Here is a 230,686-nt window from a genome sequence, read left to right as displayed (position 1 = left end):
CTTCTCGTCCTGGAACAGCGCATTGAGCGGCCCGCGCCAGACTTCGCGTTTCAGCGCAGTGGCGGTCGCGGCCGGGTTGTAGACCGAGCCGCCGCCGTCACCGACGGAAATCTGCGCCAACTTGATCGGCGTGCCCGCGGCCTTGCACGCCGTTTCGTAGGCAATCCCTGCGTTGGTGAGCAGGGTGTAATAGTCAGCCATTCAGGCCCCCTGAGGATAAATAGTGGATGTTTCGACGGTGTACATGCCGGCGGCCATGAACGCCTCTCCCGAGGTTTCAAGGCCTTCGATGAACACCGGATAAACCGTGGTCAGTTCGCCGCAGAACGTCGCGGCGGCGATGACGTGATTGCCGAAAGCGCTCAAGCCAACGGAGACCGTCAGCACATCGCGTTCGCTCTTGGCATCAGCCAGGCGTCGGTCGAGACGGGCGTCGATTTCTTCGCTGTAGGGTTGCTCGCTGAAAGCGCGGACGGAGAAGCTGTAGGGCTCGCCCGCTGGTGTCTGTTCGTACCAGGCGCGGATCTCGGGTCTTAATTGCAAACCCTTGGCGGCGTTTTCCAGCGCCTTGCGAGTACCGGCCTGACGCGCGGTGGGCCAGGCGAGTTCGACGGTCAGGCGCTTTTCAGCTTGCGGCGCATCGGTGCTCCATTCAGCAACACCGCGATCCGCCGCCAGATACGGCAGAAAATCGGCGGGTGTTTCTGCAGGATTCATCAGCTCGGGAAACGGCGGTGCAACGCGATCAAGCAAGGCACCAAAGCCCAGATCCAGGCCTCGTTCGAGTGCTGAACTGTTGGCCGGCAGCAGCGTCGGCCGCTGAGTTTGCTCACTCATAGCGTCAGCACCTCAACTTCGACTGCGGTGCAGTACGGCGCTTGAAACGCTGTCGTCACGATCGGCACCAGCGGTTCGAGAATCTGCAATTGCACAGCGCCGGCGCCGTGCAGCGTGTAGTCGATCCAGCTTGGATCAACGCGGCCTTCAAGACGATGGCAACTGTCAGCGTAGGCCTGCAATTGTTGCTGTGCGGCGACTTTGGTCAGGCCCGAATCCGGGCCTGAATTGATCTTGGCGACGACGCGAATCTTGTAGCGCTGAATGTCAGCAGCCTTGACGGTGACGAGGTCGGTTTCAGGTCGCACATCCGGCCGAGCGAAGTGCTGACGAACGCCGTCAAGCAATGACGCGGAAGGCGTGCCATCGCCGTCGCGGGACAGCACAGTGACCTGCACTTCGCCCGGCGCGGTGCGCCGAGCATTGCCATCCTTGACCTGCGCGGCGAGACCGTCCAGGTTGAAGGTGTAAGTGACATTCACCACACCTGCCTCGGTGGATTCGACCTGCACTGTCGGACGCTCGCCGAGGGTGAAAACTTCGCGGCGATACTGCATCCGCGAACCTGCTGCCGGCGCATGCGGCGCCAGGTAATAACGCAAGCGAGCGTCGTCGTCGCTTTCATAAATCGCCGGCACCGGCGGGAATGCCGCCGGATCGCCCGGATCGAGCAACTGCCGCTCCAGGCCCATGTCCGCCAGCCGCGCATCGAGGTTGCTCCCCGTCGCCCACCACGCCAGCATCTGTTTGATACGGGCGTTGTATTTGCGTTCGTGGGTTTGCAGCCGCACGCAGAAAGCTTCCAGTGCCAGAGTCAGCAGCTCGCTTTCGTTGTCGAGGCTGGTCTTGAGTTTTGCGGCACTGTCCGGCGAACGCACACCGACGTATTCGATGACGAAAGTCTTGAACTCGGCGAGCAAGTCTTCAAAGGCTTCAACGGTGATCAGCGCGGGTTCGGCCAGTTGGTTCTGGCCGGGGATCAACATGCTCATGTCACGACCTCGAAGGTTTGTTGACGGTTTTTCCAGGTGCCGGCGAAGCGCAACAACAGACCGGCGCCCTGACGGCTGGCAACGATCACTTGTGGTTGAAAATCGTCGATGCCGTTTTGCTTGTTGTAGAACGCTTGTGCGGCATGGCTCTGCGCCAGAAGCAGCACGTCGTCACCGAGGTTTTGCCCCAGCAGCGTGGGGATCAACGATCCGTACAACGGGCGTTTTTGCCGGGTGCCCAGCGGCGTGGTCAGGGCCCGGGTCGCGCGCTGCACAAACTGCAGCCAGTCGTCGACCGTGGTTCCGTTGTCTCTATCGATTCCGATCATGGGAGGCTCCTGAATCAGGGACTGATGACGCGGCCCTGGTGATCGACCAATGGGCCACTGAAGTGCACGCCCGAGGCGTCGATGTTCAAGCCGACGGCGCCTAGTTGCAGGGTGATCAACTGTGGTGTCATAGCCAGTCGTGCCGGGCCGATGCTCAGTTCGAGCGATTCGCGTGAGCCGCTGAATGCTGCCGGGCCGTTCTGCCAGTGCAGGGTGTGCGAGGCATCGTCGTAACCGCTTTCGCTGCCGTCCTGATGCACCCGACGGGTCAGCGTCGGCACGGTTGAGGCAGGTGGAAAACGGTCGCTGTTCAAACCAAACAACGCCACGCTCTGTGCGCCACTTTCGCCGCTGCCGTAGTTGAACAGCAGACACTGCTCACCCACGGTCGGAATCCGCGACTCACTCTGTGCGCCGGCGCTGGGGTTGAAAAACTTGATCGCCGGCGTCAGTAAGCCACCGTGGCTGACCTGGCAGGTATTGCTCGCCGCATCGACTGTCTGGCAAATGCCGATGCGACAGAAGCTTTCGGCGCGACGGTGCAGGTCGTCGATTTCCGCTTCCATTTCGGCCAGGCGTTCGATGATCGGGCCCAGTTGCATACGCAATAACGCGTCGAACATCGGTCAGGCCTCCAGCGCGGTGTATTGGTCAGGGTCGTCGATATTGCTGACTTCCCAGGTGCGGGCGAATTTCGGCGTACCGAGTGGATCGTCGAGCAAGGTCGGGCCGAGGTAGAGCGTCTGCTCGAACGTCAGGGTCCAGGCTTTGTATTGCTGGGCGAGTAATGACGGCAAGCCATCGATATTGGTCGGCAGATCAGACTGATCGCCGGGCAGGCCCCAGCGGTTGTCAGTGATCAGGTTCTTCAGCACGGCGATCAGGTCGCACGCTGCAAAGGCGCTGGCTGAAAGTGCCGGAATGACTTGCAGCGACAGCGTCAGGACATGAGCAATACGCCCATCTGCGGCACGGGCGCCAGGCGCATTCCGGTCGAAGTCAATCAGCACCCAGGCTTGATCGCCAGGTGCAGTGAAATCATCGTGATTGCCGACAATGATGTTGAGCCCGGCGGTGTTGCGCAGCGTCGTCGCGATGGCTGTGAACAGTTGCGACGGCTGCAGGATCGGTGTGGGCATACATGACCTCCTTTTCAATCGTCCACGCGCAGCCCTGCCGCCCAAAGGGCGGCACGAACCACATTTGAGGTTAAGGCTGGTCGCGGGGTGGGACTTCGCAGACGCCGATGCGCTTGGCGGCCCAGCGCTCGTACAGACCGATGGCCACATCGGCCCCGGCCATTGCGGTGAGACAACCGAACGCGCCGGCCGCCCAGATCGACATGCCGGCGGCGTACAGCAGCATGATTGCCGACACGCCGCAGATCATGCAGGCGCCGGAGCGCAAGGCCAGACGCCGCATAAGCGGCCAGCCACGGGCGCCCTCCTTGTCCGCGCGCCACATTTCGCCGGACACCCCGCCGACGACGGCAAGGAGGATGACCAGCCAGATCGGCATGTCTGCCAACGCTTGTTGCTCGTTTGTCATGTCACGCCTCCGTAGGTGATTGATGAGTGATGTGTGTTGGGATCAAGCGATGTCTCTTCAGGTAGGCATTCCAAAAAGCCCGGCGCAGGGCCAGGCTTTTCAGTAATGCGCTCTCGGTTTCGTCTGACAGGCGCTACGTAATCAGAAGGGCGCTACCGGCCAGTCGATAGTGAACGGGTAGTCCGGTTGATTTTTCACAGCGGTGACAGCGATGTAGTACTGCTGGTAAGAAGTCCAGGCTGCCTGTTCTTCTGGCGTGGCGACGCCTAGATTGACCTTGTAATGCACGGGATTGAGATCAAGCCAGCTGGACGCAGCACCGATGCGCTGACGAATACGTGTCAAGACGAGATCGGCATAGTCCTGATACGTTGGCTCCGAGTAGACCCAGCCAGTTGCCGCATACGTAGCCTTCCAGCCCACTTGAACGATGGTGTCCGTTGCAACCTGGTACCAACTGCCCGAGATTCCCTGAGGAGGAGTGAGCGGTGTTTCTTCAGACTCGATAATCTCCGCAACCCGGGAAAACGGGTACTGATTACTCATCTCAATGAATACGTAACGATTCATGTTAATTCCTTGTTTGCATTAACAACAGGCATGATTTTCGGCGCTTCTCGACTTTCAATTCATCCGTTCGAAATAGGTGCGGCGAGTGAATGAACATGTAAGAAAGCCGGCGACTCCCCGAGCTTTTTATTTTTCAGAATGGCGCGATTGGCCAATTGATAGTTGATGGATAACCAGACTGGTGTTTTACTTCGCTGACGGCGACAAAGTACTGCTTGTAAGAAAACAGTGCAGCTTCATCGTCAGGCGTGGCGGTACCGATATCTTTTTTGTACTGCAGTGGATTAAAGGTAAGCCAGTGAATGGCTTTATCAAAACGCTCGCTCATTCGGGCTGTGGCAAGACGCACGTAAGCCTCGTAGTCCGGCTCGGTAAAGACCCACTGAAACGTCTGAAATTGAGCCAGCCAACCCACTTGAACCGCGAGGCCCGCGGTATCAATCCAGCTTCCCCCGCCATTTTCAGGGAAGGGAGGAAAATCTTCCGCATCCACTAGTTGCGTAACGACGTAATAGCTTTGTTGATACACCGTCTCGATAAGGGCATAACGATTCATTGTTTCTTCCTTATGTATATTTAAATCAGTACTTACCTGAAATTTAAACGCGTGCGAGTTCAGGCAGGCAGCCAAGCTGCTATTAGCGGAGCAACCGGCAATGTGCACTTGTCAGTAAGGTACGGTTGGCCAATCAATGGTCACCGGGTAACCTGCTTGCTTATCGATATCGCTGAGAGCAATGCAGTACTGTTTGTGTAGAAGTAGCAACGCCTGCTCCTGCGGGTCTACTACGTTAAGATCTGCCTTGAATTGCAGAGAGTTGAGCATCAGCCACATCGTTGCCCCATTCAGCAACTCCCACTTTTTTTCCTGAGCGTCATTGCGCAAGTCTTGCTCGGATGGCGCAGTAAACGTCCAGACGCCGTTGAGTGTCGCCGTCCAGCCAACCCGCACTTCCGTATTTCCTGTCACATCGACCCAGGAAGCCGTTGCTGATACAGAAGGTGGCTTGGTTTCGCTTTCTTCCAGTTGACTGACTTTGCCGTACTCAATGAGTGCATAAAGGTTCATTTGATACTCCTTGGCTTTTTGATCCGGGGGGGTATTACATTCATGAAGGCATTCCAAAAGGCCCGGCGCTCAGGCCAGGCCTTTCAGTAATGCGCTCCTTCGCCTTCCTTCAAATCCTGTGTTCAAGAAGGAAGCTGACTGTTCGGCGCTACTGGCGCGGTACGAGTCCATTCAAATTGTTTTTCCGACCGCGGTCCCTGCCCGCCGGATAACTGCTTCTGGTGCTTTACGCTGCACACCCGGGTCAGTTGCCAACCCTCTGAACCGTTGAGGCCGGTTCATCGCTGCCTGTTCTTGTGGAACTAAAGAGCTTTCTTGCCAGCCGCTTTGTCGAGCGGCTTGGTGGCAAGAATATGCATGTATGCATATCAAGTCAATGCGCAAATGCATTTATTTATGCATTTGAAATGCGCAGATGCATGGAAGCCCCGCTGCTCAAGGGTTTGCCGGTTTCATCAAGGCGAAAAAAAACCCGCCGATTGGCGGGCTTATCTGAAGGCGGTGTGGTTAGCGGGCGTACATGCCCCACCAGAAGACGTGACCGAGGATGACAATCTGCTCTTCCTGGATTTCCTGGAAGCTGTAGTCCTCGTCCGGGTGCTCATCGCGATTGAAGCTGCGCAGACGAATGCCGGTCGGCAGGCGATAGAGTTGCTTCACGCGCAACTGGCCGTTGTGATTGATCGCGTACAGGTCGCCATCAATGATGTCGCCGATCCCGCACTTGCCCGCATTCACGCCGACAGTGGCGCCATCACGCAGCACTGGCAACATGCTGTTGCCACGCACGGTCACACATTTGGCCTGATCGAACTGCACACCGTTATGACGCAGGCTACGCTTGCCGAAGCGCAGGCTAGAGCGCTCGCTCTCTTCGATGACGAATCTTCCTGATCCTGCTGCCAATTCAACCTCGCGAAGGAACGGCACCGATACTTCGTCATCATCGACCGGCGTATCGTCGTCCCACAGCATTATGTCCTTGAGTTCCGCGTGTACGTCATCACGCGCGGCTCCGGCCGACGGCGCGACATCTGCGCGCCCGCGCAATTGATCGGTGCTCACGGAGAAGTATTCGGCGATCTTCGAAATGTGTTTATCCGAGGGATCGACGATCTTCCCGCTGAGAATCCGCGAGAGAGTGGATTGAGGCACGCCAGTGCGACGGTGGAGCTCCGTGGGGGAGATCCCGTGCTGGTCGAGCAGTGCTCTTAAGACGGAGGCTACGTTGCGTTTTTGCATAACGCGCATAGTGCTTGAAGTTATTCGCGAAGACAAATGCTGATTTGCATAATTAACGCATAAATATGAATTCATCCTCAAAATGATACTACCGAGCCATCATTTTGAATTGAATAACGGCCCGGATGTAACTTGCTGTCAGCCTCTGACGCGTCGCGCGGCAGCATTGGCCTTTTTAAGTCGATCGGTTCTGGCCTTCCTGTCGTAATCGTCCTTGGCGCCCATGATTCCACCGGCAGCATGCACCCAATCGGTGGCGGTGCAGCCAGAGATCAGCACAGCAGAAGTAAAGACTGAAGCAAAGATAAGGATGTTTTTCATATTCGATTTTCCAGTGTCACTGATGAGCACGTTGGATTGCAGAGTTGAAAGAGAAAACCTGCTGCGGTTCGTTGGTGGTGGCCCCTTTACTCATCCATGAGCTTTTGCAGTTTTGTCTGAGCCCGTTCGAACCTGGCTTCCTGTTTTTTGATGACTTTCACATCACCGTACTGACGTGCGGCATCCAGATAGTTCTGTCTGCGCCGCACTTCGGCTGCGGCCTTTTGGATGGCGCTTGAACGGTCATCTTGCGCGGAAGGTTCTTGGCAATAACGCTCGACATTGGCAAGTGCCTGCTCTAAACCGGATTGGCGATAAACATTGTCCGCCGCCTCAGCGTGCTCAATTTGCAACACCAGTTCGGCGCGGCGCTGCGCACAACTTTCCCCCGCGCCAGCCCATGAACTATCGATGATCAAAACGCTACCCATCAGAAGAGACAGATGCCAAAACAGACTCGGCCTCATAAAACAAACCCCATATAACTTTTTTCTCCAGCGCGTCCACGGAAGTGGCTCACCCGAGACCATGCCTTACGACAACCTAACGTTTCCCGCACACCAGAAAGTGCCGCCATCATCATGTCGCGACAGCGAGTTCTGCACACCGGGAAGTGTTCGACCATCCACGCCACTGGTACGTAAACATGATCGAAGCAAAGTAAAACCGGAGTGCGATCGGACAACGTGAAAAAACTGACGTCCTTTTCTTTTCCTGCAATAACCGCCGGCACAAACACCATACCTTCCCGATTTATTGCAATCGATCGTTTCCAGGCGGGAGACTTGGCCCCGTGAGAACTGCGCACGCAAAACCAGAGCATTTATAACCTTCCTCAACAGCTTAAACATCATCATGTCATTCAAGGCAACTAAACAGCCGCACTACGCCTGACTCTCCGGTAGTCGCAGGGGCTGTTGGCTTGACTCGAACCACATTAACAACGCAGGGCCGCCGAGGCCTTACTGGCATCTTACTCAGTCTTACTTACTCGCCCAGAGGCTTTGCACCTCAAGGGTTTGCGCTAGCGAGGGACGTGGCAGACGCCGTTGATCAGGTTATTGATATTGTAATAATACTCGGCATCGGAGAAGTAATTGAACGTCACCATACCGCCTTGAAAACCTCTTTCCATAAACGGAAGCTCATCGCCGGCGGTGTCCGCGTCAAACTTTACAATCGAACGCGTCTTGAACAGAAACCTGGAAGTGTCCAGATGTGTCAGTGCAATCTCGAACTTGCGATCATAGGTATAAACTTTGCCTTCAGGGGTTTTGACGACGTAGTACACATAGAGAGCGCCCTCCCTTGGATCGATCGTCATATCACCAACGCCATGCCAACGGACTTTGTGATCATGAGTATGGACAAAATCGATGGATGCAAAGCAGGGTGCGCGTGGAATATCGCGATTAATAAAATAGAAATACTTGATAACCAGAGCACCAAAGATGCATGCAGACAAGACACCAAACAGTGCGACTATTTTTTTCCAACGAGTTGGTAGTTCACGCATATGGCCTCCCCCTTACTTTCCGGCTTGATACACTTGACCAGTAATTGGGAGAGCGGTTTTCGCACATAGTAGTTAATATCGGACAATACAATGGGTGGCTCGAACTCGCTGAGCGCTTTGACAATATCCTCTTTGGACATTCTTTCACTTTCTTCTACATACAATTTCGCTTCGCCTTCTTGCCAGATGAGTTTCCACTCCTCCAGATCAGCAGGTTTTTTAAACACCAGATAAGCGTAAAAGACCGGAAGAGCAATCGCCGGCACCAGGATTGCTGGCAAAAGGAAGCGACAGTAACGACTGAATGGCTTTTTCACCGAGGGAGCGTCGACGATGAAGGGTTCAGCATCGATTACCAGCGCAGACGACGACTCAGAGGCTTGAGTCTGTGCGCTGACCAACCGGATTTCACACAACAGCACCACGCCACGGCGAGGCAAGGTCTTGAGACTGTCCCGAGGCAACCCGACGTCAGCGAAATGCGTGCGAAGCATGTGCAGGGTCTTGTAATAACTGCTGTCGGAAATCACCACCCCGCGCTCCCCCCAGACCCTGGAGATGAGCTGTTCCTTATCGGTCACGCCGGCTATCAGCGCCAGCAGCAGATCGCTTTCATTGCTGCCCAGCAAGACTGACCGCCGCGCCCGGCTGAGAGTCATTTTTTCTGCATCGTAGTAACAATCGCTCGCTGACGCTTGTGAGCCGATGCCCTCTGACTGTTCCAAGCTGCGTCCTCAACTGATCTGCAATCCTCGAATTCCGATCATTCGATAGCTTTTCGGCACTATAGGACACAATGCCAACCCGAGCGGCCGCGCGTTGCTGCATCCACCTCAAAAAAACTTCATACTCCGTCCCACTGAATCAACCCACGGGCCGCATCGCTGGCAAACACTCGCTATTTCGTAGATGCAAACGACCCCGTTTTTGCCTTGTCACTTTTTCCGGTAAAGCTAAACCTCTGATGAATAAAGCTATTTCAGACCTGTCCTCCCACACTCCGATGATGCAGCAGTACTGGCGCCTGAAAAATCAGCACCCGGATCAGCTGATGTTCTACCGCATGGGCGACTTCTACGAGATCTTCTACGAAGACGCGAAGAAGGCAGCCAAGTTGCTCGACATCACCCTGACCGCGCGCGGGCAGTCCGCGGGGCAGGCGATTCCGATGTGTGGCATTCCTTACCACGCGGCGGAAGGCTATCTGGCGAAGCTGGTGAAGCTTGGCGAGTCGGTGGTGATCTGCGAGCAGGTGGGCGACCCGGCCACCAGCAAAGGCCCGGTGGAACGTCAGGTGGTGCGCATCCTCACGCCGGGGACGGTCAGCGACGAGGCGCTGCTCGACGAGCGCCGCGACAACCTGATCGCTGCGCTGCTGGGTGACGAGCGCCTGTTCGGTCTGGCCGTGCTGGACATCACCAGCGGCAACTTCAGCGTATCGGAAATCAAAGGCTGGGAAAATCTGCTGGCGGAACTGGAGCGGATCAACCCGGTGGAATTGCTGATCCCGGACGATTGGCCAAGGGATCTTCCGGCGGAAAAACGCCGTGGCGTCAGTCGCCGTGCGCCGTGGGATTTCGAGCGCGACTCGGCACTGAAAAGCCTTTGCCAGCAATTCTCCACCCAAGACCTCAAGGGCTTTGGTTGCGAGAACCTGACCCTGGCCATCGGCGCTGCGGGTTGCCTGTTGGCCTACGCCAAGGAAACCCAGCGCACCGCCCTGCCCCACCTGCGCAGCCTGCGCCATGAACGTCTCGACGACACCGTGGTACTCAACGGCGCAAGCCGCCGCAATCTGGAGCTCGACACCAACCTCGCTGGCGGCCGCGACAACACCCTGCAATCGGTGGTTGATCGCTGCCAGACCGCCATGGGCAGCCGTTTGCTGACCCGCTGGCTGAACCGTCCCTTGCGCGACTTGACCGTGTTGCTGGCGCGACAGACCTCGATCACATGCCTGCTTGATCGCTATCGCTTCGAAAAGCTGCAACCGCAGCTCAAGGAAATTGGCGACATCGAGCGGATCCTCGCGCGGATCGGCCTGCGTAATGCCCGCCCTCGTGACCTCGCGCGCCTGCGTGACGCCCTCGGCGCGCTGCCTGAACTGCAAATGGCGATGACCGATCTGGAAGCGCCGCACCTGCAAGGTTTGGCGACGATCACCAGCACTTATCCGGAACTGGCGGCATTGCTGGAAAAAGCCATCATCGACAACCCGCCAGCGGTGATCCGTGACGGCGGTGTGTTGAAAACCGGTTACGACAGCGAACTCGACGAGTTGCAATCGCTGAGTGAAAACGCCGGCCAGTTCCTCATCGATCTCGAAGCCCGCGAAAAAGCGCGCACCGGCCTCAGCCACCTGAAAGTCGGCTATAACCGCATTCATGGCTACTTCATCGAATTGCCAAGCAAGCAGGCCGAATCGGCGCCGGCGGACTACATCCGTCGGCAAACGCTGAAAGGCGCTGAACGCTTCATCACGCCGGAACTGAAAGAGTTCGAAGACAAGGCCCTGTCCGCCAAGAGCCGCGCCCTGGCACGCGAAAAGATGCTGTACGAAGCGCTGCTGGAAGATCTGATCAGCCAGTTGCCACCATTGCAGGACACCGCTGGCGCACTGGCCGAACTCGACGTGCTGAGCAACCTTGCCGAGCGCGCACTGAACCTCGACCTGAACTGCCCGCGTTTCGTCAGCGAGCCATGCATGCGCATCACCCAGGGTCGTCACCCGGTGGTCGAGCAAGTGCTGACCACGCCGTTCGTGGCCAACGACCTGAGCCTGGACGACAATACGCGCATGCTGGTGATCACCGGCCCGAACATGGGCGGTAAATCCACCTACATGCGCCAGACCGCATTGATCGTGCTGCTGGCGCACATCGGCAGCTTCGTGCCGGCAGCCAGTTGCGAACTGTCGCTGGTCGATCGCATTTTCACCCGTATCGGTTCCAGCGATGACCTCGCGGGTGGCCGTTCGACCTTCATGGTTGAGATGAGCGAAACCGCCAACATCCTGCACAATGCCACCGAGCGCAGCCTGGTGCTGATGGACGAAGTCGGTCGTGGCACCAGCACCTTTGACGGTCTGTCGCTGGCATGGGCCGCGGCTGAGCGTCTGGCTCATTTGCGCGCATACACGCTGTTCGCAACGCACTACTTCGAACTGACTGTGTTGCCGGAAGCAGAGCCGCTGGTGGCAAACGTCCACCTCAACGCCACCGAGCACAACGAACGCATCGTTTTCCTGCACCACGTGCTGCCCGGCCCTGCCAGCCAGAGCTACGGCCTGGCGGTGGCGCAACTGGCCGGTGTGCCGAGCGAAGTGATCGTGCGTGCCCGCGAGCACCTGAGCCGACTGGAAGAAACTGCCTTGCCGCATGAAGCGCCGAAACCTGCCGCCAAGGGCAAACCGGCGACGCCACAGCAAAGCGACATGTTCGCCAGCCTGCCGCACCCGGTACTCGATGAGCTGGCTAAACTGGATCTGGATGACCTGACCCCGCGCCGTGCGCTCGAAATGCTCTATGCACTGAAGAACCGGATATAAGCACTGAAGAAGCGGATATAACGCAAACGGCTTCAAGCTGTTAGAATCTCGCGCGGTTTGGGATGCTGCTGGCTAATAGCCTGGCCAGCAGGTATCGCTCCCGAACCTGGCGACCCCAACCGTGAAGGGGCAACGCTGCCGCCGCCTGAGGAGAAAATTAGAAATGACCTTCGTCGTCACCGACAACTGCATCAAGTGCAAGTACACCGACTGCGTAGAAGTCTGTCCGGTGGACTGCTTTTACGAAGGCCCGAATTTCCTGGTGATTCACCCGGATGAGTGCATCGACTGCGCCCTGTGCGAACCGGAATGCCCGGCCGTAGCCATTTTCTCCGAGGACGAAGTTCCGGAAGAGATGCAGGAGTTCATTCAACTCAACGTTGAGCTGGCTGAAATCTGGCCGAACATCACCGAGAAGAAAGAATCGCTGCCAGATGCCGAAGAGTGGGATGGCGTCAAAGGCAAGATCAAAGACCTCGAACGCTGATCAGCCCCGCGCTCGAACGAAAAGGCCCCTCGCGGGCCTTTTTACTTTTCTGCAGGCGAAAAAAGGGGCGGTATGACCCGCCCACATTTTTTCCCTATTCCCTGTATTCCTTTTCATCGTCCTGATGAATCGCATCCTGCGATGTCCGTTCCCCTCTTCCTTGAAGGGCGTGTCTGTCCGTCGACACAACCCCGATACTAGAGAGTTCCCTGACAAGAGCAATCGGCTCTGGGTGCCGAAAAAGGTTGTCATAAGCACTTAACTTAAAAAAATAAACTTATAAAACAACGATTTAACTTTAAACGATGGCGGTAATCGACGTCTGCCGTCTTGTAAAAATAGGGAACACTTACGAGAGAGTAAGACAAGGCTTACGCCGCGAGACTACAAAGGATGGAAATGCGTACCGTATGTCTGACAATGAAAAAGGCGGGTGAGATGACCATCAAATCCAGGCCAACAAAAAACCCCGAACCAGTCGGGGCTTCTTGCGGGCGAGCGTGTGAAGCGCTTACTGGAACAGCGACTCGCTCGACAGGCCATTCTTCTCAAGGATTTCACGAAGGCGCTTGAGGCCCTCTACCTGGATCTGCCGCACCCGTTCCCGGGTCAGGCCGATCTCCAGGCCTACATCTTCCAGCGTGCTGCTTTCGTGACCGCGCAGACCGAAGCGGCGTACAACCACCTCGCGCTGCTTGTCGGTCAGCTCCGACAGCCATTGATCAATGCTCTGCGACAGGTCGTCATCCTGCAGCAATTCACATGGATCGGTCGGACGATCATCGGTGAGGGTGTCCAGCAGGGTTTTATCCGAATCCGGACCCAGCGAGACGTCGACCGAAGAAACCCGTTCATTCAGGCCGAGCATGCGCTTGACCTCGCCCACCGGTTTTTCCAGCAGGTTGGCGATTTCTTCGGGTGAAGGTTCGTGGTCGAGCTTTTGTGTCAGCTCCCGTGCAGCCCGCAGGTACACGTTGAGTTCCTTGACCACATGGATCGGCAACCGGATGGTCCGGGTCTGATTCATGATCGCGCGCTCGATGGTCTGACGAATCCACCAGGTCGCGTAGGTCGAGAAGCGGAAGCCGCGCTCGGGATCGAACTTTTCCACCGCGCGGATCAATCCGAGGTTGCCCTCTTCGATCAGATCCAGCAGCGAGAGCCCCCGATTGACGTAACGCCGGGCGATTTTGACCACCAGCCGCAGGTTACTTTCAATCATGCGCTTGCGCCCGGCCGGATCGCCACTTTGCGACAGTCGCGCAAAATGAACTTCTTCCTCCGGGGAGAGCAATGGGGAAAAGCCGATTTCGTTGAGATACAACTGCGTGGCATCAAGTGCCCGCGTGTAATCGATGTACTTATGTTGTTTAAGTGAAGCGGAGTGTTTGGATTTGGAACGAACGGAAGGTGGAGCAGCCCCTTCATCATTCGACATCGAAGATTCCGAATCGATGCCGGTCTCCATAAGGAGAACCTCATCGTCGATGTCAAACTCCGGCACTTCTTTACTGAGAGCCATTGTTATAGTCCTTTGGTGAGTTCGACCCCAAGCTCAAGCGACGCCTTTATCCTTGGCAGCGCTGGAGCCTGTCCCCTCTACGTGACGGAACAGGCTGGCTTACAAATCAACGTCTTGGCAGGAACTGCAGTGGATCTACAGGTTTACCTTGGCGGCGAATCTCAAAATGCAGTTTCACCCGGTCTGTACCCGTTGACCCCATTTCGGCAATTGTCTGTCCGACCTTGACCTGCTGTCCCTCCCGAACCAACAGCCTGCGGTTATGTCCGTAGGCACTGACGTAGGTTTCGCTGTGTTTGATGATGACTAATTCGCCGTAGCCCCTTAAGCCACTCCCGGCGTAAACTACCGTCCCATCAGACGCAGCTAAAACAGGCTGTCCCAAATCTCCGGCGATATCAATTCCTTTATTCAAACTACCGTTTGAAGAGAATTTTCCAATCAGAATGCCATTAGATGGCCATCCCCAGCCGGTCGGGGCCGGGCCCGCTGGAGGCAGTGGAGCGGGTGCTGGTTTGTTGGCGACGGACGGTACAGCCCCCGCAGAACCGGTGGTTGTGGTGGTTGTCGTGCCATTTGCCTGGCGCCGGATTACCGTGGTTTTACTCGACGAAGAAGGCGAAGAACTGCTGTTGCTCACCACCGCCGTCGGCGTTGAACCGGTGCGGCCGTCAAAGCGAATTGTCTGACCCGGATGGATCGTATACGGCGTAGGAATATTGTTCCGGGCCGCGAGGGCTTTGTAGTCCCAGCCGTAGCGAAACGCGATCGAAAACATCGTATCGCCCGGACGGACTACATACTGGCCGGTCGTCACGGCAGGACGTTGGGCCACCGCATTGTTGCGATCGACCACCCGCACATTGCTCGATTTGGTGCTGGAGCAACCGACCAGCAAGGTGCTCAAGACAAGGCCAGTCACCAGGCGCTGAAAGCTCGTGTTACCCATACGCTGCGCAATGACTGTGAGACTCACCCGCCGCTCCCTTTGTGGTGGCTGAAAAATGTGAAATGCCGGATTCCGGCATGAGATGTCGCAAGTATAACGGGCCGGATCGGCTTTACCTTTAATGAAGCAAAATCGCTTCGCGCACACGTTTGCAAGTTGGCAATCTGCTGCGTTTAAACCAACGTTGCCGGAGTAAGACACAGGCGAACGAAAGGAATTCAGCGCACGCAAACAAATGCTCAGGCCAGTGGCCCATTAAGCAACGGCACGAAGCGAACGGCGCCCAGAACATGCCGGGAAAAGCCGTTTTCCTCACGCACGATCAGCATTAGTTGCTGCACTTCTCCAGAGCCGACCGGAATCACCATGCGCCCACCCGGAGCCAGTTGATCGAGCAAGGCTTGCGGTACATCGGTGGCCACGGCCGTGACAATAATGCCGTTATAGGGTGCCAGCGCCGGCCAGCCTTCCCAGCCATCGCCCCAGCGGAACACCACGTTGCGCAGGTTCAGTTCAACCAGACGCTCCTTGGCCCGGTCTTGCAGCACCTTGATGCGCTCGACCGAGAACACGCGCTCGACCAGTTGCGACAAGACTGCAGTCTGGTAACCGGAACCGGTGCCGATCTCCAGCACTTTATCCAGCGGCCCCGCCTCCAGCAGCAGCTCGCTCATGCGCGCCACCATATAAGGCTGGGAAATGGTCTGGTTGTTGCCGATCGGCAGCGCCGTGTCTTCGTACGCGCGGTGTGCCAGCGCCTCATCGACGAACAGGTGGCGCGGCGTACGGCGGATGACCTCCAGCACCTTGGCGTTGCACACGCCCTCTTCATATAACCGCTGGATCAGCCGCTCGCGGGTACGCTGGGAAGTCATGCCGATACCGCTGCGCAATCGGTCTTCGTGTTCACGGGCCATCAGCGCAGTCCCTCCAGCCAGCCGTCGAGGCTTCTGAACGCATCGTTGAAGGTGCGATCGAGCTGCAACGGCGTGATGGACACATAGCCCTGCATCACCGCATGAAAGTCCGTGCCCGGGCCGCCATCTTCGGCATCACCGGCGGCGGCAATCCAGTAACCGGCCTTGCCACGCGGATCGACCACTTTCATCGGCGCCGCCGCCCGGGCGCGATGGCCGAGACGGGTCAGTTGAATGCCACGAATGTGATCGATGGGCAGATTGGGAATGTTCACGTTGAGCACCGTGCGCGGTGGCAGATCAAGCCCGGCATGGGCCTCGACCAGTTTGCGCGCAAAGTACGCCGCCGTCGGCAGATTATCCACCTGACGCGAGACCAGCGAAAAGGCAAACGACGGACGTTCGAGGAAGCGCCCTTCGAGCGCTGCCGCGACGGTGCCGGAATACAACACGTCATCACCCAGGTTGGCGCCGAGATTGATCCCGGAGACCACCATGTCCGCCTCGCGTTCCAGCAAGCCATTAAGGCCCAGGTGCACGCAGTCGGTCGGTGTGCCGTTGAGGCTGATAAAGCCGTTGGCCAGGTATTGCGGGTGCAACGGACGGTCGAGCGTCAGCGAACTGCTGGCGCCGCTCTTGTCCTGCTCCGGGGCGATAACTACGCATTCGGTGTAATCCGCCAGCGCAGCATAAAGCGCGGCGAGACCGGGTGCGGTTACCCCATCGTCGTTAGAAATCAGAATACGCATGGGCTGTCCGTCTGCCCCACCGGCACCAGATCAACGAGCTCGCGCACCAATACGGTGGCGAAGCATCCGGCCGGGAGGACGAATTCCAGTTGCAGAATGTCAGGCTGGGGATAATGCCACGTCAACCCGCCAATGGGCAGCCGCAGGATGCGACGTTCGTGGCTCATGCCGGCGTTGATCAACCAATCGCGCAGATCCGCTTCACCCGCGGCAATCCCCTGCTCCAGATCATGGACAGCCCCTGCGGTCGGCGAGTCACCTTCGCCCCACTGTGGACCGGTCGGATGCAAGTCAAGAATCGCCAGACGCGGGTCGCTGCACTCGGCCTCACCGGCCGGGAAAAAACTGCGGCTGTCGGTAAAGGCCAGCAGATCACCGACTTGGGCTTTTTGCCACGTGCCGTCGGCTACCCGTGCGGCGAGCACTTTGTTGAACAGAAAACTGCGTGCGGTCGAAAGCAAACGCGAACGCACATTGCGCTGCTCCGGCAAGGCCTTGCGTGCCGCCCACGAACGGGCATCAAAGACGTTGCCGCCGTCATGGCCGAAACGCTGAGCGCCGAAATAGTTGGGGATGCCTTGCCGGGTGATCAACTGCAAGCGCTGTTCAATCGCGTCTTTGTCGCCAGCGAACTGAGTCAGGCGCAAGGTAAAACCGTTGGCCGAATGCGCGCCACGTTGCAGCTTGCGCTTGTGGCGAGTGGTCTTGAGGATCCTCAGCGTGTCGTTTTCCGCCGTCGACAGATCAGGATCGGCCTTGCCCGGCAGTTGCACGCTGAACCACTGACGGGTCAGCGCCTGACGATCCTTGAGCCCGGCGTAGCTGACCGTACGCAACGGCACGCCGGCAGCCTTGGCAATACGCCGTGCGGCTTCCTCAGTGTTGAGACCGCGCTTTTCGACCCAGATCCAGAGATGCTCGCCATCGCCGCTGAACGGGATATCGAGGACTTCATCGACCTGGAAATCTTCAGCGATGGCTTTCAGTACTGCGCTGCCGAGGGGTTCGCCATAGGCCCGTGGGCCGAGCAGTTGCAGTTCATTCATGCGCGCAGCAACAAGGCAACGGAGTGCACGGCGATGCCTTCTTCGCGACCGACAAAGCCAAGCTTTTCGGTGGTGGTAGCTTTCACGTTCACTTGATCCAACTCAACTTGTAGATCCGCCGCGATCAGCGCGCGCATCGATTCGATATGCGGGGCCATTTTTGGCGCCTGGGCAACGATGGTGTTATCGACGTTGCCGACTTTCCAGCCTTTGGCGTGGATCAGCGCGACCACGTGACGCAGCAGCGCGCGGCTGTCGGCGCCTTTGAATTGCGGGTCGGTGTCCGGGAAGTGTTTGCCGATATCACCCAGCGCCGCCGCGCCGAGCAAGGCATCGCTCAAGGCGTGCAGCAGGACGTCACCGTCGGAATGAGCGAGCAGCCCGAAGCTGTGTGCAATGCGCACGCCGCCCAGAGTAATGAAATCGCCTTCAGCGAAACGGTGCACATCATAGCCGTGGCCAATACGCATAAAAAAAACGCCCCGATTTTTGTCAGGGCGTGATTCTACCTGCATTAACCGCGCAGGGCGCGTGCGTGATGCTGCAAGTGGTCGTCTATGAAGCTTGAGATGAAAAAATAACTGTGGTCGTAGCCCGGTTGCAGGCGCAGTTCCAGCGGGTGGCCTGCTTGTTTTGCCGCTTGTTGCAAGGCTTCAGGTTTGAGTTGAGTGGCAAGGAAGTCGTCGCGATCACCTTGATCGACCAGCAGCGGCAGTTTTTCGTGCGCGTCGGCAATCAGTGCGCAGGCATCCCATTCCCTCCACTTCGAACGGTCTTCGCCCAGGAAACGGGAAAATGCCTTCTGCCCCCATGGGCAATCCACAGGATTGTTGATTGGCGAGAACGCCGACACCGATTGATAGCGACCTGGGTTTCGCAGTGCGCAGACCAACGCACCGTGACCGCCCATCGAGTGGCCGCTGACGCTGCGTTTATCCGATGCAGGGAAATGCGCCTCCACCAGTGATGGCAATTCCTGCACGACATAGTCATGCATCCGATAGTGACGCGACCACGGTTCCTGTGTGGCATTCAGATAGAACCCGGCGCCGAGCCCGAAATCCCACGCGCCATCCGGATCACCCGGTACATCCGGCCCGCGCGGGCTGGTGTCCGGAGCGACGATGATCAGCCCGAGTTCGGCCGCCATACGCATCGCGCCGGCCTTCTGCATGAAATTTTCATCGGTGCAGGTCAGGCCCGACAGCCAGTACAGTACCGGCAACTTGCCGCCCTGCTCCGCCTGCGGCGGCAGGTACACGGCGAACACCATGTCACAGCCGAGCACATCGGAGCGATGACGATAGCGTTTGTGCCAGCCGCCGAAACTCTTCTGACAGGAGATGTTTTCCAGACTCATGGGGATTCTCCCAGCTGCAAGTGGCAAGCTTCGAGCTTCAAGAAAAGGCAAAAGCGCCTTTGCTTGCAGCTTGAAGCTTGTAACTTGGGGCTGCTTTTAGAAATGAATGACGGTACGGATGCTCTTGCCTTCGTGCATCAGGTCGAAGGCCTTGTTGATGTCTTCCAGACCCATGGTGTGAGTGATGAAAGTATCCAGCGGGATCTCGCCGCTCTGCGCCATATCGACGTAGCTTGGCAATTCGGTACGACCACGAACACCACCGAATGCCGAACCACGCCAGACACGACCGGTCACCAACTGGAATGGACGGGTGGCGATTTCCTGACCGGCACCGGCCACACCGATGATCACGGATTCGCCCCAGCCTTTATGGCAGCACTCGAGCGCGGCGCGCATCAGTTGCACGTTGCCGATACATTCGAAGGAGAAATCGACGCCGCCATCGGTCATGTCGACGATCACTTCCTGAATCGGACGATCGAAATCCTTCGGGTTCACACAGTCCGTTGCACCGAGTTGCTTGGCGATTTCGAACTTGGCCGGGTTGATGTCGATGGCGATGATGCGTGCTGCCTTGGCTTTCACGGCACCGATCACCGCAGACAGACCAATGCCACCCAGACCGAAGATCGCCACGGTGTCACCCGGTTTGACCTTGGCGGTGTTAAGCACTGCACCGATGCCGGTGGTGACGCCACAGCCCAACAGGCAAACTTTTTCCAGTGGCGCGTCCTTGGAGATTTTGGCCACAGAGATTTCCGGCAACACGGTGTATTCCGAGAACGTGGAAGTACCCATGTAGTGGAAAATCGTTTCGCCCTTGTAGGAGAAACGCGAAGTGCCGTCCGGCATCAAGCCTTTGCCTTGAGTCGCGCGAATCGCCTGACACAGGTTGGTCTTGCCCGATTTGCAGAATTTGCACTGGCCGCATTCCGGGGTGTACAGCGGAATGACGTGATCACCGACGGCAACCGAGGTCACGCCTTCGCCGATCGCTTCAACGATGGCGCCACCTTCGTGACCGAGGATCGACGGGAAGATGCCTTCCGGGTCAGCACCGGACAGGGTGTAGGCGTCCGTGTGGCAAACGCCGGAAGCGACGACACGCAGCAGCACTTCACCGGCCTTGGGCATGGCGACATCGACTTCTACGATTTCCAGCGGCTTCTTGGCCTCGAAGGCAACGGCGGCGCGCGACTTGATCATGCTGAGTCTCCAGTGAATCCATTGAATAAAAAAACCAGACAAGGAGTGTAATACATGGCCTTACGATGAATAATCAGGACAAAAGCAAAACATTATTGCCACACAGGGATAATCCCGATGTCCGAAAATCGCTGGGAAGGCATCGACGAGTTCGTCGCCGTTGCCGAATGCAGCCAGTTCACCGCCGCAGCCGAGCGCCTTGGGGTTTCTTCCTCCCATGTCAGTCGCCAAATCGTACGGTTGGAAGAGCGGCTTCAGACGCGTCTGCTTTATCGCAGTACCCGTCGCGTGACACTGACCGAGGCGGGGCAAACCTTTCTGCAACATTGCCAGCGCTTGCAGGACGGTCGCGAAGAAGCGCTGCGAGCGGTCGGCGATCTGACCAGCGAACCGAAAGGCATGCTGCGCATGACGTGTGCCGTGGCTTACGGCGAACGTTTTATCGTTCCGCTGGTGACGCGTTTCATGGGGCTTTATCCGCAGCTGCGCATCGATATCGAATTGAGCAACCGCCAGCTCGATCTGGTGCATGAAGGTCTGGATCTGGCGATTCGTTTGGGTCGCTTACAGGATTCGCGGCTGGTCGCGACGCGACTGGCGCCGAGGCGGATGTTTCTCTGCGCTTCACCGTCCTACATTGAACGGTACGGTCGCCCACACAGCTTGTCGGAACTGAGCCGGCACAATTGCCTGATCGGCAGCTCGGATATTTGGCAGCTTGAGCAAAATGGCCGAGAGTTTTCTCAGCGGGTGCAGGGGAACTGGCGCTGCAACAGTGGGCAGGCGGTGCTGGACGCGGCACTTCAGGGGGTTGGGTTGTGTCAGTTGCCGGATTACTACGTGTTGGAACATCTGCACAGCGGGGCGCTGATTTCGCTGCTGGAGGCGCATCAGCCGCCGAATACGGCGGTGTGGGCGCTGTATCCGCAACAGCGACATTTGTCGCCAAAGGTGCGCAAGTTGGTGGATTTTTTAAAGGTGGGATTGGCTGAACGACCGGAGTATCGAAGCTGAGTGACGGGTTGCCTGAACTATCGCTTTCGCGAGCAGGCTCGCTCCCACAGGGGATTTTCAGTGGACATCCCATCCGTATTCACCGCAGATCAAAGGTGGGAGCGAGCCTGCTCGCGAAGGCAATCTGAAATGCGCCACAGCAATCAGCGGCGATTCGCCCAACGCTGGCGCAACCACTCCAGATCTTCTGGCCGGGTCACCTTGAGGTTATCCGCCCGCCCTTCAATCAGGCGCGGCTTAAGCCCTGCCCACTCCATCGCCGAAGCCTCATCGGTAATCACCGCATCTGCCACCAGACTGTCCGCCAAAGCCCGATGCAACGCACCAAGGCGAAACATCTGCGGCGTATACGCCTGCCAGATAATGCTGCGATCAACGGTCTCAACCACACGACCGTGTTTATCGACCCGCTTCAAGGTGTCGCGCGCCGGCACCGCGAGCAAACCGCCGACCGGATCATCCGCCAGTTCATCGAGTAGCTTGTCGAGATCGTCGCGGCTCAGATTCGGCCGTGCTGCATCGTGGACCAGCACCCAATCCTCATCATCGGCACCCTGCGCATGCAGGTGCAGCAAGGCATTGAGCACCGAACCAGAACGCTCGGCACCGCCTTCAACTCGCTGAATGCGCGGATCGCTGGCGCAGGCCAGGTTTGGCCAGTAGGGATCATCAACTGCAAGACTGACCACCAGCCCCTTGAGGCTCGGGTGATCGAGGAAACAGCCAAGGCTGTGTTCAAGAATTGTGCGCCCGCCCAGTTGCAGATACTGCTTGGGACGGTCCGCGGCCATTCGGGCACCGACGCCCGCGGCAGGAATCACGGCCCAGAAGGCCGGAAGGGAATTGATCATTGGGCCAACTGGTAAAGGGTTTCGCCGTCCTTGACCATGCCCAGCTCGTGGCGAGCCCGCTCTTCAACGGTCTCCATACCCTTTTTCAACTCGCTGACTTCAGCGTCCATCACTCGGTTGCGCTCCAGCAAACCTTCGTTCTCGGCATGTTGATCAGCAATCTGCTGATTCAGCTCGGCGACTTGCGCCAGACTGCCATTGCCCACCCACAGGCGGTACTGCAGACCGGCCAGCAGCAAGAGCAAAACGAGAAACAACCAGTAAGGACTGCGCATCGAATATCAGGTATCCAGTGAAAAAAGACAGCCACGCCAAAACTTTGAAGCATCTGATAGCACGAAGCCTGGAAGATCCAGGCTTGTGCATTCAAGGCATCAGATTAGTGGCAAATCCATCGCTGTCACGACTTTTTCGACACAATCCGGTGTCCTTCCATCGATTTGTACTTAGCCGCGGAACTCGCTGCGACCGTTGTACTTGGCCTTGCCATTCAACTGCTCTTCGATACGCAGCAGTTGGTTGTACTTGGAAACGCGGTCGGAACGGCACAGCGAACCGGTCTTGATCTGGCCAGCCGAAGTACCCACCGCCAGGTCGGCAATGGTCGAATCTTCGGTTTCGCCGGAACGGTGCGAGATCACGGCGGTATAACCGGCAGCCTTGGCCATCTGGATGGCTTCCAGGGTTTCGGTCAGGGTGCCGATCTGGTTGAACTTGATCAGGATCGAGTTGGCGATGTTTTTATCGATGCCCTCTTTCAGGATCTTGGTGTTGGTCACGAACAGGTCGTCGCCCACCAGTTGAACCTTCTCGCCGATCTTGTCGGTAAGGATTTTCCAGCCAGCCCAGTCGGACTCGTCCAGACCGTCTTCGATCGAAATGATCGGATAACGTTCGGTCAGGCCTTTCAGGTAATCAGCGAAACCTTCAGCGGTGAACACCTGACCTTCGCCGGACAGGTTGTACTTGCCGTCTTCGTAGAACTCGCTGGCCGCGCAGTCCAGAGCCAGGGTCACGTCGGTGCCCAGCTTGTAACCGGCGTTGGCGACAGCTTCGGAGATCACTTTCAGCGCGTCTTCGTTGGACGCCAGGTTCGGTGCGAAACCGCCTTCGTCGCCAACGGCAGTGCTCAGGCCACGGGCCTTCAGCACAGCTTTCAAGTGATGGAAAATCTCGGTGCCCATGCGCAGACCTTCCGAGAAAGACTTGGCGCCAACCGGCTGCACCATGAATTCCTGGATGTCGACGTTGTTATCGGCGTGCTCGCCACCGTTGATGATGTTCATCATCGGTACCGGCATCGAGTAGACACCCGGAGTGCCGTTGAGGTTGGCGATGTGTGCGTACAGCGGCAGATCCTGATCCTGTGCAGCAGCCTTGGCCGCAGCCAGGGACACGGCGAGGATGGCGTTGGCGCCCAGGGTTGCCTTGTTTTCGGTACCGTCGAGCTTGATCATCGCGTGATCCAGGGCTTTCTGGTCGCTTGGGTCGGTGCCCAGCAGCAGATCGCGGATCGGACCGTTGATGTTGGCTACCGCTTTGAGCACGCCCTTGCCCAGATAACGGCTCTTGTCGCCATCACGCAGCTCGAGCGCTTCACGCGAGCCAGTGGATGCACCGGACGGCGCGCAAGCGCTGCCGATGATGCCGTTGTCGAGAAGCACGTCCGCTTCCACGGTGGGATTGCCACGGGAGTCGAGAACTTCACGACCTTTGATGTCGACGATTTTTGCCATTGTTGTAAACACTCCAAAGTTGACGAAAACGACGCAGCTAGAGGAAATCTTTTTACCGTCGGCAAGGGGGTGCAGCGGGCAGACTTGCAGACGATAACGCTCATGCCCGAGGGCATGAGCGACAAATCGAGCGGTACTTTACCGGAGAATTGAGTGTTACGCGGTTTCTACCGTCGGAAAACTCTTCACCAGTTCGTCCAAAGCTTTGAGCTGGGCCAGAAATGGCTCCAGTTTGTCCAGACGCAAGGCGCAAGGGCCGTCGCATTTGGCGTTGTCCGGATCCGGGTGCGCTTCGAGGAACAGACCTGCCAACGACTGGCTCATGCCCGCCTTGGCCAGATCCAGAACCTGGGCACGGCGACCGCCAGCGGAGTCGGCACGACCACCCGGCATTTGCAGCGCGTGGGTCACGTCGAAGAATACCGGGTACTCGAACTGCTTCATGATGCCGAAGCCGAGCATGTCGACCACGAGGTTGTTGTAGCCGAAGCTCGAACCACGCTCGCAGAGGATCAGTTGATCGTTACCCGCTTCGACGCACTTGTTCAGGATGTGTTTCATTTCCTGAGGCGCGAGGAACTGGGCTTTCTTGATGTTGATCACTGCATTGGTCTTGGCCATCGCGACGACCAGATCGGTCTGGCGCGACAGGAAGGCCGGCAGTTGAATGATGTCGCAGACTTCAGCGACGACCACGGCCTGATCAGGCTCGTGGACGTCGGTGATGATCGGTACGCCGAAGGCTTGTTTGATGTCCTGGAAGATGCGCATGCCCTCTTCCAGGCCAGGACCACGATAGGAGGTCACAGAAGAACGGTTGGCCTTGTCGAAACTGGCCTTGAACACATAAGGGATACCGAGTTTCTCGGTGACCTTCACGTACTCCTCGCAAACCTGCATGGCCATGTCACGGCTTTCCAGCACGTTCATGCCGCCGAACAGCACCATGGGTTTGTCGTTGGCAATCTCGATGTCGCCGACGCGGATGATCTTCTGTGCCATCGGGGTTACGCCTTCTTCTGGTGTTGAGCCAACGCTGCTTTGACAAAACCGCTGAACAGCGGATGGCCATCGCGTGGCGTCGAGGTGAACTCAGGGTGGAACTGGCAAGCGACGAACCATGGATGATCCGGTGCTTCAACCACTTCAACCAATGCCGCGTCAGCAGAGCGACCGGAAATCTTCAGGCCGGCTTCGATGATTTGTGGCAGCAGATTGTTGTTCACTTCATAACGGTGACGGTGACGCTCGACGATCACGTCCTTGCCGTAGCAGTCGTGCACCTTGGAGCCGGCTTCAAGCAGGCATTCCTGTGCGCCGAGACGCATGGTGCCGCCCAGGTCGGACGATTCGGTACGCACTTCAACGGCACCGGTCGCGTCTTCCCACTCGGTGATCAGACCGACAACCGGATGGCCGCTGGCGCGGTCGAACTCGGTGGAGTTGGCGTCTTTCCAGCCCATGACGTTACGAGCGAACTCGATGACCGCCACTTGCATACCGAGGCAGATACCCAGGTACGGAACCTTGTTTTCACGAGCGTACTGAACGGCAGTGATCTTGCCTTCCACGCCGCGCAGACCGAAGCCGCCCGGTACGAGGATTGCGTCGACACCTTCGAGCAGCGCAGTGCCCTGGTTCTCGATGTCTTCGGAATCGATGTAGCGCAGGTTGACCTTGGTACGGTTGCTGATGCCGGCATGACTCATCGCTTCGATCAGCGATTTGTAGGCGTCCAGCAGTTCCATGTATTTGCCGACCATGGCGATGGTCACTTCGTGTTCCGGGTTCAGCTTGGCGTCAACCACTGCTTCCCACTCGGACAGATCAGCGCTGCCGCATTGCAGGCCGAAACGCTCAACGACGAAATCGTCCAGACCCTGCGAGTGCAGGATGCCCGGAATCTTGTAGATGGTGTCGGCATCTTCCAGGCCGATCACCGCACGCTCTTCAACGTTGGTGAACTGGGCGATCTTGCGACGCGACGAAATGTCGATCGGGTGATCGGAACGGCACACCAGCACGTCTGGCTGCAGGCCGATCGAACGCAGCTCTTTTACCGAGTGCTGAGTTGGCTTGGTTTTGGTTTCGCCGGCAGTGGCGATGTACGGCACCAGTGTCAGGTGCATCAGCATCGCGCGCTTGGCGCCGATTTCGAAACGCAATTGACGGATGGCCTCGAGAAACGGTTGCGACTCGATGTCACCGACGGTGCCACCGATCTCGACCATTGCCACGTCAGCGTCACCGGCACCCTTGATGATGCGGCGCTTGATTTCGTCGGTGATGTGCGGGATCACCTGGATGGTTGCACCCAGGTAGTCACCACGGCGCTCTTTGCGCAGCACGTGCTCGTAGACACGGCCAGTGGTGAAGTTGTTATTCTGGGTCATGGTCGTGCGGATGAACCGCTCGTAGTGGCCCAGGTCCAGGTCGGTCTCGGCGCCGTCGTGGGTGACGAACACTTCACCGTGCTGGAACGGGCTCATGGTGCCCGGGTCGACGTTGATGTACGGGTCCAGCTTCAGCATGGTGACCTTAAGTCCCCGCGCCTCCAGGATGGCCGCCAATGAAGCCGATGCAATGCCTTTCCCCAATGAAGAAACAACACCGCCCGTGACGAATATGTAGCGCGTCATGAAAAACCCTAGAAGTCTGCGTTAAAGCGGTACGAGCCGCCGGGGAAAGCGAAGGAAGGCCGAAGCCCCCGATCACCTGCATTAATCACAGTGCACCTTTCAAAAAAACCGCCGCGTTGGGACAGACCGGAAGTGAAAATACCGGTACGTTGCTCGCTACACATTTTTTGGAATCGCCCAGCAAAGACTGCTTGGTAATCGGCAACTCCTGCAATTCAGGCGAATCCACAGAAGTTGTATCAAGAAGGGAGCGTAGTCTACCGGAATGCTCCTTTCAGCTCAAACCTTGATCTTCGTCTGTTGGCAGCCAATGCAATTTCCAGCCGTCCTGCACATGACCATCAAGTCCCGGCAGGTTCGCCACCGCGAGCAATTCATCGCCGCGAAACAGCAGCGGCAATCTGCCACGCACGAACCCCGGCACCGCCCGCTCATTGAGCAGGCGCTTGAGATCACGGTGACCGCGATCCGCCAAGTGCATGACTTCTCCGCCCTGACGATAGGCTATGCGCAACGGCCCGACGGGAGTCTGCCCGCTGAACATGACACAGCCGTTATCGGCCAAGCGTAGCGCCGACGCCGGCGCTTGCCAGTCGGCGCCGATCACCGGCGTGCGCAACCAGTGGCCGCTGAGCCACCACAGCCGTCCGGCGCTGCGATGCAACTCGCCATTGGCCAAACGCCAGATTGGCGAAGCATCGGGCGCTGCATCGCACATATTCGTCCAACCCGACCAATGGTCGCTATCGGGCAGTTGCGTGAAGGGTTCGAGCCAATGGCTGATCACGTTTCGTTGGCGGGCGATCGACAGCGCAGCCAACGGCGCCAGTTCCAATGATGGCAATCCCAGCCATTCGAACTCATGAGCGGTGGCGGCGTGAGCCAGATCGATCTGCGCTAACTCATCGAGCAGCTCCTGCGCTTCACGCAGATGCGCGGCGCTGCGGGCCATGCTTGCCTGCGCTTGCGGCCAACGCCCGGTCAGCAGCGGCATGATCTGACGCCGCAGGTAGTTGCGCGAGAACTGCTCATCCTGATTCGATGGGTCTTCAATCCAGACCAATTGATGAGCCTGCGCATACGCTTCCAGTTCGGCCCGAGAGACTTCCAGCAACGGACGAACCAGCGTGCCCTGCCCCACTGGCCGCTGCGCCGGCATTGCGGACAATCCGCGCACGCCGGCGCCGCGCAATAAGCGGAACAACAGCGTTTCCGCCTGATCATCGCGATGCTGACCGGTCAGCAACAGGTCATTGGCTTGCGTCAGCGAACTGAACACCGCGTAACGCGCATCCCGCGCCGCCCGCTCCAGACTCGCGCCAGGTTGCACCTTCACCCGCTCGATCAGCAGGGGCACACCCAAAGCATCGCAAACAGACTGGCAATGTTGCGGCCACGCATCAGCCACAGCCTGAAGGCCGTGATGGATATGGACAGCGCTTAGCGGAGGGAGGGATTCGGATTTCGCCAGAGTGGCAAGCAGATGCAGCAGGACAGTGGAGTCGAGGCCACCGGAGAAGGCGATACGCCAATGAGCGGCATTGCGCCAAGGCTCAAGTTTCAGCAACAGCTGCGAAGGCAAATCAATCATGGACTGACCCATATCTCACTCTTTGCCCCAAAACAAATGTAGGAGTGAGCCTGCTCGCGATAGCGGTGTGACAGCCAACACATTGGTTGAATGTTACACCTCATCGCGAGCAGGCTCACTCCTACAGGGGTATTGCGCTCGACTTAGAGACCGTAGCTCATCAGTCGATCATAACGGCGCTTCAACAGCGCTTCGTTATCGAACTTCTTCAGCATCGCCAGTTGCGAGCTCAGCTCGGCACGGATCGACGCAGCGGCAGCCGCCGGATCACGGTGTGCGCCGCCCAAAGGCTCGCCAATCACCTTGTCGACAATACCCAGGCCTTTCAGGCGCTCGGCGGTGATACCCATCGCTTCAGCGGCATCCGGGGCCTTTTCTGCGGTTTTCCACAGAATCGAAGCGCAACCTTCCGGCGAGATCACCGCGTAGGTCGAGTACTGCAGCATGTTCAACTGATCGCAGACACCGATCGCCAATGCACCGCCGGAACCACCTTCACCGATAACGGTGGCGATGATCGGGGTCTTCAGGCGCGACATCACACGCAGGTTCCAGGCGATCGCTTCGCTCTGGTTGCGCTCTTCAGCGTCGATCCCAGGGTAAGCGCCCGGGGTGTCGATGAAGGTCAGGATCGGCATTTTGAAACGTTCGGCCATTTCCATCAGACGGCAAGCCTTGCGGTAGCCTTCCGGACGCGGCATGCCGAAGTTGCGGCGAACTTTCTCGCGCACTTCGCGGCCTTTCTGGTGACCGATGATCATCACCGGCTGGTCTTCCAGTCGGGCGATACCGCCAACGATTGCCGCGTCGTCAGAGAAGTGACGGTCGCCGTGCAGTTCGTCGAACTCGGTGAAGATGTGCTGAATGTAGTCGAGGGTGTACGGGCGTTTCGGGTGACGCGCCAGGCGTGCGATCTGCCAGCTGGTCAGCTTGCCGAAGATGTCTTCGGTCAGCGTTTTGCTCTTGTCCTGCAGGCGGGAGATCTCATCGCCGATATTCAGCGAATTGTCATTACCGACCAAGCGCAACTCTTCGATCTTGGCTTGCAGGTCGGCGATCGGCTGTTCGAAATCTAGAAAATTCGGGTTCATAGGCGTCCGTCTTGGGTCGTGTCCCAAATAAGCTTGGGCCGGCCGGTTGTCTATTCGCGCCCTACCTTAAGGGAGAGGCGCGCTGAGGTCGAGATTAAAAATTCAGGTTGCGGGCGAGCGCCATGATGGCACTCACCGGTCAACGGTATTGGAGGAAGACGTTGTCTCGCCCGAACTGGTCACGCAGAGCCTGAATCAAGGCATCCGCCGGGTCGATCCGCCAGGTCTCGCCAAACTGCAGCAAGGTCTTCGCATCGGGGCTGGTGTACTCCATGGTCACCGGACACGCGCCGCGATGACGCTTGAGCAACTCGCCCAACCAGCGTAGCTGATCGCCTTTCAAGTCCTGAGTCTGAAGCTTCAGACGCAGGCTTTCGGCCAGGTTGGTCCGAGCGTCTTCCATGCTCATCACGCGCTTGACCCGCAGCTTCAGGCCACCGGAGAAGTCGTCATTGCTGACCTCGCCTTCGACGACCACCATCGCGTCAGTCTGCAACAACGACTGCGCCGCATGGAATGACTCGGAAAACAGCGAGGCCTCGATGCGTCCAGAGCGGTCATCCAGGGTGATGAACCCCATCTTGTCGCCCTTCTTGTTCTTCATGACCCGCAGCGCAATGATCATGCCCGCGACGGTCTGGGTATCCCGCGCCGGTTTCAGATCAATGATGCGCTGGCGGGCGAAACGACGGATTTCACCTTCGTATTCATCAATCGGGTGACCGGTCAGGTACAGGCCCAGGGTGTCTTTCTCCCCTTTGAGCCGCTCCTTGAGCGTCAACTCCTTGGCCTTGCGGTGGTTGGCGTAAACGTCAGCGTCCTCTTCGACGAACAGTCCACCGAACAGGTCCGAGTGCCCGCTGTCCTGAGTGCGTGCAGTTTGTTCGGCGGCCTTGATCGCCTCCTCCATGGCCGTCAGCAGCACCGCGCGGTTGCGATCGATGTTGGCCTGGTAGGCTTTTTGCTCATCGTGGAAGTACGGACCAAGGCGATCCAGAGCGCCGCTGCGGATCAAGCCGTCGAGCGTGCGTTTGTTGATGCGCTTGAGGTCGACCCGGGCGCAGAAATCGAACAGGTCCTTGAATGGCCCCGCCAGACGCGCCTCAGTGATCGCCTCAACCGGCCCCTCGCCTACGCCTTTGATCGCGCCCAGGCCATAGATGATTCGGCCCTCATCGTTCACCGTGAACTTGAACTCCGACGTATTCACGTCCGGCGCGTCGAGGCGCAGCTTCATCGTGCGCACTTCCTCGATCAAGGTCACGACCTTGTCGGTGTTGTGCATATCCGCCGAGAGTACCGCAGCCATGAACGGCGCCGGGTAGTGAGCCTTCAGCCACGCGGTCTGGTACGACACCAGACCGTAGGCGGCGGAGTGGGATTTGTTGAAGCCGTAACCGGCGAATTTTTCTACCAGGTCAAAGATGTTACCGGCAAGGTCGGCGTCGATATTGTTGGTCGCGCAACCCTCAATGAAACCGCCGCGCTGCTTGGCCATTTCCTCGGGTTTTTTCTTACCCATCGCACGACGCAGCATGTCCGCACCACCGAGGGTGTAACCGGCCATGACCTGGGCAATCTGCATCACCTGTTCCTGATACAGGATGATGCCGTAAGTCGGCGCCAGAACAGGCTTGAGGCCTTCGTACTGGTAGTCCGAGTGCGGGTACGCCAGTTCGGCGCGACCGTGCTTACGGTTGATGAAGTCATCCACCATGCCGGACTGCAGCGGTCCCGGACGGAACAGGGCCACCAGTGCGATCAAGTCTTCGAGGCAGTCGGGCTTGAGCTTTTTGATCAGCTCTTTCATGCCGCGCGATTCAAGCTGGAACACCGCAGTGGTTTCAGCTTTCTGCAACAACGAGTACGTCGGCTTGTCGTCCAGCGGGATAAACGCAATATCCAGCGGCGGCTCGTTGACCTTGGCGCGGTCGCGGTTAATGGTTTTCAGCGCCCAGTCGATGATCGTCAGGGTTCGCAGACCGAGGAAGTCGAACTTCACCAGACCGGCGGCTTCAACGTCGTCCTTGTCGAACTGGGTTACCAGACCGTCGCCGGCCTCGTCGCAATAGATCGGCGAGAAGTCGGTCAGTTTGGTCGGCGCGATCACCACACCACCGGCGTGTTTACCGACGTTACGCACAACGCCCTCGAGCTTGCGCGCCATCTCCCAGATTTCCGCAGCCTCTTCATCGACCTTGATGAAGTCACGCAGGATTTCTTCCTGCTCGTAGGCTTTTTCCAGGGTCATGCCGACTTCGAACGGAATCATCTTCGACAGACGATCCGCCAGGCCATAGGACTTGCCCTGTACCCGCGCCACGTCACGCACCACCGCTTTTGCGGCCATGGAACCGAAGGTGATGATCTGACTCACCGCGTTGCGGCCGTATTTCTCGGCCACGTAGTCGATTACGCGGTCACGACCGTCCATGCAGAAGTCGACGTCGAAGTCGGGCATCGAAACCCGTTCCGGGTTAAGGAAACGTTCGAACAGCAGGTCGTATTCCAGCGGGTCGAGGTCGGTGATCTTCTGCACGTAGGCCACCAGCGACCCGGCACCCGATCCACGGCCAGGACCTACCGGCACACCGTTGTTCTTGGCCCACTGGATAAAGTCCATAACGATCAGGAAGTAACCGGGGAACCCCATCTGGATGATTATATCCAGCTCGAAATTCAAGCGGTCGACGTAGACCTGACGTTTGGCTTCGTAATCCTCGGTGGTGTCTTTGGGCAGCAGAACGGACAAGCGTTCTTCGAGACCGTCGAAGGACACCTTGCGGAAGTATTCATCGATGGTCATGCCATCGGGAATCGGGAAGTTGGGCAGGAAGTGAGTGCCCAGTTTCACTTCGATGTTGCAGCGCTTGGCGATCTCGACGGTGTTTTCAATCGCGTCGGGAATATCGCTGAACAGCTCGATCATTTCCTCGGCGCTTTTCAGGTATTGCTGATCGCTGTAATTCTTCGAACGGCGCGGATCGTCGAGGGCGCGGCCCTCACCGATGCAGACGCGGGTTTCGTGGGCGGCGAAGTCTTCCTGCTTGATGAAGCGCACATCGTTGGTCGCCACCAGCGGCGCGCCGAGCTTGTCAGCGAGCGCGACAGCACCGTGCAGTTGCTCTTCATCGTTGGGGCGATTGGTGCGCTGGATTTCCAGATAGAAGCGATCCGGGAACACCGCCATCCATTCGCGGGCCAAAGCCTCGGCCTCAGCCGGGTTGCCGCCGATCATCGCCATGCCGATTTCGCCTTCTTTGGCGGCGGACAGCATGATCAGCCCTTCGTTGGCCTCAGCAACCCACTCGCGCTCGACGATGATCATGCCGTTGCGCTGGCCTTCGATGAAGCCGCGCGAGATCAACTCGGTGAGGTTGCGATAGCCCTTGGCGTTCATCACCAGCAGGCTGAGTCGACTCAGCGGTGCGTCCGGGTCCTTGTTTGACAGCCACAGGTCGGCGCCGCAGATTGGCTTGATGCCAGCGCCCATGGTGTTTTTATAGAATTTGACCAGGGAACACATGTTGTTCTGGTCGGTGACCGCGACCGCCGGCATGTTCATGCCGGTCAGCGCCTTGACCAGTGGCTTGATCCGCACCAGCCCGTCGACCAGGGAGTATTCAGTGTGCAGGCGTAGATGAACGAATGAAGCCGGCATAGTGATCCTGTCCAGTTACATAGAGACAACAAGGCCCGGATTGTACCGGGCCTCGAACAAAACATCAGCCTTGCGACTAAACCTGTGTCAAGCCTTCCAGCGCTTCATAAGCCTGACGCACCGGGGCAAACGAGCGCCGGTGAATCGGCGTCGGGCCGAGACGCACCAATGCTTCCAGATGAACGGGCGTCGGGTAGCCTTTATGGCCGCCGATGCCGTACCCCGGGTAGATCAATTCGAACGCAGCCATTTCACGGTCGCGACTGACTTTGGCCAGAATCGACGCTGCAGCAATCGCCGGCACCTTGCCGTCGCCCTGCACCACCGCTTCGGCGCGCATCGGCAGTTGCGGGCAGCGGTTGCCGTCGATCATCGCCAGTTTCGGCTGAATGTGCAGGCCGGCCACTGCGCGCTGCATGGCCAGCATGGTTGCGTGGAGGATGTTCAACTCGTCGATTTCTTCGACTTCGGCGCGAGCGATGCACCAGCTCAGGGATTTCTCGATGATCTCGTCGTAGAGCTTTTCACGCTTGGCTTCGGTGAGTTTCTTCGAGTCGTTGAGGCCGAGGATGGGCCGGTTCGGATCGAGGATTACCGCTGCCGTCACCACGGCCCCACACAACGGGCCGCGACCGACTTCATCGACACCGGCGACCAGTTCTTCGACTTCGGCGACCAGGGTGAAATCCAGGCCCATCTGCAGGCTTGTCTTGCTCATCGTGTCTGACCGATCAGGTTAAGGACGGCGTCCGCCGCTTGATTGGAGGCATCCAGCCGCAGCGTGCGGTGGATTTCGTCGAAACCGCGGGTCTGCTCTTCGCCACCTTCGATCAGCGGCGACAGGGTCTGCGCCAATGCTTCGACCGTCGCATCATCCTGCAACAATTCCGGGACCAGCAGACGCTGGGCCAGCAGATTCGGCAAGGACACGTACGGGCTCTTGACCATACGTTTAAGAATCCAGAACGTCAGCGGTGCCAAACGGTACGCGACGACCATCGGCCGCTTGTACAACAGCGCTTCCAATGTGGCCGTGCCAGAGGCGATCAACACCGCATTGCACGCCGCCAAGGCCAGATGCGATCTGCCATCGAGCAGGGTCACCGGCAGATCCCGGCCTGCGAGCAGCTCTTCAAGCTGCGCGCGGCGTTCGGCATTGGCGCACGGGATGACAAAGCGCAAACCCGGGCGCATCGCACGCAGACGTTCGGCAGTATCGAGGAACAGCGCGCCGAGGCGGGACACTTCGCCACCACGGCTGCCGGGCATCAACGCCACCAGCGGACCGTCGGGCAGGCCGAGTTCGGCACGCGCCGCAGCGCGATCAGCTTCCAGCGGAATGGTATCGGCCAGCGTGTGACCGACAAACCGTACCGGTACGCCTTTTTCTTCGTAGAACTTTGCTTCGAACGGCAGCAGCGTCAACATCAGGTCGCAACCTTCGCGGATCTTCAGCACACGCTTCTGCCGCCACGCCCAAACCGACGGGCTGACGTAATGCACGGTCTTGATCCCGGCCTGACGCAACTTGAGTTCGATATTGAGGTTGAAGTCCGGGGCGTCGATACCGATGAACACGTCCGGCTTCTCGGCGATCAGCGTGGCGATCAGGTCCTTGCGGCGCTTGAGCAACTCGCGCAGGCGCCCGAGCACTTCCACCAGCCCCATGACCGACAAACGTTCCATCGGAAAATAGGAGGTCAGGCCTTCGGCCTGCATCAACGGGCCGCCGACGCCGATGAATTCGACCGCCGGATGCTGTGCCTTGAGGGCGCGCATGAGACCGGCGCCGAGAATGTCACCGGAAGCTTCACCTGCCACCAGCGCAATACGCAGATTGGCCATGATCAGCGAGTGATGCCGCGAGTCGACGACTGGATGGAGTCACGGAATATCGCGACTTCCGGGAACTGCGCAGCAGGTTCGACCAGTTCGGCCAGTGCCTGCTCGACCGTGAGGCCTTGGCGATAGACGGTTTTGTAAGCGCGACGCAGGGTGTGGATCGCGTCTTCGCTGAAACCACGACGGCGCATGCCTTCGAAGTTCATGCTGCGCGCTTCGGCGGGGTTGCCGAATACGGTGACGAACGCCGGAACGTCCTTGCCGATGGCAGTGCCCATACCGGAAAAGCTGTGAGCGCCGATGTGGCAATACTGGTGAACCAGGGTAAACCCGGAGAGGATTGCCCAGTCATCCACATGCACATGGCCGGCCAATGCCGTGTTGTTGACCAGAATGCAGTGATTGCCGATGACACTGTCATGGCCGATGTGTGCGTAGGCCATGATCAGGTTGTGGTCGCCCAGCGTGGTTTCCGAACGGTCCTGCACGGTGCCACGGTGAATGGTCACACCTTCGCGGATGACGTTGTGGTCACCGATCACCAGGCGGGTTTCTTCACCCTTGTACTTCAGATCGGGCGTGTCTTCGCCTACCGAGGAAAACTGGTAGATGCGATTGTGCTTGCCGATGCGGGTCGGGCCTTTGAGGATCACATGCGGCCCGATCACGGTACCCTCGCCGATTTCCACACCTGCGCCGATGATCGACCACGGGCCGACCTCGACGCCGTCAGCCAGAACGGCCGACGGATCGATGATTGCGCGAGGGTCAATCAAACTCATACTTTTTGTTCCGCACAGATGATCTCTGCCGAGCAGACCGGTTTGCCATCCACCGAAGCCTGGCATTCGAATTTCCAGATCTTGCGCTTGCAGCTGATGAAGGTCGCTTCAAGGATCAGCTGGTCACCCGGCTTGACTGGCTGGCGGAAACGCAGCTTGTCGGAACCGACGAAGTAGTAAAGCGTGCCGTCGGCTGGCTTCACGTCAAGCATTTTGAAACCGAGGATCCCGGCAGCCTGAGCCATCGCTTCGATGATCAGCACGCCCGGCATGATTGGATGCGCAGGGAAGTGACCATTGAAGAACGGTTCATTGATGCTGACATTCTTGTAGGCGCGAATGCGCTTGCCTTCAGTGTCCAGTTCCACCACCCGGTCCACCAGCAGGAACGGGTAACGGTGAGGCAGGTATTCGCGAATCTCGTTGATGTCCATCATTTCGGGGGGAAGCCTATGTAAAGATTGGGAGCGCGACTGACGCGCACTCCTCTAGCAAATCAAGGAGGCAGTCTAGCGGCTGTGCACACTTGATATGGAAATGGTATCAGCCATCTGATGAAGCATTGCTGTCAGGGGTCACTTCCCCTACGCGCTTTTCCAGCTGTTTCAAACGCCGCGCGATGTCATCGAGCTGACGAATGCGGGCCGCGCTTTTACGCCACTCGGCCGCCGGTTGCATGGCTGTGCCGGAAGAATAGGCACCCGGCTCGGTAATCGAGTGAGTCACCATGGTCATCCCGGTCAGGAAAACGTTGTCGCAAATATCAATGTGGCCGACCAGCCCGACACCGCCGGCGAGCATGCAGTGCTTGCCGATTTTGGTGCTGCCGGAGATCCCGACGCACGCCGCCATGGCGGTGTGATCACCGACCTGAACGTTGTGGGCAATCTGGATCTGGTTGTCGAGCTTCACGCCATTACCGATTACGGTATCGGCCAGAGCGCCGCGGTCGATGGCGGTATTCACGCCAATCTCGACATCGTCGCCGATGGTCACGCCACCGATCTGGGCGATCTTCTGCCAGATTCCTTTTTCGTTGGCGAAGCCGAAGCCTTCACCACCTAGCACGGCACCGGACTGAATCACTACGCGCTGGCCGATACGTACATCGTGATACAGCGTCACGCGTGGAGCGAGCCAGCCGCCCTCACCGATTTCGCTGCGTGCACCGATGACGCAATGCGCGCCCAGTGTCACTTGCGCACCGATCCGCGCACCAGCCTCGATCACCACGAAAGGGCCGACACTGGCGGTTGGATCAACCACTGCGTCTGCCGCAATGACCGCCGAAGGATGGATACCCGAAGTGGCTTTTGGCTTGGGATCGAACAAGTGTGAGATGCGTGCGTAAGCCAGATAAGGATCAGGCACCACCAACGCATTACCGGCAAAACCTTCGGCATCGGCCTCTTTGAGCAGCAGTGCTGCTGCCTGCGAGCCTGCCAGGTATTTGCGATATTGAGGGTTTGCCAGAAAGCTCAACTGAGCTGGGCCAGCCTCTTGCAAAGTGGCTAGCCCAGTAATTTGCGTCTCAGGGTCGCCAAGCAGGGTGGCGCCGAGGAACTCGGCCAACTGGCCGAGCTTGATAGTCACGGTCATGGGTTACTTCAGCTGATTCATGCGCTCGATAACCTGGCGCGTGATGTCGTACTGAGGTTTGACATCGATCACTGCGCCACGCTCGAACACCAGGTCAAAACCACCTTTCTTGATGACTTCTTCCACTGCGCTATCCAGTTTCGGCTTCAGTTGCTTGAGCATTTCGCGGTCGGCAACAGCTTTGGCTTCGTTCAGCTCCTTGGACTGGAACTGGAAGTCACGGGCCTTTTGCTTGAATTCCAGCTCCAGACGCTCACGTTCACCTTGCTGCATTTTGTCGCCGCCGGCCATCAGACGGTCCTGAATGCCCTTGGCGCTGCTTTCCAGGGTTTTCAGTTTGGTCAGTTGCGGACCGAACTTCTTCTCGGCATCCACGGCGTATTTCTTGGCCGCGTCGGATTCCAGCAGGGCCATCTGATAATTCAGAACGGCAATTTTCATGTCGGCAAATGCCGGGCCTGCCACCATCAAGGAGGCCAGGAGAACCAATTGAGTCAACTTACGCACGATGCACTCCTACAAAATCCATTGTCGTTATCTTGGGTCAGACGCTTAGAACGTCTGGCCGAGGGAGAATTGGAACACTTGAGTTTCAGCCTCATCCGGCTTCTTGATCGGCATGGCCAACGCGAAGCTCAGAGGACCCAGTGCGGTGACCCAGGTCACACCCACACCCACGGAACTGGCCATGTTGCTCAGGCTGATGTCGTTGCACTTGGTGTTCGACGACGAGCCATTGGCATTGGTAGTGTCCTTGCACTGCGAGTCAAATACGTTACCCACATCCCAGAATACCGAAGTACGCAGGGAGCGCTGATCTTTCACGAATGGCAGCGGGAACAGAACTTCGACACCACCCTGGATCAGGACGTTACCACCGAACGGCAGCGGATCCTGGTCCGGGTCAGCCAGCGTGCCCGGGTTGGTACCACGGCTCGGCGTACTGCGTGGGCCGAGGGTGCTGTCCTTGAAGCCACGAACCGAGTTGAAACCACCAGCATAGTAGTTTTCATAGAACGGCAAGCCATCGGTCCCGCCGTATCCGTCGCCATAACCCAGCTCGGTATGCAGACGCAGGGTGTAGTTCTCGCTGATCGGCTGGAACAGCTGACCGCGATAATCAAGCTTGTAGAACGACAGGTCGCTGCCCGGCACGGTGGTTTCCAGGGTCAGGCTCTGGGAACGGCCACGGGTCGGCAGTACGCCTTTGTTCAGGGTCGACTCGGACCAGCCGGCCGACGCCTTGAAGTTCAGGTACTTGTCGCCTTCCTTGTTAACGAAGTCGAAAATCTCGTCAACGGTGTAGGTACCGGTCTTGATCTCGTCCTGTTGAACCGACAGGCCAAAGGTCAGACGCGAAGTTTCGCTGATCGGGTAGCCAACGTTGACGCCGGCACCCAGGCTGTCCACCGCATAGCTTGCTACATCGACGTCGAGATCTTTGTAGTCAGTGGTGCGATAGAACGCGTTGTAACCCAGGCTCACGCCATCGGCGGTCCAGTACGGGTCAACGTAGCCGAAGTTGTAGCGGCTCTGGTATTCGCTGCGGGTCAGGCCGATGCTGACGCGGTTACCGGTACCGAGGAAGTTGTTCTGAGTGATCGAACCACCGAGGATCAGACCGGCGCTCTGGGCGAAACCGACGCTGGCGGTAATCGAACCGGAAGCCTGTTCTTCAACGGCGTAGTTCACGTCAACCTGATCGTCGACACCCGGGACAGCCGGAGTTTCAACGTTGACTTCTTTAAAGAAGCCCAGACGCTCAAGACGGGTCTTGGACTGGTCGATCAGGTAGGTCGAAGCCCAGCCGCCTTCCATCTGACGCATTTCACGGCGCAGCACTTCGTCCTCGGACTTGGTGTTGCCACGGAAGTTGATGCGGTTGACGTAGGCACGCTTGCCCGGATCGACAGCGAACAGGATGTCAACGGTATGGTCGTCATCGTGTGGCTGCGGCACGCCGTTGACGTTGGCGAAGGTGTAACCCTCGTTACCCAGACGACGGGTGATCAGTTCAGAGGTGGTGGTCATCAGCTTGCGCGAGAACACCTGACCTTTCTGCACCAGCAACAAGGACTTGACCTGATCTTCAGGGACCTTCAGATCACCGCTGAGCTTGACGTCACGAACGGTGTATTTCTCGCCTTCGGTGACGTTGACAGTGATGTAGACGTGCTTCTTGTCCGGGGTGATGGACACCTGGGTCGAAGCGATATCCATATTGATATAGCCACGGTCCAGATAGTAGGAACGCAGACGCTCAAGGTCACCGGAAAGTTTTTCACGGGCATATTTGTCATCGTTCTTGAAGAACGACAGCCAGTTGGTTGTTTTCAGCTCGAACAGGTCGGTCAGGTCTTCCTCAGGGAAAACCGTGTTGCCCACCACGTTGATGTGCTGAATGGCGGCAACAGTGCCTTCGTTGATCTTCACTTTCAGACCAACGCGGTTACGCGGTTGCGAGACCACTTCGGTATCGACCGTAGCCGAGTAGCGACCTTGCGCGACGTACTGACGCTGCAGTTCGTTACGCACACCTTCGAGGGTGGCGCGCTGGAAGATCTCGCCTTCGGCCAGACCGGATTGTTTGAGACCTTTCATCAAGTCTTCAGTGGAGATCGCCTTGTTGCCTTCGATCTCGATACTGGCGACCGACGGACGTTCGACGACCGTGATGACCAGAACGTTGCCTTCGCGGCCCAGCTGGATATCTTGAAAGAAACCGGTTTTGAACAACGCACGAGTGGATTCCACCAGGCGACGATCATCCGCCTGCTCGCCGACGTTCAACGGCAAGGCACCAAAGACACTACCCGCGGAGACCCGCTGGAGGCCATTGACGCGAATATCAGAGATAGTGAAGGACTCGGCGTGAACTTCGGCGATCATCAATACGGTGAGAACCGCAGTTAGCAGCAGACGTTTCATGAAGTCCTTTCTTATTCCAACTGGCAATAAACAAACTGCCGCAAAATGCGGCAGATTCGCAATTCAGCGAAGCGTTACAGTCGACCCAGATCGTTGACCAGAGCAAGCAACATCACCCCGACCACCAAACTGATACCGATCTGTATCCCCCAACCTTGCACCCGATCCGACAAGGGACGACCACGCGCCCACTCGATCAGATAAAACAACAAATGCCCCCCATCCAGTACAGGAATGGGCAGCAAATTCAGAACGCCCAGGCTAATACTCAGATAAGCAAGGAAATTCAGGAAATCAGCGACGCCCGACTGGGCAGAAGCGCCCGCCACTTTAGCAATGGTTATCGGTCCACTCAAGTTTTTTACCGAGAGCTCACCGAACAGCATTTTCTTTAGCGAATCGAGAGTCAGAATGCTCATGGTCCAAGTGCGACGGGCACCCTCGCCAATCGCAGCCAGAGGCCCGTAACTGACCTCACGAATCATCTCCGGTGGCCAGTCGACAGCTTTTACACCTGCCCCCAGATAACCGCTTGGCGATTTGCTTTCACCGCGCGCCGCCAGCGTCACAGGGACGTCGATTTGAGCACTGTCGCGCTCGATACGCAGCATGATTTTGGTATCAGGACGCGTACGAACGGTATCGACGACTTGCTGCCAGTCATTCAGCGCCTGACCGTCGAGCGCCAACAGACGGTCGCCAGTCTTCAGGCCAGCCGCCTGAGCCGGGCCTTTCGGATCGAGTTCGGCGAGTACTGGCGGCAAAGCAGGACGCCACGGGCGGATACCCAAAGAGCGGATCGGATCCGGCTCATCAGCACCTTTGAGCCAGTTATCCAGCTTCAGCTCACGCGGCGTATCCGCACTCGAGCCCTGCTCACGCACGAGCAACTGCAGGGAACCGCTTTCGCCAAGGCGTCTGACCAATTGCAGATTGACCGCTGCCCACCCGGTAGTCGGTTCACCATCGACAGCAACGATCTCCTGCCCCGCGCTCAGCCCGGCACTAGCGGCAATACTGCCGGTTTCAACTGCACCGATGACCGGACGCACCTGCTCGCTGCCAAGCATGGCCAACACCCAGAAGAACACCAACGCCAACAGGAAGTTGGCAATCGGGCCGGCCGCAACAATGGCGATACGCTGACGCACAGTTTTGCGGTTGAACGACTGATCAAGCTGATCGACCGGCACTTCGCCTTCGCGCTCATCGAGCATTTTGACGTAGCCGCCCAGCGGTATCGCTGCAACCACAAACTCGGTGCCCTGCTTGTCGTGCCAGCGCAGCAGCGGCATGCCGAAGCCTACGGAGAAACGCAGAACCTTGACGCCACAGCGACGCGCGACCCAGAAATGGCCGAATTCGTGAAAGGTGACCAGCACACCCAAGGCGATCAGGGTGCCGGCAATCATATAGAGCGCGCTCATCTACTTTCTCCGCAATCCTGTTCAGTGTCGCGTGTAGCCATTGTGTTGCAAATTCTATCGATCGTGACGCTTCAACCATTGCTCAGCCAGAGCTCGCGCCGTGGCATCAGCCGTAAATACGGCATCGAGATCTGCCAGCGCAACGACCGGCTCAAGGTTCAAGACCTCCTCGATGATACTCGCGATTTCGAGGTAACGGACCCGTCCGTCGAGAAACGCTGCCACCGCCACTTCGTTAGCCGCATTGAGCATCGCCGGCGCACTGTTGCCAGCCTCAGCGGCTTGCCGCGCCAGACGCAGACAAGGGAAGCGTTCTTCATCCGGCGCTTCGAAATCCAGACGCGCGACAGCGAAAAGATCCAGTGGCGCCACACCCGAATCGATGCGTTCTGGCCAGGCCAGGGCATTGGCGATCGGAGTACGCATGTCGGGATTGCCCAACTGCGCCAGAACCGAACCGTCGACATAATCGACCAGCGAGTGAATCACGCTCTGCGGGTGAATCACCACCTCGACCTGCGATGGCTTTGCATCAAACAACCAACAGGCCTCGATCAGCTCGAGCCCCTTATTCATCATGCTGGCCGAATCGACCGAAATCTTGCGACCCATCGACCAGTTCGGATGCGCACACGCCTGATCAGGTGAAACATGGACCAATTCACTCATCGGCGTCTGTCGGAACGGGCCGCCAGAGGCTGTGAGCAAAATCCGACGGACACCTACCGAGCTCAATCCACGGGCAAAATCCTGTGGCATGCACTGGAAAATCGCGTTGTGCTCACTGTCGATCGGCAACAACACCGAACCGCTCTTGCGCACCGCCTGCATGAACAAGGCGCCGGACATCACCAGCGCCTCTTTATTGGCCAGGAGGATTTTCTTGCCAGCTTCGACGGCCGCCAGGGTTGGACGCAGACCTGCCGCACCGACGATCGCTGCCATCACTGCATCGACTTCCGGAGCAGCGGCGACCTGACACAGCCCCTCCTCCCCCACCAGCACACGTGTCGGCAAACCGGCGGCACGCAAATCGTCCTGCAAGCCACGCGCGGCAGCCGCCTCGGGAACCACGGCAAACTGCGGCACGTGGCGCACGCACAAGGCAAAAAGCTCACTGAGGCGCGTGAAGCCACTCAACGCGAAAACCTGGTAACGCTCGGGATGACGAGCAATGACATCCAGCGTGCTCAGACCGATCGAGCCCGTCGCACCGAGAACGGTAATCTGTTGAGGACGACTCACGGTGCAGCCATCCACAGCAGTACGGCAAATACCGGAATCGCTGCAGTCAGACTGTCGATACGGTCAAGCACACCGCCATGACCGGGCAGCAGATTACTGCTGTCCTTGATGCCGGACTGACGCTTGAACATGCTTTCGGTCAGGTCGCCGACAACGGAAATGAAGACGATCAGTGCAGCGCCAAGCAAACCTTTAAGCAGCTCGGCGACGGTCCAGTCGCGGACAAACGCGACAATAGCGGTAATCAGCAGGCTCAGCGCCAGGCCACCATAAACGCCTTCCCAGCTTTTGCCCGGACTGACTTGCGGGGCCAGCTTGCGTTTGCCGAATTTGCGGCCGGAGAAGTAAGCACCGATGTCGGCTCCCCAGACCAGCACCATCACTGCCATGATCAGCCAGTTACCCAGCGGGTACTGCTTGATCTGTACCAGACCTTGCCAGGCCGGCAGCAGAATCAGCAGACCGATCACCAGTTTGGTTGCTGCGCTGGACCAGTGCACGCTGGAGCGCGGATAGGTCAGCACCAGCCAGGTCGCCACCGCCCACCACAACACAGACGCACCCAGCACCCACGGAGCAAGCCCGGGCAGGATGTACATGATAAACAGCATGAACGCGACTACAGCGGCAAAACCGACACGGAACGCTTGCCCGGTAAAGCCTGCCAGACGCGCCCATTCCCAGGCACCCAAAGTCACGACCAGACCGATAAACAAAGCAAAACCGGAGCCTTCCAGCAGGAAAAACCCGCACAAGGCAATCGGCAGCAGGATCAGCGCAGTGATGATTCGTTGTTTAAGCATTAAACCCGGGCTCCAGCTTCGATCTGTTCGCTCGTTTTACCGAAGCGACGCTGACGCGAAGCGAAATCGGCCAGCGCAGTACGCATGGCATCGTGTTTGAAGTCCGGCCAGAACAGGTCGGAGAAGTACAACTCGGCATAGGCCAGTTGCCACAGCAGGAAGTTGCTGATGCGATGCTCGCCACCGGTGCGGATGCACAAGTCGGGCAATGGCAGATCGCCGGTCGCCAGACAGGTTTGCAGCAGATCCGGGGTGATGTCTTCCGGACGCAGGTGTCCGGCCTGAACTTCACGCGCCAGACGCTGAGCCGCTTGGGCGATATCCCACTGACCGCCGTAATTGGCGGCGATCTGCAGAATGAAGCGGTTGGAGCCGGCGGTCATGGCCTCGGCTTCGCGCATCGCCGCCTGAAGCTCAGGGTGGAAGCGCGAACGATCGCCAATGATGCGCAGGCTGATGTTGTTGTCGTTGAGGCGCTTGGCCTCTCGACGCAATGCCTTGAAGAACAGATCCATCAAGGCACTGACTTCATCGGCCGGGCGCTGCCAGTTCTCACTGGAAAACGCGAACAGGGTGAGCACTTCGACCTTGGCCTCAGCACACACCTCGATCACGGCACGCACAGCATCCACGCCCGCTTTATGCCCGGCGACACCCGGCATAAAGCGTTTTTTCGCCCAGCGATTGTTGCCATCCATGATGATCGCGACATGGCGCGGCACCGCGGACGGCGCAGTCTGCTTGGTCTTGTCCATTAAAAGCTCGAACCTTATACGGCCATCAGATCCGCTTCTTTTTGCTTGGTAGCCGTGTCGATATCAGCTTCAGCCTTGTCGGTGAGTTTCTGAATATCGGCAGCGGCACGACGCTCTTCGTCTTCGCTGATTTCTTTGTCCTTGACCAGCTTCTTCAGCTCGCCCAAAGCATCACGACGGATGTTGCGCACGGCAACACGCGCGTCTTCGGCAGCGCTGCGCGCCTGCTTGGTGAAGCCCTTGCGGGTTTCTTCAGTCAGGGCAGGCATGGAGATCAGCAACAATTCGCCCAGGTTGGTCGGATTGAGGTTCAGGCCAGCGCTCTGGATTGCCTTGTCGACCGCTGCGAGCATGTTGCGCTCGAAGGCGACGACTTGCAGGGTGCGCGAATCTTTTACAGTGATGTTGGCCACTTGAGTGATGGAGGTGTCTGCGCCGTAGTACGGCACCATCACGCTGCCCAGAATGCTTGGGTGAGCCTTGCCGGTACGAATCTGGCCAAAAGCGTGGGCCAGAGAGTCCAGGGATTTTTGCATGCGCTCTTGAGCGTCTTTCTTGATTTCGTTGATCATTGTTGACCTTCCTCGATCAGGGTGCCTTCAGCGCCGCCATGGACGATGTTCAGCAGGGCACCGGGCTTGTTCATGTTGAATACGCGCAGCGGCATCTTGTGGTCGCGGCACAGGCAGATAGCGGTCAGATCCATCACGCCCAGCTTGCGATCCAGTACTTCATCATAAGTCAGATGATCGAACTTCTCGGCATGCGGGTCTTTGAACGGGTCTGCGGTGTAGACGCCATCGACCTTGGTCGCTTTCAGCACGACGTCGGCATCGATTTCGATTGCGCGCAGGCAGGCTGCCGAATCCGTGGTAAAGAACGGGTTGCCAGTACCGGCAGCGAAGATCACGACGTCTTTGGAGTTCAGGTGACGCATGGCTTTGCGGCGATCGTAGTGATCGGTCACACCCACCATGGAAATGGCCGACATCACGATGGCCGAGATGTTGGCACGTTCCAGCGCATCGCGCATGGCCAGAGCATTCATCACAGTGGCCAGCATGCCCATGTGGTCGCCCGTAACACGATCCATACCGGCTTTGCTCAAGGCTTCGCCACGGAACAGGTTACCACCGCCGATCACCAGACCGACCTGTACGCCGATGCCGACCAGCTGGCCGACTTCCAGCGCCATGCGATCCAGCACCTTTGGATCGATCCCGAACTCTTCCGAGCCCATCAGGGCCTCGCCGCTAAGCTTGAGTAGAATGCGTTTATAGCGAGCCTGATAACCACTGCCCTGCTGAGCCATTGCGAATCTCTCCTGCGGCGTATTTAAAATTCTTTGCGAGCTGTTTACAGCTGGCGTTCACTCTAGCTTGGCGCTGCTTCAGCGCCATCGGAACATGGCTTTGTAAGTCAGTTCCAAGCGGAAACCAATTAAAAATTGGCCCCCCATCTGAAAAGAGGCTGCGCGCATAAGCGGGCAGCCTCTTTCGGGCGACAGTTGAAAAACCGTCTTATTGCTTGGCGGCAGCCAGCTGGGCAGCAACTTCTTCAGCGAAGTTGTCGACCGGCTTCTCGATGCCTTCGCCTACTTTGAAGTAAGTGAAGGAAACGATTTCTGCGCCGGCTTTCTTGGCCAGCTCGCCAACCTTGATTTCAGGGTTCTTGACGAACGCCTGCTCAACCAGGCTTGCTTCTGCCAGGAACTTGCTGATACGGCCTTTGACCATGTTCTCAACAATGTTTTCTGGCTTGCCTTTGATCTTCTCTTCGTTCAGCTGCAGGAACACAGCTTTTTCACGCTCGATCGCTTCATCCGAAACTTGCGAAGGCAGCAGGAACTCAGGGTTGCTTGCAGCTACGTGCATCGCGATGTCTTTGGCCAGCTCGACGTCACCGCCTTTCAGGACAACAGCAACACCGATCTTGTTACCGTGCAGGTAGGTGCCGACAACGTCACCCTCTACGCGGACCAGACGACGAATGTTGACGTTTTCGCCAACTTTAGCAACCAGAGCTTCACGAGCCGATTCCTGAGCGGCGATCAGCGGAGCTGCGTCGGTCAGGTTCTCATCGAAGGCTTTTTCTACGCTGGCAGCAACGAAGTTCTTGAAGTCGTCTTGCAGGGCCAGGAAGTCGGTCTGCGAGTTGACTTCCAGCAGCACGGCTACCTTGTCGTTCGATTTGATGGCGATTGCGCCTTCAGCGGCAACGTTGCCCGCTTTCTTGGCAGCCTTGATCGCGCCCGAAGCACGCATGTCATCAATGGCTTTTTCGATGTCGCCGTCAGCCTTTTCCAGGGCTTTCTTGCAGTCCATCATGCCTTCGCCGGTACGCTCGCGCAGTTCTTTAACCAACGCTGCAGTAATTGCTGCCATTTTCAAATTCCTCTTGGATAGGTTTTCAACCATTCCACCCGATCGAACGGGCGTTCAATTCTTCCCGAGCCACCCTTGTTAGCTGCCGCACATTACAAACAGTGCCGTGGGCGCCGACAAATGGTTTTCGAGGTGGCAAAAAGGGGGCCAAGCCCCCTTTTTGCTTACTGAGTCAACGCCAGGGCGTCAATTACTCAGCTGCAGCCTGAGTTTCTTCAGCTGCGAATTCAACAGTACCGCCAGCAACATTGTTGCGACCACGGATAACTGCGTCAGCCATCGAACCCATGTACAGCTGGATAGCGCGGATTGCGTCATCGTTGCCTGGGATGATGTAGTCAACGCCTTCCGGGCTGCTGTTGGTGTCGACAACGCCGATTACCGGGATGCCCAGCTTGTTGGCTTCGGTGATCGCGATGCGCTCGTGGTCAACGTCGATCACGAACAGTGCGTCTGGCAGACCGCCCATGTCCTTGATGCCGCCCAGCGAACGATCCAGCTTTTCCAGGTCACGGGAGCGCATCAGCGCTTCTTTCTTGGTCAGCTTGGCGAAAGTACCGTCTTCGGCTTGAACTTCAAGGTCACGCAGACGCTTGATGGAAGCACGAATGGTTTTGAAGTTGGTCAGCATGCCGCCCAACCAGCGGTGATCGACGTACGGCGAACCGCAACGTGCTGCTTCTTCAGCAACGATCTTGCCAGCGGAACGCTTGGTGCCGACGAACAGAATCTTGTTTTTGCCCTGGGCCAGACGCTCTACGAAAGTCAGAGCTTCGTTGAACATTGGCAGGGTTTTTTCAAGGTTGATGATGTGAATCTTGTTACGCGCGCCGAAAATGTACTTACCCATTTTCGGATTCCAGTAACGGGTTTGGTGACCGAAGTGCACACCGGCCTTCAGCATATCGCGCATATTGACTTGGGACATGATAGTTCCTTAATAAGTCGGGTTTGGCCTCCACGTATCCCAATGACCAACCAGTGGCATATAGCCAAAAGCACCCAGGTCATCGTGTCGACACGTGTGTGGATTTAAGCTTTTCGGGGTATCCCCGGAAAGCGGCGCATTTTATACCACAGGGTGCGCAGAAACGGAACCCGGAATCTGTATTCGCACCAAGGACATGGGCGCAGCCCCCTTGGAATCGGCTCCGAACGCACCATTGTATAGAGAGAAGCGATGCACGCGGGCGCTGAATTGCGCCGTGCGTCTGTTAGAATCGCGTTTTTCAGGGTCGCAAAACGATCACCTGCCACCCTATTCGTATCAGCAAGCGCCGCCGAGCGCAGAGAGAGCCTGTATGACCGTCAACCTCAAAACCCCCGAGGACATCGCTGGCATGCGTGTCGCCGGCAAACTGGCCGCCGATGTGCTGGAAATGATTGCCGAACATGTCAAACCGGGCGTGACCACCGATGAGCTGAACCAGATCTGCCACGACTACATCGTCAACGTGCAGCAAGCCATCCCCGCCCCGCTCAACTACAAGGGCTACCCGAAGTCGATCTGCACTTCGATCAACCACGTGGTCTGCCATGGCATCCCGAATGACAAACCACTGAAAAACGGCGACACCCTGAACATCGACGTCACCGTGATCAAAGACGGCTACCACGGCGACACCAGCCGTATGTTCCATGTCGGCGAAGTGCCGGTCTGGGCCGAACGCCTGTCGCAGATCACCCAGGAATGCATGTACAAGGCGATCGAGATCGTCAAACCCGGCTGCCGCCTCGGCGACATCGGCGAAGTGATCCAGAAGCACGCCGAAAAGAACGGTTTCTCGGTGGTTCGCGAGTTCTGTGGTCACGGCATCGGCAAGGTCTTCCACGAAGAGCCGCAGATCCTGCATTACGGCCGCGCCGGCACCGGCATGGAACTGAAGGCCGGCATGACCTTCACCATCGAGCCGATGATCAACCAGGGCAAGGCCGACACCAAAGTACTGGGCGACGGCTGGACCGCGATCACCAAGGACCGCAAGCTCTCGGCGCAGTGGGAACACACCCTGCTGGTGACCGACACCGGCTACGAGATCTTCACCCTGCGCGCCGATGACACCATCGCGCGCATCTCGGCCTGATCCACACAACGCTCCCAGCCTTATAGAAGGAATGCCAATCGATGCCGCAGGTGGATCCCGAACTTTTCGACCGCGGCCAGTTCCAGGCTGAACTGGCGCTCAAAGCGAGTCCTATCGCGGCGTTCAAGAAGGCGATCCGCCAGGCTCGCGAAGTGCTCGACACGCGTTTTCGCCAGGGTCGCGACATTCGCCGCCTGATCGAAGACCGCGCCTGGTTCGTCGACAATATCCTGCAAAAGGCCTGGGAGCAGTTCAACTGGAGTGAAGACGCCGACATCGCGCTGGTCGCGGTTGGCGGCTATGGTCGCGGTGAGCTGCACCCGTATTCCGACATCGATTTGCTGATCCTGCTGGACAGCGCCGACCACGAAGTTTTCCGCGATTCCATCGAGCGTTTTCTCACGTTGCTGTGGGACATCGGTCTGGAAGTCGGTCAGAGCGTGCGTTCGGTCGATGAATGCGCCGAAGAAGCCCGTGCCGACCTGACGGTGGTTACCAACCTGATGGAAAGCCGCACCATCTGCGGCCCCGAGCGCTTGCGTCAGCGGATGCTCGACGTCACCAGCACCGCACACATGTGGCCGGCCAAGGAGTTTTTCCTGGCCAAGCGTGCCGAACAAAAGGCCCGCCACCACAAATACAATGACACCGAATACAACCTGGAACCCAACGTCAAAGGTTCGCCGGGCGGACTGCGGGATATTCAGACGATTCTCTGGGTTGCGCGTCGCCAATACGGCACGCTGAACCTGCGCGCCCTCGCCGGTGAAGGCTTTCTGGTCGAAAGCGAAAACGCTCTGCTCGCCTCCTCTCAGGAATTTCTCTGGAAGGTGCGCTACGCCCTGCACATGCTCGCCGGTCGCTCCGAAGACCGCTTGCTGTTCGATCACCAACGCACCATTGCCGGTTTACTCGGTTTTGAAGGCGACGACGCCAAACAGGCCGTCGAAAACTTCATGCAACAGTATTTCCGCGTAGTGATGAGCATCGCCCAGCTCAGCGACCTGATCATCCAGCATTTCGAGGAAGTCATCCTTGCGCCGGAAGACGAAGCGCCGCCGCAGCCGATCAACTCGCGTTTCCAGCTCCACGACGGCTACATCGAGGCACGCAACGACAACGTATTCCGCCGCACGCCGTTCGCCATGCTGGAGATTTTCGTGTTGATGGCGCAACAACCGGAAATCAAAGGCGTGCGCGCCGACACCATTCGCTTGCTGCGGGAACATCGTCACCTGATCGACGACAATTTCCGCAACGATATTCGCAACACCAGCCTGTTCATCGAGCTGTTCAAGTGCAAGATCGGCATCCATCGCAACCTGCGCCGGATGAACCGTTACGGCATCCTTGGCCGTTATCTGCCGGAGTTCGGTTTTATCGTCGGGCAGATGCAGCACGACCTGTTCCACATCTATACGGTGGATGCGCACACGCTGAACCTGATCAAGCACCTGCGCAAATTGCAGTACACCCAGGTCTCGGAGAAATTCCCGCTGGCGGCCAAGTTGATGGCCAAACTGCCCAAGCCCGAACTGATCTACATGGCCGGTCTGTACCACGACATCGGTAAAGGCCGGCACGGTGATCACTCGGAGATCGGCGCAGTCGATGCCGAGGCGTTCTGCCAGCGCCATCAGTTGCCGGTATGGGACAGCCGTCTGATTGTCTGGCTGGTGCAAAACCATCTGGTGATGTCGACCACCGCCCAGCGCAAGGATTTGTCCGACCCGCAGGTGATCCACGATTTCGCTCAGGCGGTCGGCGATGAAACCCGCCTCGACTATCTCTATGTGCTGACCGTGGCCGACATCAACGCGACCAACCCGACGCTGTGGAATTCATGGCGCGCCAGCCTGTTGCGCCAGCTCTACACCGAGACCAAACGCGCGCTGCGTCGCGGCCTGGAAAATCCGGTGGATCGCGAAGAGCAGATCCGCCAGACCCAAAGCGCCGCACTGGATATTCTGGTGCGTGGCGGCACCGACCCGGACGATGTCGAGCAGTTGTGGGCGCAACTGGGCGATGACTATTTCCTGCGCCACACCGCCGGCGACGTGGCCTGGCACAGCGATGCAATCTTGCAGCAACCGGTTGATGGCGGGCCGCTGGTGCTGATCAAGGAAACCACCCAGCGCGAATTCGAGGGCGGCACACAGATCTTCATTTATGCACCGGATCAGCACGATTTCTTCGCCGTGACTGTGGCGGCGATGGATCAGCTCAACCTGAACATTCATGACGCTCGAGTTATCACCTCGAGCAGTCAGTTCACCCTCGACACCTACATCGTGCTCGACAACGAAGGCGAGTCCATCGGCGACAACCCGGCACGGGTCAAGCAGATCCGCGAAGGCCTGACCGAGGCCCTGCGCAACCCGGATGACTACCCGACGATCATCCAGCGTCGCGTGCCGCGCCAGCTCAAGCATTTTGCCTTTGCGCCGCAGGTCACCATTCATAACGACGCGCAGCGTCCAGTGACCGTGCTGGAACTGACCGCGCCTGATCGCCCGGGACTGCTGGCGCGAATCGGCGGGATTTTCCTTGAGTTCGACCTGTCGCTGCAGAACGCCAAGATTGCGACCCTGGGCGAGCGCGTGGAAGACGTGTTCTTCATCACCGACGCGCACAACCAGCCGTTATCCGACCCTTTGCTGTGCAGCCGTTTGCAGGATGCGATCGTTGAGCAACTGAGCGTCAATCAGGAACCCGATATCAAACTTTCGCGTATCAGCATTTGATGACGCGCCCGGATTCAAACCGCTTTGCATGAGACCCAGCCCCAATGAACAACGCTCTGAACCAGCTCCAGCCCTACCCGTTCGAAAAGCTCCGCGCCCTGCTCGGCACTGTGACGCCAAATCAGGACAAACGCCCGATCGCCCTGTCGATCGGCGAGCCGAAACACCGTTCGCCAAGCTTTGTCGCCGAGGCACTGGCCAATAGTCTGGATCAGATGGCCGTGTACCCGACCACCCTCGGCATCCCGGCTCTGCGCGAAGCCATCGCTGGCTGGTGCGAGCGCCGTTTCGGCGTGCCAAGCGGCTGGATCGACCCGGCGCGTAACGTGCTGCCGGTCAACGGCACCCGTGAAGCCCTGTTCGCATTCACCCAGACCGTGGTCAACCGTGGCGACGACGCGTTGGTGGTTAGCCCGAACCCGTTCTATCAAATCTACGAAGGCGCGGCGTTCCTGGCCGGGGCCAAGCCGCACTATCTGCCGTGCCTCGACGAGAACGGCTTCAACCCGGATTTCGATGCGGTTTCGCCAGATATCTGGAAACGCTGCCAGATCCTGTTCCTCTGCTCGCCAGGCAATCCGACAGGCGCACTGATCCCGGTCGACGTGCTGAAAAAACTCATCGCCCTGGCCGACGAGTACGATTTCGTGATCGCTGCCGACGAGTGCTACAGCGAGTTGTACTTCGATGAGCAAACCCCACCGCCGGGCCTGCTGACTGCCTGTGTCGAACTGGGCCGCAAGGACTTCAAGCGTTGCGTGGTGTTTCATAGCCTGTCCAAACGCTCCAACCTGCCGGGCCTGCGCTCGGGTTTTGTTGCCGGCGATGCCGACATCCTCAAAGGCTTCCTGCTGTATCGCACCTACCACGGCTGCGCGATGCCAGTACAAACGCAACTCGCCAGCGTGGCGGCATGGAATGACGAAGTGCATGTGCGCGCCAACCGTGCGCTGTATCGCGAGAAATTCGATGCGGTGCTGGAGATTCTCAGCCCGGTGATGGATGTGCAGCGCCCGGATGGCAGCTTCTATCTGTGGCCGAACGTGCAAGGCGACGACGCCGCGTTCTGCCGCGATCTGTTCGAGCAGGAGCACGTGACCGTGGTGCCGGGTTCTTACCTGTCCCGGGACGTCGACGGCGTCAACCCGGGCGCTGGCCGTGTGCGTATGGCATTGGTCGCGCCGCTGGCAGAATGCGTGGAAGCCGCGGAGCGTATTCGCGCCTTCATTACTCGCCAAAAATAATCGTCGTGCCCGCATCAGGCAATCTTGTGCGGGCATCCCGATGAGTTATTTGACCTGACCCAGATTGGCCTCACTCAGGTCAAGCTCAGCCAATACCTCTCTGAGGACGTCATCGCCGATCTGGTGATGCCGACTGAGGCTATACAGTTCCAGACGCTGCGCCCTTAGCGCCTTCAAACGCAAACGACGCTCGAGTAAATCCATCTGGAACGCCAGCGCCTGAGCTTCGGCGGAATCGTTGAAGACATCGAGCTGATGGCGATACTCGGACATGATCCGCGCTTTCAACTCGGCCGACAGAGCGGCTTGAGCAGCGTCCTGCGGGGTAGTTTCCTCGGTTTCGAGCGCGTGAATCGCCGCTTCTGCGGTTTTGCGCCAGGCATCGCGCACTTCCTGACGCCGCTTGTCATCCGGGCTCTTTTCGATACCGCGCAACAGCAGAGGCAGTGCGATGCACGCCGAAATCAGCGACAACAGAATCACCCCGGCAGCGATGAAGATCAGCAGATCACGCTCGGGAAACGCATCAGCCCCCATCAACATCGGTACTGACATCACACCCGCCAGCGTCACCGCGCCACGCACGCCACCGACGGTCAGCAACCAACAGGAGCGCGCGGTCGGTACTTGTGTCAGCTCACCCTTGCCGCGCAAACGTCGCAGCAACACCGACAAGCGCCAGATACTCTGCACCCAGATAAACCGCAGCAATACCAACGCGAGGAAAATCGCCACGACATCCAGACAGCGATAAAACAGCGTCGGCCACAAGGTCGGCTCGTGGCTGACCACGGCTTTGATGATGTCCGGCAATTGCAGGCCGAGCAGCAGAAAAATCAAACCGTTAAAGGCAAATTCCAGCAGCGACCAGACACTGCGATTAAGCAGTCGGGTGCTGGTCTGCCGAGGCAACAGATCGAGCCAGCTCTGCATCATCCCCGCCGCCACGGCCGAGAGAATGCCGGACACGCCAAGACGCTCGGCCAGCACATAAGCCGCGAACGGCAGCAACAACATGAACACCACGTGAGTAGCCGGATCATCCCAGCCACGAGCGATCATCCAGGAACGCAGGCGCCCTACGAGCCAGCTCAACGCCACACCGACCGCCAACCCGCCGAGCGCCACCACGACAAAGGTCAGGCTGGCGCTGGTCAGCGAAAACACGCCGGTGATGGCTGCGACCAAGGCGAACTTGAAGGTCACCAGACCCGAGGCATCGTTCATCAGGGCCTCGCCCTGCAATATATGCATCAACGGAGTCGGCAAGCGGTTTTGCGAAATGGCCGACACCGCCACGGCGTCCGTAGGCGACAACACCGCCGCCAAGGCGAAGGCCACCGGCAGCGGAATGGACGGCAACAACCAATGAATGAAGTAGCCCGCGCCAACCACGGTAAACAGTACCAGCCCGACGGCCAGCGTCAGTATCGGCCCACGCAGATGCCAAAACTCACGTTTAGGCATGCGCCAGCCATCGGAAAACAACAATGGCGGCAGGAACAGAAACAGGAACAATTCGGGATCGAGGGCCACGTGCAGACCGAGGGTCGGCCAGGCGAGCAAGGCGCCGGCGGCGATCTGGACCAATGGCAGCGGCAACGGGATGACCCGCCCGACCAGACGCGAGACGCTGACCAGCATCAGCAGGATCAGGACGGTGTAAGCAGTTTGCATAAAGCGGAAATCTCAGATAATCGACAGCGTTGAACTGCCATATTAGCCGCTTAGGATGCGTCTGACCGTTGCACCTATGTCGCACTGCCCGATTGCAGTCCCTTGTGGGAGCGAGCCTGCTCGCGAAAGCGGTGGATCATTCAACACTGATATTGACTGAAACGGCCCTTTCGCGAGCAGGCTCGCTCCCACAGGTTTTGCGGCGTTACGACAACCGTGGCCGACGAAACCGTTTGGTCATGGCATAATCCGACACCATTTTTTTCCAGCACCTGTAAAGGGGGCAATTCCTTGACCGTTTCAAGTAAAACGTTGCACCTTTTCGGCATCAAAGCCTGCGACACGATGAAAAAGGCGCGCACCTGGCTCGATGAACACGCTGTCAGCTACGACTTTCACGATTACAAAAGCGCCGGCATCGACCGTGAACACCTGACCCAATGGTGTGACGAACACGGCTGGCAAACGGTGTTGAACCGCGCAGGCACGACCTTTCGCAAACTCGACGACGAACGCAAAGCCGATCTCGACCAATCGAAAGCCATCGAATTGATGCTCGCTCAACCCTCGATGATCAAGCGCCCGGTGCTCGATCTCGGTGACCGAACCCTGATTGGCTTCAAGCCAGATATCTACGCGGCCGCTCTGAAGTAAGCAGCCCGTCACTCTTTGTAGAGGTGTATTTACATGTCCAACTCCCTGTTCAGCATCGCCTTTGGTGTCGGCACTCAGAACCGTCAAGGCGCGTGGCTGGAAGTGTTCTACGCACAGCCACTGCTCAACCCTTCGGCCGAACTGGTCGCGGCGGTTGCACCGATCCTCGGTTACACCGAAGGCAACCAGGCCATCACCTTCACCACCGCTCAGGCTGCACAACTGGCTGAAGCCGTGAAAGGCATCGACGCCGTACAAGGCAAGCTGCTGACCCGTCTGGCTGAAAGCCACAAGCCGCTGGTCGCCACTTTGCTGGCCGAAGACGCACAGCTGACCTCGACGCCTGAGGCTTATCTGAAGCTGCACCTGTTGTCGCACCGTCTGGTCAAGCCGCACGGCGTGAGCCTGGCCGGGATCTTCCCGTTGCTGCCGAACGTCGCGTGGACCAGCCAGGGTGCTGTTGACCTCAGCGAACTGGCGGAAATGCAACTGGAAGCCCGTCTGCGCGGCGAGCTGCTGGAAGTGTTCTCGGTGGACAAGTTCCCGAAAATGACCGACTACGTGGTACCGGCCGGTGTGCGTATCGCTGATGCCGCACGTCTGCGCCTGGGCGCTTATGTCGGTGAAGGCACCACCGTCATGCACGAAGGTTTCATCAACTTCAACGCCGGCACCGAAGGCCCGGGCATGATCGAAGGCCGCGTTTCCGCTGGCGTGTTCGTCGGCAAGGGTTCGGACCTGGGCGGCGGTTGCTCGACCATGGGCACCCTGTCGGGCGGCGGCAACATCGTGATCAAGGTTGGCGAAGGCTGCCTGATCGGCGCCAACGCCGGTATCGGTATCCCGTTGGGCGACCGCAACACTGTCGAGTCGGGCCTGTACGTGACCGCCGGTACCAAAGTGGCCCTGCTCGACGAAAACAACAATCTGGTCAAGGTTGTGAAAGCGCGCGAGCTGGCCGGTCAGACTGACCTGCTGTTCCGTCGCAATTCGGAAACCGGCGCTGTGGAATGCAAGACCCACAAGTCGGCAATCGAACTGAACGAAGCGCTGCACGCTCACAACTAAGTGCTTTAAGCACCTGTGGGAGCGAGCCTGCTCGCGAAGCTCTTGGCGTCCTCAAGGACGCCTTCGCGAGCAGGCTCGCTCCCACAGGGTCAGGCGTATACCACATGATGATTCCCTCCCCGTGGCGTGCCGATTTCCCGGCTATCGCCGCACTGCAGCGGCAAGACCAGACCTATCTGGACAACGCCGCCACGACGCAAAAACCCCAGGCCCTGCTCGACGCACTGACGCATTACTACGCCAACGGCGCAGCCAATGTGCACCGTGCGCAACACCTGCCCGGCGCTCACGCGACGCAGGCGTTCGAAGACAGTCGACTCAAGGTTGCCCAGTGGCTGAATGCCGGTGACAGCGGGCAGATCATCTTTACCCACGGCGCCACCAGTGCGCTGAATCTACTGGCCTATGGCCTCGAACATCTTTTCCACCCGGGCGATGAACTTGTCATCAGCGCCCTGGAGCATCACGCCAACCTGCTGCCGTGGCAGCAACTGGCGCAACGTCGCAATCTGAAGCTGGTGATCCTGCCGCTGGATGCCGACGGCCTGATCGACCTTGGTGCCGCTGTGCACCTGATCGGCCCGCGCACGCGCTTGCTGGCGGTCAGTCAGTTGTCCAACGTGCTCGGTGCGTGGCAGCCATTGCCGGCGTTGCTGGGCATGGCCAAGGCGCAGAACGCGCTGACCGTGGTCGATGGCGCGCAAGGTGTGGTTCACGGCCGGCATGACGTGCAGGCGCTGGGTTGCGACTTTTATGTGTTTTCCAGCCACAAGCTGTATGGCCCGGATGGCCTCGGTGTGCTGTTTGGCCGCAACGCTGCGCTTGAGCAATTGAAGCCATGGCAATTCGGCGGCGAAATGGTCCTGGAAGCCAACTATCACGACGCGCGTTTCCGCCCTGCGCCGCTGGGTTTTGAAGCGGGCACGCCGCCGATTGCCAGTGTGATCGGCCTCGGCGCGACGCTCGATTATCTGGCGGGTCTGGATCAGGACGCGGTGTCCGCCCATGAAGTCGCGCTGCATGACTATCTGCTGCGTGGCCTCGCCGCTCGCAAAGGCATTCGTCTGCTCGGCAATCCGCAACTGGCGCTGGCGAGTTTCGTCGTTGAAGGTGTACATAACGCGGATCTCGCGCACTTGCTCACCGAGCAAGGCATTGCCGTGCGCGCAGGGCACCATTGCGCCATGCCGTTGCTGAAAAGCTTTGAGCTGGCCGGGGCGATTCGTGTGTCGCTGGCGCTGTACAACGACTCTGAGGATCTGGAACGGTTCTTTGAAGCACTGGATCAGGCGCTGGAGTTGCTGCGATGAGCTTGCCGGTCGAAGCGGCTGATGCCCTACAGACTTTTCAGAATGCAGCGGGCTGGGAACAGCGGGCACGGTTGTTGATGCAGTTTGGTGATCGTCTGCCGCCGATGAGTGACGCCGACAAGTGCGACGCCAATCGGGTGCATGGCTGTGAGAGTCAGGTGTGGCTGGTTGGGGCGTTGCGCGACGGTCACTGGCAGTTCAGCGCCAGCAGCGATGCGCGGATGATTCGCGGGTTGGTGGCGTTGTTGCTGTTGCGGGTTAACGGCTTGTCGGCCGCTGAATTGCAGCAGGTTGATTTGCCGGACTGGTTCAGTCAGCTCGGCCTTTCGCGCCAACTATCGCCGTCGCGCAGTAATGGCCTCAATGCCGTGCTCAAACGGATGAATGAGTTGGCCGGTTAATCGCCATCGCTGGCAAGCCAGCTCCCACAGTTATTGAGTAAGTTCACTGCATCTATGAACACAACAGAGCCCTGTGGGAGCTGGCTTGCCAGCGAAGAGGCCCTCTGCCACAGCATCAAACCTGAGGTTTAATGCGGTCAGCCGGGCGCCGAACGCCGGCGACAATCTTGTCCACAGCCTTGGTCGCAGCCACCATCCCGAACGTCGCCGTGACCATCATCACCGCACCAAACCCACCGGCACAGTCCAGTTTCACCCCGTCACCGACAAAACTCTTCTGCAAACAAATGCTGCCATCCGGTTTCGGATAACGCAGTTGCTCCGTGGAAAACACACACGGCACGCTGTAATGCCGGGTCACGGTGCGCGAAAAGCCATAATCACGACGCAACGTCGAACGCACTTTCGAGGCCAACGGATCATTGAACGTGCGGTTTAGATCGCACACCTGAATCAGCGTCGGATCAATCTGCCCGCCCGCACCACCCGTGGTGATGATCTGGATCTTGCGCCGCTTGCACCAGGCGATCAGTGCAGCCTTGGCGTTGACCGCGTCGATGCAGTCGATCACGCAGTCGATGTTCGGCGTGATGTATTCGGCCATGGTGTCGCGGGTGACGAAGTCAGCCACGGCGTGCACCGTGCAATCCGGGTTGATCCCGCGCAGACGCTCGGCCATGACTTCGACCTTGGGTTTGCCGACGGTGCTGTCCAGCGCATGTAACTGGCGGTTGGCGTTGCTGACGCAGACGTCATCGAGGTCGAACAGCGAAATCTCGCCGACGCCACAACGGGCCATGGCTTCCGCCGCCCAGGAACCGACGCCACCGACGCCGACAATCGCCACATGGGCCGCGCGCAGGCGTTCCAGGCCTTCAATGCCATACAAACGGGCGATGCCTGCAAACCGCGGATCTTCTGTACTCATGACCATTACCCCAAAAACCGGCGCGCATTATAGGGCTACGCGGCGACAAGTTCTAAACATCAGCTACAAGTGTAAGAACTTAAGTCAAAGTCGGCTGCCCAATGTCGGGCATTTCCCTGTCTGATGTACGACTTGCGAACTGCCGGTGTAGGATGCGCGCCCGTCGGGCGTCAAGCCGACCGATCCTTCGTTCCACAGCCTTTGGAACCCGAAATAGCTATGTCATCGCGTAAATTTGGACTCAACCTGGTGGTGGTTCTGGCAATCGCCGCCCTGTTCACCGGTTTCTGGGCGCTGATCAATCGCCCGGTTTCCGCGCCGAACTGGCCGGAGCAGATCTCCGGTTTCTCCTATTCGCCGTTCCAGCAGGGACAATATCCGCAAAAGGATCAGTACCCGACTGACGACGAGATGCGCCGCGACCTGGAGATCATGAGCAAGCTGACGGACAACATCCGCATCTACTCGGTCGACGGCTCGCTGCAAGACATCCCGAAACTGGCTGAAGAATTCGGCCTGCGCGTAACGCTGGGGATCTGGATCAGTCCCGATCAGGAACGCAACGAACGGGAAATCACCCGCGCCATCGAACTGGCCAACACCTCACGCAGTGTGGTGCGCGTGGTGGTCGGCAACGAAGCGATCTTCCGTAAGGAAATCACCGCCCAAGAGCTGAGCGTGCTGCTCGATCGCGTGCGCGCGGCGGTAAAAGTGCCGGTGACCACCTCCGAGCAATGGCACGTCTGGGAAGAACACCCGGAACTGGCCAAGCACGTTGACCTGATTGCGGCACACGTTCTGCCGTACTGGGAGTTCATTCCGGTCGACAAGGCCGGTCAGTTCGTTTTCGACCGCGCCCGCGATCTGAAAAAAATGTTCCCGAAAAAACCGTTGCTGCTCTCCGAGGTCGGCTGGCCGAGCAACGGTCGCATGCGCGGTGGCGCCGATGCGTCGCCCGCAGATCAGGCGATCTACCTGCGCACCCTGGTCAACAAGCTCAACCGCCAAGGCTTCAACTACTTCGTGATCGAAGCCTTTGACCAGCCGTGGAAGGCCAGCGATGAAGGTTCGGTGGGCGCGTACTGGGGCGTGTTCAACGCCGCGCGTCAGCAGAAATTCAACTTCGAAGGCCCGGTGGTCGCGATCCCGCAGTGGCGCGTGCTGGCGATCGGTTCGGTAGTGTTGGCGCTGTTGTCGCTGACCTTGCTGATGATCGACGGTTCGGCCCTGCGTCAGCGTGGGCGGATCTTCCTGACCTTTATCGCCTTCCTTTGCGGTTCGGTGCTGGTGTGGATCGGCTACGACTACAGCCTGCAATACAGCACGTGGTTCAGTTTGACCGTAGGGTTCCTGTTGGCGCTCGGTGCGCTCGGGGTGTTTATCGTCTTGCTGACGGAGGCGCATGAGCTGGCCGAAGCGGTGTGGATTCACAAGCGTCGGCGCGAGTTCCTGCCGGTCGAGGGCGACTCCAGCTATCGGCCGAAAGTCTCGATTCACGTGCCGTGCTACAACGAGCCGCCGGAGATGGTCAAACAGACCCTCGACGCCCTCGCCGCCCTCGATTACCCGGACTACGAAGTCCTGATCATCGACAACAACACCAAGGACCCGGCGGTCTGGGAACCGGTGCGCGACTACTGTGAAACCCTCGGCCCGCGCTTCAAGTTCTTCCACGTCTCGCCCCTGGCCGGGTTCAAGGGTGGCGCGCTGAACTACCTGATTCCGCACACCGCCAAGGATGCCGAAGTGATCGCTGTGATCGACTCCGATTACTGCGTGCACCCGAACTGGCTCAAGCACATGGTGCCGCACTTCGCCGACCCGAAAATCGCCGTGGTGCAGTCGCCGCAGGATTATCGCGACCAGAACGAAAGCACCTTCAAGAAGCTTTGCTACGCCGAATACAAAGGCTTCTTCCACATCGGCATGGTCACTCGTAACGACCGTGACGCGATCATCCAGCACGGCACCATGACCATGACCCGTCGTTCGGTCCTGGAAGAATTGGGCTGGGCCGACTGGTGCATCTGTGAAGACGCCGAACTCGGTCTGCGCGTGTTCGAAAAAGGCCTGTCGGCGGCGTATTACCACGACAGCTACGGCAAGGGTCTGATGCCGGATACGTTTATCGACTTCAAGAAGCAGCGTTTCCGTTGGGCTTACGGCGCGATCCAGATCATCAAGCGCCACACCGGCAGCCTGTTGCGCGGCAAAGACACTGAGCTGACCCGTGGCCAGCGCTACCACTTCCTCGCGGGTTGGTTGCCGTGGGTCGCGGACGGCATGAACATCTTCTTCACCGTCGGCGCGCTGTTGTGGTCGGCGGCGATGATCATCGTGCCGCAACGGGTCGATCCGCCGCTGCTGATCTTCGCGATCCCGCCACTGGCGCTGTTCGTGTTCAAGGTCGGCAAGATCATCTTCCTCTACCGTCGCGCCGTCGGCGTGAACCTGAAAGATGCCTTCTGCGCGGCACTGGCCGGGCTGGCGTTGTCGCACACCATCGCCAAAGCGGTGCTGTACGGCTTCTTCACCAGCAGCATTCCGTTCTTCCGCACGCCGAAAAACGCCGACAACCACGGTTTCTGGGTGGCGATTTCCGAAGCGCGGGAAGAGCTGTTCATCATGCTGTTGTTGTGGGGCGCGGCGCTGGGGATCTACCTGGTCAACGGCATGCCGAGCAACGACATGCGTTTCTGGGTGGTGATGTTGCTGGTGCAGTCGCTGCCGTATCTGGCGGCGCTGATCATGGCGTTCCTGTCGTCGCTGCCAAAACCTGCGGCCAAGCCTGAGCCGGCGCCGGTCGTCTAAATCCTCATCGATGCACTAAACGGCGGCCAATGGTCGCCGTTTTGCTTTAAGATAACCGCCATTTTGCGGGGCTTGGCGTGATACGCGGTGTAACCGACCGAACCCAATCCCTGTGGGAGCGAGCTTGCTCGCGAAGGCTTTGTAACATTCAACCCTTATGTTGCCTGATACACCGCATTCGCGAGCAGGCTCGCTCCCACAGTGGCCCTCGCTCAAATTCATGATCCCGGAGTTTTCCATGACGGCCCACGCCGACCTTTCGCCGACCCTCCAACTCGCCATCGACCTGATCCGCCGTCCGTCCGTGACGCCGGTCGACGCCGATTGCCAGAAGCAGATGATGCAGCGCCTGGGCGATGCCGGCTTCAGCCTCGAGCCGATGCGCATCGAAGATGTGGATAACTTCTGGGCGACCCACGGCACCAACGACGGCCCGGTACTGTGCTTCGCCGGCCACACCGACGTGGTGCCGACCGGCCCGGTCACCGCGTGGCAGATCGACCCGTTCAACGCACTGATCGACGAACACGGCATGCTCTGCGGCCGTGGCGCGGCGGACATGAAAGGCAGCCTGGCGTCGATGACCGTCGCCGCCGAGCGTTTCGTCGCCGACTACCCGAACCACAAGGGCAAGGTCGCGTTTCTGATCACCAGCGACGAAGAAGGCCCGGCGCACCACGGCACCAAGGCAGTGGTCGAGCGCTTGGCCGCGCGTAATGAGCGTCTGGACTGGTGCATCGTCGGCGAACCGTCGAGCACCACGCTGGTTGGCGACGTAGTGAAGAACGGCCGTCGCGGCTCGCTCGGCGCCAAGCTCACGGTCAAAGGCATTCAGGGTCACGTCGCCTATCCGCATCTGGCGAAGAATCCGATCCACCTCGCCGCTCCAGCGCTGGCCGAACTGGCCGCCGAGCATTGGGATCACGGCAACGATTTCTTCCCGCCGACCAGTTTCCAGATCTCCAACGTCAACTCCGGCACCGGCGCGACCAACGTGATCCCGGGCGATCTGGTGGCGGTGTTCAACTTCCGTTTCTCCACCGAATCGACCGTCGAAGGCCTGCAGAAGCGCGTCGCCGATATTCTCGACAAACACGATCTGGACTGGCACATCGACTGGGCGCTGTCCGGCCTGCCGTTCCTCACCGAACCGGGTGCGCTGCTCGACGCGGTGTCGGCAAGCATCAAGGACATCACCGGTCGCGAGACCAAGGCGTCGACCAGCGGCGGCACCTCCGATGGCCGCTTTATCGCGACCATGGGCACGCAAGTGGTTGAACTGGGCCCGGTCAACGCGACCATTCACCAGGTCAACGAACGCGTGCTGGCAGCCGATCTCGATGTGCTGACCGAGATCTACTACCAGACCCTGATCAAGTTGCTCGCCTGATGCTCGCTTGCCCCATCTGCAGTGAACCGCTGAATGCGGTGGATAACGGCGTGGTCTGCCCCGCCGGCCACCGCTTCGACCGTGCACGCCAGGGTTACCTGAACCTGCTGCCGGTGCAGCACAAGAACAGCCGCGATCCTGGCGACAACCAGGCGATGGTCGAAGCGCGCCGCGACTTCCTGAACGCTGGCCATTACGCGCCGGTGGCCAAGCGTCTGGCCGAACTGGCAGCGAGTTATGCACCGGATCGCTGGGTCGACATCGGTTGCGGCGAGGGTTATTACACCGCGCAGATCGCCGAGGCCCTGCCGAACGCAGATGGCTATGCGCTGGACATCTCTCGCGAGGCGGTCAAACGTGCCTGCAAACGCAACCCGGCAATCACCTGGTTGATCGCCAGCATGGCCCGCGTGCCGCTGGCGTCGGGCAGTTGCCAATTTCTCGCCAGTGTTTTCAGTCCGCTGGACTGGGAAGAAGCCAAGCGTCTGCTCAGTGTCGGCGGCGGTTTGATGAAAGTCGGTCCGACCAGCGGCCATCTGATGGAACTGCGCGAGCGCCTGTACGACGAAGTGCGCGAATACACCGACGACAAGCATCTGGCTCTGGTACCGCAAGGCATGGCGCTGGCACACAGTGAAACCCTGGAATTCAAACTGACGCTGGACAAGCCCGAGGATCGCGCCAACCTGTTGGCGATGACACCCCACGGCTGGCGCGCCAGTGCCGAGCGTCGTGCGGCGGTGATCGAACAGGCCGAGCCGTTCGAGACCACCGTGTCGATGCGCTACGATTATTTCGTTCTTCAATAACTTTTGGTCTCGGGCGAGTGCCCGGGGCCGGCTAAATCCGCGAATGGATTTTTCAGACCCGCAGTGAGGACATCCATGCGCCAACCGGACATCGAGATTTACCTGAAAGACGCCGACGTCGACCACAAGGCCATTTCAGCCTGGCTGGGCGAAGCACTGGGCCCGTGCAGCGACTGGGTACAGAAAGGCCAGACCTACAAGTGCAAGGCCGGCAACGTGCCGGTGACCTGGTTGCCGAAAGCCGTGGGCAAGTGGAACAGCTTGTACCTGGAAAGCGATCAGACGCCATGGGACGACGACATCGCCTGCGCGCGTGCCGCGTTTGCCGCGCTGAACGTGGAAGTGCGTTGCGCACCGGGGACGTGGGTCGAGGAAGAAGGTGAAGAGACGGCGGATCGCTGGATGCGCATCAGCGCCGATGGTGAAGAAGAAATCACCTGGAAAACCGCGTAACAACAGGCAACATAGATCCCATGTGGGAGCGAGCCTGCTCGCGAATGCGGTGTATCAGTCACCATTCATATCGACTGACACTACGCATTCGCGAGCAGGCTCGCTCCCACAGTGGTTTTCAGCGACTTACAGGCCTACAACGTCTTCCGCCTGCAAACCCTTCTCGCCAGTAATCACCGCGTACTCGACCTGCTGACCTTCGGTCAGCGACCGATGCCCTTCGCCGCGGATCGCGCGGTAGTGCACGAACACGTCCACCCCGTCTTCGCGCTGGATAAAGCCGTAGCCCTTGGCGTCGTTGAACCACTTCACGTTGCCGGTTTCACGTGTTGCCATCTGTTCATACTCCTTTTTTATTATTGAACAGGCTTTTCGCAGGAAAGCCTTTGCGGAACGTCAGCCTGCGTCCGACGTCCATAAAAGGGCCCCGGCGACAGACCGCCGAGTATATGACAGGCGCGAAAACTCTCAACAGGAGATTACTTCGCCGCTTTTTTGCCGATTTTCGGTGAATACGGCAAACTGTCGACCTCCCGAGCAAATGCTCGGTTTTATCCACTCACGCAGAAGCCGTATGACCCGTTCCCCGTTCCGCCGTCTTGTGTTTGGCACCTTGCGCCGACTGTTGTACCTCTGGGTCCGCTCGGAGACGATCAACCAGTCGTCGTTCACCCTCAACCTCGACCGCAGTCGTCCGGTGTTCTACGTCCTGCAAAACCCTTCGCTGACCGATCTGGCCGTGCTCGACACCGAGTGCACCAAGGCCGGCCTGCCGCGTCCGGTGCTGCCGGTGTCGGTGGGTTCGCTGATCGAACCGGCGGCGTTTTTCTACCTGACGCCGGACCCAGACTGGCTCGGTCGCCAGGACAAACGCGGCGCGCCGCCAACCCTGACTCGCCTTGTCAGCGCACTGACGCAGAACGCTGCTGAAGATGCGCAGATCATTCCGGTCAGCGTGTTCTGGGGCCAATCGCCGGACAGCGAAAACAGTCCGTGGAAGCTGTTGTTCGCCGACAGCTGGGCCGTCACCGGGCGCCTGCGTCGTCTGCTGAGCATCATTGTTCTCGGGCGTAAAACCCGCGTGCAATTCTCGGCGCCGATTCACCTGCGCGAGCTGATCGAGCACAACAAGGGCCACGAACGCACCGTGCGCATGGCCCAGCGAATCCTGCGCGTACACTTCCGTAATCTGAAAGCAGCGGTCATCGGCCCGGATATTTCCCACCGTCGCAACCTGGTCAAAGGTCTGCTCAACCAGCCACTGGTCAAGCAAGCGATCCTCGACGAAGCCGAGCGCGAAAACATCTCCGCGGAGAAAGCCAAGGCCCAGGCCCTGCGTTACGGCAACGAGATCGCCTCGGACTACACCTACACCGCGATCCGCTTCCTCGAAGTGGTGCTCAGCTGGTTCTGGAACAAGATCTACGACGGCATCAAGGTCAACCACATCGAAGGCGTGCAGAAGGTCGCCCAGGGTCACGAAGTGATCTACGTGCCGTGCCACCGCAGCCACATCGACTACCTGCTGCTCTCGTATTTGCTGTTCCGCAACGGCCTGACTCCGCCGCACATCGCCGCCGGGATCAACCTGAACATGCCGGTGATCGGCAGCCTGCTGCGCCGTGGCGGCGCGTTCTTCATGCGCCGCACGTTCAAGGGCAATCCGCTGTACACCTCGGTGTTTAACGAATACCTGCACACGCTGTTCACCAAAGGTTTCCCGGTCGAGTACTTCGTTGAGGGTGGGCGCTCGCGCACCGGGCGCATGCTGCAACCGAAAACCGGCATGCTCGCCATTACGATGCGCAGCTTCCTGCGTTCGTCGCGCATGCCGATCGTGTTTGTGCCGGTGTACATCGGTTACGAGCGCGTACTGGAAGGTCGCACCTACCTCGGCGAGCTGCGCGGGGCGAGCAAGAAGAAAGAATCGATCTTCGACATCTTCAAAGTCATCGGCGCGCTCAAGCAGCGTTTCGGTCAGGTCGCCGTCAACTTCGGCGAGCCGATCAAACTGGCGGAATTCCTCGACGCCGAGCAACCGGACTGGCGCCAACAGGAACTCGGCCCACAGTTCAAACCGGCGTGGCTCAACGAAACCACCAATCGTCTCGGCGAGAAAGTCGCGCAGCACTTGAACGAAGCGGCGGCGATCAACCCGGTCAACCTGGTGGCACTGGCACTGCTGTCGACCACGCGTCTGGCGCTGGATGATCGCGCCATGGCGCGGGTGCTCGATCTGTATCTGGCGCTGCTGCGCAAAGTCCCGTACTCGCCACACACCACGCTGCCGGAAGGTGATGGCCGCGCGCTGATCGAGCATGTGAAGGACATGGACCTGCTCGCCGAGCAGAACGATGCGCTGGGCAAGATTCTCTATCTGGACGAGCAGAACGCCGTCCTGATGACTTACTACCGCAACAACGTGCTGCACATCTTCGCCCTGCCGGCGCTGTTGGCGAGCTTCTTCCAGAGCGCCTCGCGCATGAGCCGCGAACAGATTCTGCGCTATACCCGCGCGCTGTATCCGTACTTGCAGTCGGAGCTGTTCATTCGCTGGACGCTGGACGAGCTGGACGGTGTGGTCGATCAGTGGCTGGAAGCATTCGTCGAGCAAGGCCTGCTGCGTTTCGAGAAAGATGTGTACCTGCGTCCGGCGCCAAGTTCGCGGCATTTTGTGTTGCTGACGCTGCTCTCGAAGAGCATCGCGCAGACCTTGCAGCGCTTCTACATGACCGTGTCCTTGCTACTCAACAGCGGCCAGAACAGCATCAGCGCCGAAGAGCTTGAAGACCTCTGCACCGTGATGGCCCAGCGCCTGTCGATCCTCCACGGCCTCAATGCCCCGGAGTTCTTCGACAAGAGCCTGTTCCGTCACTTCATCCAGACGATGCTCGACCTCGACGTGCTGCGGCGCGACGAGGCCGGAAAACTGAGTTATCACGAACTGCTCGGAGAACTCGCCGAAGGTGCGGCCAAACGCGTGTTGCCGGCGGAGATTCGCCTGTCGATCCGTCAGGTCGCGCTGCATCGCAGTGAGGATGCTGCCGATCAGGTCGTCACTCAACCCGAGATATGATGCAAACCTGGTGGGAGCGAGCCTGCTCGCGAAGACGGAGTGTCAGTCGACATCTTAGTGACTGAAATACCGCTTTCGCGAGCAGGCTCGCTCCCACATTGATAGGAGAATTCCCGATGAAAAAACTGACTCTGCTCGCCGCCGCTACGCTGCTCAGCGCCTGCCAATCGACCACACCTGCCGGCAAGGTCGGCCTCGACGGTGAAGTGTTCTACCTGCAGCGCATCGCCCTGCCACCGAGCGCGACCCTCAGCGTCAGCCTGCAAGACGTCTCGCTGGCCGATGCGCCTGCCGTCGTACTGGACGAGCAAAAAGGCCCGGTCAAAGGCCAGGTGCCGCTGCCCTTCCATTTGAGCTACGATCCGGCGCAGGTCAAACCGGGCCACCGTTATTCGGTAAGCGCGCGCATTGAAGTCAACGGCGAACTGATGTTCATCACCACCGAAAACCACGCCGTGCAACTCGACGGCAACGACCCGCAGCCGCTGAAAATCCGCGTCGACGCCGTTCGTTAATTCACTTTCTGCAACAAGGAAGCCGCCATGTTCCGCCCTACCCTTCGCTTCGCCGGCCTGTGCGCGGGCCTGATGATCTCCGCCAGCGCCATGGCCTTGTCGCTGAGTGACCTGTCGCAAAAAGACGCCACCGGTGGCCTCAAGGACGCTCTGACCCAAGGCGCACAAATCGCCGTCAAACAACTCGGCACCCCCGGCGGTTTCAGCAACAACCCCGACGTGAAGATCGAGCTGCCGGGCAAACTCGGCAAAGCCGCGAGCAAAATGAAAGCCTTCGGCATGGGCGCTCAGGTCGAAGAACTGGAAACCGCGATGAACAAGGCTGCCGAATCCGCCGTGACCCAGGCCCAGCCAATCCTCGTCGATGCCGTGAAGAAAATGAGCGTGGCAGACGCCAAAGGCATCCTCAGCGGCGGCAATGACTCGGCCACGCAATACCTCGATAAATCCAGCCGCGAACAGATCCGCGCCAAGTTCCTGCCGATCGTCAAGCAAGCGACCGACAAGGTTGGCGTAGCGCAGAAGTACAACTCGTTTGCTGGTCAGGCCGCGACGTTTGGCGTGGTGGACGCGAAGAGCGCCAACGTTGAAAACTACGTCACCGAACAAGCGCTGAATGGCTTGTTCGAGATGATCGGCAAACAGGAAGAAACCATCCGCCAGAACCCGGCCGCTGCGGCGACCAGTCTGGCGAAGAAGGTGTTCGGCACACTCTAAGCAGTCGCAACACGGGGGCGATTCGATTCGCTCCCGTGCTTCCCTCCACGTACAGAACTACGTAAAAAAAATACCCACTCCCGCCCCATCTTCCTTCTCTCAAAAAGCTGCAATTGGTCCAGCCCCTCCAGAGCCGAAGTCGCCTCGCTGTACGAGCAACCAAAATTTTCCGCCACATTATTCGCTGTGAACTCCTTCGCCTCCCCGTTTTTGGCCACCTCGTACAACGCACGTTGTTTTTCCGTGAGTTGATCAAAGAAGCCGCAGTTCTTCAGCCTGCGCTCGAACTCTTCGGTGCATCCCACGCTCTTGCGATAAACATCCGTAAACCCCAGCACCGCTCGCTGAATGACCGAACACTGGAATTCGATGAAATAAGTCAGATCCAGTTCATCCGCCTCGGTATGCAGGTATGAACGTCCATATTTCACTGGCGCATTACGCAGTAACAAACTGATCGCGATGTAGCGAAACGCCGCAAACTCGTTCTTGAACATGAACCAGTAAAACAACGCCCTGGCGACTCGCCCGTTGCCGTCGCGAAAGGGATGCTCGTAACCCAAGGCAAAGTGCAGCGTGATCGCCTTGATCAGTGGATGCAGGTAGCTCGTCTCTTGCGGTGAGCCTTCGGGCAGATTGATCCAGTGCGACAGTCGCTCAAGCCGCGACACCAATCCTGCTGCAGGTGGCGGCCGGTGCACGGTGTTGCCCGCCCCGTCCTGAACGACCACTTCATCATTGCTCCTGAACACCCCGGGGGAATACTGCTCGTCATCGATGCCCTCGACCCCCACCCGATGAATCGCCGTAATCAACTCCACGCTCATGGGTTCGTAACGCCTCTCCCAGGCGAAATTCATCATCCGGTAATTCCCCATCACCATGCGTTCATCCGGAGTGCGGGGCTGGCGCTGCTGCTTGAGCATGTCCTTGGCCACACGCGTAGTGGTTGCTGCGCCTTCCAACTGGCTACTGGCAATCGCTTCATCTTCGATAAGATCGTTCAGCAGGCAACTGAAATGCGCCCGTTCGCCAATCTGACTGGTCATGTATTCCAGCGCGGCCGTACTGGCCTGTCGATCCACGATGGAGATGGTTTTCTGTGCCAACGGCGTCAACAGATACTTGCCCCACTGCACAGGCTCGCCCAGTGGCAGAAGGTTAATGTATTGGGCCGCCCGCGCCTTCTTGACCAACGCCCAGCACAGTCTGGCATCCAGCCCCGCCGCCCAGCGATAACGTAACGCTTCAAATGGCAGATAACGACCTTGATCATCGAGCGGCTTGAGCAGCGCAAGATAATCCTCCAGACGATGCTTGTGGGGAGGGCGCACCAACAAGTCGAAAACGGGGTCGGTTCTGCCTTTCAATGCTGGCGGCTTTTTCATCAAGACAAACTCAGGAACGCTGGAAGCAGAGGCTGGAGTACAGCATCCGAGGCACCAAGGCTCAATATCGGAGGTTTCTGAAAAAGATGTAGGAAGTGGCGGAGACAGAGCGGGTTATGGATAGTCAGCTAGAGACTGGTCGGCTACCAGGCCGCCTTCGCGAGCAGGCTCGCTCCCACAATTGGCTTGGGTGTATGCAGGTAGAGATTGGGCGGCTGTCAGGACCTCATCGCGAGCAGGCTCACTCCTACATTTGGATTGCGTACATCTGCAGAAAACAGGTCGGCTGTCAGGCCGCCTTCGCAAGCAGGCTCACTCCTACATTTGGATTGCGTACATCTGCAAAAAACAGGTCGGCTGTCAGGCCGCCTTCGCGAGCAGGCTCACTCCTACATTTGGATTGCGTACATCTGCAAAAAACAGGTCGGCTATCAGGCCGCCTTCGCGAGCAAGCTCGCTCCCACAGAAGAGCAAGAGCAGATCGCTTCTGCTCTTCACCACTCAACAGGATGAGCGTTAGCTCGGCTGCAGCTTTTGATCTTAGAGCCCGTCGGCAGGCTGAGTGGAGGGATTGATCCGGGGGTGGGAGCGCAGCGACCGTTCGACGAAGTCGAACACATCGAGAGGAGGTGCAGCGAAGCAAACCGTAGGCGATGCCCCCGGATCGATCCCGGAGCGAAGGGACCCCGAGCCTCAGCGAGGGGCCGAACGTCAGGGCAAAGCCTTTTGGGTTACCTTTTCGGCGTTTGGAAAAGGTGACTCGCTGTAAGAGCGAAACCGCCAGCGGCAGCACCCGAAGCAAAGGATATTCACAAAAAACAACCAGAGCATGGTCGGCCCAAAGGCCGCCACGCTACCCACAAATCAAACGGAGTCTTTGCGAACCCTGAACCAAGCCGCATACAACGCCGGCAAAAACAACAGCGTCAACGCGGTCGCAACAATCAACCCCCCCATGATCGCCACCGCCATCGGCCCAAAAAACACACTCCGCGACAACGGAATCATCGCCAAAACCGCCGCCAACGCCGTCAACACAATCGGCCTGAAGCGTCGAACCGTAGCCTCGATAATCGCCTGCCAAGGCTTAAGCCCCGAGGCAATATCCTGTTCGATCTGATCCACCAGAATCACCGAGTTGCGCATGATCATCCCGGACAACGCAATCGTCCCCAACATCGCCACAAACCCGAACGGCTGGCGGAACACCATCAAGAACAACGTCACCCCGATCAAGCCCAATGGCGCCGTCAAAAACACCATCGCCGTGCGCGAAAAACTGCGCAACTGCACCATCAGCAGGGTCAGCACCACGACAATGAACATCGGCACACCGGCATTCACCGACTTCTGCCCACGCTCGGAATCCTCCACCGTACCGCCGACATCCAGCAGATAACCATCGGGCAATTCGGCGCGAATCGAATCCAGCGTCGGCATGATCTGCTTCACCAGCGTCGCCGGCTGTTCCTTGCCATAAATATCCGCCCGCACGGTCACGTTCGGCAGACGATTGCGGTGCCAGATAATCCCCTCCTCAAAGCCATATTCAAGGGTAGCAATTTGCGACAACGCCACACTGCGACCGTTATCCGTAGGCACCGCCAAGCTCGGCAACAACGACAATTCGGTACGCTCATGCACCGTGCCGCGCAGCAGAATCTCGATCAACTCATTGTCTTCGCGATACTGACTGACACTCGACCCGGTCAACGAACTCTGCAGGAATTTCGCCAGATTGGCCGTGCTCACACCCAACGCCCGGGCACGATCCTGATCGATATTCAGGTACACGACCTTGCTCGGCTCTTCCCAATCCAGATGCACATTGACCACATGCGGATTCTCGCGAACCTTGGCCGCCACTTTGCGCGCCAACGCCCGGACTTCTTCGATGTGTTCACCAGTGACGCGGAACTGCACCGGATAGCCAACTGGCGGACCGTTTTCCAGGCGCGTAACCCGCGAACGCAGCGTCGGGAACTGCTCGTTAAGTGTTTCAATCAGCCAGGTGCGCAGCGCTTCACGCTCTTCGATGGTCTTCGCCAACACTACAAACTGCGCGAAGCTTGCTGCCGGCAATTGCTGATCGAGCGGCAGATAGAAACGCGGCGATCCGGTGCCAACATAGGCGACGTAGTTGTCGATGCCGGCGTGATCCTTGAGCATCGCCTCAAGCCGTTTGACCTCACCGGTGGTATTGGCCAGTGAAGCGCCTTCGGCGAGCTTCAGGTCGACCATCAACTCCAGTCGATTTGAGGCCGGGAAGAATTGCTGCGGGACAAAGCGGAACAACATCACCGAGGCAATAAACAGCCCCACCGTCAGCACGATCACAGTCTTGCGGTGCGCCACGCACCACTCCACCAAGCGCCGAACGCGCTGATAGAACGGCGTGCCATACGGATCAGCCTGACCATCGGCGGTACCGTGTTTGGCCGCATGAATTTTCGCCAGATCCGGCAGGAGTTTTTCCCCCAGATACGGCACAAACATCACCGCCGCCACCCACGAAGCGAGCAGCGCAATTGTGACAACCTGGAAGATCGAGCGGGTGTATTCGCCAGTGCCGGACTGCGCCGTGGCAATCGGCAGAAACCCGGCGGCAGTGATCAATGTGCCGGTGAGCATCGGGAACGCGGTGCTGGTCCAGGCGTAGCTCGCCGCGCGGATGCGGTCGAAACCCTGCTCCATTTTTATCGCCATCATTTCCACAGCGATGATCGCGTCGTCCACCAGCAAGCCCAGCGCCAGCACCAACGCGCCAAGGGAGATCTTGTGCAGGCCGATGCCGAGGTAATACATGCAGGCGAAAGTCATCGCCAACACCAGCGGAATGGTCAGCGCCACAACCATGCCGGTGCGCACGCCGAGGGAGAAGAAGCTCACCAGCAACACGATCGCCAGCGCTTCGACGAGTACCTGAACGAACTCACCGACCCCGGTTTTCACCGCCGCCGGTTGATCAGACACCTTGCGCAATTGCATGCCGGCCGGAAGGTTTTTCTGGATGCGCGAGAACTCGCCTTCCAGTGCTTTACCGAGCACCAGAATGTCACCGCCGTCCTTCATCGCCACAGCCAGACCGATCGCGTCTTCGCCCATGAAACGCATGCGCGGCGCCGGTGGGTCGTTAAAACCACGACGCACATCGGCGACATCAGAGATGCGGAACGTACGATCAGCGACGCGGATCGGGAAGTTTTTTATCTCATCGACTGTCTGAAAATTCCCCGAGACCCGTAGCTGCAATCGCTCGCTACCGGTTTCAAAGAATCCAGCCGTGGACACCGCGTTCTGCTCTTGCAGCGCTTGTTGCACGGCCGCCAGCGGCAAACCGAGAGTGGCCAGTTTGACGTTGGACAGTTCGACCCAGATTTTCTCGTCCTGCAAACCGAGCAAGTCGACCTTGCCGACATCCTTGACCCGTTGCAGCTGGATCTGGATGCGATCGGCGTAATCCTTGAGCACCGCATAATCGAAACCGTCACCGGTCAGCGCATAGATATTGCCGAACGTGGTGCCGAACTCATCGTTGAAAAACGGCCCCTGAATATCCGGCGGCAAGCTCTGGCGAATATCACTGACCTTCTTGCGCACCTGATACCAGAGGTCGGGAATTTCCTTGGAGTGCATCGAGTCGCGGGCAATGAACGTGACTTGCGATTCGCCTGGGCGCGAGAACGACACGATGCGCTCGTACTCGCCGGTTTCCATCAGTTTCTTTTCAATACGCTCGGTGACCTGCCGCGAGACTTCCTGCGCGGTCGCCCCCGGCCAACGGGTCTGAATGACCATGGCCTTGAAGGTGAACGGCGGGTCTTCACTCTGGCCGAGTTTGGTGTAGGACAAGGCGCCGACGATGGCCAGCAAAAGCATCAGGAACAGGACGATCTGGCGATTACGCAGCGCCCATTCGGAAAGGTTGAAGCGCATCGGGGATTACTCCTTGTCCGCCAGATTGACCACACGGTTGGAGCGATCCACGGGGCGCACCTGCTGCCCTTCGAGCAACACATGCACGCCAGCCGCCACCACCCAGTCGCTGGCGTTCAAGCCTTCGAGCACCGGCACGCTTTTCTCGCCGAACGGGCCGATGCGCACCGGGGTTTTCTTCAAGGTGTTGTTGCCGTTGACGACCCAGACGTAAGTCGCGCCGTTTTCCGCGGTGAGTGCCGACAACGGCACTGACAGGGAAACGTTATCGGCCGATTGCACAAACACGCGGGCGCTCTGGCCCAGTTCGGCCGGGACTTTGCCGCTGGTGAAAGCGATGCGCGCGGCGAAGGTGCGCGAGCGCGGATCGGCGGCGGGCGACAATTCGCGGATTTGCCCGGCGAAGCGCTGGTTCTGCTGCGTCCACAACTCAACGGTCACTGGCTGACCGACCTTGAAGCGGCCGAAACTCTGCTCCGGCAGGCTGATCAGCACTTCGCGCTCGCCGTCAGTGGCGAGGGTAAACACGGTTTGCCCGGCGGCGACGACCTGCCCCACCTCGACTGAACGTTTGGCCACCACGCCATCCTGTGGCGCACGCAGCACCGCGTAACTGGCCTGATTGGTCGATACGTTGAATTCGGCTTTGATTTGTTTAAGGCGGGCTTCACCGGAACGGTAAAGGTTTTCGGCGTGATCGTAGGCCGAGCGGCTGACCATTTGCCGATCCATCAACGTCTTGTAGCGATCACGCTCAGCGCGGACCAGATTGAGATTGGCCTCAGCGGCGGCGACCTGGGCACGGGTGGCTTCCAGTTGCAGCCGCACATCCTGTGGATCGAGTTCAGCGAGCGGCTGATCGGCCTTCACACGTTGACCTTCATCGACCAGTCGTCGGCTGACTTTGCCGCCAATACGGAACGCCAGATCGGGTTCGTAACGGGCACGCACCTCGCCCGGATAACTTTCCATCGCCTGCGCCGAAGGCTCTGGCTGCACCACCATGGCCGGTCGCACGGTGACTGGCGTCGCCTCTTCCTGACCGCATGCGGACAATAACAACGCCAGACTCGCTGGCAACGCAAAGGACAACGCATGGCGGAACATGGTGACGGACCTTTCGCTAATGGTGCTTGGAATAATTATACTGGCGGGTATGTTATTAATAGCAAACTCACCAGTCCAGTATTAAAAGCGAAGAATGTCGAACAATCCTTCAGCTCCAAACGGCCCGGGCCGCCCCAAGGATCTGGCCAAGCGCCAGGCGATCCTCGACGCGGCGAAAATTCTGTTTCTGAGTCATGGCTATGCCAACACCAGCATGGACGCGGTCGCCAGCGAGGCTGGCGTGTCTAAGCTGACGGTCTACAGCCATTTCAACGACAAGGAGACGCTGTTCTCCGCCGCCGTGGTGGCCAAATGCGAGGAGCAACTACCACCGTTGTTCTTCGAATTGCCCGAAGGCATCGCCGTGGAAAATGTGTTGCTGAACATTGCGCGAGGCTTTCACCACCTGATCAACAGCGATGAATCGGTGAATCTGCACCGATTGATCATGGCCCTCGGCAGTCAGGATCCGAACTTGTCGCTGATCTTCTTCGAGGCCGGCCCGCAGCGCATGGTGCAAGGCATGGAGCGGCTGTTGACGCGCATCCACGAAACGGGCGCGCTGAGCATTGATCTGCCACGCAATGCCGCCGAGCATTTCTTTTGCCTGATCAAGGGTGCGGGGAATTTTCGTTTGTTGTATGGCTGTGGGGAGCCGTTGACTGAAGAGGCAGCGGAAAGCCATGTGCAGGAAGTTGTAGCGTTGTTTATGCGTGCTTACAGGCCCTGACTTTTAAGGTGCCTGAGCGGACGCCTTCGCGAGCAGGCTCGCTCCCACAGTTGAAATGCATTCCAAGGTGGGAGCGAGCCTGCTCGCGAATAGCAGCGACTCGGTCTTAGGGTTTTAGCGCTTTCTTCGGGTAGATGTCATAGCGGCTCGATTTGCCATCCAGCGCATGACTCGGCTTCGGCCCCTCAATGCACGGCGCCTTGCGAGGGCGCTTGACCACCACCCGGTGCGTCGCCAACGCCAGCGCAGCCTGCAACAGCGCCGGCGCATCCGGATCATCGCCCACCAGCGGCCGGAACAGGCGCATTTCCTTTTTCACCAGCGCGGTCTTCTCGCGATGGGGAAACATCGGATCGAGATAAATCACCTGCGGCGGCTCACCTTCCCAGTTCTGCATGACTTCAATGGAGTTGCCCTTGAGCAACTTCATCCGCGCCACGATCGGCGCCACATCGAAATCTTCCGCCGCGCGCGCCAGACCATCCTCCAGCAAAGCGCCAATCAGCGGCTGGCGCTCGATCAGGCTCATTTCGCAACCGAGACTGGCCAGCACGAACGCATCCTTGCCCAGCCCCGCCGTGGCATCCAGCACCCGCGGGCGCACACCTTGGGCGATACCGACAGCCTTGGCGATCATCTGCCCGCTGCCGCCGCCGTATAGGCGACGATGCGCCGCGCCGCCCTCAACGAAGTCAACGCGCACCGGCCCCGGTGCGTCCGGGCCAAGCTGTTGCAGCTGCAAACCCTGCTCGCCGACCTGCAAGGCAAACTCGCCGTCCGCCACTTCAAGCGGCAGGCCCAGACGCTCGGCCCACTGCTGCGCTGGCGCTTCAAACGTCGCGCCGAGGGCTTCGACATGGATGCGGCAGGCCGCGGGTTGCTCAATCATGGAAAACACGCTCAAAAATTCAAGGAGCGGCAAAAACCGCCGATAACTCATTCAACGCGCATTTTGCCAGAGCTGAGCGTCAACCGAAAAAAATGTCAGGCATTCTTCCCACATCGATTGGCTACATCTCGCCCCATGGCGACTTTAGCCGTCACAACACTCAAGCACTGAGCGGCGTCAGTCATCTGTGGCAGGATTTCTTTGCCCAGGCGCTGGCCGAACAGACGAGTGAAGTGGTGCCTGCCTGCGGCACGTTTCCGCCGGTTGACCTGAGCAGCCCGGAAGAGCCGACCATCGGCAGCGAGCTGCACGCGCACATCGTCAGCCAGCGCGAGTGTGATGTGGTGGAAACCGAGGTGCGTCCGCCGGAACCGCTGTTCCTGCCGATCGCCGAATTCGAAATGGACTTGCTGGACAAACCCTTCCCGCCGTTCCCGCCAGAAGAACTGAAAGCTCAGCAAGAGCAACAGGATTTCGACAGCAGCTGGGTGCGTCCGGTGGTGATCAACAATGGTCAACCCGTTCCAGAGCCGGGCCCGGCGCCGCAGAAGAAGCCGCTGTACCTGCCGATTGCCGAGTTCGACCTTGACCTGCTGCAAAAGCCCTACCCGCCGTTCCCGCCGGAAGAAATCGTCGAGCAACAGAAGGCGCTGGACTTCGATAACGGCTGGGCCCGCCCGATCGTTCTGCAGAACCTGCGCCTCGCCGCGTAACCCTCAGCGACACACGCTCCAACGCCCGACATCGACATGAAAATGATTGCGGTGGGCGGCGTTGTAATCCGGACTCAACACCACACTGAACGCCTCGCAGGCGCCATCGCGCACCTGACGGAGAAACTGCGCGTCCTGATTTTGCTTGGGCCAATCCTTGAGCACACTGATGCTACGGCCGTCGGCCAGACGAAACCCGGCAATGTCCAGCGCATCGGCACTGGCATGACGGCTGAGCGCTCCGCTCTCGCGGTTGTAGACATTGCGACAAGCGAAGCTGCCGAGGTGATCGAGGCGTGCGACCTTCTGGCCGTACACAGACTGAGCGGCGGGCTGCAGCGAATGGTGCTCGAACATCGCGTAGGCCACCGCCAGCGGACAACTGGCGAGGAAACTGCTGCTCAACGCCACCTCACCGCCTTGCACACGCAGGGCACCGATCAGCGGACATTTGGCGTCAGGGCTGTCGGATTGACGTGTGACGCGCAGTTTGGAGCTGCTTAACGCCTGGGCGCAGAGTTCAGGATCACTGCGCAAGCGCATCAGCTTGTAACCGGTCAGCCAGTTAGGCGCGGCTTGCACGTCCAGCGGTGCCCACGGATTCCACTGCGGCGGGACTTCAAGCCAACCGCGCCAGACACTGATCGAGCCGCCGCCGGTGATCAGCAGCACGGTGAGTGCAATCCATCGCCCCATGCTCAGCCTTTGAAGAACTGATTGGCCCTGGCGTACGGCATCGACTGCGAAGTAAAGCCGAAGGTGCCGGATTGCTGGATCTCTTCAGCGGCGCGGAAAAATTCGCCGAAAGCCGCCAATGCCAGTGCCGAACCGGTGCTGATGCGGCGCACGCCCATTTCTTGAAGTTCCTGCACAGTCAGTTTCAAACCACCGGACATCAGCACATTGACCGGTTTCGGCGCCACCGCGCGCACCACTGCCAGTACTTCTTCGGCGTTGCGCAAACCAGGCGCGTACAACACGTCTGCGCCGGCCTCGGCGAAGGCCTGCAAGCGGCGGATGGTGTCGTTGATGTCGGGATTGCCGTGCAGATAATTTTCCGCGCGGGCAGTCAGGATGAAGGGAAATGGCAGCGTGCGCACCGCCGCGACGGCCGCTTCGATTCGGGCCACGGCATGTTCGAAGCAATAAATCGGCGCATCCGGGCGGCCCGTCGCGTCTTCGATCGAACCACCAACCGCACCCGCCTCTGCTGCACGAATCAGGCTTTTTGCGGCCTCGGCCGGATCATCGGCAAAACCGTTTTCCAGATCCACCGCCACTGGCAGATCCGTCGCGGCAACAATCGCGCGGACATTGGCCAGTGTCTCATCAAGGCTCAACGCACCGTCAGCCTTGCCCTGGGAAAACGCATAGCCAGCGCTGGTGGTCGCCAAGGCCTGATAGCCGAGACTCGCGAGCATTTTTGCCGATCCGGCGTCCCACGGATTGGGAATGACGAAAATCCCCGAACGTTCATGCAGGGCTTTGAAGGCGTGGGCCTTACGGGTTTGTTCTTGAAGGGCTGAGGCGTCCATCGGCAGGCTCCCGGGCAGGAAAAATTCCGCCTCAGAGCAGGTCAAGCTGCTCGGCGGCGGGTTCTCTGTATAGCTCAGGCAGCGCTGGCAGGCCAGGCAAACGTTGCATCAATTGTGCGTGAAAACGTTGCGCCAGTTTCGCCGCCAACAGGTTGTCGGCGGTGTGCAGGAAGATGTACGGCGCGCGGCCCTCTTCGATCCAGTCGGCGATTTTCGCCACCCACGGCACGAGGAACGTGTCGTTGGCCTCAAGTTCGGGATGGCCAATGAAGCGCACTTGCGGGAATTGCGTGAACGCCGCCGGACGCGTCGGCACTCGCGGCTTTTTCGATTGCGCGTGGATGACCGAAGATTCGGTCGACAGGCAGCTGAACAGCGCACGTGGATCAAGGCAAATGCGCTCGACACCACGGTCGAGCAACAAGCGATTCAGCAGGCGTTCGCTCTCGCCCTTGGCGAAGAACTGCTCATGCCGCACTTCGACCGCCAACGGACAGTCCAGCGCATCAATGAACGCCGCCAGTTCCGGCAGCCGCTGCGGTGTGAAGCTTTTCGACAATTGCAGCCACAACGGCGAGACACGCTGGCCGAGTGGCTTGAGTAATTGCAGAAAGGTTTCGGCTGCGGTCAGCTGCTCGCGCAGGTCGCCGCTGTGGCTGATGTCGCCGGGGAATTTGGCGGTGAAGCGAAAGTGTTCGGGCATCACCTCGGCCCAACGCTGCACGGTGGCGGGCGAAGGGCTGGCGTAGAAGGTCGTGTTGCCTTCAACGGCATTGAACACTTGCGAATAGAGACCGAGGAAATCGGAGGTTTTGGCGTCTACCGGGTACAGATACTCGCGCCAGGCGTTTTCGCTCCAGGACGGGCAACCGAGGTAGTAAGGCAGATCCATCAGATGTACAGATCGAGGCCCAGCACGTCTGCATCCCAATCGACAAAACCGGCAGTGCTCAGGTAGCTGGCCAGGGCCATGGCTACGCTTTTTTTCATCGCACGGTGGTAAATCATGTCTTGTTGACGGGCAGGCAGATTGCTCAGGCGTTGCGCGGCGGCTTTGGCAGCAGCGCGTGCAGCCATTTGCTCTTCGGTCGGAAACTCCAGCTCGCCGTCGATATCGTCGACGGATTCATCCAGCGCCACATTGCCTTTGCGAGGCTTGCGCTTGATGGGGTAGGACTGAGAGGAAAGGCCGTCTATACGCATAATTTCATGCTCGGTATCGATGATGGCAATTTAGCGGCACTTGACCGACTTAGCAAACCGCCGAGTGATAACTAGAACACATAAAGCGCAAAAGGTTTAAAGCGAGGGGTTACAAACTGACGATTGGCGACAGTAGATCAAAAGATCGCAGCCTTCGGCAGCTCCTACAGTTGGAATGCAATCTCTGTAGGAGCTGCCGAAGGCTGCGATCTTTTAAAGGCTCAGCGAGCCTTGGGCGTGGCGACTTTGTCGCGCAGGTAAACCGGTTGTGCGTCGTCCGCCGGGATCGACTCGCCGCGCTCCCAGGCGAAGCGCGCCAGGGCCAGCAGGTCTTCGGCGTGGGGCAGCATGCCGGCGTCGGAGCCCTTCAGATTTACGGCGATGCGCTCGGCATAACCCCAACCGGTGCCGGCACCGAACCAGTCGCCACTGGCATCGGCCGGCAGCGTCGCGACTTCCGGGGGCAGTACCGCTTCGGCACCAACAAGACGCATCTCCCCTGCCGTCTCTCGGTAGCAGCCCCAGTACACTTCATCCATCCGCGCATCAATGGCCGCCGCGACCTGGCCGACACCGTGCTCACGCAACGCACGCTGCGCCAGCACCGCCAGGTTGGACACCGGCAGCACTGGACGATCCAGCGCGAACGCCAGCCCCTGCACCACACCAATGGCAATCCGCACGCCGGTAAACGCGCCCGGTCCGCGACCGAAGGCAATCGCATCGACCGCTTGCAACGTGGTGCCGGCATCGGCCAGTAGTTGCTGGATCATCGGCAGCAGCTTCTGCGCGTGCAGGCGCGGGATCACCTCGTAATGGCTCGTGACCTTGCCGTCATGCAGCAAGGCAACGGAGCAAGCTTCAGTCGCGGTGTCCAGGGCCAGCAAGGTACTCATCGATGTTTCCAAAACAGGGGTGGGGAAAAGTGCGTCAGTATAAACAACTACGGCCCGCAAGCGGGCCGTGGATGATGCAGCCGATCAGACTTTTCAGCTCAGCGCGGCCAGCACCTTGGCGGTGATCGCATCGACCGAACCAACGCCCGGGATGTGGCTGTACTTGGGCTTGCCAGCGTTTTTGGCGGACAGGCTCTGATAGAACTCCACCAAAGGCTTGGTCTGCGAATGGTAGACCGACAGGCGATGACGCACGGTTTCTTCGGTGTCGTCCTTGCGCTGTACCAGCTCTTCGCCGGTGATATCGTCTTTACCAGCGATTTTCGGCGGGTTGTAGACGATGTGGTAAACGCGGCCGCTGGCTTCGTGAACACGACGACCGGCGATGCGTTGCACGATTTCTTCGTCTTCAACAGCGATTTCAACTACCGCGTCCAGTTCAACGCCGGCAGTAACCAGTGCTTCAGCCTGTGGAATGGTGCGCGGGAAACCGTCGAACAGGAAGCCGTTGGCGCAGTCAGGCTGAGCGATACGATCCTGAACCAGTGCGATGATCAGGTCATCCGACACCAGGCCGCCGGCATCCATGATGCTCTTGGCTTGAACGCCCAGTGGAGTGCCAGCCTTGACCGCTGCACGCAGCATGTCGCCGGTGGAGATTTGCGGAATGCCGAATTTTTCGGTGATGAACTTAGCCTGAGTACCTTTACCGGCCCCGGGAGCTCCCAGCAGAATGACGCGCATTAGATGTGCTCCTCAATTTTTTTATAAAAAGCTTTTACAAAACAAAGGATTCGCCGCTTGGGACGAATCCTGAAAATACGGGTCGTGGCCGCACAAACGGCCAAAGGCTGATCAAGATACACAGCAGGCTGCGCCCACACAAGACGCCAAAAGTCGGAGAAACCGACGCCCCCCGCGACCTCGCGACGCGGTAACCCAAGTCGCAACCCCATCATTAACTGTCGCCTGGCGGCACTTTGCGCCGTCAGGCAAAGCGGCATCCGCCCTTTATTGCCGGTGCCGTGCGACACGACAAAAACGTTAGCCGGTATTTCGCAAACCGGCGGCAATCCCCGCCACAGACACCAGCAACGCCTGTTCCACCGGGCTGCCCTGCTCGACATCCTGCTGCCGCGAGCGGGCCAGCAGTTCGGCCTGCAACAGATGCAGCGGGTCGAGGTAGGTGTTGCGCAAGCGGATGAATTCAAGGGTGTCCGGGCTATGTGCCAGCAGCTGCGACTGGCCAGTCAGGCCAAGCACCACCGTGCACGCCTGCGACAATAGGTCGCGTAACTGCGCGCCCAACGGCAGCAAGTCCGGCTCCACCAGACGCTGATCGTAGGACAGTGCGATGTCCGCATCAGCCTTGGCCAGGACCATTTCCAGCATGTCGATACGGGTGCGGAAGAACGGCCATTGCTCGCGCATCTGCCCGAGCAGTTCGCCTTCACCGCGTTCCAGTGCTTTGCTCAGCGCCGACTCCCAGCCGAGCCACGCCGGCAGCATCAACCGTGTTTGCGTCCAGCCGAAGATCCACGGGATCGCCCGCAGGCTTTCGATGCCGCCCGCGCGACGTTTGGCCGGGCGACTACCGAGCGGCAAACGGCCCAATTCCTGTTCGGGTGTGGACTGGCGGAAGTACTCTACGAATTGCGGGTTTTCCCGCACCACCTGGCGATAAGCACTGACACCGTCAGCCGCCAATTCATCCATCAGATGGCGCCATTCCGGGGTTGGCGGCGGTGGTGGCAGCAATGTCGCTTCAAGCACAGCTGCCAGATAGAGATTGAGATTTTGCTCGGCGATGTCCGGCAAGCCGAATTTGAAGCGAATCATTTCTCCTTGCTCGGTGGTGCGGAAACGCCCCGCCACCGACCCCGGTGGCTGCGACAGAATCGCCGCGTGCGCCGGGCCACCGCCACGGCCCACGGTGCCGCCGCGACCATGGAACAGCAGCAGTTCGACTTGTTGCTCGCGGCAAATTTCCACCAAGCGTTCCTGCGCACGATATTGCGCCCAGGCCGCCGCCGTGGTGCCAGCGTCCTTGGCCGAGTCGGAGTAGCCGATCATCACTTCCTGCGGGCCTTGCAGCCGTGCGCGATAACCTGGAAGCAGCAACAACCGCTCCATCACCGGCCCGGCGTTGTCGAGGTCGGCGAGGGTTTCGAACAGCGGCACCACGCGCATCGGCCGCAGCACGCCGGACTCTTTGAGCAGCAGTTGCACGGCGAGCACATCGGAAGCGGCGCCAGCCATGGAGATCACGTAGGAGCCGAGTGAAGCGCCCGGTGCCGCGGCGATTTCCTTGCAGGTGTTAAGCACTTCGGCGGTGTCGGCCGACGGTTTGAAATGCGCCGGCAGCAGTGGCCGACGGTTGCTCAGCTCGCGGGTGAGGAACGCGATGCGCTGTTCTTCGTCCCAATCTTCATAGCGACCAAGACCGAGGTAATCGGTGATTTCGGTCATTGCCGAACTGTGGCGCGACGAGTCCTGACGCACATCGAGGCGCACGAGGAACAGGCCGAAGGTCACCGCCCGGCGCAGGCAATCGAGCAACGGGCCGTCAGCGATCACGCCCATGCCGCATTCGTGTAGCGAGTTGAAACATAGCTCCAGCGGATCGAGCAGATCGCGGTTGTTGTGCAGCACATCGGCCGGCGCAGGCGTCGGTGCGGTCAGCGCGGCGTGTGCCCAGTTGCGCGTCGCGCGCAGACGTTCGCGCAATTGCTTGAGCACCGCACGGTACGGTTCAGCGCTGTCGCCAGCCTTGGCCTTGAGCGCATCGCTGGCCTGCTGCATCGACAGTTCGGCGGCGAGGTGATCGACATCGCGCAAGTACAGATCTGCGGCCATCCAGCGCGCCAGCAGCAACACTTCACGGGTCACCGCAGCGGTGACGTTGGGGTTGCCGTCGCGGTCGCCGCCCATCCACGACGCGAAGCGAATCGGTGCCGCTTCCAAGGGCAGACGCAGGCCGGTCGCTTCATGCAAAGCCTTGTCGGCCTTGCGCATATGGTTGGGAATCGCCTGCCACAGCGAGTGTTCAATCACCGCGAAACCCCACTTGGCTTCATCGACCGGCGTCGGTCGCGTGCGGCGGATTTCTTCGGTGTGCCAGGCTTCGGCGATCAGGCGTTGCAGGGTGTTCTGAATCTGTTCACGTTCGGCGCTGGTCAGGTCGCGATGATCCTGCGCAGCGAGTTGCCCGGCGATCGCGTCGTACTTCTGGATCAGCGTGCGCCGCGCCACCTCGGTCGGGTGCGCGGTCAACACCAGTTCGATCTCCAGCCGCGCCAGTTGCCGCGCCAGCGATTCAGCGCTGTGACCTTCGTTGCGCAAACGGGCGAGCAATTGCGGCAGCACACGGGACTCGAACGGCGCCGGCTGCGACTCTTCGCGCCGATGAATCAACTGATACTGCTCGGCGATGTTCGCCAGATTGAGAAACTGGTTGAACGCCCGCGCCACCGGCAGCAGTTCGTCTTCGCTCAATTGATTGAGGCTGGCGCTCAGTTCGGCGTCCATCGAGCCACGCCGATCGGCCTTGGCACCCTTGCGAATCTGCTCGATCTTGTCGAGAAACGCCTCGCCGTACTGGTCTCGAATCGTATTGCCCAACAGCTCTCCGAGCAGGTGAACGTCTTCGCGCAAGCGTGCATCAATATCGGTCATCAGCAATTCCCCAGCAGTAATCCGGACGGCTTAGAAACAAGTGCATGACCTAGAGAGTGCCGCTCTACGCCGCTTCTTACAAGCATCCGACCAAGGGACTTTAAACCTTGTTGGCGAAAGCTAGTCTCAACAGTAAGCCGCACAACGGCTTGCCGCCGGCCCCGGCGGACACTCACCCAGACCTGCCATGAGCAGGTGCGAAATGAGGTCATCATGAAAATTCGTGAACTCGCCCAGCATTGGGAAGAAAACGCCAAAGGTCGCCTGACTGACACTGGCTACACGATTCATCTGGACGTTGAGGCGGCTGCGCGACTGGCCGCGATTGCCGAGATGTACCCTAAACGGCATGCCGAAGAACTGCTCGGCGAACTGATTGGCGCAGCGCTTGAAGAGTTCGAAGCGAGCCTGCCGTATGTGAAGGGTTCGACGGTGGTGGCGACGGATGAGGAAGGTGATCCGCTGTACGAGGACGTCGGGCCTACGCCGCGTTTTCTGGCGCTGTCACGGCGGCATTTGCATGACCTCTCGGCCGTTGAAGGCAAGCAAAAACACTGACCCAACCTAGATCAAACTGTAGGAGTGAGCCTGCTCGCGATAGCGGTTTTTCATTCAACATTTTTGTTGTCTGATACGACGCCATCGCGAGCAGGCTCACTCCTACAGGGATCGTATTTCAAGCTGAAAATCGATGTGTTTTTGGCGTCGTAGAACCCCGCGCGCGTACCTCTCTCCCCTACCAAAGTTCCCGCTTTAGAGCCTTGTCCATTCGGTCAAAAATTATTTAGGCGATAGGCCATCTTTTCTGAACTTTTGAAAAACGCCTCCGGTCGGAAGCTGTAACCACGCCTGGAACGAGCGTTTCAAAAACGCGCTTGGATACGACGCTTTCGGCTCCTCGACCAGGATGGATTTAGTTGTTTTCAGGAGATGCCTAATGGAGTTGAAGACCATGAAAAACCAAACCACTTTCTCGCACTTGCGCGGTCTGAAACTGGCCGCCCTGGCTATCGGCACCAGCTTCGTACTGGCCGGTTGCGCCGGTAACCCGCCGACCGAGCAGTACGCCGTGACCCAATCGGCAGTCAACAGCGCAGTCAGCGCTGGCGGTACCGAGTTCGCGGCGGTCGAAATGAAGCAAGCGCAGGACAAACTGAAACAAGCCGAAATCGCCATGCACGACAAGAAGTATGACGAAGCGCGCACGCTGTCCGAGCAAGCCGAGTGGGACGCTCGTGTAGCAGAACGCAAGGCTCAGGCCGCGAAAGCCGAACAGGCTGTGAAGGATTCCCAGAAAGGTGTTCAGGAACTGCGTCAGGAAAGTCAGCGCACCGTGCAGTAAGCGCGCATCCCGACCGCAACGCTGAAACTTTTATCGATAGAAAGGACGACAAATTATGCGTAAGCAACTGATGATCCCAGCTCTTCTGGCCGCAAGCGTCGCTCTGGCTGCCTGCTCCACCCCGCCGAACCCGAATCTGGAAAACGCGCGCACCAACTACGCCGGCCTGCAAGCCAACCCACAGGCGAGCAAGGTCGCGGCGCTGGAAACCAAAGACGCCAGTGATTACCTGGACAAGGCCGACAAGGCGTATCTGGACAAGCAAGACGCCGCCAAGGTTGACCAACTGGCCTACCTGACCAACCAGCGTGTGGAAGTGGCCAAGCAGACCATCGCCCTGCGCACCGCTGAAAACAATCTGAAGAACGCTGCCGCCCAACGTGCCCAGGCGCGTCTGGATGCGCGTGATCAGCAGATCAAACAGCTGCAGGACAGCCTGAATGCCAAGCAGACCGATCGCGGTACGCTGGTGACTTTCGGTGACGTGCTGTTCGCCACCGACCGTGCCGACCTGAAATCCAGCGGTCTGGTGAACATCAACAAACTGGCGCAATTCCTCCAGGAAAACCCGGATCGTAAAGTGATCGTCGAGGGTTACACCGATAGCACCGGTTCTGCCAGCCACAACCAGTCGCTGTCCGAGCGTCGCGCCAACTCCGTGCGCACCGCACTGGTGAAAATGGGCGTTGATCCAGCGCGCATCGTCACTCAGGGTTATGGCAAGGAATACCCGGTTGCAGAGAACGGCAGCGTCTCCGGCCGTGCGATGAACCGTCGTGTGGAAGTCACCATTTCCAACGACAACCAGCCAGTGATGCCACGTTCGGCGGTCAGCTCGAACTAAGCGCCCTGCTGTAACGCAAAAGCCCCGCCTGAGTGATCAGGCGGGGCTTTTTTGTGCGGGCTGAAATCGCGACCCCTCACCCCAGCCCTCTCCCGAGGGAGAGGGAGCCGATTTGTGGTGCTTTCAGAATTTGTGTTCGACACGATGGATCAGGCCGGGCTTTTTTGTGTGGGCTGAAATCGCAACCCCTCACCCCAGCCCTCTCCCGAGGGAGAGGGAGCCGATTTGTGGTGCTTTCAGAATTTGTGTTCGACACGATGGATCAGGCGGGGCTTTTTTGTGCGGGCTGAAATCGCGGCCCCTCACCCCAGCCCTCTCCCGAGGGAGAGGGGGCCGATTGGGGGATGCTCGATAGCTGCGTCGACCTGAAAGTGCTTCGCCGAATCCATAATCAACGCAATCTTTCAGGTCGGCGTGTAGCGAAAGAACACTTCGGTCAGTCCCCTCTCCCTCTGGGAGAGGGTTAGGGTGAGGGCTGAACCTGCAGAATCACTCCTCCAGCTTCTGCGGGGTCTCTTCGCCCATGCAACGTACCGCTTTTTTCTGCGCGTTGATCAATACGCCGGTCAGGCCTTTCTGCTCGGTGTCGAACAACACCAGCACGCCATCGATGCACTGCGCGACTTGCGGTGCAGGCTGAAGCGAAATCTTGTAATCCTCACCCGGCACCGTCTTGAGCATGGTGAATTCGTTGAGCAGCAACGCATCCTCGGGTTTGGCGAAGTGCAGGTAGCCGTAGTACCACAGCGCCCCGACGGTGCCGAGGATGCTGCAGATACCGGTGATGATCAGCGGGATGGCGTTGCGTTCTTCAGTCATTGCGGACTCTCATCTTCAGAATTCGGGGGTGTCGGGTAATTGGGGATTTCACCGAGGCGGCGCAGGCCGTTGAAATGCTCGGGATCGTCGAGGTAGCGCAGCATGACCTGACGCCACACCGGGTCGCCAAACGTCTGCACATGCCCACCACGGGTCAGTTGCAGCACGCGCGGTGGCGGCGCAGCTTGATACAGACGGATACCGTTGGAAAGCGGCACCAGCGGATCGTCGATGCTATGGAAGATCAGCTTCGGCACGCCGTTGAGCTGCGGCATCGAGTTGATCGCGCTGTCGCCATCCGGCACCAGCCACGACAGCGGCACTTGGAACGGCCAGGTCAACCACGAAGTGCTGAGGGCGTATTGGCCGACGCTGCGATAGCTCGCGGGCACGCCGTCGAGTACCAGCGCTTTCAGCTGTTTCTGCCGCTCGGGATGCTGCACCAGCCAATGCACGGCCATTGAACCGCCGAGGCTCTGACCGAGCAGAATCAGCGGCTTGTCTTTGACCTCCGGTGCCTTGTCCAGCCAGGCGAACGCGGCGTCGATGTCCTGATAGATCGCCGGCAGGCTCGGTTTGCCCTCGGACAAGCCATAACCGCGATAGTCGACCAACAGCACTTGATAGCCGTTTTTCGGCAGCCACCAACTGCCACCCAAGTGCATCGGCAGATTGCCGCCGTTGCCGTGCAAATGCAGGACGGTACCCTTGACCTCGACGCCGGATTTGGCCGGCAGCCACCAGGCATTGAGCTTCAAGCCATCGGCGGTGACCAGCGTGACGGTGCGGAATTCGAGCTTGGCTTTTTCCGGGGTGAATATCTGACCGGGCTCTGGGTAGAACAACAAAGAGCTGCAACCGCCGAGGGTCAGGAGCAGGCAGAAGATGCCGAGGATTCTCATCCGGTGAAACCTCGCAAAAATTCGGTTGGAGTACAGAACAAACCTGTAGGAGTGAGCCTGCTCGCGATAGCGGTGTGTCAGTCGCTATTTGTGTTGATTGACACACCGCTATCGCGAGCAGGCTCACTCCTACAGGGGATTTGTGTTTGGGTTAGAGGATGTTGGAGTAGTCGGCTTCGATCCGGTCCAGGCTCAGGTGATTGAGGAAGTTGGAGAAGCACATCCACGCCGACAACGCGTTCAAATCGCGGAACTGGTCCGGCAGATACTTCGGCGGCACCACCAATCCTTCATCCACTAACTGGCGCAGGGTACGCATATCTTCCAGCGTGGTCTTGCCACAGAACAACAGCGGGATCTGCTCAAGCTTGCCCTTACGCACGGCCAACTGAATGTAGTTGTAAACCATGATAAAGCCCTTGAGGTAGGACAAGTCTTTGGTGAATGGCAGACCGGTCGGCGTCGATCCACGGAAAACCCGGCTGGCGTTGCCGTAACTTTCCGCCATTTCAAAACCCTGCTCGCGGAAGAACTCAAACACCTGCAGGAAGTCCGCGCCCTCCTCGACCATGTGAATGGCGCGGGTGCGGTTGGTCAGTTTGCGCAGACGGCTTGGGTAGGAAGCGAAGGTGATGATTTCCATCAGGATCGCCAGGCCTTCCTGGGTCACCGTCGACGACGGTGGGCCTTTGGACAGGAAGGTGCAGATCGGCTGATTGAGACCGTTGAGCGTGGTACCGACGTGCACCAGACCTTCGTGGACTTCCAGAGCGCGCACGTCGCGGTCGTTGAACATCGCGTCGGTGCGGATCTTGATGTAATCGGCGCCCGCTGCGGCGTCAGCAACAATGCCGTCGGACTCGAACACGCGAATGGTTTCCTCGGCCTCACCGAACACCTTGTTCAGACGGGTTTGCAGCAAGTGCACGGCGTCCTTGGCGGTGAGGATTTTCGGCTCATCCTTCAGGTCGCCACGACCATCGATATTGTTCAGGTAGTCGGACATCATCAGGCCGAGGTCGGCCAGGGTCGGGTCACCGGCGTGAAACGCGTCAGACGCAGCGCCATACAGTTCTTGCGAGATCAGGCCGAAATCCTCGGTGCCGCGCGCTTCAAGCATGCGCACCACCATGCGGTATTCCTTGCACATGCGCCGCATGATCTGCCCGACCGGGTTGAACTGACCGAGCTGGCGGGTGATGTCGCGCTCGATGTTCTGGAACTCCAGTTTGACCTTGCTCGAATCGAAACTCAGCGGCCGATTGAGGTAATAGTCGCGATCCACCGCCGGCATTTCCTTGCCTTTGGCCTTGAGGAAGCCCTTGCGGATGTTCTCGTCCCACTTGACCGCGTCGAGCACACGGATCGGCGTCTGCGCCAGCACAATGCGGTCGGACAACATGCGTATCGTCTGCTGGTAATCGTCCACCCGAAACTCCTGTAGAAAACATGACGGTCTGAATTATTTGGCGCGGGCCTGGCGCTGGTAGCGCACGGCTTCGACGAAGACATCGGAATTGGCCGGATCGTCGAGGTAAGCAAAGACCTTGTCGAGGTTACTGTCGACCTGCACGCCGTCGCCATCGTCGGTCTGGAAGGCCTGACCGTCGAGGGCTTTCTGTTTGATCGCTTGATTGATCTGCTCGAGATCAAGGTTGTAGACCACCAGTTCATGTTTGTCGGTGAGCTCGAAACCGGCGATGGTGAAGTGGCCGCCATAGCGCGCCGGGACTTTCGCCGACAGATACCAGCGGCTGCCGTGGCGCGACACGGTGAACGGATAGGCTTCGCGTTCGTGGGGTTTGGCCTTGAACCAGGTGACGGCCTGATAGCGGTCGTTGCCCAGGCGTGTCAGCTCAAGGTTCATCGGCTCGCCCCAGGCATTGGTGCTCGACCATTTGCCGAGCAAGCCCTTGGGCGCAGGATCACTGGCGGCCAGCGGTTCCTTGAAAGTCACCAGACAACCACTGAGCAGCAGGAACGACAAGGCGATCAGCACGCCACGCCAGGCTTTCATTCAATACTCCCTATGAATCTGAAACACCTTTCCCCTGTAGGAGCTGCCGAAGGCTGCGATCTTTTGATCTTGGTCTTTAAAAGCAAGATCAAAAGATCGCAGCCTTCGGCAGCTCCTACATTGGGATCGGCGTCAGGCGGCAACGATTGCGTTACACCGATGCAAGCACCAGGTGCATGTAGCGCGTCAGAATGCCGAGCATGTCCTCTTCGGCCAAAGGCTCGGCGTCGTTGAGCAGGCCCTGATATTCCATCCGTCCGATAATCGCCGTCAACACCTTGGCATCCTGTTGCGGTTCACGCGAGCCCAATACCTGAAACAACTGGCAAGTGCCCTGCAGCAGAATCTGCTGATGCGAGCGCACCAGAATCGCCAGACGCGGGTTGAGCAACGCCTCCTGACGGAAGGCCTGCTCAGCCATCAAGTGCTCACGGCGATTAACCAATTGACGATGCACGTAGTCGGCCATCAACCGCGCAATGTCATCGGCCAGTTGCGAGCGTGACTCGGGGCTGCCGTCGCCACTGACCACCATCTCACGCAGCAAGCCTTCGTTGTTGACCCATAACTTGGCCATGTACGCCGCGCTGCGCTCGACGTACTGAGCGAAGGTATCGGTGAGCAGGTCGTCGATATCCTTGAAGTAATAGGTGGTCGCCGACAACGGCACACCGGCTTCGGCCGCGACGGCACGGTGGCGCACGGCACGCACACCGTCACGCACGACAATCCTCATCGCCGCGTCGAGAATGTCCTGTCGACGCTGCTCACTGCCCTGTCGGCTGGCCTTGCGACCCTGGTACTGAACGCTTTCAGCGACCGCAGTGGCGATACCCGCTGCACCTTCTTGAGCTATTGCACCGATCACGACAGGTATTCCTCTGCTAATTCAAAATTAACCAATTGATACATTTGTACCAGACAGGCAATAAAAAGCCGCCTGTTTTAGGCGGCTTTTTAACTGAAACGTTTACGCTTGCGGTCGCATGTGCGGGAACAGGATCACATCGCGGATCGACGGCGAGTTGGTCAGCAACATCACCAGACGATCGATGCCGATGCCTTCACCGGCCGTTGGCGGCATGCCGTACTCCAGCGCGCGAACGAAGTCGGCGTCGTAGTGCATGGCTTCGTCGTCGCCGGCGTCCTTGTCGGCCACCTGCGCCATGAAGCGCTCGGCCTGGTCTTCTGCGTCGTTCAACTCGGAGTAGGCGTTGGCGATTTCGCGGCCACCGATGAACAGTTCGAAACGGTCGGTGACGTTCGGGTTGTCGTCGTTGCGACGGGCCAGCGGCGACACTTCGAACGGGTACTGAGTAATGAAGTGTGGCTGCTCCAGCTTGTGCTCGACCAGTTCTTCGAAAATCATCACCTGCAGCTTGCCCAGACCTTCGAAGCCCAGCACCTTGGCGCCGGCCTTCTTGGCGATGGCGCGAGCCTTGTCGATGTCGTTCAGATCATCGGCGGTCAGCTCAGGGTTGTACTTGAGGATCGAGTCGAACACCGACAGGCGTACGAACGGCTCGCCGAAATGGAACACCTTGTCGCCGTACGGCACGTCGGTGCTGCCCAGAACCAGCTGCGCCAGTTCACGGAACAGTTCTTCGGTCAGGTCCATGTTGTCTTCGTAGTCGGCGTACGCCTGATAGAACTCCAACATGGTGAATTCAGGGTTGTGACGAGTCGAAACGCCTTCGTTACGGAAGTTGCGGTTGATCTCGAAAACCTTTTCAAAGCCACCAACCACCAGACGCTTGAGGTACAGCTCAGGCGCGATACGCAAGAACATTTCCATGTCCAGCGCGTTGTGGTGGGTTTCGAACGGTTTGGCCGCGGCGCCGCCCGGAATGGTCTGCAGCATCGGCGTTTCGACTTCGAGGAAGTCGCGCTTCATCAGGAAGCTGCGGATGTGCGCGATCACTTGCGAACGGACGCGGAAGGTCTGACGCACTTCTTCGTTGACGATCAGGTCAACGTAGCGCTGGCGGTAGCGCTGTTCGGTGTCGGTCAGGCCGTGGTGCTTGTCCGGCAGCGGACGCAGCGATTTGGTCAGCAGACGCACGTTGGTCATTTCAACGTACAGGTCGCCCTTGCCGGAACGCGCCAAGGTGCCTTCGGCGGCAATGATGTCGCCCATGTCCCAGGTTTTCACCGCGGCGAGGGTGTCTTCCGACAGGGTTTTACGGTTGACGTAGACCTGAATGCGACCGGTCATGTCCTGAATCACCATGAACGAGCCACGGTTGAGCATGATGCGACCGGCAACCTTGACCGGGATTGCAGCCTCTGCCAGCTCTTCCTTGGTCTTGTCCGCGTATTTCTTCTGCAGATCTTCGCAGTAGTTTTCGCGGCGGAAGTCGTTCGGGAAGGCGTTGCCCTTGGCGCGCTCGGCAGCCAGCTTTTCCTTGCGCAGGGCGATCAGGGAGTTTTCTTCCTGTTGCAGGGCTTGCGGGTCGAGTTGTTGGTCGCTCATGTCTTTAGATATTCCATCAGGTTCATTGCCTCCGGGCCTTGCGGCCCGGGGATCGCCAGCAGGCTGGCTCCTACAGGGATCGAGGTGAATCAGTCGCCCTGTATTGCGTCTTTTACAGCCCTGATTTCAGGCTGGCATACAGGTATTCGTCGATATCGCCGTCGAGTACCTTGTCGCAGTCGCTGCGTTCGATGTTGGTGCGCAGATCCTTGATCCGCGACGCATCGAGCACGTACGAGCGAATCTGGTGACCCCAGCCGATATCGGACTTGGTGTCTTCCAGCGCTTGCGACGCGGCGTTGCGTTTCTGCATTTCCTGCTCGTACAACTTGGCCCGCAGCATTTTCATGGCGGTGTCCTTGTTGGCGTGCTGGGAACGTTCGTTCTGGCAGCTGACCACGGTGTTGGTCGGTACGTGGGTGATACGTACGGCCGAGTCGGTGGTGTTTACGTGCTGACCACCGGCACCGGAGGAACGATAGGTGTCGATCCGCAGGTCTGCCGGGTTGATTTCGATTTCCACCTTGTCATCGATCTCTGGCGAAACGAAAACCGCGGAGAACGAGGTGTGGCGACGGTTGCCGGAGTCGAACGGGCTCTTGCGCACCAGACGGTGCACGCCGATCTCGGTCCGCAGCCAGCCAAAGGCGTATTCGCCCTTGATGTGCACGGTCGCACCTTTGATACCGGCGACTTCACCAGCCGACAGTTCCATGATGGTCGCGTCGAAACCGCGTTTGTCCGCCCAGCGCAGGTACATGCGCAGCAGGATGTTGGCCCAGTCCTGGGCTTCGGTGCCGCCGGAACCGGCCTGGATGTCCAGGTACGCGTTGTTCGGGTCCATTTCATGGCTGAACATGCGACGGAATTCCAGCTTGGCCAGGTTTTCCTCGAGACGGGCCAGCTCGGCGACGACATCGCCCACTGCGCCTTCGTCGTTTTCTTCGACGGCCATGTCCAGCAGGTCGCGGCAATCGGCCAGACCGCCGTTCAGTTCGTCGAGGGTATCGACGATCTGTGCCAGCGCGGCGCGCTCGCGGCCCAGTTCCTGGGCGTATTCAGGTTTGTTCCAGACGCTCGGATCTTCAAGCTCGCGATTGACTTCAGTCAGACGCTCATGCTTTTGATCGTAGTCAAAGATACCCCCGAATAGTTTCGGAGCGCTCGGACAGGTCCTTGATGGTGTTCAGGATCGGGTTGATTTCCATGACGGGCAGCACTCGTTGGCGAACTTTTGAAAGCCGGCGAGTATAACGTAATCAGGCTGTGACGGCAGCCCGTCTGGCGGGTGTGGGGATCATTAAACCCTTTGCCCTCACCCTAGCCCTCTCCCAGAGGTAGAGGGGACTGATTGGGGGATATTTGAGGGATACGCCGACGTGAAAGGGCTTTGCCGAATCCAAGATCGCCAAGGCTTTCAGGCGGAAATTGGCGTATGGGCCTGCCCTCACCCTAGCCCTCTCCCTAGCCCTCTCCCAGAGGTAGAGGGAACCGATCGGTGGATGTTCGGGAGATACGCCGACGTGAAAGGGCTTTGCCGAATCCATGATCGCCAAGGCTTTCATGCGGAAATTGGCGTGTGGGCCTGCCCTCACCCTAGCCCTCTCCCAGAGGTAGAGGGGACTGATTGGGGGATATTCGAGAGGTACGCCGACTTGAAATGGTTATGCCGAATCCGGAATCGCCACGCTTGAAGATCCATGATCGATTCGGTCGATCAGGTCGATGTACAGCGCCAGACACCTCGGTCGGCCCCCTCTCCCTCCGGGAGAGGGCTGGGGTGAGGGCCGCCCGTTACTCGATGCCGACCTGATTACGCCCACTGTTCTTGGCCAGATACAGGCCACGATCCGCCGCCGAAATCAGCAACCGACAATCGCTACCCGCCTGCGGCACCATGGTCGCCAGACCAATACTGATCGTCAGGCTCGCCCCTTCCGCCGGGGTATTGTGCGGAATCTTCAGCGACGCCACGGTCTGCCGTAGCTTCTCGGCCACCAGCCGCGCGCCGCCCGGCGAGGTATTCGGCAACACCAGCGCAAACTCTTCACCGCCATAACGCGCCGGCAAGTCCGACGGTCGCGCACTGGCGTCGCGGATCGCCGTCGCCACCTTGCGCAGCGCCTCATCCCCTTCAACGTGGCCAAAGCTGTCGTTATAGGATTTGAAGTAATCAACGTCGATCATCAGCAACGACAACTGGCTCTGATCACGCAGCGAACGGCGCCACTCAAGTTCCAGGTACTCGTCGAAATGGCGGCGATTTGACAGCCCGGTCAGGCCATCGGAGTTCATCAAACGTTGCAGCACCAGATTGGTGTCGAGCAGTTGCTGCTGGCTGACCCGTAGCGCGCGGTACGCCGCGTCGCGCTGCAACAACGTCATGTACGAGCGCGAGTGATAGCGGATGCGCGCGACCAGTTCGATGGTGTCCGGCAATTTCACCAGATAATCGTTGGCCCCGGCCGAGAATGCCGCGCTCTTGATCAGCGGGTCTTCCTTGGTCGACAGGACGATGATCGGAATGTCCTTGGTCGCCGGGTGGTTACGGTACTCACGCACCAGGCTGAGGCCGTCGAGGCCGGGCATGACCAGATCCTGCAGGATCACCGTCGGCTTGATCCGCACCGCTTGCGCAATGGCCTGATGCGGGTCGGAACAGAAGTGGAAGTCGATGTTCTCTTCGTTCGACAGCCCGCGGCGCACCGCTTCGCCGATCATCGCCTGATCATCCACCAACAACACCATGGCGGCGTTTTCGTCGGTTTTAATGTCGTCGATCTGTAAGTCATTCATGGGCGGTCACCTGAGTACTGCGGGGGCCAGGATTGCGGATTGACCTGATCATCTGGGAAAAATCTCCTGCAATCGTGGCGCTATTCTTTCCAGCGGACGTATTTCTACGGCGGCATCAATGGCCGCAGCGGCTTTGGGCATGCCGTACACCGCACTGCTTTGCTGATCCTGCGCGATGGTCAGATAACCCTGTTGGCGCATGAGCTTAAGCCCTTGCGCCCCGTCGCGTCCCATCCCGGTCAATAGAACCCCGACCGCATCACCGTTCCAAAAGCTGGCGACGCTTTCGAAAAACACGTCGATCGAAGGCCGGTAGATCTCGTTGACCGGCTCGGCGGTGTAGGCCAGCGTGCCGTTTTTCAATAAGCGAATATGGTGATTGGTGCCGGCCAGCAGCACGGCGCCGGCCTGTGGCGGTTCGCCTTCGCGGGCGAGCCGTACATCGAGGCCGCTGGCGCTGGCCAGCCACTCTGCCATGCCGGCGGCGAATACCTGATCGACGTGCTGCACCAGCACAATCGCCGCCGAGAAATCCTTCGGCAAGCCCTTGAGCAACACCTCCAGAGCCGCCGGCCCACCTGCCGATGAGCCGATCGCCACCAATCGCTGGCACGAAGCGGAGCTGCGCTGGGCAGTCGGTACCGGGCGTGAGCGTTGCGGTTTCTCGCCGATCAGCCAGCCGATGTTCAGGATTTTGCGCAACAACGGCGCTGCCGCTTCCCGAGCATCACCGACACCGAGAGCCGGGGTATCGACCACGTCCAGCGCGCCGTGGCCCATGGCCTCGAAGACCCGGTGCACGTTTTGCTGACGATCAACGGTGACGATGACGATGGCACATGGGGTTTCAGCCATGATCCGCCGAGTCGCTTCGACGCCATCCATCACCGGCATGATCAGGTCCATCAGAATCAGGTCCGGGGTGTTTTCGGCGCACAGCTGCACCGCCTCGGCGCCGTTGCGGGCGACCCAGACCACCTGATGTGCCGGCTCGAAAGCCAGCGCACGGCGCAATGCCTCCACCGCCATGGGCATATCGTTGACGATTGCGATCTTCATGCCCGCGCTCCTCCGATGAGCTCGACCACTGCGTCGAGCAGGGCGTCGTCATGAAAACTGGCTTTGGCTAAATAATAGTCGGCGCCGGCATCGAGGCCACGGCGCCGATCCTCTTCGCGATCCTTGTACGACACGACCATTACCGGCAGCGACTGCAGACGGTTGTCGCGACGCAGCAGCGTGACCAGCTCGATGCCGTCCATGCGCGGCATGTCGATGTCGGTGATCAGCAAATCGAAGTCCTCCGAACGCAGCGCGTTCCACCCGTCCATACCATCCACCGCCACCGCGACGTCGTAGCCGCGATTGAGCAACAGCTTGCGTTGCAACTCGCGCACGGTCAGCGAGTCGTCGACCACCAGCACCCGTTTGCGCGACGCTTCCACCGCTTGGTTGCCGTGGCGGGCGATGCGCTCCAGACGTCCAGTATTGAGCAGTTTGTCCACCGAGCGCAGCATGTCTTCGACATCGACGATCAATACCACCGAACCGTCGTCGAGCAACGCCCCGGCGGAGATGTCCTGCACTTTGCCCAGACGCTCGTCGAGTGGCAAGACCACCAAGGTACGCTCGCCAATGAAGCGTTCGACGGCAACACCATAAATCGCGTCGCGCTCGCGAATCACCACGACTTTAAGGGTTTCGCCGCTGTTCTGACTGGCCGGGCGGTTGAGCAACTGACTGGCCGCAACCAGGCCGACATGCTGGCCTTCGTGCCAGAAATGCTGACGGCCTTCGACCTGCACGATGTCTTCCGGGGCCAGATCGCACATGCGTTCGATGTGCGCCAGCGGGAAGGCGTAGGCCTCTTCGCCGACTTCCACCACCAGACTGCGCACCACCGACAAGGTCAGCGGCACTTCCAGATGGAAGCGACTGCCCTCGCCCGCCGTCTGCTCCAACACCACCGCACCGCGCAACTGGCGAACCATGTGTTGAACAGCATCGAGGCCAACGCCGCGCCCGGACACTTCAGTGACCGTGTCGCGCAGGCTGAAACCGGGCAGAAAGAGGAAGGTCAGCAGTTCCTCTTCGCTCAACTGCGCGGCGGTCTCAGCTGGGGATAATTGCCGTTCGACGATGCTGCGGCGGACCTTTTCCAGGTCGACGCCGTTGCCGTCATCGCTCAATTCCAGCACCAGCAGTCCGGCCTGATGCGAGGCACGCAGGCGGATCAGACCCTCTTCGGATTTGCCTTTGAGCAGACGCTGCTCCGGGGTTTCGATGCCGTGATCGACGGCATTGCGCAGCAAATGGGTCAGCGGCGCTTCGAGCTTTTCCAGCACATCGCGATCGACCTGGGTTTTTTCGCCCTCGATCTCCAGGCGTACCTGTTTGCCGAGACTGCGGCCCAGATCACGGACCATGCGCACCTGACCGGTGAGGACATCGGCGAATGGCCGCATGCGACAGGCCAGCGCCGTGTCGTAGAGCACTTGCGCACGCTGACTGGCCTGCCAGGCGAATTCGTCCAGCTCGGCGTTTTTCTCGCTCAGTAGCTGCTGGGATTCGGCGAGCAAACGGCGCGCGTCTTCCAGGGCTTCCAGCGCTTCAAGGCTCAGCGCGTGCTCCTTGAGGTGGACGTTGAGATTTTCCAGCGCCCGCAGACCGTTGTTCTGCATACGTTTGAGGCGTTGCATGGTCGCCAGATGCGGCTTGAGCCGCTGGGTTTCCACCAGCGATTTGCTCGACAGATCGAGCAGGCTGTTCAGGCGCTCGGCGGTGACACGCAAGACACGCTCGCCACCTTCGGTGGAGCGTTTGCTTTTGCGTGGCGTCGGCTCGGAGGGCTCGACCGGCGCGTCCATGACCGGAGCTGGCGCGGGTTCAAAGACCGGCGGCGCTTCAAGTTGCAACTCGGCCATCGGCGGTGCAATCAGCGTTGCCGGCGGTGCCGACGGATCGAGCAAACCCGCCATCAACGCCACGTAAGCTTCAATATCGCTCGCTTGCGGCGCATTGGCTGGCGTGGCGATGCGCATCAGCAAATCGGTGCCCTGCAACAACGCATCAATGTGCTCGGGCCGCAGCAACAACCGCCCTTCCTGCGCACAGACCAGACAATCTTCCATGACATGAGCGACGCTGACGCCGCTGTCGATACCGACTATCCGCGCCGCACCCTTGAGCGAGTGCGCCGCGCGCATGCACGATTCCAGTTGATCGGCCTGGGTCGGATTACGCTCCAGCGCCAGCAGCCCGGCGCTGAGGACCTGGGTCTGCGCTTCGGCTTCGAGGCTGAACAGCTCCAGCAAGGAGGCGTCGCGCATTTGCTCGGGGGTCATGTGAGGCTCCGGGTCACGGCGGACAGCAGCTGTTCTTCATCCAGCCAGCGCAGACTTCGACCGCGATATTGCAGAACGCCACGGGTGTATTTGGCACTGGCTTGCGCGCCGGACTGCGAGGCGGCATCGAGAATGCGTTCGTCGATGGCGTGAATGCCGTCAACTTCATCCACCGGCACCACCACCGGCCCGCCATGCGCAGCGATGATCAGCATGCGTGGCATGATTCGCGCCCCCGTGGCCGGCGCGGCGTTGCCATCCAGATCGAGCAGTTCGACCAGCGACAGGCACGCCACCAGCGCGCCGCGCACATTGGCCACGCCGAGCAAGGCGCGCGAGCGCTGGTGCGGCAACGAATGAATCGCCTGCAGCGGTGCGACCTCAACGAGACTGCGCGTCGCCAGCCCGAGCCATTCTTCGCCGAGTCGGAACATCAGCAGAGAACGGGTTTTAACGTCGGTTTCAACGGCGCTGGCCACCGGATCGCGCTCGTCCTGCTGTAACGCATAACGGTCGAGCAGGCGTGTGGCAGCGGCGGAATACACCGAGCAATTGCGGCAATGGATGTGCTCGTCCAGCAGCGGACAGGACTTGTCGCCATGGATGCCGATACGGTTCCAGCAATCATCGATGGCCCGGGCGTCTTCGTGGGTGACGTTCAAGGTGTCGGACGGGATCATCGTTTACGCTCACTGTCGGCGGTGCGGCCGCTGCGGGCGGCGCGCTCCTGTAATCGTCTGGCACCCGCCGTGTCGCCCTGGGCCTGCAACAACGCGGCCAGGTGCATCAAGGCTTCGGGATGTTGCGGTTCGAGGTACAACGCCTTGCGATAGAACCCTTGGGCTTCGAGAGTCAGACCGGCGACATCGCTGAGCAAGCCGAGCCAGTAAAACACCTGAGCCACCGGTTCGTGGCTGCGCAAATACTGTTCACAGGTGGCCCGGGCTTCGGCGCTTTTGCCTTCGTTGGCCAGTGCGGCGATATTGGCCAGCAGGGTTGCCGCATCCGGGTTCGCGCCTTTGCTGGCAATCGACAGTGGCGTCACGGAGGCAAACGGTCGCTGGCGCACCACCGCTGGCGGTGTGCTGCGTGGCGGCAGGCTGACAGGCAACGTGACGGGTTTAGGCGTTGGCAACGGCTCGGGGTGCGGATCACTGTGGCGACTGAACGCAAACGACTGCGGGATACCGATTGAACGCATGCCCAAACGTCCGAGCAGACTGCCCTCGGCCGGGCCGATAAACAGCACGCCGTCGAAATGAGTCAGGCGTTTGAGCACCTCGAACACCAGTTTTTGCGTTGGCTGATCGAAATAGATCAGCAGGTTGCGGCAGAACACGAAATCGAACGCCGGCTCGCTGGCCAGCAGCGTCGGATCGAGCACATTGCCGACCTGCAAACGCACCTGCTCACGCACATCGTCATTGACTCGATGGCCTTCTTGCTCAGACGTGAAATGCCGGTCGCGAAAGTCCAGATCCTGACCGCGAAACGAATTCTTGCCATACAACGCACGCCGCGCTTTCTCCACCGACAGCGGGCTGACGTCCATGCCGTCGACCTTGAACTGATGCGGCTTGAGCCCGGCATCGAGCAAGGCCATGGCAATCGAATAGGGTTCTTCGCCGGTGGAACACGGCAGGCTGAGGATGCGCAGCGCGCGCATGTTATTCAGCTCGGCGAGGCGATTGCGCGCCAGCTTGCCGAGCGTGGCGAAGGATTCCGGGTAACGGAAAAACCACGTTTCCGGGACAATCACCGCTTCGATCAGCGCCTGTTGCTCGTCCCGCGAGCCTTGCAGCAAGTGCCAATACTCATCGGCATGCGCCGCTTGCGAGAGTGTCGTGCGCTGGCGCACAGCGCGCTCGATGATCGCCGGGCCCACCGATGTAACATCGAGGCCGATGCGTTCCTTGAGGAAGTCGAAAAAGCGCTGGTCGCTGCTCATGCCTGCGCCTCAAGCTGCGCCGGATTCAGCGGCGGATCGGGGAACAGCAAAGTACGCACGGCGTCATCGAGCAAGTCATTGACCCGCACCCATTGCACCAAGCCCTGGGCATCTTCACGCACCGGGCCGAGGTACGGCGCCGCGCGGTTGTCGAGGCCGTAAGGCTGGAATTCCTGAGGATGGCAACGCAGGGTGTCGGTGGCCTGTTCCAGAATCAGCCCGAGCCATTGCGCGGATTGCGATGCATCGGGCTGATAGTTGACCAGCACCAGCCGCGTGCTGGTGCGCGCCTCGGCGGGATGGCCGAAGGTCAACGCACTCAAGTCAATCACCGGCACCACCGCGCCGCGATAGGCGAATACACCAGCCACCCACTGCGGTGCGCGGGCAATCGGTTTCAACGGCAGGCGCGGCAACACTTCGGCGACTTCGGTGGCGCGCAGGGCGTAACGCTCGCTGCCGATGCGAAACAGCAGGAACAACGCCGGCTTCGCCACCTGCGCGGCGCTGCGTTTGGCGATGATGTCGCTCATCAGACTTTGAATCGCGAAACGCCGCTGCGCAGCCCGACGGCCACCTGGCTCAGTTCGTCGATGGCGAAACTGGCCTGACGCAGCGACTCGACGGTCTGGCTGCTGGCGTCACCCAACTGCACCAGCGCGTGGTTGATCTGCTCGGCCCCGGTGGCCTGCGCCTGCATGCCCTCGTTGACCATCAACACCCGCGGCGCCAGCGCCTGCACTTGATGGATGATCTGCGACAGTTGCTCGCCCACCTGCTGCACTTCGGACATGCCGCGACGCACTTCTTCGGAGAACTTGTCCATGCCCATCACCCCGGCAGACACCGCCGACTGAATTTCGCGGACCATTTGCTCGATGTCGTAAGTGGCGACAGCGGTCTGATCCGCCAGACGTCGCACTTCAGTGGCAACCACCGCAAAACCGCGTCCGTATTCACCGGCCTTCTCGGCTTCAATCGCCGCGTTGAGCGACAACAGGTTGGTCTGGTCGGCAACCTTGACGATGGTCACCACCACTTGGTTGATGTTGCCGGCCTTCTCGTTGAGGATCGCCAGTTTGGCGTTGACCAGATCGGCCGCGCCCATCACCGAATGCATGGTGTCTTCCATGCGCGCGAGGCCTTGCTGACCGGAGCCGGCGAGTACCGAAGCCTGATCGGCGGCCGTGGACACTTCGGTCATGGTGCGTACCAGGTCGCGCGACGTGGCCGCAATCTCACGGGACGTAGCGCCAATCTCGGTGGTCGTCGCAGCGGTTTCGGTGGCGGTGGCTTGCTGTTGCTTGGAGGTGGCGGCGATCTCCGTCACCGAGGTGGTCACCTGCACCGACGAGCGCTGGGCTTGCGACACCAGCGCGGTCAGCTCGGTCATCATGTCGTTGAAGCCGGTTTCCACCGCACCGAACTCGTCCTTGCGCTCAAGATTCAGACGCGAACTGAGGTCACCAGTGCGCATGGTTTCAAGGATTTCCACGATGCGATTCATCGGCGCCATGATCGCGCGCATCAACAACAGACCGCAAAGACCGGCGGCCAGCACAGCAACCAGCAGGGAGATGAACATGCTGACTTTGGCCGCTGCTACCGCGTCGTCAATATTGGCCATGGCCTGATCGGCGACTTTCTTGTTTTCGCCGATGATGTCGTTGAGCTTCATGCGCCCGGAATACCAGGCGGGCGTGAGCTTGTCGTGGAACATCTTCACCGCATCCGCTTCCAGATTGCGTTTATGCAGATCCAGCACGGCATCCTGAATCTGGATGTAGGCATCGTGGTACTTCTCGAACGCGGCGAACTCGGTCCGGTCCTCGTCGGTGGCCATGGTCTTGCGATAGTTGGCCATCTGCTCCTGCAAACGCGCCTCGAACGCCTTGTAGTCGGCCGCGTCCTCGCTGGAAATCCCCAAGCCTTCCTTGAGCCCGAGCAGTTCCTGTGTCTGCAGATAGCTGTCGACCCACGCGCCGCGAATCATCGAGCTGTAATAGACGCCGGGAATCGCATCGTCGCGCACGCTGTTTTCACTGGCTTCAATTTTCAACAGTCGCGAATATGAGACGACAACCATCAACAGCATGATGGCGATAATCACCGCAAAGCTCGCCAAAATGCGTTGGCGCAACGTCCAGTTCTTCACAGTGAGTCCTCGTGCCTAGGTCGAAATGTGGGGAGTATAGCCGAGGGCGCTGTTTCATTTATAAGACGCTTTTTAACCCTCGGGCCTGTCCGACGTGGTTGGCGGCAAGGCTCTGGGGTGGGACTGTCCGATAATTTGGGGTGGGCGTACCAGTGGAATAATGGCAAAAAGGGGCGATAGATCGGCCATGAATTGTGCAGTAGGGCTGAAACATCATCGCGAGCAGGCTCCCTGCACGCCGGAATAACCTGTGGGAGCGAGCCTGCTCGCGAAGAGGCCGGAACAGTCAACATCGATGTCGTCTGACCCGGCGCTTTCGCGAGCAGCCTCGCTCCCACAGAGGATTTGCGATTGTTGAAGCACGCCGTCTCTACACAGAGGCCAGCCGCACCTGCTTCTCCAACTCCACCTTCAACCCCGGCTCCAGCTTCAACTGCCGCGCCAGTTCATCCAGATAGCTCTTCTCCATGAAGTTCTCCTCATCCACCAGCATCACGCTGGCGATGTACATCTCTGCCGCCATCTCCGGTGTGCTCGCGGCGCGGGCGACGTCGGTGGGGTCGAGGGGTTTGTTGAGTTCGGCGTGCAGCCAGTGCTGTAGCTCCTGATCGTTGTCGAGCTTGGTGAATTCGCCTTCGATCAGTTCGCGTTCGCGGTCATCGATGTGGCCGTCGGCTTTGGCAGCAGCGACCAGCGCTTTGAGAATGGCCTGGCTGTGTTGCTCGGCTTGTGCCGGTGGCAAGCGGTCGAGGGTTTGCGGTTCGGTTTGCGGTGCGGTGCCTTTCTGGGCGTTGTAGTTGCCGTAGGCTTTGTAGGCGAGTACGCCAAGCGCTGCGAGCCCGCCGTAGATCGCAACTTTACCGCCGACCTTGCGCACCTTCTTGTTACCGAGCAGCAGGCCCATCGCGCCAGCCGCCAATGCACCGCCACCTGCACCTGACAGCAAACTGCCGAGGCCACCGGAGCCAGCAGCGCCGCCAAGCAAACCGCCCAAGCCACCGCCAGCCGATTTGTTCTGCGTTCCGCCAGTCTTGTTCTGCAACAGATCCTGGCCGGATTTGAGTAGTTGATCGAGCAATCCACGGGTGTTCATGTTCCGCCTCCAAAACAGGGGTTATCCGGATCTATAAGGCCTCCAGCCTAGTTCGAAAGTGCCCCAGCCCGACCTGCGAGTGTGCTTCCAGATGTTGCTTGCCCTGCCGCAGCCCTTCGTGAAAATAGATATACACTCAGGCCAATCTATAAAAACCGCCCACTGGGTAGCTCTTCTCATGATGACCCTGCGTCAGATCCGTCACTTCATCGCCGTGGCCGAGACCGGCTCGATCTCCGCCGCCGCGCAAACTGCATTCATTTCCCAATCGACTCTGACCCTGGCGATCCAGCAACTGGAAGAGGAAATCGGCGTCAGCCTGTTCAGCCGCCATGCCAAGGGCATGACCCTTACGCATCAGGGCCATCAATTCCTACGCCAAGCGCACCTGATTCTGGCGACCGTGGATAACGCCAAGCGCAGCCTGCAACAGAGCACCGATCAGGTTGCCGGGCAGTTGATCGTCGGCGTGACCAGTCTGGTCGCCGGTTATTACCTGGCAGATTTGCTTACCCGGTTTCAACGTGCCTACCCCAACGTCGAAATCCGCGTGATGGAAGACGAGCGCCCTTACATCGAACATTTGCTGGTCAGCGGCGAGATCGATGTCGGCGTGTTGATCCTCTCCAACCTCGAAGATCGCCACGCTTTGCAGACTGAAGTACTGACCCACTCACCGCACCGTTTGTGGCTCCCGGCCCAGCATCCACTGCTGGAACACGACAGCATCAACCTCGCCGATGTCGCCCGCGAGCCGTTGATTCAACTCAACGTCGATGAAATGGATCGCAACGCCCAGCGTTTCTGGCGCGGTTCCGGGCTGCAACCGAAAATCACTCTGAGAACCGCGTCCACCGAGGCCGTGCGAAGCCTTGTCGCCGCCGGATTGGGCGTGTCGATTCAGCCGGACATGACTTATCGCCCGTGGTCACTGGAGGGCGACATCATCGAAGCGCGGCCGATCGCCGACCTCAACCAGACCCTCGACGTCGGTCTGGCCTGGCGCCGTGGCACCGCGCGTCCGGCGCTGGTCGATCCATTTCTCACCGTCGCCCGCGAGCAACCCCACGGCGGACGCAAGCCATCTATTTAATCGAACGCTGCCTTCAGTATTTAGAATTTGTCGACCTCGGAGCCGCGCACTAGTCTTGCTGCATCTATAAGACGGTCGGCTCCCGATATCAGGGAGCAACAATGGCCACACAAGAAAAGAGATCGCGGAAAATGGCTGGCGCGCAAACCCCGATGTGTACCGCGTTGTTGATCGATGGCGAATTGGTCGCCGGGGAAGGTTTTGTCGAGCCGATTCTCAACCCGGCCACCGGCGAAATCCTCACGCACATCGCCGAGGCCAGCACCGAGCAAGTCGAAGCCGCAATCCTCGCCGCCCACCGCGCCTTCGCCGAGTGGTCACGGACCACGCCGCAACAACGTTCCAGCCTGCTGCTGGACATCGCCAACGCCATCGAAAAACAAGCTGATCACCTCGCCCGCCTCGAATCGCTGAACTGCGGCAAGCCTTTGCACCTGGCACGTCAGGACGATCTGACGGCGACCGTCGACGTATTCCGCTTCTTCGCCGGCGCCGTACGCTGCCAGACCGGTCAGCTCAGCGGTGAATACCTGCCGGGCTACACCAGCATGGTCCGGCGCGATCCGATTGGCGTGGTCGCTTCGATTGCGCCGTGGAACTACCCGATCATGATGGCCGCATGGAAAATCGCCCCGGCCCTCGCCGCCGGCAACACGCTGGTGTTCAAACCGTCCGAACACACACCACTGTCGATCCTCGCACTGGCGCCAGCGCTGGCCGAAATCCTTCCGCGCGGGGTGATCAACATCATCTGCGGTGGTGGCGAAGGTGTCGGAAGCCATTTGGTCGGCCACGCGAAGGTGCGCATGGTCTCGCTGACCGGCGATATCGTCACCGGCCAGAAGATTCTTCAAGCCGCCGCGAAAACCCTGAAACGCACGCACCTCGAACTCGGCGGCAAAGCCCCGGTGATCGTCTGCAACGACGCCGACATTCAAGCCGTCGTCGAAGGCGTGCGCACCTACGGCTATTACAACGCCGGCCAGGATTGCACCGCCGCGTGCCGGATCTACGCGCAGGCCGGGATCCACGACAAATTGGTCGCAGAGCTTGGCGCCGCCGTCAGCAGCCTGCGCTTCGCCGGCAAACGCGACGCCGACAACGAGATCGGCCCGCTGATCAGCACCCGTCAACGTGACCGCGTCGCCAGTTTCGTCGAACGCGCACTCGGTCAGCCGCACATTGAGCGGGTGACCGGTGCGGCGGTGCATTCCGGCGCCGGTTTCTACTATCAACCGACCTTGCTCGCCGGTTGCAAACAAAGCGACGAAATCGTCCAGCGCGAAGTGTTCGGCCCGGTGGTCACCGTGACCCGTTTCGACGAACTCGCGCAGGCCGTCGACTGGGCCAACGACTCCGAATACGGCCTCGCCTCGTCGGTGTGGACACAGAATCTGGACAAGGCCATGCAGGTCGCCGCGCGCCTGCAGTACGGCTGCACCTGGATCAACAGCCATTTCATGCTGGTCAGCGAAATGCTCCACGGCGGGCTGAAGCGCTCCGGTTACGGCAAAGACTTATCCAGTGATTCGCTGCAGGACTACAGCGTGGTGCGGCACATCATGGCCCGCCACGGCCAGCATCTCTGACTACGCTAATAACAAGCCGTTAACGGCATGCTTCACCGCGTTCACAACTGCCCCGACCATAATTTAAAGAAGAGGGTTCAACCATGTTCGTGCACAAGACCGCACTGCTCAGTGCAATCACCACGGCCCTGCTGGCCAGCGCCAGCCTGCAAGCCGCAGAGCCACTGAAGGCTGTCGGTGCTGGCGAAGGTCAGCTGGATATCGTTGCGTGGCCGGGTTACATCGAACGTGGCGAGAGCGACAAGGCTTACGACTGGGTCACCGGTTTCGAAAAAGAAACCGGCTGCAAGGTCAATGTGAAGACCGCTGCAACCTCGGATGAAATGGTCAGCCTGATGGCCAAGGGCGGTTACGACCTGGTCACCGCGTCGGGCGATGCCTCGCTGCGGTTGATCGTCGGCAAGCGTGTGCAACCGATCAACACCGCGTTGATTCCGAACTGGAACACCCTCGACCCGCGCCTGAAAGATGCGCCGTGGTACGTGGTCAACCAGCAGACTTACGGCACCCCGTACCAGTGGGGCCCGAATGTGTTGATGTACAACACCAACGTGTTCAAGACCGCACCGACCAGCTGGAACGTGGTGTTCACCGCTCAGGATCTGCCCGACGGCAAGCCGAACAAGGGCCGCGTGCAGGCCTATGACGGGCCGATCTACATCGCCGATGCGGCGCTGTATCTGAAGTCGACCAAGCCTGAATTGGGCATCAAAGACCCGTACCAACTCACCGAAGATCAGTACAAAGCCGTGCTCGATCTGTTGCGCGCGCAGCAGCCGCTGATCCACCGCTACTGGCATGACACCACGGTGCAGATGAGCGACTTCAAAAACGAAGGCGTGGTGGCGTCGAGCGCCTGGCCGTATCAGGTCAACGGTTTGATGAACGAGAAGCAGCCGATTGCTTCGACCATCCCGAAAGAAGGCGCTACGGGCTGGGCCGACACCACCATGTTGCACGCCGAGGCCAAGCACCCGAACTGCGCGTACAAGTGGATGGACTGGTCGCTGAAACCGAAAGTCCAGGGTGATGTGGCGGCGTGGTTTGGTTCGTTGCCGGCGGTGCCAGCGGCGTGCAAGGGGAGCGAATTGCTCGGCGCTGAAGGCTGCAAGACCAACGGTTTCGACCAGTTCGACAAGATCGCCTTCTGGAAAACCCCGCAGGCTGAGGGTGGCAAGTTTGTGCCGTATAGCCGCTGGACCCAGGACTACATCGCGATCATGGGCGGCCGTTAAGCCCGGGAGCAACTCGGTCGAGCTCCCTTTCCCCCTCGCCCCCCTGGGGGAGAGGGCTGGGGTGAGGGGGTAGCTTTTGACTTTGCTCTTGATCTCAGAGTAACGGCCAATAAAGCCACCCTCACCCCCCGCCCTCTCCCGGAGGGAGAGGGAGCTAAAAGCAATTTCAGCGCCCTGCACACCTACTGTAGGAGCTGCCGCAGGCTGCGATCTTTTCGACGCACACACGACTTTTTTGAAAGCCCGTTTTACCGGAGCACCGCACCATGACGCTTGCAGTCCAGTTCACCAACGTTTCCCGGCAGTTCGGCGACGTGAAGGCCGTTGACCGGGTTTCCATCGATATCGAGGACGGCGAGTTCTTTTCCATGCTCGGCCCTTCCGGCTCGGGCAAAACCACCTGCCTGCGCCTGATCGCCGGGTTCGAACAACCGAGCACCGGCTCGATCCGCATCCACGGCGCCGAAGCGGCCGGTTTGCCGCCGTACCAGCGAGACGTCAACACAGTGTTTCAGGATTACGCACTGTTCCCGCACATGAACGTCCTCGACAACGTCGCCTATGGTTTAAAGGTCAAAGGGGTCGGCAAAACCGAGCGCCATAAACGCGCCGAAGAAGCCTTGGACATGGTCGCCCTCGGCGGTTACGGCGCCCGTAAACCGGTGCAATTATCCGGTGGTCAGCGCCAGCGTGTCGCCCTCGCCCGCGCCTTGGTCAATCGCCCGCGCGTGCTGTTGCTGGATGAACCTCTGGGCGCGCTCGATTTGAAATTGCGCGAACAAATGCAAAGCGAATTGAAGAAACTGCAACGCCAGCTCGGCATCACCTTCATCTTCGTCACTCACGATCAAACCGAAGCGCTGTCGATGTCTGATCGCGTCGCCGTGTTCAACAAGGGCCGCATCGAACAGGTCGACACGCCGCGCAATCTATACATGAAACCGACCACCACATTTGTCGCTGAATTCGTCGGCACTTCGAACGTGATTCGCGGCGATCTGGCCCGTGAAATCAGCGGTCATCCGCAGCCGTTTTCGATTCGTCCGGAACACGTGCGTTTCGCCGAAGGCCCGCTCGCCAGTCACGAAATCGAAGTCAGCGGTCTGCTCCACGACATCCAGTATCAGGGCAGCGCCACCCGTTATGAACTGAAGCTGGAAAACGGCCAGACCCTGAGCATCAGCCACGCCAACAATCAGTGGATCGACAGCAGCGCACAACACCAGACCGGCCAGCGCCTGAGCGCGCGTTGGGCGCGGGAAGCGATGATTGTGCTGCACGACACCGTGGCGAGCGGGGTGTGACATGAGCACGCTCGCGATGACGCCATCGCCGCCGTTGCGCAGGTTTTCCAACCTGCTCTACCGCAAGCCGAACCTGTGCTTATCGATGCTGCTGGTGCCGCCATTGCTGTGGTTCGGCGCGATCTATCTCGGCTCGTTGCTGGTGCTGTTGTGGCAGGGTTTCTACACCTTCGACGACTTCACCATGGCGGTCACGCCGGACCTTACTCTGGCTAATTTTGCTGCGCTGTTTCAGCCGTCGAACTTCGACATCATCCTGCGCACGTTGAGCATGGCCATCGTCGTGTCGATCGCCAGCGCCATCGTCGCGTTCCCGATTGCCTACTACATGGCGCGCTACACCACGGGCAAGACCAAGGCGTTTTTCTACATCGCGGTGATGATGCCGATGTGGGCGAGTTACATCGTCAAGGCGTATGCGTGGACGTTGCTGTTGGCCAAGGGCGGCGTGGCGCAGTGGTTCGTGCAGCACTTGGGATTGGAGCCGGTGTTGCAGTTTATCTTGGGGATTCCCGGTGTCGGTGGCAGCACCTTGTCGACCTCGCATCTGGGGCGGTTCATGGTGTTTGTCTACATCTGGCTGCCGTTCATGATTTTGCCGATTCAAGCGTCGCTGGAACGTTTGCCGCCGTCGCTGTTGCAGGCCTCCGCTGACCTCGGGGCCAAGCCGCGTCAGACCTTTATGCAGGTGATTTTGCCGCTGTCGATTCCGGGGATTGCCGCCGGTTCGATCTTCACGTTTTCGCTGACGTTGGGCGACTTTATCGTGCCGCAACTGGTCGGCCCGCCGGGCTACTTTGTCGGCAGCATGGTGTATGCGCAACAAGGTGCAATCGGCAACATGCCGATGGCGGCGGCGTTCACGCTGGTGCCGATTGTGTTGATCGCGGTTTACCTGTCCATTGTCAAACGACTGGGGGCCTTCGATGCGCTCTGAAAGGGCTTCAATCGGGCTACGAATCGCAGCCTGGGGCGGGTTGGTATTTCTGCATTTCCCGATCCTGATCATCTTTCTTTACGCCTTCAACACCGAAGAGGCCGCGTTCAGCTTTCCGCCGAAGGGCTTCACGTTGCACTGGTTCAGCGTGGCGTTTTCGCGGCCGGATGTACTGGAGTCGATCAAGCTTTCATTGCAGATCGCAGCCATCGCCACGTTGATTGCGATGGTGCTTGGCACGCTCGCATCGGCAGCGTTGTACCGCCGGGAGTTCTTCGGCAAGCAGGGTATTTCGCTGATGCTGATCCTGCCGATTGCGCTGCCGGGGATCATCACCGGGATCGCGCTGCTGGCGACCTTCAAGACGCTGGGCATCGAGCCGGGGATGTTCACCATCATCGTCGGCCACGCTACCTTCTGTGTGGTGATCGTCTACAACAATGTTATCGCCCGCCTGCGCCGTACTTCGCACAGTTTGATCGAGGCCTCGATGGATCTCGGCGCCGATGGCTGGCAGACCTTTCGCTACATCATCCTGCCGAACCTTGGCTCGGCGTTGCTGGCCGGCGGCATGTTGGCGTTTGCGCTGTCGTTCGACGAAATCATCGTCACCACGTTCACCGCCGGGCATGAACGCACGTTGCCATTGTGGTTGCTCAACCAACTGAGCCGACCACGGGATGTGCCGGTGACCAACGTCGTCGCGATGCTGGTGATGATGGTGACGATGCTGCCGATCCTTGGCGCGTATTACCTGACGCGTGGTGGCGAGAGCGTCGCCGGTAGCGGCGGTAAATAACCGAATAACTGAAGAAACCGAATTTCGTGTAGGAGCTGCCGAAGGCTGCGATCTTTTGATCTTGATCTTGATCTTCAACAGCAACATCAAAAGATCGCAGCCTTCGGCAGCTCCTACAGGGGTTCGGTTTCGACAGAACAATAAAGAGGACAACAGACATGCAAACCAAACTCTTGATCAACGGCCAACTGGTCAACGGCGAAGGCCCGGCGCAACCAGTGCTCAACCCTTCGCGTGGCGAAGTGCTTGTAGAGATCAACGAAGCCAGCGAAGCCCAGGTCGATGCCGCCGTGCGCGCCGCCGATAACGCCTTCGCCGACTGGTCGCAAACCGCGCCGAAAGACCGTTCGCTGCTGCTGCTCAAACTCGCCGACGCCATCGAAGCCCACGGTGAAGAACTGGCCAAACTCGAATCCGACAACTGCGGCAAACCCTACAGCGCCGCGCTCAACGACGAGATTCCGGCGATTGCCGACGTGTTCCGCTTTTTCGCCGGCGCCAGCCGTTGCATGAGCGGTTCGGCCGGCGGCGAATACCTGCCCGGCCACACCTCGATGATCCGCCGTGATCCGGTTGGCGTCATCGCCTCCATCGCGCCGTGGAACTACCCGCTGATGATGGTCGCCTGGAAAATCGCTCCAGCATTGGCCGCCGGTAATACCGTGGTGCTCAAGCCGTCGGAACAAACCCCGCTGACCGCGTTGCGTCTGGCCGAACTGGCGTCGGAAATCTTCCCGGCCGGCGTACTCAATCTGGTATTTGGTCGCGGTCCTACCGTCGGCAGTCCGTTGGTCACGCACCCGAAAGTGCGCATGGTTTCGCTGACCGGTTCCATCGCCACGGGCGCCAACATCATTTCCAACACTGCCGACAGCGTCAAACGCATGCACATGGAACTGGGCGGTAAGGCGCCGGTGATCATCTTCGATGACGCCGATATCGATGCGGCGGTGGAAGGTATTCGTACCTTCGGTTTCTACAACGCCGGGCAGGACTGCACCGCCGCGTGCCGGATCTATGCGCAGCAAGGTATCTACGACAAGTTCGTCGAGAAACTCGGCGCGGCAGTCAGCAGCATCAAATACGGTTTGCAGGATGATCCGTCGACTGAACTGGGGCCGCTGATCACCGCGCAACATCGCGACCGTGTGGCCGGGTTTGTCGAGCGTGCCGTGGCGCAATCGCACATTCGTTTGATCACTGGTGGCAAGGCTGTCGAGGGCAATGGTTTCTTCTTCGAGCCGACGGTGTTGGCCGATGCGCAGCAGGACGACGAAATCGTTCGTCGTGAGGTGTTTGGTCCGGTGGTTTCGGTGACCAAGTTCACTGATGAAGCGCAGGCGCTGGAGTGGGCCAACGATTCGGACTACGGCCTCGCCTCCTCCGTGTGGACGGCAGATGTAGGACGCGCGCATCGCATGTCGGCGCGTTTGCAGTACGGCTGCACGTGGGTGAATACGCACTTCATGCTCGTCAGCGAAATGCCCCATGGCGGTCAGAAATTGTCCGGTTACGGGAAAGACATGTCCATGTACGGGCTGGAGGACTACACCACGGTTCGGCATGTGATGTTCAAGCATTAACAGCGAAAAGATCGCAGCCTGCGGCAGCTCCTACATGATTGACGCCGCTCTTCTGTAGGAACTGCCACAGGCTGCGATCTTTTCCGCGACACACGGACGATGTCGGCGATTCACCACCAGGCTTCACCGAAAACAAAACAATAACTACCGACCCGGGCGGCGCCTGCATGGCCCCGCCACGGCCTCGGCCATCCGAAATCTGCCGATTTCACGGAGCAAAACACACATGAGTTCCTCACCCGATCTCGCCACAGCCGTTGCCGACAGCGATGCCGAACAACTGCGCAAACTGGGCTACACCTCGAACTTCAACCGCAGCATGAGCCTGTGGGAAAACTTCGCTTTGGGCTTCACTTATCTGTCACCGGTCGTAGGGGTTTATACCCTCTTCGGCCTGTGCCTCGCCGCTGGCGGCCCACCGATGTTCTGGGCCTACTTGCTGGTGGGTTGCGGCCAGTTGCTGGTGTGCCTGATCTTCGGCGAAGTGGTTTCGCAATTCCCGATTTCCGGCGGTGTTTACCCTTGGGCACGTCGCTTGGTCGGTAAGAAATGGGCCTGGATGGTCGGCTGGATCTACTCCATCGCCCTCTGTGTGACCATCGCTGCGGTCGCCGTCGGCGCTGGCCCGTATCTGGCGGCCATGCTCGGTTTCGAGCCGAGCAACAACACCAACATCGTCATCGCCCTGGTGCTGACCCTGTTCGCCACACTGGTCAACCTCAGCGGCACCAAAGTGCTGGCGCGCATCGCCATGTTCGGTTTTCTCTGCGAACTGGTTGGCGCGGTGATCGTCGGCGTTTACCTGTTGGTGTTCGAACGTCATCAACCGCTCAGCGTGCTGTTCAACACCTTCGACATCAGCGTCGACGGCTCGTACCTGCCGGCGTTCCTCACCGCATCGTTGGCGGGGATGTTCCTCTACTACGGCTTCGAGGCCTGCGGCGACGTCGCCGAAGAAACCCCGAACCCGAGTGCGAAAATCCCGGTGGCCATGCGCATGACCATCTACATCGGCGGCATCGCGGCGATGTTCGCCTGCCTGGCGCTGATCCTCGCCGTGCCGGACATGCAAGCGGTCATCAACGGCACCGACAAAGACCCGGTCACCACCATCCTCAACAACGCCTTCGGCCCGGTCGGTTCGAAAGTAGTGATGGGCGTGGTGATGATTTCCTTCATCTCCTGCGTCATCAGCCTACAAGCAGCGGCAAGCCGTCTGCTGTACTCCTACGCTCGCGACGAAATGGTCATCGGCAGCCGACTGCTGAAAAAGATTTCTCCTAGCACCCAAGTACCGGTTGCCGCACTGTTCGTCTCCGGCGTCCTGCCGGCGCTGATCATCGCCCTCGGCTTCTTCCTGCAAGACGCCGTGGCAACCATCGTCAGCTTCGCCGCGATCGGCATCTACCTCGCGTTCCAGATGATCGTCTTGGCCGCGCTGTACGCCCGCAGCAAAGGCTGGAAACCGAGCGGCAAATTCACCCTCGGCGCGTGGGGCTGGCCGGTGAACATCGGCGCGCTGGTGTATGGCGTTGGCGCAATCATCAACATGGCCTGGCCACGCACGCCGGATGCGGCGTGGTACGTGAACTATGCGATGGTGTTGAGCACGGCCATCGTGATTGGCTTGGGGTTGGTTTATATGTGGATTGGCAAGCCGTATGACCATGGCAAGGCGCCGGCTGGGGATGCTTGGAAGGTGAGTCGCTAACGCTCGTATAACGCGATGAGTAGCCCTGCTCGCATTAATGTGTGCAGGGCTACTCAATTAGAACTCAGCGGTCCGGAAAAGCTTAACTCAATACCTACACTGCTTGCACAAAATCTACAGGTTTGCCCTTTACATCCAGTACTCGAAACCATCCCTTCACACTCTGGATTGACCTGATAGCGAGCTGAATATGAGTTTCGTGCATGAAATCCGTCCCAGCATATAACGGCTGCCCTTCCCAAAACGGAGAGCGTACGGAGTCATAAGGCTCCATCCCCGCCATCTCACGAAACACATGCAGTGCTTTGATGACTTGGCAGTCAAGACGTCGTAAATAAGGGGTATTTACCTTGAGAGGTTGTCCGCCTTCTTGCTTGGAGGCATTTTCAAGGCCTACGTAACTCTCCCGAATTTCGAGTAACGCACTCTGCGTTGTGAAATCCAAACATCGGCCCAAATCAATAACAGCTCCCAACACAAAAGGCTGTTTGATCTTTTCCCTTTTCTGAGCGTTAGTCGCGAAGCTAAGCGCCCTTTGAGGATTATTTTCCCAAAAGTAGACGCCTCCACCGAGCCAGTCATAGTCGTTGGTGCTGTCATAGAGAGATTGTTCACCAGCCAGCACGCGCTCGCCAACTTCTCGCTCGCATCCATGGAAACCAAGTACAAAGGACGGGGAAATGCTATACATCAGTTCGCCGTAGCTTCTCCATTTACACGAGCAAAGAATGCACGGACTTTTTTAGGGTCTTTCAGCATCTCACTAGCAGATCGCCTAATACGCTGCGAGCCTTCAGAAGCAATTGGAAGCGGGCCACTATGCGAAGAAGCGATCACCCAAGCGGTTGCGCTCTGCTTGGCATCAGAATTTATCTGACAAAAAATCGCCTCCGCAGCAGCAGTGAGGGTACCCGTTGCTGAAATTTGGGCGATCGCATGATCTAAAGATGGACCAAGCTGCGAATGGAGAATCGCACCTGATGAAATCCCTGCCACCGAGACTGGCCCAATCATCCTGTGAACATATTCGACATGAGGACGGCCCTCTGAACCGGTCACAACAACCAGCCCACGGCCTTCATCTTCAGACCCTTCAGGAGTCTCTTTGTCGAGATCTTTGAGCATTACTTCCTCGATTCGAGCTACGGTTCGGCGCTCAAATGTTGATTAATTAATCGACAATATAGTCTCTGAAATTCACTACGTCACCCACATCAACGAGTTGTCAGATGATCTGCAGCCTTGGAAGCACCTATTTTTTTCGAATGCGCTTTCTGACGCTGTTTTTGAACGGAATTTCGCTGAGCTTTTGTTTGATGCAATTGATTACATAACTCATCGGTCACTTTTCGGGTGTGCTTCCTTGAAAACATTTTGCCAGCCGCTGAACGAGCGGAAATTGGAAACCGAAAACTCGATCAACACGAAGAAACCTGCAGTTCATTCCGTGGACCCAAATAGATAAAGGAAAAACTACGGCTTGGGCGGTCGGTTGCTGCCGACACTACAAAATCAGGCATTTCCTACAGATGCCGCCTTCAGAGATAAGCCCGTTTTCCTACAGAAGGTATCGATAGAGCCGACTTGGCGTCGTAGGTTGCTAGCCGATAGGCTTTCTCTCGGCGGCGAAGTCAGCGGCCCGGTGTCGGAGCCGGAGTAAATATCAAAACGGCGTGACCGCACTCATTTGAGTGGCGGCTCTATTCTCAATATTGGAGTCGAAAAATGCCTAACCACGTACAAATTCCTTCTGAAAGCTCCCCTTTCTTCACCCCCACCGTCTTCACCCGCCACAACCGCTTCCTCCACGCCTTCATGCAAGACCACGAAGCCTGGTTCTGCGTGCAAGATCTCGGTCGCTTGATGGGCTATCCCCTGAACGAACGCCTCACCCTGAAACTCGATCCCGACCAGCGTCGCCATGTCCTCCTGCGTCGGGACGGCGAAATCATCGATTGCGCGATGGTCAGCGAGTCCGGCCTGTTCGCCCTGCTCGTCCATCACTTCGTCCCGGAAAACCGACACCTGCGCCAATGGCTGAGCCATGAAGTCATCCCGATGCTGCGCGAAACCCAATCAAGCCCTGTGGAAAACCACCCGAGCTTGAGCTCAATGCATTGGGCAGGCGTTACCGTGCCGCTGCTGCACTGGCAACAGCAGGCGTGGGTCAAATGGCGGGATGTTCCGGAACTGATGCACGGCCAGCGGCCGTATCCGGTTCTGAGCACTTGCAGCTAAGGCTCATAAACAAAAAACCTGTGGCGAGGAAGCTAGCTCCCTCGCCACAGGTTTAGCATATCCACCTCTAGCGAATTGAATTCAGATGAGTAGAACTGTTCTCAAATCTCCTCAGATTGAGGAAATCATTCCCTCCGATGAAAGCTTTGCGATCTCTTACCTGAAACTAAACGACTGTGCCGATCTTCAGAAAGCCATTGCCGTCGGCATCGACGATGCCGACGCAGGCCATTTGATTGATCTGGCCACCGTAAAAGCCAAATGGCTTTCACGGTGCCTACCCCAGCGTTAAAACCGCGAAACACTCCGCATCGCGTCCACCAGATACCTCATCGCGATCCGGTCACTTTCCGAAAGCTCTCGATAACGCTCCACCAGTTTCAGTTCGTCAGAGCTGAGTCGACGTCTTTTGCGGCCGCTGCCCAGGCAGGGAAAGATGCCCAGCATGTCGGTGATGCCTTGTATTTTTGCCATGGACGATGTCCTTCTCGAATACGTCAAAGAACTGCTTAACCATCACATCGCCCTGCCCCTTACAGCAGCGCCGTGTGCCCTGCCGGCCAAATGGATCGCGCCGGTCATGCCCATAGAATAGAAATTAATTCGGCGCTGAAAAGCGGTTTTTAGAGTAATTAGTCGAGAAAAGCAGATATGCCGTGTAAATCAGAAAGTCCCGTAAGACTTTTAACCGACATGTCTTGTTTCATTGACACACTGGCGCAGTGAATCAACGAATTTTGCATTGCGAGCGAACCGTTTAAGCTAGCGGGCATCTGTTAATAGTCCGTTGCGTTTGGCCGAAGGCTTGTCCGAACCGTTATTTCTGATCCAGCACGTGCCAGGAACGGCACGGGATTGCACACGACAGGTTGTATTTATGCACCGCAGGAATTTGCTCAAAGCGTCCATGGCCATTGCGGCTTACACCGGTCTTTCGGCCACTGGCCTGCTGGCCACCCGTGCATGGGCGGCCAGTGGCGGCGCCGCTGATGGCGAGGCGCAGGCGTTTGATTTCGAGGCGCTCAAGCGCCAGGCCAAGCAACTGGCTGGCAGCGCCTACCAGGACACCAAACAGGTGCTGCCGCCGACGCTGGCGACGATGACGCCGCAGAATTTCAACGCGATCCGCTACGACGGCAATCATTCGTTGTGGAAGGAAAACAAAGGCCAGCTCGACGTGCAGTTCTTCCACGTCGGCATGGGTTTCCGCCAGCCGGTGCGCATGTACAGCGTCGATCCGAAGACTCGTACCGCGCGTGAGGTGCATTTCCGCCCGGCGCTGTTCAACTATGAGAACACCTCGGTCGACACTCAACAGTTGAAAGGCGACCTGGGTTTTGCCGGCTTCAAACTGTTCAAGGCGCCGGAACTCGATCGCCACGACGTAGTGTCGTTCCTCGGCGCGAGTTATTTCCGTGCGGTCGATGCGACTGGCCAATATGGCCTCTCCGCGCGCGGTCTGGCGATCGACACTTACGCCAAGAAGCGCGAAGAATTTCCTGATTTCACCAAGTTCTGGTTCGAGACCCCGGATCAGAACGCCACGCGTTTTGTGGTCTACGCCCTGCTCGACTCGCCGAGCGCGACCGGCGCGTACCGCTTCGACATCGATTGCCAGGCCGAGCGCGTGGTGATGGAGATCGACGCGCACATCAATGCACGCACCGCCATCGAGCAACTGGGCATCTCGCCGATGACCAGCATGTTCAGCTGCGGCAACCACGAACGGCGCATGTGCGACACCATTCACCCGCAGATCCACGACTCGGATCGTCTGGCCATGTGGCGCGGCAACGGTGAGTGGATCTGCCGGCCGCTGAACAACCCGGCGACGCTACAGTTCAACGCGTTTGCCGACACCGATCCGAAAGGTTTCGGTCTGGTGCAAACCGATCACGAATTCGCCAACTATCAGGACACCGTGGACTGGTACAGCAAGCGTCCGAGCCTGTGGGTCGAACCGACCACCGCGTGGGGCGAAGGCTCTATCGATCTGCTGGAAATCCCTACGACTGGCGAGACGCTCGATAACATCGTCGCGTTCTGGACCCCGAAAAAACCGGTGGCTGCCGGTGATTCGCTGAACTATGGCTACAAGCTTTACTGGAGCGCTCTGCCGCCGGTGAGCACGCCGTTGGCGCGGGTGCAGGCGACCCGTTCCGGCATGGGCGGTTTTGTTGAGGGTTGGGCACCGGGCGAGCATTACCCGCCGGTGTGGGCGCGTCGTTTTGCCGTGGACTTCACCGGTGGCGGTCTGGATCGACTGCCGCAGGGCACCGGGATTGAGCCTGTGGTGACATGCTCGAACGGCAAGGTGCAGGATTTCAGCGTGCTGGTGCTGGATGACATCAAGGGTTACCGGATCCTGTTTGACTGGTACCCGACCAGTGACAGCGTTGAGCCGGTGGAGCTGCGGTTATTTATCCGCACCAACGATCGCACGTTGAGCGAGACGTGGTTGTACCAGTACTTCCCGCCGGCGCCGGATAAGCGTAAATACCCTTGAGGGTCTGTAGCGCCTGATTGGGCCTCATCGCGAGCAGGCTCACTCCTACAGTTGATCTGTGTCGAACACGTATTTTGTGAACGACACATGCCCCTTGTAGGAGTGAGCCTGCTCGCGATAGCGTCCGACCAGGCAGCGCAACGACAACCAGACGAAAAAAAGCCCCGGCCATCACTGACCGGGGCTTTTTGCTTTATCGCGACGCACTCAATCGCGCAAATCAGACTCATGAATCGGCTGATCCCGATGAGTCGCGCGCTGATACTGCGCCGGCCACACCGCTTTGCGCCCACCCAGATCATCATCGGCATGCAGCGGCCAGTACGGATCACGCAGCAACTCGCGGGCGAGGAAGATGATGTCAGCCTGACAAGTGCGCAAGATGTGCTCGGCCTGCGCCGGCTCGGTAATCATTCCGACAGTGCCGGTGGCGATGCCTGACTCTTTGCGTACGCGTTCAGCAAAACGCGTCTGATAACCCGGCCCGACTGGGATCTCCGCGTTGGCTGCGGTGCCGCCTGACGACACGTCGATCAGATCCGCGCCAAGGGTGTGCAGGCGTCGCGCCAGCTCTACGGTTTCATCCGGGTTCCAACCGTCTTCTACCCAGTCTGTGGCCGATACGCGAACAAACACCGGCAACTCCTCAGGCCAGACCGCCCTCACCGCCTCAGTCACTTGCAGCACCAGACGAATACGATTTTCAAACGAACCACCGTATTGATCGCGGCGCTGATTGCTCAGCGGCGAAAGAAACTGATGCAGCAGATAACCATGCGCCGCGTGCACCTCAACCACACTGAAACCCGCCTTCAACGCGCGTTTGGCGGCACCGACAAAGGCCTGAATGACGTCGGCGATCTGTCCTTCATCCAGCTGTTTCGGTTGCGTGTGTTGTGGGTCGAAGGCAATTGGCGACGGCCCAACCGGGGTCCAGCCGCCATCATCGGGTTTGACGCTGCCATGTTTGCCGAGCCACGGCCGATGGGTGCTGGCCTTGCGCCCGGCATGGGCCAGTTGAATACCGGCAACAGCACCTTGGGACGTAATGAATCGGGTAATGCGTTGCAGCGGTGCGATCTGGTCGTCGTTCCACAAGCCAAGGTCTTCGGCGGTGATCCGCCCGTCGGCCGTGACCGCTGTGGCTTCGGTAAATACCAGTCCGGCGCCGCCCACGGCGCGGCTGCCGAGGTGCACCAGGTGCCAGTCGTTGGCCAGGCCGTCGACGCTGGAGTATTGGCACATCGGTGAGACGGCGATGCGGTTGGGCAGGGTCAGTTGGCGCAGGGTGAAGGGTTCAAGCAGCAGACTCATGGGGCACCTCTCAAATCAGTGGGCAGGCTCCAGGGTTCTGTTTGAATAGTCGACGAGTGACAGGAAAAAGGCGCAGCACCCGCCCCCGCGGGCAAAAAATTCGACAAGACGTCACAAGGCCAATCAAGCAGTGCTTAGAGCCTAGTCGACAACGGGGGATAGGGGGAAATTCAAGAAAAGATCGTCCGATCGCGGCCCGAACCTTCGGCAGCTCCTACAGGGCGCATTCCCATGTAGGAGCTGCCGAAGGCTGCGATCTTTTGATCTTCAGCGCGGTTCGATATGGGCAATCATCAATTGCACGGTCTCATTACCCCGAAACTCGTTAACGTCGAGCTTGTAAGCCAGTTCAACCCACTTGATCGTCGGGTTCGGCCAGACATCCCGGTCAATACCAAAGGCAATACCGTCCAGCTTCACCGCACCGCACTCGCTTTTCAGCACTACTTTCAGGTGCCGTTCACCGACTACGCGCTGCTCAACCAACTGAAACACGCCATGGAACAGCGGCTCCGGGAAGTGCTGCCCCCAAGGCCCGGCATGGCGCAGGGCGCGGGCCAGTTCGAGGTGGAATTCTTCGACCGCCAGCGTGCCGTCAGAGAGCATGCGTCCGGTCAGGTCTTCCTCGCGAAGTTGCCTACGCACCTCAGCGTCAAATGCCTCGGCGAACAGCGGAAAATTCTCCTGCGGCAAGGTCAGGCCGGCGGCCATCGCGTGACCACCGTACTTGGCGATCAGGGTCGGATGCTGCGCCGCGACCACACTCAGGGCATCACGGATATGGAAGCCCTGAACAGAGCGGCCCGAGCCCTTGAGCAAGCCATCACCGGCATCGGCGAAGGCAATGGTCGGACGGAAGTAACGCTCTTTCATCCGCGACGCGAGAATGCCGATCACGCCCTGGTGCCATTCCGGATCGAACAGGCACAGACCAAACGGCATCGACTCCACCGGCAAGTCCTTGAGCTGCGCCAGCGCTTCACGCTGCATGCCCTGCTCGATGGATTTGCGATCCTGGTTCATGCCGTCCAGTTGCGCGGCCATTTCCCGGGCCAGGTTGGCGTCGGCGGTGAGCAGGCATTCGATGCCCAGGCTCATATCATCCAGACGCCCGGCAGCGTTCAGGCGCGGGCCGACGATAAAACCGAGATCCGTGGAGGTGATGCGAGTGGCGTCGCGCTTTGCCACTTCAAGAATCGCTTTGATCCCCGGCCGTGCGCGACCGGCGCGAATACGTTCAAGACCTTGGTGCACCAGAATCCGGTTGTTGGCGTCCAGTGGCACCACGTCGGCGACGCTGCCCAGCGCCACCAGATCGAGCAGTTCACCGATGTTCGGCTGCGGCTTGTTCTCGTACCAGCCGAGACTGCGCAAACGCGCGCGCAACGCCATCAACACATAGAAAATCACCCCGACGCCGGCCAGCGCCTTGCTCGGGAATTCGCAGCCAGGCTGGTTCGGGTTGACCAGCGCATCCGCCTGCGGCAGCTCTTCGCCGGGCAAATGGTGGTCGGTGATCAGCACTTTGAGCCCGGCCTTTTTCGCCGCCGCCACACCTTCGACGCTGGAGATGCCGTTGTCGACGGTCACCAGCAAATGCGGCTCCCGAGTCAAAGCGACTTCGACGATTTCCGGGGTCAGGCCATAGCCATACTCAAAGCGGTTCGGCACCAGATAATCGACATGCGCGGCACCGAGCAAGCGCAAACCAAGCATGCCGACCGTGCTGGCCGTGGCGCCGTCCGCATCGAAGTCGCCAACGATAAGGATGCGCTGGCGTTGCTCCAGCGCCGTCACCAGCAAGTCCACCGCCGCGTCGATGCCCTTGAGCTGCTGAAACGGGATCAACCGCGCCAGACTCTTGTCCAGCTCCGCCTCGGACTGCACGCCCCGCGCCGCATACAAGCGGGTCAGCAGCGGCGGGATATCACCGAGAAAAGGAAGAGTTTCGGGCAGTTGACGAGGTTCGATACGCATGGGGTGACGGAGACTTCTCTTTAATACGTGGGATTAATCAGTTGAAGGCGCGGAGTCAGCCGCGCTCACCTTGCAGCCACTGCAACTGGACTTCGTGCTGACCACGGTCGTCGGTGACGAAGATCGTCCCTTCGCTGATCATCACGTCCCACTTGATGACGCGGGGCATGTCTTTGGCCAAAGTCTCCAGCACTTCCTGCGGGACGGCGGCGATGTTGACGTTTTTCAGATTCTTGATCGCCGGGATCACTTTGGTTTCCCAGACGCGCAGGCTGCCGTAGGCCAGCAGGCTGGTGCGCTCGGTGCGACGCGAGCACCAGGTCAGGCGATCGGCGTCTGGCTGGCCGACTTCGATCCAGTGCAGAACGCGGTCATCCAGGCTCTTTTCCCACAGCGCAGGTTCGTCCACGTCTGACAGACCACGGCCAAACGACAACTGCTCGTTGTACCAGAGCGCGTAGGCCAGCAGGCGCACGGTCATACGCTCTTCGGTTTCCGAAGGGTGACGGGCGATGGTCTGCTTGACGCTCTCGTAGACGCTGCGGTCGAGGTCGGTGAGGTTCAGTTCAAACTTGTAGGTAGTGGACGGCTGGGCCATGAACGGGCTTCTTGATACGAGGAAAGTCGGCAAGTCTAACCGATGCGGTAGGCAATCATCGAATTGATGGCGATCAACCTGCGGCGTCTGACAGCCGGCTATGTTAAAACGCTGTATCCGCTCAGCCTTGTCCTACAGGATTTCGCATGCCGTTCACCAGCAAACCGCTCTCGGGTCTGAAAGTCATTGAATTGGGTACATTGATTGCCGGGCCGTTTGCCTCGCGCATCTGCGGCGAGTTCGGCGCCGAAGTGATCAAGATCGAGTCACCGGACGGCGGTGATCCGCTGCGCAAATGGCGCAAATTGTACGAAGGCACGTCCTTGTGGTGGTTCGTTCAGGCGCGCAACAAGAAGTCACTGACGCTGAACCTCAAACACCCCGACGGTTTGGCGATCCTCAAACAACTGCTCAGCGAAGCCGACATCCTCATTGAGAACTTCCGTCCCGGCGTCCTGGAAAAACTCGGCCTGAGTTGGGAAACCCTCCACGCACTGAACCCGAAACTGGTGATGGTGCGCCTGTCCGGTTTCGGTCAGACCGGGCCGATGAAAGATCAACCGGGCTTCGGCGCGGTCGGCGAGTCCATGGGCGGTCTGCGCTACATCACCGGTTTCGAAGACCGGCCGCCGGTGCGCACCGGCATTTCCATCGGCGATTCGATTGCCGCGCTGTGGGGCGTGATTGGTGCGCTGATGGCGCTGCGTCATCGCGAAGTCAACGGCGGTACAGGCCAGGTTGTCGATGTGGCGTTGTACGAAGCCATTTTCGCGATGATGGAAAGCATGGTGCCGGAATTCGATGTGTTCGGTTTTATCCGCGAGCGCACCGGCAACATCATGCCCGGCATCACGCCCTCCTCTATCCACACCAGTGCCGACGGCAAGCACGTGCAGATCGGCGCCAACGGCGATGCGATCTTCAAGCGCTTCATGCTGATCATCGGCCGCGAAGACCTGGCCAACGATCCAGTACTGGCCAGCAATGACGGGCGCGACAGTCGCCGCGACGAGTTGTATGGGGTCATCGATCGCTGGGTCAACTCGCTGCCGCTGCAAGCCGTACTCGACCTGCTCAATCAAGCCGATGTGCCAGCCAGCCGGATCTTCAGCGCCGAGGACATGTTCAACGATCCGCAGTACCTGGCCCGGGAAATGTTCCTGCAGGCCAAACTGCCCGATGGCAAAGATTTCAAGATGCCGGGCATCGTGCCGAAACTCTCTGAGACACCGGGCAGTTCAGAATGGGTCGGACCGCAACTGGGTGAACACAATGCGCAGGTACTTCACGACCTTGGCTACGACGAGCAACAGATCGCCAAGCTGCGCGAAGACGGAGCCATTTAAGCTGAAGCGCCGGCCGCCATCGCACGCCAACCGCGCCCATCATTGGTGGACGTGGCGGCTGTTCGGCCTGTTGTTCCTGCTCGCTCTGTCGACGGGAGTGCAGGCCAAACCCACGTTGATCTGGCTGCTGCGCGATTTGCCGCCACTGACCATTTTCGAAGGTCCGAAAAAGGGTCAGGGGGTGATTGACCAATTGATGCCGTTGCTGATCGCCGGGATGCCGCAATACGAACACACGCTGATGCGGGTCAATCGCGCCCGTGGTCTGCAAATGCTCCATGAAAACCCGTTTGCCTGTGACCCCGCACTGCTGTGGAACAAGGAACGCGCGCAGTGGGTCGCGTATTCGATTCCGGCGATCCGCGCCGTGAGCAACGGTCTGGTAGTGCGCCAGCAAGATCGCTCGGTCCTTGAACCTTATCTGGTGGACGGCGAAGTCGACCTGTCGGCATTGTTGACCGCCACCGACAGAAAAGTCGGCGTGGTCGCTGAGCGCAGTTATGGCGAATTTATCGACAACATTCTGCATCAGGCACCCAGCGGCGCACTGACGCCCCATTACGGTAACGATGCACTGACCAATCTGTTGTCGATGCAGCGTCTGGGCCGGCTGCAGGTGGTGCTGGGTTACTGGCCGGAAATCCGCTATCAGGCCAGGCAGGCGCAGATCGCCGAGGATGAACTGGAGTTTTATCCGATTCGCGGCACCGGAAAATATCTCTCAGGCTACGTGGCGTGTTCCGACACCACCCAGGGACGTCAGGCCATCAGCGAGATCAACCAACTGCTGCGCACCCTGCCCCACGAGCATCTCAATCAGCTCTACGCCGCATGGCTGGACCCCGAGCGACAAGCGGATTATCTGGAACAGGCCCGCACATTCTTCGAACATCAGGCCGCGCAGTAGGCAAATCGCAGACAAAAGAAACCCCGAGAAGTGGGGAGACGACTCGGGGTTAAACGTGGTCTACATAAAGACCCGTAGCAGCAAGCGACAAGCACCGGAGCACAATGCTTGATCCTGCTGTTACGGGGTCTGACTGACAGGGATGCAGGAAGGTTCCCACAAAAAATATTTCATCTTTACAGCGCCGGACGTTTGTCCAGGGCTGCATTGCGCAAAGCCGCGATCACACAGGGCTCCAGCCGTCCTTCGGCGATCAGGACATCGCGGTGCAGGCCGTCAACGACATCGGTCAACTGACGCTTGTCGGCCAATTGTGCCTGATTGAATTCGCGTTCCACGACAATGGCGCCATGGCTGTTCTTCAAGGTCACCAGGCATTCGCCATGGGAACCGCACGGAGACAACGAAACCTGATACGGGCTCAGAGCCTCACCGAGCAATAGACTGATACTTTCCATCTCGATCTCCACTCAATAGTCCGAAAACTGTGTGCCTGGGGCGTGTTCACAATAAATGACCACCGGCCCGAGAAGAAAGTTCTGCATACCGATTGCCCCCCACCCTGGAGTGTCACCGGTCTGTCAGAGCATGCACGGCGAAGATGACAGTAAAGTAACTGCCCTCGTCAAATTCCGAGCGCTGGCGATGCAGCCATCAGGTAACTGTCGAGCAAACCACGCATGAGCACCGCCGACACAGGGGTTTGCAGACGCCCCAGCAGCCGCAGGTGGTGCTCGCACAGCAAGGGTTCGAGGTCGTTAAGCAGGCTCGGCGCGACCGTCCCCAGCAGGATCAGCGCACGTGCCTCATGCTCAACCGCCAGATGATGAATCAGCGCCAGACCATCGCCGCCCTTGAGTTGGGGATCGCAAATGGCGATGTCAACCGCGCCGCGATGGCCCAGCGAAGACAGCGCAGAAGCCAGCGACGGCGCCGTCAGCACGTCATAGATGCCAATGGCATTGAGCATTTGATGCAATGCCATCAGCTGGAACGGATTGGGTTCAAGTATCAGGACTTTAAGCGAGCGCATAAGCGACCTCTGAAGCGACAATCGCGGACTCTCACCGCAGTTGTTGTCACTCTAGGGCAGCCGTCCTAAGCCTCCCATCGGAAAAGTAGCCGCGTCGTATAGGACATTTCCCATCTTCATTGCAGACATCGGCACCCGCTCTCTGTGCGACGCTGAGTGATGTCGGTCCAGCCACCCAAAAGCCCCCGCAATTTGCCGTCAGCACTGTAAAACGGCACCGTCCACTGATAGACCTCACGGGTGCCGCTCTTGAACTGCAAGCGCCGTTTGCTGAAGCGCGATTTGCGCGTGCGCAACTGCACCAGGAATTCGTCGTGCAGCATCAGCGCTGTAGCCTGCGGCAGCGCGTCAACCTCGATCAGCAACTTCCCCAGCACTTGGTCCAGTCGAATCGACAAGGCCTCCTCATAACTGCGATTGCACATGATCAGCCGTCCTTGCAGATCGCGGACAAACACCGGGTCGGGCATGGAGTCGATCAGCGCGTGCTGAAACGCCAGTTGATCACCCAGATCCTTTTCCGCCGCGCGACGCAGTTTGATCACGGCAGTCAGTCGCCGATTCCATACCAGCGACAGCAGACCGAAAACACCAAGCCCGCCCATGCCCCAGCAACCCCATTCGAGCATCTGTTGCCAGACCGACGGCACGGGCGCCGGCGCAATACCTTCCAGCCATTTCAGGCGAATCGCGCGCAATTCGGCCGCGGGAAACGCCTCCAGGGCCTTGTTGAGGATACTCAGCAGCACCGGCATGCCTTTACGCACGGCGAGGTTATCGGCCTCCCATTTGCCTTCGACCAGACCGCCCACCTTGAGCAACCCCAAGGGGTACAGCTGTGCACCGATTTCGTTTTCGATGGTGGCGTAGGCTTCACCGCTCTCGACCAGCGCCCGCGCCTCGGCATACGTCTTGACCGAGCGAATCTCGATCGAGGGAAAGTCACGCCTGATCATGTCTTCCAGCGCATGCCGGGCCGGCAGCACCAGCACCCGTTTGCTCAACTGCTCGAAAGAGTCCAGCCGGGGCGCGTCAGCACGGCCAACGAATACCCAGCCCGCACCGCCAAATGCGTGGCTGTAATCCAGAAACGCTTTGCGCTCCTCGCTCATGGCCAGGGTCGTACTGATATCCGCCGCGCCACTCTCGAGACGCTCGAGCATGTGATCGGTGGAAAACGACTCCTGATGCACGAACTGCAACCCGGTCATCGCCGTCACGCGCTTGAGTACATCGTTGTTCAGGCCACTCCATTGCCCGTGTTCGTCCTGAAACAGATACAACGGGTATTGCACCGACGTCACCGTCACCTTGGGGTTGTCGCGAATCCATTGACGCTCGTGTGCGGCCAGTTCGATGGGCTGGACTCTGGACGTCACGGCATCAGCGTGCAGCGCCAATTGCGCCGCCATGCTGCAGCGCATCAACGCCAATAATCCGAACATAAACAACACACCCAGTGCCGGTTTCAAACCTCTATAAAACAGCATTGCCACTTCCTTCGTGATCGACTCACCCGTCCTTCGTGGGTGAAAACCCGAGCAGTGTGGCAGCAGAAACAAAAAAGCCCGTCAGGAGACGGGCTTCAAAATGTGACAGCTTTTACGGGCTTATAACGGCTTGCCGCGATTGCCATGCTGGCTGACAAAGGCTTGCACGGCTTTCAACTCGTTTGGCAGAACGGTGCAACGCTCGTTTCGCTCAAACAAATCAGAAAGATGTGCAGGTAGCTCGAGCGCTTTTCCTACACCGGCTTTCTCCACTGCATCCGGGAATTTCACCGGATGTGCGGTGCCGAGAATCACCATCGGGATATCGAGGCTACGACGGCATTCGCGCGCGGCCTTGACGCCGATCGCGGTGTGCGGATCCAGCACTTCACCGGTCTGCTCGTAGACTTCGGCGATAGTTTCGCAGGTCTGCGCGTCATCCACAGCCAGCGAGTCGAACAGTTTGCGCGCTTCGGTCCAGCGCTCTTGCTCGACGCTGAAACCGCCGCCCTGCCTGAACGAATCCATCAAACCGGCAATCGCCGCGCCGTTGCGACCGTGCAGATCGAACAGCAGGCGTTCGAAGTTCGACGAGACCATGATGTCCATCGACGGCGACAGCGTGGCGTGCAGGGTGTCCTTGACGTACTGATTGCCGCTCATGAAGCGGTGCAGGATGTCGTTGCGGTTGGTGGCGACGATCAACTGGTTGATCGGCAGGCCCATGTTGCGTGCCAGGTAACCGGCGAAGATGTCGCCGAAGTTGCCGGTCGGTACCGAGAACGACACTGAACGCGCCGGGCCGCCCAACTGCAGGGCTGCGTGGAAGTAGTAGACGATCTGGGCCATGATCCGCGCCCAGTTGATCGAGTTCACCGCCACCAGTCGCGTGCCTTTGAGGAAGCTCTGGTCGGCGAAGCTCGCCTTGACCATTTCCTGGCAGTCATCGAAGTTGCCTTCGATGGCGATGTTGTGAATGTTCTCGCCGAAAATCGTGGTCATCTGGCGACGCTGCACTTCGGACACACGGTTGTGCGGGTGCAGAATGAAGATGTCGACGTTTTCGCAGTGCTTGCAGCCTTCGATGGCGGCCGAACCGGTATCACCGGAGGTGGCGCCGACGATCACTACGCGCTCGCCGCGCTTTTCCAGCACGTAGTCGAGCAGACGACCGAGCAGTTGCAGGGCGAAGTCCTTGAACGCCAGGGTCGGGCCGTGGAACAGCTCCATTACCCATTCGTTGCCGTTCAACTGACGCAGCGGTGCCACGGCGCTGTGGGCGAACACACCATAGGTTTCTTCAAGAATCTTTTTGAAATCGGCATCCGGAATGCTGCCGGTGACGAACGGACGCATCACCCGGAAGGCCAGTTCGTGATACGGCAGGCCGGCCCAGGAAGCGATTTCTTCCTGAGTGAAACGTGGCAGGTTTTCCGGGACGTACAAACCGCCGTCGGTAGCAAGACCGGCCAGCAGGACCTCTTCGAAATTCAGGGCCGGTGCCTGGCCGCGGGTACTGATATAACGCATGATTTCAAACCTTCGGTTTGAGCTTCAAGTTACGAGCTACAAGCTGCAAGTAAAAGCCAGACCGCTTTTAGCTTACCGCTTGCAGCTCGAAGCTTGCAGCTGCTTCTGTTTAGTTCAGGTGCTCGACGCGGATCCGTACAACCGGACCATTCACGCCGGCCAGCGCTTCGAGGGCGGCGATCGCATCGTTGATGCGCTGTTCCACGACCCGGTGGGTCAGCAGGATCATCGGCACCAGACCGTCGTGTTCCTCGACTTCCTTCTGCATGATCGACTCGATGTTGATGCCGCGCTCCGAGAGGATGCTCGCCACCTGAGCCAGCACGCCCGGATGATCCTTGGCCTGAATGCGCAGGTAGTACGCGCTTTCGCAGGCTTCGATCGGCAGGATCGGATGGGCCGACAGCGAGTCTGGCTGGAAGGCCAGGTGCGGTACACGGTTTTCCGGATCGGAAGTCATTGCGCGAACCACGTCGACCAGATCGGCGATCACCGACGAAGCGGTTGGCTCCATGCCGGCGCCCGCGCCGTAGAACAGCGTCGAACCGGCGGCGTCACCGTTGACCATCACCGCGTTCATCACGCCGTTGACGTTGGCGATCAGACGATCGGCCGGGATCAGCGTCGGGTGTACGCGCAACTCGATACCGGCGGCTGTGCTGCGCGCCACGCCGAGGTGCTTGATGCGGTAGCCCAGCGCTTCGGCGTAGTTGACGTCGGCGGTGGTCAGCTTGGTGATGCCTTCGGTGTAAGCCTTGTCGAATTGCAGCGGAATGCCGAACGCGATCGAGGCCAGAATCGTCAGCTTGTGCGCGGCGTCGATGCCTTCAACGTCGAAGGTCGGATCGGCTTCGGCGTAACCCAGTGCCTGCGCTTCGGCCAGCACGTCTTCGAAGGTACGGCCCTTCTCGCGCATTTCGGTGAGGATGAAGTTGCCGGTGCCGTTGATGATCCCGGCGACCCAGTTGATGCGGTTGGCGGACAGGCCTTCACGGATCGCCTTGATCACCGGAATGCCACCGGCCACGGCCGCTTCGAACGCCACGATCACGCCTTTCTCGCGAGCCTTGGCGAAAATTTCATTACCGTGAACGGCAATCAGAGCCTTGTTCGCGGTGACCACATGCTTGCCATTCTCGATGGCCTTGAGTACCAGCTCGCGGGCAACGGTGTAGCCGCCCATCAGCTCTATGACGATGTCGATCTCAGGGTTCGTGGCCACTTCGAAGACATCGTTGGTAATCGCAATACCGGTCGTCTGGAACTGAGGCTTTGGCGTGCGCATGGCAATTTGTGCCACTTCGATCCCACGCCCGGCACGACGAGCAATTTCCTCGGCGTTGCGCTGAAGTACGTTGAAGGTACCGCCACCGACGGTCCCTAACCCACAGATGCCTACTTTGACCGGATTCACTGTGAACTCCCCATAAAACGGCCGACGCGGGGTCGGCCGGAAAACAACCGCGTGCTCGCGGCTCTCTATTAATGGCTCGGCGATGTCGCTGCCGGACCATGATCGTCACGGCTGACCGTGACGATGCGAATTTACTTCGCGCCCAGCGCCAGTTTGGCGACTTGTGGCGCAGGCTGGTAGCCCGGAATCACTTGTCCGTCAGCCAAAACGATGGCCGGTGTGCCGTTCACGCCGATCGACTGACCGAGGGCAAACTGTTTGGAAACCGGGTTATCGCACTTGGCGGCCTTGATTTCCTTGCCGTCGACCATTTTGTCCATGGCCGCTTTCTTGTCTTTCGAGCACCACACGGCTTGCAGTTGCTCGTCACCCGGCGAGTTCAAACCCTGGCGCGGGAACGCGACGTAGCGCACTTCGATGCCGCGCTTGTTCAGCTCAGGCACTTCGGCGTGCAGCTTGTGGCAGTACGGGCAGGTGGTGTCGGTGAACACGGTGATGTGCGATTTGGTTTCGCCCACGGCCGGGTAAACCACGGTTTCGGCCACCGGGATGGCGTTGATCAGCTTGGAGATGCCCAGGCGCTCGGTCTTCTCGGTCAGGTTGACCGGTTTGCCGTCCTTGAGCTGGAACAGGTAGCCCTGAACGATGTACTGACCATCGGCGCTGGCGTAGAGCACGCGGCTGCCTTTGAGTTTGACTTCGTACATGCCTGGCAGGGGGCTGGCATTGATGCTTTCGACCGGAACCTCGAGTTCGAGCTTTTCCAGGCTTTGACGAATGGCTTTGTCGGCCGCGTCATCGGCGACGGCAAAGGTACTGACCAACGCAATGGCTGCGGCGGCGAAAATCTGGGTCAGACGCATGAGAACTCCTGAAGGCGGACAAATGGAACGATCAGAACGCCCGTGCCGGAACACCGGGTCATAACCGTCCATCGTGCAAACCGGCAAAGCCTAACACATAAGGCCACGGTGGCCGAATGCGCCTGTCGCCACACTTTCGGGACGACATAACCCCTGTGGGAGCGAGCTTGCTCGCGAAGAGGGCAGTGCATTCAAAATATGTGCAGCCTGACACACCGCTTTCGCGAGCAGGCTCGCTCCCACAGGAATTTTTGTTCAGCCGCGCGGGTGATGCTTGGCGTGCAGGTCCTGCAAGCGGGCGCGGGCGACATGGGTGTAGATCTGCGTGGTGGAAAGGTCGCTGTGGCCGAGCAGCATCTGCACCACGCGCAAGTCCGCGCCATGGTTGAGCAGGTGCGTGGCAAACGCGTGACGCAAAGTATGCGGCGACAGCGATTTGCCGATCCCGGCAACTTTGGCCTGATGCTTGATCCGGTGCCAAAAGGTCTGGCGAGTCATCTGTTCGCCGCGCTGGCTGGGGAACAGCACATCACTGGGCCGGCCACCAAGCAGCTCGCCGCGACCATCGCGCATGTAGCGCTCGACCCAGACGATCGCCTCCTCGCCCATCGGCACCAGCCGTTCCTTGCTGCCCTTGCCCATCACCCGCAGCACGCCTTGGCGCAAGTTGACCTGTTCCAGCGTCAGACTGACCAGTTCAGTCACGCGCAAACCGCAGGCGTACAGCACTTCAAGCATGGCGCGGTCACGCTGGCCGATGGCTTCGCTCAGATCCGGCGCTTTGAGTAGCGCCTCGACGTCGGCTTCCGACAGGGATTTGGGCAACGGCCTGCCCAGTTGCGGCATGTCGACGCGCAAGGTCGGGTCGACGCTGATCAGTTTTTCCCGCAGCAGATAGCGATAAAAACCACGCACCCCAGAGAGAAATCTCGCCGTGGAACGTGGTTTGTAGTTCTGCTCCAGTCGCCAGGACAAGTGATCGAGGATCAATTCACGACCGGCATTGATCAGCTCCAGGTTCTTCTCCTGCAACCAGCCATTGAACAACGCCAGATCACTGCGATAAGCGCCACGGGTGTTGTCGGACAGGCCTTTCTCCAGCCATAACGCGTCGAGGAATTGGTCAATGAGGGGATGATCGATGGCAGGCATGGGCGCTCAAGTCACACAGCCTCAAGGACTGTGCGCAAATGTAGAGTGAACTGTAGGAATGGGCGCTAGTCTTTCATAGCCCGCAATTTCAAGGAACAGGGAGTATCAATGAACGAGCAGCAAATTCTCTTGGCATTTGGCGGGATTGGCGCTGCGGCGCTGGGTTGCCAATGGCTGGCCTGGCGCCTGAAGTTGCCGGCCATTCTGTTTCTGTTACTGACGGGGATTCTGGTGGGCCCGGTATTGGGCTGGCTTGATCCGCAGGAAATGTTTGGCCCATTGCTGATGCCGCTGGTGTCGCTTGCTGTAGCGCTGATTCTGTTCGAGGGCAGCCTGACTCTGCACCTGTCGGAGTGGAAGGAGATCGGCAGCGTCGTCCATCGTTTGGTGACCATCGGAGCGATTTCGACTTGGGTTGTGATCGCGGTGGCGACTCACTTTCTACTGGGTTTCGACTGGATGCTGGCGATCCTGTTCGGCAGCCTGACGCTGGTCACCGGTCCGACCGTGATCGTGCCGATGCTGAGAGTCGTGCGGCCGAAAGCTTCGATCGCCAATATTCTGCGTTGGGAAGGCATCGTTATCGACCCGATCGGCGCCCTCCTCGCCGTTGTGGTTTACAGCTTTATCATTGCCAGCGCTGAAGGTCATGGCCTCAAGCAGAGCCTGTTCACCTTTGGTGGCGTGATCCTGTGCGGCGCGGTGTTCGGCATTGTCGGTGGCTGGCTGCTCGGCACAGTGATACGCCGACAATGGCTGCCGGAGTATCTGCATAACCTCGCCTCGCTGGCGGCGGTGTTGGGAATTTTCATTGCTTCCAACGAAGTGATGCACGAGTCCGGCCTGCTGGCGGTAACGCTGATGGGCATGTGGCTGGCGAACATGAAGGGTGTGGATGTGCGGCACATCCTGCACTTCAAGGAAAACCTCAGCGTGCTGCTGATTTCCGGCCTGTTCATCTTGCTGGCGGCGCGACTGGACTTGTATGCCTTGATCGGTCTGGGGCCGTTGGTGCTGATTCTGCTGCTGGTGATTCAGTTGATCGCCCGACCATTGAACGTGCTACTCAGCACTGCCGGTTCCAGCCTGAGCTGGCGTGAGCGTGCGTTGCTGTGCTGGATCGCGCCACGCGGGATCGTCGCGGCGGCGGTGTCGGCGATTTTCGCGATTCGTCTGCATGAAGCGGGACACGAGGGCGCATTGCTGCTGGTGCCGCTGACGTTTGCGGTGATCATCGGCACTGTGGTGCTGCAAAGTGCGACTGCGCGGCCACTGGCACGACTGCTCAAAGTTGCGGAGCCAGCGCCGAGTGGCTTCCTGATCGTCGGTGCCAACGGCCCGGCGCGGGAGCTGGGCAAGTCGCTGCAGCAGCTGGGTAGTCGCGTGCTGCTGACCGATTCGAGCTGGGAAAACATTCGTGCGGCACGCATGGAGGGTTTGCCGACCTACTTCGGCAACCCGGCTTCGCAACATGCCGATGCGCATCTGGATCTGGTCGGGCTCGGTCATTTGCTCGCACTGTCGCCGTCGGGTGAGCTGAATACCTTGGCCGCGATGCGCTTTCGTCATGATTTTGGTCATCAGCGCTTGTTTGGTCTGGCCAGTGGTCATGAGAGCCGGCGCAGCGACAAACACCGTGCCAGCCTTGAGCATCGCGGCAATCAGTTGGGCAGCGAGGCGTATACCTACGCGAAACTGGCCAGCCAGATGGGTCAGGGTGCCGAACTGTACAGCACAACATTGACGGATGGCTTTGGCTGGGAGGATTACCGGGCGCTGCATGGTAATCGCGCCACACTGCTGTTCATGCGTGATGACAGCGGTTGGGTGCATGTGGTGACGCCGGAGACGGCGGTGAAGCCTGGGGCGGGATGGACGCTTCTGGCATTGATTCAGCCGGAGACTTCCAGCGCCTGAGCTGACGCCTTCGCGAGCAGGCTCGCACCCACAGGTTCTGTGTCGGACACAAATTTTGTGTTCACCCGTTCACTTTGGGAGCGAGCCTGCTCGCGAAGGACGCGACGTGGTATCAGATCAAGCCGCAAAACCCGGCAGCACCGGCACCGGCCGCTTGTCATCATCAATGGCGACAAAGCTGAACTGCCCATGAATCGCCTTCTCGCGACCATCACAGCTCATGCTTTCGACAAACACCTCCACCTCGACCTTGAGGCTGGTGTTGCCGACTTTGATCACCTTCCCCACCAACTCGACGATGGAACCGGCCGGGATCGCGTGGTTGAAGTCGATGCGATCGGTGGACACAGTTACCAGCGGCAGGCGGCAGAAACGCGTGGCGGTGATGAACGACACTTCGTCCATCCACGCCAGCGCGGTGCCGCCGAACAGGGTGTTGTGGTGATTGGTGGTCGGCGGGAAGACGGCTTTGGTTACGCGGGTCACCGAGAGTTCGGTGCGGCGTTCGATTTCCTGGTCGCGGGGGGTCATGGTTCTGGCCTGAAACGAAGGTACGGTGAATAAATTGCAGGCAACAAAAAAGCAGCCCGTAGGCTGCTTTTTTCTGCATCGGAAGCTGGACTTAAGCCAGTTTTTCCTTGATGCGAGCTGCTTTACCCGACAGGTCGCGCAGGTAGTACAGCTTGGCTTTACGTACGTCACCGCGACGTTTAACAGCCATGCTGTCGATCTGCGGGGAGTAGGTCTGGAAAGTACGTTCTACGCCAACACCGTTGGAGATTTTACGAACGGTGAACGCACTGTTCACGCCGCGGTTACGCTTGGCGATTACAACGCCTTCGAACGCTTGCAGACGGGAACGATCGCCTTCCTTCACTTTCACCTGAACGACAATAGTGTCGCCTGGGGCGAAGGTAGGGATTTCTTTGGTCATCTGCTCTGCTTCGAGTGCAAGGATGATTTTGTTGGTCATGCTGTGCTCCTAAGGTAAATCGTTCGATCTACCATCGATACGTTGTTAACTATCGTCCCGCTCGCGGATGTATTCCTCGAGCAGCTTCTTCTCTTCTCCAGAAAGCGAGCGGCTTTCCAGAAGATCGGCGCGTCGTTCAAAGGTCCTACCAAGGGACTGCTGTAAACGCCAACGCCGGATATGCGCGTGGTTGCCACTCAGCAACACGTCGGGTACACGCTGATCCGCATACACCTCAGGTCGGGTGTAGTGCGGGCAATCCAGCAGACCATCCGTAAAGGAATCTTCCTCGGCGGAGTCTGCATGCCCTAAAGCTCCAGGCAGCAGTCGTGTAACCGCATCGATCAGGACCATGGCCGGCAGCTCGCCGCCAGACAGTACATAGTCGCCAATCGACCACTCTTCATCGACATGAGCTTCAATAAAACGCTCGTCAATGCCTTCATAGCGGCCGGCAATCAGGATCAATGCATCCGATTGTGCCAACTCGCGTACCGCCGACTGAGTCAGTTGACGGCCTTGGGGGGACAGGTAAATCACCTTCGCCGCCTCCCCGGCTGCTGCCTTGGCCTGAACCAGAGCATCTTCCAGGGGTTTGATCTTCATCACCATGCCCGGACCACCGCCAAACGGGCGATCGTCCACAGTGTGATGCCGATCCGTCGTGTAATCTCGCGGATTCCAACAGGTCAGCTGCAAGAGCCCCTGTTTGACCGCACGACTGGTGATGCCGTAGTCGCCGATGGCGGAAAACATCTCGGGAAACAAACTGATCACTTCTACGCGCAAGTTAGCCACGCTTAGAAGTCCGCGTCCCAATCCACCTTCATCTCGCCCGCCGCCAGGTCGATGGCCAACACGCATTGCTCCGTATAGGGCAACAGGCGTTCGCGATCATCCAGGCTGCCAGCGCAAGGCTTGACGACCATTACATCATTGGCGCCGGTTTCCAGAAGATGATCGATTTTCCCGAGCAATTGCCCAAGGGTGTCGATGACCTTCAGACCTTCCAGCTGGTACCAGTAGTACTCACCGTCGGTCAATTCAGCGAACAGATTGCGCGGCACGCAGATCTCATAACCGGCCAGAAGACGAGCTTCTTCACGATCATCAAGACCCTTGAGCTTCGCGACCAGGAACTTGTCGCTCCCGCGTCCACTGACCAGCTCGACCTGTTTCACATTACCTTCGCGCTTGAGCGTCCAGGTTTTGTACTGCAACAGGTTTTCAGTCGGATCAGTAAAGGAATAAACCTTCACTTCGCCGCGAACGCCATGAACAGAATAAATTTTGCCAATAACGATCAAATCATCGGCAACAGCAGGCGTCGCGTTCATATTGCTCAGGCCGCAGCCTTTGCAGATTCCTTCAGCAACTGAGCAACACGCTCAGAAGGCTGTGCACCAACGCTCAGCCAGTAGGCTACGCGCTCTTGGTTCACGGACAGACGGATTTCCTGACCACGGGCAACAGGGTTGAAGAAACCAACCTGTTCTTTGTGGGAGCCGTCACGCGGGTTACGCGAGTCGGTTACGGTCAGGTGGTAAAACGGGCGCTTTTTGGAGCCGCCAAGGGCAAGACGGATTGTTAGCATGTGAACATCGTTCCTGTAGTCGGTGCTGCAAATCTAAATGCACAGCGGGCATGGGTGCCCGAAAGGCCGCATATTCTAAGGAATATCCGGACTTTTGCAAATGACTTTTTCCGGCGCCCATGGGATGCCGTGCAGATTTGCATAGAGAGCCGTCGATGAAAACGGCCGGTCAGCTCCCGCCGAGTGCGGGTTTGCTGTTGATCCTGCGTCCTTGCAGGGTCTGCGCCGGTACGACGACCGGCGCGGATTCTTTACATCTTTGGCATGCCGCCGGGCAACATTCCGCCCATGCCGCGCATCATTTTCGCCATTCCGCCCTTGGCGGTGAATTTCTTCATCATCTTCTGCATCTGCTTGTGCTGCTTGATCAAGCGGCCGATGTCCTGCACCTGAGTGCCGGAACCCATGGCGATACGACGTTTGCGCGAACCGCTGATCAGCTCAGGGTCGCGGCGCTCGGCCGGGGTCATGGAATTGATGATGGCTTCCATCTGCTTGAATTGCTTTTCTGCGGCGTTCTGGGCATTGCCCATTTGCGACAGATTGACGCCGCCAATGCTCGGCAACTTGTCCATGAGGCCGCCGAGGCCGCCCATGTTCTTCATCTGTTGCAGCTGATCGCGGAAGTCTTCGAGGTCGAAGCCCTTGCCCTTCTTCAGCTTCTTGGCCAGTTTGTCGGCCTTGTCCTTGTCGAGGGTCGCTTCAGCCTGTTCGATCAGGCTGAGCACGTCGCCCATGCCGAGAATGCGCGAGGCGATACGCTCAGGGTGGAACGGATCGAGCGCTTCGCTCTTCTCGCCCATACCGATGAACTTGATCGGCTTGCCGGTGATGGCGCGCACCGACAGCGCGGCACCGCCACGGGCATCGCCGTCGACCTTGGTCAGGATCACACCGGTCAGCGGCAGCGCATCACCGAAGGCCTTGGCCGTGTTGGCGGCGTCCTGGCCGGTCATGGCGTCAACCACGAACAGGGTTTCGACCGGGTTGATCGCGGCGTGCAGCGCCTTGATCTCGCCCATCATCTCTTCGTCGATGTGCAGACGACCGGCGGTGTCGACGATGACCACGTCGATGAATTTCAGCTTTGCTTCTTTAATAGCCGCGGTGGCAATGTCCACCGGCTTCTGGCTCAGGTCGGACGGGAAGAACGTCACGCCGATGTCGTTGGCCAGGGTTTCCAGCTGTTTAATAGCAGCAGGACGGTAAACGTCCGCCGACACGACCATGACCGACTTCTTCTTGCGCTCTTTAAGGAAGCGCGCGAGTTTGCCGGCGGTGGTGGTTTTACCGGCGCCCTGCAGACCGGCCATCAAAATGACAGCTGGCGGTACGGCGCTCAGGTTCAAATCTTCGTTGGCCGCGCCCATCAGGCTTTCGAGTTCAGCCTGGACGATCTTCACGAATGCCTGGCCCGGCGTCAGGCTGCGCGACACCTCGGTGCCGACAGCGCGTTCCTTGACCGAATTGACGAAGTCCTTGACCACCGGCAGGGCGACGTCGGCTTCGAGCAACGCCATGCGCACTTCACGCAGGGTGTCTTTGATGTTGTCCTCGGTCAGCTTCGCCTTGCCGGTGACATGGCGCAGCGTCTGCGAGAGACGGTCGGTTAGGTTTTCAAACATTGCGCGATCCTTTCAGGCCCTGTGTAGACCGGGATAATGGCGGCCCAGACCGGAATCAACATGTGCTCGGCGAGCCTGCGGCGTGGGCAGGTCGCGGATTATAGCGAAGACTGCGGCTGGCGGACACCTCGCTGTCAGCTTCCTGAGTCTTTCGTGCGATGGCGGTTCTATGCCAAACTCAGCCCCTTTCGGGCTTGCCTAACAGGATTTATGCTCCCCTTGTCACCCAGTTTGCTGACCACCCTCGCCGCCGCCCTTCTTTATGCCGCTGCGACCCTTTATCAGAGCACCCGCTTGGCCACCGGCGCCAAGGCGAACAAGCGCCTGCTGGTTAGCCTCGGCGCGCTCGCCGTGGTGGCCCACGCCGCCAGCCTGCTCACGCACTTGCTGACACCGATCGGTCTGGGCCTGGACTTCTTCAGCGCCTCCAGCCTGATCGCGGCGGCGGTGATCGCCCTGACGCTGATCGCCTGCTCGCGGATTCCGGTGGAAAACCTGCTGGTGCTGCTGTTCCCCCTGGGCGCGATCACCGTGTTGCTGGCGCAGTTCGCGCCGACCGGGACGGTGCAGATCATCGATGAAGAGCCGGGCATCCTCGCGCATATTCTGTTGTCGATCCTTGCCTACGGCATGTTCACCATCGCGGTGTTCCAGGCCTTGTTGCTGCTGGTGCAAGACCACCAGCTCAAACACAAGCACCCGTCGGGGCTGATCAAGAACTTCCCGCCACTGCAAACCATGGAAAGCCTGTTGTTCGGCTTCCTCTGGGCCGGCTGGACGCTGCTGTCGCTGTCGCTGATCTCCGGCTGGCTGTTCGTCGAAAACCTGTTCGCCCAGCATCTGGTGCACAAGACCCTGCTGGCGTGCCTGGCCTGGATCGTGTTCAGCGTGCTGCTGTGGGGCCGTAATCGCCTCGGCTGGCGCGGTCACAAGGCGATTCGCTGGACCCTCGCCGGTTTCTGCCTGCTGATGTTGGCGTATTTCGGCAGCAAACTGGTTCGTGAATACATCCTGCACATCTGACGGGCGGCATAAATGGACGGTTTGCCCCTAGGGCCGATGCTCGCGGTATTTGTCCTGCTGATTTTGTGGTCGGGGCTGTTTACCGCCGTCGAAATCGCGCAGCAGCACCTGCTCGCGCAACGCACTGCCTCGCGCGCCAGCGATAAACCGCTGGCGAAGCTGAGCTTCCCGCTCGACAGCCTGATTCTCTGCAACACCCTGTGCCGGGCGCTCGCGGTAGTGATCGCGACGTTGCTGGCGATTTTCCTCTGCGAAGAAAACGGCCCTTGGGCGGCGTGCCTCGGAGCTGGCGCCATCCTGCTGGTGTTTGCCGATTACTTTCCACGTACCGTCGCCCAACGCTATCCCGATGCGGTGCTGGCGTTCGGCAATACCTTGCTAGCGGTGCCGCTGAAGATTGTTTATCCGTTTGCCTGGTTGTTCAGCCGCATCAGTGGCCTGCTGATGCGGCCGTTTGTGCGCAAGGTTCAAGTCGTACAGCAAAGCGAAGATGACTCACCTGCTGACCGTTACGACGATCCGGAGCACCCGGTTCACGCGCACCCGGTTTCGGGGATTCATGCGCTGGACAACATTACGGTCAATGACATTCTGGTGCCGCGCAGTGACGTCGACGGCATCAACCTCGACGATTCGATCGACGAGATCATCGAACAGTTACGCCACAACAAGCGCACGCGCCTGCCGGTGTTCCACAGCGACATCAATCAGGTTGAAGCGGTGCTCAACACCCGGCAGATCCGACATTTGCTGAACAATGGTGATTTGACCCGCGAGGCGCTGCTGGCGGCGAGTTACGAGCCTTACTTCGTGCCGGAAAGCACACCGCTGCAACTGCAGTTGCTGAATTTTCACAAGCAGCAGCGCCGACTGGGCATGGTGGTCGACGAGTACGGCGAAGTACTCGGCATCGTCACGCTGGAAGACATTCTCGAAGAAATTGTCGGCGAGTTTGAAAGCGAGCACAGCCTGGATAATCCGCATATTCATCCGCAGGACGATGGCCGCATGGTCATTGACGGTGCCGCGTCGATCCGCGAATTGAACAAGTGTTTGGGCTGGCATTTGCCGAGCGATGGTCCGAAAACGCTGAATGGTCTGGTGACTGAGGCGTTGGAGACTATTCCGGAAAGTGCGGTTTGTTTGAAGATCGGGCGTTATCGTCTAGAGATTCTCGAGACTGAAGAGAACCGGGTTAGCAAAGTGCTGATTTGGCATACCTCTTCTGTGCCTGCTTTGGTGCCTGCCCGATAGAAAGATCAAAAGATCGCAGCCTTCGGCAGCTCCTACAGGGCAACGCATTCCAAATGCAGGAGCTGCCGCAGGCTGCGATCTTTGCTCTTGTTTGATTGTTAGCCTCCTTCCTATAATCGGAACGCTTACCCAAGCCCCGCCGAACCTTGTGCTTACCCCGCACACACCAGGTTTCGGCCATTTGCGCTGTACTCCGGCGACTGTTCCTACCTGAAGCAGCGACCGCGCCTCATCCCACATCCCTGGGTGTTCGACCATAATAATTCGCTCCAACGGAGCTCATGACTGTCAGGGATCACCGCATGACAACCAGTACCGCTATCAGCGACACCGCGCCTGCCCAACCGACCAATTCCGCCACCCGCGTGGCGACGGCGAGTTTTATCGGCACCGCGATCGAGTTCTATGACTTCTATGTTTACGCCACCGCGGCTGCGCTGGTGATCGGGCCGGTGTTCTTTCCACAGACCTCCGGCACCGCGCAGATGCTTTCGGCGTTCCTTACCTTTGGTATCGCATTTCTGGCGAGGCCACTGGGCTCGGCGTTGTTCGGCCACTTTGGTGACCGCATCGGGCGCAAATCGACGCTGGTCGCATCCTTACTCTTGATGGGCGTGTGCACGACACTGATTGGCGTGCTGCCGGGTTATGACAGCATTGGCGCCTGGGCACCGATTCTGCTGTGTGTGCTGCGTTTCGGCCAAGGTTTGGGATTGGGGGGTGAATGGGGCGGTGCCGCCCTGCTCGCCACGGAAAACGCGCCGAAAGGCAAACGTGCGTGGTTCGGCATGTTCCCGCAGCTTGGGCCTTCGATTGGTTTTCTCGCGGCCAACGGCTTGTTCCTGACACTGGCCATGACCCTCAATGACGAGCAGTTCCGCAGCTGGGGCTGGCGGATTCCGTTTCTGCTCAGCGCGGCTCTGGTGATGGTCGGCCTGTATGTACGGTTGAAACTGCATGAAACCCCGGTGTTCGCCAACGCCATCGCTCGTCAGGAGCGCGTAAAAGTACCGCTGGTCGAGCTGTTCAGCCAGTACTGGGCACCGACGTTGCTGGGCGCGGCAGCGATGGTGGTGTGCTATGCACTGTTCTATATCTCGACAGTATTCTCCCTGAGCTACGGGGTTTCCACGCTCGGCTATAGCCGCGAAACGTTCCTTGGCCTGCTGTGTTTTGCCGTGCTGTTCATGGCCGCCGCAACGCCGCTGTCGGCTTGGGCGAGCGACCGTTATGGGCGCAAACCGGTGCTGATCATCGGTGGTGTGCTGGCGGTTCTTTCCGGTTTTCTGATGGAGCCGTTGCTGACTCAGGGTTCGACCTGGGGTGTGGCGCTGTTTCTGTGCATCGAGCTGTTTTTGATGGGCGTGACGTTTGCACCGATGGGCGCATTGTTGCCTGAGCTGTTTCCGACCCACGTGCGTTATACCGGTGCTTCGGCGGCGTATAACCTGGGCGGCATTGTCGGGGCCTCGGCGGCGCCGTTCTTTGCGCAGAAACTGGTGGCGATGGGTGGTTTGAGTTATGTCGGCGGGTATGTGTCGGCGGCGGCGGTGCTGAGTTTGATTGCGGTGCTGTGTTTGAAGGAAACCCGCAATAACGACCTGAATCAGATTGCCTGACAGATCGCTATCGCGAGCAGGCTCACTCCTACAGGGGAACGCATTCCAACTGTAGGAGTGAGCCTGCTCGCGAATGTCGCGACTCGGTTTACAGCTCTACAACAACAGCCTGAGCAGCACGGGTCGCCTTGGCACGCGCAGCCTCGATCGACTCATCCCGCGCCAGTGCCACGCCCATACGGCGCTGGCCATTCACTTCCGGCTTGCCGAACAGACGCAACGCCGTGTCCGGCTCGCTCAACGCAGCCCCCAGATTGGCGAATGCGGTCTGGGTCGACTGCCCCTCCACCAGAATCACCGCCGAAGCCGAAGGCCCGAACTGGCGAATCAGCGGCACCGGCAGGCCCAGAATCGCGCGAGCGTGCAGGGCGAACTGCGACAGATCCTGCGAAATCAAGGTCACCAGGCCGGTGTCATGCGGGCGCGGTGAAACTTCGCTGAACCACACCTGATCACCTTTGATGAACAGCTCAACGCCGAACAGACCACGGCCACCCAGCGCTTCGGTCACCGCTTTGGCAACGCGCTCGGATTCAGCGAGGGCAATCGGGCTCATGGCTTGTGGCTGCCAGGATTCCTGATAGTCGCCCTTCTCCTGACGGTGGCCAACTGGCGCGCAGAACGTGGTGCCGCCGATGTGGCGCACGGTCAGCAGGGTGATTTCGTAGTCGAAATCGATAAAGCCTTCGATGATCACCCGACCTTTGCCGGCGCGGCCGCCCTCTTGTGCGTAGTCCCAGGCTTTCTGCACATCATCGGCACTGCGCAGCAGACTCTGGCCCTTGCCCGACGAGCTCATTACCGGTTTGACCACGCATGGGAAGCCCAAGTCCAGGACGGCCTTGCTGTAGTCCTCGAAGGTGTCGGCAAAATGGTACGGCGAGGTCGGCAGGTCCAGCTCTTCAGCGGCCAGACGACGGATGCCTTCGCGGTTCATGGTCAGTTGCGCAGCGCGAGCGGTCGGGATCACGGTGAAGCCTTCGGCTTCCAGCTCGACCAGGGTGGCGGTGGCGATGGCTTCGATTTCCGGCACGATGAAATGCGGCTTCTCGGCTTCGATCACGGCACGCAGGGCGGCGCCGTCGAGCATGTTGATCACGTGGCTGCGATGCGCAACTTGCATGGCCGGCGCGTTGGCGTAGCGGTCAACGGCGATCACTTCAACGCCCAGGCGTTGCAGTTCGATCACCACTTCCTTGCCCAACTCACCACAGCCACACAGCAATACGCGGGTCGCGGTTGGCGACAATGGAGTTCCGATACGGGTCATCTCAGGTCCTCAAAGAAGCGGATCATCGAGGAAAGCAACGCCTGACGCGCTTTCCATGGGGAGAAAGCGCGGCATTTTACATGAACCTGAGGCTTTGGCTTCAGCCGGCGACAGCCTGTTTGCGCTCACGCCAGGCCATGATCAGCCAGACGGCAGTAACGCCGGCAAATTTCGAGGCCAGTGCAGTGATGATCACCGGTGGCGTCAGCAAGTCGATCATGCCGAAGAAGATGAAGGTATCGAGAGGAATGCTCAGCGCCGAACTGATCCACAAGCGGTCGCGCAACGGGCGCTTGGTGATGCTGAACACCAGCCAGTCGATGCACTCGGAGACCGCGAACGCCGTGGCGCTGGCCAAAGCGATGGAGGGATCGGAGGTTACGTAGGAAAGCACCAACGCCGCCAGCATCGCCACCAGCGCACCGTGGCCGAAACGGGTTTGCACCATGTCGCGCAGCACGAACACCAGACCACCCCAGGCCGACCAGATGATGTCCAGGTGCGGAGCGGTGGAGAAGGCGAAATTGATCAGCACGACGCTGCTGATGTAGGCGATGAGGAAAATCATGGCGGGCGACCTGTCAGATTGGCGCACAGGTTACTTGACCGGCAAATCAAGAGCTACCCCCTCACCCCAGCCCTCTCCCCGAGGGGGCGAGGGGGAAGGGAGCCGATCTTCATGATGTTCAAGACCTGAGTTCGACGCGGTATTTTCAGGTCGACGTGACTCGTCCAAACAACCCGGTCAGTCCCCTCTCCCTCTGGGAGAGGGCTAGGGTGAGGGCATCCTCAAGCCGATCACGACTTCGAAGACATCATCCACACCAACCCACTCGCCTTCGCCCGCTCATGACACAACCCCAGCACCACCCGCCGCTCGTCATTGGTCATGCGGCCCCAGCGGGTGATTTCCGACACCGTACGCTGGCAACCAGTACAGATGTCGTCCTCATCCAGCGCACAAATATTCACGCACGGCGAGGCGACGGGTCTTTCTGGCGTGTTCATTCTTCCTGCTCAACCAGATCGCGGGCATAACGTTGCGAGTTATGCACATAGTGGGCGGCGCTGGCCTCAAGCATCTTCTTCTGCGGCTCCGTCAGGTCACGCACAACCTTGCCCGGCGAACCCATCACCAGCGAACCATCAGGAATTTCCTTGCCTTCGCCAATCAGCGAGTTGGCGCCAATGATGCAGTTCTTGCCGATCTTCGCGCCGTTGAGAATCACCGCGTTAATGCCGATCAGGCTGTAATCGCCAACAGTGCAGCCGTGCAGCATCGCATTGTGGCCGATGGTCACACCGGTGCCGATAGTCAGCGGATAGCCCATGTCGGTGTGCATCACGGTGCCGTCCTGGACGTTGCTGTTCTTGCCGATCAGGATCAGTTCGTTGTCGCCACGCAGCACGGCGTTGAACCAGACATTGGCGCCCTCTTCCAGTTTGACCTTGCCCACCAGCACGGCATTGGGGGCGACCCAGCTCTGTGGATGGGTCTCGACATGGGCGTCGCCCAAGCGGTATTTCATCTTGTTTTCCTCAGGGCTCACGGTGAGTGGCCGTTCGAACGACGGCTTCAGGTGTTGATAAAGCTTTTCGGCGGTTGGTGCAGGCTGATTTTCGCGTCATAGAGCAGGTTGATCAACTCGACGATCATGATCGCCGTCAGGCCCCAGATCTTGTATTCGCCGTAGCGATAGCTCGGCACGTACCAACTGCGGCCCTGATAGTCGATGCGGTGCGTGTGTTCGCGAGGATCTTTACGGAAGAATTCCAGCGGTACGCTGAAGACGGCCGCAATCTCGGCGTCATTGGGTTGATACTCGACGAAATCGGGGATGACGCCGACATAAGGCGTGACCTTGATGCCGTGAAGGGAAATCAGTGGGCTGAGCGGGCCAATGACTTCGACCAGTCCGGGCGGCAGGCCGATTTCTTCTTCAGCCTCACGTAGCGCCGTGAAGATCAGATCCGGGTCTTCCGGATCGCGGCGACCACCGGGAAACGCCACTTCGCCGCCGTGGGTCGAGAGCCCGCTGGCGCGCAGGGTCAACACCAGTTCCGGCTCCTCACTGCGGGTGATCGGCACCAGAACGGCGGCCTCGGGGAAACGTGTGTCGGTCTCCAGCGTGCGCGGTGTGTGGTTGCTTACCCTATGCAGTAGCTCGTCCAGCATGAGTGTTCTCGATCTGTGCCTTACCCTGCATCATGCACCAATCATTGCGAGCGCCCAAGCCCCCGAAACCTGTCGTGTCGCGAAACGACAACTTGCCGACCGACACCGCTGCACGCCAAGATAGGCGCAGCATTCAGGAAGCCCAGCATGAAATTTTGCAGCCACTGCGGTAACCCGGTCACCCAGCGCATTCCCGAAGGCGATTCGCGGCTGCGATTTGTCTGTGACAGCTGTCAGACCATTCACTATCAGAACCCCAATATCGTTGCCGGCTGCGTGCCGACCTGGGGCACAAAAGTGTTGCTCTGCCGTCGCGCCATCGAACCGCGCCTCGGTTACTGGACGTTGCCCGCCGGTTTCATGGAGAACGGCGAGACCATTGAGCAGGCCGCCGTGCGCGAGACCGCAGAAGAAGCCTGCGCCCGCGTGCGCAATCTGAGCATCTACACGCTGATCGACGTGCCACACATCAGTCAGGTGCATGTGTTCTTCCGCGCCGAACTGGTCGATCTGGATTTCGCCGCCGGTCCCGAGAGCCTGGAAGTGCAACTATTCGACGAAGCCGACATTCCTTGGGACGAGCTGGCTTTCCGCACAGTGGGGCGTACCTTAGAATGCTTCTTCGCTGATCGGCGTGTCGAGGTGTATCCGGTTCGTTCGGAATCGATTCCGCCGCTTGCTCAGCCTGCCATTACTTGATTTCGTCGCCGGCCAGCCGATAACCCGAGCACGTCTGCACAACACCTGTAAATCATGTTTCTGCGTCATTCCTGGGGAATCGTTTCAATGCGCTGGTTGCTTGCCCTGTTCTGCCTGTCGTTCGTTACCGTCTCCCAAGCGTCATTCGTGACCACCGTGGCGCCTGCGAATAGCCCGCTTATCGAAAAAGTCCTGGTGCTCAAGTCAGCACATCAACTGCAGTTGATCGCCGATGGCAAACCGCTGAAGACCTATCGCATCTCCTTGGGAAAGGGCGCGAAAAAGGGTCCGAAACTGATCGAAGGCGACAAACGCACGCCGGAAGGTTTCTATTGGATCGACTGGCGCAAGACCAGTGACAAATTCAATCTGTCGATGCACATTTCCTACCCGAACATCAGCGATTCGGCTCGCGCCCGGCGTGAAGGCGTCGAGCCCGGCGGGATGATCATGATCCACGGCACGCCGGATTCGGAAGAAACCCCGGAAGACCTGTTCCACACCCTCGACTGGACGGACGGCTGCGTCGCCATGCGCAACGTTGATATGCGCGAAGTGTGGAGCCTGGTGCCGGACGGCACGATGGTCGAAATCCGCCCTTGATCCCTGACCACTGGTCACCTGCAAAAAAATAAATCAAAAGATCGCAGCCTGCGGCAGCTCCTACAGAGGTGATACCACTTCCCACTGTAGGAGCTGCCGCAGGCTGCGATCTTTTGCTTTCTACAGCCCAGCTTTAATACCACTTCAAACCATACCCGCTACAACCCGCCATTTCATTGGGCTAACGGCCGATTACCCGCGTTGACATGGTATTCAAGTGGTATTAATTTCCGCCCCACAAGCGAGCCACAACAATCCTATACTCGCGACGGAAATGACCTACATGAACGACCTCCACGCCCTACGTCCTGACGACTCCCAGCCGACGCCGCTGTACCTGCAACTGGCGCGCAATCTGGAAGCGGCGATCCATGCCGGGCAGTGGAAGTCCGAGCAGGCGATGCCGTCCGAACGCAATCTCAGCGAAATGCTCGGTATCTCTCGCGTTACCGCACGCAAGGCATTGGAAGTCCTCCTCGATCAAGGTTTGATCCGCCGCCTGCAAGGTTCCGGCACCTTCATCACCCCGCGTCTCGAACAACCGCTGTCGCGTCTCTCCGGTTTCAGCGAAATGCTGCGACTCAAGGGTTTTGTGCCCAGTTCGCATTGGCTGGAACGCGAAATCACCCTGCCGACCCACGAAGAACTGATCCGTCTCAGCCTGTCGCCGAACGACAAGGTCGCGCGCATGAAGCGTCTGCGCAAAGCCGATGACACCGTCATGGCGATCGAGATGAGCACCCTGCCCGCCTCGATCATGCCCAAGCCGCAACTGGTCGGCGATTCGCTCTACGAATACCTCGACGGCATCGGCAAACCGATCGTCCGCGCCTTGCAGCACATTCAGGCGATCAACGCCTCGGACGAGTTCGCCGCGCTGGTCGGCATCGCCCCCGGCACCGCGATGTTGCTGATGACCCGGGTTGGCTACCTGGAAGACAACACGCCGATCGAAGTCACCGACACCTATTGCCGCAACGACTACTACGACTTTGTTGCAGAGCTTCGTAGATAAAGAGCTGCGCCGCTGAGAGCGGCCCAAAGCGAGAACCAAAATGTCCGAAGACAACATCCTCACCGCCAGCGGCTGGATTCGCGGCCGGCTGATCCACGAACACGGCAAAGTCGTGTCGATTGAAGGCATGCCTTGCGATCCGGCCACCAATGACCTGCCGTATCTGCTGCCGGGTTTCATTGATCTGCACGTTCACGGCGGCGGCGGCAAAGACATCATGGAAGGCGCCAGCGCTTTCGAAACCATCACCAGAACCCACGTGCGTTTCGGCACTACCTCGCTGCTGGCCACGACCATGACCGCACCGAGTGCCGAGATCTCCTGCGTCTTGAAAGAAGTCGGGGAATTCTGCGAACAGCGTCCGCAAGGTGCCGCGCGCGTCCTCGGCGTACACCTCGAAGGCCCGTACATCAATCCCGGCAAACTCGGTGCACAACCGAATTTCGCCCACACTGCATTGATGGCCGAAGTCGAAGAATATCTGGCATTGGCGCCGATTCGGGTAATCACCATCGCTCCGGAAATCGCCGGTCACGACGCGTTGATTCGTGAACTGAGCAGCCGTGGCGTGCGCATGCAGATCGGCCACACCCTCGGCAGTTACGAGGAAGGCGTTGCTGCACTCGATGCCGGCGCGACCAGTTTCACTCACCTCTACAACGCCATGAGCCCGTTGCATCACCGCGAACCGGGCATCGTCGGCGCCGCATTGGCCCACGCCAAATTCGCCGAGCTGATTCCGGATTTGCTGCACGTGCATCCCGGCGCCATCCGCGTGGCCCTGCGCTCGATCCCGTGCCTGTATTGCGTGACCGATTCGACCGCTGCCGCCGGCATGCCCGACGGTGAATACAAGCTTGGCAGCCACACCGTGACCAAATGCCTGGGCGGCGTACGACTGCCCGACGGCACCTTGGCCGGCAGCACCCTGACCATGGACCAAGCCCTGCGCAACCTGGTGAAGATCGGTTTGCCGATCGCCGAAGCCTCGCAGCGCCTGTCGCAATTCCCCGCCGACTACCTCGGCATCACCGAACGCGGGCGCCTGCAACCAGGTGCCTGGGCCGACTGCGTGCGGCTGGATCGCTCACTCACACTGACCGCCGTCATGGTCGAAGGAGAAGACATTGACTTCAAAAATGCTTGAAGAGGCGCTGTCCTCGTTCGAGGCCGTGCAAGCCCAACTGCAACAGCTCGACGCGCCAATGATCGAGATCGCCGGGCGCCTGCGCCGTCAGCCACCGCAAGTGGCGATGACGGTGGCGCGCGGCAGCTCCGACCACGCGGCGAGCTACTTCGCCTACCTGACCATGCAGCAACTCGGTGTGCCGGTGGCGTCGTTGCCGATGTCGGTGGTGACCATGCAGCAGGTGCCATTGAAAGTCAGCGGTCAGGTCGCGTTCGCCTTTTCACAGTCGGGGCAGAGCCCGGATCTGGTCAACAGCCTGCGTCTGTTGCGCAAGCGTGGCGCGTTGAGCGTGTCGATGGTTAACGCCGCCGACTCGCCGCTGGAAGCTGCCTGTGAATTCAGCGTGCCGCTGCTCGCCGGGACTGAAAGCAGCGTCGCCGCGACCAAGAGTTTTATCGCCACCCTCAGCGCCAGCGCCCGTTTGATCGCGCACTGGAAAGAGGACAGCGAATTGCTCGAGGCCGGCAATGCCTTGCCCGAAGGCCTGCGCGAAGCGGCGAAACAGGACTGGAGCGTGGCCATCGAAGCGCTGCGCGATTGCCAACGTTTGATGGTGATTGGGCGCGGCGCCGGGTTTGCCATCGCTCAAGAAGCGGCTTTGAAATTCAAGGAAACCTCGGCGATTCAGGCCGAAGCGTTCAGCAGCGCCGAAGTGCGTCACGGCCCGATGGCGCTGATCGACGAACACTATCCGTTGCTGGTCTTCGCTCCACGCGGCGCCGAGCAGGCGGGTCTGTTGAGCCTGGCAGCAGAGATGCGTCAACGCGGCGCCCGTGTGTTGCTGGCCGCGCCGGATGACATCGCCGAGCGCGACCTGACGCTGACCCGCGCCGAACATCCGGCCCTCGATCCGATTCTGGCGATCCAGAGCTTCTACGTGATGGCCGCAGGGCTGGCCGTGGCCCGCGGAATGGACCCGGATCAGCCGCGCCATCTGAGCAAAGTGACCCGAACGCACTGATAGCGGCTAAAGGATGTAACTCCATGTAGGAGCTGCCGCAGGCTGCGATCTTTTGATTTTGATTCACAGAAAACAAGATCAAATGATCGCAGCCTGCGGCAGCTCCTACAGGGATCAGCGAAATTACTGATGAGACCGAGCCATGCACAACAACAATAAAGAGCTGACCCTCAGCGCCCCGCTCAGCGGCCCGGTGCTCACGCTCGCCAAAGTCCCGGACGCGGTGTTCGCCAGCGGCGCGATGGGCGATGGCATTGCCATCGATCCGCTCAACGACACGCTGTACTCGCCGTGCGCCGGGGTGATCATTCACGTCGCGCGCACCGGCCACGCACTGACCGTGCGTGCCGACAACGGCGCGGAAATCCTCCTGCATCTGGGCCTCGACACCGTTGAACTGAACGGCGAAGGCTTCTCGATGCTGGTCAAGGATGGCTCGCGCGTCAGCAAAGGCCAACCGTTGCTGCGCTATGACCTCGACAAGGTCGGTCAGCAATGCAAAAGCCTCGTCAGTCTGTTGATCCTGACCAACAGTCAGGATTTCCAGGTACGACCGATCACGCTGAAAGCGGTGAAGGTTGGCGACCCCTTGCTGCACATCGTTGCCCGCAACAGTGCTGCGGCGAATGTCGAAGAGGTCGGCGGGCCTGAGGTTCATGGTCATGTGTTGGTGGCGCATCGCGGCGGTTTGCATGCCCGCCCGGCGGCGTTGATTCGGCAGACCGCGCAAGGTTTCAAAAGCCAGTCGCAACTGCACTTCGCTGGCAAATCGGCGCCGTGCAACAGCCTGATCGGCTTGATGGGGCTGGCGGTTGGCGAGCAGGACGAAGTGCAGGTCAGCTGTCAGGGGCCGGATGCCGAGGCGGCGCTGCAAGCGTTGCTCACCGCGTTGGCCACGGCGCTGCCGGAGGAGCATCACGCGGCACCGGCCAGTATTGCGCCTCTCAAACGCCCGGCCGAAGTGGGTGTACTGCACGGCGTATGCGCCGCGCCAGGACTGGTCGGTGGCCCGCTGTTCCGCCTGAACGCGATCAGTTTGCCGATCGACGCGGGCAATCATGATCCGTTGCAACAATTGCAGGTGCTCGACACGGCACTGAATCAGGTGCGCAGCGAAATCGACGCCACCCTCGCCCAAGCGAAAAAGCACAAGAATGTCGATGAAGAAGCAATCTTCGCCGCGCATTTGGCGCTGCTTGAAGACCCGGCGCTGCTCGATGCGGCACAGCAATCCATCGAACAAGGCACTGCGGCGACTCACGCCTGGAGCCAGTCGATCGATGTGCAGTGCGAAGTGCTGCAACACACCGGTAGCGCGTTGCTGGCTGAGCGCGCCAATGATCTGCGCGACCTCAAGCAACGCGTGTTGCGTGCCTTGCTCGGCGAGGCCAGGGACTACGACGTGCCGGCCGGCGCGATCGTCGCGGCGCATGAACTGACGCCGTCGGATTTGCTGCAACTCAGCGCGCAAGGTGTCGCCGGGTTGTGCATGGCCGCAGGTGGCGCGACTTCGCATGTGGCGATTCTGGCGCGTGGCAAAGGTCTGCCGTGCATGGTGGCGCTGGGTTCAGCATTGCTTGATCAGCCGCAAGGGCACGCGGTCGTGCTTGATGCCGACGGTGGTCGTCTGGAACTGATGCCGAATGCTGAACGCCTGAGCGAAGTTCAGCAGGTACAAATCGACCGGCAACGACGTCGCGACGCGCAACAAGCCAAAGCTCACCTGCCCGCCGAAACCCGTAATGGCGTGCACATCGAAGTCGTCGCCAATGTTGCTTCCAGCGGTGAAGCGGCGGACGCCTTTGCCAACGGCGCCGATGGTGTAGGCCTGTTGCGCACCGAGTTTTTGTTCGTCGATCGCCAGACCGCTCCAGACGTCGAAGAGCAGCGCAGTGCTTATCAAGCCGTGATCGATGCCATGGGCGACAAGTCAGTGATCATCCGCACCATCGACGTCGGCGGCGACAAACAACTCGATTACCTGCCGCTGCCCATCGAAGCCAATCCGGTACTCGGCTTGCGCGGCATTCGCCTGGCTCAGGCCCGCCCGGAAATCCTCGATCAGCAACTGCGCGCGCTGCTGCAAGTCAGCCCGCTGCGCCGCTGCCGGATCCTGCTGCCGATGGTCACCGAAGTGGATGAGCTGCTACACATTCGCCAACGCGTCGATGCCTTGTGCCTCGAACTGGGTGTGAGTCAGCGCCCGGAAATCGGCGTGATGATCGAAGTCCCCGCCGCCGCGCTGCAAGCCGAACAACTGGCCGAACATGCCGATTTCCTTTCGATCGGCACCAACGACCTCTCGCAATACACGCTCGCCATGGATCGCGATCACGCCGGTCTGGCCGCCCGCGTTGACGCCCTGCACCCGGCGCTGCTGCGCCTGATCGCCATGACCTGCGAAGGCGCGGCGGTGCACAAACGCTGGGTCGGCGTGTGCGGCGCCCTCGCCTCTGATCCGCTGGCCACCCCCGTGTTGATCGGTCTGGGCGTTACCGAACTGTCGGTGAGCCCGGTGCAGATCGGTGAAATCAAGGATCGCGTGCGCCAGTTGCACGAAGCCGAATGCCAACGCCTCGCCCGCGACCTGCTCAAGCTGAGCAGCGCTGCGGCGGTGCGTCATGCCTGCCATCAACACTGGCCTCTGCGCTAATAACAACAAGAAGGAGAACCGCCATGTACCAACTCTTCATCGAAGGCCTGCAACGCCTGGGGCGCGCGCTGATGCTGCCGATCGCGATCCTGCCGATTGCCGGCCTGCTGCTGCGTCTGGGTGACACCGACCTGCTGAACATCGCGATCATTCACGATGCCGGCCAGGTGATCTTTGCCAACCTGGCAATGATCTTCGCTATCGGCATCGCCGTCGGTTTCGCCAAGGATAACAACGGCACCGCCGGCCTCGCCGGGGTGATCGGTTATCTGGTGATGATCTCCACACTGAAGGTGCTCGACGCGAGCATCAACATGGGCATGCTCGCCGGGATCGTCAGCGGCCTGATGGCCGGCGCGCTGTACAACCGTTTCAAGGACATCAAGTTGCCGGAGTATCTGGCGTTCTTCGGCGGCCGACGGTTTGTGCCAATTGTCACCGGGTTCGCAGCAGTCGGTCTGGGCGTAGTGTTCGGTTATATCTGGCCGCCGATCCAGCACGGCATCAACGCCTTCGGTGCGCTGATGATGGAAAGCGGCAGCATTGGCGCGTTCGTGTTTGGCGTGTTCAACCGCCTGCTGATCGTCACCGGCCTGCACCATATCCTCAACAACATGGCGTGGTTTGTGTTCGGCAACTTCACCGATCCAACGACCGGGGCTCTGGTGACGGGTGACCTGTCGCGCTACTTCGCCGGCGATCCGAAGGGCGGCCAGTTCATGACCGGCATGTTCCCGATGATGATCTTCGGCCTGCCAGCGGCGTGTCTGGCGATGTACCGCAATGCACTGCCGGAACGCCGCAAGGTGATGGGCGGGATTTTCCTGTCGATGGCGCTGACGTCGTTTTTGACCGGGGTGACTGAGCCAATCGAATTTGCCTTCATGTTTCTGGCGCCGCTGCTGTACCTGCTGCATGCGCTGCTGACCGGGTTGTCGATGGCGATTACCAATGCGCTGAACATTCACCTCGGCTTCACCTTCTCCGGCGGCTTCATCGACATGGTGCTGGGTTGGGGGCGCTCGACCAATGGCTGGTTGGTGATCCCGGTCGGGCTGGCCTATGCCGTGGTGTATTACGCGGTGTTTGATTTCTGCATTCGTCGCTTCAATCTGAAGACGCCGGGTCGCGAAGATGTGGCAGTGAGTGAGAAAGCCGTGCTCAGCGAAAATGAACGCGCCAGCGCTTACATCAAGGCACTGGGCGGAGCGGAGAATTTGCTCACTGTCGGCGCCTGCACGACGCGATTGCGCCTGGAGATGGTAGATCGCAACAAGGCGTCGGATGCGGAGCTGAAAGCGCTGGGTGCGATGGCGGTTGTGCGTCCGGGCAAGGGTGGGAGTTTACAGGTTGTGGTCGGACCGATGGCGGACAGCATTGCGGATGAGATTCGCCTGGCGATGCCGGCGTTGGGCCGGGCGGTTCTTGCTGAGCCTGTTGCGGTTGTCAATGAAGCGAAAGCTGTTGTGGTCGTGAGTTCGGAAGCGCAGCAATGGCTGAATGCACTGGGTGGCGGCGACAACGTGCTGCAACTGGATTGCATTGCCATAAGCCGAATTCGTTTGCTGCTGGCGGATGGCAAGGCGCTGTCCGACGCTCAATTGAAGGAGCTGGGTTGTCAGGGTATCAGCCAGTTGGAGGGTGGGGTTTGGCACTTGTTAGTGGGTGAAAAAGCCGCGAGTTTGAGTAGAGCAATTGAGTCTCTGCTCAATCGCAGTGAGCCAAGTGCGAAGGTTTTACCCGCAATAAAAGCCCAACAGCCTTACTGACCCATGAAAAGCCGCCGGCCTATGAAGCACAGCGGCTTTTTTTATTGCGTTACTTCGCTTCAACAACGGTAAAAGTACGCGCCGGTGAAGAACCAGCGCTTCCTTTGGCCGTAATCGAATGAATACCCAGCGTCAGACCCGGTAGGCCCAAATCCCAGAGTCCTGCAGCACTGGTGACTGCCTGCCCCCTCGAAACAGCAGCGTCGAAGATTTCAACTTTTTCTCCGGCAACTGCAAACCCGCTCAAGTGCACAGCAGTTGCCGAGGTGGCGCCACCGTTGGGAATCTCTAAGCCCTTATCGTCTTTCACAGAGGTGATTGTTGGCACACCATTTTTTTCAGCAGACATAGCCAAGTTCCTTCTTACCAGTTTTGGATGGAAGGCTCATCTGACAGGAGTTGGAGGTATCGCGCCACTGTCAGAAATTACAGGTCAAGGGCTGTTTCGATGAACGGTCAATGCCACTTCTGCCGCTGTGGTTGAGCCGCGAACGTCAATCTCAGGTAATGCGCCTGAGCAGGCTCGCCCCGATCCAAATGGGACGAGCCTGTTTGCGATGTCCCCGTATAGATCAGGTTTGCGGGTCTACCCGATCCAGTGCGCGATTTACCGCCAGTTCGGCGAGCATGATGATTTGCTGGATGCTTAATACCGTGTTGCGCTGAGAACCGTTTAGCTCATTGGCGAAGTTGCCGGCGCGGTACTTGCCGAGGCTAATGACTCGCTAGCGGGGTGAGATCCACCGGAGTAGGCAACCGGCCAGACCGAAATCTGCCCGCACACAGCCGCCATAAAACAGGCAGTAAATTAAGCTGGCGCCAATTATCGTGGTGTTGGCGCTAGTTGCAAGCATTCCGGGGATCTCACGCCCGGTCGCTGAATTGGCAGCGACAGGCAAAGACTAGAGAGCGGGCGTCCGACGGACAACCTGAAAACCTTGTGGGAAGGTTCTGCTATTTCTACACATATCTAAACAGACCAAAGCAAACCCTCACCCTAGCCCTCTCCCAGAGGGAGAGGGGACTGACCGGAGTGTTTGGTGGATGTACACCGACGTGAAATACCGAGTCGAACTCAGATCCTGAAAAGCCCACAAATCGGCTCCCTCTCCCCCGGGAGAGGGCTGGGCGGGCGGCGTTCCAATGAGGGGCAGCTCCAACACAAATCAAAAGTCGAACCCCGGGCTCCTCACCACTCTAGGCCGAGTGTCAGCTCGCCTGCTCTTGATCTTGATCCACAGGCCCCGTCGGCAGGCTGAGTGGAGGGATTTATCCGGGGGTGGGAGTGCAGCGACCGTTTGGCGCAGCCAAATGCATCGAGAGGAGGTGCAGCGAAGCAAACCGGAGGCGATGCGCCCGGATGGATCCCGGAGCGAAGGAACCCCGAGCCTTAGCGAGTGGGCCGAACGTTGGGGCAAAGCCTTTTGGGTTACCTTTTCGGCGTTTGGAAAAGGTGACCCGCCGTAAGGGCGGAACGCTAAGAAGCCGTTATCGCAGCAATGGATATGTACTCGGTCAGTCAGAACATCATTGCCTGAGCCAACGCCATCGCTGGCAAGCCAGCTCCCACAGTGGAATGGGGTCGCCCACCAAATCGCAGGCAACAAAAAACCCGCAGACAATCACTCATCTGCGGGTTTCCTGTTTCAGCAGCCAGAAAGTTCAGAAATCTTCCAGCCGCCACACCTCATAAGCCGGCGTCTCATAGGGATGGCTCAACTTGAGAGCCGCCACCACAGCGCGAATCAACTCATCCGCTACCACCAGCTCAACCTTCCATTCCTCAACCCGCTCAACCTGCCCCGCCTCGCCAATAAACGGCTGACTGCCGTCCAAAGGCCGAAACTGACCAGACCCAAGCACCTGCCACGCACAGTGGTCATAGTCACCGATCCGCCCACCACCGGCAGCGAACACAGCCCCTTTGACCACCTCGACATGACTGTCAGGAACAAAAAAGGCGAGCTTGTACACAGGCCTTAGTTCACCCAGACGCGAGCATTACGGAACATACGCATCCACGGTGCATCTTCGTTCCAGTCTTCCGAACGCCACGAGTTCTGCACCGCGCGGAACACACGCTCCGGGTGCGGCATCATGATCGTCACGCGGCCATCACGGCTGGTGAGACCGGTAATCCCGCGCGGCGAACCGTTCGGGTTAGCCGGATAACGCTCGGTGACCTTGCCATGGTTGTCGACGAAACGCATCGCCACGCAACCCGACAGATCGGCTTCCAGCAGGGCTTCTTCGCTGGAGAACTCGGCGTGACCTTCGCCGTGAGCAATGGCGATCGGCATACGCGAACCGGCCATGCCCTGCAGGAAGATCGAGTTCGATTCCTGAATCTGCACCATCGCCACGCGCGCTTCGAACTGCTCGGAGCGGTTGCGCACGAAGTGCGGCCAGAACTCGCTGCCCGGGATCAGCTCATGCAGGTTGGACATCATCTGGCAACCGTTGCACACGCCGAGGGTGAAGCTGTCGTTGCGTTCGAAGAAGCCCTGGAACGCATCGCGGGCACGGCTGTTGAACAGTGCCGACTTGGCCCAGCCTTCACCGGCGCCGAGCACGTCGCCGTAGGAGAAACCACCGCACGCCACCAGACCTTTGAACTCGTTCAGGTCGACACGGCCGGCGAGAATGTCGCTCATGTGCACGTCGATCGCGTTGAAACCGGCGCGGTCGAACGCCGCCGCCATCTCCACCTGACCATTGACGCCCTGCTCACGCAGCACGGCAACCTGTGGGCGGATGCCTTTCTTGATGTAAGGCGCGGCGATGTCCTGGTTGACGTCGTAGCTGAGCTTGACGCTCAGGCCCGGGTTGTCTTCTTCCAGCAGCACGTCGAATTCTTGCTCGGCGCAGTCGGCGTTATCGCGCAGACGCTGGATCTGGTAGCTGGTCTCGGCCCACTGACGTTGCAGCAGACGACGCTGGCCTTCGAACACGGTGTCACCGTTGAAGGTGATGTTGATCTGGCCATTGTTGATCGGCTGACCGATCACCGACACGCAGTCGCCCAGACCGGCCGCGCTGAACTGCGCGAGGATGTCTGGCGTAGCGTCCTGACGAACCTGGATCACAGCACCCAGTTCTTCGTTGAACAGGATGGCGGCGATGTCGGCGGTGGTTTCGGCCAGACCGTCGAGGTTCAGGCTCAGACCGCAATGACCGGCGAAGGCCATTTCGACCACGGAGGTCAGCAGACCACCGTCGGAACGGTCGTGGTAAGCCAGCAAGTGACCGTCGGCGTTCAAGCCCTGGATCACCGCGAAGAAGGCTTTAAGGTCTTCGGCGTCATCGACGTCCGGTGCGTGTTTGCCGAGCTTGCCGTGTGTCTGAGCAAGGATCGACGCGCCCATACGGTTCTGCCCGCGACCGAGGTCGATCAGGATCAGGTCGGTGGTGCCCTTGTCCATGCGCAGTTCCGGGGTCAGGGTCTGACGGATGTCAGCCACTGGCGCGAAACCGGTCACGATCAGCGACATCGGCGAGGTCACGGTTTTTTCTTCGCCGTTGTCGTTCCAACGGGTGGCCATGGACATCGAGTCCTTGCCCACCGGAATGGTGATGCCCAGCTCAGGGCACAGTTCCATACCGACCGCTTTCACGGTGTCGTACAGACGCGCGTCTTCGCCCGGGTGGCCGGCCGCCGACATCCAGTTCGCCGATAGTTTGATGTCGGAGATCTTGTTGATGCGCGAAGCCGCGATGTTGGTCAGGGTTTCGCCGATGGCCATGCGGCCCGACGCCGGGGCGTCCAGCAATGCCAGCGGAGTACGCTCGCCCATCGCCATCGCTTCACCGGTGTAAACGTCGAAGCTGGTCGCGGTAACAGCAACGTCGGCCACCGGAACCTGCCACGGGCCGACCATTTGGTCACGGGCCACGAGGCCGGTGATGGTGCGGTCGCCGATGGTGATCAGGAAGCTTTTGCTGGCCACGGCCGGGTGATGCAGAACGCGTTCGATGGACTCGGTGATGTCGAGGTTCGACGGATCGAAGTCATCGCCCAGCTCAGCTTCACGAACCACCGAACGGTGCATGCGCGGGGCTTTGCCCAGCAACACTTCCAGTGGCATGTCCACCGGGTTGTTGCCGAAGTGGCTGTCGGTCACGGTCAGTTGCGGTTCGGCAGTGGCTTCACCAACAACGGCAAACGGGCAACGCTCGCGTTCGCAGATCGCCTGGAAGCGCTCGAAATCTTCCGGGCCGACCGCCAGCACATAACGTTCCTGGGATTCGTTGGACCAGATTTCGTGCGGAGCCATGCCCGGCTCGTCGTTTGGAATGTTGCGCAGTTCGAAACGGCCACCGCGGTCGCCGTCGTTGACCAGTTCCGGGAAGGCGTTGGACAGACCGCCCGCGCCGACGTCGTGGATGAAGCTGATCGGGTTCTTGTCACCCAACTGCCAGCAACGGTCGATGACCTCCTGGCAGCGACGCTCCATCTCAGGGTTTTCACGCTGCACGGAAGCGAAGTCGAGATCCGCCGAGCTGGTGCCGGTGGCCATCGAGGAAGCGGCGCCGCCGCCCAGACCGATCAACATCGCCGGGCCGCCGAGGACGATCAGCTTGGAGCCAACGACGATCTCGCCTTTCTTGACGTGTTCTTCGCGGATGTTGCCCATGCCGCCAGCGAGCATGATCGGCTTGTGGTAACCACGAACTTCGTCACCGTGCGGGGTGGTGATCGATTGTTCGAAGGTACGGAAGTAGCCAGTCAGGGCCGGACGACCGAATTCGTTGTTGAACGCGGCGCCGCCGAGCGGGCCTTCGATCATGATGTCCAGCGCGGTAACGATGCGCTCAGGCTTGCCGTACGGCACTTCCCACGGCTGTTCGAAGCCGGGGATCTGCAGGTTCGACACGGTGAAACCGGTCAGGCCAGCCTTTGGCTTGGCGCCACGGCCGGTTGCACCTTCGTCACGGATCTCACCGCCGGAACCGGTCGACGCGCCCGGGAAAGGAGCGATCGCGGTCGGGTGGTTGTGGGTTTCAACCTTCATCAGGATGTGCACCGGCTCCTGCACCGCGCCGTATTGGCGGGTTTCAGGGTTCGGGAAGAAACGGCCGGCGACGTTGCCGACGATCACCGAGGCGTTGTCCTTATAAGCCGACAGAACACCTTCGCTGTGCATCACGTAGGTGTTCTTGATCATGCCGAACAGGCTTTTTTCCTGGTTCTCACCATCAATATCCCAACTGGCGTTGAAGATCTTGTGGCGGCAGTGCTCGGAGTTGGCCTGGGCGAACATCATCAGTTCGATGTCGTGCGGGTTGCGCTTCAAGCCGTTGAAGGCGTCGACCAGATAGTCAATTTCGTCTTCGGCCAGAGCCAGGCCCAGCTCGGTGTTGGCTTTTTCCAGCGCGGCGCGACCACCACCGAGGATGTCGATTGCAGTCAGCGGCTTCGGTTCGGCGTGGCTGAACAGACCGGCGGCCTGTTCAAGGTTGGCCAGCACGATCTGGGTCATGCGGTCATGCAGCACGTCGGCAATCTGCTGGGCTTGGGCTTCGCTGAACTGACCGGCAACGTAGAAGGCGATACCGCGCTCCAGACGCTGGATCTTGCTCAGGCCGCAGTTGCGGGCAATGTCGCTGGCCTTGCTCGACCATGGCGAGATGGTGCCGAAACGCGGCAACACCAGAAACAGACGACCGGTCGGCTCTTGTACCGGAACGCTTGGGCCGTACTTCAGAAGGCGCGCTAGCACCTGCTGTTCGTCGCCGGTCAGGACGCCGGTGACTTCGGCGAAGTGAGCGAATTCAGCATACAGGCCACTGACAGCTGGAACCTTCTGGCTCAGTTGCTCAAGGAGTTTGCTGTGGCGAAAGGCAGAAAGGGCAGGAGCGCCGCGCAGGATCAACATCTTCGGGACAGCCTCGGGAAGGGGTGTGCTTTGAGGCCGTGCATTCTAGCCTAAACCGCCCTCAACATCACCCGAAACGCTACGCACGGTTGCACTCGGGTATCAATCTGTGTTTCCGACTTCGGAGTCAGGTAAATCGACTATCCAGAAGCCGCTTATTTTTACTGTAACAAAATGCCGTGAAGGCCCGTTTCTGCGGGGTTTAGCTCGGTTTTGTGATCGCTAGCAGACTCGCCCTGCACTGTCGAGATATGGCGCCCGTGGCCGTTTGCGTATACTGCGCAGATGTTTTTCCCAACGGCTTTGCGTCCGCGGTACGCCAAATGGCTGATCGCAACCGGACTCTTCCTGATGCTCGGTGGCTGTGTTGATAAACCCAACACACTCGAGCGCGTAAAGGAGGATGGTGTGCTGCGGGTGATTACCCGTAACAGCCCCGCCACCTACTTTCAGGATCGCAGCGGTGAAACCGGCTTCGAATACGAGCTGGTGAAGCGCTTCGCCGACGATTTGGGTGTCGAGCTGAAGATCGAGACCGCCGACAACCTCGATGACCTCTTCGATCAGATCGGCAAACCGAACGGCCCGGTGCTGGCCGCCGCCGGTCTGGTCAGCAGCGAGCAGCGCAAGAAGCAGGTGCGGTTCTCGCACTCCTATCTCGAAGTCACCCCGCAGATCATTTACCGCAATGGCCAGTCGCGGCCGACCGATCCCGGTGATCTGGTCGGCAAGAAGATCATGGTGCTCAAGGGCAGCACCCACGCCGAGCAATTGGCCGAGCTGAAAAAGAAATTTCCCGGCATCGAATACGAAGAGTCCGACGCGGTGGAAGTGGTCGACCTGCTGCGCATGGTCGATGAAGGGCAGATTGACCTGACCCTGGTCGATTCCAACGAAGTGGCGATGAACCAGGTGTACTTCACCAACATTCGCGTGGCCTTCGACCTCGGCGATGCGCGCAGCCAGAGCTGGGCCGTGGGCCCGGGCGAAGACAACAGTCTGCTCAACGAGATCAACGCGTATCTGGACAAGGTGCAGAAAAACGGCACCCTGCAACGCCTGAAGGATCGCTACTACGGCCACGTCGATGTCCTCGGTTACATGGGCGCCACCACCTTCGCCCAGCACTTGCAGCAGCGCCTGCCGAAATACGAACAGCACTTCAAGAATTACGCGAAGAAAGAGAAAGTCGACTGGCGCCTGCTCGCGGCCATTGGCTATCAGGAATCGTTGTGGCAACCGACCGTTACCTCGAAAACCGGTGTGCGCGGCTTGATGATGCTGACCCAGAACACTGCGCAGGCGATGGGCGTGTCCAACCGCCTCGACCCCAAGCAGAGCATCATGGGTGGCGCCAAGTACCTGGCTTATATGAAGGATCAGCTCGACGATTCGATCAAGGAACCGGATCGTACCTGGTTCGCCCTGGCGGCGTACAACGTCGGCAGCGGTCACCTCGATGACGCGCGCAAACTGACGGCCAAGGAAGGATTGAACCCGGACAAGTGGCTGGACGTGAAGAAGATTTTGCCGCGCCTGTCGCAGAAGCAGTGGTACAGCAAGACGCGTTATGGCTACGCCCGTGGCGGCGAACCGGTGCATTTTGTGGCGAACATTCGTCGTTATTACGACATTTTGACCTGGGTGACCCAGCCACAGCTTGAAGGCGATCAAGTCGCTGAGGGCAATCTGCATGTGCCGGGCATCGACAAGTCAAAACCCGCGCAAGAACCTGCCCCGCTCTAACAGACACCCTAAATCAAATGTGGGAGCGAGCTTGCTCGCGAAGGCGCCGTGTCAGCCGACATCATCCTTGACTGATACACCGCTTTCGCGAGCAGGCTCGCTCCCACAGTTGTTATGCGTTGACCTTTAGTGCTTGGCAGCGGCCAGAATCAGCGCCTTCATCTCGGACACAGCAGACTTGAATCCCACGAACAACGCATGCGCCACCAGCGCGTGGCCGATGTTCAGTTCGTTGATGCCCTTGATTGCCGCCACCGCTTCAACGTTGTGGTAATGCAAACCGTGACCCGCGTTAACGATCAAGCCTTGGGCCAGACCAAACGCCACGCCATCCGCCACACGCTTCAATTCTTCAGCCACTTCAGTCGGGGTTTCGGCGTCGGCGTAACGCCCGGTGTGCAGTTCGATCGCCGGCGCACCAACGCGCTTCGACGCGGCAATCTGCCGCTCGTCAGCATCGATGAACAGCGACACTTCGCTGCCGATCTTCGACAGGCGCTCGACCGCTGCCTTGATGCGCTCTTCCTGCCCCGCTACATCCAGACCACCCTCGGTAGTCAGCTCCTGACGGGTTTCCGGGACCAGGCAAATGTGCGCCGGGCGGATGCGCTCGGCGAACGCCATCATTTCTTCGGTGACGCCCATTTCGAAGTTCATGCGGGTTTGCAGCACGTCCTTGAGCAACAGGACATCGCGCTCCTGAATGTGTCGGCGATCTTCACGCAGATGCACGGTGATGCCATCGGCGCCCGCCTCTTCCGCGTCCAGTGCAGCCTTGACCGGGTCCGGGTAGCGCGTGCCACGGGCCTGACGCAGGGTGGCGACGTGGTCGATGTTCACGCCAAGAAAAATGCGATTGCTGGTGGTCACGAGTGCGCTCCTGAATTGAGAGATTCGGCGCACAGCATACGGGGTGATCAGGGCTTGCGAAACAGTTCGCGACTGACCAGCGGACGACCGCCCAGGTGAACGGCCAGTGCCTGACGCATCAAGCGCTTGGCAGCAGACAGCGCGCCGGGGGCTGACCAGTCGGCTTCGGCCATGGCCAGTAATTCAACGCCGTTGAACAGACCGGGTTGCAGCAGGAAAACCCGTTCCAGCCCCGCGTCCACTTGCAGACGATAGAGGCCATCCGGCGCAATGGGCTCACCGTGGATATCGGTGTTCAGTGAAAAGCCGTAACCGAGGTCATCCAGCAGCCGCCACTCGAAGGAACGCAGCAACGGTTCCAGCGGCCGACCTTCGGCCAGTGCCAGCAAGGTTGCGGCGTAATGATCGAATACACCCGGATGGGGATCCTCGGCAGGCAGCAAGCGGATCAGCAATTCATTGAGATAGAGCCCACTGAACAGCGCCTCGCCATTGAGCCACGCCGAGGTGCCAGAACTCTCCATGCGCCCGACATTCTTCAGCTCGCCCTTGCCGCGAAATTCGACTTCCAGCGACACGAAGGGCCGCGCCAACGTCCCGGCCTTGCCCCGCGCACTGCGCAACACCGCCCGCAGCCGACCTTGCGGCGTGAGGAAATCCACCAGCGCGCTGGTTTCGCGGTAGGCGCGACTGTGCAGGACGTAGGCAGGTTGGGCGGGAGGTGGGTTTTGCGACATTGAGTTCTCGATGAAGAAACGCAGTTTTACACACAACCCAAAACCACTGTGGGAGCGAGCCTGCTCGCGAAAGCGGAGTGACAGTCAACATCAATGCTGAATGTTACATCCCTTCGCGAGCAGGCTCGCTCCCACAGTGGGTATCGGTGTTCTCTGGAACGGTGATTACAAGTCGCCGTAACCCAGCGAACGCAGCGCACGCTCGTCGTCGGACCAGCCGCCCTTCACCTTGACCCACAGGTTGAGCATGATCTTGGAGTCGAACAGCAGCTCCATGTCCTTGCGCGCTTCGGTGCCGATGCGCTTGATGCGCTCGCCCTTGTCGCCAATGATGATCTTCTTCTGGCCGTCGCGTTCCACGAGGATCAAGGCATGGATATGCAGGGTCTTGCCCTGCTGCTTGAACTCTTCGATTTCGACGGTGATCTGGTACGGCAGCTCGGCACCCATCTGGCGCATGATTTTCTCGCGCACCAGTTCGGCGGCGAGGAAACGGCTGCTGCGGTCGGTGATCTGGTCTTCCGGGAAGAAGTGATCGTTCTCCGGCAGATGATCGGCGATGACCTTTTCCAGCGCTTCCAGGTTGTGCCCGTGCTGCGCGGAAATCGGGATGATCTGCGCGTTAGGCAGTTGCTCCTGAAGCCAGCTCAGGTGCGGCATCAGCTCGGCTTTGTCTTCGATGCGGTCGGTCTTGTTCAGCGCGACGATCAGCGGGCCGGTCACGTACTGCACGCGCTCGAGAACCATCTGGTCTTCGTCGGTCCACTTGGTGCGGTCAACGACAAAGATCACCACATCGACGTCTTTCAACGCCGCCGAAGCGGTCTTGTTCATGTAACGGTTCAGAGCCTTTTCGCCCCCCTTGTGCATGCCGGGGGTGTCGACGTAGATCGCCTGCACGTCACCTTCGGTCTTGATCCCGAGCATGTTGTGGCGAGTGGTCTGCGGCTTGCGCGAAGTGATCGCGAGCTTCTGACCAAGGATGTGGTTCAGCAACGTCGACTTGCCGACGTTGGGACGGCCGACGATGGCAACATAGCCACAGCGAGTTGCGTTTGTATCAGTCATTGCCATTCTCCACGCCCAGGGCAATCAGAGCTGCGGCGGCCGCTACCTGTTCGGCAATACGACGGCTCACACCCTGACCTCGGCTTTTTTCATTCAGTAAGACAACTTCGCACTCGACGAAGAAGGTGCGGCAGTGCGGCTCGCCCTGGATATCCACCACTTCGTAGCGTGGCAGATCGCAACCGCGCGATTGCAGGTGTTCCTGCAGGCGGGTTTTCGGATCCTTGTTGGTGTCGACCAGCGTCAGGCCTTCGAACTCACCGGCCAGCCAGGCCAGCACGCGCTCACGCGCCATGTCCATGCCGGCATCGAGGTAGATTGCACCGATCAACGCTTCAAGGGCATCGGCCAGAATCGATTCGCGACGGAAACCGCCGCTCTTCAGCTCACCGGAACCCAGTCGCAGGTAATCGCCAAGGTCGAAACCGCGAGCCAGAACGGCCAGCGTCTCACCTTTCACCAGGCGTGCGCGCAAACGCGACAACTGGCCTTCGCGGGCCAGCGGGAAGCGATCGAACAGCGCCTCGCCGGCAACGAAGTTGAGGATCGCATCGCCAAGGAATTCCAGGCGTTCGTTGTTGCGCCCGGCAAAACTGCGGTGCGTGAGGGCCAGCAGCATCAGCTCCTGATCCTTGAAGGTGTAACCGAGCTGACGCTCGAGACGGCTTAGAGAAACGCTCACGGTTTACCCACGCTGAGTTCGTGGCTGGATTCCACTGCCATCGCCGGGATGCGGCGCAGGCCTGGGACAATTAACGCTGTGTTCAAAAATTAAATCCTGGCGATTGCGAAGCCGATTGTGCCGGCTCCAGAAATGCATTCGGCGCTGTGGTCAACAGCGCCGTGTGTGATTACTTGATCAGGCCAACCCGCGAGAAATTCGGCAGGTGACTGAGTTTCGGTTCCGGCCAGCTCATCCAGACCGCGAAGGCCTTGCCGACGATATTCTGGTCGGGAACCATGCCCAGCAGATCCTTGGGAATGTTCGGATCATCCCAATAGCGACTGTCATTCGAGTTGTCGCGGTTGTCGCCCATCATGAAGTAGTGCCCGGCGGGTACTGTCCACGAGCGATCCGGCGTGGCGCGGTAGCGGCTCATTTCCTTGCGGATCAGATGCTCGGCGGCGCCCAGTTTCTCTTTGTACAGCTCGGCGCTGCCCAGCGTGCCCGGCTCGGCGCCGACCATCTGCTCGGCAATCGACTCGCCATTGACGAACAGACGCTTGTCAGCGGTGTAACGCACCGTGTCGCCCGGCAGGCCGACTACACGCTTGATGTAGTTGACGTTCGGATCGCTCGGGTAGCGGAACACCATCACATCGCCACGCTGCGGGTCACCGACTTCGATGATTTTCTTGTCGATCACCGGCAGGCGGATCCCGTAGGAAAATTTGCTCACCAGAATGAAGTCGCCGACGTCCAGGGTCGGTTTCATCGAGCCCGACGGAATCTGGAACGGTTCCACGAGGAACGAACGCAGCACCAGCACAATGAACAGCACCGGAAAGAACGACTTGCCGTATTCAACCAGCAGCGGCTCTTTGTTCAGCTTCTCGACCACCACGACATCCGGCTGGCTGACACTGCCTTGATAAGAGGCAATGGCAGCACGCCGACGCGGTGCCAGGATCAACAGATCGAGCAACGCCAACAGGCCGCAGACAAACACGGCGATGACCAGCAACAGCGGGAAATTTAGTGACATAGGACCTAACTATCCAACCTGAGCACGGCAAGGAAGGCTTCTTGTGGAATTTCCACGTTGCCGACCTGCTTCATGCGTTTCTTACCGGCCTTTTGCTTCTCGAGCAGTTTCTTCTTACGGCTGACGTCACCGCCGTAGCATTTGGCCAATACGTTCTTTCTGAGCGCCTTGACGGTTGTCCGGGCAACGATCTGACCACCGATGGCAGCTTGAATCGCCACGTCGAACATCTGACGAGGAATCAGTTCTTTCATCTTCTCGGTCAACTGGCGACCTTTGTAGTGCGAGTTGTCACGGTGCACGATCAATGCGAGGGCATCGACCTTGTCGCCGTTGATCAGCACGTCCAGTTTCACCAGATTAGCCGATTGGTAACGGTCGAAATGGTAATCCAGCGAAGCATAGCCGCGACTGGTGGATTTGAGACGGTCGAAGAAGTCCAGGACCACTTCGTTCATCGGCAGGTCGTAAGTGACTTGCACCTGATTGCCGAGGAACAGCATGTCGACTTGAACGCCGCGCTTCTCGATGCACAGGGTGATGACGTTGCCCAGGTGTTCCTGCGGCACCAGAATATTGGCGCGCACGATCGGCTCGCGCATGTCTTCGATCGACGAGACATCCGGAAGCTTGGACGGGTTGTCGACGTAAATCGTTTCACCGGTTTTCAGTACCAGCTCGAAGATTACGGTTGGCGCGGTGGTGATCAGGTCCAGGTCGTACTCGCGCTCCAGGCGCTCCTGAATGATCTCCATGTGCAGCATGCCAAGGAAGCCGCAACGGAAGCCGAAGCCCAGTGCGTCGGAGCTTTCCGGGGTGTACTGCAGCGACGAGTCGTTGAGGGTCAGCTTCTGCAGCGCTTCGCGGAAATCTTCGAAGTCGTCGGAGCTGACCGGGAACAGACCGGCGTAAACCTGTGGCTGGATGCGTTTGAAGCCGGGCAGCACTTCAACGTCCGGGGTCGAGCTCAGGGTCAGGGTGTCACCGACCGGTGCACCGTGAATGTCCTTGATGCTGGCGATGATGAAGCCCACTTCGCCGGCCTTCAGGTCAGCGGTAGCGGTGTGCTTCGGGTTGAACACGCCTACGCTGTCGACCAGATGGATCTTGCCGGTGGACTTGACGAGGATCTTGTCGCCCTTCTTCACGCGGCCATGACGCACGCGCACCAGGGAGACAACGCCCAGGTAATTGTCGAACCAGGAGTCGATGATCAACGCTTGCAGCGGATCTTCGATGTTACCGGTCGGCGCAGGAATGGTGTGCACCAGACGCTCGAGCACTTCGTCGACACCCAGGCCGGTTTTGGCGCTGCAAGTGACGGCGTCGGTGGCGTCGATGCCGATGATCTTCTCGATCTCGTCCTTGACGCGATCAGGATCGGCCTGCGGCAGGTCGATCTTGTTCAGCACCGGCATGACCTCAAGGCCCTGCTCGATCGCGGTGTAGCAGTTGGCCACGGACTGGGCTTCAACGCCCTGACCGGCATCCACTACCAGCAAGGCACCTTCACACGCGGCCAGAGAACGGCTGACTTCATAGGTGAAGTCGACGTGGCCCGGGGTGTCAATGAAGTTCAGCTGGTACTTGATGCCGTCTTTGGCAGTGTAATAAAGGGTGACGCTGTGGGCCTTGATGGTGATCCCGCGTTCACGCTCCAGCTCCATGGAATCCAGTACCTGGGCTTCCATTTCACGCTCGGCCAGGCCGCCGCACATCTGGATGAATCGGTCAGCCAGCGTCGACTTGCCATGGTCAATGTGGGCGATGATGGAGAAATTGCGGATATGACTCAAATCACTCACGGATCAACACTCAAAAAGGCTGCAGGCATGGCCCGCCGAAAAATAGCCGGGAATTGTACCTGATACACGGCGCAAGCGTCACGTTCGCCTGTCACCCGGATTGCATGCAAAAACGCCCCGATCTGTCGACCGAGGCGTTCTCAAAGCTGAAACATTGGCAAAAAAGTGCCGATCAACCGGCTCTTCGCAGCAGCCAGACACCCGCCAGCGCACAAACTCCGGCCGGTACCAGCACCGCGAACAGCGGCGAGAAACCGAACACCAGGCTCGAAGGGCCCAGCAAATCCTGGACGATGCGGAAGGTGAAACCGACCAGCACGCCGGTGAACACCCGCTGACCGAGGGTCACCGAACGCAGCGGACCGAAGATGAAGGAGATCGCCATCAGTACCAGCGCGGCGGTCACCAGCGGCTGCAACACCTTGACCCAAAATGCCAGCCAGTAACGGCCGTTACTCAAACCTTGCTCGGACAGATAGTGGATGTAACCCCACAGGCCGCTGATCGACAGCGATTCCGGGGCCATGACCACGGTGCTCAGCAATTGCGGGCTCAGGGACACGTCCCAGCGCTCGGTCGGCATATTCACCACTTCAGTGCTGCGCTCATTGAATTTGGTCGTCGCCACATCGGTGAGCTGCCAGTGATTGCCATCGAACTCAGCCTTTTTGGCGAAGCTCGAACTGAGCAGATGGCGCTCCTTGTCGAAGTGATAACGGGTCACGCCATACAGCAAGCCGTTCGGTTGCACGGCGTTGATGTGGATGAACTCTTCACCCTGACGGTGCCACATACCGTGCTTGGCGCTTTGCGCGTCGCCGCTGCCCTGCGCCAGCGAACGGTTGGCCTGCGCCATGCTTTCGGTCGCCGGAGCAACGTATTCGCCGATCAGCACGCCAGCCAGCATCAGCACCAGCATTGGCTTCATCACCGCCCAGACGATCCGGCCGATGGACACGCCAGCGGCGCGCATGACGGTCAGCTCACTGCTGCTGGCCAGACTGCCGAGGCCGATCAGGCAACCGATCAACGCGGCCATTGGCAACATTTCGTAGAGACGGCGCGGCGCGGTCAGCAACACAAAGCTGAGAACATCGACCAGTGTGTAGGTGTCGCTGACGTCACCCATCTCATCAATGAAGGCAAACAAGGTTGCCAGACCGAGGATGATTGCCAGCACGGCGATGATCGCCATGAACACGCTGCTGCCGATGTAGCGGTCGAGTTTAACCACGGGCCACCTCCAGCGCAGCGGCGCGACGGCTGGCCATTTTCAGACGCAGCGGCTCCCAATAGAGCAGGCCGAGACCGATGAACAGGAAGATCGCGTGCACCCACCACAGGCCAAGGGCCGGTGGGATCTTGCCTTTTTCAAGGGCGCCGCGCGCGGCAATCAGGATGGTCAGATAAGCCATATAAAGAAGAATCGCCGGCAGCAGCTTGAGGAAACGCCCTTGGCGCGGATTGACTCGCGACAGCGGCACCGCCATCAGGGTCACGATAAACACCAGCAGCGGCAGGGACAAACGCCATTGCAGTTCGGTTTTGGAGCGGATGTCATCGCTGCCCAGCAGAGACGAGGTCGGCATGGCGTCACGGTCGGTGACTTCTTCGCTGACGTCTGGCTTGGGCAACAACACACCGTAGGTTTCGTAGTGAATAGCGCGGTAATCGGCCTGACCCGGACTGCCGTCGTAGCGATAGCCGTTGTCGAGAATCAGATAGCGATTACCGTCGGGGCGCACTTCCTGGCGACCGCTTTCGGCCACCAGCACGGAAATCCCGCGATCCTTTTGATCGGCTCCGAGGTTCTTCTGCGAAATGAATACGCTACCCAGATTGACGCGATCGTCGCTCAGGGTTTCGGTGTAGGTCACCCGAGTGCCGTCACGCAGGGCCTGGAAGCGTCCCGGCTCGAGGGTATCGAATTCGGTCAGCGCGTCCTGTTTGTTCAGGAGTAACTGGAACTGGTTGGCGCCTTGCGGGGCCAGGCCCAGGCTCAGCCATGCCACGACCAATGCAACCAGCGTCGCCGGGAACAGGGTCATGCGAAACAGCTTCTGCTGGCTCATGCCGGTGGCCGAGAGCACGGTCATCTCGCTTTCCAGATACAGGCGACCGTAGGCCAGCAGGATCCCGAGGAACAGGCCCAGCGGCAGAATCAGCTGCAGGAAACCCGGCAGACGAAAGCCCATGATCAGGAACAGCGAGCCCGGATCGAGCTGACCGGCAGCGGCCTGCGCCAGATATTTGATGAAGCGACCGCTCATGATGATGACCAGCAGCACAGCACTCACGGCGCTGAGGGTCAGCAGGACTTCGCGGGACAGATAACGGAAGACGATCAAACCAGACACTCCAGGGTTGTCAGGCTAAGGCGGCCAAACAAGCAAACACATCGACCGGCCCGCAACGCAGAGCCGTCGAAAAAAGATGCGGCATTATCCTGTGATTGGAGGCGCCTGTCACTGCGCACACTCATCCATGTCTGTAATCCGTTGCAGATCGTACAACCTAGGGGGCGTTCTCAATTAGTTTTCACACCGCGCCGGGTCTGCTGTTGTGCAGGGCAAGGCGCGAGAAGCGTGGTTTGGTCATTCCAAATAAGCTTCGAGCAACGCAGCCCTGCACAACAGCAGGCCCGGCCCTTCGGGTTGTGCCTTAAAGCCGGCCAGTCTGCGTTGCAGGCCTTGGAAAGGGAACAACCATTCCCAGCGGCCTGCGCCTTGCCTGGCTGGCTTTAAGGCGACAACGCGGTGTGAAAACCAATTGAGAAAGCCCCCTAGGGTTGTCAGGCGCAGTGAGCGAGGTTCAAACTGCGGCCCTTGTCGCAGGCTTTGGCCTGCGCCTCTTCTCTCTATAAGCAGGCGTCTGCGGCCTCCGTCGAACGCCTGCATGTTGACCATTCATTCAGGGATCCGGACATGGAACTGGTTGTAAAAAGCGTTAGCCCAGAAACGTTGAAAACCGCCACCCTGGTGGTTGCTGTCGGCGAAGGCCGCAAACTCGGTGTCGCCGCCAAACAGGTCGACGAACTGAGCGGTGGCGCGATCAGCGCCGTACTCAAGCGTGGCGATCTGGCTGGTAAAGTCGGTCAAAGCCTGTTGCTGCACAGCCTGCCGAACCTCAAAGCCGAGCGCGTGCTGCTGGTCGGCGTGGGCAAGGATGAAGAACTGGGCGACCGTCCTTTCCGTAAAATCATTGCCGGCATCCTCAACACCCTGAAGGGTCTGGGCGGCAACGAGGCCGTGCTGGCGCTGGATGAAGTTATTGTTAAAAACCGCGACAGCTACGGCAAAACCCGTCTGCTGGCAGAAACCCTGGTGGATGGCGAATACACCTTCGACCAGTTCAAGAGCCAGAAAGCCGAACCGCGCGCCCTGAAGAAAATCACCCTGCTGACCATCAAGGCTGCTCAGGCCGAAGTGCAGCGCGCCGTGAATCACGCCACCGCGATTGCCAACGGCATGGCCTTCACCCGCGACCTGGGTAACCTGCCGCCGAACATCTGCCACCCGACCTTCCTTGGCGAACAAGCGAAGAACCTCGGTAAAGAGTTCAAGGACCTGAAAGTCGAAGTCCTCGACGAGAAGAAAATCAAGTCGCTGGGCATGGGCTCGTTCTATGCCGTCGGCCAAGGCAGCGAGCAACCGCCACGTTTGATCGTCATGCAATACAACGGCGGCAAGAAATCCGAGAAGCCGTACGCACTGGTCGGTAAAGGCATCACCTTCGATACCGGCGGCATCAGCCTGAAGCCAGGCGCCGGCATGGACGAAATGAAGTACGACATGGGCGGCGCTGCCTCCGTGTTCGGTACCCTGCGCGCCGTGCTTGAGCTGAAATTGCCGATCAATCTGGTGTGCATCCTCGCCTGCGCGGAAAACATGCCGAGCGGCAACGCGACCCGTCCGGGCGACATCGTCACCACCATGAGCGGCCAGACCGTGGAAATCCTCAACACCGACGCCGAAGGCCGTCTGGTGTTGTGCGACGCGCTGACCTACTCCGAGCGCTTCAAGCCGCAAGCGGTGATCGACATCGCCACCCTGACCGGCGCTTGCGTCGTTGCTCTGGGCGCGCACACCTCGGGCCTGCTGGGCAACAACGACGAACTGATCGACCAACTCCTCAGCGCCGGTAAAGCCGCTGACGACCGCGCCTGGCAACTGCCGCTGTTCGACGAATACCAGGAGCAACTGGACAGCCCGTTCGCCGACATCGCCAACATTGGCGGGCCGAAAGCCGGCACCATCACCGCTGCGTGCTTCCTGTCGCGCTTCACCAAGAACCTCAATTGGGCGCACCTGGACATCGCGGGCACCGCATGGACCAGCGGCGGCAAGGACAAGGGCGCAACCGGCCGTCCGGTTCCGTTGCTGACCCAATACCTGCTGGATCGCGCCAAAGCCTGAACCCGCTGACGGGCGGCGTCACTTTCGAGTGGCGCCGCTTGCCGCTCTGGAACCGCAATGACCAAAGTCGACTTCTATATCCTGCCCAGCGCCGATCCTTCGGCTCGCCTGGATTTTGCCTGCAAGCTCACCGAGAAAGCCTGGCGCATGGGCCACCGCATCTACCTGCATTGCAGCGATGCCGCTCAGCGTGACGACCTCGACGCACGCCTGTGGGCGTTCAAGGGCGAAACGTTTGTGCCGCATGGCCCGGCTGACAGCGAACCGGATGGCTTGATTGTGTTGGGATTGGGTGATGACTGCGGTCAACATCAGGATTTACTGGTCAATCTCGACCTGAAAGTCCCGGCCTTTGCCAGCAAATTCGCCCGCGTGGCGGAAGTGGTGGTGGAAGATCCGACGATTCGAGCGGCCGCGCGGGAGAGTTTCCGTTTCTACCGCGAACAGGGCTATCCTCTGCAAGATCACCGTTTACAGCGACTCTGAGCATTCCAATGGACACTCCGAAACCGCAACAAAAGTCCGCACACCTGTTGGATGATCTTGAATCGATCCGCCAGTTGCTCGGCGACGATAACCTGCAACCGCCATTGCTGACCGATACGGTCGATGACGGTGAACAGGAACAGATTCCGATGCTGTTCGATTCAGTCGGCAACGAGCCGGCAGCCGTCGAACCGCCTCCCGCGCCAGCCCCGACACCTGCCGCGCAACCGGCGGCGGTGGATAAAGGCCCGGACGCCCTGCTCCACCTCGACAGCGAACTGCGCGCCGCCGCGCAATTGATCCTGCAAGACGTGATCGACGACTTTGCCCCGCACATCGAAACTGAAATCAAACGCCGGCTCGATGCGCGGATGGAACGGCTCCTAAGCCAATACGAGTAAACGCTCCTGTAAGAGTTGCCGAAGGCTGCGATCTTTTGACCTTTGTTTTTTAAAGACAAGATCAAAAGATCGCAGCCTTCGGCAGCTCCTACATTTAGATCTCCATCCGGCCCGCCCCGCTCGCCCTCGGCCCCATGCCCCGCTATACTCGTCGGCTTTTCCTGAATTAATGCCAATAGGGTCCCGCCGCGCATGGATAAGACCTACCAGCCGCACGCCATTGAAACTTCCTGGTACAACACCTGGGAGTCCGAGAACTACTTCGCCCCGCAAGGCGCGGGCGACTCCTACACCATCATGATCCCGCCGCCGAACGTCACCGGCAGCCTGCACATGGGTCACGGCTTCAACAACGCGATCATGGACGCCTTGATCCGTTTCCGCCGCATGCAGGGTCGCAACACCCTGTGGCAGCCGGGCACCGACCACGCCGGTATCGCCACGCAGATGCTGGTGGAGCGTCAACTTGAGGCCCAGGGCCAGAATCGCCATGATCTGGGCCGCGAAAAATTCCTCGAGAAAGTCTGGGAGTGGAAGGATCAGTCCGGCGGCAACATCAGCCGTCAGATCCGTCGCCTCGGCTCGTCCGTCGACTGGAGCCGCGAGCGCTTCACCATGGACGACGGCCTCTCGGAAGCGGTTAAAGAAGCGTTCGTGCGCCTGCACGAAGACGGTCTGATCTACCGCGGCAAGCGTCTGGTCAACTGGGACACCAAGCTGCACACGGCGATTTCCGACCTCGAAGTGGAAAACCACGACGAGAAGGGTTTCCTGTGGAACCTGAAGTACCCGCTGGCCGACGGCGCGAAAACCGCTGATGGCAACGATTTCCTGATCGTCGCGACCACCCGTCCGGAAACCATGCTCGGCGACTCCGCCGTTGCGGTGAACCCGAACGACGAGCGCTACCAGGCCCTGATCGGCAAGTTTGTCGAGCTGCCACTGGTTGGCCGCCGCATCCCGATCATCGCCGACGATTACTGCGATCCTGAATTCGGCACCGGTTGCGTGAAAATCACCCCGGCCCACGATTTCAACGACTACGAAGTCGGCAAGCGCCACAACCTGCCGCTGCTGAACATCTTCGACAAGAACGCCAACGTGCTGCCGGCAGCCCAGGTGTTCAACCTCGACGGTACGCTGAACGACAGCATCGATGGCGCGATTCCGGCTGAGTACGCCGGCCTTGAGCGTTTCGAAGCGCGCAAGCAAATCGTGGCTGCATTCGATGCCGCCGGCCTGTTGGTCAGCGTCAACGACCACGGCCTGAAAGTGCCGAAAGGCGATCGCTCCGGCACCATCATCGAGCCGTGGCTGACCGACCAGTGGTACGTGTCGACCAAACCTTTGGCCGAGCCTGCGATTGCCGCCGTTGAAGACGGCCGCATCCAGTTCGTGCCGAAGCAATACGAAAACATGTACTTCTCGTGGATGCGCGACATCCAGGACTGGTGCATCAGCCGTCAGCTGTGGTGGGGCCACCGGATTCCGGCCTGGTACGACGAGTCGGGCAAGGTCTACGTCGGTCGCGACGAGGCCGAAGTGCGTGCCAAGCACAACCTCGGCCCGGACGTTGCGCTGCAACAGGACAACGACGTACTCGACACCTGGTTCAGTTCGGGCCTGTGGACGTTCTCCACCCTGGGCTGGCCGGAAAAAACCGAGTTCCTGAAGAAATTCCACTCCACCGACGTGCTGGTGACGGGCTTCGACATCATTTTCTTCTGGGTTGCCCGGATGATCATGCTGACCATGCACCTGATCAAGAACGAGGATGGCACCCCGCAGGTGCCGTTCAAGACCGTTTATGTGCACGGTCTGGTACGCGATGGCCAGGGCCAGAAGATGTCCAAGTCCAAGGGCAACGTACTTGACCCGCTGGACATCATCGACGGTATCGAGCTGGAAGACCTGGTGCAGAAACGCACCTCCGGCATGATGCAGCCGAAACTGGCGAAGAAGATCGAGAAGCAGACCCGCGACGAGTTCGCCGACGGCATCGCCAGCTACGGCACCGACGCCTTGCGCTTCACCTTCTGCTCGCTGGCCTCCACCGGTCGCGACATCAAGTTCGACATGGGCCGCGTTGAAGGCTATCGCAACTTCTGCAACAAGATCTGGAACGCCGCGCGTTATGTTCTGGACAAGGGCGAAGACTGCGGCCAGAACGGCGAAGCCTACGAGCTGTCGCTGGCGGATCGCTGGATCATCTCGCAACTGCAACGCACTGAAGCCGAAGTGACCCGTCAACTCGACCAGTTCCGTTTCGACCTCGCCGCGCAAGCGCTGTACGAGTTCATCTGGAACCAGTACTGCGACTGGTACCTGGAACTGTCCAAGCCTGTGCTGTGGGACGAGAACGCGCCGGTTGAGCGTCAGCGCGGCACTCGCCGTACGCTGGTTCGCGTACTGGAAGTGGCACTACGCCTGGCGCATCCGTTCATGCCGTTCATCACTGAAGAAATCTGGCAGCGCATCGCGCCGCTGGCTGGTATTCAGGGCAAGACAATCATGCTGCAAGCGTGGCCTGTGGCCAACGAAGAGCGCATCGATCCGGCTGCCGAAGACGACATCGAATGGCTCAAGGAACTGATGCTCGGCACGCGTAACATCCGTGGCGAAATGAACATTGGCCCGGGCAAGCCACTGCCGATCTACCTGAAGAACGTCAGCGCTGAAGACCAGCGCCGTCTGACCGAGAACGAAGCGCTGCTGAAGAAGCTGGCGCGTCTGGAATCGATCACCGTTCTGGCGGCTGGCGAAGAAGCACCGTTGTCCGCTACCGCTCTGGTTGGCGAGATGGAAGTGCTGGTGCCGATGGCCGGCCTGATCGACAAGGGCGCTGAGCTCGCGCGTCTGGACAAGGAAATCCTGCGTCTGCAGGGCGAAGTCCAGCGCGTTGGCGGCAAACTGTCCAACGCCGGTTTCGTCGACAAGGCCCCGGCCGAAGTCATCGAAAAGGAACGCGCCAAACTGGCCGAGGCTGAACAAGCCCTGGGCAAACTGGCCGAGCAGCACGCGCGGATTGCCAGCCTGTAACGGCAAATCGCAATGAAAAAGGGAGGCCCGAGTGGTCTCCCTTTTTTATTTTCAATTCCCCAAAATCCCCTGTGGGAGCGAGCCTGCTCGCGAAAGCGGTGTGTCAGTCAACAAATCTGCCGGATGTAAAACCGCCTTCGCGAGCAGGCTCGCTCCCACAGTTTGAACGGTGTTGCCTTTAGATGTGGGACAATACCCGCCACTTTCAGCCATACCCGAATCGACCACGCCCATGAACGCCCCCCGCACACCCAAACCTGCGCGCAAGAAGCCTGACTCCGCGACCCCGGCCAAGACTGTCGAGCCGCGTGAAAAGGCCAGCCTGCACCCGCGCAATCGCCATCAGGGTCGTTACGACTTCCCGGCGCTGATCAAGACCACGCCGGAACTGGCGAAGTTTGTGATCACCAACCCGTACGGCAAGGAAAGCATCGACTTCGCCAGCCCCGATGCGGTGCGCGTGTTCAACCGGGCGCTGCTCAAATCGTTTTATGGGATCCAGCATTGGGACATCCCGGCGGATTACCTCTGCCCACCGGTGCCGGGCCGTGCCGATTACGTGCATTTCCTTGCCGATTTGCTGGCGAGCATGAATGACGGCAAGGTCCCGCGCGGCGCGATCGTCAACGTGCTGGACATCGGCATGGGCGCCAACTGCGTTTATCCGCTGATCGGTAATAGTGAATACCGCTGGCACTTCCTCGGCTCGGAGATCGATCCGACCGCAGTGGCTGCCGCGCGAGCAATCGTTCAGTCCAACGATCTGAACAAGGTTATCCAGCTGCGCCAGCAGGAAAACCGCAAGCACATCCTGATCGGCTTGCTGGAGCCGGGTGAGCGCTTTGACCTGACCATGTGCAACCCGCCGTTCCACGCTTCGATGGACGAAGCGACCAAGGGCAGCGAGCGCAAATGGCGCGCACTGGGCAAGGCCGACCCGAAACGCAAACTGCCGGTGTTGAACTTCGGCGGGCAATCGGCTGAGCTGTGGTGCGAGGGCGGTGAAGCGCGCTTCGTGACGCAACTGATCGCCGAGAGCGCGAACTTCCAGCACAAAGTGCTGTGGTTCAGCACCTTGGTGTCGAAAGCGTCGAACCTGCCGGCCATCGAAACCGCGCTGAAAAAGGCCGGCGTGCTGGAAAGCCAGGTCGTCGAGATGTCTCAGGGCCAGAAGCAAAGCCGTTTCGTCGCCTGGACGTTCCAGACCAAATCCGAGCAGCAAATCTGGCGCCGCGAGCGCTGGGTCCGCTGATTATGTAGGAGCTGCGGCACGCTGCGATCTTTTGATCCTGATCCTGAAGAACAAGATCAAAAGATCGCAGCCTCGCTTCACTCGTCAGCTCCTACAGGGCGGCGTGATTCCTCGCCAAATCGCAGACACAAAAAAACCGTGCCCGGATCGCTCCGGAGCACGGTTTTTTTATCGCTGCGTCTTACTTGTTCACAGCGTCGGTCAGGCCTTTGGCCACAACCAGCTTGATCACTTTCTTTGCAGGGATTTCGATGGCAGCGCCAGTCGAAGGGTTACGGCCAGTGCGGGCAGGACGCTCGGTCACTTTCAGCTTGCCGATACCTGGCAAGGTGATTTCGCCGCCGTTTTCCAGCTGATCGGCAACGATTTGGCCCAGTTGGTCCAGAGCGTTACGCGCGGTGGTTTTCGGCGCGTCGATAGCTTCAGCGATGTCGGCGATCAGTTGGTCTTTAGTAAGAGCCATGTAGTGTTCCTTCCCTATCAAATTCATATGGATTGCAGAGTGCAGTGTCAGCCATCGAGCCCGATCTTCTGGATCTGGCACCCTCGGCGATAACCACGACGAGTCGGGTTATAGATACCGAAATCAGGGTTTGGTTCGACCTGACAAATGCTGATTGCACGCTTAACGCAGTGACTTCGCGTAAGACCGGGCAAAACTAGCACAGAGCCGGGGAAATATCCGCCTCTAGCTACCCATTTGGTCAGCTTTATTGCGCTAAATCGGTAAAAAACTGCATAAGCGCCAGTGCGCGCCCCGGTTTTGCCCTACAACCCGCGCCAAAACCAGTGGTTGCGGTACACTGGGCGCTTTTTCGGGGGAGCCTGCCCTCCTCCCTTCCAACAGCCGAGAAGCCCATGCCGATCCGTCATTGCATCGTCCACCTGATCGACAAAAAACCCGACGGCACGCCCGCAGTTCTGCACGCCCGTGACACGGAACTGGCCGAGTCTGCAGCCATCGAGAACATGCTCGCCGACCTCAACGAGAGCTATAACGCCAAACAGGGCAAAGCCTGGGGCCTGTTCCACCCGGAATCCGGTGCGTTCCCGTTCAGCGGCTGGCTGAAGGAATACATGGAAGGCGGCAAGGACTTCACCGCGTTCAGCAAAGTCGCGGTCGAGCACCTGCAGAAGCTCATGGAAGAGTCGAACCTGTCAGTCGGCGGCCACGTGCTATTCGCCCACTATCAGCAAGGCATGACCGATTACCTGGCTATCGCCCTGCTGCACCACAGCGAAGGCGTGGCGGTGACCGACGAGCTGGACGTGACCCCGTCGCGCCACCTCGACCTCGGCCAATTGCACCTGGCGGCACGGATCAACGTTTCCGAGTGGCAGAACAACAAGCAGTCCAAGCAGTACATCTCGTTTATCAAGGGCAAGAACGGCAAGAAGGTTTCGGAATACTTCCGCGACTTTATCGGCTGCCAGGAAGGCGTCGACGGCCCGGGCGAGACACGCACCCTGCTCAAGGCCTTCAGTGACTTCGTCGAGAGCGAAGACCTGCCGGAAGACTCCGCCCGCGAGAAGACCAAAACCCTGGTCGATTACGCCAGCAGCCAGGCCAAACTTGGCGAGCCGATGGGCCTGGAAGAGCTCTCCGAGCTGATCGACGAGGAGCGCCCGAAGGCCTTCTACGATCACATTCGCAACAAGGATTACGGCCTGTCGCCAGAAATTCCGGCGGACAAACGCACCTTGAATCAATTCCGCCGCTTCACCGGCCGCGCCGAAGGCCTGTCGATCAGCTTCGAAGCACATCTGCTGGGCTCGAAGATCGAGTATGACGAAGAGGCTGGCACTCTGGTGATCAAAGGCCTGCCAACGTCGCTCACCGATCAGCTGAAGCGCCGTAACTGATGCTCGGCAATGTGCTGAAGAAGGTTGCGCTGGTTCTGCTGGTGGTCGTGGTTTATCAGAACTGGGGCAAGATCGAGCGGGTGTTCAACCCGTCGCAGATGGTTGCCGAGCAGACGCGCGCGCAGGCTAATGTCGTGCTCTACGCCACCGACTGGTGTGGCTACTGCAAGCAGACCAAACGCTTTCTCGACAGCAAAGGGATTCCGTTCAAGGAATTCGATATCGAGAAGGATGCCGAGGCGCGCAAGGCGTATGAGGCATTGGGCGGACGCGGGATTCCGTTGATTGACGTTAACGGTACGTTGATTCGCGGGTTTGACCCGGACGAGATTCTCGCCGCTCTGAAATAGCAGCAAGATCAAAAGATCGCAGCCTGCGGCAGCTCCTACATGAGATTTGTGTAGGAGTTGCCGCAGGCTGCGATCTTTTGCTTTTATCTGGCTTCGATGCGGAAGCCGAATCGCGGGAAGTGCACATGCACCACACCGCCACGTTCGTCTTCGCGACGAATGATCAACTCTTCACTGCCAGCAAACAGCAACTCACCCACCACCGGATCAACCCCGTAATCCGTCGCCGAGATTGCCACCTGCTGGCCAGCCTTGAAGCCATTGGGTTCAACAAACTGCTCATCCGGCAATGCCGCCGGCGTCGCGTTGCGTGCAACCTCAAGCGCCTCTTCCGACGTCATCGCACTGGCTGCGCCATGCCCAAAACCGAGCACTCGGCCCAACCAGGCCGCAACAGCCGGATACTCATCCACCAGCGGTGCCGTGACATGAGTTGCTTTCAGGAACCACATGGGATGCGCCAGCGCAAAGTCGGCAATCGACGGTTCGCCAAACAGGAAATCGCCCTGCTCGCGCTGCAACTGCTGCTCCAGACGCGCCATGATCGTCGGCCATTGATGCTTGGCCTGTTCGGCGGACAGACGTGTGGCACTGCCGCCCGAGAACAGACCGGCGCGGTCGGCAATAAACGCTTTGATCGCTTCCGGCGGCAACTTGGCGAAGCGCACCGCCACCGACTCCGGCTGGAACACCAGACTCACCGCATGTTGAAAGACCACCGAGTCAGCCCATGTAGCAAAACTGGCGGCAGTGAATTCCTGCCCTTCCGGGTAGAACGCCGGCAGGGCTTTTTCCTGCTCCAGGCGCCGCGCGATCAAGGAAGTGTCGCAATAGATATCAGCGCCAATCTGCAACACCGGGGTCTTGCGATAGCCGCCAGTGAGCGCGGTCAGATCCGGTTTCGGCATCACCGGCGAAATATGCACCGAGCGCCACGACAAGCCTTTGAAGCCCAGCAGCAGACGGGCCTTCTCGGCAAATGGAGAGGTCGGGTAATGATGCAGAATCAACTCGGACATGCTCGGCTCCGCCGCTCAGATAGTGAGCCGGCAGCTTAGCGTGCATTTGCTTAGCAGCCTACAGATCTGCCTGATGGGAACTGATCAGTCAGATTGATAAGACGCGACCAGACATTCCTTGGCGCTCTTCCTGAGCTTTTTGATCAAACGTTCCTGGCGCAGCGCATCGCTCTTGTCGCGGCATAGCTCGGTATAGACCAGCGCCATCGCCGGGCTGGAGAGGAAGAACCGTGCGCCTTTGCCGCTTTGATGCTTGGCAAAACGGCGCACCGGGTCGTCGCTGATCCCGCAGTACAGCGAGCCATTGGCGGCGCGAACGAGATAGACGAACCAGGATTTGCTCACCGGTTCGGCCACATCGACAGATTTTTCGCTAAGGCTGGTCACTTCGGGATCAAGACGTGTAGGAAGCAGGCGGCGATCTTATCAGCGACCGGCCTGAAATGCCTTCAGTCCCTTCAATGCCTGTGCACGCACGGCGTTGCGTACTAACGGGGTCCAGCCCAGCAGCAGGCCTTTGAAACCAAGTGCCTGACGCGACCAGCGCCACAGGTCGAAGTGATCGTGGTGCTCGCAGATCTTGCCGTCACGAAAGACGAAGCGGGCCTGGATATCGTTGACCACGACGTTGCCGGTCTGGCTGAACAGGTAGGTCGCGACCCAATGCGCGCCGCCGCTGCGCTCATCGGCGCGGACGTTGTCGAAGGTCAGCGAGAAATCCTTGGCCCGAGTGGTGAGCATGCGCCACATGTCGCCGGCATCGCGCCTGCGCAGTTCGCCGAAGGCCGGGTCGCTGAACACTACGTCATCGGTGTAGCAGGCGGCCATGGCTTCGGCATCCAGGCGCTGGAAGGCCTGGTAGAAGCGGCTGATCAACGCGGCGTGGGCTTCACTCATGGGCAATCTCCAAGATAGGTACAGATTGCCAGCACGATAATCTGCAATGCGCAGAAACACTATCGGCATTCGCACACCGAATACCACGCAAGATCTTAAAGGCGCACCAAAAACTGTGGGAGCGAGCTTGCTCGCGAAGAGGACGGCACATTCAACATGATCTGTGCCTGAACCACCGTCTTCGCGAGCAAGCTCGCTCCCACATTGGATATCACTGACCCCAAAAAAGGATTACGCGTCAGATTTTTTCGCTTTGCACTTGCACGTACAGCGCGCGCCCGGCGCCGAGGCCGGCGATGATCGCACCGGTGCCAATGATGCCGAAGATCCAGCCCACGGCATTCCAGCCGCCGGTCCAGTCATGCACCACGCCGACGGCGAACGGCCCCATCGACGCGAGGGTGTAACCGAAACCCTGAGACATGCTCGACAGGTTCGCCGCGACGTGGGAATCCCGCGAACGCAGCACGATCAGCGTCAACGCCAGACTGAACGTACCACCCTGCCCCAGTCCCAGCAGAATCGCCCAGCCCCACAGGCCTTCGATCGGTGCATACAAGCAACCGAACAAACCGCCCAGGGTCAGCGCCATCACTACCACAATCGCCAGTCGCTGATCCTTGCCGCGAGTGGCCAGCCACGGCGCAGCCAGCGAGCTGGCAAGCTGAATGATCACCGAACCCGACAACACCAGACCGGCCTGCGTCGGCGTCAGTCCACGACCAATCAGAATCGACGGCAACCAGCCGAAGACGATATAGGCCAGCGACGATTGCAAGCCCATATACAACGTCACCTGCCAGGCCAGCGGATCACGCAGCAGCCCGCGAACGCGATAGGCGACGTTGTGCGCGCCATGTTTCTGCCCGACTTGCGGCAACCAGAACACCGCAGCCACCAACGCCGGGATGACCCAAAAGCCCAGACCGATCGTCCAGCTGCCACCAAAATGCTCGCTTAACGGCACGCTGGAACCCGCTGCCATCGCCGCGCCCAGACACAACGCCATGGTGTAGACACCGGTCATGGTGCCGGCATGTTTAGCGAAATCTCGCTTGACGATACCCGGCAGCAGAACACCGATGATGCCGATGCTGGCGCCGCCCAATACGCTGCCGGCGAACAGGCCGATCTCGCCGAAGTTGCTGCGCAAAATAATCCCGCCGGCCAGTGTCAGCAGAATCCCCAATACCACTCGTTCAGCACCGAAGCGCCGCGCCAGAATCGGCGCCAGCGGGGCGAACAAGCCGAGGCACAGCACCGGCAGTGTGGTCAGCAGGCCAGCCTGAGCCGCCGATAAACCAAGGCTTTTGGAGACGTCGCTGAGCAGCGGCGCCATGCTCGACAGCGCCGGACGCAGGTTCAGCGCCACCAGAATCAAGCCCAGCAACAACAACCACGGCCGGCGCACCAGCGGATGGCTCTGTTGCACTTGCTCATCATCGGCCTCGGCGTCGATCAGCAGTTCTTCAAGCTCTGCCGTGCGCTTGGGGGGTGTGGATATCTCGTTGCGGGACATGGATTTCTCGGTTTCAAGGTTCATTGATCAACTGCCTCGATATAGCTTTGGCCCGTTCCGGGTCGCGTTGTTCGACCGCATCGAGCAACTCGATGTGCAGGTCAAACACTTCCTGACGGCGCGGGACGATGTTCAGGGTCTGGCGCAATTGCGCGCCGACGATGCTGGAAAAGTAGCGATACAGCTCGCTGAGGGTCGGGTTGTGCGCGGCGTCGACCAAACGGCGGTGGAACACCAGATCGCAGGCGATGTAGGTGTCGAGGTCGCCGTGATAGTGGCTGCCGCTGGTGCCGAGTGCCTCACGCAATGCGATGAGGTCTTCGTCGGTGCGGCGCAATGCTGCCAGACCAATCGCCTCGACTTCGAGGATGTGCCGGGTTTCCCGCGCCTGTTCCAGCGAGCATTGCGATAGCGCTTTCAGGGTATCCATCGGATCGACCACTGCGCGCAGGTAACTGCCGTCGCCCTGGCGAATCTCGATCAACCCGGAAAACGCCAGCACGCGCATGGCTTCGCGCACGGTGTTGCGGCTGATGCCCAGTTCGGCGCACAGCTCGGGTTCGGTCGGCAATCGCTCGCCAACCTGCCAGGCACCGCTGTTGATGCGCTGACGAAGCTGATCCAAGGCCTGATCGACCAGGGATCGTTTGATGAGTGGAGAAATGTCTGACATAGGATTCGCCCTTTCATCCAATCATAGGATGAATTTTCTGACATGTTAGTCAGACCCGTGTAGGACGGCAACCACCTAGGGTCAATCGGAGACACATGGAGCGGCATTTTCGATTGGTCAAAATTACCCTTTAAGGGTAATTTCAGGGACAGGGTTTTGGTTTCTTATGGAGAAGAACACACCCCATTACGACTTGGCGGTGATCAAGGCGGATGTCGTGCGACGCGGCAAAGAAGCCTTCACCCGACGCGCGTTGGAGACTGGCAGGGAAATGGGCATGTCATATGAATCAATGATGCATATCGTCTGCTCGCTTGAGCGGCGCATGCTTTACAAATCCATGACGTCCTACTCCAACCATCGCAACTGGCATGACGTTTATCACACCTCGTTTCGTGGTTTGGAGATTTACATCAAAGTGACTTACTGCTCTAGCGGTGGGCCCCCGGTAATCTCCTTCAAGGAGAAAAACACATGAGCAAAAGACCGTGCATCAGTTGCGGCACAGAAGACGGAATGAGTCATTTTCGAAGTCGCAGTCTCACCGTCAATTACAAACAGTTTTCGCGGCTCGTGCACAATCTTGCCGGTTGGGAGTGCAGGGTGTGCGGTGAAATCATTTTTGACAAGGACACCGACAGCGCTGAACGCTACGTGGACGCCGGGGATCGTTTGCTCGAAGACTCCCTTCGACTTATTGGCGCCGAGATGAAACGCATCCGACTTAAGCTTCATCTCACACAAAGGAACGCGGTGAAGTTGTTATCGGGTGGAGGACACAATGCATTTTCACGCTACGAGCGGGGCGAGCTTTCTCCTCCTCAACCGCTGCTCACCTTGATGCAACTACTGGATCGCCATCCGCATTTGCTGGCCGACGTACAGACAGTCAATCAAGGTAACGATCTCAAGCAGCTAATGGCTGCGCGTTACCCAGAACAGGAACCTGTATTGACCTCCTGACACCGGACAAAATAAACCCGGAACTCAATCCGGGTTTATTTCAGCGCCTGGAGTCGATCAATGCAAAATCTGACTCAAGAACAACTTCGTCCGCTCATTCTGCGGATTATCGAAGAAGTCATTCGGCGCCGCCTGTTCAACGATCTCACCCTTGTCCATGAAGATCACGCGGTTCGCCACGGTACGGGCAAAGCCCATCTCGTGAGTCACGCAAAGCATGGTCATGCCGTCTTCAGCCAGACCGATCATGGTGTCGAGTACTTCCTTCACCATCTCCGGATCGAGCGCTGAAGTCGGCTCATCGAACAACATGATTTTCGGCTTCATGCACAGGGCGCGGGCGATTGCCACACGCTGTTGCTGACCGCCGGACAGTTGCCCCGGGAATTTATGCGCCTGCTCCGGAATGCGTACGCGCTCCAGGTAATGCATGGCGATTTCTTCGGCCTTGCGCTTGGGCATCTTGCGTACCCACATCGGTGCCAGGGTGCAGTTCTGCAAAATGGTCAGGTGCGGGAACAGGTTGAAGTGCTGGAACACCATGCCGACTTCGCGGCGGATCGCTTCGATCTGCTTGAGGTCGTTGGTCAGTTCCACACCGTCGACGACGATCCGGCCCTGCTGGTGTTCTTCCAGACGATTGAGACAACGAATCGTCGTCGATTTACCGGAACCCGACGGCCCGCACAGAACGATACGCTCGCCCTGTTTGACGTTGAGGTTGATGTCTTTCAGCACGTGGAACTGGCCGTACCACTTGTTGACGCCCTGCATCTGAATAATGCCTTCAGGACCCACAGGCTTTTTGATTGCTTCACTCATTTACAGAACTCCTAACGCTTGTGGCCAGTGTCGAGCTTGCGTTCCAGATGCATGGAATAGCGCGACATACCAAAACAGAAAATCCAGAACACCAGGGCGGCGAACACGTAGCCTTCGGTGGCCATGCCCAGCCATTTCGGGTCGGCAGCGGCTTGCTTGACGCTGTTGAGCAGGTCAAAGAGGCCGATGATGATCACCAGACTGGTGTCCTTGAACAGCGCAATGAAGGTGTTGACGATGCCGGGGATTACCAGCTTCAGGGCTTGCGGCAGGATCACCAGGCCCATCGAACGCCAGTAACCGAGGCCCATCGCCGCAGCCGCTTCGTACTGACCTTTGGGGATCGCTTGCAGACCGCCGCGCACCACTTCAGCCACATAGGCCGACTGGAACAGGATCACGCCGATCAACGCCCGCAGCAGCTTGTCGAAGTTCATGCCTTCGGGCAGGAACAGCGGCAGCATCACCGAGGACATGAACAGCACGGTGATCAACGGCACGCCGCGCCAGAATTCGATGAAGGTCACGCAGACCACCCGAATCGCCGGCATGTTAGAGCGTCGACCCAGTGCCAGCACGATCCCCAACGGCAAGGCGCCGGCGATACCAACAGTGGCGATCACCAGGGTCAGCATCAGGCCGCCCCATTGACTGGTCGCCACATTAGTCAGACCGAAGCCGCCGTGCAGCAGGATGAAGGCAATGATCGGGTACAGGACCAGAAAGCTCAGCCCGTAGATCGCTTTATGCGGTACACGGGAGATGAACAAAGGCGCCGCGCCGATCACCGCCAGCCACACAGTCAGGTCCACGCGCCAGCGCAACTCCGTCGGGTAGTAGCCGTACATGAACTGGCCGAAACGCTGTTGAATGAACACCCAGCAGGCGCCGTCCTTGGTGCAGTCAGCGCGGGTGGTGCCGACCCAGTTCGCATCAATGATGGCCCAACTGAGGATCGGTGGCACCACGAGGTAGATCAGGTAGAACGCAAACAGCGTCAGCAGGGTGTTGAGCCAGCTGGAGAACATGTTCGCGCGCATCCACGCCACCACGCCGATGCTGCTGTTCGGTGGGGGCATGTCGGGTTTGAAAGTATGAGTACTCATGCGCTTTTCCTTACCGCTCGATCAGCGCAATGCGCTTGTTGTACCAGTTCATCAGCAGGGAAATGCTGATACTGATCGCCAGGTACACGCTCATGGTGATGGCAATCACTTCGATCGCCTGACCGGTCTGGTTGAGCACCGTGCCGGCGAACAGCGACACCATTTCCGGGTAACCGATACCGGCCGCCAGCGAAGAGTTTTTCGCCAGGTTGAGGTATTGGCTGGTCAGCGGCGGAATGATCACGCGCAGGGCTTGCGGAATGATCACCTTGCGCAGGGTCGGGCCGTTACGCAGGCCGAGCGAACGCGCCGCTTCGGTCTGACCATGGCTGACCGACTTGATCCCGGAACGCACGATCTCGGCGATAAACGCCGCGGTGTACACGGTCAGGGCCAGGGTCAACGCAAGCAGTTCCGGGATCAATACCCAACCGCCGACGAAGTTGAAACCTTTAAGCTCGGGCATTTCCCAGTGCAGCGGAGCGCCAAAGATCAGTGCGCACAAGGTCGGGATCACCAGCAGAATCGCCAGGCCCACCCAGAACTTGTGGAACGGCACGCCGGTTTCTTCAAAGCGCTTGTTGGCCCAGCGAGTCATCAGCACGATACCGACAATGGCCACCACGACGCTGATCACGAACGCCCAGAAACCATCAGCCGCCAGTGCGGCCGGCATGTTCAGGCCACGGCTGCTGACGAAGAAGGTGTCGCCGAAGTTATGGCTGTTGCGCGGTCCCGGCATGGTCAGGAATACCGCGAAGTACCAGAACAGGATTTGCAGCAGCGGCGGAATGTTGCGGAACACTTCCACATACACCGTCGCCAGTTTGCTGATGATCCAGTTCTGCGACAGCCGCGCCACACCGATGATAAAACCGAGAATCGTCGCCAGAACCACGCCGATCACGGTCACCAACAGGGTGTTGAGCAGACCGATGACAAAGACGCGGGCATAGCTGTCCGCTTCGGTGTAGTCGATCAGATGTTGAGCGATGCCGAACCCGGCACTGCGCTCCAGAAAGCCGAAACCGGAGGTAATGCCCCGGTGCTGAAGGTTGGTTTGCGTGTTGTCGAACAAGTACCAGCCCAGCGAGACCACCGCCACAACGGTGATGATCTGGAATAGCCACGCACGCACTCGTGGATCGCTGAGGCTGAGCCTCTGCTTTGGTGCGCCGATTGAATTTTGCATGAAGTGCCCCGCAAAAAATGGAACAAGAACATCACCCGGCGGTTGGCCCGCCGGGCGATAGAACCATTAGCGCACTGGTGGTGCGTACTGAATGCCGCCGTTGTTCCACAGGGCGTTCAAGCCGCGGTCGATTTCCAGCGGAGTGCTCTTGCCGAGGTTTTTCTCGAAGATTTCGCCGTAGTTGCCGACTTGTTTGACGATCTGCACAACCCAGTCTTTCGGCAGTTTCAGGTCTTTGCCGTACTCGCCGTCAGCGCCGAGCATACGGGCAACGTCCGGGTTCTTGGTCGACTTGGCTTCCGCTTCGACGTTCTTCGAAGTGATGCCGGCTTCTTCGGTGTTGAGCAGCGCGTAGCCAACCCAACGCACGATGGCCAGCCACTCGTCGTCGCCGTTACGTACGACTGGGCCCAGAGGCTCTTTGGAAATGGTTTCCGGCAGAACCACATAGTCTTTCGGCGAGGCCAGCTTGCTGCGCTGGGCGAACAACTGGGACTTGTCGGAGGTCAGCACGTCGCAACGACCGGATTCCAGCGACTTGGCGCTTTCATCGGAGGTGTCGAAAGTGATCGGGGTGTATTTCAGACCGTTGCCACGGAAGTAGTCGGAAACGTTCAGCTCCGTGGTGGTACCGGCCTGGATGCAGATAGTTGCACCGTCGAGCTCTTTGGCACTCTTCACGCCCAGCTTGTTGTTTACCAGGAAGCCGATGCCGTCGTAGTAGGTAATGAAGCCCGGGAATTTCAGGCCCATGCCCGCGTCACGCGAACTGGTCATGGTGGTGTTGCGCGACAGGATGTCGATCTCGCCCGATTGCAGCGCGGTGAAGCGCTCTTTGGCGTTCAACTGACTGAATTTGACCTTGGTCGCGTCGCCGAATACGGCAGCGGCCACAGCGCGGCAGACGTCAGCGTCGATCCCGAGGATCTTGCCGGTAGCGTCCGGAACCGAGAAGCCCGGCAGACCGTCGCTTACGCCACACTGCACGAAACCTTTCTTCTGCACCGCATCCAGGGTTGCACCCGCCTGAGCGAACCCGCTGACGCCGAGAACTGTTGCTGCAGTCACGATCGCCAGAGTGGATTTCAACATCTTCATTCAAACCTCCAGTTTTGCTCTTGTTGTGTCGGAGCTTGAGTCCAGTCGCACCCTTTTGAGGCGTTGTTGACCCGTGTTGGCTTTTTTTGGGGTCAACCGACGTAAGACCTTCGCTATGAGTCTAGTAGGAGAAAATCCACATCATGGACAACTCACTTCTCACCAATCGGCCGAACGGGCTGTAGCCCTTTCACGTTCGCTGCGCCCGTAGCGGCCATTGGCGAACATCCATCACCGGATTCTTTGCAATCCCGTCGCGGGTCGTACACTGATAGTGTTACCGCCCACGCGAGATCGGTTGCACGGTTCAAGCCATAGCAAAGCCCGTACCACACCGCTCGCCGAATCGATTCGGCGACAGGTCAATAGCAAAACTTGTACCCTTGCGACATCTTCTTAACGGATCAACCGGGCGCGCACTCGAATCACGCACTTAATGAGAGCGCCCGCACATTTTTGGAGCAGACATGACCGAGCCCTTGATTCTTCAGCCTGTTAAGCCCGCAGACGCCTGCGTGATCTGGCTGCACGGCCTCGGCGCCGACCGCTACGATTTCCTGCCGGTGGCTGAAGCGTTGCAGGAAAGCCTGTTGAGCACGCGCTTCGTGCTGCCACAGGCGCCGACTCGTCCAGTGACGATAAATGGCGGATATGCCATGCCGAGCTGGTACGACATTAAAGCCATGAGCCCGGCGCGGGCGATCGATCGTGATGAGCTGGAAGCCTCAGCGGATCGCATCATCGAACTGATCGAAAACGAGCGCGCCAGCGGAATAGACGCTTCGCGGATTTTCCTCGCCGGTTTTTCCCAGGGTGGCGCCGTGGTGTTGCACAGTGCATTTGTGAAATGGCAGGGGCCGTTGGGTGGTGTGCTGGCGTTGTCGACGTATGCGCCGACTTTCAATGATGAGATGGAGCTTTCAGCCAGTCAGCAGCGGATTCCAGCGCTGTGTCTGCACGGCCAGTTCGATGGCGTGGTGCAGAACTCCATGGGCCGCAGTGCCTACGAGCATTTGGTGAAGCATGGTGTCACCGTGACATGGCAGGAATACCCAATGGAGCACGAAGTGTTACCCGAGGAGATTCGCGACATCGGTGTCTGGTTGAGTGAGCGCCTGCGCTAAGCGTCGAGATTAAAATCGCCCTTTGATCCCTCCCCCTACGCCGCGCCCGTTTCTTGCATTACACTGGCCGGCGTACATTCCTTAACCAATTGATGAGATGACCGTGCTCAAAGCACTCAAGAAGATGTTCGGTAAAAGCGAGGCTGAGCAGCTCGCGCCAGTTCCCAGTGCGCCGTCGCACGCCCCCGGTCATCGCACCGATGCCCCACAGGCCGACCGCCCCGCTCCCGCAGCGGCACCGAAACAGCCACCGAAACCTGCACCGGCCGCCCCTGTCGCCGCCGAACCTGACCGCAGCGAAGCGCCGAAACCGGTCAAGCCACGCCGCGAACCCAAGCCCAAGGCATCGGTCATCCCGTGGAAACTCGAAGATTTCGTCGTCGAGCCACAGGAAGGCAAAACCCGCTTCCACGATTTCAAGTTGTCGCCAGAACTGATGCACGCCATTCAGGATCTGGGCTTCCCGTATTGCACGCCGATCCAGGCACAGGTGCTGGGCTTCACCCTTGCCGGCAAAGACGCCATTGGCCGCGCGCAGACCGGCACAGGTAAAACCGCCGCGTTCCTGATCTCGATCATCACCCAACTGCTGCAAACGCCGCCGCCGAAAGAACGCTACATGGGTGAACCCCGTGCGCTGATCATCGCGCCGACCCGTGAGCTGGTAGTGCAGATCGCCAAGGACGCCGCCGACCTGACCAAGTACACCGGCCTCAACGTTATGACGTTTGTTGGCGGCATGGACTTCGACAAGCAGCTCAAGCACCTCGAAGCGCGCCACTGCGACATTCTTGTTGCAACCCCGGGCCGTCTGCTCGACTTCAACCAGCGCGGCGACGTGCACCTGGACATGGTCGAAGTGATGGTGCTGGACGAAGCCGACCGCATGCTCGACATGGGTTTCATCCCGCAAGTGCGGCAGATCATTCGCCAGACCCCGCCGAAGTCCGAGCGCCAGACCCTGCTGTTCTCCGCGACCTTCACCGAAGACGTGATGAACCTCGCCAAGCAATGGACTACCGATCCGTCCATCGTCGAAATCGAAGTCACCAACGTCGCCAGCGAAAACGTCGAGCAACACATCTACGCCGTGGCCGGTGCCGACAAGTACAAATTGCTCTACAACCTGGTCAACGATAATGGCTGGGAGCGGGTGATGGTCTTCGCCAACCGCAAGGACGAAGTGCGCCGCATCGAAGAACGTCTGGTGCGCGACGGTGTGAATGCGGCGCAGTTGTCCGGCGACGTGCCGCAACACAAACGCATCAAGACCCTGGAAGGTTTCCGCGAAGGCAAGATTCGCGTACTGGTCGCCACTGATGTGGCCGGTCGCGGCATCCACATCGACGGCATCAGCCACGTGATCAACTTCACCCTGCCGGAAGTCCCGGACGACTACGTACACCGCATCGGCCGGACCGGTCGTGCTGGTGCTGACGGTGTGTCGATCAGCTTCGCCGGTGAGGACGACTCCTACCAGTTGCCGTCCATCGAAGAGAAGCTCGGTCGCAAGATCAGCTGTGAAACGCCGCCAACGCATCTGTTGCGCGCGGTTGAGCGCAAACGTCCGCAGTAAGCGACGTTTAGCAGAAAAGCGCAGCCGGCAACGGACTGCGCTTTTTTTTTGCCCGGCATTTGATCAGGCGCTTGCGAGAGACCACTAAAAGTCCATAATGGACAAATTAGTTTAGATCTAGACGCCGGAGCCTGACATGTCCAATACACCCTACGTGATCGACCAGCATCGGGCCCGCGAACTGCTGGCGGGCATTGATGTGCCGCAGATTCTGCGCAAACTGTTTCGCGATCTTGCAGCGGGTAATGCCTTGCAACCGGCGCAACAACTGGTGGAATTTCCGCAAGGTGCCGGCGACTTCATCAATTATCTGGGTGTGCTGGCTGAGGACGGCGTGTACGGCGTGAAGACCTCGCCGTACATCGTTCGCGAGCAAGGGGCGTTGGTGACGGCATGGACCTTGTTGATGTCGATGAAAACCGGTCAACCGCTGCTGCTCTGCGATGCGGGTGAACTGACCACCGCGCGCACCGCCGCGACCACGGCCGTGGCGGTCGACGCCCTCGCTCCGGTGAATGCCACGCGACTGGCGATCATCGGCAGCGGCAAGGTTGCCCAAGCGCATCTGCATTACGTGAAGTCGCTGCGTGACTGGCAGAGCATCAACCTGTACTCGCCAAGTCTGTCCGCCGACGCGCAAACCCAAGCATTGTTGAAAGCCATCACGCCCAATCTGAAGATCGCTGACAGCCGCGAAGCCGCCCTCCTCGAGGCTGACGTGATCATGCTCTGCACCTCGTCCGCCGGGCCGGTCATCGATCCGGCTGAGCTGAGTAAACCGGCGCTGATCACCTCGATCAGCACCAACGCCCCACGCGCCCACGAAGTGCCGCCGCAGAGCCTCAACGACATGCAGGTGTTCTGCGACTATCGTCTGACCACGCCGGGTTCGGCCGGTGAGATGCTGATTGCCAGTGAACAGCATGGCTGGAGCCAGGATTCGATTGTTGGCGATCTGGCGGATCTGCTCAGCGAGAAAGTGCAGCGCCCCGATTATGATCGTCACGTGTTCTTCCGCTCAATCGGCTTGGGCCTTGAAGACATCGCCCTCGCCAATGCGATTTATCACTTAACCCACTAACGCCAAAAATCCCCTGTGGGAGCGAGCCAGCTCGCGAATGCGGTCTGACATTCACCGAAGATGTCGACTGATACACCGCTTTCGCGAGCAGGCTCGCTCCCACAAGGGACTAGCGAACGCCTTGATATTGCGTACCCACTGGAGAACCTCATGAGCCAGGCAGATTTCATCATCATCGGCGGCGGAATTGCCGGCGCTTCCACCGGTTTCTGGCTGTCGCCGCACGGCAAAGTGATCGTGCTCGAACGTGAATCCCACCCGGCCTATCACTCCACCGGGCGCTCCGCCGCGCTGTTCACTGCTGCGTACGGCACACCGCAAGTGCGTGCACTGACCCAAGCGAGCCGCGAATTTTTCGATCATCCACCCGCCGGTTTCTGCGAACACCCGCTGCTCACCCCGCGCGGTGAAATGACCGTAGATTTCACCGGCGACTCTGCCGAATTGCACAACCAATACCTCAGCGCCAAAGCCACGGTGCCCGAGATGCAACTGCTCAGCGCCGATGAAGCCTGTGCGCGACTGCCGATTTTGCGTCGGGAAAAAGTCCACGGTGCCATTTATGATCCGAGCGCCAGCGACATCGACACCGACGCCTTGCATCAGGGCTACCTGCGTGGCATTCGTCGCAATAACGGTGAAGTCCATACCGATTGCGAAGTGCTCGGCCTCAACCGCGACGCCAACGGCCTCTGGCACGTACAAACCAACGGCCAGACCTTCACCACGCCTGTGATCATCAACGCCGCCGGCGCCTGGGCCGACATGGTCGGCGCGTTGGCCGGCGCCAAGCCGCTGGGCCTCCAACCGAAACGCCGCGCCGCATTCATCTTCGCCGGCCCCGAAGGCGTCGACATTCATCACTGGCCGATGCTGGTCAGCCTCGACGAATCCTTCTACATGAAGCCCGACGCCGGCATGTTTCTCGGCTCGCCGGCCAACGCCGACCCGGTCGAACCCCACGACGTGCAGCCGGAAGAACTGGACATCGCCATGGGCATCTACCAGATCGAAGAGGCCACCACGCTGACCATCCGCCGCCCGACACGCACCTGGGCCGGTCTGCGCAGTTTCGTCGCCGACGGTGATTTGCTCAGCGGTTTCGATCAACAAGTGCCAGGGCTGTTCTGGGTGGCGGCGCAGGGTGGTTACGGCATTCAGACTTCACCGGCAATGGGCCAGGCCAGCGCGGCATTGGTACGTGGTCAACCGTTGCCCGCGCACTTTCTGCAGTTTGGCCTGAGCAGCGCCATGCTCTCCCCTGCACGCCTCGCCTGATCGTCCATGCGGATGACGCGCACAACGGATTGCGGCACACTCCCTGCGCCTCCTGATCACGGGGGCGTTGACGCTGCCTGGAGCTCCACTGTCATGACCGCCCCTGAATTCGACCCGGCCCTGGATAACTTCCGCGCCATCGCCGATGCCATCGCCACACTGTTCTTTCCGCACGCCGAAGTGGTGCTGCACGACCTGCGCACGCAAAAGGTCGACTACATCGCCAACAACCTGTCCAAACGCGAAATCGGTGACGACTCGTCGCTGGAAGACATGCTCAGCGAGGATGTCAGCGACCGCAATATCGGCCCGTACGAAAAGCTTAACTGGGACGGCCAGAAGATTCGCAGCTTGAGCAGCGTTCTGCGCGACCGCGATGGCCTGCCGTTGGCGGTGCTGTGCATCAATCTGAATATTTCGTTGTTCGAGAATGCCAAGGCAGCGCTGGACCTGTTCCTCTCACCGAGCAAACTGATCCCGCAACCGGACTCACTGTTTCGCGATGACTGGCAGGAACGCATCAACACCTTCCTCCACGCCTGGCTGCGCGAACGGCAGCTGAGCTTGAATGTGCTGACCCGCGATCACAAACGTGAACTGGTGCTGGCCCTGCACGCCGAGGGCGCGTTCAAGGGCAAAAGCGCTTCGAACTATGTGGCCAATGTGCTGAACATGGGGCGGGCGACGGTGTACAAGCATTTGAAGGAAATGAAGGGCTGAAGATCCAGGAGCTGTATTGCCTGGAATGACCTCTTCGCGAGCAGGCTCGCTCCCACATTGGACCTGTGGCGTTCACAAATCCCCTGTGGGAGCGAGCCTGCTCGCGAAAGCGGTAGATCAGTCGCCGTAAATATCGGACTTGAAATACTTCTCGGAAATCTTCTGATATTCGCCACTTGCGCGAATGCCATCAATCGCGCCATTCAACTGGCTGACCAGTTCTGCATTACCCTTGCGCACCGCAATCCCCGCGCCCTCGCCCACGTATTTCGGATCCTTCAACTCAGGCCCGACAAACGCATAACCCTTGCCACGCGGCATCGACAAAAAGTCATTCAGCGGAATGGTGTCAGCAAAAATCGCATCCAGCCGCCCCGCCGCCAGATCCATGTAAATCTCTTCGTTGTTGCTGTAGCGCTTGACGTTGATGCCCTTCGGTTCGAATACCTCTGTGGCATAACGATCGGTGGTGGTCGCGCGCTGCACGCCGATATTCTTGCCCTTGAGGCTGGCGTATTGATCGTCAACGCTGGCGCCTTCTTTCATCACCAGCCGCGACGAGGTGAAGTAGTACTTGTGGGTGAAATCTACCGACTTCTTGCGGTCTTCGTTGATGGTCATCGACGACAGCGCCATGTCGATCTTTTTCACTTTCAGCGAAGGAATCAGACCGTCGAACTCGCCTTCGACCCACACGCACTTGACCTTCATCTGCGCGCACAGGGCGTTGCCGATGTCGTAGTCGAAACCGATGATTTCGCCTTTGTCGGTTTTCGAGGCGAAGGGCGGGTATGCGGCTTCGATGCCGATGCGCAAGGTTTGCTCGGCGGCGAACACGCTGGCGGATGCCAACAGGCTGAGGGCCAGACCGGTGATGAGGGGGAGTTTCTTCATGTTCGTTCTCTCGCGGAAGTTGTTGTTGGTTTGGCAAGAAAGAGCTGAAACGGAGGGAGATACTTTTTTTGTACTTATAAATCCATATTGGACTTATATGTATAGGCAGTCAATCAGGCAAAGACAGAGGTTTTTGGTGTTGCAGATGACGTCATCGCGAGCAGGCTCACTCCTACAGGGGGAACGCATTCCAACTGTAGGAGTGAGCCTGCTCGCGATGGCGAATTTGAAGGCGCTAGAGGACTTACTTTTTCCAGCGATCAGCGGCGGCATGATCACTGTCCCGCCCCTCAACCCAACGCGGCCCGTCGCTGGTGTTTTCCTTCTTCCAGAACGGTGCGCGGGTTTTCAGGTAGTCCATGACGAAGGCGCAGGCATCGAATGCGGCCTGGCGATGGGCGCTGGCGGCGCCGACGAAGACGATCGGCTCGCCCGGTTCGAGTGCGCCGATGCGGTGCAGCACTTCGAGCTTCAGCAGCGGCCAGCGTTGCCCGGCTTCAATGGCGATTTTTTCGAGGGCTTTTTCGGTCATGCCTGGATAGTGCTCAAGAAACATCCCGGCCACATCCAGCCCATCGTTGAAGTCGCGCACGTAGCCGACAAAACTCACCACCGCGCCGACGCCGACGTTGGCTGCATGCATCGCGTTGACTTCAGCGCCCGGATCGAACGGCGTGGCCTGCACGCGAATCGTCATGGCTCAGCCTCCGGTCACAGTGGGGAAAAACGCTACTTCGTCGCCATCGGTCACCGGCTCGTCAAGTTGGCAGAGATCTTCGTTGCGCGCACACATCAGGTTCTGCTCGCTCAACACCTCGGCGCCATCGCGCTGTGCCAACAATGCCCGCACGTCATCGACGGTGGCGAAATCGCCTTCAACCTTCACCGAATCGACGCCCAGCGCTTCCCGGTAACGGGCAAAAAACTTCACGGTCAGGTTCATGGCTGCTCCGCTTGAAAGTGCCCGCTCTTGCCGCCGACCTTCTCCAGCAGGCGCACGCTTTCGATGGTCATGCCACGATCGACGGCTTTGCACATGTCGTAAATGGTCAGAGCGGCGACGCTGGCGGCGGTCAGCGCCTCCATCTCGACGCCGGTCTGCCCGGACAACTTGCAACGGGCGACGATGCGCACGGTGTCTTCACCATCAGCGCTGAGTTCGACTTTGACGCCGGTGAGCATCAGCGGATGGCACAGGGGAATCAGATCGCTGGTTTTCTTCGCCGCTTGGATGCCGGCAATGCGCGCCACGGCGAACACGTCGCCTTTGGGGTGGCCACCGCTGACGATCATCTGCAGCGTTTCGGGGAGCATGCGCACCAGCGCTTGGGCCGTCGCTTCACGGAACGTCACGGCTTTTTCGGTGACGTCGACCATATTGGCGCGACCTTGGGAATCGAGATGAGTCAGCACGGGATTACTCCTGATCAGGAGCGTGGATTGTAAACCTGCGGGTCAAATTTCCGCACGCACGAATATGGTGTTCATCGTGTAGGAGCTGCCGAAGGCTGCGATCTTTTGACTTTGTTTTTTAAAAACAAGATCAAAAGATCGCAGCCTTCGGCAGCTCCTACATTGGGATTTGTGCAGGGGCATAAAAAACCGGGCGGCTGTAAGGGCCGCCCGGTTTTGGGTGAAGGGCTACAAATGCGATTCGGCGTATTCAGCCAGAATCGAGCGAGGCACCCCTTGCAGGGTGATATGCACACCGTTAGGGAAATCCTTGAAGCGTTCGGTCAGGTAAGTCAGCCCGGAGCTGGTCGCGGACAGGTAAGGGGTGTCGATCTGTGCGAGGTTGCCCAGGCACACCACTTTCGAACCGGCGCCGGCACGGGTGATGATGGTTTTCATCTGGTGCGGCGTGAGGTTCTGGCATTCGTCGATCAGGATCAGGCTCTGCTGGAAGCTGCGACCGCGAATGTAGTTGAGCGATTTGAACTGCAACGGCACTTTGCTGAGGATGTAGTCGACGCTGCCATGGGTGTTTTCGTCATCCATGTGCAAGGCTTCGAGGTTGTCGGTGATGGCGCCCAGCCACGGCTCCATTTTTTCCGCTTCGGTGCCGGGCAGGAAGCCGATTTCCTGGTCCAGGCCCTGCACGCTGCGGGTGGCAATGATGCGGCGATAACGCTTGCTGACCATGGTCTGCTCGATCGCAGCGGCCAGCGCCAGAATGGTTTTACCGGAGCCTGCGGCACCCGACAGGTTGACCAGATGAATGTCCGGGTCGAGCAGCGCGTACAGCGCCAGACTTTGATAGATGTCGCGCGGTTTCAGCCCCCACGCTTCCTGATGCAGCAGCGGCTCCTGGTGCAAGTCGAGGATCAGCAGTTTGGCTTCATCGATCTCCTTGATCCAGCCGACAAAGCCCTGTTCATCAATGATGAACTCGTTGATGTGTACCGCCGGCAGGTTGTCGATCAGTTGCACTTGATGCCAGGTGCGGCCGTGATCCTGACGGGTATCGACCTTGCTCACGCGGTCCCAGAAAGAGCCGGTCATGTTGTGGTAGCCGTTGGGCAGCAGGGACACGTCATCGACCAGTTGGTCGGTGCTGTAGTCCTCGGAAGCGATACCGCAGGCGCGCGCCTTGAGGCGCATGTTGATGTCTTTGGTGACCAGCACCACCGGTTTTTTCGGGTCGCGGGTGTGCAGATCGATCAACTGGTTGATGATTTTGTTGTCGTTCAGGTGCTCGGGCAGAATCAGGTTCGATTCCGCCTGCTTGCTCATCAGAATTGACAGCAAGCCCTTCGGCCCGCCCTTGCCGCGCTGGATCGGTACACCCAGTTCGACGTCTTCGGGGGACGCATCGCCCAGGGTCTTGTCGATCAGCCGGATGGCCTGACGGCATTCAGCGGCCACGCTGTGATGCCCGCTCTTGAGCTTGTCCAGCTCTTCAAGCACGGTCATCGGGATCGCGACGTGGTGTTCTTCGAAATTCAGCAGGGCGTTTGGATCGTGAATCAATACGTTGGTATCGAGTACATACAGGATTGGCTGGTTGGAGGAAGGGCTACGTCCGTGATCATCCATACTCGGTCACCTATGTCAGAGCCAGTAGACGCAATACCTTGGCGGTGCTGCGCCTCGAAGTGACTGCCGAAATCTCACCTGCGGAGATTCAAGTGACTGCAAAACAAACGGGTCTTGGAAGACGCCACCTGTGTTGCAGGTTTCGGCGGTCTGTCTTCGTAATACTCCAAAACCCATGACATAAAAAAGCACTTTGACGGTTTTTTTAAGTTTATTTTGCAAAGTGACGAAAAGCCCTTGGCGGACTTCCCCGACACCGTTAGAGTCGGAAGTCCACCTGCAGCAAATTCCTTGAAAAATTCACCCCAAGCCCAATGTTTCCGGGCTTTTTGCGTTTCTCAGCGAAACGCGTCCTGACAGTCTTCCCAACCGATGCCGCTCTGCGCGGTTTGCGTGATCAGCCACGGTAACGAGGTCTTCACCGCATCCTGTTTCATGTTGAAATTGATCACCCCGTGCCGCCACAGCAGCATCAGGGTCAGCACCCGCTGCGCGCTCGGTGCGCCCTTGAGCTTGCCGGCACCGTCCTGGGCATCGATGTCCCACAGCGCCACTTGCAGGCCCTGGGTGTTGAAGAAACCTTGCGCGTCGCTGCGGCGCTGCCCTTCCGGCGGACGGAACAGCGGCACGTAGTTTTCCGGCAATTTGTTCTTCACCAGATCAGCGCTGCGCCGCACCGAATCCTGCCAGTCCTGCCAGTGACTGTGGGAACGGAACTCCCAACCCTGCACGCCGACGCACTGTTTCGAAAAGCCCGCCTGCAAGCTGCTGACCGAACGATCCGCCAGCCGCGCCTGAATATCCTTGCCCAACACGAAGAACGTGCCGCTCAGGTTCGACTTGCGCAGGTATTCGGTGAGCCAACCGGTATTGTCCGGTTGCAGGTTCGCGGCGCTGTCGAAGGTCAGCAGAAACAGCCGGTCGTGCATCTCGTCGCCGTTGCGCTCGTAGTCACCGAAACGATCGAATTCGTTGCTGGTCTGCGGCGATAACGCAGCCTTGCGCATCAGTTCGTCGAGATATTGCAAATGGAAGATCCGGCTCGGCTCCGCCCACTTGGTGTAATAGCTGTCGTCACTGACCACGAACTTGGCGGCTTGCTCACGCAAGGTCGGCAGGTCTTCGACGAGGAAACAGAACGAGGCGTCCTGATCGCAGCTTTGCTGGGCATAGTTGTAGTTGGCCAACGAGCGCTGCCAGAGGCGCTGGCGCAGGCTGTTGACCGCATCGATATTGACTGTGCGCAAGCCCAGACGCTGAGCCAGAGTGGCTTCGTCCATCGACTCGGTGCCCAGCAGAACACGGGCGAACATGAGGATTTCCGCCCGTGAGGCGACGTCAAACAGCGTCGGATTGCTGAGCTGCTCTGGCCAGGTGCTGCGATCCAGCGTCGCCACATCGCCCGGCGCCGCCACGGCACCGAAGCTCAACAGCCACGCGGTGAATAAAAGAACAATGCGCAAAAGGGATGTCTCCATAACAAAACCCGCGCGGCACTATAGCTGATGTGCAAGATTCACGGACGCTGCCCTCACCCCAGCCCTCTCCCAGAGGGAGAGGGAGCTGACCGAGTATCCCTTTCGATATCCGCCAATCTGAACTACCGAGTCGAACTCAAATTTTGAAACCAACGAAGATCGGCTCCCTCTCCCTCTGGGAGAGGGCTGGGGTGAGGGAGCGATCCACCAGCCGTCGCAAATGCCGGTACTTACACCTGCCTATAACCCCCATAGCTGGAGTCAACTCGGACAACCCCCTAGAATCGCCCCCACGATTAAAGGAGACGACTTCATGCTGATGGTGATTTCCCCCGCCAAGACCCTCGATTACGAAACACCGCCGGCGACCCAGCGCTTCACCCAGCCGCAATACCTCGACCACTCCCAGGAACTGATCCAGCAATTGCGCGACCTGACGCCTGCGCAGATCAGCGAACTGATGCACGTGTCGGACAAGATCGGCGGGCTCAATGCCGCGCGTTTCGGCAGCTGGACACCCGCGTTCACTCCGGACAACGCCAAGCAGGCGCTGCTCGCGTTCAAGGGTGACGTCTACACCGGTCTCGACGCGCAATCCTTCAGTGAAGCCAATTTCGATTACGCGCAAAAACACCTGCGCATGCTCTCCGGCCTCTATGGCTTGCTGCGCCCGCTCGACCTGATGCAACCGTATCGCCTGGAAATGGGCACCAAACTGGCCAACGCCCGGGGCAAGGACTTGTACGCTTTCTGGGGCACGCGCATCAGCGAATGGCTGAACGAAGCGCTGGTCGATCAGGGCGACGATGTGCTGCTCAACCTGGCGTCCAACGAGTACTTCTCGGCGGTCAAACGCACGGCCCTGAACGCGCGGATCATCAACACCGAGTTCAAGGACCAGAAGAACGGCCAGTACAAGATCATCAGCTTCTACGCGAAAAAAGCCCGAGGCCTGATGAGCCGTTTTGTGATCCAGGAAAAGATCAACGATCCGGCCCTGCTCAAGCAGTTCGATGTGCAGGGTTATCGCTACAGCGCCGAGCATTCGAAACCGGACAATCTGGTATTTCTGCGCGACCATGCCCCCGAATAAAGCATGCCTAATGCACGACTCTTAATATCAAGAGTCGTGCAGCTCGCACGATGTCAAAAAACCCTCGCCACATTTCGCCATTTTACTGGCGCCAGAAAAACCTCCCTGTCTTTTCTAAGATTAGTTTCACTCGACACTGATCATTTTTTTCAGTAGTGGCACCTAAATTTTTTCACTGTAGTGGCACAAAACTATCTAACGTGATTTTTCGCCTGTTATTAAAGGTCAAAAACGAAAGTGCTATCAAATTGAGACTAGTGCCATCTCTGACAATATTTCAAGAAATTTCAGATTTCGCGATGAGCGGACAGGAACTTCGTCCGAATGCATAGCTCATACCACCGGTAACGATTCTCGCCGAGTTTGTACGAGATAACTTACGCGGAGCAGATGGCCATGTAACCAAGTTGTCACAGCAACTTGCCTAGATGACTAACTAGTCTCAAAACAGACGATGGACAGGAGATAAGCACCATTAATATCCCCTACAAAGGCCATGGCCGCGCCCTTATAAACGTGCTCGCCTGAGCACCCAACCGCTTGATTTACGGGACTTTCATCCCGACATCGAGCGCGCAAGACGATTGCACAAGAGTCTTCTCCAAAGAAGATCGGATGCATAACAGGGCACGTCATAACAACAAGGCCTGGTTACGCACATCTTGAGTGCACTTATTTAGACACTCGAAACTTAGTATGCCTGCACACGGCATTGTGGCGCCTGTATGCCGCACTTTCGAGTGCACTAATGAACGCTGAACACCATTAACTCCGGCCCTCTAAGGCCTGATATATACAGAGGTAATTGCGATGCGCATCAGCATATTTGGTTTGGGTTACGTTGGCGCAGTATGTGCCGGTTGCCTGTCTGCACGGGGCCATGACGTAGTTGGCGTCGATGTTGCCAAAGACAAGATCGACATGATCAATGCCGGCAAATCGCCGATTGTTGAACCGGGCCTGGGCGAACTTCTGCAACAGGGTATCCAGACCGGTCGTCTGCGTGGCACGACCAACTTCGCCGAGGCGATTCGCGACACCGACCTGTCGATGATCTGCGTCGGTACGCCGAGCAAGAAGAACGGCGACCTCGAACTGAACTACATCGAAGCGGTATGCCGCGAGATCGGTTTTGTCCTGCGTGAAAAAACCACTCGCCACACCATCGTCGTGCGCAGCACCGTACTGCCGGGCACTGTTGCCAACGTGGTGATCCCGATTCTCGAAGACTGCTCGGGCAAGAAAGCCGGCGTCGACTTCGGCGTTGCGGTCAACCCTGAGTTCCTGCGTGAATCCACCGCGATCGCCGACTACGACCTGCCACCGATGACCGTCATCGGCGAGTTCGACAAGGCTTCGGGCGACGTTCTGCAATCGCTGTACGAAGAACTCGACGCACCGATCATCCGCAAGGACATCGCCGTTGCCGAGATGATCAAGTACACCTGCAACGTCTGGCACGCGACCAAAGTGACCTTCGCCAACGAGATCGGCAACATCGCCAAAGCGGTCGGCGTCGATGGCCGTGAAGTGATGGAAGTGGTCTGCCAGGACAAGACTCTCAACCTGTCCCAGTACTACATGCGCCCGGGCTTCGCCTTCGGCGGTTCGTGCCTGCCAAAAGACGTGCGTGCGCTGACCTACCGCGCCGGTTCGCTGGACGTCGAAGCGCCGCTGCTCAACTCGCTGATGCGCAGTAACGAATCGCAAGTGCAGAACGCCTTCGACATCGTTGAAAGCCACGACAAACGCAAAGTCGCCCTGCTCGGCCTGAGCTTCAAGGCTGGCACCGACGACCTGCGCGAAAGCCCGCTGGTGGAACTGGCCGAGATGCTGATCGGCAAGGGTTACGACCTGAGCATCTACGACAGCAACGTCGAGTACGCCCGCGTTCACGGCGCGAACAAGGACTACATCGAGTCGAAAATCCCGCACGTATCGTCCCTGCTCAACGCGGACTTCGATTCGGTGATCGACAACTCCGACGTGATCATCCTCGGCAACCGCGACGAGAAATTCCGTGCGCTGGCCCAGCAGGCGCCGCACGGCAAGCAGGTCATCGACCTGGTCGGCTTCATGGCCAAAGCCACCGACGCCGGTACGCGCACCGAGGGTATCTGCTGGTAAAGCAGCCCTGTAGGAGCTGTCGAGTGAAACGAGGCTGCGATCTTTTCGGGAACACCAAAATCCCAAGCGAAAGATCAAAAGATCGCAGCCTTCGGCAGCTCCTACATGTCCTTGCAAGTTTTTGTAAGCCTGCCTTAACCCCATCGGGCCCGCCCCGAGATAGAGACGGATGCAGATTATGCACAGGCTAAAACACGGCCTACTTCAGGCCGCCGGTTGGCTGTTTTACCTAAGTTTGTTGATGGGCCTGGCCTTGATGCTGCCCACGTCCACGTTCGACTCCGAGTCGAAGGACTTCATTTTCCTGATTGGCGCCGTGGGTATCTGGCGCTACTCGATGGGTGCAACGCACTTTGTGCGCGGCATGATTTTTCTCTACATCGTTTACCCGCACCTGCGCCGCAAAGTGCGCAAGCTGGGTAAAGCGGCGGACCCGTCGCATGTGTTCCTGATGGTCACCAGTTTCCGTATTGACGCGCTCACTACTGCGCAGGTCTACAGCTCGGTGATCCGCGAAGCCATCGACTGCGAACTGCCGACCACCGTGGTTTGCTCGATCGTGGAAATGTCCGATGAGCTGCTGGTCAAGGCACTGTGGGCGCGGATGAATCCGCCAGACCGCGTGAAGCTCGACTTCGTGCGGATTCCCGGCACCGGCAAACGCGATGGCCTGGCCTACGGTTTCCGCGCGATCTCCCGTCACCTGCCGGACGACCGCGCCGTGGTGGCCGTGATCGATGGCGACACCGTGCTCGGCGAAGGCACCGTGCGCAAGACCGTGCCGTGGTTCCAGCTGTTCGGCAACGTCGGCGGCCTGACCACCAACGAGTTCTGCGAAGTGCGCGGCGGCTACATCATGAGCGAATGGCACAAGCTGCGTTTCGCCCAGCGCCACATCAACATGTGCTCGATGGCCCTGTCCAAACGCGTACTGACCATGACCGGTCGTATGTCGGTGTTCCGCGCCACTGTGGTGACCAACCCGGAATTCATCGCCGACGTTGAAAGCGACTCGCTGCAACACTGGCGTCTGGGTCGTTTCAAGTTTTTGACCGGCGACGACAAGTCGAGCTGGTTCAGCCTGATGCGCCTCGGCTACGACACCTTTTACGTGCCTGACGCGGCGATCAACACCGTTGAACACCCGCCGGAAAAGAGCTTCATCAAGGCCAGCCGCAAACTGATGTTCCGCTGGTACGGCAACAACCTGCGGCAGAACTCGCGAGCGCTGGGCCTGGGTGTGAAACGCCTCGGTACCTTCACTTCGGTGGTGCTGTTCGACCAGCGCGTGTCGATGTGGACCTCCTTGCTCGGCCTGACCGTGGCGATCATCGCCAGCTTCAAATACGGCACCGCGTTCATCCTGGTTTACCTGCTGTGGATCGGTATCACCCGCCTGATCCTGACCCTGCTGTTGTCGTGTTCCGGTCACCGGATCGGCCCGGCTTATCCAGCGATTCTGTATTACAACCAGATCGTCGGCGCGCTGGTGAAGATCTACGTGTTCTTCCGCCTCGACCAACAATCCTGGACTCGCCAACCCACATCCCTGACCCGTGATCTCGCCAGCTTTCAACGTTGGTTCAACACCTGGTCGTCTCGGACCATGACCTTCTCCGCCGGCAGCATTTTTGTCGCCGTGCTGCTGATGATGGTCTGACCCGCCCCTATTGAATTAACAAGGAAATCGCCCCTATGAATACCGCCGTCAACGCCAACGTAGTGCATGAATCCGAAGCCCAGCGCCAACACGCCCGCGTGAAAATCCCGGCCAAACTGCGCTTCTTCGGTCCCGACCGGACGCCGGTCGAAGCGCGGGTCATCGACCTGTCTGCCGGTGGTCTGGCATTCAACGCCGGGCAGCTGCCGCTGACCATTGGCCAGGTGTACAAGGCGCGTCTGCAATTCGTCATCGACAACCTCGGCATCGCCATGGACGTTGAACTGCAAGTACGTTCCTTCGATCGCCAGACCGGCCGCGCCGGCTGCCAGTTCCAGAATCTGGAGCCGCAGGACATTTCCACCCTGCGCCACTTGATCACTTCGCACCTGGCCGGCGACATCGTCAGCATCGGTGAAGTGCTGGCGACCCTGCAGCGCGACAACTTCACCAAGGCGCGCAAGGTCAAGGACGGCGGCTCCGGCATGACCCCGTTCGGTCGCCTGAAAGCGGTGACATTCAGCGCCGGTATCTTCGCGGTCGGTCTGGTCGCGGCGGGTTTCATTTTCAAATCGGTGTACGGCATGTACTTCGTCAGCCACGCGCAGGCCGGTCTGGTCAGCGTGCCGGGGATGAACATCACCATGCCGCGTGACGGCACCGTGCAGAGCCTGGTCAAGTCCGACGGCGTCGCGGCCAAAGGCGCGCCACTGGCGACCTTCAGCACCAGCATGCTCGATGTGCTCAAGGGCCATCTGGAAGAAGATCAACTGTCGCCGGCCAAGGTTGAAGAACTGTTCGGCAAGCAAATGACCGGCACGCTGACCTCGCCATGCGATTGCACCGTGGCCCAGCAACTGGTGGCGGACGGTCAGTACGCAAGCAAAGGTGATGTGATCTTCCAATTGGTGCCGCGCAACACTCAGGCCACCGTCGATGCGCGCTTCTCTTATCGCCAGTTCGGCGACGTGCGTCCGGGCACCCCGGTGAGCTTCCAGATCGCCGGCGAAGACAAGACCCGCACCGGCAAGATCGTCAGCAGCACCAGCCTGAAAAGCGCCGACCTGTCCTCCGATATCCGCGTACAGATCCAGCCTGACGAGCCGCTCGACAGCAGCCTCGCCGGCCGCCCGGTGGAAGTGAACAGCGACCGTGGCCCGAACCTGAACTGGCTGATCGACAAAGCCATGGCTGCCGGTCTTTAAGTCGAGGACATGCCTGTGACTACTCATATCTTCAACACACCGCCAACCCTGTGGGAGCGAGCCTGCTCGCGATGGGAGCGCCGCGGTTTGTCTGATGTACCGAGTTGCCTGAATCGCGAGCAGGCTCACTCCTACATGGGGACCATGTGTGCCTTGGCATTGGCGGTGAGCCTGGCCGGTTGCGCCGGCCTGCCCGATCAGCGTCTGGCCAACGAAGCGCTCAAGCGTGGCGACACCGCCACCGCTGCGCAGAACTATCAGCAACTGGCCGATCTGGGTTACAGCGAAGCACAAGTCGGCCTCGCCGATATCCAGGTCGACAGTCGCGATCCTGCGCAAATGAAACAGGCCGAGGCGACATACCGCGCCGCCGCCAGTGTTTCGCCGCGCGCTCAGGCACGTCTCGGCCGCTTGCTGGTGGCCAAACCGGGTTCCACCGAAGCCGAACACCACGAAGCCGAAAGCCTGCTGAAAAAAGCCGCCGCCAATGGCGAAGGCAACACGTTGATCCCGCTGGCGATGCTGTACCTGCAATACCCGCACAGCTTCCCCAACATCAACGCGCAGCAGCAGATCGATCAGTGGCGCAAATCCGGCTACCCGGAAGCGGGTCTGGCGCAGGTGCTGCTGTATCGCACTCAAGGCACCTACGACCAGCACCTGGATGACGTGGAAAAAATCTGCAAAGCCGCGCTCAACACCACCGACATCTGCTACGTCGAACTGGCCACCGTGTACCAGAAACGCGCGCAGCCTGAGCAACAAGCCGAGCTGATCAAGCAGATGCAGGCCGGTTACAGCCGTGGCACCGTCACCGCTCAACGTGTCGATTCCGTCGCCCGCGTATTGGCCGATTCGACCCTCGGCAAGACCGACGAAAAAACCGCGCAATCGCTGCTTGAGCCAATAGCTCCGGGCTATCCGGCGTCGTGGGTGACCCTCGCGCAATTGCTCTACGACTACCCGGAACTGGGTGACGTCGATCAGATGATGAAGTACCTCGACAACGGCCGCGCCGCCGACCAGCCGCGCGCCGAACTGTTGCTGGGCAAGCTCTACTACGAAGGCAAAATGGTCCCGGCTGACGCGAAAGTCGCCGAAGAACATTTCCAGAAAGCCGTTGGCCGTGAAGTCGCCGCCGACTACTACCTCGGCCAGATCTATCGCCGTGGCTACCTCGGCAAGGTCTATCCGCAGAAAGCCCTCGACCACCTGCTGACCGCTGCACGCAACGGCCAGAACAGCGCCGATTTCGCCATCGCCCAACTGTTCTCCCAAGGCAAGGGCACCAAGCCCGACCCGCTCAACGCCTACGTGTTCAGCCAATTGGCCAAGGCGCAAAACACCCCGCAAGCCGATGAGCTGGCGACTACCCTCGCCGCGCAATTGCCGCCCGAGCGTCTCGCCGAAGCGCAACGTCTGCTGCAACAAGAGCAAGCCAGCCGTGGCGCTCTGAACCCGAACACGCTGCAACTGCACGCCCTGCAAGAAGAAGACGGCGAGGAAAAGTTATGAAGTTGAATCCATTCGTGAAGGCCGGCATTGGCCTCACCTTCGCGCTGATCTGGTCTTGCCCGACACTGGCCGCGATGACTGAAACCAAGAACTTTGGCCTCGAAGTGAAAGTCACCGGCCAGTCCGAAGACGACCGTGACCTCGGCACCGCCAGCGGCGGCGACGTCAACGGCGTCGGCCTCGACCTGCGTCCGTGGATCTACGGTGAAAGCGGCGCGTGGAGCGCCTACGCCATGGGCCAGGCCGTGACCTCGACCGACATCATCGAAACCGACACCCTGCAACAATCCGACGGTGAACAAGCCACCGACAACGGCGATCGCAAAACCAAGAAAAACTACTTGGCGATGCGCGAGTTCTGGGTCGGTTACAGCGGCCTCACCCCATACCCGGGCGAGATGCTCAAGTTCGGTCGCCAGCGCCTGCGCAATGACGACGGTCAATGGCGCGACACCAACATCGAAGCGCTGAACTGGACCTTCGACACCACCCTGTTGCGCGCCAACGCCGGTGTCGCCGAACGCTTCAGCGAATACCGCACCGACTTGAAAGAGCTGGCGCCGAAAGACAAGGATCGCCTGCACGCCTACGCCGATGCTGCTTACCAGTGGACGCCGGGCCAGTGGGTCGGCATTCGTGGTCACCACACCCACGATGACGGCAAACTCGATTACGCCGAACCGGGTGTGCCGCGCGACTCGCTGGATAAAACCGAGAACGGCGACATCAGCTGGCTCGGCCTGACCGCCGACAGCGACGCCTACAACTGGCGCAACACCAACACCGTCAACTACTGGGGCAGCATCACCGGCATGAGCGGCGACCGCGACACGGTCAATGCGCTGAACGCCGATGGTTCGCGCCCGGCGCAAGCCAAGCGCAGCGATGACGTCAACGGCTGGGCCACCGACATCGGCGTGCGTCTGCGCCTCGATCCACAATGGCAAGTCGGCGGTGCGTATGCCCGCGCCAGCGCCGATTACGAGCAGACCGGCCTGGAGAGCAACCGCTCCAACTACACCGGTACGCGCTCGCGGGTTCACCGTTTCGGCGAAGCCTTCCGTGGCGAAATGAACAACATGCAAACCGCGACGTTGTTCGGTTCGTGGATGGTCAACGACGAGTACGACGCCAGCCTGATCTACCACAAGTTCTGGCGCGTCGACGGCAACAAGCCGGTGGGCAGCAACGGCATCAATGCCGTGGAAAACAATACCGACGACGCCACCGGCGCGATCCTGTCCAGCACCTCGCTGCCGCTTGAAGACGGCAACAAGGACCTCGGTCAGGAGATGGACCTGGTCGTCACCAAGTACTTCAAGCAAGGCCTGTTGCCGGCGGCGCTGAGCCAGTCGATCGACGAGCCTTCGGCCCTCGTACGCTTCCGTGGCGGTGTGTTCAAACCGGGGGATGCCTATGGCAAGCAGGTTGATTCGTACATGCACCGCGCGTTCATCGACGTGATCTGGCGCTTCTGATGCAAACCGCCAAGGGAGTGCCCGACATGATCAGCACCAGGATAGGCTCACTCAGCCTGCTGGCCGGCGCGATGCTGCTGGCCAGCGCTGGCGCCTTCGCCAACGTGGAGCCGGCAAAGCCTGCGACCACGGCCAAGGAGCTGCAACAAGCCAAGACCTACACCGTCAGCAGCGCACCCACCGAGGCGCTGAATCTGGCCGCGCCGAAACTGCCCGACCTTTCCGGCTTCACCGCCGAGGCCGCTGCGGCGAAAATCGTCCGCAGCAAACCGGGCAAGATCAGCGTGCGCCGGATGATGCAGGAAGACGCACTGAAGGACTTCATCGGCGGCGACAACAAGATGGCCGAATGGGTGGTGCGTCAGCACGGCATCCCGCAGGCGATCTTCGTCGACGACGGCTACATGAACCTCAAGGATCTGGCGCAGAAACTGCCCAAGCAGTACTTCAGCGAGACCGCGCCGGGCGTGTACCTGTCGAAGCTGCCGATCGTCGTTGGACGTAAAGGCATCCTCGAAATCGACGGCCAGACCCAAGAGCTGCGCCTGTCACAAGAGGCCGGTGCGTTCATGGTCAACGACGGCCAGTTGTTCGTACGTGACACCAAAGTCACCGGCTGGCGCGAAAAGGAAAACGGCCCGGCGACCTTCCGCTCGCCGAAGGAATTCCGTCCGTTCCTGCTCGCCTGGGGTGGCACCGAGACCTACATCGTCAACAGCAAGATGGCCAGCTTCGGCTACGCCAACAGTAAGTCTTACGGCGTAAGTATTTCCCAGTACACGCCGAACATGGCCAAGGTGCTCAAGCGCCCTGAACCGACTGGCTGGATCGTCGGTTCCGAGTTCTCCGACATGTGGTACGGCTTCTACTGCTACGAGACCCGCGACTTCGTGGTCAAGGGCAACACCTACAAAGACAACATCGTCTACGGCATCGACCCGCACGACCGTTCCCACGGCCTGATCATTGCCGAGAACACTGTGCACGGTACGAAGAAGAAGCACGGGATCATTATTTCCCGTGAGGTCAACGACAGCTTCATCTTCAACAACAAGAGCTATGACAACCATCTCTCGGGCCTGGTGATCGACCGTAACAGCGTCAACAACATCATTGCCTACAACGAGATCTACAAGAACCACACCGACGGCATCACCCTCTACGAGTCCGCCGACAACCTGCTGTGGGGCAACAAGGTCATCAGCAACAAGCGCCACGGCATCCGTATTCGTAACAGCGTGAACATCCGCCTCTACGAAAACGTCGCCATGGCCAACGGTTTGACCGGCGTCTACGGCCACATCAAGGATCTAAGCGACACCGACCGTGACATCAAGCTCGATCCGTTCGATGCCCAGGTGTCGCTGATTGTCGTTGGCGGTGAACTGGCGGCCAACGGCAGCGGCCCGCTGTCGATCGATTCGCCTTTGAGTGTCGAGCTGTATCGCGTGTCGATGCTGGCGCCGACCAAATCCAGCGGCATCAGCTTCAACGGCATCCTCGGCGAGCGCCAGGATGAAATTCTCGATCTGCTGGTGCGCCAGCAGAAAGCCGTGCTGATCGACCCTGTCGAACGCCAGACCGAAATGCAGGACTGAGGATAATTTTATGCACCCACACTTGATCAAATTACTCAGCCTGTCGGCCCTGACCGTGGGCATTCTCGCGGCCAGCAACGGCGCCCGCGCCGATGAAGGCGCCGCTGCCACGCCACCAAAGTTCAGCGCCGAACCGTGCTGCAACCTGTGCCCGGCGGCGCATGACGCGAAGAATTACACCACGCGTTATCAGCAGAACTTCACCACCCTGGTGCAGGCGCAAGGCGACTGGCTGTTCCGGACTCAGGAAGATTTGCGCACCGAATTCAACACCACCCCGGCCGGCTACAAACGCCTGCAACAGTTGCACGATGCGTTCAAGGCCAAAGGCGTTGAGTTGGTGATCGTCTATCAGCCGACCCGTGGCCTGGTGAACCGCAACAAGCTCAACCCGCAGGAAAAAGCCGCGTTCGATTACGAGAAAGCGCTGGGCAACTACAAGACCATGCTTGGCCGTTTCGCCAAGATGGGTTACGTGGTGCCGGACCTGTCGCCGCTGACCAACGAGTCGCTGCCGGACACCCTGCCCGCCCACGATTTCTACTTCCGTGGCGACCAGCACTGGACGCCATACGGTGCGCAGCGCACGGCGAAAATCGTCGCCGAGAAGGTCAAGCAGATCCCGGCCTTCGCCGACGTGCCCAAGCGTGAATTCGAGACCAAGCGCTCCGGGCGCATGGGTAAGACCGGCACCCTGCACAACATGGCCGGGCAATTGTGCGGCACCAGTTACGCGATCCAGTACATGGATCAGTTCACCACCGAGCCGAAAGGCGAGGCCGGTGATGGCGACCTGTTCGGTGATTCCGGCAACCCGCAAATCACCCTCGTCGGTACGTCGCACAGCGGCAAGAACTACAACTTCGCCGGCTTCCTCGAAGAAGCCATCGGCGCCGACATTCTCAACGTCGCGTTCCCCGGCGGTGGTCTGGAAGGTTCGATGCTGCAGTACCTCGGCAGCGACGAATTCCAGAAGACCCCGCCGAAAATTCTCATCTGGGAATTCTCGCCGCTGTATCGCCTCGATCAGGAGACCATCTATCGCCAGATGATGTCCCTGCTCGACAACGGCTGCGAAGGCAAAGACGCACAGATGTCCGCGAGCACCACGCTCAAGCCGGGCGGCAAACAAGAACTGCTGGTCAACAGCAAGAACCTGAACCTGCAAAACAGCAGCCATCAGGTCGACATCCGCTTCGCCGACCCTTCGGTGAAAACCCTGCAAGCCACCCTCTGGTACATGAACGGTCGCCACGAGGACATCAAGATCGAGAAACCGGAAACCTCCGACACCGACGGTCGTTTCGCCTTTGAGTTGCGCACGGACGAAGACTGGGCCACGCAGAACCTGCTGGCGGTCGAAGTTCAGGGCCCGGAAGCGGGCACCGCGCCGCAAAAAGTCGAAGCGAAAATCTGCAAACGCAACGTATTCCCGGGCGCTGGGCAACAAACCGCTCAGGTCGGGCAATGAGGTCTGCTATGCGAAATCCGAAACTCAAAAATCTGTTGGCACCGACGCTGCTGAGCCTGGCGATGTTCGCCGGGGCGACTCAGGCCGCCGCGCCACTGCGTCCACCGCAGGGCTACTTCGCGCCTGTGGATAAATTCAAGACCGGCGACAACAGCGAAGGCTGCGATGCCATGCCGGCGCCGTACACCGGGCCGCTGCAATTTCGCAGCAAATACGAAGGCTCGGACAAGGCGCGTTCGACGCTGAACGTGCAGTCGGAAAAAGCCTTTCGCGACACCACCAAAGACATCACCACGCTGGAACGCGGCACCGCCAAACGGGTGATGCAGTTCATGCGCGACGGTCGTCCGGAACAGCTCGACTGCACGCTGAACTGGCTGACCGCGTGGGCCAAGGCCAATGCGTTGATGTCGAAAGACTTCAACCACACCGGCAAGTCGATGCGCAAATGGGCGTTGGGCAGCATGGCCTCTTCGTACATTCGCCTGAAATTCTCCGACTCGCATCCGCTGGCGCAGCATCAGCAGGAAGCGCAGTTGATCGAGGCGTGGTTCAGCAAAATGGCCGATCAGGTGGTCAGCGACTGGGACAACCTGCCGCTGGAAAAAACCAACAACCATTCGTACTGGGCAGCCTGGTCGGTGATGGCGACCTCGGTCGCGACCAACCGCCGCGACCTGTTTGACTGGGCGGTGAAGGAATACAAGGTTGGCGTCAATCAAGTCGATGCCGACGGCTTCCTGCCAAACGAACTCAAGCGCCAGCAACGCGCCCTCGCCTATCACAACTACGCCCTGCCGCCGCTGGCGATGATCGCCAGTTTCGCCCAGGTCAACGGTGTTGATTTGCGTCAGGAGAACAACGGTGCGCTGAAGCGTCTCGGTGATCGGGTGTTGTCGGGGGTGAAAGACCCGGATGAATTCGAGAAGAAGAACGGCAAAGAGCAGGACATGACCGACTTGAAAGAGGACATGAAATTCGCCTGGCTCGAACCGTTCTGCACGCTCTACACCTGTGCGCCGGATGTCATCGAGAAGAAGCGCGGCATGCAGCCGTTCAAGACCTTCCGCCTGGGTGGCGACCTGACCAAGGTCTACGACCCGTCGCATGAGAAGGGCAACAAGGGTTCTTGAAAGGCGAAAAGCAAAAGCCCCTCACCCTAACCCTCTCCCGGAGGGAGAGGGGACTGACCGAGGTGGCTGTGCGAGTTACGCCGAAATGAAATACCCAGTCGGTCTCAGGTGTTGAAAAACAACCGAGATCAGACTGCAAGGAAATATCGAGTCGATCTCAGGCGTTGAAAAACAACCGAGATCAGGCGGCAAAGAAATACCGAGTCGATCTCCATTTTTGAAAACCATGGAGATCAGGCTCCCTCTCCCTCCGGGAGAGGGCGGGGGGTGAGGGGCGCGGTCTGACGGCCAGCTCCGACCTCAAGCAAGCACTGTGTCACCCCTCCACTACCACGGGGGGTTTGGGGGGGCTTTGGCCCTTGACTGTTGGTTCAAACATGGAGAGATCGGGATGGTATTTTCATCCAACGTGTTCCTGTTTCTGTTCTTGCCGATCTTTCTCGGCTTGTACTACTTGAGCGGGCAACGCTATCGCAATTTGCTGCTGCTGATCGCCAGCTACGTGTTCTATGCCTGGTGGCGTGTGGACTTCCTCGCGCTGTTCGCCGCCGTCACGCTGTGGAACTACTGGATCGGCCTCAAAGTCGGTGCCGCCGGTGTGCGGACCAAACCGGCGCAGCGCTGGCTGTTGCTTGGTGTCGCAGTCGACCTGTGCATCCTCGGCTACTTCAAGTACGCCAACTTCGGTGTCGACAGCATCAACGCGATGATGACCTCGGTGGGTCTTGAGCCGTTCATCCTCACCCACGTGCTGCTGCCGATCGGTATCTCGTTCTACATCTTCGAATCGATCAGCTACATCATCGACGTGTATCGCGGCGACACCCCGGCCACGCGCAACCTGATCGACTTCGCGGCGTTCGTGGCGATCTTCCCGCACTTGATTGCCGGCCCGGTCCTGCGTTTTCGCGACCTCGCCGACCAGTTCAACAACCGCACGCACACCCTCGACAAGTTCTCCGAGGGCTGCACGCGGTTCATGCAGGGTTTCATCAAAAAAGTCTTCATCGCCGACACCCTCGCGGTGGTCGCCGACCATTGCTTCGCCCTGCAAAACCCGACCACCGGTGACGCGTGGCTTGGCGCGCTGGCCTACACCGCGCAGCTGTATTTCGACTTCTCCGGTTACAGCGACATGGCCATCGGTCTGGGCTTGATGATGGGTTTCCGTTTTATGGAAAACTTCAAACAGCCGTACATCAGCCAGTCGATCACCGAGTTCTGGCGCCGCTGGCACATCAGCCTGTCGACCTGGCTGCGTGACTATCTGTACATCACCCTCGGCGGTAACCGTAAAGGCACGCTGATGACCTATCGCAACCTGTTCCTGACCATGCTCCTCGGTGGTCTGTGGCACGGCGCGAACATCACCTACATCGTCTGGGGCGCATGGCACGGCATGTGGCTGGCGATTGAAAAAGCGCTGGGCCTGAACACCTCGCCACGCAGCCTCAACCCGATCCGCTGGGCGCTGACCTTCCTGCTCGTGGTAATGGGCTGGGTGATCTTCCGCGCCGAAAACCTGCATGTCGCCGGCCGTATGTACGGCGCGATGTTCAGCTTCGGCGACTGGTCGCTGTCGGAACTCAATCAGGCCAGCCTCACCGGTCTGCAAGTGGCAACCCTCGTAGTGGCGTACGTGACGCTGGCGTTCTTCGGCCTGCGTGATCTGTACACCAATCAGCCGCCGGCCAAGAGCAAACCTGAAGTCAACGTCGAGGCCAACGGCCCTGCCACCGCGACTCCGGGAATGATCAAGGCAGCCCCTGGCGAAAACCCGGCGAGCATCCACGAGCCTGGCTACGCCGTCGGCGTCGAAGCCCAGGTGCAACCGGCTTACTGGACGGCGGACTGGTCCCGTTACGTGATGCGCGGCCTGATCCTGCTGCTGTTCATCGCCTCGATTCTCAAACTTTCGGCGCAAAGCTTCTCGCCGTTCCTTTACTTCCAGTTCTGAGGGATCTGACATGACCCGCTCATTACGCATCTTCTACATCGCCCTGTTCCTGGTGACGTTGTTGGTCCTCGGTCTGTGGTCGGTTCGCAGCTTCTTCGGCTTCAGCACCAACGCCGATGCGACAGTGCTCAACGGCCGCTGGACCAAGGCTGTGGAAACGCACTACGACGATGAATTCCCGATCAAGCGTCTGGGCACCAATCTCTGGGCCGCGCTGGATTTCAAACTGTTCAACGAAGGTCGTCCGGGCGTGGTGCTCGGTCGCGATCAGTGGTTGTACAGCGATGAAGAATTCAACCCGATCGTCAACGAAGAGCTGAACCTGCAAGGCAACTACGCGCTGGTCGAAGGCGTACGCCAGACCTTGAAAGAGAAAGGCGTGAAACTGGTGATGGCGATCGTGCCGGCCAAGGTTCGTCTGTACCCGGAGCATCTGGGTGAAGTGAAACCGGCGAGCATTCACGAAAACCTTTATCAGGATTTCCACCAGCGCGTGGCGGCCGACAAGATCCTCGCCCCTGACCTGCTCAAGCCTTTCCAACAGGCCAAGCAGAACGGTCAGCAAGTGTTCCTGCGCACCGACACCCACTGGACGCCGGAAGGCGCCGAGATCGCCGCGAACACCCTGGCGAAAACCATCGCCGACAAGTTCCCGCTCAGCGGCGAGCCGCAGCGCTTCGTCACCACGCCAGCCGAGAAGGTCACGCACAAGGGCGATCTGCGTCTGTTCCTGCCGCTCGATCCGCTGTTTGAAAACCTGATGCCGGCGCAAGAGCCGCTGCAAAAGCGCAACACCGTCGCGGCTGGCGATCAGCCTGCCGGTGACGACGCGCTGTTCGCCAGCAATGAAGTGCCGGTGGCACTGGTCGGCACCAGCTACAGCGCCAACCCCAACTGGAACTTCGTCGGCGCGCTGAAACAAGCGCTGCACAGCGACGTGGTGAGCTACGCCGAAGACGGCCACGGCCCGATCCTGCCGATGCTCAGCTACCTGAAAAGCGATGACTTCAAGAACAGCCCGCCACAGGTGCTGATCTGGGAGTTCCCTGAACGATATCTGCCTGTGAACAACGAAATCGGTGACGCCGACCCGCAGTGGGTCGCAGAGCTTAAACAAGCCGGCGCGCGCCAACAAAACGTAGCAATCAACACTAAATCCGAGACGCCCGATCGGGCGCAAAACTGAAAGAGAGGTACACCATGACTTTCACTACTACTCCTCGTCGTCTCGCTAAAAGCTTCGCTCTGGTTGCTGGCCTCAGCGTGCTTTCCGTGCCTGCCTTTGCCGGTGGCGATGCTGCCCTGTACGGCCCGACCGCACCGAAAGGCTCGTCCTTCGTGCGTGTCTACAACGCCAGCAACGCTGAAGTCAGCGCCACTGTCGGCAGCACCAACCTGAGCGACGTTGCGCCACTGGCCAGCAGCGACTTCAGCTTCATGCCGGGCGGTGATTACAGCGCCAAGGTCGGCAGCCAGACCCTGCCGGTGAAACTCGCCGGTGACCACTACTACACCCTGGTCAACAACGCTTCCGGCGCGCCGCAACTGATCGAAGAGCCGCCGTTCAAGAACAAACAGAAATCGTTGGTGCGTGTGCAGAACCTCAGCGACAAGCCGCTGACCCTGAAGACCGCCGACGGCAAGACCGACGTGGTGCCGAACGTGGCCGCCAAGGGCCGTGGCGAACGTGAAATCAACCCGGTGAAAGTCAGCCTGGCGCTGTACGAAGGTGACAAAAAAGTCGGCGACGTGAAGCCGGTCGCCCTGGAGCGTGGTGAAGCCGCAGTGCTGTACGTCACCGGTTCGGGCAGCAGCCTGTCGCCAGTCTGGGTGAAACGCCCGGTATCGACTCGCTAACAAATTTTCCGAACTGACGCTTTTCCCCATGTAGGAGTGAGCCTGCTCGCGATATCGGTTTCACATTCAAAGAATGTGTTGATTGACCCACCGCAATCGCGAGCAGGCTCACTCCTACAGGGGATCGGGTTGTCAGTTCGGATACGAGACAAAAACAAGAGTGAAACGACACAGCGTTCGTGCCTCTAACCAATCGATTTTATGGAGTAAACAATATGATTCCGGTGATCTTGTCAGGTGGTAGCGGTTCACGTCTTTGGCCGCTTTCGCGTAAGCAGTTCCCTAAGCAATTCCTCGCCCTGACCGGCGAACACACGCTGTTCCAGCAGACCCTCGAACGCCTGGTGTTCGAAGGCATGGACACCCCGATCGTGGTCTGCAACAAGGATCACCGCTTCATCGTCAACGAGCAGTTGAGCAACCGCAATCTGGAGTGCCAGCGCATCCTGATGGAACCGTTCGGCCGCAACACTGCGCCGGCCGTGGCGCTGACTGCGATGATGCTGGTTAATGAAGGCCGTGACGAACTGATGCTGGTGCTGCCGGCCGATCACGTGCTGGAAGACCAGAAAGCCCTGCAACGCGCTCTGGCCCTGGCCACCGTCGCCGCCGAAAATGGCGAAATGGTCCTGTTCGGCGTGCCGGCAACCAAACCGGAGACCGGTTACGGCTACATCAAATCCACCGGCGATTCGCTGCTGCCCGAAGGCGTCAGCCGGGTCTCGCACTTCGTCGAGAAACCAGACGTCAAACGTGCCACCGAGTACGTCGAATCCGGCGGCTACTACTGGAACAGCGGCATGTTCCTGTTCCGCGCCAGCCGCTTCCTCGAAGAACTGAAAAAGCACGATCCGGACATCTACGACACCTGCCTGCTGACCCTCGAACGCAGCCAGCAAGACGCCGACACCATCACCTTCGACGAAGCCACCTTCGCCTGCTGCCCGGACAACTCCATCGATTACTCCGTCATGGAAAAAACCCAGCGCGCCTGCGTCGTGCCGCTGACCGCTGGCTGGAGCGATGTCGGCTGCTGGTCGTCGCTGTGGGAAGTCAACGAGAAGGACGCCAACGGCAACGTCACCAAGGGCGATGTGGTGATTCAGGACAGCAAGAACTGCATGATCCACGGCAACGGCAAACTGGTGTCGGTGATCGGTCTGGAAAACATTGTCGTGGTCGAAACCAAAGACGCCATGATGATCGCCCACAAAGACAAGGTTCAGGGCGTCAAGCAGATGGTCAACACGCTCAATGAGCAGGGCCGCAGCGAAACCCAGAACCACTGCGAAGTCTATCGTCCGTGGGGTTCGTACGACTCGGTGGACATGGGCGGGCGTTTCCAGGTCAAGCACATCTCGGTGAAACCGGGCGCGTGCCTGTCGTTGCAGATGCACCACCACCGCGCCGAGCACTGGATCGTGGTCAGCGGCACCGCCGAAGTGACCTGCGATGAAAACGTGTTCCTGCTCTGCGAAAACCAGTCGACCTATATCCCGATCGCCTCGGTGCATCGCCTGCGCAACCCGGGCAAGATCCCGCTGGAAATCATCGAAGTCCAGTCGGGTTCGTACCTGGGTGAAGACGATATCGAACGCTTCGAAGATATCTACGGCCGTTCCACCCCGATCGAACGCGGCGTGTCGGTGAAGACCATCGCGCAGTAATTGATCGATAAAACAAGAAGCCCCCGTCCAGCCCGCTGCGTCCCCTATCCGCAGCGGGTTGGGCGGGTTTTTTTCAGCCGAGCGAATGTTGGCGGGTCAGTCTCGGCCGGGAACTTCCGCCCAGCGATTGCTGCCTCCCGGCGTATGGTGTCGGTGCAATCAATCCAATGAAGTCCTGAGTCCGTTCCAGCGCTTGAACGGTGCTCGATGTTTGCATTGAAAGCCCTGCAACCTTTTCGAAAAGCTTAGGATCTGAACTGCCGGAAGTCGCCAACTCGTTCACGATGGCTAACGTCCTGAACGTTGCCATGTCGATGTTTACCGGAATATGTTCGTAAGCTTCACTCAACGCCTCGGCATTCAAACCTTGCGAAGCATGGGCAAACTCCCGTCCCGTCTGGATCAGGCCCGGTGCCTCCGATCCCAGTTCGTCGGCGATTATCTCCATTGCTTTGCCCTCCGCCTTGGTGCCAGCCATTTTCACCAGACGTGATCGACCGTCGGCGGTGCGCGGATCATGGGCGGCCAACTCCAGTTTTACCTTGGCGAGACTGAGTTTCGTTTTTGGCTCCACGCTTTCAACGAACGCCTTCGGATTCATCTCGCTGCCCTTGAAGTCGATAGGACGGTTCAACTGGAAGGTGTCCCCGACCTTGGTGATGACGGCGTTCGCCAGCGCAGTGCCGGCCTGCGCACCCAACTGCCCCCCGAGTGCCCCCATTGCCGGCCCCAATGTTCCTCCCAACGCTGTGCCTGCCGCGCCACCCAAAGCTTTAGCTCCAGTCCTGACCAGACTGCTGCCCAGTTGCGTCGTCACCCGCCTGGCCAGCGCCTGAAAGCGGTGCCGCGCCTGAGTGTGATTGAGTAATGAATTTCTGACATCCGCAGCAGCCGAAGTCATCGTATCCAGCAGCGCCTTCTGCTTTTTCGCACTGTCAGCCAACTCTGGCTTATCGGTCTTTTCACCGCCGTCGCTGTCGGCATGCCGCATCGGTGAGTTACCGACCATCTGGTACAGATTCGGCCCGTCGATAAAACCTTTCGGGTCAGGGTTGAGCCAGCGCTGCAACCACGGCATGTAATAACGAAAACCATAGTAGTACAGACCCGTGGCATCACGCTCCTTGCCCGAATAACGCACGGTTTTGTAACTGATGTCGCTTTCCTCACTCCACGCAGTCGCACCGAACGGATAGAAATGCTCGCGGCTGATCAGTTGCGCATCCGCTGCCAGTTCAAGACTGATCGATCCCAGATGATCGTTGAAACTGTAGCGATACTGATCATTAACGCTTGCTGGCGGCGGGCTCTCCCAGTGCAGAACACGAACACTGTTCAGGGCGGTCTGCACCGTGATGACTTGCAGCACCTCGCCGGTGCCGCTGTCGGTGCGCAACTCCAGTTCCGGGAGGTAGCGTACCTGCGTAACGACAGCACGAACCCTGGTCTGCAGCGACCGGATCTTGCGTACGCGCTGGCCAGCGCCGTCGTAGAGATAGACTTCGTGATCATCCGCACCGGAATCGCGTTGCACCGCAACGACCGCATCCAGTTGATTGCGCAGATTCCACTGCAACTGCCGGCCTTGATCCAACAGCAGCAAGTTACCGCGAGCGTCGAAAGCTGCGGCGATCTCTGCCTCGTCGGGGGGCACGCCATTGCGCTAGGGCAGGCAGCGATTGCTGTAGCGGGCAGCCTGCAGATCATGACCTGGACTCTGTGCACCGACGTGGGTCAGCTTGAGCAGATTACCGCCAGCGTCATAACCATAGGTTTGCAAATAGTTGGCGATCGCTGTCGGGCCGCCATCGCCCGTCCCCGACTCCCATCCGCTGGCCTCACTCAACTGGTAAAGGCTGTCGTAGGTGAAGCGGCTGATCGGTTCGATGCGCTGGTTGGCGAAGTAGCGCACGGGCAGTGCCTTGTCTTCGATGCTCAGCACATTGCCTGTCCGGTCGTATTGGTACAGCAAATGCTGCAAGACCACGCCCTGACCGGTTGCGGCGTGACGCATCATCAGCCGCCCATCCGCTTGATGGTAGGTCAGCGTTGTCTGCACGCCATTGCCCGCCAGTTCCTGCGTGACCTGCCCTTCTGCGTTGTAGTGAATATCGCTGACCACCGCCCGCCGCTCAGTCTGATGGCGCAACTGCAGATGGCGAGCGCGCAAGCCGCCATCGAGGGTCAACTCACTGTCATGTCGGTTACCCTTCGCATCGATCTGCTCGAGCACCGCACCGAGGGGCCCGAAACGCCAATGGGTCATTGCGCCCTCACCGGGTTCCAGCAAACGCTGGCGCTCATCGATTGGCTCAGGCCAATCCGGGGAAACGGGTTCAAGGGTGAAGTGTCGGGTGTTTTCGACGTTCTCCCCAGTGATTGCAAAGGCCTCGAACAGCACGCTTCCCGCCGGGTCCTCGTGACGAATCAGTTGGCCAAGCTGATTACGCGCCTGATCGGCATCACCCGGCTGACCATATCCAAAACGCTCGGCGCAACGGCGTGGTTGCAACTCGCCTTCTTCGAACACCGCCGTCGGCCGCAGTAACAGGTCATGCTCAATGTCCCGGCGGGTGCCACGACTGTCCCAATCCGTCAGTGTTTCTGAACCCAGACCGAACAGACTGATCTGCATCCCGGCGTCAACGCTGTTCGCGCGCAGAACCTGCCCGTTCAATGTGTAAACGGCGCTCAGATTGGGCGGTACCAGATCATCACTTTGCTGCGCCCATAATCGCGGGTCCCACTGTGTCACTGCGCGACCCGCCGCATCGTGGGCCGTGCGATGGATGCGGGGTTCTGGCGTTTGAATGGCGTCGCAACGCCAGTAATCGACCCTGCGAACGGCGAGCCCGCGTGGATCGTTCACTGCCAGCACCGGTGTTTTGCTGAACATGTCCATGTAGCTCACCCCGCACGATAACCGCGTCCTCTGCGCGTGCAATGATCTGAGCAGACGCGTAACGATATGCCCACTGTCAGAAATTACAGTTCCGACCAACGGTTAAATCCCGTGCGCAACGAATGTCCATTGCGCTGGGCCTTCGGTAGGATGGTGCGCACGAACTCACGGAGCGTTCCAACATGTTCATCGGCATTTTGCTGGTCATCACCTGGCTGATCCTGCTGTTGCGCTACCCGGCCAAAGCCTTGCCGGTTTCAGTGGCGGCGGCGATTGGCCTGGGTTTCGTGGCCATGTGGGTGGTGTGGCTGGACAACCGCGAGATCAAGCAACTGGCGCGCCTTGAAATGCGCATCAGCTATGCCCCGCAGCAATGCCCGGCAGATCGTCCGCTGCAATTGAAGATGAAAAACGGCAATAACGTGCCCCTGACCGAACTGCGCTGGCGCATTGCAGCCTATGCGCCCGGTGACACGGTGAATCTGGCCGACAACCAGTACACCGCCCCGCGCTATCGCGGCCCCGGCGAATTGCAGGCCGGCGGTGAATGGGAAGACTGCCTGCCCCTGCCACCGCTGCGCCCCGGTTATCGCCCGCAAACCCTGGAGTTTCGCGCCGAGCGATTGCAGGGTAGTTTCTCCGACTGATCTGCTCCCTCAACTTTTCTGCACAAGGAATGCGCCATGCCCGTTGCGTTGATTACCGGTTGCTCCAGCGGCATAGGCCGCGCCCTCGCCGATGCGTTCAAAGCCGCCGGTTACGAGGTCTGGGCCAGTGCGCGCAAGGCTGAAGACGTGGCGTTGCTGGCGTCAGCCGGGTTCACCGCCGTGCAACTCGACGTCAATGACAGCACGGCGCTGGAGCAACTCGGTGAGCGGATCAACCTGCAACACGGCGGCCTTGATGTACTGATCAACAATGCGGGTTATGGCGCCATGGGGCCGCTGCTCGATGGCGGTGTGCCGGCGATGCAGCGCCAGTTCGAGACCAATGTGTTTTCGATTATCGGCGTCACGCGGGCGCTGTTTCCGGTGCTGCGTCGGGCCAAAGGTCTGGTGGTGAATATCGGCAGCGTGTCTGGCGTGTTGGTCACGCCGTTTGCCGGCGCGTATTGCGCGTCAAAAGCGGCCGTGCATGCGTTGAGCGACGCACTGCGAATGGAGCTGGCGCCGTTCGGCATTCGCGTGATGGAAGTGCAACCGGGGGCGATTCAGTCGAGCTTCGCCAAGAACGCCGGGCATGAAGCCGAACAGTTGATCAATGAACAATCACCGTGGTTTCCACTGCGTGAAGGTATTCGCGCGCGGGCCAAGGCTTCGCAGGACAAGCCGACGCCGGCCGGTGAGTTTGCGGCTGAACTGTTGAAGGCTGTGCAGCAGAGCAAACCGCCACGGTTGATCCGCATTGGTAACGGCAGCCGGGCGTTGCCGTTGTTGGCGGCGCTGTTACCCAAGGGTTTGCTGGAATCGACGTTGATGAAGCGGTTCGGGCTGCGCGGGCGGCTCTGAGACCGCGCCGGCGCCATCGCGAGCAGGCCCACTCCTACAGGGGATCTTCGGTGTGACACAGATCCGATGCAGGAGTGAGCCTGCTCGCGATGCAGACGACTCGGTTCATCAGTTATCCACAGCGCTCTGATTCACCACCACCGTGCACGTAATCCCCGCCGCCAGCAGCACGCCCTCCGGCACTTCATCAATATGAATCCGCACCGGCACCCGTTGTGCCAACCGCACCCAGTTGAACGTCGGGTTCACATCGGCAATCAGCTCGCGGCTTTCCGGGTTGTCGCGGTCGTAGATGCCGCGCGAAATACTCTCCACATGGCCCTTGAGCACTTCGCCGCTCATTAACTGCATGTCGGCTTGGTCACCTACTTTCACGTGGGGCAGTTTGGTCTCTTCGAAGAAGCCGTAAACCCAGAACGAGTTCATGTCGACCACGGCCATCTTCGCCTCGCCGATGCGTGCGTAATCGCCGCGATGCACATTGAGGTTGGTCACGTAACCGTCCACGGCTGCGCGCACTTCGGTGCGTTTGAGGTTGAGTTCGGCGGCTTCCAGTTGCGCTTGCGCGTGTTGGTAATCGGCCAGCGCGGCGTCGGCGATGTTGCTGGCGTCGTCGCGGTTTTCCCTGGAGATCACCAGGTTGTCGAGATCGGCGCGGCGATGGGCGTTGACCTTGCGCATCTCCCAGGTCGACTTGCGCGAGGCGACCAGCGACTGCGCTTGCTTGACCGCGATGCGGTAATGCTCGGGGTCGATCTGCATGAGCAAATCGCCCTTCTTGACCAATTGGTTGTCACGCACTGGCACGTCGATTACTTCACCGGTGACATCGGCAGCAACGTTGATGATGTCGGCACGCACGCGGCCATCGCGGGTCCACGGCGTATTCATGTAGTGCTCCCACAACGTGCGGCCGATCCACAGCGCCAGGGCCAGCACCAGCAGGGTCGCGAGCAGGCTGAAAAACTTTTTCATCGGGACGTTCTCAACGGTAGACAGTCAGCGCCATGGCGCCGAACAGACAGGTAAACAGACTCAGACGCAGCAGCGCCGGGTGCCAGAAGAAGCGGTACAGATCAAACCCGGACAGGAACCGGTCCACCGCCCAGGCCAGCGCCGCAGCGATGAAAAACATCAGGGTCATGGTCGGCATGTACACGCCGTGGAAGGCGATTTCACGAGGCATGGGCAAGTCCTTCGGGCTTGGCGATGGCGTAGGCAGCGAGCGGTGATTGTGGGTCGAGCAAGGAGGTGCGGATGAAGTGCAGATAGCTCTTCACCCGGCGCAGCGCCGAGGTATCGAAGTGCGGCGCGAATGGCTCATCAGTGGCGGCGACTCGGCTGATCGCATGGTCGACCGCGACCAGCGCGCGCTCGAGATTGCTGGAGTTTGGTTGCAGAAACAGGCGCACCAGCGCGCGGCCCATCACGCGGATTGCCTGCCGCCACGGCTGCGATTCGGCATACGCCGGGTGCACCGGCAGGATCGCCTGTTCCTTGCGCAATTCGATGATCGCGTGGCCGACTTCCAGTACAACGAACATCCAGCGCAGCAGACTTTTCTGCACCTTCGGCTGACCCGCCGCGAGGCCATAAGCCTGATGCAGCAGATCGCGGGTGCGGCTCTCGAAACTCGAGGCCAGCCCCTTGAGTTTGCCGCTGATCGCGTAGACCACCTGCCCGCGCAGATCTTGCTCCAGACGCTTCCACAACCAGCGACTGTTCGGCGGCAGGATAATCGCCCCCGCCGCCGCGCAGACCAACATGCCCATGACCATGGCGATGTAGTCGTTGATGAAGGTGTAAGGGTTGTAGATCGTCAGGTTGTCCGGCACAGAACCGGTGCTGAAGAAGATCAGCAAACCGAGGCCGACACCGGCGTATTGCGGGCGCGAGGTGAGGAACGAGCCGAGCACGATTACCGGCGCGAGCATCACGCACAGCAGCGGAAAGCCGTCGATCCACGGGAAGATGAAAAACATCTCGACGAAGCCGATCAGCGCACCGAGGAAGGTCCCACACGCCATCTGGAACGCCATGCGTTTCGGGTTCGGCGTGGCGGCGGAGAGGCCCACGGTGGCTGCGGCGATCAGGGTCATCGTCGCGCCACTTGGCCAAGCGGTGGCGACCCAGTAACTGCCCAGCACGATGAGAATGAACGAGGCGCGAATGCCCGATGCAGCAGCGGCCCACCAGTTGGTTTGCGGGGTGAACGGCTCATCCCAGCGCTCGCGTTCGTGGCGGTGATCGGCCAATGACGCGTGGGTTTGTGCATAACTGTGCAAATCATCGACGAAGCGATAAAGCAGTTCGTATGCGGTGTGGAAATCCAGTTGTTCGGCTTCGCTTGGCTCGGTGTCCTGAAAGATCGCGCGCAGGCTGCGCACGCGAGCCGGCAGGCCTCCCTTGTAGCTCGCCAATGCGGTCGCCAAACGGGCGGCATCGGGGCTGGTCAGGGCGCGGCCACTGAAGCCGTCGAGCACTTCAGCGAGATCCTGCAGACCCGGTCTGATCGCCGCGACAACGTGTTCTTCGCCGTTGCCGCGCAGGCGTTCAAGCAACTGATGCAACGCGTTGAAGCGTGTGGTGATGCCCATGAACTCGCTGTTCAAACGACTCAATCGGCCGTTGCGCCGACGCATGTGCGGGTCTTCGAACACGGTCACGCTGCGCAGCCCTTCCAGCCCCACGGCTTCGGCGATAAAACGCACGTTGCTCGCCTCGAAAGACTCGGCTTTGCTGCGCCCGCGCAGGCCATCGATGACGAACAGCGCGAACACGCCGAAGCGCTGATACAAGGCGTTGCGCATGGCAGCGCTGGCGGTTTGCGGCAGGATCGCGGCGCTGATCAGGGTCGAGCAGAGAATCCCCAAAGAGATCTCCAGCACCCGCCACACCGCCGCCATGAAGGCACCATCCGGGTGCGCCAGTGCCGGCAGCCCGACCATCGCGGCGGTGTAGCCGGCGAGAACAAAACCGTACGCACGGAAGTTACGGCAACGCGCGGCACCGGCCGAGCAGATTCCAACCCAGATCGCCAATGAACCCAGGAACAGTTCAGTGTTTTGCGCGAACAACGCGATCAACGTGACCATCATCGCCGACCCGGCCAATGTGCCAAGGAAGCGATAGAAACTCTTGGCAAACACCTGGCCGCTCTGCGGCTGCATGACGATGAACACGGTGATCATCGCCGTGCGCGGTTGCGGTAATTCCAGACGCATGGCCAGCCACAGCGTGAGGAATGCGGCGATCAACACCTTGAAGATGTAGACCCAGGTCACGCCATCGCTGCGCGCCCAGTCGAAAAAACCACGGCGCCATTCCAGGGAGTAGAGCCAGCGCAGAGGTGCGGGCAAGGGGGTCATTTAATTGTGCTCAAGAATTCAGGCAAGACGCGATCCCTGTAGGAGTGAGCCTGCTCGCGATGGCGATTTTACATCCAACATTTCTGTTGACTGATACACCGCTATCGCGAGCAGGCTCACTCCTACAATTTGATGTGTGTTCAATGCAGGAGAACCGGGGTTTTCGGCGCTAGGGTTTTCTCAGCAGTCGGCACGTCGTTGCCAGCCCCGAGGCCACCACCCAGCGCAGTCACCAACTCCGCATGCGCACTCAACCGCGCCGCCTGCACCTGCTGCTGCACCTGCTGCTGCTTGAACAACAACGTCTGCGCATTGAGCACGTTGAGGTAATCGGTGAGGCCACGTTGATAAGCGATCATCGCGATGTCGTAAGTCTTCTGCGCCGTCGCTACCGACTCGGCGGCAAAGCCTTGTTGCTTGTCCATCGACTCGCGGCGGATCAACTGGTCGGAGATGTTCTTCAGCGCATTCACCAGCGTCTGGTTGTAATGCGCCACGGCGATGTCGTAACCGGCGGAGGCTTCACCGAGTTCGGCACGCAAACGCCCACCGTCGAAGATCGGTAGCGAGATCGCCGGGCCGACGTTGTAGTTGAGTTTCTTGCCGGTCAAAAACTCCAGCGCACCACCGCCGGTGGCCATGTAACCGAGGCTGCCAACCAGATCGACGTTGGGATAAAAACCGGCATGCGCCACGTCGATACCGCGCGCCTGAGCGGCGACTTGCCAGCGACTGGCGACCACGTCCGGACGCTGGCCGAGCAGTTCGGCGGGCAACGCCGACGGCAATTTCAGCGCAGCACCGAGGGACAATGTCGGGCGTTGCAACTGCGCGCCCTCGCCCGGCCCCTTGCCGGCCAACGCCGCCAGCTGATTGCGACTGAGGGCAATCTCTTCGTCCAGCGCATCGAGCTGGCGATGAGTTTCCGGCAGCGGCGTTTCCGCCTGACTGACCTCGAAATGCGTGCCGATCCCGCCGTTCAAACGCTTCTGCGCCAGATCGAGAATCTGCTGTTGCTGCTTGAGCGTCGCCTCAACAATGTCGCGCTGGGCGTACTGCAGCGACAGTTCGATATAGGCGCGGACGATGTTGTTCTGCAATTCGAGCTGCGCCAATCGCGCCTCAGCGGCGCTCATGTGCGCCAGATCCACCGCGCGTTCACTGGCATTGCTTTCACGGCCCCAGAGGTCGAGCGCGTAGCTAAAACCCAACGCAGCGTTGTTGTCCCACGTGGTGGTGTTGGCCAGCTCGCCCGGGCCGTAGAACTGATCGGTCGGCCAGTTGTGGCGTTTGAGGGTCGAGTCGCCATTGATCTGCAACGACTCGGCGGCTTCGGCGACACCGGCCATGGCTTTGGCTTGACGCACTCGCGCGGCGGCCATGGCCATGGTCGGACTGCCCTGCACAGCGAGGTCGATCCAGCGATTGAGTTGCGGATCGCCGTAGGCTTGCCACCATTGCGCGGTAGGCCAGTTGGCGTCACGGGCGGCGTGGGCGATGGCGTCGTCGGTGGCCAGTGAATTGGCCTCGATTGCCTTGCCCTGCGGGGCGATTCCGTCCGTTGAGATGCAGCCGCCAAGACCCAGGGTAAAAGCCAGAACACTGAGCGGCAAAAGCGCTCTGTTGATGCGACGCGGCACAGCTGCGAATTCCTGAGAAGAGGATAAGGCGGGGCTTGTTTCCGGTAGGAGCTGCCGAAGGCTCGGGCCGCGTTCGGACGATCTGTTGACCTTGATTCCCTTAAACCAAAATCAAAAGATCGCAGCCTGCGGCAGCTCCTACATTGGATCGGCGCAATTCTATGGAAGGCCCTGTACGGCGATAAGCTGGGATTTCTGTGAATCTTTGTTACGGTTAACGAGATAATCCCTTGGTCGGGGGTCTCGCCCCTGAAACTTCGTGTCACAATTTGCCATCTCCCTTGAGAGCACCCCATGGACACTTTGCAAAACATGCGCGCCTTCAGTTGTGTCGCCGAAGCCGGCAGCTTCACCGCCGCCGCCGTGCAACTCGACACCACCACCGCCAACGTCTCGCGCGCGGTCTCCAACCTGGAAGCCCACCTGCAAACCCGCTTGCTCAACCGCACCACGCGGCGCATCGCCCTCACCGAAGCGGGCAAACGCTACCTGCTGCGCTGCGAGCAGATTCTGGCCTACGTCGAAGAGGCCGAAGCCGAAGCCAGCGACGCCCACGCGCGCCCGGCCGGGCAATTGAAAGTGCACACCATGACCGGCATCGGTCAGCACTTCGTCATCGACGCCATCGCCCGCTACCGCAAGACCCACCCCGACGTCACCTTCGACCTGACCCTGGCCAACCGCGTACCGGACCTGCTCGACGAGGGCTACGACGTGTCCATCGTGCTCGCCAGCGAACTGCCGGACTCGGGTTTCGTCTCGCAACGGCTGGGCATCACCTACAGCATCGTCTGCGCCTCGCCGGCCTACGTGAAAGCCAACGGCGCCGCGCAAAAACCCAGCGACCTGCTCAACCACGCCTGCCTGCGCCTGGTCAGCCCGGTGATTCCCCTGGAAAAATGGGCCTTCGACGGCCCGGAAGGCCAGGAAATGGTCACCATCAACAGCTCGCCGTTTCTGGTGAACTCCGCCGACGCGATGAAAACCGCGATTACCAGTGGCATGGGCGTGGGCGTGTTGCCGGTGTATGCGGCGATCGAAGGCTTGCGCAACGGCACGCTGGTGCGGGTCATGCCAAACTACCGCTCGCAAGAGCTGAACCTGTATGCAATCTACCCGTCGCGGCAATATCTGGATGCGAAGATCAAGACGTGGGTTGAGTATTTGCGTGGCTCGTTGCCGGAAATTCTCGCGGCGCATCAAGCCGAATTGGC

209 protein-coding genes and 2 pseudogenes (2 of these 211 running past the window's edge) are annotated in these 230,686 nt (G+C 59.3%); 77 read left to right on the top strand and 134 right to left on the bottom strand.

The window, feature by feature from the left end; translation table 11 throughout:
* The 16 genes from U6037_RS05760 to U6037_RS05685 all read right to left on the bottom strand — a co-directional run.
* Positions 1 to 201 carry the 5' portion of a phage tail protein gene (locus tag U6037_RS05760; RefSeq protein ID WP_322846090.1) on the bottom strand. The gene continues 1,413 nt to the left of window position 1, outside the view, so 201 of the gene's 1,614 nt are visible here — the first part of the coding sequence; it begins with the start codon at positions 199 to 201; its stop codon lies beyond the left edge, outside the window.
* On the bottom strand, positions 202 to 837 hold the full coding sequence (locus U6037_RS05755) for a phage tail protein I (protein ID WP_322846089.1): 636 nt from the start codon (positions 835 to 837) through the stop codon (positions 202 to 204).
* Positions 834 to 1,829: a baseplate J/gp47 family protein gene (locus U6037_RS05750; RefSeq protein ID WP_322846088.1), complete on the bottom strand. Its 996-nt coding sequence runs from the start codon at positions 1,827 to 1,829 to the stop codon at positions 834 to 836. Before U6037_RS05750 ends, U6037_RS05755 begins: the two co-directional genes overlap by 4 nt.
* Entirely contained in the window at positions 1,826 to 2,158 is a 333-nt protein-coding gene (locus U6037_RS05745; protein ID WP_322846087.1) for a phage baseplate protein, read from the bottom strand. Before U6037_RS05745 ends, U6037_RS05750 begins: the two co-directional genes overlap by 4 nt.
* 14 nt (positions 2,159 to 2,172) lie before the next feature.
* Entirely contained in the window at positions 2,173 to 2,781 is a 609-nt protein-coding gene (locus tag U6037_RS05740; protein WP_322846086.1) for a phage baseplate assembly protein V, read from the bottom strand.
* Positions 2,782 to 2,784: 3 nt separating this feature from the next.
* The gene (locus tag U6037_RS05735; protein WP_322846085.1) at positions 2,785 to 3,297 is read right to left on the bottom strand and encodes a hypothetical protein; all 513 of its coding nucleotides are present in this window, start codon (positions 3,295 to 3,297) and stop codon (positions 2,785 to 2,787) included.
* Positions 3,298 to 3,367: 70 nt separating this feature from the next.
* Complete coding sequence (locus U6037_RS05730) at positions 3,368 to 3,706, bottom strand: phage holin family protein (protein WP_095050416.1); 339 nt, start codon at positions 3,704 to 3,706, stop codon at positions 3,368 to 3,370.
* 141 nt (positions 3,707 to 3,847) lie between these two features.
* Entirely contained in the window at positions 3,848 to 4,276 is a 429-nt protein-coding gene (locus U6037_RS05725; protein ID WP_322846084.1) for a tail fiber assembly protein, read from the bottom strand.
* Between the two features lie 133 nt (positions 4,277 to 4,409).
* Positions 4,410 to 4,832: a tail fiber assembly protein gene (locus U6037_RS05720; protein ID WP_322846083.1), complete on the bottom strand. Its 423-nt coding sequence runs from the start codon at positions 4,830 to 4,832 to the stop codon at positions 4,410 to 4,412.
* A gap of 111 nt (positions 4,833 to 4,943) precedes the next feature.
* Positions 4,944 to 5,345, bottom strand: a complete 402-nt coding sequence (locus U6037_RS05715; RefSeq protein ID WP_322846082.1) for a tail fiber assembly protein — start codon at positions 5,343 to 5,345, stop codon at positions 4,944 to 4,946.
* 507 nt (positions 5,346 to 5,852) lie between these two features.
* A complete protein-coding gene (locus tag U6037_RS05710; protein WP_322846081.1) occupies positions 5,853 to 6,587 on the bottom strand; it encodes an XRE family transcriptional regulator in 735 nt (244 codons plus the stop codon).
* Positions 6,588 to 6,725: 138 nt separating this feature from the next.
* Entirely contained in the window at positions 6,726 to 6,908 is a 183-nt protein-coding gene (locus U6037_RS05705; protein WP_064120760.1) for a hypothetical protein, read from the bottom strand.
* An 86-nt stretch (positions 6,909 to 6,994) separates the two neighbouring features.
* Positions 6,995 to 7,327: a DUF1090 family protein gene (locus U6037_RS05700; protein WP_322846080.1), complete on the bottom strand. Its 333-nt coding sequence runs from the start codon at positions 7,325 to 7,327 to the stop codon at positions 6,995 to 6,997.
* A 44-nt stretch (positions 7,328 to 7,371) separates the two neighbouring features.
* Positions 7,372 to 7,731, bottom strand: coding sequence for a hypothetical protein (locus tag U6037_RS05695; protein ID WP_322846079.1), 360 nt, complete (start codon positions 7,729 to 7,731; stop codon positions 7,372 to 7,374).
* A 201-nt stretch (positions 7,732 to 7,932) separates the two neighbouring features.
* Positions 7,933 to 8,424, bottom strand: a complete 492-nt coding sequence (locus U6037_RS05690; protein ID WP_322846078.1) for a hypothetical protein — start codon at positions 8,422 to 8,424, stop codon at positions 7,933 to 7,935.
* Complete coding sequence (locus U6037_RS05685) at positions 8,391 to 9,149, bottom strand: DNA-binding protein (RefSeq protein ID WP_322846077.1); 759 nt, start codon at positions 9,147 to 9,149, stop codon at positions 8,391 to 8,393. Before U6037_RS05685 ends, U6037_RS05690 begins: the two co-directional genes overlap by 34 nt.
* Before the next feature lie 251 nt (positions 9,150 to 9,400).
* On the opposite strand from U6037_RS05685, the gene mutS reads away from it, so the two are divergent.
* Complete coding sequence (mutS, locus tag U6037_RS05680; RefSeq protein WP_322847288.1) at positions 9,401 to 11,971, top strand: DNA mismatch repair protein MutS; 2,571 nt, start codon at positions 9,401 to 9,403, stop codon at positions 11,969 to 11,971.
* A gap of 163 nt (positions 11,972 to 12,134) precedes the next feature.
* Positions 12,135 to 12,458 (top strand): ferredoxin FdxA, encoded by a 324-nt coding sequence (gene fdxA, locus U6037_RS05675; protein ID WP_007908827.1) that lies wholly within the window; start codon positions 12,135 to 12,137, stop codon positions 12,456 to 12,458.
* A 511-nt stretch (positions 12,459 to 12,969) separates the two neighbouring features.
* Here the strand turns inward: fdxA and rpoS are convergent.
* From rpoS to U6037_RS05635, 8 genes are all read right to left on the bottom strand, one after another.
* Positions 12,970 to 13,980: an RNA polymerase sigma factor RpoS gene (gene rpoS / locus U6037_RS05670; protein WP_038357938.1), complete on the bottom strand. Its 1,011-nt coding sequence runs from the start codon at positions 13,978 to 13,980 to the stop codon at positions 12,970 to 12,972.
* 106 nt (positions 13,981 to 14,086) lie between these two features.
* Positions 14,087 to 14,956 (bottom strand): peptidoglycan DD-metalloendopeptidase family protein, encoded by an 870-nt coding sequence (locus tag U6037_RS05665; RefSeq protein WP_242205519.1) that lies wholly within the window; start codon positions 14,954 to 14,956, stop codon positions 14,087 to 14,089.
* Positions 14,957 to 15,168: 212 nt separating this feature from the next.
* Positions 15,169 to 15,804, bottom strand: coding sequence for a protein-L-isoaspartate(D-aspartate) O-methyltransferase (locus tag U6037_RS05660; RefSeq protein ID WP_322847287.1), 636 nt, complete (start codon positions 15,802 to 15,804; stop codon positions 15,169 to 15,171).
* Positions 15,805 to 15,845: 41 nt separating this feature from the next.
* Positions 15,846 to 16,595, bottom strand: a complete 750-nt coding sequence (surE, locus tag U6037_RS05655; RefSeq protein ID WP_007908831.1) for a 5'/3'-nucleotidase SurE — start codon at positions 16,593 to 16,595, stop codon at positions 15,846 to 15,848.
* Positions 16,583 to 17,641 carry a tRNA pseudouridine(13) synthase TruD gene (gene truD, locus U6037_RS05650; protein WP_322846076.1) on the bottom strand — a complete coding sequence of 353 codons (1,059 nt, stop codon included), beginning with the start codon at positions 17,639 to 17,641 and terminating at the stop codon, positions 16,583 to 16,585. The genes surE and truD overlap by 13 nt, the downstream gene beginning before the upstream one ends.
* Complete coding sequence (ispF, locus tag U6037_RS05645) at positions 17,638 to 18,111, bottom strand: 2-C-methyl-D-erythritol 2,4-cyclodiphosphate synthase (protein WP_034149878.1); 474 nt, start codon at positions 18,109 to 18,111, stop codon at positions 17,638 to 17,640. The genes truD and ispF overlap by 4 nt, the downstream gene beginning before the upstream one ends.
* Positions 18,112 to 18,155: 44 nt before the next feature.
* On the bottom strand, positions 18,156 to 19,007 hold the full coding sequence (gene fghA, locus U6037_RS05640; protein WP_322847286.1) for an S-formylglutathione hydrolase: 852 nt from the start codon (positions 19,005 to 19,007) through the stop codon (positions 18,156 to 18,158).
* A 90-nt stretch (positions 19,008 to 19,097) separates the two neighbouring features.
* Positions 19,098 to 20,210, bottom strand: coding sequence for an S-(hydroxymethyl)glutathione dehydrogenase/class III alcohol dehydrogenase (locus U6037_RS05635; RefSeq protein WP_007908835.1), 1,113 nt, complete (start codon positions 20,208 to 20,210; stop codon positions 19,098 to 19,100).
* 117 nt (positions 20,211 to 20,327) lie between these two features.
* Between U6037_RS05635 and U6037_RS05630 the strand changes: the two genes are divergently transcribed.
* On the top strand, positions 20,328 to 21,224 hold the full coding sequence (locus U6037_RS05630; RefSeq protein ID WP_322846075.1) for a LysR substrate-binding domain-containing protein: 897 nt from the start codon (positions 20,328 to 20,330) through the stop codon (positions 21,222 to 21,224).
* A 143-nt stretch (positions 21,225 to 21,367) separates the two neighbouring features.
* On the opposite strand, the gene ispD is transcribed toward U6037_RS05630, so the two are convergent.
* The 23 genes from ispD to rpsB form a co-directional block, all read right to left on the bottom strand.
* Positions 21,368 to 22,075, bottom strand: a complete 708-nt coding sequence (gene ispD / locus U6037_RS05625; protein ID WP_322846074.1) for a 2-C-methyl-D-erythritol 4-phosphate cytidylyltransferase — start codon at positions 22,073 to 22,075, stop codon at positions 21,368 to 21,370.
* Positions 22,072 to 22,350: a cell division protein FtsB gene (ftsB, locus tag U6037_RS05620; protein ID WP_007908838.1), complete on the bottom strand. Its 279-nt coding sequence runs from the start codon at positions 22,348 to 22,350 to the stop codon at positions 22,072 to 22,074. Before ftsB ends, ispD begins: the two co-directional genes overlap by 4 nt.
* Before the next feature lie 171 nt (positions 22,351 to 22,521).
* Entirely contained in the window at positions 22,522 to 23,811 is a 1,290-nt protein-coding gene (gene eno / locus U6037_RS05615; RefSeq protein ID WP_007908839.1) for a phosphopyruvate hydratase, read from the bottom strand.
* A 156-nt stretch (positions 23,812 to 23,967) separates the two neighbouring features.
* The gene (gene kdsA, locus U6037_RS05610) at positions 23,968 to 24,813 is read right to left on the bottom strand and encodes a 3-deoxy-8-phosphooctulonate synthase (protein ID WP_322846073.1); all 846 of its coding nucleotides are present in this window, start codon (positions 24,811 to 24,813) and stop codon (positions 23,968 to 23,970) included.
* Between the two features lie 5 nt (positions 24,814 to 24,818).
* On the bottom strand, positions 24,819 to 26,450 hold the full coding sequence (locus tag U6037_RS05605; RefSeq protein ID WP_034156321.1) for a CTP synthase: 1,632 nt from the start codon (positions 26,448 to 26,450) through the stop codon (positions 24,819 to 24,821).
* A 274-nt stretch (positions 26,451 to 26,724) separates the two neighbouring features.
* The gene (gene tilS, locus U6037_RS05600) at positions 26,725 to 28,053 is read right to left on the bottom strand and encodes a tRNA lysidine(34) synthetase TilS (protein ID WP_322846072.1); all 1,329 of its coding nucleotides are present in this window, start codon (positions 28,051 to 28,053) and stop codon (positions 26,725 to 26,727) included.
* 131 nt (positions 28,054 to 28,184) lie between these two features.
* Positions 28,185 to 29,132 carry an acetyl-CoA carboxylase carboxyltransferase subunit alpha gene (locus tag U6037_RS05595; protein WP_158960639.1) on the bottom strand — a complete coding sequence of 316 codons (948 nt, stop codon included), beginning with the start codon at positions 29,130 to 29,132 and terminating at the stop codon, positions 28,185 to 28,187.
* A gap of 139 nt (positions 29,133 to 29,271) precedes the next feature.
* A complete protein-coding gene (dnaE, locus tag U6037_RS05590; protein ID WP_322846071.1) occupies positions 29,272 to 32,793 on the bottom strand; it encodes a DNA polymerase III subunit alpha in 3,522 nt (1,173 codons plus the stop codon).
* A gap of 76 nt (positions 32,794 to 32,869) precedes the next feature.
* Positions 32,870 to 33,496: a ribonuclease HII gene (rnhB, locus tag U6037_RS05585; protein ID WP_007908845.1), complete on the bottom strand. Its 627-nt coding sequence runs from the start codon at positions 33,494 to 33,496 to the stop codon at positions 32,870 to 32,872.
* A gap of 11 nt (positions 33,497 to 33,507) precedes the next feature.
* Positions 33,508 to 34,638: a lipid-A-disaccharide synthase gene (gene lpxB / locus U6037_RS05580; protein ID WP_322846070.1), complete on the bottom strand. Its 1,131-nt coding sequence runs from the start codon at positions 34,636 to 34,638 to the stop codon at positions 33,508 to 33,510.
* Positions 34,639 to 34,640: 2 nt separating this feature from the next.
* On the bottom strand, positions 34,641 to 35,417 hold the full coding sequence (lpxA, locus tag U6037_RS05575) for an acyl-ACP--UDP-N-acetylglucosamine O-acyltransferase (protein WP_064393182.1): 777 nt from the start codon (positions 35,415 to 35,417) through the stop codon (positions 34,641 to 34,643).
* Complete coding sequence (fabZ, locus tag U6037_RS05570) at positions 35,414 to 35,854, bottom strand: 3-hydroxyacyl-ACP dehydratase FabZ (protein WP_016771469.1); 441 nt, start codon at positions 35,852 to 35,854, stop codon at positions 35,414 to 35,416. The genes lpxA and fabZ overlap by 4 nt, the downstream gene beginning before the upstream one ends.
* Before the next feature lie 106 nt (positions 35,855 to 35,960).
* A complete protein-coding gene (gene lpxD, locus U6037_RS05565; protein WP_322846069.1) occupies positions 35,961 to 37,016 on the bottom strand; it encodes a UDP-3-O-(3-hydroxymyristoyl)glucosamine N-acyltransferase in 1,056 nt (351 codons plus the stop codon).
* A 3-nt stretch (positions 37,017 to 37,019) separates the two neighbouring features.
* Positions 37,020 to 37,523 (bottom strand): OmpH family outer membrane protein, encoded by a 504-nt coding sequence (locus tag U6037_RS05560; protein ID WP_007908849.1) that lies wholly within the window; start codon positions 37,521 to 37,523, stop codon positions 37,020 to 37,022.
* 45 nt (positions 37,524 to 37,568) lie between these two features.
* Complete coding sequence (bamA, locus tag U6037_RS05555) at positions 37,569 to 39,944, bottom strand: outer membrane protein assembly factor BamA (protein ID WP_150650252.1); 2,376 nt, start codon at positions 39,942 to 39,944, stop codon at positions 37,569 to 37,571.
* Between the two features lie 74 nt (positions 39,945 to 40,018).
* Positions 40,019 to 41,371, bottom strand: a complete 1,353-nt coding sequence (rseP, locus tag U6037_RS05550) for a sigma E protease regulator RseP (RefSeq protein ID WP_322846068.1) — start codon at positions 41,369 to 41,371, stop codon at positions 40,019 to 40,021.
* Between the two features lie 54 nt (positions 41,372 to 41,425).
* Positions 41,426 to 42,616 carry a 1-deoxy-D-xylulose-5-phosphate reductoisomerase gene (ispC, locus tag U6037_RS05545; RefSeq protein WP_322846067.1) on the bottom strand — a complete coding sequence of 397 codons (1,191 nt, stop codon included), beginning with the start codon at positions 42,614 to 42,616 and terminating at the stop codon, positions 41,426 to 41,428.
* Entirely contained in the window at positions 42,613 to 43,419 is an 807-nt protein-coding gene (locus U6037_RS05540) for a phosphatidate cytidylyltransferase (protein ID WP_322846066.1), read from the bottom strand. The genes ispC and U6037_RS05540 overlap by 4 nt, the downstream gene beginning before the upstream one ends.
* Positions 43,419 to 44,174, bottom strand: a complete 756-nt coding sequence (gene uppS, locus U6037_RS05535) for a polyprenyl diphosphate synthase (RefSeq protein ID WP_127926008.1) — start codon at positions 44,172 to 44,174, stop codon at positions 43,419 to 43,421. Before uppS ends, U6037_RS05540 begins: the two co-directional genes overlap by 1 nt.
* A 14-nt stretch (positions 44,175 to 44,188) precedes the next feature.
* Positions 44,189 to 44,746 carry a ribosome recycling factor gene (frr, locus tag U6037_RS05530; protein ID WP_007908855.1) on the bottom strand — a complete coding sequence of 186 codons (558 nt, stop codon included), beginning with the start codon at positions 44,744 to 44,746 and terminating at the stop codon, positions 44,189 to 44,191.
* Entirely contained in the window at positions 44,743 to 45,486 is a 744-nt protein-coding gene (pyrH, locus tag U6037_RS05525) for a UMP kinase (RefSeq protein ID WP_003222124.1), read from the bottom strand. Before pyrH ends, frr begins: the two co-directional genes overlap by 4 nt.
* A gap of 208 nt (positions 45,487 to 45,694) precedes the next feature.
* Entirely contained in the window at positions 45,695 to 46,558 is an 864-nt protein-coding gene (gene tsf / locus U6037_RS05520; RefSeq protein WP_249485200.1) for a translation elongation factor Ts, read from the bottom strand.
* Positions 46,559 to 46,748: 190 nt separating this feature from the next.
* Positions 46,749 to 47,486: a 30S ribosomal protein S2 gene (gene rpsB / locus U6037_RS05515; protein ID WP_003222119.1), complete on the bottom strand. Its 738-nt coding sequence runs from the start codon at positions 47,484 to 47,486 to the stop codon at positions 46,749 to 46,751.
* Positions 47,487 to 47,859: 373 nt separating this feature from the next.
* On the opposite strand from rpsB, the gene map reads away from it, so the two are divergent.
* The 3 genes from map to dapC are packed head-to-tail and all read left to right on the top strand — an operon-like array spanning position 47,860 to position 52,630.
* On the top strand, positions 47,860 to 48,642 hold the full coding sequence (gene map, locus U6037_RS05510; protein WP_008081693.1) for a type I methionyl aminopeptidase: 783 nt from the start codon (positions 47,860 to 47,862) through the stop codon (positions 48,640 to 48,642).
* A 41-nt stretch (positions 48,643 to 48,683) separates the two neighbouring features.
* The gene (locus U6037_RS05505; protein WP_242204920.1) at positions 48,684 to 51,386 is read left to right on the top strand and encodes a [protein-PII] uridylyltransferase; all 2,703 of its coding nucleotides are present in this window, start codon (positions 48,684 to 48,686) and stop codon (positions 51,384 to 51,386) included.
* 44 nt (positions 51,387 to 51,430) lie between these two features.
* The gene (gene dapC / locus U6037_RS05500) at positions 51,431 to 52,630 is read left to right on the top strand and encodes a succinyldiaminopimelate transaminase (protein WP_322846065.1); all 1,200 of its coding nucleotides are present in this window, start codon (positions 51,431 to 51,433) and stop codon (positions 52,628 to 52,630) included.
* Between the two features lie 45 nt (positions 52,631 to 52,675).
* Here the strand turns inward: dapC and U6037_RS05495 are convergent, their stop codons facing one another.
* Positions 52,676 to 54,307: a Na+/H+ antiporter gene (locus U6037_RS05495; protein WP_322846064.1), complete on the bottom strand. Its 1,632-nt coding sequence runs from the start codon at positions 54,305 to 54,307 to the stop codon at positions 52,676 to 52,678.
* 345 nt (positions 54,308 to 54,652) lie between these two features.
* Here U6037_RS05495 and U6037_RS05490 point away from each other — a divergent pair, with 345 nt between their 5' ends.
* The 4 genes from U6037_RS05490 to U6037_RS05475 all read left to right on the top strand — a co-directional run bounded on the left by U6037_RS05490 (position 54,653) and on the right by U6037_RS05475 (position 57,740).
* Positions 54,653 to 54,961, top strand: a complete 309-nt coding sequence (locus U6037_RS05490; RefSeq protein WP_231985582.1) for an arsenate reductase — start codon at positions 54,653 to 54,655, stop codon at positions 54,959 to 54,961.
* Positions 54,962 to 54,994: 33 nt separating this feature from the next.
* Entirely contained in the window at positions 54,995 to 56,029 is a 1,035-nt protein-coding gene (gene dapD / locus U6037_RS05485; RefSeq protein WP_077571310.1) for a 2,3,4,5-tetrahydropyridine-2,6-dicarboxylate N-succinyltransferase, read from the top strand.
* A gap of 104 nt (positions 56,030 to 56,133) precedes the next feature.
* A complete protein-coding gene (locus tag U6037_RS05480; protein ID WP_322846063.1) occupies positions 56,134 to 57,339 on the top strand; it encodes a cysteine desulfurase in 1,206 nt (401 codons plus the stop codon).
* Positions 57,336 to 57,740 carry a SufE family protein gene (locus tag U6037_RS05475; protein WP_322846062.1) on the top strand — a complete coding sequence of 135 codons (405 nt, stop codon included), beginning with the start codon at positions 57,336 to 57,338 and terminating at the stop codon, positions 57,738 to 57,740. Before U6037_RS05480 ends, U6037_RS05475 begins: the two co-directional genes overlap by 4 nt.
* Positions 57,741 to 57,855: 115 nt before the next feature.
* Here U6037_RS05475 and tcdA read toward each other — a convergent pair whose 3' ends face one another.
* A complete protein-coding gene (gene tcdA / locus U6037_RS05470; RefSeq protein ID WP_102355646.1) occupies positions 57,856 to 58,674 on the bottom strand; it encodes a tRNA cyclic N6-threonylcarbamoyladenosine(37) synthase TcdA in 819 nt (272 codons plus the stop codon).
* 213 nt (positions 58,675 to 58,887) lie between these two features.
* Between tcdA and U6037_RS05465 the strand changes: the two genes are divergently transcribed.
* From U6037_RS05465 to U6037_RS05450, 4 genes are all read left to right on the top strand, one after another.
* Complete coding sequence (locus U6037_RS05465) at positions 58,888 to 61,479, top strand: glycosyltransferase (protein WP_322846061.1); 2,592 nt, start codon at positions 58,888 to 58,890, stop codon at positions 61,477 to 61,479.
* A gap of 238 nt (positions 61,480 to 61,717) precedes the next feature.
* A complete protein-coding gene (gene dapE, locus U6037_RS05460) occupies positions 61,718 to 62,869 on the top strand; it encodes a succinyl-diaminopimelate desuccinylase (protein ID WP_122591327.1) in 1,152 nt (383 codons plus the stop codon).
* On the top strand, positions 62,869 to 63,678 hold the full coding sequence (locus U6037_RS05455; RefSeq protein WP_105707316.1) for a putative RNA methyltransferase: 810 nt from the start codon (positions 62,869 to 62,871) through the stop codon (positions 63,676 to 63,678). Before dapE ends, U6037_RS05455 begins: the two co-directional genes overlap by 1 nt.
* A gap of 75 nt (positions 63,679 to 63,753) precedes the next feature.
* Complete coding sequence (locus U6037_RS05450) at positions 63,754 to 64,131, top strand: hypothetical protein (protein ID WP_064120729.1); 378 nt, start codon at positions 63,754 to 63,756, stop codon at positions 64,129 to 64,131.
* Between the two features lie 126 nt (positions 64,132 to 64,257).
* On the opposite strand, the gene U6037_RS05445 is transcribed toward U6037_RS05450, so the two are convergent.
* The gene (locus U6037_RS05445; protein ID WP_007908870.1) at positions 64,258 to 64,467 is read right to left on the bottom strand and encodes a cold-shock protein; all 210 of its coding nucleotides are present in this window, start codon (positions 64,465 to 64,467) and stop codon (positions 64,258 to 64,260) included.
* 238 nt (positions 64,468 to 64,705) lie between these two features.
* Here U6037_RS05445 and plsB point away from each other — a divergent pair, with 238 nt between their 5' ends.
* The 3 genes from plsB to U6037_RS05430 all read left to right on the top strand — a co-directional run bounded on the left by plsB (position 64,706) and on the right by U6037_RS05430 (position 68,439).
* Entirely contained in the window at positions 64,706 to 67,207 is a 2,502-nt protein-coding gene (gene plsB, locus U6037_RS05440; protein ID WP_322846060.1) for a glycerol-3-phosphate 1-O-acyltransferase PlsB, read from the top strand.
* A gap of 116 nt (positions 67,208 to 67,323) precedes the next feature.
* On the top strand, positions 67,324 to 67,722 hold the full coding sequence (locus tag U6037_RS05435) for a YbaY family lipoprotein (RefSeq protein WP_016985112.1): 399 nt from the start codon (positions 67,324 to 67,326) through the stop codon (positions 67,720 to 67,722).
* 27 nt (positions 67,723 to 67,749) lie between these two features.
* A complete protein-coding gene (locus tag U6037_RS05430) occupies positions 67,750 to 68,439 on the top strand; it encodes a DUF4197 domain-containing protein (protein WP_322846059.1) in 690 nt (229 codons plus the stop codon).
* On the opposite strand, the gene U6037_RS05425 is transcribed toward U6037_RS05430, so the two are convergent.
* The 3 genes from U6037_RS05425 to U6037_RS05415 form a co-directional block, all read right to left on the bottom strand.
* Positions 68,436 to 69,827, bottom strand: a complete 1,392-nt coding sequence (locus U6037_RS05425) for a Fic family protein (protein ID WP_322846058.1) — start codon at positions 69,825 to 69,827, stop codon at positions 68,436 to 68,438. The two genes, U6037_RS05430 and U6037_RS05425, sit on opposite strands and share 4 nt — an antisense overlap.
* A gap of 864 nt (positions 69,828 to 70,691) precedes the next feature.
* Entirely contained in the window at positions 70,692 to 73,763 is a 3,072-nt protein-coding gene (locus U6037_RS05420) for an efflux RND transporter permease subunit (RefSeq protein ID WP_322846057.1), read from the bottom strand.
* Positions 73,764 to 73,769: 6 nt separating this feature from the next.
* A complete protein-coding gene (locus U6037_RS05415; RefSeq protein WP_322846056.1) occupies positions 73,770 to 74,870 on the bottom strand; it encodes an efflux RND transporter periplasmic adaptor subunit in 1,101 nt (366 codons plus the stop codon).
* A gap of 94 nt (positions 74,871 to 74,964) precedes the next feature.
* Here U6037_RS05415 and U6037_RS05410 point away from each other — a divergent pair, with 94 nt between their 5' ends.
* Positions 74,965 to 75,600 carry a TetR/AcrR family transcriptional regulator gene (locus tag U6037_RS05410; RefSeq protein WP_322846055.1) on the top strand — a complete coding sequence of 212 codons (636 nt, stop codon included), beginning with the start codon at positions 74,965 to 74,967 and terminating at the stop codon, positions 75,598 to 75,600.
* 106 nt (positions 75,601 to 75,706) lie between these two features.
* Here the strand turns inward: U6037_RS05410 and U6037_RS05405 are convergent, their stop codons facing one another.
* Complete coding sequence (locus U6037_RS05405) at positions 75,707 to 76,489, bottom strand: class I SAM-dependent methyltransferase (RefSeq protein WP_416221704.1); 783 nt, start codon at positions 76,487 to 76,489, stop codon at positions 75,707 to 75,709.
* 92 nt (positions 76,490 to 76,581) lie between these two features.
* Between U6037_RS05405 and U6037_RS05400 the strand changes: the two genes are divergently transcribed.
* Complete coding sequence (locus tag U6037_RS05400) at positions 76,582 to 77,202, top strand: energy transducer TonB (protein WP_322846054.1); 621 nt, start codon at positions 76,582 to 76,584, stop codon at positions 77,200 to 77,202.
* A 3-nt stretch (positions 77,203 to 77,205) separates the two neighbouring features.
* On the opposite strand, the gene U6037_RS05395 is transcribed toward U6037_RS05400, so the two are convergent.
* The 8 genes from U6037_RS05395 to ppc all read right to left on the bottom strand — a co-directional run bounded on the left by U6037_RS05395 (position 77,206) and on the right by ppc (position 84,511).
* Positions 77,206 to 77,898 (bottom strand): extensin family protein, encoded by a 693-nt coding sequence (locus U6037_RS05395; protein WP_322846053.1) that lies wholly within the window; start codon positions 77,896 to 77,898, stop codon positions 77,206 to 77,208.
* A 2-nt stretch (positions 77,899 to 77,900) separates the two neighbouring features.
* Positions 77,901 to 78,737, bottom strand: coding sequence for an isocitrate lyase/phosphoenolpyruvate mutase family protein (locus U6037_RS05390; protein ID WP_322846052.1), 837 nt, complete (start codon positions 78,735 to 78,737; stop codon positions 77,901 to 77,903).
* A gap of 31 nt (positions 78,738 to 78,768) precedes the next feature.
* A complete protein-coding gene (locus tag U6037_RS05385; protein ID WP_322846051.1) occupies positions 78,769 to 79,629 on the bottom strand; it encodes a DUF72 domain-containing protein in 861 nt (286 codons plus the stop codon).
* Positions 79,629 to 79,940 carry a hypothetical protein gene (locus tag U6037_RS05380; protein ID WP_150650226.1) on the bottom strand — a complete coding sequence of 104 codons (312 nt, stop codon included), beginning with the start codon at positions 79,938 to 79,940 and terminating at the stop codon, positions 79,629 to 79,631. Before U6037_RS05380 ends, U6037_RS05385 begins: the two co-directional genes overlap by 1 nt.
* Positions 79,941 to 80,161: 221 nt before the next feature.
* On the bottom strand, positions 80,162 to 80,836 hold the full coding sequence (gene tsaB, locus U6037_RS05375; protein WP_322846050.1) for a tRNA (adenosine(37)-N6)-threonylcarbamoyltransferase complex dimerization subunit type 1 TsaB: 675 nt from the start codon (positions 80,834 to 80,836) through the stop codon (positions 80,162 to 80,164).
* A gap of 93 nt (positions 80,837 to 80,929) precedes the next feature.
* On the bottom strand, positions 80,930 to 81,580 hold the full coding sequence (gene adk, locus U6037_RS05370) for an adenylate kinase (RefSeq protein WP_008078383.1): 651 nt from the start codon (positions 81,578 to 81,580) through the stop codon (positions 80,930 to 80,932).
* Positions 81,580 to 81,870, bottom strand: a complete 291-nt coding sequence (locus U6037_RS05365; RefSeq protein WP_322846049.1) for a hypothetical protein — start codon at positions 81,868 to 81,870, stop codon at positions 81,580 to 81,582. The genes adk and U6037_RS05365 overlap by 1 nt, the downstream gene beginning before the upstream one ends.
* 10 nt (positions 81,871 to 81,880) lie before the next feature.
* Entirely contained in the window at positions 81,881 to 84,511 is a 2,631-nt protein-coding gene (gene ppc, locus U6037_RS05360) for a phosphoenolpyruvate carboxylase (RefSeq protein WP_322846048.1), read from the bottom strand.
* A 213-nt stretch (positions 84,512 to 84,724) separates the two neighbouring features.
* Here ppc and U6037_RS05355 point away from each other — a divergent pair, with 213 nt between their 5' ends.
* The 3 genes from U6037_RS05355 to U6037_RS05345 all read left to right on the top strand — a co-directional run bounded on the left by U6037_RS05355 (position 84,725) and on the right by U6037_RS05345 (position 86,697).
* Complete coding sequence (locus tag U6037_RS05355; protein ID WP_016983304.1) at positions 84,725 to 85,069, top strand: hypothetical protein; 345 nt, start codon at positions 84,725 to 84,727, stop codon at positions 85,067 to 85,069.
* Between the two features lie 379 nt (positions 85,070 to 85,448).
* The gene (locus U6037_RS05350) at positions 85,449 to 85,853 is read left to right on the top strand and encodes a DUF4398 domain-containing protein (protein WP_322846047.1); all 405 of its coding nucleotides are present in this window, start codon (positions 85,449 to 85,451) and stop codon (positions 85,851 to 85,853) included.
* 55 nt (positions 85,854 to 85,908) lie between these two features.
* Positions 85,909 to 86,697: an OmpA family protein gene (locus U6037_RS05345; protein WP_064120550.1), complete on the top strand. Its 789-nt coding sequence runs from the start codon at positions 85,909 to 85,911 to the stop codon at positions 86,695 to 86,697.
* Positions 86,698 to 87,186: 489 nt separating this feature from the next.
* On the opposite strand, the gene U6037_RS05340 is transcribed toward U6037_RS05345, so the two are convergent.
* The 15 genes from U6037_RS05340 to U6037_RS05270 all read right to left on the bottom strand — a co-directional run bounded on the left by U6037_RS05340 (position 87,187) and on the right by U6037_RS05270 (position 104,244).
* Positions 87,187 to 87,516 carry a hypothetical protein gene (locus tag U6037_RS05340; RefSeq protein WP_134174866.1) on the bottom strand — a complete coding sequence of 110 codons (330 nt, stop codon included), beginning with the start codon at positions 87,514 to 87,516 and terminating at the stop codon, positions 87,187 to 87,189.
* Positions 87,513 to 88,418 carry an alpha/beta hydrolase gene (locus U6037_RS05335; RefSeq protein WP_322846046.1) on the bottom strand — a complete coding sequence of 302 codons (906 nt, stop codon included), beginning with the start codon at positions 88,416 to 88,418 and terminating at the stop codon, positions 87,513 to 87,515. Before U6037_RS05335 ends, U6037_RS05340 begins: the two co-directional genes overlap by 4 nt.
* 151 nt (positions 88,419 to 88,569) lie before the next feature.
* Positions 88,570 to 89,820, bottom strand: coding sequence for a flavohemoglobin expression-modulating QEGLA motif protein (locus tag U6037_RS05330; RefSeq protein ID WP_175559644.1), 1,251 nt, complete (start codon positions 89,818 to 89,820; stop codon positions 88,570 to 88,572).
* Between the two features lie 60 nt (positions 89,821 to 89,880).
* Entirely contained in the window at positions 89,881 to 90,435 is a 555-nt protein-coding gene (locus tag U6037_RS05325) for a hypothetical protein (protein ID WP_322846045.1), read from the bottom strand.
* Between the two features lie 151 nt (positions 90,436 to 90,586).
* Positions 90,587 to 91,291, bottom strand: a complete 705-nt coding sequence (locus U6037_RS05320) for a TetR/AcrR family transcriptional regulator (protein WP_322847284.1) — start codon at positions 91,289 to 91,291, stop codon at positions 90,587 to 90,589.
* Between the two features lie 114 nt (positions 91,292 to 91,405).
* A complete protein-coding gene (lysS, locus tag U6037_RS05315) occupies positions 91,406 to 92,908 on the bottom strand; it encodes a lysine--tRNA ligase (protein WP_053117529.1) in 1,503 nt (500 codons plus the stop codon).
* Between the two features lie 112 nt (positions 92,909 to 93,020).
* A protein-coding gene (prfB, locus tag U6037_RS05310) for a peptide chain release factor 2 (RefSeq protein WP_102900567.1) occupies positions 93,021 to 94,116 on the bottom strand; the annotation gives its coding sequence in 2 pieces (ribosomal slippage) (positions 93,021 to 94,043 and positions 94,045 to 94,116; 1,095 coding nt in all).
* A 586-nt stretch (positions 94,117 to 94,702) separates the two neighbouring features.
* Positions 94,703 to 95,704, bottom strand: a complete 1,002-nt coding sequence (locus U6037_RS05305; protein WP_322846044.1) for a PleD family two-component system response regulator — start codon at positions 95,702 to 95,704, stop codon at positions 94,703 to 94,705.
* 48 nt (positions 95,705 to 95,752) lie between these two features.
* Positions 95,753 to 96,763, bottom strand: coding sequence for a chemotaxis response regulator protein-glutamate methylesterase (locus tag U6037_RS05300; RefSeq protein ID WP_016983556.1), 1,011 nt, complete (start codon positions 96,761 to 96,763; stop codon positions 95,753 to 95,755).
* A complete protein-coding gene (locus tag U6037_RS05295) occupies positions 96,760 to 99,048 on the bottom strand; it encodes a hybrid sensor histidine kinase/response regulator (protein ID WP_322846043.1) in 2,289 nt (762 codons plus the stop codon). Before U6037_RS05295 ends, U6037_RS05300 begins: the two co-directional genes overlap by 4 nt.
* On the bottom strand, positions 99,045 to 99,728 hold the full coding sequence (locus U6037_RS05290) for a chemotaxis protein CheW (protein ID WP_322846042.1): 684 nt from the start codon (positions 99,726 to 99,728) through the stop codon (positions 99,045 to 99,047). The genes U6037_RS05295 and U6037_RS05290 overlap by 4 nt, the downstream gene beginning before the upstream one ends.
* Positions 99,725 to 100,996: a CheR family methyltransferase gene (locus U6037_RS05285; protein ID WP_322846041.1), complete on the bottom strand. Its 1,272-nt coding sequence runs from the start codon at positions 100,994 to 100,996 to the stop codon at positions 99,725 to 99,727. The genes U6037_RS05290 and U6037_RS05285 overlap by 4 nt, the downstream gene beginning before the upstream one ends.
* The gene (locus U6037_RS05280) at positions 100,993 to 101,529 is read right to left on the bottom strand and encodes a chemotaxis protein CheW (protein ID WP_322846040.1); all 537 of its coding nucleotides are present in this window, start codon (positions 101,527 to 101,529) and stop codon (positions 100,993 to 100,995) included. Before U6037_RS05280 ends, U6037_RS05285 begins: the two co-directional genes overlap by 4 nt.
* Entirely contained in the window at positions 101,529 to 103,151 is a 1,623-nt protein-coding gene (locus U6037_RS05275) for a methyl-accepting chemotaxis protein (RefSeq protein ID WP_322846039.1), read from the bottom strand. Before U6037_RS05275 ends, U6037_RS05280 begins: the two co-directional genes overlap by 1 nt.
* A 370-nt stretch (positions 103,152 to 103,521) precedes the next feature.
* A complete protein-coding gene (locus tag U6037_RS05270) occupies positions 103,522 to 104,244 on the bottom strand; it encodes a tellurite resistance TerB family protein (RefSeq protein WP_322846038.1) in 723 nt (240 codons plus the stop codon).
* Positions 104,245 to 104,422: 178 nt separating this feature from the next.
* Here U6037_RS05270 and U6037_RS05265 point away from each other — a divergent pair, with 178 nt between their 5' ends.
* The 8 genes from U6037_RS05265 to U6037_RS05230 all read left to right on the top strand — a co-directional run bounded on the left by U6037_RS05265 (position 104,423) and on the right by U6037_RS05230 (position 114,495).
* Positions 104,423 to 105,337 (top strand): LysR family transcriptional regulator, encoded by a 915-nt coding sequence (locus U6037_RS05265; protein ID WP_007949637.1) that lies wholly within the window; start codon positions 104,423 to 104,425, stop codon positions 105,335 to 105,337.
* A gap of 131 nt (positions 105,338 to 105,468) precedes the next feature.
* Complete coding sequence (locus U6037_RS05260) at positions 105,469 to 106,926, top strand: gamma-aminobutyraldehyde dehydrogenase (protein ID WP_322847283.1); 1,458 nt, start codon at positions 105,469 to 105,471, stop codon at positions 106,924 to 106,926.
* Between the two features lie 83 nt (positions 106,927 to 107,009).
* The gene (ydcS, locus tag U6037_RS05255; protein ID WP_322846037.1) at positions 107,010 to 108,161 is read left to right on the top strand and encodes a putative ABC transporter substrate-binding protein YdcS; all 1,152 of its coding nucleotides are present in this window, start codon (positions 107,010 to 107,012) and stop codon (positions 108,159 to 108,161) included.
* A 266-nt stretch (positions 108,162 to 108,427) separates the two neighbouring features.
* Positions 108,428 to 109,465: an ABC transporter ATP-binding protein gene (locus U6037_RS05250; protein ID WP_322846036.1), complete on the top strand. Its 1,038-nt coding sequence runs from the start codon at positions 108,428 to 108,430 to the stop codon at positions 109,463 to 109,465.
* Position 109,466: 1 nt separating this feature from the next.
* On the top strand, positions 109,467 to 110,402 hold the full coding sequence (locus U6037_RS05245) for an ABC transporter permease (protein WP_322846035.1): 936 nt from the start codon (positions 109,467 to 109,469) through the stop codon (positions 110,400 to 110,402).
* Positions 110,392 to 111,201: an ABC transporter permease gene (locus U6037_RS05240; protein WP_322846034.1), complete on the top strand. Its 810-nt coding sequence runs from the start codon at positions 110,392 to 110,394 to the stop codon at positions 111,199 to 111,201. The genes U6037_RS05245 and U6037_RS05240 overlap by 11 nt, the downstream gene beginning before the upstream one ends.
* A gap of 158 nt (positions 111,202 to 111,359) precedes the next feature.
* Positions 111,360 to 112,784 carry a gamma-aminobutyraldehyde dehydrogenase gene (locus tag U6037_RS05235; protein WP_322846033.1) on the top strand — a complete coding sequence of 475 codons (1,425 nt, stop codon included), beginning with the start codon at positions 111,360 to 111,362 and terminating at the stop codon, positions 112,782 to 112,784.
* Positions 112,785 to 113,010: 226 nt separating this feature from the next.
* Complete coding sequence (locus U6037_RS05230) at positions 113,011 to 114,495, top strand: APC family permease (RefSeq protein ID WP_322846032.1); 1,485 nt, start codon at positions 113,011 to 113,013, stop codon at positions 114,493 to 114,495.
* A 94-nt stretch (positions 114,496 to 114,589) separates the two neighbouring features.
* On the opposite strand, the gene U6037_RS05225 is transcribed toward U6037_RS05230, so the two are convergent.
* Positions 114,590 to 115,186, bottom strand: coding sequence for a hypothetical protein (locus U6037_RS05225; protein ID WP_322846031.1), 597 nt, complete (start codon positions 115,184 to 115,186; stop codon positions 114,590 to 114,592).
* Complete coding sequence (locus U6037_RS05220) at positions 115,186 to 115,620, bottom strand: hypothetical protein (protein ID WP_322846030.1); 435 nt, start codon at positions 115,618 to 115,620, stop codon at positions 115,186 to 115,188. Before U6037_RS05220 ends, U6037_RS05225 begins: the two co-directional genes overlap by 1 nt.
* Positions 115,621 to 116,220: 600 nt before the next feature.
* Here U6037_RS05220 and U6037_RS05215 point away from each other — a divergent pair.
* Both U6037_RS05215 and U6037_RS05210 read left to right on the top strand, forming a co-directional pair.
* On the top strand, positions 116,221 to 116,733 hold the full coding sequence (locus tag U6037_RS05215) for a Bro-N domain-containing protein (RefSeq protein WP_322846029.1): 513 nt from the start codon (positions 116,221 to 116,223) through the stop codon (positions 116,731 to 116,733).
* An 85-nt stretch (positions 116,734 to 116,818) separates the two neighbouring features.
* Positions 116,819 to 117,025, top strand: coding sequence for a hypothetical protein (locus tag U6037_RS05210; protein ID WP_322846028.1), 207 nt, complete (start codon positions 116,819 to 116,821; stop codon positions 117,023 to 117,025).
* On the opposite strand, the gene U6037_RS05205 is transcribed toward U6037_RS05210, so the two are convergent.
* A complete protein-coding gene (locus U6037_RS05205) occupies positions 117,022 to 117,207 on the bottom strand; it encodes a hypothetical protein (protein ID WP_103306409.1) in 186 nt (61 codons plus the stop codon). The two genes, U6037_RS05210 and U6037_RS05205, sit on opposite strands and share 4 nt — an antisense overlap.
* A 403-nt stretch (positions 117,208 to 117,610) precedes the next feature.
* On the opposite strand from U6037_RS05205, the gene U6037_RS05200 reads away from it, so the two are divergent.
* Positions 117,611 to 119,239, top strand: a complete 1,629-nt coding sequence (locus tag U6037_RS05200; protein ID WP_008081609.1) for a glucan biosynthesis protein D — start codon at positions 117,611 to 117,613, stop codon at positions 119,237 to 119,239.
* Between the two features lie 207 nt (positions 119,240 to 119,446).
* Here the strand turns inward: U6037_RS05200 and U6037_RS05195 are convergent, their stop codons facing one another.
* The 3 genes from U6037_RS05195 to U6037_RS05185 form a co-directional block, all read right to left on the bottom strand.
* Entirely contained in the window at positions 119,447 to 120,553 is a 1,107-nt protein-coding gene (locus tag U6037_RS05195) for an NADH:flavin oxidoreductase/NADH oxidase (protein WP_322846027.1), read from the bottom strand.
* Between the two features lie 267 nt (positions 120,554 to 120,820).
* Positions 120,821 to 122,530 (bottom strand): single-stranded-DNA-specific exonuclease RecJ, encoded by a 1,710-nt coding sequence (gene recJ / locus U6037_RS05190; RefSeq protein ID WP_322846026.1) that lies wholly within the window; start codon positions 122,528 to 122,530, stop codon positions 120,821 to 120,823.
* 55 nt (positions 122,531 to 122,585) lie between these two features.
* On the bottom strand, positions 122,586 to 123,128 hold the full coding sequence (locus U6037_RS05185) for a YaeQ family protein (protein WP_007908961.1): 543 nt from the start codon (positions 123,126 to 123,128) through the stop codon (positions 122,586 to 122,588).
* 146 nt (positions 123,129 to 123,274) lie between these two features.
* Between U6037_RS05185 and U6037_RS05180 the strand changes: the two genes are divergently transcribed.
* Positions 123,275 to 124,474, top strand: a complete 1,200-nt coding sequence (locus U6037_RS05180; RefSeq protein ID WP_322846025.1) for a CaiB/BaiF CoA-transferase family protein — start codon at positions 123,275 to 123,277, stop codon at positions 124,472 to 124,474.
* Positions 124,401 to 125,381, top strand: a complete 981-nt coding sequence (locus U6037_RS05175) for a TIGR02285 family protein (protein ID WP_322846024.1) — start codon at positions 124,401 to 124,403, stop codon at positions 125,379 to 125,381. Before U6037_RS05180 ends, U6037_RS05175 begins: the two co-directional genes overlap by 74 nt.
* A gap of 176 nt (positions 125,382 to 125,557) precedes the next feature.
* On the opposite strand, the gene U6037_RS05170 is transcribed toward U6037_RS05175, so the two are convergent.
* From U6037_RS05170 to xerD, 7 genes are all read right to left on the bottom strand, one after another.
* Positions 125,558 to 125,839 (bottom strand): DUF3509 domain-containing protein, encoded by a 282-nt coding sequence (locus U6037_RS05170; RefSeq protein WP_322846023.1) that lies wholly within the window; start codon positions 125,837 to 125,839, stop codon positions 125,558 to 125,560.
* Positions 125,840 to 126,006: 167 nt separating this feature from the next.
* A complete protein-coding gene (locus tag U6037_RS05165; protein ID WP_322846022.1) occupies positions 126,007 to 126,414 on the bottom strand; it encodes a response regulator in 408 nt (135 codons plus the stop codon).
* Positions 126,415 to 126,530: 116 nt separating this feature from the next.
* Positions 126,531 to 127,904: a transporter substrate-binding domain-containing protein gene (locus U6037_RS05160; protein ID WP_322846021.1), complete on the bottom strand. Its 1,374-nt coding sequence runs from the start codon at positions 127,902 to 127,904 to the stop codon at positions 126,531 to 126,533.
* Between the two features lie 120 nt (positions 127,905 to 128,024).
* A complete protein-coding gene (thrC, locus tag U6037_RS05155; protein ID WP_322846020.1) occupies positions 128,025 to 129,434 on the bottom strand; it encodes a threonine synthase in 1,410 nt (469 codons plus the stop codon).
* A 109-nt stretch (positions 129,435 to 129,543) separates the two neighbouring features.
* Complete coding sequence (locus tag U6037_RS05150) at positions 129,544 to 130,848, bottom strand: homoserine dehydrogenase (RefSeq protein ID WP_007908972.1); 1,305 nt, start codon at positions 130,846 to 130,848, stop codon at positions 129,544 to 129,546.
* A 131-nt stretch (positions 130,849 to 130,979) separates the two neighbouring features.
* Positions 130,980 to 131,711 carry a bifunctional protein-disulfide isomerase/oxidoreductase DsbC gene (gene dsbC, locus U6037_RS05145; RefSeq protein ID WP_122609598.1) on the bottom strand — a complete coding sequence of 244 codons (732 nt, stop codon included), beginning with the start codon at positions 131,709 to 131,711 and terminating at the stop codon, positions 130,980 to 130,982.
* A gap of 255 nt (positions 131,712 to 131,966) precedes the next feature.
* Entirely contained in the window at positions 131,967 to 132,863 is an 897-nt protein-coding gene (gene xerD, locus U6037_RS05140; protein WP_102900589.1) for a site-specific tyrosine recombinase XerD, read from the bottom strand.
* Positions 132,864 to 132,971: 108 nt separating this feature from the next.
* Between xerD and U6037_RS05135 the strand changes: the two genes are divergently transcribed.
* Positions 132,972 to 134,780, top strand: a complete 1,809-nt coding sequence (locus U6037_RS05135) for a cation:proton antiporter (RefSeq protein WP_242205030.1) — start codon at positions 132,972 to 132,974, stop codon at positions 134,778 to 134,780.
* A gap of 117 nt (positions 134,781 to 134,897) precedes the next feature.
* Here the strand turns inward: U6037_RS05135 and U6037_RS05130 are convergent, their stop codons facing one another.
* The 6 genes from U6037_RS05130 to ffh all read right to left on the bottom strand — a co-directional run bounded on the left by U6037_RS05130 (position 134,898) and on the right by ffh (position 138,972).
* The gene (locus tag U6037_RS05130; protein ID WP_042557826.1) at positions 134,898 to 135,311 is read right to left on the bottom strand and encodes an acyl-CoA thioesterase; all 414 of its coding nucleotides are present in this window, start codon (positions 135,309 to 135,311) and stop codon (positions 134,898 to 134,900) included.
* Between the two features lie 91 nt (positions 135,312 to 135,402).
* Positions 135,403 to 135,753: a 50S ribosomal protein L19 gene (gene rplS, locus U6037_RS05125; RefSeq protein ID WP_003175895.1), complete on the bottom strand. Its 351-nt coding sequence runs from the start codon at positions 135,751 to 135,753 to the stop codon at positions 135,403 to 135,405.
* 45 nt (positions 135,754 to 135,798) lie between these two features.
* Positions 135,799 to 136,509, bottom strand: a complete 711-nt coding sequence (trmD, locus tag U6037_RS05120) for a tRNA (guanosine(37)-N1)-methyltransferase TrmD (RefSeq protein ID WP_230669539.1) — start codon at positions 136,507 to 136,509, stop codon at positions 135,799 to 135,801.
* Between the two features lie 44 nt (positions 136,510 to 136,553).
* On the bottom strand, positions 136,554 to 137,090 hold the full coding sequence (rimM, locus tag U6037_RS05115; protein WP_064393256.1) for a ribosome maturation factor RimM: 537 nt from the start codon (positions 137,088 to 137,090) through the stop codon (positions 136,554 to 136,556).
* Between the two features lie 5 nt (positions 137,091 to 137,095).
* Complete coding sequence (gene rpsP / locus U6037_RS05110) at positions 137,096 to 137,347, bottom strand: 30S ribosomal protein S16 (protein WP_003185073.1); 252 nt, start codon at positions 137,345 to 137,347, stop codon at positions 137,096 to 137,098.
* Positions 137,348 to 137,598: 251 nt separating this feature from the next.
* On the bottom strand, positions 137,599 to 138,972 hold the full coding sequence (gene ffh / locus U6037_RS05105) for a signal recognition particle protein (protein ID WP_322846019.1): 1,374 nt from the start codon (positions 138,970 to 138,972) through the stop codon (positions 137,599 to 137,601).
* A 210-nt stretch (positions 138,973 to 139,182) separates the two neighbouring features.
* Between ffh and U6037_RS05100 the strand changes: the two genes are divergently transcribed.
* The 3 genes from U6037_RS05100 to U6037_RS05090 all read left to right on the top strand — a co-directional run bounded on the left by U6037_RS05100 (position 139,183) and on the right by U6037_RS05090 (position 142,868).
* Positions 139,183 to 139,995, top strand: coding sequence for a cytochrome C assembly family protein (locus tag U6037_RS05100; RefSeq protein ID WP_034154823.1), 813 nt, complete (start codon positions 139,183 to 139,185; stop codon positions 139,993 to 139,995).
* Positions 139,996 to 140,007: 12 nt separating this feature from the next.
* Positions 140,008 to 141,249 (top strand): transporter associated domain-containing protein, encoded by a 1,242-nt coding sequence (locus tag U6037_RS05095; protein ID WP_322846018.1) that lies wholly within the window; start codon positions 140,008 to 140,010, stop codon positions 141,247 to 141,249.
* Positions 141,250 to 141,551: 302 nt separating this feature from the next.
* A complete protein-coding gene (locus tag U6037_RS05090; protein WP_322846017.1) occupies positions 141,552 to 142,868 on the top strand; it encodes an MFS transporter in 1,317 nt (438 codons plus the stop codon).
* 88 nt (positions 142,869 to 142,956) lie between these two features.
* On the opposite strand, the gene purT is transcribed toward U6037_RS05090, so the two are convergent.
* From purT to U6037_RS05065, 5 genes are all read right to left on the bottom strand, one after another.
* A complete protein-coding gene (purT, locus tag U6037_RS05085; protein ID WP_047292735.1) occupies positions 142,957 to 144,138 on the bottom strand; it encodes a formate-dependent phosphoribosylglycinamide formyltransferase in 1,182 nt (393 codons plus the stop codon).
* 100 nt (positions 144,139 to 144,238) lie between these two features.
* Positions 144,239 to 144,706: a VUT family protein gene (locus U6037_RS05080; RefSeq protein ID WP_322846016.1), complete on the bottom strand. Its 468-nt coding sequence runs from the start codon at positions 144,704 to 144,706 to the stop codon at positions 144,239 to 144,241.
* A gap of 230 nt (positions 144,707 to 144,936) precedes the next feature.
* Entirely contained in the window at positions 144,937 to 145,146 is a 210-nt protein-coding gene (locus U6037_RS05075) for a DUF1289 domain-containing protein (protein ID WP_322846015.1), read from the bottom strand.
* Positions 145,143 to 145,667 (bottom strand): gamma carbonic anhydrase family protein, encoded by a 525-nt coding sequence (locus U6037_RS05070; RefSeq protein WP_322846014.1) that lies wholly within the window; start codon positions 145,665 to 145,667, stop codon positions 145,143 to 145,145. The genes U6037_RS05075 and U6037_RS05070 overlap by 4 nt, the downstream gene beginning before the upstream one ends.
* Before the next feature lie 47 nt (positions 145,668 to 145,714).
* Complete coding sequence (locus U6037_RS05065) at positions 145,715 to 146,314, bottom strand: CoA pyrophosphatase (protein WP_322846013.1); 600 nt, start codon at positions 146,312 to 146,314, stop codon at positions 145,715 to 145,717.
* 147 nt (positions 146,315 to 146,461) lie between these two features.
* Between U6037_RS05065 and U6037_RS05060 the strand changes: the two genes are divergently transcribed.
* The 7 genes from U6037_RS05060 to nagE all read left to right on the top strand — a co-directional run bounded on the left by U6037_RS05060 (position 146,462) and on the right by nagE (position 155,203).
* A complete protein-coding gene (locus U6037_RS05060) occupies positions 146,462 to 147,013 on the top strand; it encodes an NUDIX hydrolase (protein WP_095119357.1) in 552 nt (183 codons plus the stop codon).
* Positions 147,014 to 147,100: 87 nt separating this feature from the next.
* Entirely contained in the window at positions 147,101 to 147,616 is a 516-nt protein-coding gene (locus U6037_RS05055; protein WP_064120595.1) for a L,D-transpeptidase family protein, read from the top strand.
* Between the two features lie 283 nt (positions 147,617 to 147,899).
* Positions 147,900 to 148,631, top strand: a complete 732-nt coding sequence (locus U6037_RS05050) for a GntR family transcriptional regulator (RefSeq protein WP_416221703.1) — start codon at positions 147,900 to 147,902, stop codon at positions 148,629 to 148,631.
* Positions 148,632 to 148,671: 40 nt separating this feature from the next.
* Positions 148,672 to 149,778, top strand: coding sequence for an N-acetylglucosamine-6-phosphate deacetylase (gene nagA / locus U6037_RS05045; protein ID WP_322846011.1), 1,107 nt, complete (start codon positions 148,672 to 148,674; stop codon positions 149,776 to 149,778).
* The gene (locus U6037_RS05040; protein ID WP_322846010.1) at positions 149,759 to 150,781 is read left to right on the top strand and encodes an SIS domain-containing protein; all 1,023 of its coding nucleotides are present in this window, start codon (positions 149,759 to 149,761) and stop codon (positions 150,779 to 150,781) included. The genes nagA and U6037_RS05040 overlap by 20 nt, the downstream gene beginning before the upstream one ends.
* A 142-nt stretch (positions 150,782 to 150,923) precedes the next feature.
* Positions 150,924 to 153,434: a phosphoenolpyruvate--protein phosphotransferase gene (gene ptsP, locus U6037_RS05035; RefSeq protein WP_322846009.1), complete on the top strand. Its 2,511-nt coding sequence runs from the start codon at positions 150,924 to 150,926 to the stop codon at positions 153,432 to 153,434.
* A 23-nt stretch (positions 153,435 to 153,457) separates the two neighbouring features.
* A complete protein-coding gene (gene nagE / locus U6037_RS05030; protein ID WP_322846008.1) occupies positions 153,458 to 155,203 on the top strand; it encodes an N-acetylglucosamine-specific PTS transporter subunit IIBC in 1,746 nt (581 codons plus the stop codon).
* 49 nt (positions 155,204 to 155,252) lie between these two features.
* Here nagE and U6037_RS05025 read toward each other — a convergent pair whose 3' ends face one another.
* The 4 genes and pseudogenes from U6037_RS05025 to purL form a co-directional block, all read right to left on the bottom strand.
* A complete protein-coding gene (locus U6037_RS05025) occupies positions 155,253 to 155,552 on the bottom strand; it encodes a hypothetical protein (protein WP_322846007.1) in 300 nt (99 codons plus the stop codon).
* 223 nt (positions 155,553 to 155,775) lie between these two features.
* Positions 155,776 to 155,933, bottom strand: a pseudogene (locus tag U6037_RS29405) (DUF6124 family protein); the annotation flags it as partial.
* Positions 155,934 to 156,865: 932 nt separating this feature from the next.
* A complete protein-coding gene (locus U6037_RS05020) occupies positions 156,866 to 157,177 on the bottom strand; it encodes a YqfO family protein (protein WP_322846006.1) in 312 nt (103 codons plus the stop codon).
* A gap of 5 nt (positions 157,178 to 157,182) precedes the next feature.
* Positions 157,183 to 161,079, bottom strand: a complete 3,897-nt coding sequence (gene purL / locus U6037_RS05015) for a phosphoribosylformylglycinamidine synthase (RefSeq protein WP_322846005.1) — start codon at positions 161,077 to 161,079, stop codon at positions 157,183 to 157,185.
* Positions 161,080 to 161,364: 285 nt separating this feature from the next.
* Here purL and mltF point away from each other — a divergent pair, with 285 nt between their 5' ends.
* Positions 161,365 to 162,825 (top strand): membrane-bound lytic murein transglycosylase MltF, encoded by a 1,461-nt coding sequence (gene mltF, locus U6037_RS05010; protein ID WP_081498726.1) that lies wholly within the window; start codon positions 161,365 to 161,367, stop codon positions 162,823 to 162,825.
* Between the two features lie 126 nt (positions 162,826 to 162,951).
* Here mltF and pdxJ read toward each other — a convergent pair whose 3' ends face one another.
* The 8 genes from pdxJ to lptF all read right to left on the bottom strand — a co-directional run bounded on the left by pdxJ (position 162,952) and on the right by lptF (position 171,359).
* Entirely contained in the window at positions 162,952 to 163,695 is a 744-nt protein-coding gene (gene pdxJ, locus U6037_RS05005) for a pyridoxine 5'-phosphate synthase (RefSeq protein WP_322846004.1), read from the bottom strand.
* A 47-nt stretch (positions 163,696 to 163,742) separates the two neighbouring features.
* Positions 163,743 to 164,432, bottom strand: a complete 690-nt coding sequence (gene recO, locus U6037_RS05000) for a DNA repair protein RecO (RefSeq protein ID WP_322846003.1) — start codon at positions 164,430 to 164,432, stop codon at positions 163,743 to 163,745.
* A gap of 165 nt (positions 164,433 to 164,597) precedes the next feature.
* Entirely contained in the window at positions 164,598 to 165,500 is a 903-nt protein-coding gene (gene era / locus U6037_RS04995; RefSeq protein ID WP_016771562.1) for a GTPase Era, read from the bottom strand.
* Positions 165,493 to 166,182, bottom strand: a complete 690-nt coding sequence (gene rnc, locus U6037_RS04990) for a ribonuclease III (RefSeq protein ID WP_016986099.1) — start codon at positions 166,180 to 166,182, stop codon at positions 165,493 to 165,495. Before rnc ends, era begins: the two co-directional genes overlap by 8 nt.
* A 169-nt stretch (positions 166,183 to 166,351) precedes the next feature.
* On the bottom strand, positions 166,352 to 167,206 hold the full coding sequence (gene lepB / locus U6037_RS04985) for a signal peptidase I (protein WP_016986098.1): 855 nt from the start codon (positions 167,204 to 167,206) through the stop codon (positions 166,352 to 166,354).
* 5 nt (positions 167,207 to 167,211) lie between these two features.
* Positions 167,212 to 169,011: a translation elongation factor 4 gene (gene lepA / locus U6037_RS04980; RefSeq protein WP_322846002.1), complete on the bottom strand. Its 1,800-nt coding sequence runs from the start codon at positions 169,009 to 169,011 to the stop codon at positions 167,212 to 167,214.
* Positions 169,012 to 169,183: 172 nt separating this feature from the next.
* Positions 169,184 to 170,245: an LPS export ABC transporter permease LptG gene (gene lptG / locus U6037_RS04975; protein ID WP_122843205.1), complete on the bottom strand. Its 1,062-nt coding sequence runs from the start codon at positions 170,243 to 170,245 to the stop codon at positions 169,184 to 169,186.
* Positions 170,238 to 171,359, bottom strand: coding sequence for an LPS export ABC transporter permease LptF (lptF, locus tag U6037_RS04970; RefSeq protein WP_095050952.1), 1,122 nt, complete (start codon positions 171,357 to 171,359; stop codon positions 170,238 to 170,240). Before lptF ends, lptG begins: the two co-directional genes overlap by 8 nt.
* Before the next feature lie 576 nt (positions 171,360 to 171,935).
* Here lptF and U6037_RS04965 point away from each other — a divergent pair.
* The 5 genes from U6037_RS04965 (at position 171,936) to rlmF (ending at position 178,604) form a co-directional block, all read left to right on the top strand.
* Positions 171,936 to 173,426, top strand: coding sequence for a leucyl aminopeptidase (locus tag U6037_RS04965; RefSeq protein WP_322846001.1), 1,491 nt, complete (start codon positions 171,936 to 171,938; stop codon positions 173,424 to 173,426).
* 57 nt (positions 173,427 to 173,483) lie between these two features.
* Complete coding sequence (locus U6037_RS04960) at positions 173,484 to 173,912, top strand: DNA polymerase III subunit chi (RefSeq protein ID WP_007909049.1); 429 nt, start codon at positions 173,484 to 173,486, stop codon at positions 173,910 to 173,912.
* Between the two features lie 8 nt (positions 173,913 to 173,920).
* A complete protein-coding gene (locus tag U6037_RS04955; RefSeq protein WP_322846000.1) occupies positions 173,921 to 174,313 on the top strand; it encodes a DNA polymerase III subunit chi in 393 nt (130 codons plus the stop codon).
* A 192-nt stretch (positions 174,314 to 174,505) separates the two neighbouring features.
* Positions 174,506 to 177,352 (top strand): valine--tRNA ligase, encoded by a 2,847-nt coding sequence (locus U6037_RS04950; protein WP_322845999.1) that lies wholly within the window; start codon positions 174,506 to 174,508, stop codon positions 177,350 to 177,352.
* 232 nt (positions 177,353 to 177,584) lie between these two features.
* Entirely contained in the window at positions 177,585 to 178,604 is a 1,020-nt protein-coding gene (rlmF, locus tag U6037_RS04945) for a 23S rRNA (adenine(1618)-N(6))-methyltransferase RlmF (RefSeq protein WP_095119373.1), read from the top strand.
* A gap of 181 nt (positions 178,605 to 178,785) precedes the next feature.
* Here rlmF and U6037_RS04940 read toward each other — a convergent pair whose 3' ends face one another.
* Positions 178,786 to 179,067 (bottom strand): HU family DNA-binding protein, encoded by a 282-nt coding sequence (locus tag U6037_RS04940; RefSeq protein WP_003221909.1) that lies wholly within the window; start codon positions 179,065 to 179,067, stop codon positions 178,786 to 178,788.
* A gap of 395 nt (positions 179,068 to 179,462) precedes the next feature.
* Between U6037_RS04940 and yejK the strand changes: the two genes are divergently transcribed.
* Positions 179,463 to 180,467 (top strand): nucleoid-associated protein YejK, encoded by a 1,005-nt coding sequence (gene yejK, locus U6037_RS04935; RefSeq protein WP_016984999.1) that lies wholly within the window; start codon positions 179,463 to 179,465, stop codon positions 180,465 to 180,467.
* Entirely contained in the window at positions 180,467 to 180,817 is a 351-nt protein-coding gene (locus U6037_RS04930) for a glutaredoxin family protein (RefSeq protein WP_034154584.1), read from the top strand. Before yejK ends, U6037_RS04930 begins: the two co-directional genes overlap by 1 nt.
* An 83-nt stretch (positions 180,818 to 180,900) precedes the next feature.
* Here the strand turns inward: U6037_RS04930 and U6037_RS04925 are convergent, their stop codons facing one another.
* The 5 genes from U6037_RS04925 to U6037_RS04905 all read right to left on the bottom strand — a co-directional run bounded on the left by U6037_RS04925 (position 180,901) and on the right by U6037_RS04905 (position 184,925).
* Positions 180,901 to 181,836, bottom strand: coding sequence for a glutathione S-transferase family protein (locus U6037_RS04925; protein ID WP_322845998.1), 936 nt, complete (start codon positions 181,834 to 181,836; stop codon positions 180,901 to 180,903).
* An 84-nt stretch (positions 181,837 to 181,920) separates the two neighbouring features.
* Entirely contained in the window at positions 181,921 to 182,223 is a 303-nt protein-coding gene (locus U6037_RS04920) for a GIY-YIG nuclease family protein (RefSeq protein WP_008083651.1), read from the bottom strand.
* A 39-nt stretch (positions 182,224 to 182,262) separates the two neighbouring features.
* Positions 182,263 to 182,733 carry a nuclear transport factor 2 family protein gene (locus tag U6037_RS04915; RefSeq protein WP_322845997.1) on the bottom strand — a complete coding sequence of 157 codons (471 nt, stop codon included), beginning with the start codon at positions 182,731 to 182,733 and terminating at the stop codon, positions 182,263 to 182,265.
* A 238-nt stretch (positions 182,734 to 182,971) separates the two neighbouring features.
* Complete coding sequence (locus U6037_RS04910) at positions 182,972 to 184,276, bottom strand: CynX/NimT family MFS transporter (protein WP_322845996.1); 1,305 nt, start codon at positions 184,274 to 184,276, stop codon at positions 182,972 to 182,974.
* Positions 184,266 to 184,925: a FadR/GntR family transcriptional regulator gene (locus tag U6037_RS04905; protein ID WP_322845995.1), complete on the bottom strand. Its 660-nt coding sequence runs from the start codon at positions 184,923 to 184,925 to the stop codon at positions 184,266 to 184,268. The genes U6037_RS04910 and U6037_RS04905 overlap by 11 nt, the downstream gene beginning before the upstream one ends.
* Before the next feature lie 166 nt (positions 184,926 to 185,091).
* Here U6037_RS04905 and U6037_RS04900 point away from each other — a divergent pair, with 166 nt between their 5' ends.
* Positions 185,092 to 185,403 (top strand): type II toxin-antitoxin system MqsR family toxin, encoded by a 312-nt coding sequence (locus tag U6037_RS04900; protein WP_322845994.1) that lies wholly within the window; start codon positions 185,092 to 185,094, stop codon positions 185,401 to 185,403.
* Positions 185,400 to 185,888 carry a type II toxin-antitoxin system MqsA family antitoxin gene (locus U6037_RS04895; protein WP_322845993.1) on the top strand — a complete coding sequence of 163 codons (489 nt, stop codon included), beginning with the start codon at positions 185,400 to 185,402 and terminating at the stop codon, positions 185,886 to 185,888. The genes U6037_RS04900 and U6037_RS04895 overlap by 4 nt, the downstream gene beginning before the upstream one ends.
* A gap of 57 nt (positions 185,889 to 185,945) precedes the next feature.
* Here U6037_RS04895 and U6037_RS04890 read toward each other — a convergent pair whose 3' ends face one another.
* From U6037_RS04890 to U6037_RS04875, 4 genes are all read right to left on the bottom strand, one after another.
* Positions 185,946 to 186,710: an amino acid ABC transporter ATP-binding protein gene (locus tag U6037_RS04890; protein ID WP_008080191.1), complete on the bottom strand. Its 765-nt coding sequence runs from the start codon at positions 186,708 to 186,710 to the stop codon at positions 185,946 to 185,948.
* 11 nt (positions 186,711 to 186,721) lie between these two features.
* The gene (locus tag U6037_RS04885) at positions 186,722 to 187,816 is read right to left on the bottom strand and encodes an amino acid ABC transporter permease (RefSeq protein WP_322845992.1); all 1,095 of its coding nucleotides are present in this window, start codon (positions 187,814 to 187,816) and stop codon (positions 186,722 to 186,724) included.
* Between the two features lie 10 nt (positions 187,817 to 187,826).
* Complete coding sequence (locus tag U6037_RS04880) at positions 187,827 to 189,008, bottom strand: amino acid ABC transporter permease (protein ID WP_322845991.1); 1,182 nt, start codon at positions 189,006 to 189,008, stop codon at positions 187,827 to 187,829.
* A gap of 66 nt (positions 189,009 to 189,074) precedes the next feature.
* On the bottom strand, positions 189,075 to 190,106 hold the full coding sequence (locus tag U6037_RS04875; RefSeq protein WP_007914328.1) for an amino acid ABC transporter substrate-binding protein: 1,032 nt from the start codon (positions 190,104 to 190,106) through the stop codon (positions 189,075 to 189,077).
* 467 nt (positions 190,107 to 190,573) lie between these two features.
* Here U6037_RS04875 and U6037_RS04870 point away from each other — a divergent pair, with 467 nt between their 5' ends.
* The 5 genes from U6037_RS04870 to U6037_RS04850 all read left to right on the top strand — a co-directional run bounded on the left by U6037_RS04870 (position 190,574) and on the right by U6037_RS04850 (position 195,885).
* Complete coding sequence (locus tag U6037_RS04870; protein WP_322845990.1) at positions 190,574 to 191,230, top strand: alpha/beta hydrolase; 657 nt, start codon at positions 190,574 to 190,576, stop codon at positions 191,228 to 191,230.
* A 97-nt stretch (positions 191,231 to 191,327) separates the two neighbouring features.
* Positions 191,328 to 192,806: an ATP-dependent RNA helicase RhlB gene (gene rhlB / locus U6037_RS04865; protein ID WP_322845989.1), complete on the top strand. Its 1,479-nt coding sequence runs from the start codon at positions 191,328 to 191,330 to the stop codon at positions 192,804 to 192,806.
* Positions 192,807 to 192,942: 136 nt separating this feature from the next.
* Positions 192,943 to 193,887 (top strand): ornithine cyclodeaminase family protein, encoded by a 945-nt coding sequence (locus U6037_RS04860; protein WP_322845988.1) that lies wholly within the window; start codon positions 192,943 to 192,945, stop codon positions 193,885 to 193,887.
* A 150-nt stretch (positions 193,888 to 194,037) separates the two neighbouring features.
* The gene (locus U6037_RS04855; RefSeq protein WP_322845987.1) at positions 194,038 to 195,165 is read left to right on the top strand and encodes an FAD-dependent oxidoreductase; all 1,128 of its coding nucleotides are present in this window, start codon (positions 194,038 to 194,040) and stop codon (positions 195,163 to 195,165) included.
* A 93-nt stretch (positions 195,166 to 195,258) separates the two neighbouring features.
* On the top strand, positions 195,259 to 195,885 hold the full coding sequence (locus U6037_RS04850; protein ID WP_322845986.1) for a helix-turn-helix transcriptional regulator: 627 nt from the start codon (positions 195,259 to 195,261) through the stop codon (positions 195,883 to 195,885).
* 117 nt (positions 195,886 to 196,002) lie between these two features.
* Here the strand turns inward: U6037_RS04850 and U6037_RS04845 are convergent, their stop codons facing one another.
* The 6 genes from U6037_RS04845 to U6037_RS04820 all read right to left on the bottom strand — a co-directional run bounded on the left by U6037_RS04845 (position 196,003) and on the right by U6037_RS04820 (position 201,293).
* A complete protein-coding gene (locus U6037_RS04845) occupies positions 196,003 to 196,779 on the bottom strand; it encodes an ABC transporter substrate-binding protein (RefSeq protein ID WP_322845985.1) in 777 nt (258 codons plus the stop codon).
* A 244-nt stretch (positions 196,780 to 197,023) separates the two neighbouring features.
* Positions 197,024 to 197,476 (bottom strand): molybdopterin synthase catalytic subunit MoaE, encoded by a 453-nt coding sequence (moaE, locus tag U6037_RS04840; protein WP_322845984.1) that lies wholly within the window; start codon positions 197,474 to 197,476, stop codon positions 197,024 to 197,026.
* 3 nt (positions 197,477 to 197,479) lie between these two features.
* A complete protein-coding gene (gene moaD / locus U6037_RS04835; protein WP_123451855.1) occupies positions 197,480 to 197,722 on the bottom strand; it encodes a molybdopterin converting factor subunit 1 in 243 nt (80 codons plus the stop codon).
* Positions 197,719 to 198,192, bottom strand: a complete 474-nt coding sequence (gene moaC, locus U6037_RS04830) for a cyclic pyranopterin monophosphate synthase MoaC (protein ID WP_016985015.1) — start codon at positions 198,190 to 198,192, stop codon at positions 197,719 to 197,721. Before moaC ends, moaD begins: the two co-directional genes overlap by 4 nt.
* A gap of 228 nt (positions 198,193 to 198,420) precedes the next feature.
* On the bottom strand, positions 198,421 to 199,815 hold the full coding sequence (locus U6037_RS04825) for a PhoH family protein (protein ID WP_122598021.1): 1,395 nt from the start codon (positions 199,813 to 199,815) through the stop codon (positions 198,421 to 198,423).
* A 338-nt stretch (positions 199,816 to 200,153) separates the two neighbouring features.
* On the bottom strand, positions 200,154 to 201,293 hold the full coding sequence (locus U6037_RS04820; protein ID WP_416221702.1) for a polysaccharide deacetylase family protein: 1,140 nt from the start codon (positions 201,291 to 201,293) through the stop codon (positions 200,154 to 200,156).
* 313 nt (positions 201,294 to 201,606) lie between these two features.
* Between U6037_RS04820 and yaaA the strand changes: the two genes are divergently transcribed.
* The 13 genes from yaaA to U6037_RS04755 all read left to right on the top strand — a co-directional run bounded on the left by yaaA (position 201,607) and on the right by U6037_RS04755 (position 220,054).
* Positions 201,607 to 202,386, top strand: a complete 780-nt coding sequence (gene yaaA, locus U6037_RS04815; RefSeq protein WP_007914306.1) for a peroxide stress protein YaaA — start codon at positions 201,607 to 201,609, stop codon at positions 202,384 to 202,386.
* Between the two features lie 810 nt (positions 202,387 to 203,196).
* A complete protein-coding gene (locus U6037_RS04810) occupies positions 203,197 to 204,513 on the top strand; it encodes a nucleotide sugar dehydrogenase (RefSeq protein ID WP_008087506.1) in 1,317 nt (438 codons plus the stop codon).
* Between the two features lie 178 nt (positions 204,514 to 204,691).
* A complete protein-coding gene (alg8, locus tag U6037_RS04805) occupies positions 204,692 to 206,173 on the top strand; it encodes a mannuronan synthase (RefSeq protein ID WP_416221701.1) in 1,482 nt (493 codons plus the stop codon).
* Positions 206,174 to 206,208: 35 nt separating this feature from the next.
* Positions 206,209 to 207,378: an alginate biosynthesis protein Alg44 gene (locus U6037_RS04800; RefSeq protein ID WP_007914303.1), complete on the top strand. Its 1,170-nt coding sequence runs from the start codon at positions 206,209 to 206,211 to the stop codon at positions 207,376 to 207,378.
* A gap of 9 nt (positions 207,379 to 207,387) precedes the next feature.
* A complete protein-coding gene (algK, locus tag U6037_RS04795) occupies positions 207,388 to 208,893 on the top strand; it encodes an alginate biosynthesis TPR repeat lipoprotein AlgK (RefSeq protein WP_322845982.1) in 1,506 nt (501 codons plus the stop codon).
* Entirely contained in the window at positions 208,890 to 210,371 is a 1,482-nt protein-coding gene (locus U6037_RS04790) for an alginate export family protein (protein WP_322845981.1), read from the top strand. Before algK ends, U6037_RS04790 begins: the two co-directional genes overlap by 4 nt.
* A 26-nt stretch (positions 210,372 to 210,397) precedes the next feature.
* Positions 210,398 to 211,969: a mannuronan 5-epimerase AlgG gene (algG, locus tag U6037_RS04785; protein ID WP_322845980.1), complete on the top strand. Its 1,572-nt coding sequence runs from the start codon at positions 210,398 to 210,400 to the stop codon at positions 211,967 to 211,969.
* A gap of 10 nt (positions 211,970 to 211,979) precedes the next feature.
* A complete protein-coding gene (locus U6037_RS04780; RefSeq protein ID WP_053117297.1) occupies positions 211,980 to 213,440 on the top strand; it encodes an alginate O-acetyltransferase in 1,461 nt (486 codons plus the stop codon).
* A gap of 8 nt (positions 213,441 to 213,448) precedes the next feature.
* On the top strand, positions 213,449 to 214,573 hold the full coding sequence (locus tag U6037_RS04775) for a mannuronate-specific alginate lyase (RefSeq protein WP_322845979.1): 1,125 nt from the start codon (positions 213,449 to 213,451) through the stop codon (positions 214,571 to 214,573).
* Between the two features lie 391 nt (positions 214,574 to 214,964).
* Positions 214,965 to 216,530 carry an MBOAT family protein gene (locus tag U6037_RS04770; protein ID WP_322845978.1) on the top strand — a complete coding sequence of 522 codons (1,566 nt, stop codon included), beginning with the start codon at positions 214,965 to 214,967 and terminating at the stop codon, positions 216,528 to 216,530.
* Positions 216,531 to 216,540: 10 nt separating this feature from the next.
* Positions 216,541 to 217,716: an alginate O-acetyltransferase gene (locus U6037_RS04765; RefSeq protein ID WP_322845977.1), complete on the top strand. Its 1,176-nt coding sequence runs from the start codon at positions 216,541 to 216,543 to the stop codon at positions 217,714 to 217,716.
* A 14-nt stretch (positions 217,717 to 217,730) separates the two neighbouring features.
* Entirely contained in the window at positions 217,731 to 218,387 is a 657-nt protein-coding gene (locus tag U6037_RS04760; protein ID WP_064393312.1) for an alginate O-acetyltransferase AlgF, read from the top strand.
* 215 nt (positions 218,388 to 218,602) lie between these two features.
* A complete protein-coding gene (locus U6037_RS04755) occupies positions 218,603 to 220,054 on the top strand; it encodes a mannose-1-phosphate guanylyltransferase/mannose-6-phosphate isomerase (RefSeq protein WP_077571209.1) in 1,452 nt (483 codons plus the stop codon).
* 73 nt (positions 220,055 to 220,127) lie between these two features.
* Here the strand turns inward: U6037_RS04755 and U6037_RS04750 are convergent.
* Positions 220,128 to 222,956, bottom strand: a pseudogene (locus tag U6037_RS04750) (RHS repeat domain-containing protein).
* A 182-nt stretch (positions 222,957 to 223,138) separates the two neighbouring features.
* On the opposite strand from U6037_RS04750, the gene U6037_RS04745 reads away from it, so the two are divergent.
* The gene (locus U6037_RS04745; RefSeq protein ID WP_322845976.1) at positions 223,139 to 223,603 is read left to right on the top strand and encodes a multidrug transporter; all 465 of its coding nucleotides are present in this window, start codon (positions 223,139 to 223,141) and stop codon (positions 223,601 to 223,603) included.
* A 36-nt stretch (positions 223,604 to 223,639) separates the two neighbouring features.
* A complete protein-coding gene (locus U6037_RS04740) occupies positions 223,640 to 224,464 on the top strand; it encodes an SDR family oxidoreductase (RefSeq protein WP_322845975.1) in 825 nt (274 codons plus the stop codon).
* Between the two features lie 108 nt (positions 224,465 to 224,572).
* Here U6037_RS04740 and U6037_RS04735 read toward each other — a convergent pair whose 3' ends face one another.
* From U6037_RS04735 to U6037_RS04720, 4 genes are all read right to left on the bottom strand, one after another.
* Positions 224,573 to 225,439, bottom strand: a complete 867-nt coding sequence (locus U6037_RS04735; RefSeq protein ID WP_322845974.1) for an HlyD family secretion protein — start codon at positions 225,437 to 225,439, stop codon at positions 224,573 to 224,575.
* Between the two features lie 10 nt (positions 225,440 to 225,449).
* On the bottom strand, positions 225,450 to 225,650 hold the full coding sequence (locus U6037_RS04730; protein ID WP_007914106.1) for a DUF1656 domain-containing protein: 201 nt from the start codon (positions 225,648 to 225,650) through the stop codon (positions 225,450 to 225,452).
* Complete coding sequence (locus U6037_RS04725) at positions 225,640 to 227,832, bottom strand: FUSC family protein (protein ID WP_322845973.1); 2,193 nt, start codon at positions 227,830 to 227,832, stop codon at positions 225,640 to 225,642. Before U6037_RS04725 ends, U6037_RS04730 begins: the two co-directional genes overlap by 11 nt.
* Positions 227,833 to 227,972: 140 nt before the next feature.
* The gene (locus U6037_RS04720) at positions 227,973 to 229,472 is read right to left on the bottom strand and encodes an efflux transporter outer membrane subunit (RefSeq protein WP_322845972.1); all 1,500 of its coding nucleotides are present in this window, start codon (positions 229,470 to 229,472) and stop codon (positions 227,973 to 227,975) included.
* 294 nt (positions 229,473 to 229,766) lie between these two features.
* On the opposite strand from U6037_RS04720, the gene U6037_RS04715 reads away from it, so the two are divergent.
* Positions 229,767 to 230,686 carry the 5' portion of a LysR family transcriptional regulator gene (locus U6037_RS04715; protein WP_007914118.1) on the top strand. It continues 49 nt past the right edge of the window, so the window shows 920 of its 969 coding nt (coding positions 1-920); it begins with the start codon at positions 229,767 to 229,769; its stop codon lies off the right edge, out of view.

This window comes from Pseudomonas sp. B33.4, assembly GCF_034555375.1.
Classification (GTDB): Bacteria; Pseudomonadota; Gammaproteobacteria; order Pseudomonadales; family Pseudomonadaceae; genus Aquipseudomonas.
This window is presented reverse-complemented; position numbering and strand designations above follow the sequence as displayed.

What these genes read in the sequence shown, in the direction of transcription:
- U6037_RS05230 (WP_322846032.1), top strand. Translation starts at nt 113,011, where the DNA reads ATGAGTTCCTCACCCGATCTCGCCACAGCCGTTGCCGACAGCGATGCC.
- U6037_RS05740 (WP_322846086.1), bottom strand. Translation starts at nt 2,781, where the DNA reads ATGTTCGACGCGTTATTGCGTATGCAACTGGGCCCGATCATCGAACGC.
- U6037_RS05450 (WP_064120729.1), top strand. Translation starts at nt 63,754, where the DNA reads ATGCGCCAACCGGACATCGAGATTTACCTGAAAGACGCCGACGTCGAC.
- U6037_RS05075 (WP_322846015.1), bottom strand. Translation starts at nt 145,146, where the DNA reads ATGAACACGCCAGAAAGACCCGTCGCCTCGCCGTGCGTGAATATTTGT.
- U6037_RS05690 (WP_322846078.1), bottom strand. Translation starts at nt 8,424, where the DNA reads ATGCGTGAACTACCAACTCGTTGGAAAAAAATAGTCGCACTGTTTGGT.
- U6037_RS05495 (WP_322846064.1), bottom strand. Translation starts at nt 54,307, where the DNA reads ATGCAAACTGCTTACACCGTCCTGATCCTGCTGATGCTGGTCAGCGTC.
- U6037_RS04900 (WP_322845994.1), top strand. Translation starts at nt 185,092, where the DNA reads ATGGAGAAGAACACACCCCATTACGACTTGGCGGTGATCAAGGCGGAT.
- U6037_RS05355 (WP_016983304.1), top strand. Translation starts at nt 84,725, where the DNA reads ATGAAAATTCGTGAACTCGCCCAGCATTGGGAAGAAAACGCCAAAGGT.
- moaD (WP_123451855.1), bottom strand. Translation starts at nt 197,722, where the DNA reads ATGAACCTGACCGTGAAGTTTTTTGCCCGTTACCGGGAAGCGCTGGGC.
- U6037_RS04760 (WP_064393312.1), top strand. Translation starts at nt 217,731, where the DNA reads ATGACTTTCACTACTACTCCTCGTCGTCTCGCTAAAAGCTTCGCTCTG.
- U6037_RS05295 (WP_322846043.1), bottom strand. Translation starts at nt 99,048, where the DNA reads ATGACCCCCGAGCAAATGCGCGACGCCTCCTTGCTGGAGCTGTTCAGC.
- U6037_RS05730 (WP_095050416.1), bottom strand. Translation starts at nt 3,706, where the DNA reads ATGACAAACGAGCAACAAGCGTTGGCAGACATGCCGATCTGGCTGGTC.
- lpxA (WP_064393182.1), bottom strand. Translation starts at nt 35,417, where the DNA reads ATGAGTTTGATTGACCCTCGCGCAATCATCGATCCGTCGGCCGTTCTG.
- era (WP_016771562.1), bottom strand. Translation starts at nt 165,500, where the DNA reads ATGACTGATACAAACGCAACTCGCTGTGGCTATGTTGCCATCGTCGGC.
- U6037_RS05070 (WP_322846014.1), bottom strand. Translation starts at nt 145,667, where the DNA reads ATGAAATACCGCTTGGGCGACGCCCATGTCGAGACCCATCCACAGAGC.
- U6037_RS04845 (WP_322845985.1), bottom strand. Translation starts at nt 196,779, where the DNA reads ATGAAGAAACTCCCCCTCATCACCGGTCTGGCCCTCAGCCTGTTGGCA.
- U6037_RS05260 (WP_322847283.1), top strand. Translation starts at nt 105,469, where the DNA reads ATGGCTGGCGCGCAAACCCCGATGTGTACCGCGTTGTTGATCGATGGC.
- U6037_RS05410 (WP_322846055.1), top strand. Translation starts at nt 74,965, where the DNA reads ATGTCGAACAATCCTTCAGCTCCAAACGGCCCGGGCCGCCCCAAGGAT.
- U6037_RS05340 (WP_134174866.1), bottom strand. Translation starts at nt 87,516, where the DNA reads ATGACTGAAGAACGCAACGCCATCCCGCTGATCATCACCGGTATCTGC.
- fabZ (WP_016771469.1), bottom strand. Translation starts at nt 35,854, where the DNA reads ATGATGGACATCAACGAGATTCGCGAATACCTGCCTCACCGTTACCCG.
- ptsP (WP_322846009.1), top strand. Translation starts at nt 150,924, where the DNA reads ATGCACAACAACAATAAAGAGCTGACCCTCAGCGCCCCGCTCAGCGGC.
- purL (WP_322846005.1), bottom strand. Translation starts at nt 161,079, where the DNA reads ATGTTGATCCTGCGCGGCGCTCCTGCCCTTTCTGCCTTTCGCCACAGC.
- U6037_RS05465 (WP_322846061.1), top strand. Translation starts at nt 58,888, where the DNA reads ATGTCATCGCGTAAATTTGGACTCAACCTGGTGGTGGTTCTGGCAATC.
- dsbC (WP_122609598.1), bottom strand. Translation starts at nt 131,711, where the DNA reads ATGCGTCTGACCCAGATTTTCGCCGCCGCAGCCATTGCGTTGGTCAGT.
- U6037_RS04885 (WP_322845992.1), bottom strand. Translation starts at nt 187,816, where the DNA reads ATGAGTACTCATACTTTCAAACCCGACATGCCCCCACCGAACAGCAGC.
- pyrH (WP_003222124.1), bottom strand. Translation starts at nt 45,486, where the DNA reads ATGGCTCAGCAGGGCAGTGGTTATCAGGCTCGCTATAAACGCATTCTA.
- ispD (WP_322846074.1), bottom strand. Translation starts at nt 22,075, where the DNA reads ATGATCAATTCCCTTCCGGCCTTCTGGGCCGTGATTCCTGCCGCGGGC.
- nagE (WP_322846008.1), top strand. Translation starts at nt 153,458, where the DNA reads ATGTACCAACTCTTCATCGAAGGCCTGCAACGCCTGGGGCGCGCGCTG.
- U6037_RS05385 (WP_322846051.1), bottom strand. Translation starts at nt 79,629, where the DNA reads ATGGATCTGCCTTACTACCTCGGTTGCCCGTCCTGGAGCGAAAACGCC.
- frr (WP_007908855.1), bottom strand. Translation starts at nt 44,746, where the DNA reads ATGATCAACGAAATCAAGAAAGACGCTCAAGAGCGCATGCAAAAATCC.
- U6037_RS05065 (WP_322846013.1), bottom strand. Translation starts at nt 146,314, where the DNA reads ATGCTGGACGAGCTACTGCATAGGGTAAGCAACCACACACCGCGCACG.
- U6037_RS04780 (WP_053117297.1), top strand. Translation starts at nt 211,980, where the DNA reads ATGCACCCACACTTGATCAAATTACTCAGCCTGTCGGCCCTGACCGTG.
- U6037_RS05325 (WP_322846045.1), bottom strand. Translation starts at nt 90,435, where the DNA reads ATGAAAGCCTGGCGTGGCGTGCTGATCGCCTTGTCGTTCCTGCTGCTC.
- U6037_RS05395 (WP_322846053.1), bottom strand. Translation starts at nt 77,898, where the DNA reads ATGGGGCGATGGATTGCACTCACCGTGCTGCTGATCACCGGCGGCGGC.
- U6037_RS04775 (WP_322845979.1), top strand. Translation starts at nt 213,449, where the DNA reads ATGCGAAATCCGAAACTCAAAAATCTGTTGGCACCGACGCTGCTGAGC.
- U6037_RS05215 (WP_322846029.1), top strand. Translation starts at nt 116,221, where the DNA reads ATGCCTAACCACGTACAAATTCCTTCTGAAAGCTCCCCTTTCTTCACC.
- U6037_RS05380 (WP_150650226.1), bottom strand. Translation starts at nt 79,940, where the DNA reads ATGCGTATAGACGGCCTTTCCTCTCAGTCCTACCCCATCAAGCGCAAG.
- purT (WP_047292735.1), bottom strand. Translation starts at nt 144,138, where the DNA reads ATGACCCGTATCGGAACTCCATTGTCGCCAACCGCGACCCGCGTATTG.
- U6037_RS05160 (WP_322846021.1), bottom strand. Translation starts at nt 127,904, where the DNA reads ATGCTGTTTTATAGAGGTTTGAAACCGGCACTGGGTGTGTTGTTTATG.
- rlmF (WP_095119373.1), top strand. Translation starts at nt 177,585, where the DNA reads ATGAACGCCCCCCGCACACCCAAACCTGCGCGCAAGAAGCCTGACTCC.
- U6037_RS05710 (WP_322846081.1), bottom strand. Translation starts at nt 6,587, where the DNA reads ATGCAAAAACGCAACGTAGCCTCCGTCTTAAGAGCACTGCTCGACCAG.
- algG (WP_322845980.1), top strand. Translation starts at nt 210,398, where the DNA reads ATGATCAGCACCAGGATAGGCTCACTCAGCCTGCTGGCCGGCGCGATG.
- U6037_RS04915 (WP_322845997.1), bottom strand. Translation starts at nt 182,733, where the DNA reads ATGAGTGAAGCCCACGCCGCGTTGATCAGCCGCTTCTACCAGGCCTTC.
- U6037_RS05435 (WP_016985112.1), top strand. Translation starts at nt 67,324, where the DNA reads ATGAAAAAACTGACTCTGCTCGCCGCCGCTACGCTGCTCAGCGCCTGC.
- U6037_RS04855 (WP_322845987.1), top strand. Translation starts at nt 194,038, where the DNA reads ATGAGCCAGGCAGATTTCATCATCATCGGCGGCGGAATTGCCGGCGCT.
- tsaB (WP_322846050.1), bottom strand. Translation starts at nt 80,836, where the DNA reads ATGAGTACCTTGCTGGCCCTGGACACCGCGACTGAAGCTTGCTCCGTT.
- adk (WP_008078383.1), bottom strand. Translation starts at nt 81,580, where the DNA reads ATGCGCGTCATTCTGCTGGGAGCTCCCGGGGCCGGTAAAGGTACTCAG.
- U6037_RS04930 (WP_034154584.1), top strand. Translation starts at nt 180,467, where the DNA reads ATGCTCGGCAATGTGCTGAAGAAGGTTGCGCTGGTTCTGCTGGTGGTC.
- surE (WP_007908831.1), bottom strand. Translation starts at nt 16,595, where the DNA reads ATGCGTATTCTGATTTCTAACGACGATGGGGTAACCGCACCCGGTCTC.
- U6037_RS05635 (WP_007908835.1), bottom strand. Translation starts at nt 20,210, where the DNA reads ATGATCAAGTCGCGCGCCGCCGTTGCCTTCGAGGCCAAGAAGCCGCTG.
- U6037_RS04735 (WP_322845974.1), bottom strand. Translation starts at nt 225,439, where the DNA reads ATGAAAAAGTTTTTCAGCCTGCTCGCGACCCTGCTGGTGCTGGCCCTG.
- U6037_RS05100 (WP_034154823.1), top strand. Translation starts at nt 139,183, where the DNA reads ATGCTCCCCTTGTCACCCAGTTTGCTGACCACCCTCGCCGCCGCCCTT.
- U6037_RS05205 (WP_103306409.1), bottom strand. Translation starts at nt 117,207, where the DNA reads ATGGCAAAAATACAAGGCATCACCGACATGCTGGGCATCTTTCCCTGC.
- U6037_RS05350 (WP_322846047.1), top strand. Translation starts at nt 85,449, where the DNA reads ATGGAGTTGAAGACCATGAAAAACCAAACCACTTTCTCGCACTTGCGC.
- U6037_RS05425 (WP_322846058.1), bottom strand. Translation starts at nt 69,827, where the DNA reads ATGAAAAAGCCGCCAGCATTGAAAGGCAGAACCGACCCCGTTTTCGAC.
- bamA (WP_150650252.1), bottom strand. Translation starts at nt 39,944, where the DNA reads ATGAAACGTCTGCTGCTAACTGCGGTTCTCACCGTATTGATGATCGCC.
- U6037_RS05195 (WP_322846027.1), bottom strand. Translation starts at nt 120,553, where the DNA reads ATGAGTCTGCTGCTTGAACCCTTCACCCTGCGCCAACTGACCCTGCCC.
- U6037_RS04730 (WP_007914106.1), bottom strand. Translation starts at nt 225,650, where the DNA reads ATGCCTCGTGAAATCGCCTTCCACGGCGTGTACATGCCGACCATGACC.
- U6037_RS05335 (WP_322846046.1), bottom strand. Translation starts at nt 88,418, where the DNA reads ATGAGAATCCTCGGCATCTTCTGCCTGCTCCTGACCCTCGGCGGTTGC.
- U6037_RS05330 (WP_175559644.1), bottom strand. Translation starts at nt 89,820, where the DNA reads ATGTTGTCCGACCGCATTGTGCTGGCGCAGACGCCGATCCGTGTGCTC.
- U6037_RS05705 (WP_064120760.1), bottom strand. Translation starts at nt 6,908, where the DNA reads ATGAAAAACATCCTTATCTTTGCTTCAGTCTTTACTTCTGCTGTGCTG.
- ydcS (WP_322846037.1), top strand. Translation starts at nt 107,010, where the DNA reads ATGTTCGTGCACAAGACCGCACTGCTCAGTGCAATCACCACGGCCCTG.
- U6037_RS05405 (WP_416221704.1), bottom strand. Translation starts at nt 76,489, where the DNA reads ATGATTGAGCAACCCGCGGCCTGCCGCATCCATGTCGAAGCCCTCGGC.
- U6037_RS05175 (WP_322846024.1), top strand. Translation starts at nt 124,401, where the DNA reads ATGCGCAGGTACTTCACGACCTTGGCTACGACGAGCAACAGATCGCCA.
- U6037_RS05235 (WP_322846033.1), top strand. Translation starts at nt 111,360, where the DNA reads ATGCAAACCAAACTCTTGATCAACGGCCAACTGGTCAACGGCGAAGGC.
- U6037_RS05400 (WP_322846054.1), top strand. Translation starts at nt 76,582, where the DNA reads ATGTCAGGCATTCTTCCCACATCGATTGGCTACATCTCGCCCCATGGC.
- U6037_RS05695 (WP_322846079.1), bottom strand. Translation starts at nt 7,731, where the DNA reads ATGCTCTGGTTTTGCGTGCGCAGTTCTCACGGGGCCAAGTCTCCCGCC.
- lpxB (WP_322846070.1), bottom strand. Translation starts at nt 34,638, where the DNA reads ATGGCCAATCTGCGTATTGCGCTGGTGGCAGGTGAAGCTTCCGGTGAC.
- U6037_RS04800 (WP_007914303.1), top strand. Translation starts at nt 206,209, where the DNA reads ATGAATACCGCCGTCAACGCCAACGTAGTGCATGAATCCGAAGCCCAG.
- rhlB (WP_322845989.1), top strand. Translation starts at nt 191,328, where the DNA reads ATGACCGTGCTCAAAGCACTCAAGAAGATGTTCGGTAAAAGCGAGGCT.
- plsB (WP_322846060.1), top strand. Translation starts at nt 64,706, where the DNA reads ATGACCCGTTCCCCGTTCCGCCGTCTTGTGTTTGGCACCTTGCGCCGA.
- xerD (WP_102900589.1), bottom strand. Translation starts at nt 132,863, where the DNA reads ATGCCTGCCATCGATCATCCCCTCATTGACCAATTCCTCGACGCGTTA.
- U6037_RS04765 (WP_322845977.1), top strand. Translation starts at nt 216,541, where the DNA reads ATGACCCGCTCATTACGCATCTTCTACATCGCCCTGTTCCTGGTGACG.
- U6037_RS04810 (WP_008087506.1), top strand. Translation starts at nt 203,197, where the DNA reads ATGCGCATCAGCATATTTGGTTTGGGTTACGTTGGCGCAGTATGTGCC.
- map (WP_008081693.1), top strand. Translation starts at nt 47,860, where the DNA reads ATGACCGTCAACCTCAAAACCCCCGAGGACATCGCTGGCATGCGTGTC.
- U6037_RS05250 (WP_322846036.1), top strand. Translation starts at nt 108,428, where the DNA reads ATGACGCTTGCAGTCCAGTTCACCAACGTTTCCCGGCAGTTCGGCGAC.
- U6037_RS05715 (WP_322846082.1), bottom strand. Translation starts at nt 5,345, where the DNA reads ATGAACCTTTATGCACTCATTGAGTACGGCAAAGTCAGTCAACTGGAA.
- U6037_RS05300 (WP_016983556.1), bottom strand. Translation starts at nt 96,763, where the DNA reads ATGAAGATCGCAATCGTCAACGATATGCCCATGGCGGTGGAGGCATTG.
- uppS (WP_127926008.1), bottom strand. Translation starts at nt 44,174, where the DNA reads ATGGACAAGACCAAGCAGACTGCGCCGTCCGCGGTGCCGCGCCATGTC.
- U6037_RS04910 (WP_322845996.1), bottom strand. Translation starts at nt 184,276, where the DNA reads ATGAACCTTGAAACCGAGAAATCCATGTCCCGCAACGAGATATCCACA.
- rseP (WP_322846068.1), bottom strand. Translation starts at nt 41,371, where the DNA reads ATGAGCGCGCTCTATATGATTGCCGGCACCCTGATCGCCTTGGGTGTG.
- ispF (WP_034149878.1), bottom strand. Translation starts at nt 18,111, where the DNA reads ATGCGTATTGGCCACGGCTATGATGTGCACCGTTTCGCTGAAGGCGAT.
- U6037_RS04790 (WP_322845981.1), top strand. Translation starts at nt 208,890, where the DNA reads ATGAAGTTGAATCCATTCGTGAAGGCCGGCATTGGCCTCACCTTCGCG.
- U6037_RS05050 (WP_416221703.1), top strand. Translation starts at nt 147,900, where the DNA reads ATGAACGACCTCCACGCCCTACGTCCTGACGACTCCCAGCCGACGCCG.
- eno (WP_007908839.1), bottom strand. Translation starts at nt 23,811, where the DNA reads ATGGCAAAAATCGTCGACATCAAAGGTCGTGAAGTTCTCGACTCCCGT.
- U6037_RS04825 (WP_122598021.1), bottom strand. Translation starts at nt 199,815, where the DNA reads ATGGATGATCACGGACGTAGCCCTTCCTCCAACCAGCCAATCCTGTAT.
- thrC (WP_322846020.1), bottom strand. Translation starts at nt 129,434, where the DNA reads ATGCGTTATATCAGTACCCGCGGCCAGGCACCGGCCCTGAATTTCGAA.
- U6037_RS05225 (WP_322846031.1), bottom strand. Translation starts at nt 115,186, where the DNA reads ATGTATAGCATTTCCCCGTCCTTTGTACTTGGTTTCCATGGATGCGAG.
- rplS (WP_003175895.1), bottom strand. Translation starts at nt 135,753, where the DNA reads ATGACCAACAAAATCATCCTTGCACTCGAAGCAGAGCAGATGACCAAA.
- U6037_RS04725 (WP_322845973.1), bottom strand. Translation starts at nt 227,832, where the DNA reads ATGACCCCCTTGCCCGCACCTCTGCGCTGGCTCTACTCCCTGGAATGG.
- U6037_RS04875 (WP_007914328.1), bottom strand. Translation starts at nt 190,106, where the DNA reads ATGAAGATGTTGAAATCCACTCTGGCGATCGTGACTGCAGCAACAGTT.
- lepB (WP_016986098.1), bottom strand. Translation starts at nt 167,206, where the DNA reads ATGTCACTAAATTTCCCGCTGTTGCTGGTCATCGCCGTGTTTGTCTGC.
- U6037_RS05240 (WP_322846034.1), top strand. Translation starts at nt 110,392, where the DNA reads ATGCGCTCTGAAAGGGCTTCAATCGGGCTACGAATCGCAGCCTGGGGC.
- U6037_RS05025 (WP_322846007.1), bottom strand. Translation starts at nt 155,552, where the DNA reads ATGTCTGCTGAAAAAAATGGTGTGCCAACAATCACCTCTGTGAAAGAC.
- U6037_RS04965 (WP_322846001.1), top strand. Translation starts at nt 171,936, where the DNA reads ATGGAACTGGTTGTAAAAAGCGTTAGCCCAGAAACGTTGAAAACCGCC.
- ffh (WP_322846019.1), bottom strand. Translation starts at nt 138,972, where the DNA reads ATGTTTGAAAACCTAACCGACCGTCTCTCGCAGACGCTGCGCCATGTC.
- U6037_RS05745 (WP_322846087.1), bottom strand. Translation starts at nt 2,158, where the DNA reads ATGATCGGAATCGATAGAGACAACGGAACCACGGTCGACGACTGGCTG.
- U6037_RS05420 (WP_322846057.1), bottom strand. Translation starts at nt 73,763, where the DNA reads ATGCGCTTCAACCTTTCCGAATGGGCGCTGCGTAATCGCCAGATCGTC.
- U6037_RS05475 (WP_322846062.1), top strand. Translation starts at nt 57,336, where the DNA reads ATGAGCTTGCCGGTCGAAGCGGCTGATGCCCTACAGACTTTTCAGAAT.
- U6037_RS05630 (WP_322846075.1), top strand. Translation starts at nt 20,328, where the DNA reads ATGTCCGAAAATCGCTGGGAAGGCATCGACGAGTTCGTCGCCGTTGCC.
- U6037_RS05750 (WP_322846088.1), bottom strand. Translation starts at nt 1,829, where the DNA reads ATGAGCATGTTGATCCCCGGCCAGAACCAACTGGCCGAACCCGCGCTG.
- U6037_RS05080 (WP_322846016.1), bottom strand. Translation starts at nt 144,706, where the DNA reads ATGATTTTCCTCATCGCCTACATCAGCAGCGTCGTGCTGATCAATTTC.
- U6037_RS05660 (WP_322847287.1), bottom strand. Translation starts at nt 15,804, where the DNA reads ATGACTTCCCAGCGTACCCGCGAGCGGCTGATCCAGCGGTTATATGAA.
- moaE (WP_322845984.1), bottom strand. Translation starts at nt 197,476, where the DNA reads ATGACGATTCGCGTGCAGGCCACGCCGTTCGATCCGGGCGCTGAAGTC.
- U6037_RS05210 (WP_322846028.1), top strand. Translation starts at nt 116,819, where the DNA reads ATGAGTAGAACTGTTCTCAAATCTCCTCAGATTGAGGAAATCATTCCC.
- trmD (WP_230669539.1), bottom strand. Translation starts at nt 136,509, where the DNA reads ATGTTTTCCGCCATCGGCGACTACGGCATCACCAGTCGTGCGGTCAAA.
- U6037_RS05345 (WP_064120550.1), top strand. Translation starts at nt 85,909, where the DNA reads ATGCGTAAGCAACTGATGATCCCAGCTCTTCTGGCCGCAAGCGTCGCT.
- U6037_RS05200 (WP_008081609.1), top strand. Translation starts at nt 117,611, where the DNA reads ATGCACCGCAGGAATTTGCTCAAAGCGTCCATGGCCATTGCGGCTTAC.
- lpxD (WP_322846069.1), bottom strand. Translation starts at nt 37,016, where the DNA reads ATGACCGTGACTATCAAGCTCGGCCAGTTGGCCGAGTTCCTCGGCGCC.
- U6037_RS04890 (WP_008080191.1), bottom strand. Translation starts at nt 186,710, where the DNA reads ATGAGTGAAGCAATCAAAAAGCCTGTGGGTCCTGAAGGCATTATTCAG.
- U6037_RS05720 (WP_322846083.1), bottom strand. Translation starts at nt 4,832, where the DNA reads ATGAATCGTTATGCCCTTATCGAGACGGTGTATCAACAAAGCTATTAC.
- U6037_RS05135 (WP_242205030.1), top strand. Translation starts at nt 132,972, where the DNA reads ATGAACGAGCAGCAAATTCTCTTGGCATTTGGCGGGATTGGCGCTGCG.
- U6037_RS05285 (WP_322846041.1), bottom strand. Translation starts at nt 100,996, where the DNA reads ATGAGCAGCGACCAGCGCTTTTTCGACTTCCTCAAGGAACGCATCGGC.
- rpsB (WP_003222119.1), bottom strand. Translation starts at nt 47,486, where the DNA reads ATGTCCCAAGTCAATATGCGCGATATGCTGAAGGCCGGTGTGCACTTC.
- U6037_RS05390 (WP_322846052.1), bottom strand. Translation starts at nt 78,737, where the DNA reads ATGGACGCCTCAGCCCTTCAAGAACAAACCCGTAAGGCCCACGCCTTC.
- U6037_RS05185 (WP_007908961.1), bottom strand. Translation starts at nt 123,128, where the DNA reads ATGGCCCAGCCGTCCACTACCTACAAGTTTGAACTGAACCTCACCGAC.
- U6037_RS05060 (WP_095119357.1), top strand. Translation starts at nt 146,462, where the DNA reads ATGAAATTTTGCAGCCACTGCGGTAACCCGGTCACCCAGCGCATTCCC.
- U6037_RS04820 (WP_416221702.1), bottom strand. Translation starts at nt 201,293, where the DNA reads ATGGAGACATCCCTTTTGCGCATTGTTCTTTTATTCACCGCGTGGCTG.
- U6037_RS04870 (WP_322845990.1), top strand. Translation starts at nt 190,574, where the DNA reads ATGACCGAGCCCTTGATTCTTCAGCCTGTTAAGCCCGCAGACGCCTGC.
- U6037_RS05095 (WP_322846018.1), top strand. Translation starts at nt 140,008, where the DNA reads ATGGACGGTTTGCCCCTAGGGCCGATGCTCGCGGTATTTGTCCTGCTG.
- U6037_RS04905 (WP_322845995.1), bottom strand. Translation starts at nt 184,925, where the DNA reads ATGTCAGACATTTCTCCACTCATCAAACGATCCCTGGTCGATCAGGCC.
- dnaE (WP_322846071.1), bottom strand. Translation starts at nt 32,793, where the DNA reads ATGCCGGCTTCATTCGTTCATCTACGCCTGCACACTGAATACTCCCTG.
- alg8 (WP_416221701.1), top strand. Translation starts at nt 204,692, where the DNA reads ATGCACAGGCTAAAACACGGCCTACTTCAGGCCGCCGGTTGGCTGTTT.
- U6037_RS05445 (WP_007908870.1), bottom strand. Translation starts at nt 64,467, where the DNA reads ATGGCAACACGTGAAACCGGCAACGTGAAGTGGTTCAACGACGCCAAG.
- mltF (WP_081498726.1), top strand. Translation starts at nt 161,365, where the DNA reads ATGTTTTTCCCAACGGCTTTGCGTCCGCGGTACGCCAAATGGCTGATC.
- U6037_RS05220 (WP_322846030.1), bottom strand. Translation starts at nt 115,620, where the DNA reads ATGCTCAAAGATCTCGACAAAGAGACTCCTGAAGGGTCTGAAGATGAA.
- U6037_RS05055 (WP_064120595.1), top strand. Translation starts at nt 147,101, where the DNA reads ATGCGCTGGTTGCTTGCCCTGTTCTGCCTGTCGTTCGTTACCGTCTCC.
- U6037_RS05170 (WP_322846023.1), bottom strand. Translation starts at nt 125,839, where the DNA reads ATGGAAAGTATCAGTCTATTGCTCGGTGAGGCTCTGAGCCCGTATCAG.
- U6037_RS04755 (WP_077571209.1), top strand. Translation starts at nt 218,603, where the DNA reads ATGATTCCGGTGATCTTGTCAGGTGGTAGCGGTTCACGTCTTTGGCCG.
- tsf (WP_249485200.1), bottom strand. Translation starts at nt 46,558, where the DNA reads ATGGCAGCAATTACTGCAGCGTTGGTTAAAGAACTGCGCGAGCGTACC.
- tcdA (WP_102355646.1), bottom strand. Translation starts at nt 58,674, where the DNA reads ATGGTCATGAGTACAGAAGATCCGCGGTTTGCAGGCATCGCCCGTTTG.
- U6037_RS04895 (WP_322845993.1), top strand. Translation starts at nt 185,400, where the DNA reads ATGAGCAAAAGACCGTGCATCAGTTGCGGCACAGAAGACGGAATGAGT.
- U6037_RS05130 (WP_042557826.1), bottom strand. Translation starts at nt 135,311, where the DNA reads ATGACCCCCCGCGACCAGGAAATCGAACGCCGCACCGAACTCTCGGTG.
- U6037_RS05265 (WP_007949637.1), top strand. Translation starts at nt 104,423, where the DNA reads ATGATGACCCTGCGTCAGATCCGTCACTTCATCGCCGTGGCCGAGACC.
- U6037_RS05725 (WP_322846084.1), bottom strand. Translation starts at nt 4,276, where the DNA reads ATGAATCGTTACGTATTCATTGAGATGAGTAATCAGTACCCGTTTTCC.
- U6037_RS05415 (WP_322846056.1), bottom strand. Translation starts at nt 74,870, where the DNA reads ATGTTCCGCCATGCGTTGTCCTTTGCGTTGCCAGCGAGTCTGGCGTTG.
- U6037_RS05245 (WP_322846035.1), top strand. Translation starts at nt 109,467, where the DNA reads ATGAGCACGCTCGCGATGACGCCATCGCCGCCGTTGCGCAGGTTTTCC.
- U6037_RS04860 (WP_322845988.1), top strand. Translation starts at nt 192,943, where the DNA reads ATGTCCAATACACCCTACGTGATCGACCAGCATCGGGCCCGCGAACTG.
- U6037_RS05455 (WP_105707316.1), top strand. Translation starts at nt 62,869, where the DNA reads ATGCTCGCTTGCCCCATCTGCAGTGAACCGCTGAATGCGGTGGATAAC.
- U6037_RS05540 (WP_322846066.1), bottom strand. Translation starts at nt 43,419, where the DNA reads ATGCTTAAACAACGAATCATCACTGCGCTGATCCTGCTGCCGATTGCC.
- recJ (WP_322846026.1), bottom strand. Translation starts at nt 122,530, where the DNA reads ATGCGTATCGAACCTCGTCAACTGCCCGAAACTCTTCCTTTTCTCGGT.
- U6037_RS04850 (WP_322845986.1), top strand. Translation starts at nt 195,259, where the DNA reads ATGACCGCCCCTGAATTCGACCCGGCCCTGGATAACTTCCGCGCCATC.
- dapD (WP_077571310.1), top strand. Translation starts at nt 54,995, where the DNA reads ATGTCCAACTCCCTGTTCAGCATCGCCTTTGGTGTCGGCACTCAGAAC.
- U6037_RS05490 (WP_231985582.1), top strand. Translation starts at nt 54,653, where the DNA reads ATGAAAAAGGCGCGCACCTGGCTCGATGAACACGCTGTCAGCTACGAC.
- U6037_RS04745 (WP_322845976.1), top strand. Translation starts at nt 223,139, where the DNA reads ATGTTCATCGGCATTTTGCTGGTCATCACCTGGCTGATCCTGCTGTTG.
- kdsA (WP_322846073.1), bottom strand. Translation starts at nt 24,813, where the DNA reads ATGGCACAGAAGATCATCCGCGTCGGCGACATCGAGATTGCCAACGAC.
- U6037_RS05270 (WP_322846038.1), bottom strand. Translation starts at nt 104,244, where the DNA reads ATGAACACCCGTGGATTGCTCGATCAACTACTCAAATCCGGCCAGGAT.
- U6037_RS05605 (WP_034156321.1), bottom strand. Translation starts at nt 26,450, where the DNA reads ATGACGCGCTACATATTCGTCACGGGCGGTGTTGTTTCTTCATTGGGG.
- yaaA (WP_007914306.1), top strand. Translation starts at nt 201,607, where the DNA reads ATGCTGATGGTGATTTCCCCCGCCAAGACCCTCGATTACGAAACACCG.
- U6037_RS05735 (WP_322846085.1), bottom strand. Translation starts at nt 3,297, where the DNA reads ATGCCCACACCGATCCTGCAGCCGTCGCAACTGTTCACAGCCATCGCG.
- U6037_RS04925 (WP_322845998.1), bottom strand. Translation starts at nt 181,836, where the DNA reads ATGTCCGAGTTGATTCTGCATCATTACCCGACCTCTCCATTTGCCGAG.
- U6037_RS05180 (WP_322846025.1), top strand. Translation starts at nt 123,275, where the DNA reads ATGCCGTTCACCAGCAAACCGCTCTCGGGTCTGAAAGTCATTGAATTG.
- rpsP (WP_003185073.1), bottom strand. Translation starts at nt 137,347, where the DNA reads ATGCTAACAATCCGTCTTGCCCTTGGCGGCTCCAAAAAGCGCCCGTTT.
- recO (WP_322846003.1), bottom strand. Translation starts at nt 164,432, where the DNA reads ATGTCGCAAAACCCACCTCCCGCCCAACCTGCCTACGTCCTGCACAGT.
- U6037_RS05430 (WP_322846059.1), top strand. Translation starts at nt 67,750, where the DNA reads ATGTTCCGCCCTACCCTTCGCTTCGCCGGCCTGTGCGCGGGCCTGATG.
- U6037_RS04940 (WP_003221909.1), bottom strand. Translation starts at nt 179,067, where the DNA reads ATGGCTCTTACTAAAGACCAACTGATCGCCGACATCGCTGAAGCTATC.
- lysS (WP_053117529.1), bottom strand. Translation starts at nt 92,908, where the DNA reads ATGAGCGACCAACAACTCGACCCGCAAGCCCTGCAACAGGAAGAAAAC.
- U6037_RS04950 (WP_322845999.1), top strand. Translation starts at nt 174,506, where the DNA reads ATGGATAAGACCTACCAGCCGCACGCCATTGAAACTTCCTGGTACAAC.
- dapC (WP_322846065.1), top strand. Translation starts at nt 51,431, where the DNA reads ATGAACAACGCTCTGAACCAGCTCCAGCCCTACCCGTTCGAAAAGCTC.
- U6037_RS05280 (WP_322846040.1), bottom strand. Translation starts at nt 101,529, where the DNA reads ATGAGCGACATCATCGCCAAACGCAGCGCCGCGCAGGTGGCGAAGCCG.
- nagA (WP_322846011.1), top strand. Translation starts at nt 148,672, where the DNA reads ATGTCCGAAGACAACATCCTCACCGCCAGCGGCTGGATTCGCGGCCGG.
- U6037_RS05505 (WP_242204920.1), top strand. Translation starts at nt 48,684, where the DNA reads ATGCCGCAGGTGGATCCCGAACTTTTCGACCGCGGCCAGTTCCAGGCT.
- ppc (WP_322846048.1), bottom strand. Translation starts at nt 84,511, where the DNA reads ATGACCGATATTGATGCACGCTTGCGCGAAGACGTTCACCTGCTCGGA.
- U6037_RS05290 (WP_322846042.1), bottom strand. Translation starts at nt 99,728, where the DNA reads ATGATCCCGTCCGACACCTTGAACGTCACCCACGAAGACGCCCGGGCC.
- rimM (WP_064393256.1), bottom strand. Translation starts at nt 137,090, where the DNA reads ATGAACGCGACGCCTGCTGTTGCCGATGATTTGATCGTTATTGGCAAA.
- U6037_RS04740 (WP_322845975.1), top strand. Translation starts at nt 223,640, where the DNA reads ATGCCCGTTGCGTTGATTACCGGTTGCTCCAGCGGCATAGGCCGCGCC.
- algK (WP_322845982.1), top strand. Translation starts at nt 207,388, where the DNA reads ATGCCTGTGACTACTCATATCTTCAACACACCGCCAACCCTGTGGGAG.
- truD (WP_322846076.1), bottom strand. Translation starts at nt 17,641, where the DNA reads ATGAATGAACTGCAACTGCTCGGCCCACGGGCCTATGGCGAACCCCTC.
- U6037_RS04955 (WP_322846000.1), top strand. Translation starts at nt 173,921, where the DNA reads ATGGACACTCCGAAACCGCAACAAAAGTCCGCACACCTGTTGGATGAT.
- U6037_RS04770 (WP_322845978.1), top strand. Translation starts at nt 214,965, where the DNA reads ATGGTATTTTCATCCAACGTGTTCCTGTTTCTGTTCTTGCCGATCTTT.
- ftsB (WP_007908838.1), bottom strand. Translation starts at nt 22,350, where the DNA reads ATGCGCAGTCCTTACTGGTTGTTTCTCGTTTTGCTCTTGCTGCTGGCC.
- U6037_RS05595 (WP_158960639.1), bottom strand. Translation starts at nt 29,132, where the DNA reads ATGAACCCGAATTTTCTAGATTTCGAACAGCCGATCGCCGACCTGCAA.
- yejK (WP_016984999.1), top strand. Translation starts at nt 179,463, where the DNA reads ATGCCGATCCGTCATTGCATCGTCCACCTGATCGACAAAAAACCCGAC.
- fdxA (WP_007908827.1), top strand. Translation starts at nt 12,135, where the DNA reads ATGACCTTCGTCGTCACCGACAACTGCATCAAGTGCAAGTACACCGAC.
- U6037_RS04880 (WP_322845991.1), bottom strand. Translation starts at nt 189,008, where the DNA reads ATGCAAAATTCAATCGGCGCACCAAAGCAGAGGCTCAGCCTCAGCGAT.
- U6037_RS04960 (WP_007909049.1), top strand. Translation starts at nt 173,484, where the DNA reads ATGACCAAAGTCGACTTCTATATCCTGCCCAGCGCCGATCCTTCGGCT.
- U6037_RS05480 (WP_322846063.1), top strand. Translation starts at nt 56,134, where the DNA reads ATGATGATTCCCTCCCCGTGGCGTGCCGATTTCCCGGCTATCGCCGCA.
- dapE (WP_122591327.1), top strand. Translation starts at nt 61,718, where the DNA reads ATGACGGCCCACGCCGACCTTTCGCCGACCCTCCAACTCGCCATCGAC.
- U6037_RS05305 (WP_322846044.1), bottom strand. Translation starts at nt 95,704, where the DNA reads ATGAATGACTTACAGATCGACGACATTAAAACCGACGAAAACGCCGCC.
- tilS (WP_322846072.1), bottom strand. Translation starts at nt 28,053, where the DNA reads ATGGGTCAGTCCATGATTGATTTGCCTTCGCAGCTGTTGCTGAAACTT.
- U6037_RS05755 (WP_322846089.1), bottom strand. Translation starts at nt 837, where the DNA reads ATGAGTGAGCAAACTCAGCGGCCGACGCTGCTGCCGGCCAACAGTTCA.
- U6037_RS05165 (WP_322846022.1), bottom strand. Translation starts at nt 126,414, where the DNA reads ATGCGCTCGCTTAAAGTCCTGATACTTGAACCCAATCCGTTCCAGCTG.
- U6037_RS05090 (WP_322846017.1), top strand. Translation starts at nt 141,552, where the DNA reads ATGACAACCAGTACCGCTATCAGCGACACCGCGCCTGCCCAACCGACC.
- rpoS (WP_038357938.1), bottom strand. Translation starts at nt 13,980, where the DNA reads ATGGCTCTCAGTAAAGAAGTGCCGGAGTTTGACATCGACGATGAGGTT.